The 229,410-nt window shown below is 64.6% G+C and carries 213 protein-coding genes, 3 tRNA genes and 2 pseudogenes (2 of these 218 only partly in view); 79 read left to right on the forward strand and 139 right to left on the reverse strand.

Annotated elements, in window-relative coordinates; genetic code table 11:
* From CR105_RS00280 to CR105_RS00305, 6 genes are all read left to right on the forward strand, one after another.
* Positions 1-710, forward strand: partial view of a hypothetical protein gene (locus CR105_RS00280; RefSeq protein WP_131021621.1) — the end only. Its footprint begins 1,096 nt before the window's first position; the window shows 710 of its 1,806 coding nt (coding positions 1,097-1,806); the start codon falls outside the window, past its left edge; its stop codon occupies positions 708-710.
* A complete protein-coding gene (locus tag CR105_RS00285; RefSeq protein ID WP_099786437.1) occupies positions 710-1,666 on the forward strand; it encodes a hypothetical protein in 957 nt (318 codons plus the stop codon). The genes CR105_RS00280 and CR105_RS00285 overlap by 1 nt, the downstream gene beginning before the upstream one ends.
* Before the next feature lies 1 nt (position 1,667).
* Positions 1,668-2,426 carry a DUF6339 family protein gene (locus CR105_RS00290; protein ID WP_099786438.1) on the forward strand — a complete coding sequence of 253 codons (759 nt, stop codon included), beginning with the start codon at positions 1,668-1,670 and terminating at the stop codon, positions 2,424-2,426.
* Between the two features lies 1 nt (position 2,427).
* The gene (locus CR105_RS00295; protein ID WP_099786439.1) at positions 2,428-3,696 is read left to right on the forward strand and encodes a DNA cytosine methyltransferase; all 1,269 of its coding nucleotides are present in this window, start codon (positions 2,428-2,430) and stop codon (positions 3,694-3,696) included.
* A complete protein-coding gene (locus CR105_RS00300; protein ID WP_099786440.1) occupies positions 3,696-4,124 on the forward strand; it encodes a very short patch repair endonuclease in 429 nt (142 codons plus the stop codon). The genes CR105_RS00295 and CR105_RS00300 overlap by 1 nt, the downstream gene beginning before the upstream one ends.
* 221 nt (positions 4,125-4,345) lie before the next feature.
* Positions 4,346-5,128: an HNH endonuclease gene (locus CR105_RS00305; protein ID WP_099786441.1), complete on the forward strand. Its 783-nt coding sequence runs from the start codon at positions 4,346-4,348 to the stop codon at positions 5,126-5,128.
* Between the two features lie 301 nt (positions 5,129-5,429).
* Here CR105_RS00305 and CR105_RS00310 read toward each other — a convergent pair whose 3' ends face one another.
* The gene (locus CR105_RS00310) at positions 5,430-6,068 is read right to left on the reverse strand and encodes a tetratricopeptide repeat protein (RefSeq protein ID WP_180288046.1); all 639 of its coding nucleotides are present in this window, start codon (positions 6,066-6,068) and stop codon (positions 5,430-5,432) included.
* 284 nt (positions 6,069-6,352) lie between these two features.
* Positions 6,353-7,996: an ATP-binding domain-containing protein gene (locus tag CR105_RS00315; RefSeq protein ID WP_099786443.1), complete on the reverse strand. Its 1,644-nt coding sequence runs from the start codon at positions 7,994-7,996 to the stop codon at positions 6,353-6,355.
* A gap of 177 nt (positions 7,997-8,173) precedes the next feature.
* Between CR105_RS00315 and CR105_RS00320 the strand changes: the two genes are divergently transcribed.
* Positions 8,174-9,163, forward strand: a complete 990-nt coding sequence (locus CR105_RS00320) for a fatty acid desaturase family protein (RefSeq protein ID WP_099786444.1) — start codon at positions 8,174-8,176, stop codon at positions 9,161-9,163.
* 38 nt (positions 9,164-9,201) lie between these two features.
* Here CR105_RS00320 and CR105_RS00325 read toward each other — a convergent pair whose 3' ends face one another.
* Positions 9,202-9,621 carry a hypothetical protein gene (locus CR105_RS00325; protein WP_099786445.1) on the reverse strand — a complete coding sequence of 140 codons (420 nt, stop codon included), beginning with the start codon at positions 9,619-9,621 and terminating at the stop codon, positions 9,202-9,204.
* A 240-nt stretch (positions 9,622-9,861) separates the two neighbouring features.
* Here CR105_RS00325 and CR105_RS00330 point away from each other — a divergent pair, with 240 nt between their 5' ends.
* Positions 9,862-11,166 (forward strand): cation:proton antiporter, encoded by a 1,305-nt coding sequence (locus CR105_RS00330; RefSeq protein WP_099786446.1) that lies wholly within the window; start codon positions 9,862-9,864, stop codon positions 11,164-11,166.
* A gap of 75 nt (positions 11,167-11,241) precedes the next feature.
* Positions 11,242-11,679: a hypothetical protein gene (locus CR105_RS00335; RefSeq protein WP_099786447.1), complete on the forward strand. Its 438-nt coding sequence runs from the start codon at positions 11,242-11,244 to the stop codon at positions 11,677-11,679.
* A 109-nt stretch (positions 11,680-11,788) separates the two neighbouring features.
* Here CR105_RS00335 and CR105_RS00340 read toward each other — a convergent pair.
* The 4 genes and pseudogenes from CR105_RS00340 to nudC form a co-directional block, all read right to left on the reverse strand.
* A pseudogene (locus CR105_RS00340) lies at positions 11,789-12,064 on the reverse strand (transposase); the annotation flags it as partial.
* Positions 12,065-12,114: 50 nt separating this feature from the next.
* Positions 12,115-13,491, reverse strand: a complete 1,377-nt coding sequence (locus CR105_RS00345) for a thioredoxin family protein (RefSeq protein WP_099786449.1) — start codon at positions 13,489-13,491, stop codon at positions 12,115-12,117.
* A 1-nt stretch (position 13,492) separates the two neighbouring features.
* A complete protein-coding gene (folE, locus tag CR105_RS00350) occupies positions 13,493-14,059 on the reverse strand; it encodes a GTP cyclohydrolase I FolE (protein WP_099786450.1) in 567 nt (188 codons plus the stop codon).
* A 126-nt stretch (positions 14,060-14,185) separates the two neighbouring features.
* Positions 14,186-15,004, reverse strand: coding sequence for an NAD(+) diphosphatase (nudC, locus tag CR105_RS00355; protein WP_099786883.1), 819 nt, complete (start codon positions 15,002-15,004; stop codon positions 14,186-14,188).
* A 146-nt stretch (positions 15,005-15,150) separates the two neighbouring features.
* On the opposite strand from nudC, the gene CR105_RS00360 reads away from it, so the two are divergent.
* A complete protein-coding gene (locus tag CR105_RS00360; RefSeq protein WP_099786451.1) occupies positions 15,151-16,497 on the forward strand; it encodes a diguanylate cyclase domain-containing protein in 1,347 nt (448 codons plus the stop codon).
* Between the two features lie 53 nt (positions 16,498-16,550).
* Here the strand turns inward: CR105_RS00360 and CR105_RS00365 are convergent, their stop codons facing one another.
* Positions 16,551-16,823, reverse strand: coding sequence for a pentapeptide MXKDX repeat protein (locus CR105_RS00365; RefSeq protein WP_229413521.1), 273 nt, complete (start codon positions 16,821-16,823; stop codon positions 16,551-16,553).
* 243 nt (positions 16,824-17,066) lie between these two features.
* Between CR105_RS00365 and CR105_RS00370 the strand changes: the two genes are divergently transcribed.
* On the forward strand, positions 17,067-17,642 hold the full coding sequence (locus CR105_RS00370) for a sigma-70 family RNA polymerase sigma factor (RefSeq protein WP_099786453.1): 576 nt from the start codon (positions 17,067-17,069) through the stop codon (positions 17,640-17,642).
* Between the two features lie 17 nt (positions 17,643-17,659).
* The gene (locus tag CR105_RS00375) at positions 17,660-17,854 is read left to right on the forward strand and encodes a zf-HC2 domain-containing protein (RefSeq protein WP_099786454.1); all 195 of its coding nucleotides are present in this window, start codon (positions 17,660-17,662) and stop codon (positions 17,852-17,854) included.
* A gap of 114 nt (positions 17,855-17,968) precedes the next feature.
* On the opposite strand, the gene cynS is transcribed toward CR105_RS00375, so the two are convergent.
* From cynS to ssb, 4 genes are all read right to left on the reverse strand, one after another.
* Positions 17,969-18,412: a cyanase gene (cynS, locus tag CR105_RS00380; RefSeq protein ID WP_099786455.1), complete on the reverse strand. Its 444-nt coding sequence runs from the start codon at positions 18,410-18,412 to the stop codon at positions 17,969-17,971.
* Positions 18,413-18,801: 389 nt separating this feature from the next.
* Positions 18,802-19,716 carry a nucleotidyl transferase AbiEii/AbiGii toxin family protein gene (locus CR105_RS00385; RefSeq protein WP_099786456.1) on the reverse strand — a complete coding sequence of 305 codons (915 nt, stop codon included), beginning with the start codon at positions 19,714-19,716 and terminating at the stop codon, positions 18,802-18,804.
* Positions 19,709-20,248 (reverse strand): type IV toxin-antitoxin system AbiEi family antitoxin, encoded by a 540-nt coding sequence (gene abiEi, locus CR105_RS00390; protein ID WP_099786457.1) that lies wholly within the window; start codon positions 20,246-20,248, stop codon positions 19,709-19,711. Before abiEi ends, CR105_RS00385 begins: the two co-directional genes overlap by 8 nt.
* A gap of 309 nt (positions 20,249-20,557) precedes the next feature.
* Positions 20,558-21,061: a single-stranded DNA-binding protein gene (gene ssb / locus CR105_RS00395; RefSeq protein ID WP_099786458.1), complete on the reverse strand. Its 504-nt coding sequence runs from the start codon at positions 21,059-21,061 to the stop codon at positions 20,558-20,560.
* 419 nt (positions 21,062-21,480) lie between these two features.
* On the opposite strand from ssb, the gene uvrA reads away from it, so the two are divergent.
* Positions 21,481-24,327: an excinuclease ABC subunit UvrA gene (gene uvrA, locus CR105_RS00400; protein ID WP_099786459.1), complete on the forward strand. Its 2,847-nt coding sequence runs from the start codon at positions 21,481-21,483 to the stop codon at positions 24,325-24,327.
* 61 nt (positions 24,328-24,388) lie between these two features.
* Here uvrA and CR105_RS00405 read toward each other — a convergent pair whose 3' ends face one another.
* The gene (locus tag CR105_RS00405) at positions 24,389-26,245 is read right to left on the reverse strand and encodes a phosphoenolpyruvate carboxykinase (GTP) (RefSeq protein WP_099786460.1); all 1,857 of its coding nucleotides are present in this window, start codon (positions 26,243-26,245) and stop codon (positions 24,389-24,391) included.
* Positions 26,246-26,576: 331 nt separating this feature from the next.
* Between CR105_RS00405 and CR105_RS00410 the strand changes: the two genes are divergently transcribed.
* The gene (locus CR105_RS00410) at positions 26,577-27,578 is read left to right on the forward strand and encodes a D-2-hydroxyacid dehydrogenase family protein (RefSeq protein WP_099786461.1); all 1,002 of its coding nucleotides are present in this window, start codon (positions 26,577-26,579) and stop codon (positions 27,576-27,578) included.
* A 68-nt stretch (positions 27,579-27,646) separates the two neighbouring features.
* Here CR105_RS00410 and CR105_RS00415 read toward each other — a convergent pair whose 3' ends face one another.
* Positions 27,647-28,426 carry an L-asparaginase gene (locus tag CR105_RS00415; RefSeq protein ID WP_099786462.1) on the reverse strand — a complete coding sequence of 260 codons (780 nt, stop codon included), beginning with the start codon at positions 28,424-28,426 and terminating at the stop codon, positions 27,647-27,649.
* A 152-nt stretch (positions 28,427-28,578) separates the two neighbouring features.
* Here CR105_RS00415 and CR105_RS00420 point away from each other — a divergent pair, with 152 nt between their 5' ends.
* Positions 28,579-29,064 carry an asparaginase domain-containing protein gene (locus CR105_RS00420; RefSeq protein ID WP_099786463.1) on the forward strand — a complete coding sequence of 162 codons (486 nt, stop codon included), beginning with the start codon at positions 28,579-28,581 and terminating at the stop codon, positions 29,062-29,064.
* 225 nt (positions 29,065-29,289) lie between these two features.
* Here CR105_RS00420 and CR105_RS00425 read toward each other — a convergent pair whose 3' ends face one another.
* The 5 genes from CR105_RS00425 to CR105_RS00445 form a co-directional block, all read right to left on the reverse strand.
* Entirely contained in the window at positions 29,290-30,186 is an 897-nt protein-coding gene (locus tag CR105_RS00425) for a recombination-associated protein RdgC (RefSeq protein WP_099786464.1), read from the reverse strand.
* An 88-nt stretch (positions 30,187-30,274) separates the two neighbouring features.
* Positions 30,275-31,351: a DNA polymerase IV gene (gene dinB, locus CR105_RS00430; protein WP_099786465.1), complete on the reverse strand. Its 1,077-nt coding sequence runs from the start codon at positions 31,349-31,351 to the stop codon at positions 30,275-30,277.
* A 145-nt stretch (positions 31,352-31,496) separates the two neighbouring features.
* Complete coding sequence (locus CR105_RS00435; protein WP_229413523.1) at positions 31,497-33,287, reverse strand: S8 family peptidase; 1,791 nt, start codon at positions 33,285-33,287, stop codon at positions 31,497-31,499.
* 322 nt (positions 33,288-33,609) lie between these two features.
* Positions 33,610-34,530, reverse strand: coding sequence for a transposase (locus tag CR105_RS00440; RefSeq protein WP_099786884.1), 921 nt, complete (start codon positions 34,528-34,530; stop codon positions 33,610-33,612).
* A gap of 171 nt (positions 34,531-34,701) precedes the next feature.
* Positions 34,702-36,921 (reverse strand): TonB-dependent receptor, encoded by a 2,220-nt coding sequence (locus tag CR105_RS00445; protein ID WP_099786467.1) that lies wholly within the window; start codon positions 36,919-36,921, stop codon positions 34,702-34,704.
* A gap of 242 nt (positions 36,922-37,163) precedes the next feature.
* Here CR105_RS00445 and CR105_RS00450 point away from each other — a divergent pair, with 242 nt between their 5' ends.
* From CR105_RS00450 to CR105_RS00470, 5 genes are all read left to right on the forward strand, one after another.
* Complete coding sequence (locus CR105_RS00450) at positions 37,164-39,293, forward strand: S9 family peptidase (protein ID WP_099786468.1); 2,130 nt, start codon at positions 37,164-37,166, stop codon at positions 39,291-39,293.
* Between the two features lie 112 nt (positions 39,294-39,405).
* Positions 39,406-39,481, forward strand: a tRNA-Val gene (locus CR105_RS00455).
* A gap of 45 nt (positions 39,482-39,526) precedes the next feature.
* Positions 39,527-39,603, forward strand: a tRNA-Asp gene (locus tag CR105_RS00460).
* A 107-nt stretch (positions 39,604-39,710) separates the two neighbouring features.
* Positions 39,711-40,769 (forward strand): hypothetical protein, encoded by a 1,059-nt coding sequence (locus CR105_RS00465; RefSeq protein WP_131501999.1) that lies wholly within the window; start codon positions 39,711-39,713, stop codon positions 40,767-40,769.
* Positions 40,760-41,395: an ABC transporter ATP-binding protein gene (locus tag CR105_RS00470; protein ID WP_099786470.1), complete on the forward strand. Its 636-nt coding sequence runs from the start codon at positions 40,760-40,762 to the stop codon at positions 41,393-41,395. The genes CR105_RS00465 and CR105_RS00470 overlap by 10 nt, the downstream gene beginning before the upstream one ends.
* A gap of 21 nt (positions 41,396-41,416) precedes the next feature.
* On the opposite strand, the gene CR105_RS00475 is transcribed toward CR105_RS00470, so the two are convergent.
* The 13 genes from CR105_RS00475 to CR105_RS00535 form a co-directional block, all read right to left on the reverse strand.
* Positions 41,417-42,322, reverse strand: a complete 906-nt coding sequence (locus CR105_RS00475; RefSeq protein ID WP_099786471.1) for a DUF2145 domain-containing protein — start codon at positions 42,320-42,322, stop codon at positions 41,417-41,419.
* Positions 42,319-42,771 (reverse strand): hypothetical protein, encoded by a 453-nt coding sequence (locus CR105_RS00480; RefSeq protein ID WP_099786472.1) that lies wholly within the window; start codon positions 42,769-42,771, stop codon positions 42,319-42,321. The genes CR105_RS00475 and CR105_RS00480 overlap by 4 nt, the downstream gene beginning before the upstream one ends.
* Positions 42,772-42,905: 134 nt before the next feature.
* On the reverse strand, positions 42,906-44,069 hold the full coding sequence (locus CR105_RS00485; RefSeq protein ID WP_099786885.1) for a GGDEF domain-containing protein: 1,164 nt from the start codon (positions 44,067-44,069) through the stop codon (positions 42,906-42,908).
* A 255-nt stretch (positions 44,070-44,324) separates the two neighbouring features.
* Positions 44,325-46,613 carry a YgiQ family radical SAM protein gene (locus tag CR105_RS00490; RefSeq protein ID WP_099786473.1) on the reverse strand — a complete coding sequence of 763 codons (2,289 nt, stop codon included), beginning with the start codon at positions 46,611-46,613 and terminating at the stop codon, positions 44,325-44,327.
* Between the two features lie 151 nt (positions 46,614-46,764).
* Positions 46,765-47,067 (reverse strand): DUF4404 family protein, encoded by a 303-nt coding sequence (locus CR105_RS00495; protein WP_099786474.1) that lies wholly within the window; start codon positions 47,065-47,067, stop codon positions 46,765-46,767.
* 12 nt (positions 47,068-47,079) lie between these two features.
* Positions 47,080-47,292, reverse strand: a complete 213-nt coding sequence (locus CR105_RS00500) for a VF530 family protein (protein ID WP_099786475.1) — start codon at positions 47,290-47,292, stop codon at positions 47,080-47,082.
* A 116-nt stretch (positions 47,293-47,408) separates the two neighbouring features.
* Positions 47,409-49,544 carry a M3 family metallopeptidase gene (locus CR105_RS00505; RefSeq protein ID WP_099786476.1) on the reverse strand — a complete coding sequence of 712 codons (2,136 nt, stop codon included), beginning with the start codon at positions 49,542-49,544 and terminating at the stop codon, positions 47,409-47,411.
* Between the two features lie 93 nt (positions 49,545-49,637).
* Entirely contained in the window at positions 49,638-51,773 is a 2,136-nt protein-coding gene (locus CR105_RS00510; protein WP_099786477.1) for a M3 family metallopeptidase, read from the reverse strand.
* Between the two features lie 103 nt (positions 51,774-51,876).
* Positions 51,877-52,452 carry a TMEM175 family protein gene (locus tag CR105_RS00515; RefSeq protein WP_099786478.1) on the reverse strand — a complete coding sequence of 192 codons (576 nt, stop codon included), beginning with the start codon at positions 52,450-52,452 and terminating at the stop codon, positions 51,877-51,879.
* Positions 52,453-52,588: 136 nt separating this feature from the next.
* Positions 52,589-52,987 (reverse strand): hypothetical protein, encoded by a 399-nt coding sequence (locus CR105_RS00520; protein WP_099786479.1) that lies wholly within the window; start codon positions 52,985-52,987, stop codon positions 52,589-52,591.
* A 342-nt stretch (positions 52,988-53,329) separates the two neighbouring features.
* On the reverse strand, positions 53,330-53,536 hold the full coding sequence (locus CR105_RS00525; protein WP_099786480.1) for a DUF7661 family protein: 207 nt from the start codon (positions 53,534-53,536) through the stop codon (positions 53,330-53,332).
* 337 nt (positions 53,537-53,873) lie between these two features.
* A complete protein-coding gene (locus CR105_RS00530; protein WP_229413527.1) occupies positions 53,874-54,263 on the reverse strand; it encodes a nuclear transport factor 2 family protein in 390 nt (129 codons plus the stop codon).
* Positions 54,264-54,338: 75 nt separating this feature from the next.
* Positions 54,339-54,692, reverse strand: a complete 354-nt coding sequence (locus tag CR105_RS00535) for a translation initiation factor Sui1 (protein ID WP_099786481.1) — start codon at positions 54,690-54,692, stop codon at positions 54,339-54,341.
* A gap of 154 nt (positions 54,693-54,846) precedes the next feature.
* Here CR105_RS00535 and CR105_RS00540 point away from each other — a divergent pair, with 154 nt between their 5' ends.
* Positions 54,847-55,380: a hypothetical protein gene (locus CR105_RS00540; RefSeq protein WP_099786482.1), complete on the forward strand. Its 534-nt coding sequence runs from the start codon at positions 54,847-54,849 to the stop codon at positions 55,378-55,380.
* Here CR105_RS00540 and CR105_RS00545 read toward each other — a convergent pair whose 3' ends face one another.
* A complete protein-coding gene (locus tag CR105_RS00545; RefSeq protein ID WP_099786483.1) occupies positions 55,381-56,355 on the reverse strand; it encodes an NAD-dependent epimerase/dehydratase family protein in 975 nt (324 codons plus the stop codon). It abuts the gene before it with no gap.
* 106 nt (positions 56,356-56,461) lie between these two features.
* Between CR105_RS00545 and CR105_RS00550 the strand changes: the two genes are divergently transcribed.
* Positions 56,462-57,379 (forward strand): LysR family transcriptional regulator, encoded by a 918-nt coding sequence (locus tag CR105_RS00550; RefSeq protein WP_099786484.1) that lies wholly within the window; start codon positions 56,462-56,464, stop codon positions 57,377-57,379.
* Here the strand turns inward: CR105_RS00550 and CR105_RS00555 are convergent.
* Positions 57,354-58,262: a polysaccharide deacetylase family protein gene (locus CR105_RS00555; RefSeq protein ID WP_099786485.1), complete on the reverse strand. Its 909-nt coding sequence runs from the start codon at positions 58,260-58,262 to the stop codon at positions 57,354-57,356. The two genes, CR105_RS00550 and CR105_RS00555, sit on opposite strands and share 26 nt — an antisense overlap.
* A 50-nt stretch (positions 58,263-58,312) precedes the next feature.
* A complete protein-coding gene (locus CR105_RS00560) occupies positions 58,313-58,516 on the reverse strand; it encodes a SlyX family protein (protein ID WP_099786486.1) in 204 nt (67 codons plus the stop codon).
* Between the two features lie 125 nt (positions 58,517-58,641).
* Here CR105_RS00560 and CR105_RS00565 point away from each other — a divergent pair, with 125 nt between their 5' ends.
* Positions 58,642-58,893 carry a hypothetical protein gene (locus CR105_RS00565; protein ID WP_099786487.1) on the forward strand — a complete coding sequence of 84 codons (252 nt, stop codon included), beginning with the start codon at positions 58,642-58,644 and terminating at the stop codon, positions 58,891-58,893.
* 77 nt (positions 58,894-58,970) lie between these two features.
* On the opposite strand, the gene CR105_RS00570 is transcribed toward CR105_RS00565, so the two are convergent.
* Positions 58,971-61,040, reverse strand: coding sequence for a UvrD-helicase domain-containing protein (locus tag CR105_RS00570; protein WP_099786488.1), 2,070 nt, complete (start codon positions 61,038-61,040; stop codon positions 58,971-58,973).
* Positions 61,041-61,128: 88 nt separating this feature from the next.
* On the opposite strand from CR105_RS00570, the gene modA reads away from it, so the two are divergent.
* Positions 61,129-61,902, forward strand: a complete 774-nt coding sequence (modA, locus tag CR105_RS00575) for a molybdate ABC transporter substrate-binding protein (protein ID WP_099786489.1) — start codon at positions 61,129-61,131, stop codon at positions 61,900-61,902.
* On the forward strand, positions 61,895-62,593 hold the full coding sequence (modB, locus tag CR105_RS00580; RefSeq protein ID WP_218968641.1) for a molybdate ABC transporter permease subunit: 699 nt from the start codon (positions 61,895-61,897) through the stop codon (positions 62,591-62,593). Before modA ends, modB begins: the two co-directional genes overlap by 8 nt.
* 3 nt (positions 62,594-62,596) lie before the next feature.
* On the opposite strand, the gene CR105_RS00585 is transcribed toward modB, so the two are convergent.
* Entirely contained in the window at positions 62,597-63,145 is a 549-nt protein-coding gene (locus CR105_RS00585; RefSeq protein WP_099786490.1) for a DUF1003 domain-containing protein, read from the reverse strand.
* A 129-nt stretch (positions 63,146-63,274) separates the two neighbouring features.
* On the opposite strand from CR105_RS00585, the gene CR105_RS00590 reads away from it, so the two are divergent.
* Positions 63,275-63,760: an SRPBCC family protein gene (locus CR105_RS00590; RefSeq protein WP_099786491.1), complete on the forward strand. Its 486-nt coding sequence runs from the start codon at positions 63,275-63,277 to the stop codon at positions 63,758-63,760.
* Between the two features lie 25 nt (positions 63,761-63,785).
* Here the strand turns inward: CR105_RS00590 and CR105_RS00595 are convergent, their stop codons facing one another.
* The 8 genes from CR105_RS00595 to hemE all read right to left on the reverse strand — a co-directional run bounded on the left by CR105_RS00595 (position 63,786) and on the right by hemE (position 74,273).
* Positions 63,786-65,225: a dihydrolipoyl dehydrogenase gene (locus CR105_RS00595; protein ID WP_099786492.1), complete on the reverse strand. Its 1,440-nt coding sequence runs from the start codon at positions 65,223-65,225 to the stop codon at positions 63,786-63,788.
* A gap of 88 nt (positions 65,226-65,313) precedes the next feature.
* Positions 65,314-65,853 (reverse strand): cytochrome b/b6 domain-containing protein, encoded by a 540-nt coding sequence (locus CR105_RS00600; RefSeq protein WP_099786493.1) that lies wholly within the window; start codon positions 65,851-65,853, stop codon positions 65,314-65,316.
* The gene (locus tag CR105_RS00605; RefSeq protein WP_099786494.1) at positions 65,854-66,114 is read right to left on the reverse strand and encodes a PepSY domain-containing protein; all 261 of its coding nucleotides are present in this window, start codon (positions 66,112-66,114) and stop codon (positions 65,854-65,856) included.
* 38 nt (positions 66,115-66,152) lie between these two features.
* Positions 66,153-66,836: a Fe2+-dependent dioxygenase gene (locus CR105_RS00610; RefSeq protein WP_099786495.1), complete on the reverse strand. Its 684-nt coding sequence runs from the start codon at positions 66,834-66,836 to the stop codon at positions 66,153-66,155.
* Positions 66,830-67,960: an alpha-hydroxy acid oxidase gene (locus tag CR105_RS00615; RefSeq protein ID WP_099786496.1), complete on the reverse strand. Its 1,131-nt coding sequence runs from the start codon at positions 67,958-67,960 to the stop codon at positions 66,830-66,832. Before CR105_RS00615 ends, CR105_RS00610 begins: the two co-directional genes overlap by 7 nt.
* Positions 67,961-68,001: 41 nt before the next feature.
* Positions 68,002-70,374 (reverse strand): TonB-dependent receptor, encoded by a 2,373-nt coding sequence (locus CR105_RS00620; protein ID WP_099786497.1) that lies wholly within the window; start codon positions 70,372-70,374, stop codon positions 68,002-68,004.
* Between the two features lie 111 nt (positions 70,375-70,485).
* Positions 70,486-72,513 carry a primosomal protein N' gene (locus tag CR105_RS00625; protein ID WP_099786498.1) on the reverse strand — a complete coding sequence of 676 codons (2,028 nt, stop codon included), beginning with the start codon at positions 72,511-72,513 and terminating at the stop codon, positions 70,486-70,488.
* Between the two features lie 677 nt (positions 72,514-73,190).
* Complete coding sequence (hemE, locus tag CR105_RS00630) at positions 73,191-74,273, reverse strand: uroporphyrinogen decarboxylase (protein ID WP_099786499.1); 1,083 nt, start codon at positions 74,271-74,273, stop codon at positions 73,191-73,193.
* 140 nt (positions 74,274-74,413) lie between these two features.
* On the opposite strand from hemE, the gene CR105_RS00635 reads away from it, so the two are divergent.
* From CR105_RS00635 to CR105_RS00660, 6 genes are all read left to right on the forward strand, one after another.
* Positions 74,414-76,354, forward strand: a complete 1,941-nt coding sequence (locus tag CR105_RS00635; protein ID WP_099786500.1) for a dipeptidyl-peptidase 5 — start codon at positions 74,414-74,416, stop codon at positions 76,352-76,354.
* Positions 76,351-80,484: a DEAD/DEAH box helicase gene (locus tag CR105_RS00640; protein WP_099786501.1), complete on the forward strand. Its 4,134-nt coding sequence runs from the start codon at positions 76,351-76,353 to the stop codon at positions 80,482-80,484. The genes CR105_RS00635 and CR105_RS00640 overlap by 4 nt, the downstream gene beginning before the upstream one ends.
* Before the next feature lie 153 nt (positions 80,485-80,637).
* Positions 80,638-81,123, forward strand: a complete 486-nt coding sequence (locus tag CR105_RS00645) for a hypothetical protein (protein ID WP_099786502.1) — start codon at positions 80,638-80,640, stop codon at positions 81,121-81,123.
* Positions 81,123-81,611, forward strand: coding sequence for a hypothetical protein (locus tag CR105_RS00650; RefSeq protein WP_131021622.1), 489 nt, complete (start codon positions 81,123-81,125; stop codon positions 81,609-81,611). Before CR105_RS00645 ends, CR105_RS00650 begins: the two co-directional genes overlap by 1 nt.
* A gap of 46 nt (positions 81,612-81,657) precedes the next feature.
* The gene (locus CR105_RS00655; RefSeq protein ID WP_099786888.1) at positions 81,658-83,556 is read left to right on the forward strand and encodes a DUF885 domain-containing protein; all 1,899 of its coding nucleotides are present in this window, start codon (positions 81,658-81,660) and stop codon (positions 83,554-83,556) included.
* A gap of 128 nt (positions 83,557-83,684) precedes the next feature.
* Positions 83,685-83,882: a hypothetical protein gene (locus CR105_RS00660; RefSeq protein ID WP_099786504.1), complete on the forward strand. Its 198-nt coding sequence runs from the start codon at positions 83,685-83,687 to the stop codon at positions 83,880-83,882.
* A 300-nt stretch (positions 83,883-84,182) separates the two neighbouring features.
* Here CR105_RS00660 and tatC read toward each other — a convergent pair whose 3' ends face one another.
* From tatC to CR105_RS00790, 26 genes are all read right to left on the reverse strand, one after another.
* Positions 84,183-84,938: a twin-arginine translocase subunit TatC gene (gene tatC / locus CR105_RS00665; protein ID WP_099786505.1), complete on the reverse strand. Its 756-nt coding sequence runs from the start codon at positions 84,936-84,938 to the stop codon at positions 84,183-84,185.
* The gene (gene tatB, locus CR105_RS00670; RefSeq protein WP_099786506.1) at positions 84,938-85,423 is read right to left on the reverse strand and encodes a Sec-independent protein translocase protein TatB; all 486 of its coding nucleotides are present in this window, start codon (positions 85,421-85,423) and stop codon (positions 84,938-84,940) included. Before tatB ends, tatC begins: the two co-directional genes overlap by 1 nt.
* Positions 85,424-85,469: 46 nt before the next feature.
* A complete protein-coding gene (gene tatA, locus CR105_RS00675) occupies positions 85,470-85,691 on the reverse strand; it encodes a Sec-independent protein translocase subunit TatA (protein ID WP_099786507.1) in 222 nt (73 codons plus the stop codon).
* Positions 85,692-85,779: 88 nt separating this feature from the next.
* Complete coding sequence (locus CR105_RS00680; protein ID WP_099786508.1) at positions 85,780-86,151, reverse strand: histidine triad nucleotide-binding protein; 372 nt, start codon at positions 86,149-86,151, stop codon at positions 85,780-85,782.
* A gap of 13 nt (positions 86,152-86,164) precedes the next feature.
* Positions 86,165-86,536, reverse strand: coding sequence for a phosphoribosyl-ATP diphosphatase (locus tag CR105_RS00685; protein WP_099786509.1), 372 nt, complete (start codon positions 86,534-86,536; stop codon positions 86,165-86,167).
* Positions 86,533-86,958 carry a phosphoribosyl-AMP cyclohydrolase gene (gene hisI, locus CR105_RS00690; protein ID WP_099786510.1) on the reverse strand — a complete coding sequence of 142 codons (426 nt, stop codon included), beginning with the start codon at positions 86,956-86,958 and terminating at the stop codon, positions 86,533-86,535. Before hisI ends, CR105_RS00685 begins: the two co-directional genes overlap by 4 nt.
* Positions 86,959-86,967: 9 nt before the next feature.
* Positions 86,968-87,729 carry an imidazole glycerol phosphate synthase subunit HisF gene (hisF, locus tag CR105_RS00695; protein ID WP_099786511.1) on the reverse strand — a complete coding sequence of 254 codons (762 nt, stop codon included), beginning with the start codon at positions 87,727-87,729 and terminating at the stop codon, positions 86,968-86,970.
* Positions 87,730-87,732: 3 nt separating this feature from the next.
* Positions 87,733-88,509 (reverse strand): 1-(5-phosphoribosyl)-5-[(5-phosphoribosylamino)methylideneamino]imidazole-4-carboxamide isomerase, encoded by a 777-nt coding sequence (gene hisA, locus CR105_RS00700; RefSeq protein WP_099786512.1) that lies wholly within the window; start codon positions 88,507-88,509, stop codon positions 87,733-87,735.
* Positions 88,510-88,547: 38 nt separating this feature from the next.
* Complete coding sequence (gene hisH, locus CR105_RS00705) at positions 88,548-89,186, reverse strand: imidazole glycerol phosphate synthase subunit HisH (protein WP_099786513.1); 639 nt, start codon at positions 89,184-89,186, stop codon at positions 88,548-88,550.
* A 10-nt stretch (positions 89,187-89,196) separates the two neighbouring features.
* A complete protein-coding gene (hisB, locus tag CR105_RS00710; protein ID WP_099786514.1) occupies positions 89,197-89,787 on the reverse strand; it encodes an imidazoleglycerol-phosphate dehydratase HisB in 591 nt (196 codons plus the stop codon).
* Positions 89,788-89,798: 11 nt separating this feature from the next.
* Positions 89,799-90,893 carry a histidinol-phosphate transaminase gene (gene hisC / locus CR105_RS00715; RefSeq protein WP_099786515.1) on the reverse strand — a complete coding sequence of 365 codons (1,095 nt, stop codon included), beginning with the start codon at positions 90,891-90,893 and terminating at the stop codon, positions 89,799-89,801.
* Complete coding sequence (locus CR105_RS00720; protein ID WP_099786516.1) at positions 90,872-91,726, reverse strand: DNA-methyltransferase; 855 nt, start codon at positions 91,724-91,726, stop codon at positions 90,872-90,874. The genes hisC and CR105_RS00720 overlap by 22 nt, the downstream gene beginning before the upstream one ends.
* Positions 91,723-93,039 carry a histidinol dehydrogenase gene (gene hisD / locus CR105_RS00725; RefSeq protein ID WP_099786517.1) on the reverse strand — a complete coding sequence of 439 codons (1,317 nt, stop codon included), beginning with the start codon at positions 93,037-93,039 and terminating at the stop codon, positions 91,723-91,725. Before hisD ends, CR105_RS00720 begins: the two co-directional genes overlap by 4 nt.
* Positions 93,040-93,045: 6 nt before the next feature.
* Complete coding sequence (gene hisG, locus CR105_RS00730) at positions 93,046-93,720, reverse strand: ATP phosphoribosyltransferase (RefSeq protein ID WP_099786889.1); 675 nt, start codon at positions 93,718-93,720, stop codon at positions 93,046-93,048.
* Between the two features lie 9 nt (positions 93,721-93,729).
* Positions 93,730-94,980 carry a UDP-N-acetylglucosamine 1-carboxyvinyltransferase gene (gene murA, locus CR105_RS00735; protein WP_099786518.1) on the reverse strand — a complete coding sequence of 417 codons (1,251 nt, stop codon included), beginning with the start codon at positions 94,978-94,980 and terminating at the stop codon, positions 93,730-93,732.
* 2 nt (positions 94,981-94,982) lie between these two features.
* Complete coding sequence (locus tag CR105_RS00740; RefSeq protein WP_099786519.1) at positions 94,983-95,219, reverse strand: BolA family protein; 237 nt, start codon at positions 95,217-95,219, stop codon at positions 94,983-94,985.
* A gap of 14 nt (positions 95,220-95,233) precedes the next feature.
* Complete coding sequence (locus CR105_RS00745; RefSeq protein ID WP_099786520.1) at positions 95,234-96,001, reverse strand: ABC transporter permease; 768 nt, start codon at positions 95,999-96,001, stop codon at positions 95,234-95,236.
* Entirely contained in the window at positions 95,998-96,909 is a 912-nt protein-coding gene (locus CR105_RS00750) for an ABC transporter ATP-binding protein (protein ID WP_099786521.1), read from the reverse strand. The genes CR105_RS00745 and CR105_RS00750 overlap by 4 nt, the downstream gene beginning before the upstream one ends.
* Positions 96,910-97,079: 170 nt before the next feature.
* Complete coding sequence (locus CR105_RS00755; protein ID WP_099786522.1) at positions 97,080-97,376, reverse strand: STAS domain-containing protein; 297 nt, start codon at positions 97,374-97,376, stop codon at positions 97,080-97,082.
* A gap of 8 nt (positions 97,377-97,384) precedes the next feature.
* Positions 97,385-98,020 carry an MlaC/ttg2D family ABC transporter substrate-binding protein gene (locus tag CR105_RS00760; protein WP_099786523.1) on the reverse strand — a complete coding sequence of 212 codons (636 nt, stop codon included), beginning with the start codon at positions 98,018-98,020 and terminating at the stop codon, positions 97,385-97,387.
* Between the two features lie 76 nt (positions 98,021-98,096).
* Positions 98,097-99,188, reverse strand: a complete 1,092-nt coding sequence (locus CR105_RS29325; protein ID WP_099786524.1) for an MlaA family lipoprotein — start codon at positions 99,186-99,188, stop codon at positions 98,097-98,099.
* Complete coding sequence (mlaD, locus tag CR105_RS00770; protein ID WP_099786525.1) at positions 99,185-99,655, reverse strand: outer membrane lipid asymmetry maintenance protein MlaD; 471 nt, start codon at positions 99,653-99,655, stop codon at positions 99,185-99,187. Before mlaD ends, CR105_RS29325 begins: the two co-directional genes overlap by 4 nt.
* Before the next feature lie 73 nt (positions 99,656-99,728).
* A complete protein-coding gene (mlaE, locus tag CR105_RS00775) occupies positions 99,729-100,511 on the reverse strand; it encodes a lipid asymmetry maintenance ABC transporter permease subunit MlaE (RefSeq protein ID WP_099786526.1) in 783 nt (260 codons plus the stop codon).
* Positions 100,508-101,311: an ABC transporter ATP-binding protein gene (locus CR105_RS00780; protein ID WP_099786527.1), complete on the reverse strand. Its 804-nt coding sequence runs from the start codon at positions 101,309-101,311 to the stop codon at positions 100,508-100,510. The genes mlaE and CR105_RS00780 overlap by 4 nt, the downstream gene beginning before the upstream one ends.
* A gap of 469 nt (positions 101,312-101,780) precedes the next feature.
* On the reverse strand, positions 101,781-101,999 hold the full coding sequence (locus CR105_RS29690; RefSeq protein WP_099786528.1) for a hypothetical protein: 219 nt from the start codon (positions 101,997-101,999) through the stop codon (positions 101,781-101,783).
* A 103-nt stretch (positions 102,000-102,102) separates the two neighbouring features.
* The gene (locus CR105_RS00790; protein ID WP_099786529.1) at positions 102,103-103,299 is read right to left on the reverse strand and encodes a hypothetical protein; all 1,197 of its coding nucleotides are present in this window, start codon (positions 103,297-103,299) and stop codon (positions 102,103-102,105) included.
* Between the two features lie 186 nt (positions 103,300-103,485).
* On the opposite strand from CR105_RS00790, the gene CR105_RS00795 reads away from it, so the two are divergent.
* Positions 103,486-104,367 (forward strand): PEP-CTERM sorting domain-containing protein, encoded by an 882-nt coding sequence (locus CR105_RS00795; protein WP_131021623.1) that lies wholly within the window; start codon positions 103,486-103,488, stop codon positions 104,365-104,367.
* 70 nt (positions 104,368-104,437) lie between these two features.
* On the opposite strand, the gene CR105_RS00800 is transcribed toward CR105_RS00795, so the two are convergent.
* From CR105_RS00800 to CR105_RS00835, 9 genes are all read right to left on the reverse strand, one after another.
* Complete coding sequence (locus tag CR105_RS00800) at positions 104,438-106,615, reverse strand: ATP-binding protein (protein ID WP_099786531.1); 2,178 nt, start codon at positions 106,613-106,615, stop codon at positions 104,438-104,440.
* Positions 106,605-107,198: a biliverdin-producing heme oxygenase gene (locus CR105_RS00805; protein ID WP_180288047.1), complete on the reverse strand. Its 594-nt coding sequence runs from the start codon at positions 107,196-107,198 to the stop codon at positions 106,605-106,607. The genes CR105_RS00800 and CR105_RS00805 overlap by 11 nt, the downstream gene beginning before the upstream one ends.
* A 175-nt stretch (positions 107,199-107,373) precedes the next feature.
* Complete coding sequence (locus CR105_RS28145) at positions 107,374-107,526, reverse strand: hypothetical protein (RefSeq protein WP_180288048.1); 153 nt, start codon at positions 107,524-107,526, stop codon at positions 107,374-107,376.
* A 294-nt stretch (positions 107,527-107,820) separates the two neighbouring features.
* Entirely contained in the window at positions 107,821-109,284 is a 1,464-nt protein-coding gene (locus CR105_RS00810) for a glutamate synthase subunit beta (RefSeq protein ID WP_099786532.1), read from the reverse strand.
* A gap of 24 nt (positions 109,285-109,308) precedes the next feature.
* On the reverse strand, positions 109,309-114,024 hold the full coding sequence (locus CR105_RS00815) for a glutamate synthase-related protein (protein ID WP_099786533.1): 4,716 nt from the start codon (positions 114,022-114,024) through the stop codon (positions 109,309-109,311).
* A gap of 192 nt (positions 114,025-114,216) precedes the next feature.
* Entirely contained in the window at positions 114,217-114,897 is a 681-nt protein-coding gene (locus CR105_RS00820) for a transposase (protein ID WP_099786891.1), read from the reverse strand.
* 116 nt (positions 114,898-115,013) lie between these two features.
* The gene (locus CR105_RS00825) at positions 115,014-115,694 is read right to left on the reverse strand and encodes a response regulator transcription factor (RefSeq protein ID WP_099786534.1); all 681 of its coding nucleotides are present in this window, start codon (positions 115,692-115,694) and stop codon (positions 115,014-115,016) included.
* Between the two features lie 96 nt (positions 115,695-115,790).
* Positions 115,791-116,876 carry a PAS domain-containing sensor histidine kinase gene (locus CR105_RS00830; RefSeq protein ID WP_099786535.1) on the reverse strand — a complete coding sequence of 362 codons (1,086 nt, stop codon included), beginning with the start codon at positions 116,874-116,876 and terminating at the stop codon, positions 115,791-115,793.
* Between the two features lie 11 nt (positions 116,877-116,887).
* On the reverse strand, positions 116,888-119,995 hold the full coding sequence (locus CR105_RS00835) for a DEAD/DEAH box helicase (protein ID WP_099786536.1): 3,108 nt from the start codon (positions 119,993-119,995) through the stop codon (positions 116,888-116,890).
* A gap of 756 nt (positions 119,996-120,751) precedes the next feature.
* Here CR105_RS00835 and CR105_RS27660 point away from each other — a divergent pair.
* Together CR105_RS27660 and CR105_RS00840 are read left to right on the forward strand one after the other, a co-directional pair.
* Positions 120,752-120,958 carry a hypothetical protein gene (locus CR105_RS27660; RefSeq protein ID WP_131021624.1) on the forward strand — a complete coding sequence of 69 codons (207 nt, stop codon included), beginning with the start codon at positions 120,752-120,754 and terminating at the stop codon, positions 120,956-120,958.
* Positions 120,959-121,010: 52 nt separating this feature from the next.
* A complete protein-coding gene (locus CR105_RS00840; RefSeq protein WP_099786537.1) occupies positions 121,011-121,583 on the forward strand; it encodes a DUF5610 domain-containing protein in 573 nt (190 codons plus the stop codon).
* 62 nt (positions 121,584-121,645) lie between these two features.
* On the opposite strand, the gene CR105_RS00845 is transcribed toward CR105_RS00840, so the two are convergent.
* Positions 121,646-122,044, reverse strand: a complete 399-nt coding sequence (locus tag CR105_RS00845) for a GFA family protein (protein ID WP_229413529.1) — start codon at positions 122,042-122,044, stop codon at positions 121,646-121,648.
* A gap of 162 nt (positions 122,045-122,206) precedes the next feature.
* Between CR105_RS00845 and CR105_RS00850 the strand changes: the two genes are divergently transcribed.
* Positions 122,207-124,555: a Tex family protein gene (locus tag CR105_RS00850; protein ID WP_099786539.1), complete on the forward strand. Its 2,349-nt coding sequence runs from the start codon at positions 122,207-122,209 to the stop codon at positions 124,553-124,555.
* Positions 124,556-124,724: 169 nt separating this feature from the next.
* The gene (gene grxD, locus CR105_RS00855; protein WP_099786540.1) at positions 124,725-125,036 is read left to right on the forward strand and encodes a Grx4 family monothiol glutaredoxin; all 312 of its coding nucleotides are present in this window, start codon (positions 124,725-124,727) and stop codon (positions 125,034-125,036) included.
* A 124-nt stretch (positions 125,037-125,160) separates the two neighbouring features.
* On the opposite strand, the gene CR105_RS28150 is transcribed toward grxD, so the two are convergent.
* The 3 genes from CR105_RS28150 to CR105_RS00865 form a co-directional block, all read right to left on the reverse strand.
* Entirely contained in the window at positions 125,161-125,331 is a 171-nt protein-coding gene (locus tag CR105_RS28150) for a hypothetical protein (RefSeq protein WP_180288049.1), read from the reverse strand.
* A gap of 305 nt (positions 125,332-125,636) precedes the next feature.
* Positions 125,637-126,044 (reverse strand): hypothetical protein, encoded by a 408-nt coding sequence (locus CR105_RS00860; RefSeq protein WP_099786892.1) that lies wholly within the window; start codon positions 126,042-126,044, stop codon positions 125,637-125,639.
* A gap of 252 nt (positions 126,045-126,296) precedes the next feature.
* Complete coding sequence (locus CR105_RS00865; RefSeq protein ID WP_099786541.1) at positions 126,297-127,370, reverse strand: MBL fold metallo-hydrolase; 1,074 nt, start codon at positions 127,368-127,370, stop codon at positions 126,297-126,299.
* A 126-nt stretch (positions 127,371-127,496) separates the two neighbouring features.
* On the opposite strand from CR105_RS00865, the gene CR105_RS00870 reads away from it, so the two are divergent.
* The 7 genes from CR105_RS00870 (at position 127,497) to CR105_RS00900 (ending at position 135,419) form a co-directional block, all read left to right on the forward strand.
* Complete coding sequence (locus CR105_RS00870; protein ID WP_099786542.1) at positions 127,497-127,910, forward strand: MerR family transcriptional regulator; 414 nt, start codon at positions 127,497-127,499, stop codon at positions 127,908-127,910.
* Positions 127,911-127,984: 74 nt separating this feature from the next.
* Complete coding sequence (locus CR105_RS00875) at positions 127,985-129,169, forward strand: isovaleryl-CoA dehydrogenase (protein WP_099786543.1); 1,185 nt, start codon at positions 127,985-127,987, stop codon at positions 129,167-129,169.
* 135 nt (positions 129,170-129,304) lie between these two features.
* Positions 129,305-131,152, forward strand: a complete 1,848-nt coding sequence (gene aceK, locus CR105_RS00880) for a bifunctional isocitrate dehydrogenase kinase/phosphatase (protein WP_099786544.1) — start codon at positions 129,305-129,307, stop codon at positions 131,150-131,152.
* Positions 131,145-132,344 carry an acetyl-CoA C-acyltransferase gene (locus CR105_RS00885; RefSeq protein ID WP_099786545.1) on the forward strand — a complete coding sequence of 400 codons (1,200 nt, stop codon included), beginning with the start codon at positions 131,145-131,147 and terminating at the stop codon, positions 132,342-132,344. Before aceK ends, CR105_RS00885 begins: the two co-directional genes overlap by 8 nt.
* Positions 132,344-133,012: an SDR family oxidoreductase gene (locus CR105_RS00890; protein WP_099786546.1), complete on the forward strand. Its 669-nt coding sequence runs from the start codon at positions 132,344-132,346 to the stop codon at positions 133,010-133,012. Before CR105_RS00885 ends, CR105_RS00890 begins: the two co-directional genes overlap by 1 nt.
* Before the next feature lie 19 nt (positions 133,013-133,031).
* On the forward strand, positions 133,032-134,159 hold the full coding sequence (locus CR105_RS00895; protein WP_099786547.1) for an acyl-CoA dehydrogenase family protein: 1,128 nt from the start codon (positions 133,032-133,034) through the stop codon (positions 134,157-134,159).
* Between the two features lie 336 nt (positions 134,160-134,495).
* On the forward strand, positions 134,496-135,419 hold the full coding sequence (locus CR105_RS00900; RefSeq protein ID WP_180288050.1) for a hypothetical protein: 924 nt from the start codon (positions 134,496-134,498) through the stop codon (positions 135,417-135,419).
* Here CR105_RS00900 and CR105_RS00905 read toward each other — a convergent pair.
* A complete protein-coding gene (locus tag CR105_RS00905) occupies positions 135,409-135,663 on the reverse strand; it encodes a hypothetical protein (RefSeq protein WP_099786549.1) in 255 nt (84 codons plus the stop codon). The two genes, CR105_RS00900 and CR105_RS00905, sit on opposite strands and share 11 nt — an antisense overlap.
* 98 nt (positions 135,664-135,761) lie before the next feature.
* Here CR105_RS00905 and CR105_RS00910 point away from each other — a divergent pair, with 98 nt between their 5' ends.
* Positions 135,762-135,953: a hypothetical protein gene (locus CR105_RS00910; RefSeq protein WP_099786550.1), complete on the forward strand. Its 192-nt coding sequence runs from the start codon at positions 135,762-135,764 to the stop codon at positions 135,951-135,953.
* Between the two features lie 18 nt (positions 135,954-135,971).
* On the opposite strand, the gene CR105_RS00915 is transcribed toward CR105_RS00910, so the two are convergent.
* Positions 135,972-138,497, reverse strand: coding sequence for a M4 family metallopeptidase (locus tag CR105_RS00915; RefSeq protein ID WP_099786551.1), 2,526 nt, complete (start codon positions 138,495-138,497; stop codon positions 135,972-135,974).
* A 653-nt stretch (positions 138,498-139,150) separates the two neighbouring features.
* On the opposite strand from CR105_RS00915, the gene CR105_RS00920 reads away from it, so the two are divergent.
* Positions 139,151-139,810 (forward strand): hypothetical protein, encoded by a 660-nt coding sequence (locus CR105_RS00920; protein WP_099786552.1) that lies wholly within the window; start codon positions 139,151-139,153, stop codon positions 139,808-139,810.
* A 16-nt stretch (positions 139,811-139,826) separates the two neighbouring features.
* Here CR105_RS00920 and CR105_RS00925 read toward each other — a convergent pair whose 3' ends face one another.
* The 3 genes from CR105_RS00925 to CR105_RS00935 form a co-directional block, all read right to left on the reverse strand.
* A complete protein-coding gene (locus tag CR105_RS00925; protein WP_099786553.1) occupies positions 139,827-140,897 on the reverse strand; it encodes a S66 peptidase family protein in 1,071 nt (356 codons plus the stop codon).
* Between the two features lie 124 nt (positions 140,898-141,021).
* On the reverse strand, positions 141,022-143,781 hold the full coding sequence (locus CR105_RS00930; protein WP_099786554.1) for a TonB-dependent receptor: 2,760 nt from the start codon (positions 143,779-143,781) through the stop codon (positions 141,022-141,024).
* A gap of 187 nt (positions 143,782-143,968) precedes the next feature.
* A complete protein-coding gene (locus CR105_RS00935) occupies positions 143,969-145,759 on the reverse strand; it encodes an ABC transporter substrate-binding protein (protein ID WP_099786555.1) in 1,791 nt (596 codons plus the stop codon).
* 412 nt (positions 145,760-146,171) lie between these two features.
* Here CR105_RS00935 and CR105_RS00940 point away from each other — a divergent pair, with 412 nt between their 5' ends.
* Positions 146,172-147,410, forward strand: coding sequence for a spore maturation protein (locus CR105_RS00940; protein ID WP_099786556.1), 1,239 nt, complete (start codon positions 146,172-146,174; stop codon positions 147,408-147,410).
* Between the two features lie 15 nt (positions 147,411-147,425).
* On the forward strand, positions 147,426-148,907 hold the full coding sequence (gene dacB, locus CR105_RS00945; protein WP_099786557.1) for a D-alanyl-D-alanine carboxypeptidase/D-alanyl-D-alanine endopeptidase: 1,482 nt from the start codon (positions 147,426-147,428) through the stop codon (positions 148,905-148,907).
* Positions 148,908-149,003: 96 nt separating this feature from the next.
* Here the strand turns inward: dacB and CR105_RS00950 are convergent, their stop codons facing one another.
* The 9 genes from CR105_RS00950 to CR105_RS00990 all read right to left on the reverse strand — a co-directional run bounded on the left by CR105_RS00950 (position 149,004) and on the right by CR105_RS00990 (position 158,161).
* Positions 149,004-149,615 (reverse strand): M15 family metallopeptidase, encoded by a 612-nt coding sequence (locus tag CR105_RS00950; RefSeq protein WP_099786893.1) that lies wholly within the window; start codon positions 149,613-149,615, stop codon positions 149,004-149,006.
* An 11-nt stretch (positions 149,616-149,626) separates the two neighbouring features.
* A complete protein-coding gene (locus CR105_RS00955; RefSeq protein WP_099786558.1) occupies positions 149,627-150,520 on the reverse strand; it encodes a LysR family transcriptional regulator in 894 nt (297 codons plus the stop codon).
* 76 nt (positions 150,521-150,596) lie between these two features.
* Positions 150,597-151,397 carry an N-acetylmuramoyl-L-alanine amidase gene (locus tag CR105_RS00960; protein ID WP_099786559.1) on the reverse strand — a complete coding sequence of 267 codons (801 nt, stop codon included), beginning with the start codon at positions 151,395-151,397 and terminating at the stop codon, positions 150,597-150,599.
* A 19-nt stretch (positions 151,398-151,416) separates the two neighbouring features.
* Complete coding sequence (locus tag CR105_RS00965) at positions 151,417-152,322, reverse strand: N-acetylglucosamine kinase (protein ID WP_099786560.1); 906 nt, start codon at positions 152,320-152,322, stop codon at positions 151,417-151,419.
* 13 nt (positions 152,323-152,335) lie between these two features.
* Complete coding sequence (locus CR105_RS00970; RefSeq protein WP_229413533.1) at positions 152,336-153,952, reverse strand: glycoside hydrolase family 10-like protein; 1,617 nt, start codon at positions 153,950-153,952, stop codon at positions 152,336-152,338.
* 14 nt (positions 153,953-153,966) lie between these two features.
* Positions 153,967-155,109: an acyltransferase family protein gene (locus CR105_RS00975; RefSeq protein ID WP_099786562.1), complete on the reverse strand. Its 1,143-nt coding sequence runs from the start codon at positions 155,107-155,109 to the stop codon at positions 153,967-153,969.
* Between the two features lie 5 nt (positions 155,110-155,114).
* Positions 155,115-156,383 carry an MFS transporter gene (locus tag CR105_RS00980; protein WP_099786563.1) on the reverse strand — a complete coding sequence of 423 codons (1,269 nt, stop codon included), beginning with the start codon at positions 156,381-156,383 and terminating at the stop codon, positions 155,115-155,117.
* 42 nt (positions 156,384-156,425) lie between these two features.
* Positions 156,426-157,307 (reverse strand): N-acetylmuramic acid 6-phosphate etherase, encoded by an 882-nt coding sequence (locus CR105_RS00985; RefSeq protein WP_099786564.1) that lies wholly within the window; start codon positions 157,305-157,307, stop codon positions 156,426-156,428.
* A 113-nt stretch (positions 157,308-157,420) separates the two neighbouring features.
* Positions 157,421-158,161, reverse strand: a complete 741-nt coding sequence (locus tag CR105_RS00990; protein ID WP_099786565.1) for a GntR family transcriptional regulator — start codon at positions 158,159-158,161, stop codon at positions 157,421-157,423.
* Between the two features lie 182 nt (positions 158,162-158,343).
* Here CR105_RS00990 and CR105_RS00995 point away from each other — a divergent pair, with 182 nt between their 5' ends.
* Positions 158,344-159,666 (forward strand): serine hydrolase domain-containing protein, encoded by a 1,323-nt coding sequence (locus CR105_RS00995; RefSeq protein ID WP_099786566.1) that lies wholly within the window; start codon positions 158,344-158,346, stop codon positions 159,664-159,666.
* 97 nt (positions 159,667-159,763) lie between these two features.
* Positions 159,764-161,005 (forward strand): D-amino acid dehydrogenase, encoded by a 1,242-nt coding sequence (locus CR105_RS01000; RefSeq protein ID WP_099786567.1) that lies wholly within the window; start codon positions 159,764-159,766, stop codon positions 161,003-161,005.
* A 104-nt stretch (positions 161,006-161,109) separates the two neighbouring features.
* On the opposite strand, the gene CR105_RS01005 is transcribed toward CR105_RS01000, so the two are convergent.
* The 3 genes from CR105_RS01005 to CR105_RS01015 all read right to left on the reverse strand — a co-directional run bounded on the left by CR105_RS01005 (position 161,110) and on the right by CR105_RS01015 (position 163,428).
* A complete protein-coding gene (locus tag CR105_RS01005; RefSeq protein WP_099786894.1) occupies positions 161,110-161,367 on the reverse strand; it encodes a PAAR domain-containing protein in 258 nt (85 codons plus the stop codon).
* Between the two features lie 18 nt (positions 161,368-161,385).
* The gene (locus CR105_RS28155) at positions 161,386-162,411 is read right to left on the reverse strand and encodes a T6SS immunity protein Tli4 family protein (RefSeq protein ID WP_229413536.1); all 1,026 of its coding nucleotides are present in this window, start codon (positions 162,409-162,411) and stop codon (positions 161,386-161,388) included.
* A gap of 111 nt (positions 162,412-162,522) precedes the next feature.
* Positions 162,523-163,428 (reverse strand): type VI secretion system Vgr family protein, encoded by a 906-nt coding sequence (locus tag CR105_RS01015; RefSeq protein WP_099786568.1) that lies wholly within the window; start codon positions 163,426-163,428, stop codon positions 162,523-162,525.
* 240 nt (positions 163,429-163,668) lie between these two features.
* Between CR105_RS01015 and CR105_RS01020 the strand changes: the two genes are divergently transcribed.
* From CR105_RS01020 to CR105_RS01065, 10 genes are read left to right on the forward strand one after another with little or no spacing between them, the layout of a single operon-like run.
* A complete protein-coding gene (locus tag CR105_RS01020; RefSeq protein WP_099786569.1) occupies positions 163,669-164,106 on the forward strand; it encodes a YchJ family protein in 438 nt (145 codons plus the stop codon).
* A 20-nt stretch (positions 164,107-164,126) separates the two neighbouring features.
* On the forward strand, positions 164,127-165,749 hold the full coding sequence (locus CR105_RS01025) for a carboxyl transferase domain-containing protein (protein ID WP_099786570.1): 1,623 nt from the start codon (positions 164,127-164,129) through the stop codon (positions 165,747-165,749).
* A gap of 11 nt (positions 165,750-165,760) precedes the next feature.
* The gene (locus CR105_RS01030) at positions 165,761-166,546 is read left to right on the forward strand and encodes an enoyl-CoA hydratase/isomerase family protein (protein ID WP_099786571.1); all 786 of its coding nucleotides are present in this window, start codon (positions 165,761-165,763) and stop codon (positions 166,544-166,546) included.
* A gap of 5 nt (positions 166,547-166,551) precedes the next feature.
* The gene (bioA, locus tag CR105_RS01035) at positions 166,552-167,895 is read left to right on the forward strand and encodes an adenosylmethionine--8-amino-7-oxononanoate transaminase (RefSeq protein ID WP_099786572.1); all 1,344 of its coding nucleotides are present in this window, start codon (positions 166,552-166,554) and stop codon (positions 167,893-167,895) included.
* Positions 167,895-169,076, forward strand: a complete 1,182-nt coding sequence (gene bioF, locus CR105_RS01040; RefSeq protein WP_099786573.1) for an 8-amino-7-oxononanoate synthase — start codon at positions 167,895-167,897, stop codon at positions 169,074-169,076. The genes bioA and bioF overlap by 1 nt, the downstream gene beginning before the upstream one ends.
* A gap of 1 nt (position 169,077) precedes the next feature.
* Entirely contained in the window at positions 169,078-169,878 is an 801-nt protein-coding gene (gene bioD / locus CR105_RS01045; protein ID WP_099786574.1) for a dethiobiotin synthase, read from the forward strand.
* A 25-nt stretch (positions 169,879-169,903) separates the two neighbouring features.
* Positions 169,904-170,932 carry a biotin synthase BioB gene (gene bioB, locus CR105_RS01050; protein WP_099786575.1) on the forward strand — a complete coding sequence of 343 codons (1,029 nt, stop codon included), beginning with the start codon at positions 169,904-169,906 and terminating at the stop codon, positions 170,930-170,932.
* Between the two features lie 42 nt (positions 170,933-170,974).
* The gene (locus CR105_RS01055) at positions 170,975-173,017 is read left to right on the forward strand and encodes an acetyl/propionyl/methylcrotonyl-CoA carboxylase subunit alpha (RefSeq protein ID WP_099786576.1); all 2,043 of its coding nucleotides are present in this window, start codon (positions 170,975-170,977) and stop codon (positions 173,015-173,017) included.
* 22 nt (positions 173,018-173,039) lie between these two features.
* Positions 173,040-173,969: a 2-hydroxyacid dehydrogenase gene (locus CR105_RS01060; RefSeq protein WP_099786896.1), complete on the forward strand. Its 930-nt coding sequence runs from the start codon at positions 173,040-173,042 to the stop codon at positions 173,967-173,969.
* Position 173,970: 1 nt separating this feature from the next.
* Positions 173,971-174,891: a hydroxymethylglutaryl-CoA lyase gene (locus tag CR105_RS01065; RefSeq protein WP_099786577.1), complete on the forward strand. Its 921-nt coding sequence runs from the start codon at positions 173,971-173,973 to the stop codon at positions 174,889-174,891.
* Here the strand turns inward: CR105_RS01065 and CR105_RS01070 are convergent.
* Positions 174,868-175,284 (reverse strand): hypothetical protein, encoded by a 417-nt coding sequence (locus CR105_RS01070; RefSeq protein WP_099786578.1) that lies wholly within the window; start codon positions 175,282-175,284, stop codon positions 174,868-174,870. The genes CR105_RS01065 and CR105_RS01070 overlap by 24 nt on opposite strands.
* A gap of 180 nt (positions 175,285-175,464) precedes the next feature.
* Positions 175,465-175,541, reverse strand: a tRNA-Pro gene (locus tag CR105_RS01075).
* Positions 175,542-175,672: 131 nt separating this feature from the next.
* Here CR105_RS01075 and CR105_RS28160 point away from each other — a divergent pair.
* Positions 175,673-176,284 (forward strand): hypothetical protein, encoded by a 612-nt coding sequence (locus CR105_RS28160; protein WP_180288051.1) that lies wholly within the window; start codon positions 175,673-175,675, stop codon positions 176,282-176,284.
* Between the two features lie 75 nt (positions 176,285-176,359).
* On the opposite strand, the gene rsmI is transcribed toward CR105_RS28160, so the two are convergent.
* Positions 176,360-177,271 carry a 16S rRNA (cytidine(1402)-2'-O)-methyltransferase gene (gene rsmI, locus CR105_RS01090; RefSeq protein WP_099786580.1) on the reverse strand — a complete coding sequence of 304 codons (912 nt, stop codon included), beginning with the start codon at positions 177,269-177,271 and terminating at the stop codon, positions 176,360-176,362.
* Positions 177,272-177,281: 10 nt separating this feature from the next.
* Between rsmI and CR105_RS01095 the strand changes: the two genes are divergently transcribed.
* From CR105_RS01095 to CR105_RS01115, 5 genes are all read left to right on the forward strand, one after another.
* On the forward strand, positions 177,282-178,547 hold the full coding sequence (locus tag CR105_RS01095; RefSeq protein WP_099786581.1) for a penicillin-binding protein activator: 1,266 nt from the start codon (positions 177,282-177,284) through the stop codon (positions 178,545-178,547).
* Between the two features lie 2 nt (positions 178,548-178,549).
* Positions 178,550-178,909, forward strand: a complete 360-nt coding sequence (locus tag CR105_RS01100; protein WP_099786582.1) for a YraN family protein — start codon at positions 178,550-178,552, stop codon at positions 178,907-178,909.
* A gap of 68 nt (positions 178,910-178,977) precedes the next feature.
* Positions 178,978-179,574 (forward strand): phosphoheptose isomerase, encoded by a 597-nt coding sequence (locus CR105_RS01105; protein WP_099786583.1) that lies wholly within the window; start codon positions 178,978-178,980, stop codon positions 179,572-179,574.
* Complete coding sequence (locus CR105_RS01110; RefSeq protein ID WP_099786584.1) at positions 179,567-180,208, forward strand: BON domain-containing protein; 642 nt, start codon at positions 179,567-179,569, stop codon at positions 180,206-180,208. The genes CR105_RS01105 and CR105_RS01110 overlap by 8 nt, the downstream gene beginning before the upstream one ends.
* A gap of 141 nt (positions 180,209-180,349) precedes the next feature.
* On the forward strand, positions 180,350-180,871 hold the full coding sequence (locus CR105_RS01115; RefSeq protein WP_099786585.1) for a peroxiredoxin family protein: 522 nt from the start codon (positions 180,350-180,352) through the stop codon (positions 180,869-180,871).
* A 9-nt stretch (positions 180,872-180,880) separates the two neighbouring features.
* Here the strand turns inward: CR105_RS01115 and CR105_RS01120 are convergent, their stop codons facing one another.
* A complete protein-coding gene (locus CR105_RS01120) occupies positions 180,881-181,525 on the reverse strand; it encodes a LysE/ArgO family amino acid transporter (protein WP_099786586.1) in 645 nt (214 codons plus the stop codon).
* A 68-nt stretch (positions 181,526-181,593) separates the two neighbouring features.
* Between CR105_RS01120 and CR105_RS01125 the strand changes: the two genes are divergently transcribed.
* Positions 181,594-182,490, forward strand: coding sequence for a LysR family transcriptional regulator ArgP (locus CR105_RS01125; RefSeq protein ID WP_099786587.1), 897 nt, complete (start codon positions 181,594-181,596; stop codon positions 182,488-182,490).
* Between the two features lie 3 nt (positions 182,491-182,493).
* Here CR105_RS01125 and CR105_RS01130 read toward each other — a convergent pair whose 3' ends face one another.
* The 3 genes from CR105_RS01130 to CR105_RS01140 all read right to left on the reverse strand — a co-directional run bounded on the left by CR105_RS01130 (position 182,494) and on the right by CR105_RS01140 (position 184,344).
* Entirely contained in the window at positions 182,494-183,399 is a 906-nt protein-coding gene (locus CR105_RS01130; RefSeq protein WP_099786588.1) for a DUF3034 family protein, read from the reverse strand.
* A 75-nt stretch (positions 183,400-183,474) separates the two neighbouring features.
* Positions 183,475-183,915: a group I truncated hemoglobin gene (locus CR105_RS01135; RefSeq protein ID WP_099786589.1), complete on the reverse strand. Its 441-nt coding sequence runs from the start codon at positions 183,913-183,915 to the stop codon at positions 183,475-183,477.
* Between the two features lie 6 nt (positions 183,916-183,921).
* A complete protein-coding gene (locus CR105_RS01140) occupies positions 183,922-184,344 on the reverse strand; it encodes a PaaI family thioesterase (RefSeq protein ID WP_099786590.1) in 423 nt (140 codons plus the stop codon).
* Between the two features lie 162 nt (positions 184,345-184,506).
* Between CR105_RS01140 and CR105_RS01145 the strand changes: the two genes are divergently transcribed.
* Both CR105_RS01145 and CR105_RS01150 read left to right on the forward strand, forming a co-directional pair.
* Entirely contained in the window at positions 184,507-185,607 is a 1,101-nt protein-coding gene (locus CR105_RS01145; protein WP_099786591.1) for a DUF3667 domain-containing protein, read from the forward strand.
* An 8-nt stretch (positions 185,608-185,615) separates the two neighbouring features.
* On the forward strand, positions 185,616-186,179 hold the full coding sequence (locus CR105_RS01150) for a GNAT family N-acetyltransferase (protein WP_099786592.1): 564 nt from the start codon (positions 185,616-185,618) through the stop codon (positions 186,177-186,179).
* Positions 186,180-186,414: 235 nt separating this feature from the next.
* On the opposite strand, the gene CR105_RS01155 is transcribed toward CR105_RS01150, so the two are convergent.
* The 11 genes from CR105_RS01155 to CR105_RS01205 all read right to left on the reverse strand — a co-directional run bounded on the left by CR105_RS01155 (position 186,415) and on the right by CR105_RS01205 (position 198,783).
* Entirely contained in the window at positions 186,415-188,424 is a 2,010-nt protein-coding gene (locus CR105_RS01155; protein WP_099786593.1) for a helicase-related protein, read from the reverse strand.
* A gap of 219 nt (positions 188,425-188,643) precedes the next feature.
* The gene (gene fba, locus CR105_RS01160) at positions 188,644-189,708 is read right to left on the reverse strand and encodes a class II fructose-bisphosphate aldolase (RefSeq protein WP_099786594.1); all 1,065 of its coding nucleotides are present in this window, start codon (positions 189,706-189,708) and stop codon (positions 188,644-188,646) included.
* A gap of 32 nt (positions 189,709-189,740) precedes the next feature.
* On the reverse strand, positions 189,741-190,451 hold the full coding sequence (gene gph / locus CR105_RS01165) for a phosphoglycolate phosphatase (RefSeq protein ID WP_099786595.1): 711 nt from the start codon (positions 190,449-190,451) through the stop codon (positions 189,741-189,743).
* Entirely contained in the window at positions 190,451-192,466 is a 2,016-nt protein-coding gene (tkt, locus tag CR105_RS01170) for a transketolase (RefSeq protein WP_099786596.1), read from the reverse strand. The genes gph and tkt overlap by 1 nt, the downstream gene beginning before the upstream one ends.
* A gap of 12 nt (positions 192,467-192,478) precedes the next feature.
* Positions 192,479-193,360, reverse strand: a complete 882-nt coding sequence (locus tag CR105_RS01175) for a phosphoribulokinase (protein ID WP_099786597.1) — start codon at positions 193,358-193,360, stop codon at positions 192,479-192,481.
* A 23-nt stretch (positions 193,361-193,383) separates the two neighbouring features.
* Positions 193,384-194,463, reverse strand: a complete 1,080-nt coding sequence (locus CR105_RS01180) for a class 1 fructose-bisphosphatase (protein WP_099786598.1) — start codon at positions 194,461-194,463, stop codon at positions 193,384-193,386.
* Between the two features lie 19 nt (positions 194,464-194,482).
* Positions 194,483-195,178 (reverse strand): ribulose-phosphate 3-epimerase, encoded by a 696-nt coding sequence (gene rpe / locus CR105_RS01185; protein ID WP_099786599.1) that lies wholly within the window; start codon positions 195,176-195,178, stop codon positions 194,483-194,485.
* Complete coding sequence (locus tag CR105_RS01190) at positions 195,175-195,936, reverse strand: HAD family hydrolase (protein WP_099786897.1); 762 nt, start codon at positions 195,934-195,936, stop codon at positions 195,175-195,177. The genes rpe and CR105_RS01190 overlap by 4 nt, the downstream gene beginning before the upstream one ends.
* Entirely contained in the window at positions 195,933-196,850 is a 918-nt protein-coding gene (cbbX, locus tag CR105_RS01195) for a CbbX protein (protein WP_099786600.1), read from the reverse strand. Before cbbX ends, CR105_RS01190 begins: the two co-directional genes overlap by 4 nt.
* A gap of 17 nt (positions 196,851-196,867) precedes the next feature.
* Positions 196,868-197,287 carry a ribulose bisphosphate carboxylase small subunit gene (locus tag CR105_RS01200; protein ID WP_099786601.1) on the reverse strand — a complete coding sequence of 140 codons (420 nt, stop codon included), beginning with the start codon at positions 197,285-197,287 and terminating at the stop codon, positions 196,868-196,870.
* Positions 197,288-197,325: 38 nt separating this feature from the next.
* On the reverse strand, positions 197,326-198,783 hold the full coding sequence (locus CR105_RS01205; protein ID WP_099786602.1) for a form I ribulose bisphosphate carboxylase large subunit: 1,458 nt from the start codon (positions 198,781-198,783) through the stop codon (positions 197,326-197,328).
* Between the two features lie 126 nt (positions 198,784-198,909).
* On the opposite strand from CR105_RS01205, the gene CR105_RS01210 reads away from it, so the two are divergent.
* Positions 198,910-199,821, forward strand: a complete 912-nt coding sequence (locus CR105_RS01210; protein WP_099786898.1) for a LysR family transcriptional regulator — start codon at positions 198,910-198,912, stop codon at positions 199,819-199,821.
* Here CR105_RS01210 and CR105_RS01215 read toward each other — a convergent pair whose 3' ends face one another.
* On the reverse strand, positions 199,822-202,302 hold the full coding sequence (locus CR105_RS01215) for a TonB-dependent receptor (RefSeq protein ID WP_229413538.1): 2,481 nt from the start codon (positions 202,300-202,302) through the stop codon (positions 199,822-199,824).
* Between the two features lie 325 nt (positions 202,303-202,627).
* On the opposite strand from CR105_RS01215, the pseudogene CR105_RS01220 reads away from it, so the two are divergent.
* From CR105_RS01220 to CR105_RS29425, 5 genes and pseudogenes are all read left to right on the forward strand, one after another.
* A pseudogene (locus CR105_RS01220) lies at positions 202,628-203,363 on the forward strand (ZIP family metal transporter).
* A 158-nt stretch (positions 203,364-203,521) separates the two neighbouring features.
* Positions 203,522-205,486, forward strand: a complete 1,965-nt coding sequence (locus tag CR105_RS01225) for a sigma-54-dependent Fis family transcriptional regulator (protein ID WP_099786603.1) — start codon at positions 203,522-203,524, stop codon at positions 205,484-205,486.
* 15 nt (positions 205,487-205,501) lie between these two features.
* Positions 205,502-206,056, forward strand: a complete 555-nt coding sequence (locus CR105_RS01230; RefSeq protein ID WP_099786604.1) for a cytochrome b — start codon at positions 205,502-205,504, stop codon at positions 206,054-206,056.
* Entirely contained in the window at positions 206,034-206,474 is a 441-nt protein-coding gene (locus CR105_RS01235; protein ID WP_180288052.1) for a YncE family protein, read from the forward strand. Before CR105_RS01230 ends, CR105_RS01235 begins: the two co-directional genes overlap by 23 nt.
* Positions 206,408-206,548: a hypothetical protein gene (locus CR105_RS29425; RefSeq protein ID WP_099786606.1), complete on the forward strand. Its 141-nt coding sequence runs from the start codon at positions 206,408-206,410 to the stop codon at positions 206,546-206,548. The genes CR105_RS01235 and CR105_RS29425 overlap by 67 nt, the downstream gene beginning before the upstream one ends.
* A 1-nt stretch (position 206,549) precedes the next feature.
* On the opposite strand, the gene CR105_RS01245 is transcribed toward CR105_RS29425, so the two are convergent.
* From CR105_RS01245 to CR105_RS01285, 9 genes are all read right to left on the reverse strand, one after another.
* Positions 206,550-207,506 carry an ATP-grasp domain-containing protein gene (locus CR105_RS01245; RefSeq protein WP_099786607.1) on the reverse strand — a complete coding sequence of 319 codons (957 nt, stop codon included), beginning with the start codon at positions 207,504-207,506 and terminating at the stop codon, positions 206,550-206,552.
* A 20-nt stretch (positions 207,507-207,526) separates the two neighbouring features.
* Positions 207,527-208,189 (reverse strand): hypothetical protein, encoded by a 663-nt coding sequence (locus tag CR105_RS01250; RefSeq protein ID WP_099786608.1) that lies wholly within the window; start codon positions 208,187-208,189, stop codon positions 207,527-207,529.
* A 12-nt stretch (positions 208,190-208,201) separates the two neighbouring features.
* The gene (locus CR105_RS01255) at positions 208,202-209,092 is read right to left on the reverse strand and encodes a quinoprotein dehydrogenase-associated putative ABC transporter substrate-binding protein (RefSeq protein WP_218968642.1); all 891 of its coding nucleotides are present in this window, start codon (positions 209,090-209,092) and stop codon (positions 208,202-208,204) included.
* Positions 209,089-209,487: a c-type cytochrome gene (locus CR105_RS01260; RefSeq protein ID WP_229413540.1), complete on the reverse strand. Its 399-nt coding sequence runs from the start codon at positions 209,485-209,487 to the stop codon at positions 209,089-209,091. Before CR105_RS01260 ends, CR105_RS01255 begins: the two co-directional genes overlap by 4 nt.
* A gap of 83 nt (positions 209,488-209,570) precedes the next feature.
* Positions 209,571-209,909 (reverse strand): hypothetical protein, encoded by a 339-nt coding sequence (locus CR105_RS01265; protein WP_229413542.1) that lies wholly within the window; start codon positions 209,907-209,909, stop codon positions 209,571-209,573.
* Positions 209,910-210,045: 136 nt separating this feature from the next.
* Positions 210,046-211,803: a methanol/ethanol family PQQ-dependent dehydrogenase gene (locus CR105_RS01270; protein ID WP_099786610.1), complete on the reverse strand. Its 1,758-nt coding sequence runs from the start codon at positions 211,801-211,803 to the stop codon at positions 210,046-210,048.
* 162 nt (positions 211,804-211,965) lie between these two features.
* Entirely contained in the window at positions 211,966-212,541 is a 576-nt protein-coding gene (gene gfa / locus CR105_RS01275; RefSeq protein WP_099786611.1) for an S-(hydroxymethyl)glutathione synthase, read from the reverse strand.
* A 16-nt stretch (positions 212,542-212,557) separates the two neighbouring features.
* Positions 212,558-213,418, reverse strand: a complete 861-nt coding sequence (gene fghA, locus CR105_RS01280; protein WP_099786902.1) for an S-formylglutathione hydrolase — start codon at positions 213,416-213,418, stop codon at positions 212,558-212,560.
* A gap of 5 nt (positions 213,419-213,423) precedes the next feature.
* Positions 213,424-214,530, reverse strand: coding sequence for an S-(hydroxymethyl)glutathione dehydrogenase/class III alcohol dehydrogenase (locus CR105_RS01285; protein WP_099786612.1), 1,107 nt, complete (start codon positions 214,528-214,530; stop codon positions 213,424-213,426).
* A 355-nt stretch (positions 214,531-214,885) separates the two neighbouring features.
* Here CR105_RS01285 and CR105_RS01290 point away from each other — a divergent pair, with 355 nt between their 5' ends.
* Positions 214,886-216,562: a methyl-accepting chemotaxis protein gene (locus CR105_RS01290; protein ID WP_099786613.1), complete on the forward strand. Its 1,677-nt coding sequence runs from the start codon at positions 214,886-214,888 to the stop codon at positions 216,560-216,562.
* A 244-nt stretch (positions 216,563-216,806) separates the two neighbouring features.
* Here the strand turns inward: CR105_RS01290 and lipA are convergent, their stop codons facing one another.
* The 7 genes from lipA to CR105_RS01325 all read right to left on the reverse strand — a co-directional run bounded on the left by lipA (position 216,807) and on the right by CR105_RS01325 (position 222,732).
* On the reverse strand, positions 216,807-217,802 hold the full coding sequence (gene lipA / locus CR105_RS01295; RefSeq protein ID WP_099786614.1) for a lipoyl synthase: 996 nt from the start codon (positions 217,800-217,802) through the stop codon (positions 216,807-216,809).
* 21 nt (positions 217,803-217,823) lie between these two features.
* Positions 217,824-218,510 carry a lipoyl(octanoyl) transferase LipB gene (gene lipB, locus CR105_RS01300; RefSeq protein ID WP_099786615.1) on the reverse strand — a complete coding sequence of 229 codons (687 nt, stop codon included), beginning with the start codon at positions 218,508-218,510 and terminating at the stop codon, positions 217,824-217,826.
* A gap of 78 nt (positions 218,511-218,588) precedes the next feature.
* The gene (locus CR105_RS01305; protein WP_099786616.1) at positions 218,589-218,858 is read right to left on the reverse strand and encodes a DUF493 family protein; all 270 of its coding nucleotides are present in this window, start codon (positions 218,856-218,858) and stop codon (positions 218,589-218,591) included.
* A gap of 352 nt (positions 218,859-219,210) precedes the next feature.
* Positions 219,211-221,184: a DUF6600 domain-containing protein gene (locus tag CR105_RS01310; RefSeq protein ID WP_099786617.1), complete on the reverse strand. Its 1,974-nt coding sequence runs from the start codon at positions 221,182-221,184 to the stop codon at positions 219,211-219,213.
* 112 nt (positions 221,185-221,296) lie between these two features.
* Complete coding sequence (locus CR105_RS01315; RefSeq protein ID WP_099786618.1) at positions 221,297-221,929, reverse strand: LysE family transporter; 633 nt, start codon at positions 221,927-221,929, stop codon at positions 221,297-221,299.
* A 126-nt stretch (positions 221,930-222,055) separates the two neighbouring features.
* Positions 222,056-222,340 carry an HU family DNA-binding protein gene (locus CR105_RS01320; RefSeq protein ID WP_099786619.1) on the reverse strand — a complete coding sequence of 95 codons (285 nt, stop codon included), beginning with the start codon at positions 222,338-222,340 and terminating at the stop codon, positions 222,056-222,058.
* Between the two features lie 179 nt (positions 222,341-222,519).
* Positions 222,520-222,732, reverse strand: coding sequence for a BrnA antitoxin family protein (locus tag CR105_RS01325; RefSeq protein WP_099786620.1), 213 nt, complete (start codon positions 222,730-222,732; stop codon positions 222,520-222,522).
* 336 nt (positions 222,733-223,068) lie between these two features.
* Between CR105_RS01325 and CR105_RS01330 the strand changes: the two genes are divergently transcribed.
* A complete protein-coding gene (locus CR105_RS01330) occupies positions 223,069-224,010 on the forward strand; it encodes a DUF808 domain-containing protein (protein ID WP_099786621.1) in 942 nt (313 codons plus the stop codon).
* A 310-nt stretch (positions 224,011-224,320) separates the two neighbouring features.
* The gene (locus CR105_RS01335; protein WP_099786622.1) at positions 224,321-226,822 is read left to right on the forward strand and encodes a TonB-dependent receptor plug domain-containing protein; all 2,502 of its coding nucleotides are present in this window, start codon (positions 224,321-224,323) and stop codon (positions 226,820-226,822) included.
* Between the two features lie 79 nt (positions 226,823-226,901).
* On the opposite strand, the gene CR105_RS01340 is transcribed toward CR105_RS01335, so the two are convergent.
* Complete coding sequence (locus CR105_RS01340; protein WP_099786623.1) at positions 226,902-227,288, reverse strand: VOC family protein; 387 nt, start codon at positions 227,286-227,288, stop codon at positions 226,902-226,904.
* 159 nt (positions 227,289-227,447) lie between these two features.
* On the opposite strand from CR105_RS01340, the gene CR105_RS01345 reads away from it, so the two are divergent.
* Positions 227,448-228,263, forward strand: a complete 816-nt coding sequence (locus CR105_RS01345) for an alpha/beta fold hydrolase (protein WP_099786624.1) — start codon at positions 227,448-227,450, stop codon at positions 228,261-228,263.
* A 10-nt stretch (positions 228,264-228,273) separates the two neighbouring features.
* Here CR105_RS01345 and CR105_RS01350 read toward each other — a convergent pair whose 3' ends face one another.
* Complete coding sequence (locus CR105_RS01350) at positions 228,274-228,804, reverse strand: GNAT family N-acetyltransferase (RefSeq protein ID WP_099786625.1); 531 nt, start codon at positions 228,802-228,804, stop codon at positions 228,274-228,276.
* 54 nt (positions 228,805-228,858) lie between these two features.
* Positions 228,859-229,410: the 3' portion of a hypothetical protein gene (locus tag CR105_RS01355; RefSeq protein WP_099786626.1), read on the reverse strand. The gene runs 960 nt beyond the window's last position; only the last 552 of its 1,512 coding nucleotides appear in the window; its start codon lies off the right edge, out of view; it ends in the stop codon at positions 228,859-228,861.

Genomic DNA, 229,410 nt, shown 5'->3' on the forward strand with positions numbered 1-229,410 from the left:
TGGTTCGCGCTCCCAGGATGGTCATTGAATACATGAATGTGGGAGGGACTTTACCGCTACCATGCGTCGGGACGTTTGTGGCTGCACCCGAAATAGACAATTACCTAAAACGCTCCGAGCCGGCCTGCCATGACAAATGGGATGCAAAGTCGGGACGCTTGTCCGAACTGGCACCAGAAGCGCGAGAGACGGTCATAACCATCCTTCAGCGACTAAAAATCGGGATGAAGACTTTCGCCAGGGACGCCGCTCCTGAAGCGCCTAAGCAAGAGTTACGGCTAAAGACCTTGGAGAAATTGCTCGGTGGACTGTTTCGTCCGCCGACTTCGGGTCCGGGAGGCGAGGGAGGCAGCCCGAGCGACCCGATCAGCATACGTTTTGTCGATGATCCGCACGTCATTGCTGACCAGCAGGCTATTGCAACTCAAGGCACCTTCCGGGTTGCGCTGGCGGAAAATTCTGATAGGGATAAGGTCAAAGTGTCGGTCAGAGTTAATTGCCTAGTGCAGGAAGATGAAGGATTGTCCAAGGAGGATCCCATACCAGTCGAGCTACAAAGCGACGAGTTAAATGGCACCGGCATAAAGGGCGCCGATGGAGGCATAGTCTTTGAACTTCAACGAAGTTTAAACCCACTATTTTCGTTTAAATCTCAACCTTACGCGCCCGACTGGACTACGCACGTGCAAGTTCTCGTGGAGGAAATCTGATGGGTATGAAATCAAAAACGAAATGGCAGCGGCAAGAATCGAGGCCCGTAAGGCCGTTCCGGTCCGCCGTTGAATACCTGGCCGAAGTCGGGTTGCGCCTTTATGCGGATGAAGAGTTCAAGGCTGCAGAAACGATCCAGATATCCTCCATTGAACAGGACCGCCTCGCAATTGCCGTGAAAGTTCCAGTCGCGCCTTTGAACTTCGAAGAGCTCGTGGGGGTTCCAATGGCCGCTCTAAGCCTGGTGGTAACCCTTGAGGATCGTGCGTTCAAAGATAGCTGCGTAGCTGCCAACGTACCGTTTTCTGAGTTGGACTCTGGCGCGAAGATCCTTGAACTAAACAACGAATTGGTCTCAACGATGTCGTGGGCAGGAGAGACTCGAGTCCACATCGCAGTTGTCCTTTGCGAACCGCGCAATGGTGAAGTTGGTACGGCACATCGGGTAGGCTCGTGGGTTGCCAGGAAATCTTTTAGCGTCGGAAATCCGCGCGATACAGCGTCTTTTGCCATTGACGCTGTCGAGCCCGAGTATTTTGAGAAAAGACAGCTGCCCCACAATACAACATACCTAGTCGAAATTAGTGATCCGGACCTGAACCAAAGCTGCGAGAACCTGCCGGATCTGGTCAAAGTTAGTCTTGCGAAAGACGTTCACGCTGCGCTAGCCAAAGACGAGGAATCACCAATGGCCAAAGCTCTCATCAGGGCAATATACGTAGACGTGGTCACAACTGTAATGGCAACTGGTTACTCCAACCTCGGGACAGGCACGCCTGTGACTTCCAATAGTATCCTTGACGTAGTTACTGCAAAGCTCACTAAATCGACAGGCATCTCACCTGAAAGGTTACGGATATTAGCCGGTGAGACTGCCGGATCTATGCTGAGGGCTGTCGTTCAAGCCGATATTGAGCTATCACGCGCGCTCATCAGCGCTGCGCAAAGGAGATAACGTGAGTCAATTTCCAATAATTCACGCAGACGACGCACTCAGGTACTTAAAGGCCCGTCAACTTGAGAACGATAGTGTCACTCTTGACGACATCAGGCGAACCGCCGGCACGGGGGATGCGATGTCAAACGCGCCGCTCCAAGATCTCCGGACGAAGCTGCTGCTTCTAAAGAAAAAATTTCCTGAGAAGCTGACGAAGCGAGATCCACAGGGCGGAAGGTTTGAAAGCGAGGCCTGTGGTATTGTCCACGCAGGTCTCGCCAACGTGGACCGACGTGTCCGGGCGGACCATGATTTCTGGACTTGGCTCGCGGTAGATTTGCTCGCAGACATAGTAGAATGGCGGTTTGGCACCGCCGGCAGACCCGCGCAAAATGCGAACTACGGTATAGGTACTCGCGCGGAAAACATGTTTTTTAGGCTCTGGCTGCGTGCGGACCTCGGGAAGACACCCGGCACTGAACCATATGCGTTAGCAAAGATGGGTGATCAAGATCTTTGGCGCTCTCATTTACTGCGTCAAGGCTACGCAAATGCTAGAAGCATAGTACGCGCCTTGCTTAAACTGCAAGCGGGCAAATTGACAACACAAAACAAGACGGCAAAGAAACTTGCTGGTGGCGAGGATCCGAATGGCGTGCGCATGCTTGCAAAGAGGTTGAGGCGAATGCGTGCTAACGTCGTGTTTGAGTACCTATCCACGGAACAGGCTGATGCCCTTGTGTACGAATTGAGTCTAGACCTAAAGAAGGGCAAGTAATTTGGAATTGTTTTCTGAAACGTTTCAACGCACCCCCGGCGGTATCACACGAACAGTCTCCGCGGGTTCGCTGCGAGGTGTTTCAAGTGTCGCCTGCGGTGATATTGATGCAAATAGCCCACTTTCCCATCAGTGGTGGGCCCAGCAACTCCGCGGGACACCAACCGAAATCGAACGTGTCGGCGCTATCCACACCGTGGACTTTTTTTGCGGTTCAGGTGGGCTTAGCGTCGGCGCGGCGCGCGCTATTGAAGCTTGTGGGATGAATCACGTCCCGCTGGCAGCAGTAGATGTGGACGCGGAGGCGTTAGGAGTTTATTCACGAAACTTCAAGCCCCAAGCAGCCCTCGCGACAAACGCGGCGTCCGTTGTGGACTATCACATATATGGTCGTGGAGAGGACGCTGAGCTAGCCTATGAACCGGAACTGGTGGACGGCCGCCTCGAAGCGCTTGTCGGGAAAGTTGACCTAGTTCTCGCCGGCCCGCCATGTCAGGGGCATTCCAACCTTAACAACCATACGCGACGCAGTGACCCGCGCAATATGCTCTACGTTAGCGTTGCGGCAGCCGCTATCGCCCTTCGCACGCGAGCCCTGGTTATTGAAAACGTGCCCGACGTTTTGGCCGATAAGACTAATGTTGTAGGTGCTGCTTCCAAAATTCTAAGGCAGGCCGGATACTGCGTGAGCACGGCGGTCCTTAGCGCGACGGAATTGGGTGCAGCGCAGACACGAAAGCGCCACTTCCTCATCGCTACAAAAGGGCGTACCGCTCATGTCCCAGTAGGAGAGGTTGCAGGCTTACTTCGCCAGCCGCCGATGACACTGCGCGAAATTATCCAAGACTTAGCGATTGCACCTCATCGTTCATTCATGGACGACGCACCTGTTCTGTCACCGGAAAACCGTTCTCGTATCGACTATCTATTCGAACACGATCTATATGAGCTCCCAGATCTCCAACGGCCTGATTGCCACAAAAATGGCCACACATATCCCTCAGTGTATGGACGTCTTTCATGGGACAAACCGTCTCAAACAATAACCACTGGTTTCATGACACCGGGGCGCGGCAGGTACATTCACCCGTCCCAACGCCGGGTCCTGACCGCGCGAGAAGCGGCGCGTATTCAGGGTTTTCCAGACACCTACGACTTCACCGTGGATGGGACTGCACCTTCTAAGAAGGCGTTGACGAAGTGGATTGGTGATGCTGTGCCTTGCTGGCTGGGATACGCGGCTGTGTTGGCTGCCCTGACAGGCTATTGATGGACTCAGTTGATGCGATTACTCGGAGTCGCATTATGCGTGCCGTTCGCCAACGAGACACGGGGCCCGAGCTCGCGATTAGGCGGGAATTACACCGGCAAGGACTGCGCTATCGCCTTCACTCGCCATCGCTGCCAGGCAGGCCGGACATAGTATTTGTTAACGCGCGAGTAGCCGTCTTCGTGCACGGTTGCTTTTGGCATCGCCATTTAAATTGTCGGCTTGCCAGCACGCCCAAAACTCGGCAAGAGTTTTGGCTTTCAAAATTTGCAGCAAATATTGAACGAGATGAGCGAAATAAAGATTTGTTAATCGGGTCAGAATGGGAGCCGGTCTTTGTGTGGCAGTGCGAAATACAAGACGATCTACCAGGCGCAGTGCGCCGAATTGTCGAGGTGGTACGACGTAGAACCGCCGCAGTTGGCTGACATTAGGCGGGCGCGTAGCGGCCCCCCTTGCTTAGCGCTGCGCACGAGACTTTGTTACCGTTCCCGACAACTATTAGCCAGGCAGAATGGCTGCCGAACTAGCACCAACGGCGCTCGCTGAGCAGGGCCGGATGGCCCATTGGGCGCGTACCCGACGGATGATTTATAGATATTGAACACGTGTTAGACTTGGGCTTGAATTTAATCAATTCACGCCCTTTATGCAAAAAATATCTGTCGAGCAGACAAAAAAGAAAGTGTTTGACTGGACTGACCAGGAGCTTAGCTGCGCAGTTGAAGCTTACCTCCACGCACTTCGAGATGAACTCACCGCAACTCCTTACCGGTTGAAAGATGTCATTACGACGCTCCAAGAAACTTCTCTCCCAAATCGCTCTTGGCGGTCAGTGGAGTTGCGGTTGCAAAATATCTCTTCTGTTTTATATGATTTAAAATACCCGCTCATTCCTAATTGCGTTCCTGCGCGAAACGTTGGATCCGGTGTAAAACCCCGAATCATCGCGTTGCTGTATGGTAGAGGTCTGCTAAGTTTTGAAGTCTATGTTAAGACTGCAGATCGAGACGTGCTTGAGATGAGAGTTTCAAGCCTTCGAAAGCGAAACGATCTCAACTTCCCAATGGGCTCGCCCGCTCCGGAGTCAGCGAACAAGAACGTCAAGACCTACGTAAGGGACCCGGCCGTTAAAGCGTGGGTTCTAATGATATCGAAAGGAATTTGCGAGGGTTGCGAAGCTCAAGCGCATTTCGCTGGGCGCGATGGACTGCCCTATCTCGAAGTTCACCATGTATTGCCACTGTCCAAACGGGGGTCTGATAAAGTTACAAATGCGGTGGCTTTATGTCCAAATTGTCATATGCGTTGCCACCATTCAATCGATCGGGATGAGTTTAAAATTCATCTTTATCAAAGCATTAGGCGGCTAATTCTTGAGGTCCCTGAGCCGGTCGTCGAAAAAACGGACGAGTTTGTCGATTTCGACTAGATCCTTGGACCGCGCACATCAAGCGCATAGGTTCGATAGTAACCTCAGACACCTACAGGCCGGAATGTCATCACGGGCAGCATCTCATCTTGGCGAAGAAGCGACGCGGGCACACCGTCTAGACAACGGCACAATTGTTGCGGCGGGGCCTAGTTCCGGGTTTAATGCGTCCAGCCCGCAGGCGACAGCCGAGATCTTCATTTGAAATATAGCGTGATGCTTTTCTTACTGAATCTAACACAGAAGCAATCACAGCTTTGCGGGCGATAAGTTCTGGGCAAACACAACGCCGTGTATAAAATCAGGTGGCGGCACCATCTGCACCATCACGCGCCGCCGCTTCTAGCACCTCAAAAATCTCATCCACCTTCGCCTGCGCGGTCGCGTTCCCCTGATCCGCCGACATCGCATATAAAGTCAGCGCCTGCTCGAAGTTCTGCTCCACGCCAATGCCGTGGAAGTACATCGACGCCAGGTTGCACTGCGCGACCGCGTTGCCTTGGGCGGCGGCGCGCTGGAACATCTCGGCGGCCTTTTCCACGTCCTGCGGCACGCCCTGGCCGCTGTCGTACATTACGCCCAGGTTGGTTTGTGCGGCGGCATGACCAAGGCCAGCGGCGCGGCTGAACAGTTCCAGCGCCTGCTTGTTGTCCTGCTCCACACCGCGGCCCTGGTCGTACATGAGGCCAAGGTTGTATTGCGCCATGGCGCTGCCGTTGTCGGCGGCCAGGCGGTACCAGCGCACAGCGTCGGCCAGGTCCGGCTCGAGACCTTCGCACATTACGCCGATGTTGAATTGGGCAGTGGCGTTGTTTAGCTCGGCCAGGTCATGGTAGATCTGCAGGGCTGTGGCGGAATCGCCAGCCTCGACGGCGGCGGCGGCGGCGTTCAGTTGGACGTCGACCGCGCTCGGTGCGGATTCGGGATTCGTTGTTGCCATCTTTACAGCTCCTGGTGGGAATCGGCGCGGGTTGCCGCAGCTCGTTGCAGATATTCTAGTCGGTATGCAAGCTTCCACGAAAACTTGCGTTGTTGCAATGAATGAATTGCAAGGTGATGGAATGGAGGGTGGATTGGCCATTGGATGCTTGCAGCTTGAGGGCGTGACGAGGCTTTCGACGTCGAACGTCCAGAGCACGGCAATGTCTGCCGGCAGCCTGGCGAATTCAATAGCGCTGATTAAGTGCTCAGCAGGTGTGCGGCAGGTGAACCGAGGTCGGCCCCCTAAGCCGGAGGGCCCATGCGCTCGAGCAGCTGGGCGGCGGCGCGTTCGCTCAGGACCAGCACCAGCTTCAGGCGCGCGCGCGTCATGCCGACGAATAGCTTGCGGAACGTTAGCTCTTCGATCTCTTCGAAGTCGATCTCGGTAAAAATCACCGCCGGCGCGGACTGGCCCTTGAAGCGGTACACCGACTCGGCCAGCAAGCCGCCTTCGCGAAATACCGGATTGCCGAACAGGTCGTACTCGCCGGTGAAAGACTTCAGCGTGTGCGCGTCGCCTAGCGTGTCCAACCCGAGCAGCGTCGATTTTTCGCGGCCGCGAAACGACGCGATCGCAATGTCGTGGCGCGCGAAGCCGGCCGCAAGGCACAGCGTGATGGCGTGCTTGGTCTGCGCGATCATGGCGTCGATGTCGCCCTCGGCGTAGGCCAGCACTTCGATGTCGGCGCCTTCGAACGGGCTGGCCGCTTCCACCGGCTGGCGCGCCGAGCCGATCGCGGCGAGCATGTCGACGATCTGGCGCGGACTGCGGTAGTTGGTGTGCGAATGCAGCGTCACCCAGCCAGGCAGCGGCACCATGTCGCGCCCGTACAGGTTCTGGGTCGGGTCCTCCAGCCAGATGGCGCGCCCGCCGTCCTTCAGCATGCGCAGCAAGATGTCGCGCCACCCAATCGAAAAATCCTGGCCTTCGTCGACGATCAGGACGTCGTACTTCCACGTCTCGGGCAGGTCGGCCGTGGCCAGCACGGTCTCCATCTCGCTCCAGATGGCGCCGGAGCGGTAGTCGGGCGATTCGCCGCGCGCGCGCATGAAGGCGTCGCCCAGCATGTGGAAGGTGGCCACGCGGCCGCCGGCCGGCACCAGGCGCTCGATGTGGTCGGCCAGCGGCCGGTTGTAGCAGACGTACAGCGGGCGCAGGCCGGCATCGATGGCGGCGCTGTATTCGGCCAGCGCCAACTGGGTCTTGCCGCTGCCGGCGGTGCCGACCACACGCAGACGGTACGGCGCAAACTCGAGCCGGCGCGCCCACGTCGCCAGGCCGCCGGACAGGCGCGTCACCATCTGCTGGGCGCTGCCGATCATGGCGCTGGGGTCGGGCCGCAGACTGAGCGTGTCGCCGAGGAAGCGCGCGACTTTTTCGAACTGGTCGTCGGGCGCGGTGATCGGCAGCGTTTCGCGGATGACGTCGGCCAGGCGATGCTTGTCGTCGGCGTCGATGATGTGGCGCGGGTCGATGCCGGCCAGGTGCGGGTCGCGCACGTGGTAGTCGGGGCAATACAGCAGGTAGTCGATGGACAGCGGGGCATCGCCGAAGCGCCGCGTCAGGCCGTCGATGGCGCGCAGGATCTGGTTGCGCACGTTGCGCGCCTTGCCGTGATAGCTCTTGACCAGGCCTTCCGGCGTCTCGGTCAGAAAGCCGGACTTCTGCTCGATCAGCAGGATGCGCCCGTTCGGCGCGACGACGATGAAGTCGATTTCGCCATACGCGGAGAAGCCCTTTTCCACATTGGTCCAGTGTACGCCGTGGTAGATGCTGTACGGCGTGTCAGCCAGGCTGGCCTCGAGGTAGACGAGAGTCTCGATTTCTCGGGCGGCGGCGCCGGTAACGGACATTTCGCGCCAGCCTGCGGGGTGAAGGTGGGCCATGGATTCTTAAGCGTCGAAGCTGAAAACACCATTGTATGCCGCCTGCCGGATTGATAACAATTCATTAAGCAGCCGCGGAAAAGCGCCTCTTCTTGTCATTTTGATCGGCGTCGCGGCGCAATATCATTTGCATAATCCATCCTTGTCTGTCAGTGCGCTTTATCCAGGAATGAAACGATGAAAACGAATGCCCTGTATTACCCTGCCGGCGCGGCGGAATCCGCGAGCGGGCCGCTGCGCCCGGCGGTGCTGGCCGATGCCAGCGCGCTGTCTTCGGCCGCCAAGCGCGAGATCATGGCGATGTCCGGTGCGCGCCCTGCCCGCTTTGCCGCGGAACTGGCGCTGACCTGGCTGTCGATCGCCGCGCTGATCGGGATCGGCGTGTATTTCGATCACCTGGCGGTGACGCTGGTGTGCGCATTCTTGATCAGCACGCGGCAGATGGTGCTGGCGCTGCTGCTGCACGAACAGGTGCACCGCCTGGGCCTGCGCAGTAAATACGCCGACTGGATCATCAACGTGTTCGCGGTGTATCCGCTGTTCGTCACCACGGTGGAGGATTATGCGAAGGTGCACCTGTCGCACCACAAGTACTGCTTCACGAAGGACGATCCTGACTTTATCCGCAAGGCCGGCGCCGAGTGGACGTTCCCGATGAAGCCGCGCCAGCTGCTGGGCATCGTGCTGCGCGACGTGACGGGGTTTAATGTGATCCGCCTGATCCGCGGCAAGAAGGCGCACGGCACGGCCGAATTCACGCGCCGCAATCCGACGCCGAAGTGGGTGCGCATCGCGTTCTTCGCCACGCTCGCCGCGGTGCTGACGATCGTTGGCGGCTGGACGGCTTTCCTGATTTACTGGGTGCTGCCGATCGTGACGGTGACGCAGGTGCTGGTGCGCTGGATCGCCGTCGCCGAGCACGAGTACAACATCGAAGATGGTTCGATCCACGAAACAACGCCACTGCTGCAGCCGAACTGGTGGCAGCGGATCGTGTTCCCGGATCTTAATTTCGGCCTGCACGTGTATCACCACATGCATCCTGGCGTATCGTTCGGCAATCTGCCGAAGGTGCACGCAATTTACAAGCGCGAGGGGCTGGTCGACGACAGCGCGATCTTCTATGGCCAGGGAGCGTATTTGAAGTATCTGGTGTCGGCGAAGTAAGCCGCTGTTTATCGCAATGGGGTCCCCGCGAAATTTGATCAGGCGAAGACCCTGGCGCGCAGGTTGTTGCGGCTGGCCTTGAGCTTCTGGTCGTACACGCCCGGCCAGCGCTGCAGCGTGGCCGGCAGCCACTTGCGGTCGAGCTTGTTTTTCTTGGCGGTGAACAGCACATCGGCCAGCGCCGTGCCGGACGACGTGCCGCTGGCCACGGCCAGGCTGCCGATCACGGCGCCGGCATAGTACACGGCACTGCATGCGGCAATCCCCGACAGCCCCTCCAGCCTGGTGCCCTCGCCGATGATGTCGCCGATCGTGGCAGCTTTGCCCAACTTGTCGATCTGGCCGAGCAGCGTGGCGATGTTGCCAACCGCCGCCTGGAAAGTGCCGAACAGCACCTGCGGGGCGGGCAAGCCGACACCGTCCATGTTTTGCCGGAAGCTCTGGTAGAAGTCGGACATAGCGTATTCCTCTGGGAAAAGTTTATTGCAAGCACAAAACTCAACACTCGGGCAATGAATGAAAGTTGTTTTGCGGTGCGTCTGAGAATCGGCTTGAATTAGCGGCTGAGGCTTCGCGGCTTGAACAATATCAATCCCTGGGTGCATTTGTGCAGTGACGCCGTGGCCACGGTCAACCGCGCGGTTAGCAAAACGCATTAATTGTAGAATCGACATTCGCACCGAATCCCCAAGGCCGCAATGACGACTACCCACTGGTTCATCCTGATCGGCATGCTGATGCTCGCGCGCGGCATGGCGGCGACCACCATCTCGCGCTTGCCCGTCACCTCGGCCATCGTCTACCTGATGGCCGGCATCATTCTCGGTCCAATGGTGCTTGGCATTTTCACGTTCGATGCGATCAAGCAGTCGCACGTGCTGGAAGTGGCCACCGAAATCGCGGTGCTGATCTCGCTGTTCTCGGCCGGCGTCAAGATGCCGGTGCCGATGACCTTCAAGCGCTGGGGGCCGTCGATCCGCCTGGCATGGCTGTCGATGTCGATCACGGTCGGCCTGGTGGCGGCGTTCTGCTACTACGTGCTGAACATGCCGCTCGGCGCCGGCGTTTTGCTCGGCGCGATCCTGGCGCCGACCGATCCGGTGCTGGCCACCGACGTCCAGGTCCGTCACGCCGGCGACTACGACAAGCTGCGCTTCACGCTGACGTCCGAAGCGGGCATGAACGACGGCTCGGCGTTTCCGTTCGTGATGCTCGGCCTCGCCCTGCTGGGCGCCGGCGAGCTCGGCAGCGACTTCGTGTGGAAATGGGCGATCATCGACGTCGTCTGGGCCACCCTCGGCGCGGTGGCGATCGGCTGGGCCGGCGGCGCCATGCTCGGCAACCTGAGCTGGGCGCTGCGCAACAAGGATCCGAAGCACGACGTGCTCGACGACCTGGTCGGCCTGGGCCTGATCGCGGTCGTCTACGGCGTCTGCGTGCTGTGCAAGGCGTGGGGCTTCCTGGCGGTGTTTTTCGCCGGCGTGGCGCTGCGCCAGACCGAACTGCTGCTGGTGGGCGCGCACAAGAACCGCCAAGGCCTGCTGGTGCCGGACGATCCGAAGGCCGATCCGGCCAACGACGAGGTGCCGGACACGCCGCAGCCGCTGACGGTCAGCGCCGAATCGCTGGTGTTCAAGGAACACCTTGAGCGCTTGTCGGAGCTGACCCTGGTGCTGCTGATCGGCGGCATGCTGACCTTGCAGGACTGGAACTGGCGCACCTGCGGCACCGCGCTGTTCCTGTTCGTCGTGGCGCGCCCGCTGAGCGTGATGCTGGGCCTGATGGGCAGCGACACGACGATGCGCGTGCGCCTGATCATCGGCTGGTTCGGCGTGCGCGGCATCGGCTCGATCTACTACCTGATGTACGCGATCAACCACGGCTTGCCGGCGACGCTGACGCGCGACCTGATCCAGATCACCGCGATCGTGATCGCGCTGTCGATCATCGTGCATGGCACCAGCGTCAAGCCGCTGATGGACAAGTTCTGGCGCAAGAAGTAGGCGGTTGCGCTATTCGCAACAGGCAATCTATACTGCGTGGGGAAATTTCCCCGATAACGCACCGACGGACACGCCATGAAACGCATCCTTTTACTCGTACTGACGCCGCTGCTGCTGGCAGGTTGCGTCCGGTCGTCGGCCAGCTACTACATCGACGGCCCGGCCCATTCGCTGTCGGTGCGCGCCGAGCAGGAATACTTCTGGAACAGCGACGTCGTGGTCAAGCTGGTGGCGGCGCACCTGCCCGAGTGCCAGCGCCAGTTCCCGATGATGACGCTGCCGCTGGCCGAGGTCGAGGTCGAGCTGTACGGGGCCGGCGAAAACGTCTACTCGGTACGGGTCGGCAAGCAGGTGATGCGCATCGAGACGGGCGGCTGCACGCGGCTGACCGAGCCGACCACCGAGGAGCTGGGCCAGCGGCTCGGCGCGTTCAGGCTCGACGCGGAGAAGAAGCTGGTGTTCGAACAGGACGCGAATGCGCGCGTGACGCCGGCGGCGCCGGCGGCGCAGTAATCCGTTCAGGCCGCAGTTCGGCCACCTGACCTGCTTGCTACAACGCTACAGCGACTCACCCGTCAGGACTACCCATCCGCTTGCGCAGCTGCTCGATCGCGGCGCCGCGCCCGGCCAGCTCCAGCGCGCGCTCGAGCAGGTTCGGCTCGTCGCCACGCGTCAGCGTCCATTGGGTGAAGTACTCGTGCACCGTGCGCCACGGCGGGAACACCGGCGGCAGGCTGCGCCACGCGGCGCCACTGTCGAGGAAGTACAGCACCGCGCAGAACACGTCGTACAGGTCGTGCTTGCGGGGACGCGTCTTGCGCCGCGCCGCTTCCAGCATCGGGCGCACCTTCTCGAAATCTTCTCGCGAAATATCGCTGGGGAATTCAGGCCTGGACATCTTCGCCCCTCAAATCTCTTTGGAGGGTGTAGATGTGGAACAGGTTCCCTCTATGCGTTCAAAAGCAGTTGCCGCAGCGCCGCCAGCAGGGCCGACGCCTGCGCGCCGGCGTCCTCGACAGCCGACAGCGCCTTCACCACGCGCGCCGCCTGGGTGCGGTTGCGCTGGAACGCCGCGTCCGGCACGGCCGCAAATTCGGCCGCCAGCTCGGCCGCGCAGTGCTCGATGCGCGCACCGTCGCGCGGCGCCAGGTCGAGCAGCGCCAGCAGATACGTCGCGCCCCACTGCAGCCGCGTCGCGCCGCCAACGGCATCGGCCCACGCCTGCTCGTAGCAATGCAGCGCGGCGGCCGGCTCGCCGCGCCGCTTGGCCAGCGCGGCCAGGCTATGCAGCAGAAAATACGGCGCGTGCGACTGCGCCAGCTCGGCGCGCAGCAGCTGCTGCGCTTCGTCGATCAGGCCGGCGTCCGACAGCACGCCGGCGCCGGTGACGACGACGGTGTGGCGCAGCGCCGGCCCCTGCGCCTGCGCGGTCGCCTCGGCCACGCGCGCGCTGGCCAGCGCCAGCAGCTGCGGCTCGGCCGCGCCAAGGCGGCTCAAGCGCACGCGCGTGCGCAGCGCGTTGAGACGGTCGCCGATGTCGAGGGTGTCGTCGTCTTCCAGGCTCACCAGCGCGTCCGACCACGAGGCGATCAGCCGCGCGCGCGCGGTGCTGCCGGGCGCGGTCAGGAAGCGCACCAGGTCGAGCGCGTAGCCGATCACGATGTCGAACTGCAGGCACACGGCCTGGTTGTCGCACAGCGTCGCTTCGAGGCGCCGGATGGCGGCGGCCTGGTCGAGGCCGGTTTCGCCCGCCACCGCCGCCGCGTGCAGGCCGAGCCACTCGAGCCGCACCACCGCGTCGGCCAGGGTGCAGGCGCGTGTGAGGCTGGCGACGATGGCGGCGAAGTCGAGGTTCTTGAGCAGCTGGCGCTCGTCGGTGTCCCACGAATAGAAACTGAGCAGGCGCCACTCGTCGTCCGACAGCGCGCGCTCGCGCGACAGCGCCACGCTGAGCGACTCGGCGGCGGTGAAGCGCGCGTTCAGCGCGAGGTCGAGAATGTGGACGAAGCGCTTGCCGTCGAGTTCGCACGGCAGGCGCGTCACTTCAGCGCCGTCGGGTCGGAACACCACCAGCGTCGGATAGCTGCGCAGCTTGAACTGGGCGGCCAGGCGCTGGGCGCCGACGCTGTCGCCGTCGATCTCGAGGGCGATGAACGAGTCGGCCAGTTCGATGAAGTCGGTCCGGTTGAATACCACCGACTTGATGCGGTTGCACGGCGGGCACCAGGCGGCGCCCCAGTACAGCAGCAGCGGCTTGCCGGCCGCGCGCGCCTGCGCGAACGCGGCCTGCGGATCGCGTTGCCAGTCGATCGCGCCGGCGGCCATGCTAGTCGCGCGCCAGGGCCAGGAATTCGGTGCGCAGGCCCAGGTTCGGCTGCAGCTCGCCCAGCATCGCCGAGGTGATCGTTTCTTCGCCCGGGGTGCGGATGCCGCGGCTTTCCATGCACAGGTGGCGGCACTTGATGACCACGCCTACGGCCTTCGGCTCGAGCACTTCCATCAGCGCGTTGGCGATCTGGATCGTCATGCGCTCCTGCACCTGCAGGCGCTTGGCGAAGCAGTCGACCAGCCGGGTCAGCTTGGACAGGCCGACGATCTTGCCGTTCGGCAGATAGCCGATGGTGGCCTTGCCGAAGAACGGCGCCAGGTGGTGCTCGCAGTGGCTGTAGACGGGAATGCCGCGCACCACGATCAGCTCGTTGTACTGCTCGGCGCCGTCCTCGAACGCCTTGAGCAGCGACACCGGATCCTGCGCGTAGCCGGAGGTCCAGTGCTTCCACGCCTTCGACACGCGCGCCGGTGTTTCGGCCAGGCCCGGGCGGTCCGGGTCTTCGCCGAAGCTGCTCAGCAGCCGGCGCCAGTCATTTTCCGAGAAGGCATCATGGTGGGACATTGGTCGTACCCTAATTTTAACGATTGCCGACAGTATATAGAAAATGCGGAGGGCCGGCCTGCGGAGGGCGGGTCATTTCCCGTCAGAAATTGAACGCCGCGGCAAGACCTGCATCCGGCCCCGCTGCTACTGCGGCGGGCGGTGCGCGTCGATCAGCATGCTCGACACCGACACGTGGGCGATCCGCTCGGGCCAGGCGTCGCCGGGGCCGAACCAGCGCGCTTCGGCAATTTCGATGCCGTCGACGCGGATCTCGCCGTCGAGATAGTCGGCGGTAAACGCCAGCATCAGCGAATGGGGAAACGGCCACGACTGGCTGGAAAAATACTGCAGGTTGTGCACGCGCAGGCCGACTTCCTCGAACACTTCGCGGTGCACCGCCTCCTCCACCGATTCGCCCGCTTCGAGAAAGCCCGCCAGCGGACTGAAGCGCTTGGTCGGCGACGCGCTGTGCAGCGCCAGCAGCACCGCGTCGCCCTTGCGGATCAGCACCATCATGGCCGGCGAGATGCGCGGATAGGCCAGGTGGCCGCAGCGGTTGCACTTGAAGCAGCGCTCGCCGGCGGCGAGCTGCATCGCGCTGGCGCAGGCGCCGCAGAAACGGTGCGTGCGCGCCCACTCGGCCAGCTGGGAGGCGCGCCCGGCCAGCCCCAGCAGGTCTTCGTCCATCGCGCCGAACAGCGAGCGCAGGCCGCGCCAGGCGTAGCCGGCGGCCGGCGCCTCGTCGCGCTCGACCCAGCCGGCCTGGCAGTAGCGGCCATCGAGCAGGCCGAGCGGATGGAGCTGGTGCGCGCCCAGCTCGAGCCGCGCCAGCGCGGCCGGGTCCGGCAGCGACAGGTCCTCCTCGCGCACCAGCAGCCGGCCCTGGAAGAACAGGAACGTGAGCGGCTCGGCGTGGTCTTGCTGCGCCATCAGCGGGACGAAGGAAGCAGGTGTTCTGAGCATGGCGGCAGTCGGCGGGAAGGAGGAGGCGATGGCGGCAATGATACCGGTTTTCGTGCGCGCCGGCGCAGCGGCGCCAATGCACACCGGAACCACGGGCGGGCTGCGCGGTCTAAGGGGTCTGATTGCCATCCGGACGTAAATCGCCCATGAGACTACCGCACTTCATCCGTGCCAATGTCGACTCCATCCTCGACGAATGGGAGAAGTTCGCCCAAGCTTTCAAGCATGCCGAAGGCCTCGACCAGACCGCGCTGCGCGACCATGCGCGCGGCATTTTGCTGGTCATCTGCGACGACCTCGAGTGCGAGCAAAGTTCCAGCGAGCGCGACGAAAAGTCGAAGGGCCGGGCGCCGCCGATGCCGGCCGAGACCGAAGCGGCGATGCACGGCCTGTCGCGCTATGTGGAAGGCTTCGACGTCAACGAATCGATTGCCGAATTTCGCGCCCTGCGCGCCAGCGTGCTGCGCTTGTCGGTCGACTCGCTGGCGCTGCCGTCGGTGGCGGCCGACGACATCACCCGGTTCAACGAAGCGATCGACCAGGCGGTGGCCGAATCGCTGGCCCGCTTTACCGACATGAAGGAGCGGCGCAACCGGCTGTTCGAGGCCCTGCTGTCGAGTTCGCCCGACCTGAACTACATCCTCGAAACGACCGGCGCCATCATCTACGCCAACAGGGCGTTCAGCGACGTCTTCCAGAAGATTCCCGCCGAGCTGATCGGCAACGACTTCCGGTCGCTGTGCAAGCCGTTCGTGCGCGACATCGAGCGCCAGCTGAAAAGCGTCGTCGCCACCCGCAAGACCCACCGCGGCGAAATGTTCACCCAGCTCGACGGCGGCGAAGAGCGCGCCTACGAATACCTGCTGGTGCCGGTGTTCAACCCGGCCGGCGTCTGCGAGGCGGTGGCCGGCAGCGCGCGCGACATCACCGAGCGCAAGGCGTCCGAAGAGCGCGTCCGCCGCAGCGCCAACCACGATTTCCTCACCGAGCTGCCGAACCGCAGCCTGTTTCGCGAGCGGCTCGAGCATGAAATCAAGCACTCGACCCGCACCGGCCTGCCGCTGGGGCTGATGTTCATTGACCTCGACCTGTTCAAGGAGGTCAACGACCGGCTCGGCCACGCCGCCGGCGACCAGATGCTGCAGGAAGTGGCGCGCCGCATCAGCAAGTGCGTGCGCGACACAGATACCGTGGCGCGCCTGGGCGGCGACGAATTCACCGTCATCCTGACCGACGTGACCTTGCCGGACCACATCGAAAGCATCGCCGCCGAGATCCTCGACGAGCTGCGCCGCCCGTTCGAGCTGGCCGCCGGCGAGGCGTCGATCTCGTGCAGCATCGGCATCACCGTCTGTCCGGGCGACGGCATCACCCCGGACGAGCTGGTGCGCAACGCCGACGAGGCGATGTACGCGTCCAAGAATGCCGGGCGCAACGGTTACCAGTTCTTTACGGTGGCGATGCGCGGCGTCGGCAGTGGCGGGCCTGTCTGAACACCAGGCCCGCACTTTACCCGCTCGCAAGCAACGCTGTGCGCTGGCGACACTCACTTTTTCATGGCGTCCTTTTTCATCATGTCCTTGGACATGGCGTCATGCGTCATGCTGTCCTTTGCCATGCCATCCTTGGCCATATCGCCCTGTTTCATGGTCGCATGCTTCTTGGCGGATTTTTTTGCATCCTTGCCCATCGCGCCCTTCGCCATCCCGTCACTGGCCATCGCATCGGCATGCATGCCGTCTTTCTTCATGCCATCGGCGCTGTTCATCTTGTCCTGCGCCAAGGCGCCGCCGCATGCACATGCGATCGCCATCGCCATCGTTGCTGTCACTATGGTGTTCATGGTATTTCCCTTGAATGGTCCGCACGCATGCCGGGTTCGGATGTTCCCGTACAGGTGAGGTCATCGATTGGTCTGGCGCACCATGCGATCCTTACACAGGGCGCTGAAAGAAAATTGTCGTAAGGATCCGTGCCGCCAAACGACTGACTGTGCGCTGCGCTAGAATTGCCAACCGCGCAGCGCGACGTTCGCTGGACGCACTCTCAACCTGGGCAGCACATGGATTCGACGCTTCACATCACCGCTCAGCTTGAAGCGATGCGGCCGCAGCTGCTGAGGTTTGCCCTGGTTCAGCTGCGCAACAAGCCGCTGGCGGAAGACGCCGTGCAGGACGCCCTCGTCGCGGTGCTCGAAAAGCCGGCTAGCTTCCAGGGCAAGTCTTCGTTGCGCACCTACGTCACCGGCATCCTCAAATACAAGATCATCGACGCCTTGCGGGCATCGCAGCGCGAGCAGACGTTGCAATCCGACGATCAGCAATCCGACGCCGACATGATCGATGCGCTGTTTCTCGCCGGCGGCCACACCGCCGAGATGCCGCGCAAGTGGGGCGATCCCGATGACACTCTGGCGCAGAAGGATTTCTTTCGCGTGCTCGAAACATGCATGGAGAATCTGCCGCCGCAGACGGCGCGGATATTCATGATGCGCGAATGGCTAGAACTGGAAACGGACGAAATTTGTCAGGCATTGGCGGTCACCCCATCCAACGTCTGGGTGGTACTGTATCGCGCCCGCTTGCGCCTGCGGGAGTGCCTGGACCTGAACTGGTTTGGCGACCGCGCGGCGCGATGAACCGCCCTGGAGATCGTATGGAAAAAGAGAATCAACTAAAACCGACGTGCCGCGAAGTGCATCGCCTGGTGTCGGAAGGGATGGACCGGAAGCTGTCGATGGTGGAACGCGGAAGGATGCGGGTCCATCTTGTGATGTGCACCGCATGTACCCGTTTTAATCACCAGATGGATGTGCTGCGCAAGGCCGTGCGCAGCACGCCTCCGGACTAACGGCACGAGCTTTTCGGATGGCGCTGGTGAGACCGCCGATACCGCCGGCCGCCGCGTGCCCGGTAAGGCGGGCCCTTGCCGTCGGCGTCAAACGGCGGCAAGGGCGCGTCATCATCAGTAGGTCTTGTAAGCCAGGAACTTGCCGCTCATCTGGATATTCACGCGGTCGCCGGCGTCGTGCGGCTCGCGCACCAGGTCCATCTTGAAGTCGATCGCGCTCATGATGCCGTCGCCGAACTCCTCATGGATCAGTTCCTTGAAGGTGGTGCCGTACACGCTGATCAATTCGTAGAAGCGGTAGATCAGCGGATCGGTCGGCACCTGCGTCGGCAGCGAACCCTTGTAGGGCACCGCCATCAGCCAGCGCTGGTCTTCTTCGCTCAGGCCAAAGTAGTCCGCAACGATGCCGGCCTGCCTGGCGTCGAGCGTCATCTGGCCGAGGCAGGCGGCGGTGACCCACTCCTTGCTCAGGCCGACCTTGGCGGCCACGTCGGCCCACTTCAGGCCGCGCGTGACTTTGGCGGTGATGATTTTTTCGGTGACTTCGAGACGGCTCATGCGATTCCTCGGTTGCAAATGGATGGTTGTGTCCATGCGCGACAACTTCGCCTGGCGCCCCGAAATGGCGTCAGCCGCCCGCAGATGGTGCGGTGACCGAGACATCGCGGCGCCAGTGACCGGATCGCGCGCCCAACGGCTGCATGTGCACGCATGGATGCCGGTACCGATGCAAGTCGCGTGCCAACGATACGCCAAAGAAATGCGGCACGGAACCCAAACAGTTCCAGGCAGTTTCGTCGAATCAGTTGGCTGTATATCAGAACCGTTGTGTGTAGCTGCAGACGTAAACAGTCATGGTCAAACAGTGCATGGTGCCTACAGCTGCGGGAGGTATTGCTCGGCGTATGCCGCGATCAATAACCATTTTGTCAACAAGGCTCAAGCCCCTACATCCTGAAACCAGGGCCGTCATCGTCGCGCGCCCGGTTGAGGTGGGCAGCCATCGACTCCAGGACCTGGCCGACTGTGCTCTTGAGGTACTCCGCGAACTTGGGTTCACGCAGGGTTCGCGCGAGCGTGTCCGCATCGATGAACCTCGTCATCTGATCAACAAATGGCTTGCTGTCGACAAAGCCAGGAAGCCTGTCGATCGCATCCTTGATCAGCTCCGCATAATCTTCAATGTGGTAGTCCTCTATCTTCCGCTCGACCAGCTCCGGATTCAGTTTGGCACCTTGCTGCTGTAGCCATGCGATGTCCCAAATGTCCCGGTACCGGATATTTTTGACCGACGCGGGGAATGCGACAACCTTGTCCGCCAGGATCTCGTCAAGCGTCTCGGCATTGACAAGCACCAGACCATAACCCAGCAGAAAGTCATAGTTCTGGCGCAGGGGTACCAGCTCGCTGGTGTGCGCAGGGATATTGGCGATCTCCAGCTTGATCCGCTGGCGCGGCATGTCCCGCTGCGCGGGCGAGGTCTCGACGCTCACTTGCCACTTGTCGACGCGGACGTTGTCGTAATCGGGCGAGGTGGCCATCTCCCTCGGCTCCTTGACCTCGACCGCCAAGCCGTACCGCTGGCCGATGTGTTTTTCAATGCAGGCCTTGATGGCCTGCATCTTCTGCGAGCTGAAGTCGCGGCCACCGGCGAAGTCGAGATCTTCGCTGAAGCGATTCGAGCCGCGGCAAAGGCGCAGGGACGTGCCGCCCTGGAAGACCAGATCCTTCAGCAGACCCGCCGAATCGAGGGCATAGAAGATATCGTAATGGAGGATTTCTTTTTCTACGACGGGCCTCATGGCGGTGCGGCCCGGCTGCTGCATCGCGACGTCAACCAGTTCTTTGAAATTTTCAGGCATCGGCAAGTTCTTTCATATCGATCATGCTGGTGTTGCGGCCGGAGCGCATGAGATCGGCAATCGCAGCCTGCTTGGTGGCGATGCGCAGCGGCCGCCCCTTCACAGTGAGCGTTCGCTGAATGAGCTCTGCCAGCCGGCGTTTAGTGTGCGTGAACTCGACGGTTCCATACGGAGTCTGGTAGACGCCATTCGCGCCCGTGGTCATCAGGGTGATGCGGCTCATAGGTACCTGGGAAATGACCCCATATTCGGACAGCATTGACTCCCTGGTCACGTAGGAAAAATGGCCCCGGCGAAGCACCGCGGCGATGTCCTCGATGACCTGTCCTCTCTTGGACTTGGCCATGGTATTGACGTAGATGCCCTTGGCCACCCGCTGCAAGATCCCATCGGACACCAGGCGCTGCAGCGACTTTTCGAAGGCCTTCTCCTTCTCATACGGGAAGGCCTTGGCGAGGTCTCCTTTGGAGAGGACGTACACTCCCACGCGGTCCAACGCGGTAAGTTTGTTGATGGCCTCGATCTTATTCATTCTCAACTCCTCAACCGGTAGGCAACACGACCATTAAGTATAATCATACCCTAACAATATGTAGGGCACCAATGAACTTAACGTGCACTCGTCGCTGAGCCAGGCCTTGCCCCGGAAAGCCACGCTGGGCCTGTGCTTACCAACGGTCAGATGGGTCATCGATTCTCGGCGGTTTGGGTCAATCGGCTACAGCATCAAGAGGTCTACCCAAATTATCAATTCTTTGTACAAGAACTCCAGAAAAAGTAAAAAAGCCCCGTAACTTCAACAGTTACGGGGCTTTGTTTACAACTTGTTCCTTGGTGTGCCTTAGAAAGGGATGTCGTCGTCCATGTCCGAGAAGTTCGGCGCCGGCTTCGGCTGCGGACGCGCTGCTGGCGCCGGCGGCGCCTGGCGCTGCTGCTGCGGCTGTGGACGGCTCGGGGCGCTGTTCTCGTAGCCGCCGCCATCGTCCATGCCGCTGTCGCCGCCCATGCCCTGGCGACCGCCCAGCATCTGCATGTTCTCGGCGACGATGTCGGTTGCGTACTTCTCGACGCCGTCCTTGTCGGTGTACTTGCGGGTCTGCAGGCGGCCCTCGACGTACACGGAGGAACCTTTCTTCAGGTACTGGCCGACGATCTCAGCCAGGCGGCCGAAGAACGAAATGCGGTGCCACTCGGTGAGCTCTTTCTGCTCGCCGGTATTCTTGTCCTTCGACTTGTACGATGTGGCCACAGCGATGTTGGCGATCGCGTCGCCGCTCGGCATGTAGCGGATCTCCGGATCCCGCCCCAGGTTGCCGACGATGATGACCTTGTTTACAGATGCCATGTGTTGCTCCTCTGAATTTTTGTGGACCCTGGCTCTGCACTTGACTAAGCGCCAGGGATATCGGTGTCCTTGCGAACACCCGCTATTATCGCGGAAGTTAAACGGCTTGTTTAGCTATTTTCACACTATCTGACCGGCCCGGGCAGCCCGAAATATATTTTGAACTTCTGGCGGTTTTGCCATTGGAACGCCAGCATCACGTCCCAAATACGAGCGTCGCCAGCTTTATATACCGCCAGCAATAATACTGTTATTATATACAGTAGTTCTCCCAAAATCCATCACGCCGCCCGTCCGGCAATCGTGGCTGCCAGGAGCGCGAGCATTGAAACACGGCTATAGTTACAGGTTGCCCCTTTTTTGGCCCGCCGACATTGGTTCGTACGCGCCGGCCCGCACCACCATTGAAAGCACACTACATGGAACAGATCCGCATCCGCGGCGCCCGTACGCACAATCTCAAGAACATCAATCTCGACCTGCCTCGCAACAAGCTGACCGTCATTACCGGCCTGTCCGGCTCCGGTAAATCATCGCTCGCGTTCGATACCTTGTATGCCGAAGGCCAGCGCCGCTATGTCGAATCGCTGTCGGCCTACGCGCGCCAGTTTTTGCAGCTGATGGAAAAGCCCGACGTCGACCTGATCGAAGGCCTGTCGCCGGCGATCTCGATCGAGCAGAAGGCGACGTCGCACAACCCGCGTTCAACCGTCGGTACCGTCACGGAAATCCACGACTACCTGCGCCTGCTGTACGCGCGCGTCGGCACGCCCTACTGCCCCGATCACGCCGAGCATCCGCTGGCCGCGCAGACCGTGTCGCAGATGGTGGACGCCGTGCTGGCGATGGAAGAAGGCACCAAGCTGATGATCCTCGCGCCCGTGGTGGCCAACCGCAAGGGCGAGCACGCCGACCTGTTCGCGTCGATGCAGGCGCAGGGCTTCGTGCGCTTCCGCATCCAGAGCGGCACCCACGCGGCGAAGATCTACGAGATCGACGACATGCCGACCTTGAAGAAGACCGAGAAGCACACGATCGACGTGGTGATCGACCGCGTCAAGGTCAACGCCGAGATCAAGCAGCGCCTGGCCGAAAGCTTCGAGACGGCGCTGCGCCTGGCCGATGGCCGCGCCGTCGCGCTCGAAATGGACAGCACGCAGGAGCACGTCTTTTCGAACAAGTTTGCCTGCAACGTCTGCGGCTACTCGCTGCAGGAGCTCGAGCCGCGCCTGTTCTCGTTTAATAACCCGATGGGCGCATGCCCGGAGTGCGATGGCCTCGGCCACATCGAGTTCTTCGACCCGAAGCGCATCGTCGCCTTCCCCAACCTGTCGCTCGCTTCGGGCGCCATCAAGGGCTGGGACAGGCGCAACCAGTTCTACTTCCAGATGCTGTCGAACCTGGCCGCGTTCTACGAGTTCGACATCGACATGCCGTTCGAGCAGCTGCCGGAAGCGGCGCAGAAGGCGGTGCTGACCGGCTCCGGCAAGACCACCATCCCGTTCACCTACGTGAACGAGCGTGGCCGCACCGTGATCCGCGACCACACCTTCGAAGGCGTGGTGACCAACCTGCAGCGGCGCTACCGCGAGACCGATTCGATGGCGGTGAAAGAGGAGCTGGCGAAGTTCATCAACGAGAAGCAGTGCCCGTCGTGCGACGGCGCGCGCCTGCGCGTGGAAGCACGCTACGTCAAGCTCGGCGCCGGCAAGCAGCAGCGCGCGATCTACGAGGTGGCCAACAAGCCGCTGCGCGACTGCCTGGCCTACTTCGAAAAGCTCACCCTGAAGGGCGCGAAGAAGGACATCGCCGACCGCGTCATCAAGGAGATCATCTCGCGCCTGAAGTTCTTGAATAACGTCGGCCTCGATTATTTGTCGCTCGACCGCAGCGCTGACACCTTGTCGGGCGGCGAGGCGCAGCGCATCCGGCTGGCGTCGCAGATCGGCTCGGGCCTGACGGGGGTGATGTACGTGCTCGACGAGCCGTCGATCGGCCTGCACCAGCGCGACAACGACCGCCTGATCGAAACGCTCAAGCACCTGCGCGACATCGGCAACACGGTGCTGGTGGTCGAGCATGACGAGGACGCGATCCGCACCGCCGACTACATCGTCGACATGGGCCCGGGCGCCGGCGCGCATGGCGGCGAGGTGATCGCCGAAGGCACCTTGGCGCAGATCCTGAAGAACAAGAAGTCGCTGACGGCGAAGTACCTGAACGGCACCTTGAAGATCGCGGTGCCGAAGAAGCGCCACGTCGCCAATCCGGACAAGCAGCTGGTGATCACCGGCGCCACCGGCAACAACCTGAAGAAGGTGTCGCTGAACCTGCCGGTCGGCCTGATGACGTGCGTGACCGGCGTGTCCGGTTCGGGCAAGTCGTCGCTGGTGAACGACACGCTGTACCCGGCCCTGTCGCGCCACCTGTACGGATCGCAGACGGAGCCGGCGGCGCACGATTCGATCAGCGGGCTGGAACACTTCGACAAGGTGATCTCGGTCGACCAGGCGCCGATCGGGCGCACGCCGCGCTCGAACCCGGCGACGTACACCGGCTTGTTCACGCCGATCCGCGATCTGTTTTCCACCGTGCCGACGGCGAAGGAGCGCGGTTACAGCGCCGGGCGCTTCTCGTTCAACGTCAAGGGCGGGCGCTGCGAGGCGTGCCAGGGCGACGGCGTCATCAAGGTCGAGATGCACTTTCTGCCGGACGTGTACGTGCCGTGCGACGTCTGCCACGGCAAGCGCTACAACCGCGAGACGCTCGAGGTGCAGTACAAGGGCAAGAACATCACCGAGGTGCTGGGCCTGACGGTGGAGGACGCGCACGAGTTCTTCAAGCCGGTGCCGGTCATCGCGCGCAAACTGCAGACGCTGCTCGACGTCGGCCTTGGCTACATCAAGCTGGGCCAGAGCGCGACGACGCTGTCGGGCGGCGAGGCGCAGCGGGTCAAGCTGTCGCTCGAGCTGTCCAAGCGCGACACCGGGCGCACGCTGTACATCCTCGATGAGCCGACCACCGGCTTGCACTTCCAGGACATCGATTTGCTGCTGAAGGTGATACACCGGCTGCGCGACCAGGGCAACACGCTCGTCATCATCGAGCACAACCTGGACGTCATCAAGACGGCGGACTGGATTGTGGACCTGGGGCCGGAAGGCGGCGCCGGCGGCGGGCAGATCATCGCCAGCGGCACGCCGGAGGACGTGGCGGTCAATCCGAACAGCGTGACCGGCAAGTACCTGGGACCGTTGCTGAAATAAGTAAAAGGGGGCGAAAGCCCCCTTTTTTACGTCCGGGTCTGACCCCGGTTTGGTCGCACGCTTAGCTAGTCAGCTTCGCTTCCAGCGCCTTGCGAGTGTCGACCAGCTCCTGCGGCAGGTGATACGCCAGCTTCTCGAACAACTCGTCGTGCAGCTTGACTTCTTCCTTCCAGCCGGCGTGGTCCACCGACGTGATGCGGTCGAACTTCTGCTCGGTGAAATCGAGGCCTTCCCAGTTCAGGTCGGAGAACGCCGGCGTGGTGCCGAACAGGTTCTCGGCGCCGCCGGCTTTGCCTTCGATGCGGTCCAGCATCCACTTCAGCACGCGCATGTTGTCGCCGAAACCGGGCCAGACGAACTTGCCGTCGTCGTCGGTGCGGAACCAGTTGACGCAGTAGATCTTCGGCAGGTTGGCCACGTCGAGCTTCTTGCCCATGTCGAGCCAGTGCTGGAAGTAGTCGCTCATGTTGTAGCCGATGAAAGGCAGCATTGCGAACGGGTCGCGCCGCACCACGCCGACCTTGGCGGCGGCAGCGGCGGTGGTCTCGGAGCCCATCGTCGCGGCCATGTAGACGCCTTCGGTCCAGTTGCGCGCTTCGGTCACCAGCGGCACCGTGCTCGAACGGCGGCCGCCGAAGATGAAGGCCGAAATCGGTACGCCGGCCGGATCGTCCCAGGCCGGATCGAGCACCGGGTTCTGCGTCGCCGCGACGGTAAAGCGCGCGTTCGGATGCGCCGCCTTGGTGCCCGACGCCGGCGTCCAGTCCTTGCCCTGCCAGTCGATCAGGTGCGCAGGCGCCTGTTTGGTCAGGCCTTCCCACCAGACGTCGCCGTCGTCGGTCAGCGCGACGTTGGTGAAGATGGTGTTCTCGCGCATCGAGGCCATGCAGTTGTAGTTGGTCTGCTCGTTGGTGCCCGGCGCCACGCCGAAGTAGCCCGCTTCCGGATTGATCGCGTACAGGCGGCCGTCGGCGCCCGGCTTGATCCAGGCGATGTCGTCGCCGATGGTCGTCACTTTCCAGCCGGTGAAGCTGGCCGGCGGAATCATCATCGCGAAGTTGGTCTTGCCGCAGGCCGACGGGAAGGCCGCCGCGACGTAGTGCTTCTTGCCTTCGGGCGATTCGACGCCGAGGATCAGCATGTGCTCGGCGAACCAGCCGGTGCCGCCCTGCTGCGCTTCCTGGTGGCCCATGTTCGACGCGATGCGCAGCGCGAAGCACTTCTTGCCGAGCAGCGCGTTGCCGCCGTAGCCGGAGCCGTACGACCAGATCTCGCGCGTTTCCGGGAAGTGGACGATGTACTTGGTGTCGTTGCATGGCCAGGCGACGTCGGCCTGGCCGGCACGCAGCGGCGCGCCGACGGTGTGCACGGCCGGCACGAACTCGCCGCTGTCGCCGAGCACGTCGTACACGGCGCGGCCCATGCGCGTCATGATGCGCATGTTGACGGCGACGTAAGGCGAATCGGACAGTTCGACGCCGATGTGGGCGATCGGCGAACCGAGCGGACCCATCGAGAACGGCACGACGTACATCGTGCGCCCGGCCATGCAGCCGTCGAACAGGCCGTGCAGCGTGCTGCGCATCGCTTCCGGCGCCATCCAGTTGTTGGTCGGGCCGGCCTGCTCCTTGGTGGCCGAGCAGATGTAGGTGCGGTCTTCGACGCGGGCGACGTCGGTCGGATCCGAGCAGGCCAGGTAGGAATTCGGACGCTTTTCGGGATTGAGCTTCTTCATGGTGCCGGCGGCAACCATCTCGCCGCACAGGCGGTCGTACTCTTCCTGCGAGCCATCGCACCAGTAGACGCGGTCGGGCTTGGCGAGAGCCGCGATTTCAGCCACCCAATTGATGAGTTTCTGGTGTTTGATGTAAGCTGGGACGTTCAGTGCGGACACGCCTCCCATGACGGGCTGATTCATAAAAACCTCCAAATGCTAATTAAGATTCGGTTGTCGACCGTCGCTCGCATCAGGCTGCCCGGGGAGAAAACTCCGCGCAGGGCCGGCGTCACGGCGGTCTCGTCGGCAACGTTGAGTCGGTTGCGGGACGGTGTTGCAGAGGAACCTGGCGGGAACGTTTACCCGCCAAATCCCAAAATATCGGGCCGATTGTACACCCCCAAAACGCTGCTGCAGACGTCGGACGGCCAAAAATGTAGTAATAATAGCCGACTAACGTAGTAGGCTACTCCGAGCCTCCGGATTCACTGTTATTTACCTACGAACTTTTATTAGTGATCTGCCAATCAAAATGAAAATAGCTGTTCTCGACGATTATCAGGATGCGGTACGCACCCTCGACTGCTTCGAGCTGTTAGACGCGCATGAGGTCAAAGTATTCAGCAGTTCGACCAAAGGACTGGGCCAGCTGGCCATCCGGCTGGCACCGTACGACGCGCTGGTGCTGATCCGCGAGCGCACTGTATTGTCGCGTGCGCTGCTGGCGAAGCTGCCGAACCTGAAGCTGATCTCGCAGACCGGCAAGGTGGCCGGCCACATCGACGTCGATGCCGCCACCGAACGCGGCGTGGCGATTGCCGAGGGGGTCGGCTCGCCGGTTGCACCGGCCGAGTTGACGTGGGCGCTGATCATGGCGGCCAGCCGCAAGATCGTGCCGTACGCGAACAACCTGAAGGACGGGCTGTGGCAGACGGCGTCGATCAACCCGGCGCTCAACGGCCTGGGCACGGTGCTGCGCGGCCGCACCCTGGCTATCTGGGGCTACGGCAAGATCGGCCGGATGGTGGCGGGCTACGGCAAGGCATTCGGCATGAGCGTGCTGGTGTGGGGCGGCGAGGCGAGCCGGACAGCGGCGGTAGCGGACGGCTTCCAGGCGGCGGCGTCACAGGAGGAATTCTTCGAGCGTGCCGATGTGATGAGCGTGCATTTGCGGCTGGCCGACGCCACCCGCGGCATCGTCACGGCGCAGGACCTGGCGCGCATGAAGCGCAGCGCGTTGTTCGTCAACACGAGCCGGGCCGAGCTGGTGGCCGAGGGCGCGCTGGAGGCGGCGCTCAAGCAAGGCCGTCCCGGCACGGCGGCGCTGGATGTGTTTACCAGCGAGCCGCTGGCGGCCGATGCGCCGCTGCTGCGCATGCCGACGGTGCTGGCCACGCCGCACCTCGGGTATGTCGAGCGCGACAGCTATGAAATCTATTTTGAGGCGGCGTTTCGCAACATCGTCAATTTCGCCGAAGGCAAGCCGAGCGGGATTTTGAATCGCGAGGCACTGGGCAGATCAGCAGCGGTCTGACTCGTTTTTGGGTTAGCGGAACAGCAGGGGTCTGACCCGATTTTCCTTTTCGGGTCAGACCCCTGCGGTTACGGTTTCTCGGTGAGACGGCGGGTCAGCTGCAGCGGCTCGCCGGTGATGTTGATCGGCGGCGCCGGCAGCACGTGGGCGCGCGTCCACAGCCCGGCCCAGCCTGGCGGCCAGCTCAGCTGCGGGCCGGAATACGGCGGCAAGCTTGCGCGCACCGCGATCACCGGCACCGGCGGGGTTTCGCGCAGCCGGTCGGCGGTGGCACGTTCCATATCCAGGCTATACATGTAGCCAGGCAGCAGCGCTTTGCAGACACCTTGGAACCAGGCAGTGTGATCCTCGTCGCGGCCCAGCGCTTGCGCCAGTCCTTGTGGATCGAAGCGCGCCAGTGCAGTGATCAGCTCGTCGGTGGTGGCGCCGGGCGAATCGCCCCAGCCCATCACCGGATTGACGTTGTAGTCGGCGCCGGAGCCGTACCAGCCTTCGCGCCATGGCCGCTGCATCCAGTCGCGCTGGCCGGTGAACAGGTGCCAGCGCCAGTGCAGCCCGGACGGTTTCGGCCAGGAATACAGGTACAGCTTTTCGTAGCCGGCCTGGTGCAGGGCGCGCACCATCGCCATCAGGCGCGCGTGCGGCATGCGGTCGGGCGGCGCGCGGCGAAACAGGATTGCTTCGCCGTCGGCGTGCTGGACGTCGTCGGTCGACAGGTTCAGGTCGAGCGTGCGCGCTTCGCTGCCGAAGCGGGCGCTGATCCAGCCGGTCAACAAATTGACGTGCGTGATCACGCCGTAGCCGCGGTGGCGGTGAAAGATAACGGTTCCTGGGGCAAGCGTTTTCATCGAGTCGTCGTGCGAAAAAAGGCCAAGTGTACTGAAGCGCTGAGGAAGATTCTAGCGTAGTCACAAGCAGATACAACCCCTTTGCGTGTTTGCCCGGCGAGTGTGGTACGCGCTATCATGGCGCACTCTTCCTTAACGAACCCGCACACACCATGAGCTTGCGCATCATCGCCACCGGCGGCACCTTCGACAAACATTACGACGAACTGACGGGCACGCTTGGCTTTGCCGACAGCCACCTGCCGGCGGCGCTGGCGCGCACGCGCATGACGATTCCCGTGGCGCTCGAACAATTGCCGCTGCTCGATTCGCTCGACATGCACGACGCCGACCGCCAGCGCGTGCTGGCGTCGTGCCGCGCGGCGAGCGAGAGCGCGATCGTCATCATCCACGGCACCGACACGATGCGCGAGACGGCGGCCGTGCTGGGCGCCGCTGCGCTGGGCAAGACAATCGTGCTAACGGGCGCCATGATCCCCTACGAGATCGCCAATTCCGACGCATTGTTCAATATGGGTTTTGCGGCCGGCGTGGCGCAGACCTTGGCGGCCGGCGTGTACGTGGCGATGAACGGCCAGGTCTTCGCGTGGGACAACGTCACAAAAAACCGCGCCGCTGGCGTATTCCAGCCGCTATAAAAATCGGGGTCAGACCCGTTTTTTGTTCAGGCGATGGCTCGCTTTTCGCCATAAAAACCGGGTCTGACCCGGATTTTTTTCGCGTGCCAGAATGCGCACCGCGCTGGGCGCACGCGTGTTTTGGGAGGCCGAAAAAGAATCGGGGTCAGACCCGGTTTTTATTCGGCGCTGACCCCGGTTTTAGACTTAAAAAACGGGTCTGACCCCAATTTTTTTTGGTGCGTTTTAGGCTTTGGCTTCGCCGCCGAGGGCTTCGACGATGTCGGCCATCATCTTCGACAGCTCGCCCGTCATTAGCATCATGTCGTTGTCGAAACGCTCTTCGTCGTTGCGCGTCGAGGTGTCGCTTTCCTTGATGACGTCGAGCGGCTTGATGCCCTTGATGGCAAGCGACTCGGTCAGCACAAAGGAAATCTTGTCGTTCCACGTCATCGCCAGGCGCGTGCATTGCTTGCCGGCCGCGATGTGGCGGCGGATGTCGTCCACTTCCAGCGCGTGCTTGACGTAACGGACCGCCGCCTTGCTCTCGCCCGTGGCGCGCAGCTCGGTGTCCTGGTCGACCGTGAAGCCGACCGGCGCTTCGTCAGTCTCGAGCCAAGCTGTCATCACTGCCACCGGCGAACGCTGTACGCGCAGGCTTTCGAGCGGCAACTTGTCGACTGCCTTCAGCAGCAGCTTGATCACTTCGTCGGCCTTGGCCGGGCTCGCCGCGTCGACCACCAGCCAGCCGTTGACCGGATCGATCCAGGTGAACACGTTGCTGCGAATGCTGAACGCGCGCGGCAGCAATTCGTCGGCGACGCGCTCCTTCAGTTCTTTCATTGCCTTCTTGCCCGGCGCGAAGCCTTGCGCTTCTTCCAGCTCGGCCGCCTTGGCCTTGGCAACCTGGTTGATCACGGAACCTGGCAGCAGTTTCTTTTCGGTGCCGAGCAGAATGAGCATCTGCTTGTTGACGACATGGACCAGACCGCCATTCGGGCGCGGCGTATCCCAGCCCTGGCGCAGCAGTTCGTTGCTGGTGGCGGGAACAAAACTTTGTGGCGCGAGGGCCGTTTCCAGTTGCTCAGGGGTGTAGTTCCACGGTGCCGGCAGGCGATAAATCTGAAGATTCTTAAACCACATAGTTGATATCCGTTTGTTTCAGCATGACAGAAGGAACGACATTTTACACGCCGGGGCCAGCCGCCCCGGTCCAAATTTGTGCCTGTGGTTAATCAAGCGAGGGGTTGCCAAACAGGCTCAGTTGCTCGATCGATTCGGCTTCGCCCAGGCGCACGCCGACGCCAAGCAGGCGCACCGGCTGGTTGCCGCGCGCAAATCCGGTCTCCATCAACTTCTCGAACTGCGCCAGGTTCGGCTCGCGCCCAACACACTCGACAGTGGTCTGGGTGAAGTTGGCGAAGCGCAGTTTGACGAACAGTTTGTTGACGTTTTTTTCGGCGCCGGCGCGCTTGATGCGCCCTAACAGGTTGTCGTAAAGCTCGGGCAGCAGCGCCAGGCAGGCGGGCAAGCCAGGCACGTCCGGCGTATAAGTTTCTTCGCAACTGACCGACTTGCGCTCGCGCGCGTTCGAGACCGGCCGGTTGTCGATGCCGCGGCACAGATCGTGCAGACGCGCGCCGAAGCTGCCGAAGTGATGCTGCAAGTCGAGCAAGGTCCAGCCGCGCAGGTCGTCGCAAGTCTGCGCGCCCAGCTTGTTCAGCTTGGCCGCAGTCACCTTGCCGACACCGTGCAATTTCTTGACCGGCAGCGCGGCGACGAAGGCGTCGACCTCGCCGGGCGTCACCAGCCACAGCCCGTCCGGCTTGTTCCAGTCGCTGGCAATTTTGGCGACGAACTTGTTGGGCGCCACGCCGGCCGAGGCGGTGATGCCCACCGTGTCGAAGATGCGCTGGCGGATTTCCTGCGCGATCAGGGTGGCGCTGCCCTTGCAGTGCGGCGAGTCGGACACGTCGAGGTAGGCTTCGTCGAGCGACAGCGGCTCGACCAGGTCGGTGTAGTCGCCGTAGATGGCCAGGATCTGGCGCGATGCGATGCGGTACTTTTCCATCGCCGGCGGCAGCACCACCAGCTCGGGACACAGTTTGAGCGCCTGCGCCGTCGCCATCGCCGAGTGGACGCCGTAGCGGCGCGCCTCGTAGTTGGCGGTGGCGACCACGCCGCGCTGATCGGGCCGGCCGCCAACGGCCAGCGGCAGATCGCGCAAGGTCGGGTCGTCGCGCATCTCCACCGCAGCATAAAAGCAGTCGCAATCGCAGTGGATGATTTTTCGGGACGAGTCGTTCACGCTGGCTCAAAATACTGTAAATGCATACAGTATTCCCGGAAACGTGCATTGTTGCAAGCAGCGGGCAGGACGCACCTCTGTGCGAACGAAAACAGGGGCGACGCACGCGTCACCCCTTCAGGCTTACCCGGTCAGACGGGCTTGCTTACCACGCCATCTTTAGCGTGTACTTGCCGCTGGTGGCGCCGGTGCCGCCGCTGTAGTAGACCACGCGCACGTAACGGGCGCTGGTCGTGGTGCCGGTGTTGCTCACCGATGCCGCATCCACCACGCCGGCGCCGTTTTCGCTCCTGGCCAGCAGTGTGCCGCTACTGTTGTAGACGTACAAATCGTAGTCGGCGGTGGAAGTGCCCATCGTCAACGTCGACGTCAGCGTTTTGCCCGCTGGCAGCTGGACGGCGAAGAAGTCGGTGTCGGTGCTCGAGCCCATGTTGCCGCTGACAACGGTGGCGCTGGTGGCGACGCTGTTGCTGCTGGCGAGGGTGTTGTTCGACTCGACTTCGTTCATCGCCGGCGCCGGCGTCGTCACTGTCCCGCTGGCCGCATCGACCGCGGCATTGGCATCGACGATGCCGGTGCCGCAACTGGTGCAGGTTGCCGGGAAGGCGCGCGCGGTGGACTTGAGCTTGCTCTCGATTTCGTCAGGCGTCAGGTTGGCGTTCTTCGACAACATCAGTGCGGCCACGCCGGCCACGTGCGGCGTGGCCATCGACGTGCCCTGGTAGAACGCGTAGTTGTCGGCGCCCGGCGCCTTCGTGCCCGCGTTGAGCGTCGACAAGATGCCGTTGGCGGCCACGCTGGTGTCGCCACCTGGCGCGGCAACGTCGACCACCGTGCCGTAGTTCGAGTACCAGGCGCGCCCGCCGGAGCGGTTGGTCGCCGCGACGGTGACGACGCCGGCGCAGTTGGCCGGATTCGAATTGCTGGCGTTGGTGTTCTCGTTGCCGGCGGCGACGATGACGACGGTGCCGCGCGAGCGCGCGCTGTTGATGGCGTTCTGGGTGGTGGCGCCGCAAGCGCCGCCGCCGCCGAGCGACATGTTGATCACGCGCGCCGGGTTGGCATTGGCCGGCACGCCGGAGACGGCGCCGCCGGACGACCAGATGATCGCGTCGGCAATATCGGACGTGTAGCCGCCGCACTTGCCGAGTACGCGCACCGGCACAATCTTGGCGTTGAAGGCGACGCCGGCCACGCCGAGGCCGTTGCTGGTGCGCGCGGCAATGGTGCCGGCGACGTGGGTGCCGTGCCAGCTCGACGACTGGTCCTGGGCCGGCTGGCCGGTGCCGCACTCGCCGGCGACGATGGCGTCGCCGGTGTCGCTGGCATCGCTGTCGCGGCCGTTGCCGTCGTTGGCGATGGTGGCGCTGGAGATGAAGTCATAGCCCGGCAGGAACTGGCCGCTGAGATCGGCATGCGGACGGTAGCCGGTATCGATCACCGCCACCTTGACGTTGGTGCCGGTGGCCTTGTCCCAGGCAACAGGCAGGCGCAGGCCGCCGGTCGTCTCGAAGTAATGCCACTGCTCGTTGTAGCGCGGGTCGGTCGGCGTGAACATTTTCTGCATGATCAGGTCGGGCTCGGCGTACTCGACCGACGGGTCGCGCGCGACCAGTTCGGCGGCGAGCGCGGCAACTTCCTCGGCCGACATCTTCTTGCTCAGTTGAACGATATGGGCGCCGGTGGCGGAGGTGTGCAGCATCTTCATCGACAGGCCGAACTGCTGGCCGGCGCGGTCGACCAGCGCCTTGCGCGCCTGCGCCATGGCCGGCACCTTGGCCACGCCCTTGCCGGCCGGGGCGGCATCCTTGTACTTCACGATCAGGCGGTCGGTCTGCATGATCGGCTGCACGGCCTGGGCCGCCGCGTGGAACTCGGGCACGCCGGCCATCGCCGTCAGCGGCAAGGCGCCGGCGACCGCAAGAACTGCACACATTCTCACCAATTTCTGATTCTGGGACTGATTCCGCTTCATGTGATTTCCTTTTGTTTTCCGATTGTTTAATGGGCAATTCCGGGCGCATGGCCTGGCTGCCGTTTTTACCTGGTGGTCTCCACACACAGGGCCGCCTGTAACGACGGGCGAACCAAGATTACACAAGAAGAAGTTAGTTCATTTGGGAAATCTCTCCCGAACTTGAGATTTCGCAACACTCGGGTCAAAATTCGTAGCTTGTTCGGCGGAAACGAATTTCCACCGAATCTCACGCTGATCGGTTTGATATTGAACGATGCTTGATCGATATTTAACGCTGGGGTCAGGTCTGACATTCGGACATTTGGCTGGGGTCAGGTCTGACATTCGGACATTCCGGCGGACTTGGGCTTCGTAAGGCACATGAGTCCGCCTCGAATTTCTTCACAGCACGGCTGACGGTTCTGTAATGCACTGTGAAGTGCTCGGCAATTTCGGGCATCGTGTACGCCCCGCTGAGATATGCCCTCGCCATTGCTTCGCCAGCGGTAGCGCAATTGCCACGGTATTCATGCAGCGCCAGAGCAACTCCCCTCTTCTGAGTCCGCGACGTCTCAGTCCTGTGAGTCAGCATTTCGCCAGCGTAAAATCGTTTGACGAATGCGTCGTCACCGAGCACGAGCTGATGACGAGTGCCGAGAAGGGGGCTGGCTGCGCCACGACCGCTGGCAACGAAATCGCGATATGCATGCACGGCGGCGCCACGCTCTTCGCCAAACTGGCTCAGCAACCAATGGGTATCAAGCCATTCGGGTGCGGGCGCATCGCAACACGTCATTGAGTAACTGCTCCAGGGCCATAGGTCGGCGGAGGTGACCATCCCGGCGCGAACCGGATTGAGCACAACGTATCGGCTGAGCGCCAGCAAGTAAGTCTGGCGTTGCACCAGGATCGCCTTGTAGCGCCCTTGGAACAGGTGGCCAACGATGCGATGCCGGAAATTGAAACGCTGCGTGAACTCCCCGTTCAGCTGACGCATTCCGCGGGCTAAATTGCCATCAGGAGTCTCGACCAATAAATGGTAGTGATTGCCCATCAAACAAAACGCGTGTACGTTCCAGCGAAATCGTGCACAGACGGTGGCAAGTACTCCCAGCCAGGCGTGCCGATCGCCGTCGGTGCGAAAGATCGGCTCCTGCCGGTCTCCGCGGGATGTGACGTGATAGATGGCACCAGAAAATTCGAGTCGAAGCGGCCTGGTCATGACGGACTCCTTAGTTGAGGTATGCCTCATTGGAGCGCAGCGGTAGCCGATCAGTTCAAAATGTCCGAATGTCAGACCTGACCCCAGCAAAATGTCCGAATGTCAGACCTGACCCCAGCATAAAAAAAGGCCGCGATCGCTCGCGGCCTTTTTTTGCTGAAACGCGACTGCTTAGAAGTTGCCCTTGAACTGGACGCCCACCGTGCGCGGCTCATTGATGAAGCCGGTCAGGTTGTTGAAGTCGATCGCACCCGTGATGCGGCGCGTGTCGGTGATGTTGCGGCCGAACGCGGCCACTTCGTACTTGCCGCTGTTCCAGATGTAGCCGAGGCGCAGGCCGCCTTCGGTCAGCGGCTTGCCGCTGAACTCAACCGCTTCGTACAGGAAGAAGTTGATCTTGCTGCGGTACGACCAGTCGGTCAGCACGTAGAGCTGGCCATCGGCCAGCGGCCACTGGTAGCGCGCGGTCGCGTTGACGGTCCAGCGCGGCGCCTGCGGCAACGGGTTGCCGTCGATGACGACGCGGCCGGCCGCGTTCAGCGGATCGGTGACGGTGCAGCTGCCGCACTTGTTGACCGACAGGCTGGCGTCGTTGATCTCGGTGAAGTTGTAGCTGCCGCCGGCGGTGACCTTGAAGTCGCTGCTGACGTAGGCTTCAAAATCGAGCTCGGCGCCGCGGCCCTTGGTCTTGGCCGCATTGATCAGGCGATTGACGTTGGAGCTGCCGCCGACGACCGTCAGTTGCTGGTTCTTGACGCTGAAGTCGTAGACGCTGAAGGCGACGCGGCCGCGGCGCTCGAACAGGTCGGCCTTGACGCCGGCTTCGACCGACACGATCGTTTCTGCATCGGCCACCGTGATCGGCACCGACGCCGAAGCGGCGGCAATACTCGGCGCGCGGAAACCGGTGGCGGCGCGCGCGTAGACGTTGACGTCCTTGTTGAGCTTGTAGGTGGCGCTCAGGTCCCAGTTCGCCTTGCTCTTGCTGGTGCTGACCGAACCTGGCCCGATCTGCACCACGTTGACCGCCGACACGGTGTTGAAGTCCTTCTTGTCGTTGGTGTAGCGCACGCCGCCGCGCACCGTGAAGGCATCGCTGATGGCGTAGTTGAGGGAAGCGAACGCCGCCCACGCGGTGTTGTCCTGGTGGCTGGCCAGGTGCGACGTCTGCGCGCCGGTGGTGCTGTTGAAGTTGTCGGTGTAACCGTTGGCGTCTTCATTGAAGTAGTACAGGCCAGCCTGCCAGTTGAGCGGACCGGCAACTTTCGACTCGGCGCGGAACTCCTGCGTGTACTGCTTGACGCCGCTGATGCCGCCGGCGGTCTCGACCTGGAACGGGATGAAGCCAGGGCCGGCCGGCGTGCCGCCGTCGATGTCGCCGCGGCTCAGATACCGGTTGACCTGCTCGAAGCCGCTGATCGAGTACAGCTTGACGGCGCCGAGGTCCCACGACAGGCGCATGCCGGCGCCGCTGGTCTTCAGGTTCTGGTAATTCTGCGCATTGGTGACGACGCGGTCGGCGTCGAAGCCGTCGGCGAAGTCGTTCGTGCCCTTCTTGATCAGGTTGGCGCGGAACAGGCGCGAGCTGCCGGTCGTCGTGCGCTGGTGCACGTTGAACAGCGCCGACAAGGTCGTGCTTGGTGCGTACAGCAGCTGCAGGCGCTCGGCGTGTTCGTTGTAGCCGTCCAGTTCGCCGCGCTTGACGCTGAACGCCGGGTCCGCATAGTTGTCGACGTAGTTGTCGCGGTGCTGGCGCAAGGTCGAAAAACGCATCGCCCACTGGTCCGACAGCGGCACGTTGATGGCGCCGTCGACGTTGATGGCGTTGTGCGAGGCGACGGTGCCGTTGTAGTAGCCCTCGATCTTGCGCATGTTCGGCTTTTCGGATTCGAACTTGACCACGCCGGCCGGGGTGTTGCGGCCAAACAGCGTGCCCTGCGGGCCGCGCAGCACTTCAACGCCGGCCAGGTCGAAAATCGGGAAGCCTTTCAGGATCGGGTTTTCCTGCACGACGTCGTCGTAGATCAGCGAAACGGGCTGCGAGGCGAAGGTGTTGAAATCGGTATTGCCGTAGCCGCGGATGTAGAAGCGCGGGAAGGTGCGCCCATTCGACGATTCCACGTTCAGGCTCGGCACTTTGCCGGCCAGCACGCGGATGTCTTCGCCGCCGGACACCAGCACGTCGAGCTTCTCGCCCTTGATCTGGGTGACCGAGACCGGGACTTCCTTGATGTTTTCGGTGCGGCGCTGGGCAGTGACGGTAACGCTTTGCAGCTCTGGCGCGGCAACGGCCTGGGCCAGCGCGGAACCGACCGGCAGCATGGCCGTCAGGGCCAGCATGGCGCCGTGGGCGCGCAGTACGCGCTGGTGCATCTTGGAGATCTTGATCATGAGTTTTCCTGGAAAAATTGCGTGCGATGAAGTGACCGTGCCTTGTCTCCTGCCCGCTGACGCGCATCCTTGGGATGTCTTTACATTGCCAGACTCAGATGGCCGCTATTTTCGAACAGGCAACCCATGAGGTGCAAGGACTTTATCTAGACGAAAGATTCGCAAACAACACTATTTTTCCATCGCTGGCCTTGCGGCGCGCGATATGATAACGATCACAACAACTCTTTCCAGGAGCGTACGTGTCCCACCCGACCATCTCGACCATTTCAACCATCTTCGCCGCCCTCGCGCTCGCCGCCGGTGGCGCCGGCGCTGCCGACACCCCCGTCGCGCCGGTCGCCGCCAAGGCTGCCTGGCAGGAAACGCGCCACGGCGAGGTTGTCACCGACGACTACCGCTGGCTGCAAAAGAAGGAAAACGCGGACGTCATTGCCCACCTGAATGCCGAAAATGCCTACACCGACGCGATGACGGCCGCCATCGCGCCGCTGTCGAACAAGTTGTACGCCGAGATCAAGGGACGCATGCAGGAGATCGACCTGTCGGTGCCGACCCGCAGGGGCGACTACTACTATTACAACCGCCTCGAAGCGGGCAAGCAGTACCAGATCATCTGCCGCCGCCCGGCCGGCGCCAAGATGGCCTACGACCCGGCCGCGCCGGAGGAAATCCTGCTCGACCAGAACAAGATGGCCGAGGGACATCAGTACTTCGCCGTGGGCAGCGTGCTGGTCAGCCCGGACGGCCGGCTGCTCGCGTATGCCACCGACACCACCGGCTTTCGCCAGTACACGCTGTTCGTCAAGGATCTGAAGAGCGGCCAGCTGCTGCCCGACAGCGCGCCGCGCGTGCAAAGCGCGGCATGGGCGGCCGACAACCAGACCCTGTTCTTCGTGCAGGAAGACGCTACCACCAAGCGCGGCGACCGCCTGCTGCGCATGAAGCTGGGCAGCGCGCCGGTGCAGGTATACCACGAGCCGGTCGAGCAGTTCGCCCTGCAGGTGGCCGCCACACGCGACAAGCAATTCATCCGGCTCGACATCGGCGCCACCGACACCAGCGAAGTTCGACTGCTGCCAGCCGGCCAGCCGCAGGGCGAGTTCGTTTCGCTGGGCCGCGAAAAGGGTCACCGCTACCGCGTCGACCACCGCGACGGCGAGCTGTTCATCACGACCAACAAGGACGCCAAGAACTTCCGCGTGGTAACCGCGCCGGCCAGCGCGCCGCAGCAGCAGAACTGGAAGCCGCTGCTGCGCCATGATGGCAAGGTACTGGTGCAAAACGTCGAAGCGTTCCGCGACTACCTGGTGGTCAGCGAAAAGACGCATGCCCTGAACCGCATGCGCATCTACGACTTTGGCAAGAAGACCTGGAAGAGCGTGAAGTTCGACGACCCGGTGTACCTGGCGCGCGGCGCCGGCACACCTGAATTTTCCGCCGGCGCCTACCGCGTGTCGTACCAGTCGCCGGTGACGCCGCCGACGGTGCTCGACGTCGACATGGCCACTGGCGCGCGCACCGTGCTCAAGCGCGAAGAAGTGGTCGGCGGCCATGATCCGAAGCGCTACGTCACGCGCCGCATGTGGGTCACCGCGCGCGACGGCGTCAAGGTGCCGCTGTGGGCGGTGTACCGCAAGGGCACGCGCTTCGACGGCAAGGCGCCGCTGCTGCTGTATTCGTACGGCTCATACGGCTATTCGACCGAGGCGACGTTCGCCAGCAAGCGCATCAGCCTGCTCGAGCGCGGCGTCATCTACGTGCAGGCGCACATCCGCGGCGGCACCGACATGGGCGAGCACTGGCACGAGGACGGCATGCTGATGAAAAAGAAGAACACCTTCAACGACTTCATCGACAGCGCCGAATTTCTGGTGAAGAACAAATGGACGTCGCCGGACCGCCTGATCATCGAAGGCGGCAGCGCCGGCGGCCTGCTGATGGGCGCGGTTGTGAACATGCGTCCGGACCTGTTTCGCGCGGTGCACGCGGCGGTGCCGTTCGTCGACGTGATGAACACGATGATGGACGCGTCACTGCCGCTGACGACCGGCGAGTACCTCGAATGGGGCGACCCGAACCAGAAGGCGGCGTACGACTACATGCGCAGCTACTCGCCGTACGACAATATCGAGCGCAAGAAGTACCCGGCGATGCTCGTCACGACCGGCCTGAACGACAGCCAGGTGATGTACTGGGAGCCGGCCAAGTACGTGGCCAAGCTGCGCGCGCACAAGACCGACAGCAATCCGCTGCTGCTCAAAACCAACATGGGCGCTGGACACGGCGGCGCGTCGGGGCGTTATGACGCCATTCGCGAGGGGGCATTCCAGATGGCGTGGATGCTGTCGCAGTGGGGGATAGTCGAATAAAAAAGCGCGGGCCGAACAAAAAGGCCTTGCGCGCTGTGAAATTACTAGATATGATTCGGGCCTCTTAAGACGTGGTGACAAACGTCTGAAGCAGATCTGATTAGAAGTGTGCGGGCGCTTAGCTCAGTTGGTAGAGCGGAGCCCTTACAAGGCTTAGGTCGGGAGTTCGAGCCTCTCAGCGCCCACCAAATCAGAGACTGATTCATGATCAGCGGTACCGATCAGAGTAATACGGAGTGGTAGTTCAGTTGGTTAGAATACCGGCCTGTCACGTCGGGGGTCGCGGGTTCGAGTCCCGTCCGCTCCGCCAGCATTGAAGATAAGGGCCCGATTCGTCGGGCCCTTTTTCTATTGTGGATTTCACCGCATATGCACGTCGTCGTGCAATCAGATCGGCACACCTTGGCCCACGCATACGTGACGTTTCGGATTCGCCTGGCGCGCCACGCGCTGGCCGACTTCATCGCCAGCTTCAAAAGCTCCGGCGAGATCGTCGTACTGGTATTCGGCCAGGTACTGATCGGCCTGTTCGCGCTGATCGCGATGCCGCCGATGGCCGCCAGCGCCCTCCCCTTTTATCAATCGATTCCGCTGCTGTTCGCGCACGGCGTCGCCATGAGCGCGCCGCTGTTCCTGCTGCGCCGGCGCGTGCTGCCGCAGGACGTGGTGCACGCGATGCATCCATTGCCGATCCCGCGCCGCACAGCGCTGGCGGCCGATGCGCTGGTGGCCGCCATGTTGGCAGGACCGCTCGCGCTGGCATACGCGGTGTCCGCCGCGATCTGGATGCTCCAAGGCCCCGAATGGCTGCTTGCCGAACGCGCCTTGCCCGCGACCGCTTTCTCTTTCGCCGTCACCTGCGCCTTTTCGGGCGCGATGCTGAACCTGCGCGCGCGCGGCCCGCGTCCAAGCCCGCCGCCGCGCCGGCTCGCCGCTACCTCTTTCGGCGAACCGTGGCGTCCGCGCACCGTGTATCTCTGGCACCGCTTGTTCTGGCTGCCTTTCTGGCGCGGCGATAACGTCATCGGATGGCAGCAGTCGTTGCTGCTGCTTGGCGCAGTCGGCAGCGCGCTGGCATGGACGATGGCGCCGGCCGGCATCCCGCGCGCAGTACTCGACCTGGCCACCAGCGCCGCACTAATTCTGCTGGCCGACCGCGGCGACAAAGCAGTGCGCGAACAGCTTGGCGTGGTGCGCCCGATTATGGCGGCCTGGCCGTTGCGGCGGCGCGCGCTGGAACTGGGCGCGCGCGCGTTCACGCTGGCACCGGTGCTGCTGGCGCTCACGCTGTTGTTCGGCGCCGGACTGGCCGTCGGCATCTGGGACCGGACGGCGGGACGTGTGTATCTCACGCTGGCCGTGGTGGCGCCCTTGCTGCTGGTGGCGATCCCCCGCTTCAACCCGCGCGCGCGGGTCGGACTGGTGGTCGCGTCGATCGTCATACTCACTGCGGTAGGAAGCGAAATATGGAACTGAAGGTGGAGGGACTGCGTTTTCACTTCGACACGCGGCCGGTGTTTGCCGGCTTTTCGGTCGCGCTGGCGCCGGGCATCACCTGGCTGCGCGGAGCCAACGGCAAGGGCAAGACGACTTTGCTGAAGCTGCTGGCGGGCGCGCTGGCGCCGGCGGCCGGCAGTATCGCGATGAACGGCGTGGACAGCGCGCGGGCGCCGCTGGCATACCGGCTCTCCAGCTTCTACTGCGGCGGCGAGAGCCCCGACCTGCCGTGGCTGACGGTGACGGAGTGGATCGACCTGCACCTGGCGCTGTATCCGGCCACGCGCGGGCAGGCGCTCAAGGCGCAGCTGGCGGCGTTCGGGATCATGGACGTGCTGTCGCAGGCGCTCACCACGCTGTCGCTGGGCCAGCACAAGAAGCTGCAGCTGGCGCTCGCGCTGGCGTTGCCGGTGACGCTGCTGTTGATCGACGAACCGTTTAACGGGTTGGACGCGGCCGGCATGGCCTATCTGCGCGAGGAGTTGGAACAGCGCGCGGCGGCCAGAGAAACGTGCATCGTGCTGACCAGCCACCTGGATCCGCAGCTAAGTGTGGCGTGCGTGCTTGATCTGGATACGTACGTCTGGCCAGGGGTCAGGACTTGAGCTGGTCAGACCGCTAGAACCCTAATCCAGCGGCACCACGCGGTCGCCCTCGCCCGGCTTGCAGCCTTCGGCGATCGGCGTCCAGCCGCGGTGCACGACAACCTGGCGGCCATCGTGGCATAGCTCGATGCGCTCGCTGCCGGCCACCCGCTCGCGCACAAACGCTTCCACCGTGGTCGGCAAGCTCACGCGCAGCAGCATGGCGTCGCGATCTTCCGCCGGATGGTCGTCAAGGTGCAGAAACGGCACGAAAGCTGCAGCCATCATCAGCAAGCGCGAACCGACTGCGATCGGCTCCGGCTCGTACTGCACCAGCCGCAGCCAGTCCTGCGCACGCGAGCGCAAACCGTCGCCGGCGGCCAGGTCACCCCACGCCACGGCCAGCATCTCCATCACCCACTGGTTGCAGTTCTGGTAAAGCACGCTGAACGCATACGCATTCGCGCTGTAGTCGGCCGCCACCAGGTCGAGCACGCGCGGCGTATCGAGCGCGGCCTGACGCAACGTTGCGCCAGCAACGGCCGGCAGCCGCACGATCGACACGTAGCCAAGCGCGGGATTGTCGATGCCCATCGCGAAGCCGGCCACGCCCTGGTCGAAGATGCGCGGGCGCCGCTCGTCGCAAGCGTAGTACAGCTGGCGCGCCGACCAGACGCCGGCGCCATCGCGCGAGGCGACCGCGGTATGGGAGTAACGAATCTGAAAGCGCGACAGGTCAAGGCCGGAGCGGCTCACCAGTGCGGCGTCGCCGCCATCCTGGCCAAGCTCCTCGCGCACGACCGCGGCAAAGCGCAGCAGCTTGTCTTGCTGGCTGGCCGTCAGCGGCTGCGTACGGTCGCAAAACGCCGGCGACAATGTGCCGGAGGACGCCTGCGCGCCGCCGGCGGCAATCAAGCCTGCCAGCGCCAGCAGTGCGGCAAATTTCACAACGCGACTTTGCGCGGCGCCAGTTCGTTGTAGATCTTGTCTTCGAGCACGAGGAAGAATGCCTGGCGCGTGTCGGCGCGGGCGAACTCGATGCCGTACGAACGGTTCTGCGCGTGGATCATGTCGCCGCGCGTCAGCCCCTGGGCGGCGAACACGGCCTGCGGCAGGTCGAGCACGATGCGCTGCTGCGGATCGCCCGCCTGCATGGCAACGCGGGTACTGCCGGCGCGCCCCGGGGTCTGGTCGATGTCGATGATCTGGTAGTTGCCGTCGGCACGGCGGTTGTCGCCGGTCGAACTGTTGCTCGATCCCTGGAACGAGTCGGACACGCTGCCGCTGGAGGCCGAACCGGCGGACGACGCCGACGAGGTGAAGCTGCCGCCGTGCGCATGCACGGCGACGCCGAGGGCGGCGGCGAGGAGGGCGCCGCGCAGGGTGTGAGACGTCATGGAAAATCCTTGGTCGAAATGGTGGGCGGCGCTAACTGCGCGTGAATACTGAAGAATATAACAGGCTGCGCGGCAGAGCGCGACCCTCAGCGGCCAATCGGCGCGCCGCCGCTGTGGCATCGGCGCCGCATCGGTCAGCAGGCTACGTGCAGGCTTGGCGCGCCGATCTCCACGCGGTCGCGCCCGGCGCTTTTGGCCGCGTACAGCGCGTGATCGGCGCGCGCCAGCGCCGAGTTGATATGCTCGTTGGGGCCGATCACCACCACGCCGATGCTCACCGTCATCGTGTACTGGTTGCCGCTGGTGGGCAGCACGGCCGCCGACACCGCGCTGCGCAGCCGCTCTGCGGCCTGCTTGGCGCCTTCGAGGTCGGTGCCCGGCAGCACCAGCGCAAATTCCTCGCCACCGAGCCGGCCCATGATGTCGTGCTCGCGCAAGGCAGTGCGGGCGGTGTCGGCGAACACGCACAGCGCTTCGTCGCCGGTGGCATGGCCGAAGCGGTCGTTGAGCTTCTTGAAGTGGTCGATGTCGATCATCATCAGCGAGATCGGGCTGCGCAGGCGTGCCGCCAGCAGGCGCGCGCTGTCGGTACGCTCGAAGAAGGCGCGGCGGTTCACCAGGCCCGTCAGGCTGTCGGTGGTGGCCAGCAGCGCCATCGTGCGGTCGTCGTCCTCCTTGCACAGCAGCAGGAAGCCGAAGCTGTTGACGATCATCAGCAGGAAACCGGCGACGAACGTCATGCTGTTGACCAACCCCGGCGTGAACATCGTCATCTGGCCTTGCACCATGCCGGTGTAGCCGCGCAGGCTGATGGCGCAGAAGAAGATCAGGTCGTTGACACCGATCAAGCGTCGCAACAGCGAATAGCTCTTGTCGGGACGCAACAGAATCCACGCCATGGCGCCGGTGTAGAGCGCGATGATGATCGACATCAGCACCATCGCCTGGTTGCTCGACGCCCCACCGTAGCGGGCGCTATGAAAGATCAACATCGCCAGCAGCGTGCACGGCACCAGCACCGGCTTCCAGCCAGCGAAGCGGAAGAAAATGCAATACGCGGCCAGTTCGAGGGCGGTGCCGACTATCATGGCGGTATTGGCGAACAGCGGCACGACAAAGTAAGGCAGGTCGGGATACAGCCAGCCGAGCAAGTGGGCGCAACCGAGCACCACCTTGGCCCAGGCCCACACGCGCAGCGCCGGGGGCATGGGGGCCGAACGCGCATAGCCAGCCACCAGCATGGCGAAGCCAATATTGCCGATGGCGAGCACCAGCATAAAGGTCCTGATATCGATCACTGCCATTCCTCGTGGGTGGGGCGAGCCTGTTGCTAATTTTTTGGCAACAACGGGGCCGTTGGACTGCACGAATCGTGGGTGCGATCCGACGCTGAGACAGATGCATAAATCATACCATGTGTTTCCGTAAAGAACTATATCACACGGAATTTGGAAGGGGTGTTTTGATTTAGTGCGGGAATTCTAATTTTGACCCGGGTCACGGCGAAAACGGCATATCGCGCGCCGGGCGTTGCACCCGGCGCGAGTTGGCACTTACTTGCGGCCGGCGCGGCCTTTTTGCTGCGGCGCCGCGGCGGCCTTCGGCTTGGTCTTGATGGTCGCCAGGATCGACGGCCGCACCTTTGACTCGGGAGCGATGAACGGCGTCGGCGCAATCGTCCGCGCGCTGACGCGCTTGGGCGCCGCGGCGAACTTGTCGAGCGTGCCGGCGCCCGACGTCTGGCGCTTGCGCTCGCCGGCGGCCAGGCCGCCGTCTTCGGACGCCTGCCAGCTCGGCACCAGGTGCTTGTCGCCATTGCCGATCAGGTCGCCACGGCCCATCTTGACCAGCGTCTCGCGCAGGATCGGCCAGTTGGCCGGGTCCTGGTAGCGCAGGAACGCCTTGTGCGCGCGCCGCACCTTGCCGCTCTTGGCAGTCTCGACCACTTCGGAATCGGCCGTCACTTTCTTCAGCGGATTCTTGCGCGAGTGGTACATCGTCGTCGCCATCGCCATCGGCGTCGGCATGAAGGTCTGCACCTGGTCGAGCTTGAAGTTGTTCTTCTTCAGCCACAGCGCCAGGTTCAGCATGTCCTCGTCCGTCGTGCCAGGGTGGGCGGCGATGAAGTAAGGAATCAGGTACTGCTTCTTGCCCGCTTCGAGCGAAAACTTGTCGAACATCGCCTTGAACTCGTCGTAGGCGCCGATGCCCGGCTTCATCATCTTCGACAAGGTGCCTTCTTCGGTGTGCTCCGGCGCGATTTTCAGCAGGCCGCCGACGTGGTGGGTCACCAGCTCCTTGACGTACTCGGGCGAACGCACCGCCAGGTCGTAGCGCAGCCCCGAGCTGATCAGCACTTTCTTGATGCCCGGAATGGCGCGCGCCTTGCGATACAGCGAGATGAGCTTGCTGTGATCGGTGCCGAGGTTGACGCAGATGGTCGGGTACACGCACGACAGGCGGCGGCACGATTCCTCGATCGTCTTTTCCTTGCAGGCCAGGCGATACATATTGGCGGTCGGGCCGCCCATGTCGGAAATGGTGCCGGTGAAACCTTTTGTCTTGTCGCGGATGTGTTCGATCTCGCGCAGGATCGACGGCTCGCTGCGGCTCTGGATGATGCGCCCTTCGTGCTCGGTGATCGAGCAGAAGGTGCAGCCGCCGAAGCAGCCGCGCATGATGTTGACCGAGAAGCGGATCATGTCCCACGCGGGAATTTTCGCCTTGCCGTAGCTCGGGTGCGGCGCGCGCGCGTAGTTCATGTCATACACGCCGTCCATCTCGTCCATGGCCAGCGGCAACGGCGGCGGGTTGAGCCAGACGTCGCGTTCGCCGTGCGCCTGCACCATCGCGCGCGCGTTGCCGGGATTGCTTTCCAGGTGGAACACGCGTGAGGCGTGCGCGTACATCACCGGGTCGTCCTTGACGACGTCGTAGGCCGGCAGGCGCACCACGGTCTTGTCGTGCTTTTCCTTGGCCAGCGCCAGGCGCTCTTCGCGCGACATGATGCGGATCGGCTTGATCACGTCCGGCGCGGCGGCGGCGTTGTCGGTGGCGCAGGCTGTCTTGTCTTCCTGGGCCATCGCGTATGGATCGTGATGGGCGTCGACCTTGCCGGGCACGTCCACGCGCGTCGAGTTCGCCACGCTCCAGTCGTCGCCCGGCAGCCAGCCGGCGGGCGCCATGAAGGCGGTGCCGCGCAGGTCGCGGATGTCGCGGATGTTTTCGCCGGCCGCCAGGCGGTTGGTCAGGTCGACCAGCGCGCGCTCGGCGTTACCGAACAGCAGCAGATCGGCCTTCGAATCGGGCAGCACCGAGCGGCGCACCTTGTCGGACCAGTAATCATAATGGGCGATGCGGCGCAGGGACGCCTCGATCGAGCCGATGATGACCGGCACGTCGGGGTAGGCTTCGCGGGCGCGCTGGGCGTACACGGTGACGGTGCGGTCGGGCCGCTTGTTCGGCTCGCCGTTGGGCGTGTAGGCGTCGTCGGAGCGGATCTTGCGGTCGGCCGTGTAGCGGTTGACCATCGAGTCCATGTTGCCGGCGGTGACGCCGAAATACAGGTTCGGCTTGCCGAGCGCGCGAAACGGCTCGGCCGACAGCCAGTCCGGCTGGGCGATGATGCCGACCCGATAGCCCTGCGCCTCGAGCAGGCGGCCGACCAGCGCCATGCCGAAGCTCGGGTGGTCGATATAGGCGTCGCCGGTGACGAGGATGACATCGCACGAATCCCAGCCGAGCGCGTCCATTTCGGCGCGGGACATCGGCAGAAAAGGCGCAGAGGCAGCGCGGCTAGACCGCTTCGGGACGGTCGCAAACAGGTTGATTGGGGAGCTCATTGGGCAGCATTGTACCGGAAAACGCCGGTGAAAGCCGCGAGGCAGGCAGTTTCCCTTGCCAACCTGTGAACAAAAACGCTTATTTTTCAATAACTTGCGGGTCCGGGGTCTGACCCCGGAGGGTCAGCCCCCGGTTTTGACGGTGGCCCGACTAGATGCCCATGTTGGCCAGGATGGTGCCCAGCTCGCGCAGCGCCGGCTCCAGGCGCGGGTGCTTGGCGGCGAACTTGGCGGTGATTTCCTGCGAGCGCTCGGCCAGGCCGTAGGTCGTGGTTTCTTCCTCAGCTTCGACGCCGGCGTCTTCGGCCATGCGGCGATCGAGCAAGGTCTTGATGTCGCCGTCCAGCTGGCGCAGCAAGTCTTTCAGTTCCGCATCCACCTCGCCCGTGCTGGCCAGGTCGGCGTGCAGGGTCTTCAGATGCTGCTTCAGGTTCGATGCGTTTTCGTTCAACATGGTCGTCTCGCTTTATGGGGTGAACTGCGTCTGCAGGTATAACTCTTCGACCTTGGTGCGGGCCCACGGCGTCTTGCGCAGAAACTTCAGGCTCGACTTGATGCTCGGGTCGCTGACGAAGCAGTTGATGTCGATGCGCTTGCCGAGCTGGTCCCAGCCGTAGTGGTCGACCAGGCGCGTCAGGATTGCTTCTAAGGTGATGCCGTGTAATTCCTGAACACTCATTGCGGCGGAGTTTCCTTGGGTTGTTGTGAGAAAGTATATACCGAAGCAGCAGCCAACTGGTGTTCACAAAGATGGGGTCCCCGCCTGCGCCAGGCCCCCATTTCGCGCAAACCGAATCAGTTCGCCGTCAGCCCGCGCTTTTCGAGCAGCGGCTCGATCTTCGCTTCGCGGCCGCGGAAGCCGCGGTACATTTCCATCGCATCCATCGTGCCGCCGCGCGCGAGCAGCTTCTTGCGGAAGTGGTCGCCATTCTTGCGCGTCAGCCCGCCGTTTTCCTTGAACCATTCGACGGTGTCGGCGTCGAGCTTCTCGGCCCACAGGTAGCCGTAGTAGCCGGCCGAGTAGCCGCCGGAGAACACGTGCGAGAAATAGGTGCTGCGGTAGCGCGTCGGCACCGGCCCGAAATCGACGCCGGCTTCCTTCAGCGCGGCCGCTTCGAACGCGAGCACGTCCGTCGGCACCTGGTTCACGCCGACCTGGTGCCAGCGCTGGTCAAGGATCGACGCGGCCAGGTACTCGGTGGTGCGGAAGCCTTCGTTGAACTTCTTGGCTGCCAGCACCTTGTCGAGCAGTTCCTGCGGCATCGGCGCGCCGGTCTGGTAATGCTTGGCGTAGTTGCGCAGCACTTCCGGCCACACCGCCCACATTTCGTTGACCTGCGACGGGAACTCGACGAAGTCGCGCGGCACGCGGGTGCCGGAGAAGCGCGGATACTTCACGTCGGAAAACATGCCGTGCAGCGCGTGGCCGAATTCGTGGAACAAGGTGCGCAGCTCGTCATACGTCAGCAAGGTCGGCTCGCCGGCGCTCGGCTTCGGAATGTTGAGGTGGTTGCCGATCACCGGATGGGTGCCCAGCAGGCGCGACTGGCCGACGTAGGCATTCATCCACGCGCCGCCGCGCTTGTTGCCGCGCGCGTACATGTCGGCAATGAAAATGGCGAGCTGCTTGCCGTTGGCATCGAACACGTCGAACACGCGCACGTCCGGATCGTACACCGGCAGGTCCTTGCGCTCCTTGAACGACAGGCCGTACAGCTTGCCGGCGGCGAAGAACACGCCGTCGGTCAGCACGCTGTTGAGTTCGAAGTACGGGCGCAGCTGCGCCTCGTCGAAGTTGAAGCGCGCCGCGCGCACCTTGTCGCTGTAGAACGACCAGTCCTGGGCGGCGACCTGGAAGCCGCCCTTGTCGGCATCGATCACCTTCTGGATCTCGGCCGCTTCCTTGCGCGCGTTGGCCACCGCCGGCTTGGCGAATTCGCCGAGCAGCTTGTTGACGGCGCCGGTGTCGCGCGCGGTCTGGTCTTCCAGCACGTAGGCGGCGTGGCTCGGGTAGCCGAGCAGCGCAGCGCGTTGGGCGCGCAGCGTGGCCAGCTTGACGATGATGGCGCGGTTGTCGAAATCGCCGCCCTTGCTGCCGCGGCCGAGCGATGCTTCGAGCAGGCGCTGGCGCGTGGTGCGGTTGGTCAACACGGCCAACGATGCCTGGCCGCTGGTGTTGACGACTGGCACGACGAACTTGCCGGCGAGGCCGCGCTTGGCCGCTTCGGCGGCCGCGGCGTCGATCGCCTTTTCGGTCATGCCGGCCAGTTCGGCGCGGGTGTCGACCACCAGCGCGGACGCGTTCGCTTCCTTCAGCACGTTCTGGCTGAACGTTGTCTGCAGGCTAGCCAGTTCGGCGTTGAACGCCTTCAGCTTGTCCTTGTCGGCGGCCGACAGGCGCGCGCCGGCACGGACGAAGTCGGTGTTGTAGCGCTCCAGCAGGTGCAGCGACTCGGCGTCGAGGCCCAGCTTGGCGCGCTTGTCGTGCAGCGTCTTGATGCGCGCGAACAGCTTCGGGTTCAGGCGGATGGCGTCGCTGTGGGCGGCCTGTTTCGGCGCCAGGTCGCGGTCGAGCGCCTGCATCGTCTCGTTGGTGTTGGCGCCGGACAGGTTGCCGAACACGCTGCTCACGCGCGACAGCAACTGGCCGGAACGCTCCATCGCAACAATCGTGTTTTCAAACGTGGCCGGCTTTGGATTGTTGGCGATCGCGGCGATTTCCAGTGCATGGACGCGCATGCCTTCGGCGAAGGCCGGGGCGAAGTCTGCGTTCTTGATCTTGTCGAAGGCGGGATACTGGAATGGCAGCGGGCTTTGCTTGGCGAACGGGTTGCTGGCGTCAAAGGCGGCAACGGGGGCGGCTGCGGGGGCGGCGACGGCGAAAGGTGTTGCCAGTGCGGTAGCGATCAGCAGGAGTTGTGGTCGGGTCATGGTTTTTTCTTGGCTAATTTGGTGTGGTAGGCCCCCCCTGCGCGGGAACGACTCCTCGCGCGGGCGGGGGCCCCATTCTGTTGCTTAGTGTGTTTACTGGGCCGTCAGGCCGCGGCGCTCGAGCAGCGGCCCTATCTTCGCATCGCGACCGCGGAACGAGTGGAACATGTCCATCGCATCCATCGTGCCGCCGCGCGACAGCAGCGTCTTGCGGAAGTGGTCGCCGTTCTTGCGCGTCAGGCCGCCGTTTTCCTTGAACCACTCGACCGTGTCGGCGTCGAGCTTTTCGCTCCACAGGTAGGCGTAGTACCCGGCCGAATAGCCGCCGGAGAAACTGTGCGAGAAGTACGTCGTGCGGTAGCGCGGCGGCACCGGCGCGAAGTCGATGCCGGCTTCCTTCAGCGCGGCCGCTTCAAAGCTGAGCACGTCGGTCGGCACCTGCGCCGGCGTCAGCTGGTGCCAGCGCTGGTCGATCAGCGAAGCGGCCAGGTACTCGGTCGTCATGAAGCCCTGGTTGAATTTCTTCGCGGCGACGACCTTGTCGAGCAACTCCTTCGGCATCGGCGCGCCGGTCTTGTAGTGGCGGGCGTAGTTGGCCAGCACTTCCGGCCACAGCGCCCACATTTCGTTGACCTGCGACGGATACTCGACGAAGTCGCGCGGCACGTTGGTGCCGGAAAAGCGCGGGTACTTCACGTTCGAGAACATGCCGTGCAGCGCGTGGCCGAACTCGTGGAAGGTGGTCTTGACTTCATCGTAGGTCAGCAAAGTCGGTTCGCCCGCCGGCGGCTTCGGAATGTTGAGGTGATTGGCCACCACCGAGCGCGTGCCCATCAGGCCCGACTGCGACACGTATTCGTTCATCCACGCGCCGCCCTGCTTGTTGCTGCGCGCGTACATGTCGGCCAGGAAAATAGCCAGCTGCTTGCCGTTCGCATCGAACACATCGAACACGCGTACGTCCGGGTTGTACACCGGCAGGTCCTTGCGCTCCTTGAAGGTCAGGCCGTACAGCTTGCCTGCGGCGAAGAAGACGCCCTTCTCGAGCACATTGTTCAGCTCGAAATAAGGTTTCAGCTGGTTCTCGTCGAAGTTGAACTGCGCCGCGCGCACCTTGTCGGTGTACAGGTCCCAGTCCGCCGCCGAAATCTGGAAGGTGCCCTTGTCGGCAGCGATCATCTTCTGGATTTCGGACGCTTCCTTGCGGGCATTGGTGACGGCCGGCTTGGCCAGCTCGGCCAGCAGCTTGTTGACCGCGCCGGTGGTCTTGGCGGTCTGGTCTTCGAGCGAATAGGCGGCGTAGTTCGGATAGCCGAGCAGGGCCGCGCGTTCAGCGCGCAGCTTGGCCAGGCGGGTGACGACAGTGCGGTTGTCGAACTCGCCGCCGCGGCTGCCGCGCGCCATCGACGCCGCCATCAGGCGCTCGCGCACCGCGCGGTTGGTCAGCAGCGCGGTTGGCGGCTGGCCGGTGGTGTTGATCAGCGCGACGACAAACTTGCCGTCCATGCCGCGCTTTTTCGCTTCGGCCGCGGCGGCGTCGATGGCCGCCTCCGACATGCCGGCCAGCTCGGCGCGGGTGTCGACGACCAGCGCCGACGCATTGATTTCTTTCAGCACGTTTTGGGTGAACGTCGTCTGCAAGGTGGCGATTTCGCCGTTGAACGCTTTAAGCTTGATCTTGTCGGCAGCGGAGAGCTTGGCGCCGGCGCGGACGAAGTCCTTGTTGTAGCGTTCCAGCAGGTAGGCCGATTCGGCATCGAGGCCGAGCTTGGCGCGCTTGTCGTACAGCGACTTGACGCGCTGATACAGCTTGGGATTGAGGAAGATGGCGTCGTTGTGCGCGGCCAGCTTCGGCGACATTTCACGGTCGATCTCGTCGAGCTTGTCGTTGGTGTTGGCGCCCTGCAGGTTGGCGAACGTCGCCGCCACGCGCGTGAGCAACTGGCCCGAACGCTCCATCGCGACGATCGTGTTGTCGAACGTTGCCGGCTTCGGATTGTTGGCGATGCCGTCGATCTCGCGCAGTTGCTCGCGCATGCCCGCGGCGTAGGCCGGCAAGAAATGCTCGTCCTTGATCTTGTCGAAGGCCGGGTAATGGAACGGCAACGTGCTCAGTTTGGCAAACGGGTTCGACGCTTCCAGCGCGGCCACAGGGGCGGCCGGCGCGGCAAACACGGGTTGGATGAAGGCGAGACTGGCGGCAACGATCAGCAGGTGTGGACGGTTCATGGCATCTTTCACGGGCGCTTGGGGACGCTGCCGCTCGGTAAGCGGCAGCACATGTGTTCGTGATGATATCAGGATGACCTGGCGGCGTCACTGCGGCGAAGCGTCAGTGTTTCAGGCGGCTTTCGATGCGGCTGTCGGGGATCAGCCACATGATGGCCACACATATGTAGGTGGCAAAGCCGAGCATCGGATGCAGCAGCGACAGGCCGATGCCGAGTATGTACAGCACGATCGAGATCAAGCCTTTGCGGTCGCTGCCGATTGCCTCGGCCAACGCGGCGTTTTCCTTGTGATGCGCAATCAGGCTGCGCGCCAGGATGGCGTAGGCGATCGCGCACATCAGCAGCACGACGCCGTAGGCGGCGACGGGCATGGTTTCGAAATGGTTCTCGCCCATCCAGCCGCTGACGAAGGGCAGCAGCGACAGCCAGAACAGCAGGTGCAGGTTGGCCCACAGCACGCGCCCGCTCACTTGCTGCACCATGTGCAGCATGTGGTGGTGATTGTTCCAGTAGATGCCGACATAGATGAAGCTGAGGATGTAGCTGCCGAGGATCGGCAGCAGCGGCAGCAGCACGTCGAAGCCGGCGCCGTGCGGCACTTTTAGTTCGAGCACCATGATGGTGATGATGATGGCGATCACGCCGTCGCTGAACGCTTCAAGTCGATTTTTGCCCATTGATTATTTCCTCCGTTCGTACACCAAGCGCCAAAAGGGCATAGCCGGTTTCCGGCGGCGCAGTTTAGATAGACACGTCTTGTACGTGCATTTTGTTCTCATACTCGTCTAGTTGACCAATGCATGGCAACGCTTCTCATTGAAAGCGTTCGTTCCCAATTTCTGGAACCGCGGGCAGCCCTGCGCTCTTGATTGCCAACCTCAATTTTTCGCATCGGGCCAATGTCGCGTGCTTTCCATCGGCATCCGATGCGTTGACTCCCCACCTGATGGCCAAAATGCTCTTTTTTGGAAGCGCCTTAAGTGCTGCCAACAGTTCTTGTTCGGACTGATATTTCGCGCCGTTCAATTCATAGTCCATCGGCGAGACGGATATCCAGATAATCGAACGCGCAAGTTCGCTATACGATATTGGACGCCCGTCCTTGTCGACAATGACATTGGGCGCACGAAGGAACAGTGCCCACAACGCGATTCCCAGCATGGAAAACAGGAATACCACGATCAATGAACCGATGATCCATTGGCGCAGCATCTCAATTACCTAACTGAGGGATGCATTGGAAGGCCAGGTCCTGCAGGCCCAAATAAAATGGGTAACTTCGCCCCGCGCCAAATCGAGCAGGACAATTCCTGCGAATTGCCACATAAGATAATTTTTTCATTAGTTGATCTGTCGTCAGGCCGACCAGCTTAATCGCTCGTCTCGGTGCGCTAATTATAATGTTAAGCCGAGCAGAGATCCGATAGCATATCGCTTGCGTCCGGAGGCGGAAAATCTGAGACACGGAATCTTAGCTTTCATGCAGCTGTCCGTGTCGAAGGCATCGGAGGAAAGCCAGTCAGCAAAGTCATGGGTATGTGCGGACATGAAGACCTAGACGCGCTCAACGCGTTGGCCGGGGCCGGCCAACTCATGATAAATGTCGTCCAGATAGATCCCGATTTCCTCAGCTTCCATCGTCGAAGGAATAACGATCTCATTCACCCGCGCACGTTTCCCAGGTGCGGGGTGATAAACCACCCAACCATCGTTCTCGCGCCGCACATCAAGTTGAAAACGGCCGTAGATATTGAAAATCATAATGCGCTCCAGGCGATTGTCACTAGCGAATTCCCGCCAACATTTGGTCGACCTATGCAAGCTTAGCAGTGCCCGTTGACAATGGCGGCAGATTGCACCCGGCCGGTAGCCTGAGGTTACCAGGAATTGTCGTCTGATTTGCCCCGATCATCAGTTGAATAAGCGCCGCTTTAGATCCGAGACCTTCTACTTTCAACTTTACGTTACCAAACCGTGGTGGAATCGCTGGGATCGAACCGTCTGGCCCAACCTTCAAAATACGGTCCACATGGGAGACGCAGCACCAGTCGATAGCGCGAACAGAAAATTTATTGCGCCGCCGGGCTTGAGCGCCGTCTCATGTCGCGACGACGTGGCTGCTGTGGCCCGCAAGCACTTCCCACCCGGCGCTCGTTGAATGGCGCCAGACCCGCGTGTACCGAAGATCGGCGGCAAAGGGCCCCTCGTCGTACGTGCCCGTCATCTTCATGCGCACGGACACGACCGCCAATTGAGGCGTGGCGCTGATCTTCATTTCGGACGGTTGGAGGTGATCGAGTTTCAGCAGCCCGGAGCGGTGCGCGTCGAGGTCATCTGCTTTGCTGAGCACGCGGCCCATGTGATCGGTGAAGATAAGGTCGGCCGCTATCAGCTGGTCGAGCGCGTCGCAGTCGGCGGCCAGCATGGCGATGCGCAGGCGTTCTTCGAGTGCGACGATCTGATCGACAACGTGGGAAGGCATATGCATGCTGGACCTCTGCGAAGTGATCGATGGCCCTACGATAGCACAATCACCATGTTGCACGATTCATAACCACATAAACTATTTCGCATTGTGGCCTTGGGCTTTGAGTGCGGCGACGATCCGCTCGCAATGGTCGCCCTGCACCTCGATGACGCCGTCCTTGACGGTGCCGCCGGATCCGCAGGCGGTGCGCAGCTGCTTGCCCAGCACGGCGAGCGCGGCCGCGTCGATCGCCAGTCCCTTGACGACGGTGACGCTCTTGCCGCCGCGGCCCTTGGTCTGGCGCGATACGCGCACCACGCCATCGCCGGCCGGCGCCACGCCGGCCTTGCAGGCGCATGCCGTCAGCGCTTGCCGGCATTGCGGGCAGGTGCGGCCCAGCTCGGTGGAATAGACCAAACCGCTGCTGGCATTTTTTGGGTTATTTTTCATTTTTGGACTTGCTGAAGGAATGGCGCAGCTTAGCAGACGCTCGGGCGCACAAAAAAGCCCTTTGCCCCGCAGCGCCACAGCTCAGCCTGCCGTGCGCAGCTTTCCATGCGTAAAAGCTATGATTAAATCTTTCACAAGATATCGGAGCTATTCCATGCTGAAGTCCACCCTACGCCTTGCCACCACTGCCGTCCTGCTACTGGCGTCGATCGGCGCGTCCGCGCAACCTGCGACGACCAAGCCGCTTGAGATCGCGGGTGTGTATCAAGAGCAGGTCGGCCCTGCCGCTCGCTGCGCGTCCAAATTCGGCGGCACCATTGCCGGCCACGGCCAGAGCGCGCTGCTCGGCCGTGTCGCGTTTATCGCCACCGACTGCATCACGCCGCAGCCGCCGCTGTTCAATTTTAGCGAAGGCCGCTTCGTTGTCGTCACCGCGTCGGGCGACCAGATCTTCGCGACCTACAGCGGCCAGTTCGTACCGACCGGCGTTGGCGCCAACTACGTCTTCAGCGGCGCCACGTTCCAGATCACCGGCGGCAACGGGCAGTATGCCAAGGCCTCCGGCGGCGGTGCGTTGAACGGCACCCAGGACATGGCGACCGGCATGGGCACCCTCAAACTGACCGGACAGATCCGTCACGCCGAAGGCAAGGAATTCACCGAGCGGCAGCTGAATCGCTTTAACTGATCAACCTGGTCGTTGCGGCAGGCAGCCAAGGCCGGCCAGGGTGCGCTCGACAGCCACATCGAGCGGGGTGTGCGGCTCGGCCCCTAGCTCGGCAAGCAGCTTTGCGTTATCCAGTCGAAAGGGCTGCCTCCACAGGTAACGCATGTCGTACAACTCGCGCAGCGTTTCGTTGAACGGGCCGGCCAAACGGACCAGCCACCAGGGGAAGGTGTTCAAACTGGCGTGCAGGCCATGCCGTGCGGCCACGCGCTGCACGGCGCGTCCGATCGCGCTGCCGTCAGCGTCCCAATGACCGCCGAAGTGAAAGCGGGCAAACGGCTCGAGCGTGCCGTGCCGTTCCACCAGCGCGACCATGGCAGCGGCAACGTCGGGCAGGTAGGCCCACTGGTGGCCGACACCGGGAAGACCGGGATTCGCGATCCCCGTGACGGGGCGTCCAGGCTTGACCAGCCCTTGCGCAAACCAGCTGTTGCCCGATTGCGGCCCGAAATAGTCGCCGGCGCGCACCACCAGGGCGCGCCCTCCGCGCTGGCAATACGCTTCCAGTTCCGCCTCCATCTGGGCGCGCAATTTTCCTTTCTGCGTAGCGGGATTTTGCGGCGCATCTTCGCTTGCCGCGAGGGCGACATCGGGGCCGTAGTTGTACACCGTACCGGGCAGCAGCACGAGGGCGCCGGAAGCTTCGGCGGCCGCGATGGTATTTCTCAGCATCGGCAATACTTGCCCGCCCCAGTTTCGGTAGCCGGCCGGATTGACCGCATGGACGATCAATTCGCAGCCGCGTGCAGCGGCCAGGACGTCGCCGGCAATCATGGCGTCACCTTGCAGCCAGCTTATCGCGCCGGCAGCGTTGTCCGCGGCTGGCTTGCGCGAAAGTGCCTTTACCTGCCAGCCGGCGATCAGCAGTTGACGCGCCACTTCGCCTCCAATTCCACCATTTGCGCCCAGTACCAGCGCCGTCTTTTGCGTTTTCATATTTTCTCCTTGATTGACGATGTGGCCATACTGCGGCACGCTGCGGTTAAAATAAATTGCATGACATCGGTGTGCAGCTATTCATTTTTGTATAGCCGGAGGGTTGATGACGAACGAGTGGGAGCTCTACCGTAGCTTCTTGAGTGTGTTGCGCGAGGGCTCGCTGTCGGGCGCTGCGCGCGTGTTGGGCATGGCGCAACCGACCGTGGGACGCCATATTGCGGCGCTGGAACGGGCGCTCGGTCTCGCACTGTTCACACGGTCACAGACCGGCCTGCTCCCTACCGAGGCCGCGCAGGCGCTGCACCCGCATGCCGAGGCCATGGAGAGCACGGCGGCCGCGCTGGAGCGCACCGCCGCCAGCTACGGCGATGGCGTGCGCGGCGTCGTCCGGGTGACGGCGAGCGAAGTCATCGGCGTGGAAGTGATGCCGGCAGTAATCACAAGCTTGCGCCAGCAGTATCCTGAGCTGAAAGTTGAGCTGGTCCTGTCGAACCGCGTTCAGGACTTGCTGCATCGGGAAGCCGATATCGCCGTGCGCATGACGCAACCGAAGCAAGAACAGCTGGTGGCGCGCCGCGTTGGAACCGTCGAGCTAGGCCTGCACGCGAGCAGCGACTACCTGGCCCGCTGCGGCGAACCGGCCACTCTGGCCGACCTGTCGCGGCACACCTTGATCGGCTACGACCAGGTCAGCCCCTTCGTGCGGGCAGCGTTGCAGCGCTGGCCACAGTTCCAGCGCGAACGCGTTGCCCTGCGCACCGACAGCGACGTGGCCCAGCTGGCGCTGATTCGTGCCGGCGCCGGTATCGGCATCTGCCAGAACGCACTGGCACGCCGCAGCACCCCAGCGCTGGTCCGGCTGCTGCCGGCCGAATTTTCGATGCTGCTGGAAACCTGGGTGACGATGCACGAAGACTTGCGCGACAGCCCGCGTTGTCGCGTCACCTTCGATGCCCTGGTGCAGGCGCTGACCGCTCACACCGACAGCGAGGCGCCTACTTCGTCGACCGGGAATCGATAAGCTTCGGGTCCTTCAGCAAGTCCATTTCGTAGTCGCCATCATCGACCAGCCGCTCGCCGCCGGGGAACTTTCCCAGGCCCATCGTGCGGCCCATCGACAGCAGCAAACTCTGGCCGGGCGCCGCGCGCTCGGGCGCCAGCTGGTACACCGGGTCGGCGAATGCCGCCGCCGGCGTCGTGATGGTCCAGCCCATGTCGGTGAACTGGGCGATGATGTCGTCGAGCCACAGCGCGTTGACGAGGTTGTGATGCAGCAGCAAGACCTGGGCGATATCGCGGCCCTGCAACTGTTGCGACAAGGCGCGGTATGCCAGCGCGCGCTGTTTCACATGCGCCAGGTACAGCTGCCGCAGCGGCGCCAGCTCGGCTTGTGGGTTCTTGCTGAGCATGGCGCGCAGCTTGTCGTCGAAGCGCCAGTCGCTCGTGTCGAGGCTGACGTAGGCATTGCGATAGCCTTGCTGGCGCAGGAAGGCGCGCATGCCGTCGCGCTTTTCCGGCGTATTGCCTTCGCGCAGATAGGTGTAGCGGAACCACTTCTGATAGCCCGGCAAGGTGCGCACGATGGCGTCGCAATCGAGAATCTCCTGCTGGTACTGGGCCAGGCTGACCTTGGCGCCATGCAGGTCGGGATGGGTCATCGTGTGGTTGCCGAGCACATGGCCGGCTTGCCCCCAGGCTTTTGCCAACGCGTACCCTTCCGGGCGATTGGCGCCGTGGCCGGCGGTGACGAACAGTGCCGCTTGCACCTTGCGCCGCGCCAACGTGTCGAGAATGGCCTGGTTGCGCTGTTGCGCGGTCAGGCGCGGCGTCTCGCTCAACTGCGGACCGTCATCGAACGTGAATGCGACCGATTGCGCGAAGGCCGTGCCGGCCAGCGCCAGCATCGCCGCGGCGACTGCCAGACGTATCAGGGATCTACCCCTTGCCGCCCCGCTCAATAGTGGGGTGGTACGTCGTTGACCGGATTCGGACCCGACTGCGCATTGTTGCGGATGTGCTCGGCCAGCTGGCTGACCATCGCTTCGAGCTGGTCGATGCGGCGGCTCTGCTGGATGACCACATCGTTGAGCGACTCGACCATGTCTTCCTGGTGCGCCAGCTTGATTTCGATATCGACAAAACGGTCTTCGTTACTCACGGCCTACCCCTGGTGCAAAAGCTGCATTATGCCGGACGATTGGATTGACCGGCTGTGAGCGCTAACGCACGGACGCGCGTTTCATTCCAATGCAATATGTGCCGATGGAAACTTCTTCACTCCTTATGGACACCTCAGCCAACGATGCAGCCAGGCCAAACGCGCCCACGGTCGCGCCGTTGCGCGCGACCGGACGCCCGGATCACCTGACCGCGCAAAAAGTCGAGGTAGCAATCATTTTGCAGGCAATGCTGGGCACGCCCAGCGCCGCGGAATACCTGGCGACGAATGCCGTCGATCCGGCGGTGGTATCGCGCGTGCTGTATCAGCCGCAATTTCGCCGCGGCCGGCACGACGCACAAGGCGTGCGCTGCTAACCCACACGCCGCAGACATCGCCAACGCCGTACAGTCGCCGCAAATAACGTCATCCCCGCGTTCCGGTTTCCCCGTCGTCAGGTGGCCGGCGGTTTCGGCGTCGCCAGCAGCGCCTTCAAACTTGCCAGCCGGTCCTTCGGCGAAATCGTTTCCGCTTCGGTCGGCACGGCGTTGCCCACATCCAGCGCCATTTCCTTGATGAAGCGCGATGGGTCGCAATGCACCTGCTCGCCCGCGCGCTTGCGCTGCTTGCACCAGGTGATCTGCAAGGTGCGCTGGGCCCGCGTGATGCCGACGTACATCAGGCGCCGCTCTTCCTGCACCCGCGCGCCGATGGTTTCCACCGACGCATCCGGATCGCCCTTGTGCGGCAGAATTCCCTCTTCCACGCCGACCAGAAACACGTGCGGAAATTCCAGCCCTTTCGAGGCGTGCAAGGTCGACATGCGCACCGCGTCCGGCTCTTCGTCCTTGCCTTCCAACATCGTCATCAAGGCAACCATCTGGGTCAGCTCGAGCAGGTTCTTTTCCTCCCCCGACTTGTCCTTGCCACCGCAGCCGCGTTCCTTGAGCCAGTTGGTAAATTCGAGCACGTTGCTCCACTTGCCCTGCGCGGCACGGTCGTCGAAGCTGTCGTACAGATACGATTCGTAGTTGATTTCCTTCATCATGTCGTCGAGCACCGCGGCGGCATTCTCGCCGCTGCCGGACGGACCGGGCCGGCTGGCGCGTGACTCCAGATTATTGATGAAGTTGCAGAATTCGCGCAGCGGCAGCAGCTGGCGGTCGGCCAGCTTCGCTTCCAGGCCGCCCTTGAACACCGCCTCGAACAGCGAGCAGTTCCATTGCTTCGACAGCGCGCCCAGCACTTCCAGGGTAGCCATGCCGACGCCGCGCTTGGGCGTGGTCACCGCGCGGATGAAGGCCGGGTCGTCGTTCTCGTTGGCCACCAGGCGCAGGTAACTGATGATGTCCTTGATCTCGGCCTTGTCGAAAAAACTCTGGCCGCCGGAAATCGTGTACGGAATGCGTTCCTTGCGCAGCGACTGCTCGATGACCCGCGCCTGGTGGTTGCCGCGGTACAGAATCGCGTAGTCGGACCACTTGTTCTTGCGCTGGAAGCGGTCGGCCGAAATCATGATCGCCACCTGTTCGGCTTCCTGGTCGTCGTTCTGCATGCCGAGCACGCGGATCGGCTCGCCCAGGCCGTGCTCCGACCACAGCTTCTTGTCGAACAACTTCGGGTTGTTGCCGATCACCGCGTTGGCTGCCGTCAAAATCCGCGTCGTCGAGCGGTAGTTCTGCTCCAGCTTGATCACCCGCAGGTCGGGGAAATCGGTCTGCAAGGTCACCAGGTTTTCCACCGATGCGCCGCGCCAGGCATAGATCGCCTGGTCGTCGTCGCCCACCGCGGTAAACATCGGCTTCTTGTTGATGCCGGTGACGAGCAGCTTGACCAGCTCGTACTGGCAGGTGTTGGTGTCCTGGTACTCGTCCATCAGCAGATAGCGCAGGCGGCGCTGCCACTTGTCGCGGATCGCCTCGTTGTTGCGGAACAGCTCGACGGGCAGGCGGATCAGGTCGTCGAAGTCGACCGCCTGGTAAGCCGACAGCGTTGCCACGTAGCTGCGAAACACGCGCGCGGCCTGCGCCTCGTCCTCGTCGACGGCGTTGCGGATCGCGTCTTCCGGGTCGACCAGGCCGTTCTTCCACAGCGAAATGGCGTTCTGGATACGGCGGATCAGCTGCTTGTCGGTGGTGATCGCCAGGTCCTGCACCAGGCCGAAGCAGTCGTCGCTGTCCATGATCGAAAACTTGTCCTTGAGCCCGACGCCGTTCGCTTCCTGGCGCAAGATCTTGACGCCGAGCGAGTGGAAGGTCGACACCGTCAGCTGCTTGGCCTGCTTGGGCTGCTTGAGCAGCTTGGCGATGCGCTCCTGCATCTCCAGCGCGGCCTTGTTGGTGAAGGTCAGCGCGGCGATGGTGCGCGGATCGTAGCCGCGGTCCTCGATCAGGTGGGCGATTTTCTGCGTGATCACCCGTGTCTTGCCCGAGCCGGCGCCGGCCAGCACCAGGCAGGGGCCGTCCAGATAGATCACGGCTTCGCTCTGGGGAACGTTGAGGCCGAACTTGGGAGCAGTGGACATCGAGGGGAGCTTCTTTCGGGAAAACAGCCGGCCATTGTAACGCGTCGCCGCATCCGCTCGCCAGGCTGTTGCGCGGTAGAATAACAAGATGAAAAGACTGCTCCTGCTTCTGACACTGTTGCTCACGCTGCCGGCCCGCGCGGAAACGTTGCTGGTGGCAGCCGCGTCAGACCTGAGCTATTGCATCGACGAACTGGGCGCCGCCTTTTCAAAAGCGGTGCCGCAGGCGCAGCTGAAGGTGTCGACCGGCGCCTCGGGCAACTTCTTCGCGCAGATCCGCCATGGCGCGCCGTTCGAGGTGTTCCTGTCGGCCGACATGGACTATCCGGCCCAGCTGGCGCGCGACGGCGCCGCGGTCGCCGCCACCTTGACGCCGTACGCGGTCGGGCGCATCGTGCTGTGGACCCTGGACGCGCGCTTCGACGTGCAGCAGGGCATGCGCGTGTTCGACGACGCCCGCCTGACCCGCGTGGCGCTGGCCAATCCGGCCGTGGCGCCGTACGGCCGGGCCGCGAAGGCGGCGCTGGAAGCGGCCGGCAAATGGCCGGCGCTGCAGCCGAAACTGGTGATCGGCGAAAACATCGCGCAGGCGGTGCAGTTCGTCCAGACCGGCAACGCGCAGATCGGCATCGTCTCGCTCGCCAGCGTGGTGTCGCCGCGGCTGAAGGGCCTGGGCAGCTACTACCTGCTGCCGGAGGCGGGGATGGCGCCGATCGTGCAGGGCGCCGTCGTCACCGCGCAGGGCAGGAACAATCCGCTGGCGACGCGCTTCGTGCAGTTCCTGTCGACCCCTGGGGCGCGCGCGATCCTGCAGCGCCACGGCTTCGGCATGCCGCCCACTCCGGCAGCGCCGCGTGGCTGAGTGGTCGCTGCCGCCGGAACTGTGGAGCGCGATCTTCCTGACCGTGCGGCTGGCGCTCGTCACCTCGCTGGTGTTGCTGCTGGTGGGCATCCCGCTGGCCAACTGGCTCAACAACAGTCGCTGGCGCGGCATCATCTTTATCGAAACCCTGGTCAGCCTGCCGATCGTGCTGCCGCCGACGGTGATCGGCTTTTACTTGCTGATGGCGATGGCGCCGCAGCAGCCGGTGGGCGCGGCGTGGGTGTCGGTGTTCGGCCATCCGCTGCCGTTCTCGTTCGCCGGGCTGGTGGCCGGCTCGGTGGTGTACAGCCTGCCGTTCGCGGTGCAGCCGTTCCAGGCGGCGTTTCGCGGCGTCGGGCGCAACATGATCGACTCGGCGCTGGCGCTGGGGCTGACGAAGCGCCAGCTGTTCTGGTCGATCGTGATGCCGCTGTCGAAACACGGCATCCTGACCGGCGTGTCGCTCAGTTTCGCCCACACGATGGGCGAGTTCGGCGTCGTGCTGATGTTGGGCGGGAATATTCCGGGGCAGACGCGGGTAGCGTCGATCGCGCTGTACGACGAGGCGCAAAAGCTCAACTACGGCGCCGCCCACGCATACGCGCTGATCCTGCTGATCATCTCGTTCGCGATTCTGGTCGGCATCGCCTTCCTGCAGCGCAAGCAGCACGCCATCCTGCTGTCGAACTGACGTTCAGGCCGGCCGCGGCGTCACGCCGCACAAGCTGGTGAGCATGCGGATCTGCTCCTGCTGCAGCGCGATCAGCTGCTCCCACTGCGTGACCTTGAGCGCATCGATCTTTTCGTGCAGCGAAATGATTTCCAGCTCGGCCTTCAGGTTGATCTCGTAGTCGTGGCGCGCATCGCGCCGGTCTTTCTCGCCCTGGCGGTTCTGCGACATCAAGATCACCGGCGCCTGGATCGACGCCAGCATCGACAGGAACAGGTTCAGCAAGATGTACGGATACGGATCGAAGCCCTTGCCGCCATGGCGCGCCAGCAGCCACGAATTGACCAGCACCCAGCTGCACAGCACGACGGCGAACAGCATGATGAAGGTCCACGAGCCGCCGAAGTGCGCCACCGCGTCGGCGGCGCGCTGGCCGAACGAGGACGCTTCCGGCTCCTCCAGTAACGTTCGGCTGATCGGCCGGCGCGCGGCGATGTGCTCGGCGACCCGGTCATGGCTGCTCTTCTGCAGGGCCGAATCGGCAGCGTGGAATTGATTGCGCTTGTGCTTCATAAATGATTCTCCGAAAACGGCAGGGTGGGGTGACGGCGTTGCAATGCCAAAAGTTTAACGTACGCGCCGACCCGGGCGCGCGCCATGCGTTACCATCTTGCTTTGAGCGTCCTTGCGAGAATCTGCACCATGAAATTTGAACACCTGATTGAAATTAACGACCCGCTCAACCCGCTGATCGACCCGCTCACGCGTGAACAGCTGTGGCGTGGGCTGGTGCTGCATGCCGAGTCGCCGAAGCTGTTCGTGCCGCACCTGGACGAGTGCACCATCGGCGAGCGTACCGACAGCGGTTTTACGCGCAGCCGCCGTTTCGGCGAACTGCGCATCGACGACCGCGTCACGTTGACGCCGCTGCAGCAGATCCGCTACGACGTCCATGCGCAGGGCGACATCAGCGCGTCGAACCTGACGGTGACGATCGAGGCGCCGGAAGAGCACATCCTGTTCGTGCGCTTTCGCTACGACGACGGCCATGACGCGGCCACCGATGCGGCCAACGCCATGTACGACGAGTTCAAGAAATCGGCCTACCAGGAAGCCGACATCGACGTCATCCGCCTGCTGCGCGAGCTGGCAGCCGAAGGGCGGCTCGACGCCAGCTACCTGAACTAGCCGGCGGCTGCGCCCTCCCCGGCGGCTAGACGCCGGGAGCGTCGCTGACTGCCGCCTGATCGGGCGCGCCCTTGGCCAGCGCGGCATGCAGCGCGCGCAGCGCGGTGCGCACGCCCTCTTCCACCACCGGATGGTAGAACGGCATATCGAGCATCTGGTCGACCGTCATGCGCGCCTGGCAAGCCCATGCCAGCAGGTGGCCGATATGCTCGGCGCGCGGCCCGATCATCTCGGCGCCGAGAAACCGCCCGGTGCCGTATTCGCCATACACGCGCAGCATGCCATGATTTTGCAGCATCACGCGGCTGCGGCCCTGGTTCTCGAACGACACCATGCCGAGCGCGAATTTGGGCCGACCATCGGCGCACAGTTCGCGGTAGCCGGCGCCGACGGTGGCGATCTGCGGCTCGGTAAAGGCGATCGTCAGCGCGGTGCGGCGCAGGCCGGGACGCACGTCCGGATAGCGGCCGGCGTTGGCCCCGGCGATGCAGCCCTGGTCGGCCGCTTCGGGCAGCACCGGGCGATCGTTGTCGGCGTCGCCGGCGATGAAGATGTGGCTGGCGCCGCACTGCATGGTGCGGCGGTCGAACAGCGGAATGCCTTGCTTGTCCAGTTCCAGTCCGGTGTGCTCGATGCCGATCGCGCCGACGTTGGGCGCGCGGCCGGCGGCCATCAGCACGTAATCGAATCGTTCGCGGTGCTCGGCGCCGGCGGCGTCGTGCGATACGAGCAGCACGCCGTCGCCGTCGCGGCTGGCGCCGATGATGCGGTTCTGGAAGCGCACATCGAGTTCGGCGCCAAGCACCCTGGTGGCGTCGTGCAGCACATCCGGGTCGGTCAGCTGCGCCAGGCTGCCGCCGCGCGCGAAGAAGCTCACCCGCACGCCGAGCCGGCTCATCGCCTGGCCCAGTTCGAGTCCGATCACGCCGGTGCCGATGACGGCCATCGATTGCGGCAGGTCGGTCATCTCGAAGATGTCGTCGCTGACGATGACGCCGGGGCCGCCGTCGGCCAGCTGCGGCAGGCGGAATGGCGTCGAGCCGGTGGCGATCACCACGCGCGCCGCCTGCACGGTGGTGTGCTCGCCAACCTGCAGCGTGTGCGCCGCGGTGAAGCGCGCCTGGCCGACCAGCCGGTCGGCTTCGGGGATGCGTTCGACGCCGTCGACGACGAAACCGACGAAGCGGTCGCGCTCGCGCCGCACGCGCTCCATCACGGCGCGCCCGTCGATGCGCACTTCGCCCGGATGCACGCCGAAGCCGGGCGCCGCCTGCAGCATGTGGGCCGCGTCGGCGGCGGCGATCAGCAGCTTGCTCGGCATGCAGCCGACCCGCGCGCAGGTGGTGCCGTATGGCCCGCCTTCGATCAGCACGGTGCGCGCGCCCTGCGCGACGGCGGAGCGGTAGGCGGACAGGCCGGCAGTGCCGGCGCCGATGATGGCGACGTCGACGTCGATATTTTTCATGTGCGGTTCCTGGGGTGGCGGATGCTGCGGTTCTCGATAAGCGATGATACGCCACGTCGGGAATTGACGAGCGCGCCGCCGATTTTGCTTACACCGCGTCGTCCGCGCCAGCGGCATCCTTGTCGCCGGTGACCATCGCCTTGACCAGGTTTTCGCGGTGCTGCAGGCCCGTCAGCAGCACGCCGCCGACGTGCAGCGCGATCAGTCCGACCAGCAGCCAGGCCAGCGCCTCGTGCACGCGCACCGGCCAAGCATAGCCCCACAGCAGGTCGGTGCCCATCGCCCAGCCGCTCAGCGCCACCAGGCTCACGCAGGCAAGCAGCGCCACCACCATCGCGCCGCCCAGCGGATTGTGGCCGAGATGGCGCGCCGCGCGCCCGGCCAGCACCGCGCGCAGGTACCGCCAGGTGGCCGCCGGCCCGCGCACGAACTGGCCGAAGCGCGCATAGCGGTTGCCGAAGCGGCCCCACGCCAGCCGCGCCGCCACCGCCGCCGCCGAGCCGTAGCCGATGTATTCGTGCGCCGGCCCGGTGTCGCTGCCGGTGAACCAGGCCGCGCCGATGCTGGCCGCCAGCGTCCAGTGCAGCAGGCGCACCGGCGCATCCCAGACGCGCTGCTGGTTTTTCAATTACTCTTCGACGCGCTTGAAGGTGACCGGATCGAAGAACGCCTCGATGCGCTTGCCCTGCGGGTCCTTGGCGTACACCTCGTAGCACGAGTTGGTCGCTTCCATGCGGCGGATGACCCAGCCTTCGGCGGCAAGTTTGGCCGCCAGTTCGGTGTGCGGCTTCCATTCGGCCTTCGGCCGGGCCGTGCATTTGACGTCGCCGTGGGCGAACGCGCTGCTGGCCGTAAAGGCAAGGACGAGGGTGACGATGATCGATTTCATGCAAGCTCCATTGATGGAAAGGGTGTGCGCCGCGGCGGTCAGGTGACGGCCCAGCGGCGCAGCAGGTTATGGTAAATGCCGGTCAGGCGCAGCAGATCGCCCTGGTGCGCCTCCAGCGCCGGCGTCAGCTTCTGGATCGACTGGTCGAGATCGAACAGCAGCGTGCGGTCGCCTTCGTCGCCGACCAGGCTTTCGATCCACAGGAACGACGCGACGCGCGCGCCGGCGGTGACGGGCGCCACGCGATGCAGGCTCGAGGACGGATACAGTACCATGCCGCCGGCGCCCAGCTTGACTGCCTGGGCCCCGAACTGGCCTTCGATTTCGAGTTCGCCGCCTTCGTATTCATCCGGCTCGGCCAGGAACACGGTGGCCGACAGGTCGGCGCGCATCGACAGCGCGGTGCCGGGTATTTGCATCACGGCGCTGTCGACGTGGGTGCCGTAGGCGCCGCCGCCGGCGTAGCGGTTGAACCGCGGCGGGTAGATCTTGCGCGGCAGGGCGGCCGAAATGAACAGCGGATCAGCGCCGAGCTTGCGCAGCAGGTGGTTGCCCAGGCTGATCGCCGGTTCGGCACTTTCGTCGAGTTGCTGGTTGCTCTTGACGTGGCGCGCCAGGGTGCCGGCGCTGACGGCGCCGTCCTGCCACGCGGCCTGGTCGAGGTGGGCGCGAAACTGGCGCACTTCGTCCTTGCTCAACACGTTCTCGATGGTGATCAACATGGATTGCCTGTGCTTTCTATGAGTGCCGCGATGCCGATGTCGTCAATGGTAGCGCAGCCGGCCAGCGCCATGCACACTTCGAGCTCCTCGCGCAGCAGCCGGATCATGTGCGCCACGCCGAGGGCGCCGGCAACGCTGAGCGCATACATCTGCAAGCGGCCGACCAGCACCGCGTCGGCGCCCAGCGCCAGCGCCTTGAACACGTCGAGGCCGGAGCGGATGCCGCCGTCGAACAGCAGCGGGAAGCCGGCGCCGACCGCCGCGCGCACCGCCGGCAGCGCGTCCAGGCTGGCCGGCGCGCCGTCGAGGCCGCGCCCGCCGTGGTTCGACACCACCAGCCCAGCCACGCCGAGGCGCTGCAGCGCGCGCGCGTCGTCCGGGTGCAGCACGCCCTTGACCCATACCGGCAAGGTGGTGCGCGTAAGCAGCCACTCCAGGTCGGCCCAGGTGGGCGCGTCGCGCATCACACCCTGGAAGATGCGGCTCTCGCCGGCGGGGCCGGGTTCGGCCGCAGCCTGGCCGCGCAGGTTGGCCGCCACGCAGCCGGCCGGCATGCGAAACCCGGCCGACAATGCGCGCAGGCTGGCGGCCTGGATCGATGCGTCAAGCGTGACGACGATGGCGCCGTAGCCGGCCGCCTCGGCGCGCTGCAGCAGCAGGCGCGTATCGTCGCGGCGCGGCTGGAAATACAACTGGAACCAGCGCTGCGGACCGGCCGCGCGGGCGATGTCTTCGAGCGGGCAGGAAGACAGCGTGCTGGCAACCAGGCAGCTGTCGGTGGCGTGCGCGGCGCGCGCCGACTCGACCTCGCCGCCGACGTGCGCCAGCGACTGGAAGGCGACGGGGGCGAGCAGCAGCGGGTGGGCCATCGCGGCGCCGCCCAATGTCAGCCGGGTGTGGCCGGCGGTGACGTCGCGCAGCAATCGCGGATACACCGACCAGCGCGCGAAAGCGGCCAGGTTGGCCGCCACCGTCAGATCGCGCCCGCTGCCGCCGGCGACGTATTCGTAGGTGGGCGCGGCCATGAAGCGCCGCGCCACCATTTCATAATCCTGGGCGCAGCGAATCTGCGGCGGGATCTGGCCGACAGGAGGCTGCGCGGTGGCGGTATCGGTGCTGGTCATCGAATGTGAAAAAGCCGGGAGGTCCCGGCATTGTAACGAAGTTAGATTTCGTAGTTGAGCGTCATCCGGACCGCACGCGCATCACCTTTGTACATGAACGCGCCGGAGCGGTACACCGCGGTAAAGTAGTCCTTGTTGCCGACGTTGAGCACATTGACGCGCAGGTCGAGCTTCTTCGAGAAGCGGTAGGCGGCAAACACGTCGAGCACGCCGAACGAAGGTACTGGCTGGGAGCAGTCGCCGGTTGCGGTAAAACCGGCCGCGGTGTCCGGCTGGCCGCCGCAGCGGTCGCTTTCATAGCGTGCCACGCCGCCGAACGAGAACGCGTTGGTCGCCTGGTACTTCAGCTGCACCGACGCCGACTTCTCGGCGAAGTTGGCCACCGGCCGGCCGATATTGGTCTTGGTGACCGAGTCGAGCACCGCCGACTTCATGAAGGCAGCGCCGGCCTGCACCGACAGCTTTTCGGTCAGGTCGCCGCTGGCGCCGAATTCCACGCCGCGCACGCGGTTCTTGCCGGTGTTGAAGGTGCCGACGGTGTCATAATTGGCGCCTTCCATGACGTCCGATTTTCTGGTCTGGAAAACCGCGGCGGTGGCCAGCAGCTTGTCGTCGAACAGGTTCCACTTGGCGCCCAGTTCGAGGTTGATCGACGTTTCAGGCTTGGCGCCGGCGACCGAGTTCTGGTACAGCACGGTGCCGCCGTAGCCGCTGCTGGTGCCCGAATCGGGCTCGCCGCCGTTGATGTCCTGGGCGCTGGCCGCGCTGCCGTAGACGATCAGCTTCGGCAGCACCTTGTACGACAGGCCGAAGTGGCCGTTGACCAGCGTGTCGGTGTAGCCGTAGTCGCCGGCGATGACGCCGGTGAGGTTGCTGCGGCGGATCAGCGACAGGTCGAAATGGTCGGCGCGCAGGCCGGCGAACGCGGTGAAGCGGTCGGTCAGGTCGACCGTGTCCATCGCCGTCAGCGCGAACGTCTTGACCTGCCAGTCCTGGTTCCAGCCCTGCCGCGCGGCGCTGCGGCCGGCCAGCTTGCGCAGGTTCGTCGCCGGCGTGCCGCTGGCGTCGGTGAAGCAGTAGGCGTTGTTGGCGCCGGCGCCGGCGGTGCTCTTGCAGTTGAACGGCGCGCTGTTGGTAACGCCGTAGTTGCCGGAGACGACCTTGTGGTCGGCATACTCGGCGCCGAAGATGAATTCGTTCTTCACGCCCATCAGCTGCGTGTCCCAGCGCAGATTGCTCTGGTGGGCAAAATAGTCGACATCCTGCCAGCCGGTGTGGCCGCCGTCGAGGGCGACGTTGGCGTAGGCCAGGCCGGTGACGTTGTTGTAGCGCGTGGCGTTGTTGGCGCCGGTGGTGACGTAGGCGTTGGCCGACTTGCCGTAGCGGGTCAGGCTGGTGAGCGTCATGGCCGGCGCGATCTTCCAGTTCACGCGCGCGGTGAAGGTGTCGACGTCGGACGACAGGAAGTCGCCATCCTGTGCGTAGAACGGCACGTTCTTGGCCGGCACGCGGTTCGGCGCCGTGCCGACCAGGTAGTAGCCAAGGTCGGGCGAATTGTCCTTGGTGCGCAGGCCGTAGTAGTCGAGCGTGACGGACAGGTTGCGGTCCTTTTCCCACAGGCCGGACAGGGCGACGCCCTTGCGCGAACGGTCCGCCGGCGAGCGGTCAGGCACGCCTTCGTCGCCGTACAGCAGGTTGGCGCGCACCGCGAAATGGTCGCCGAAGCCCTTGTTGATGTCGGCCGACACGCGCTTGTGGCTGTCGGTACCGACGCCAACCGAGACGCGCGAGAAGTCCTTGTCCAGCGTGGCCTGCTTGGTGATGGCGTTGATCGCGCCGCCGGCGGTGCCGCGGCCGGCGAAGCTCGAATTCGGGCCTTTGGAAATTTCCAGCTGTTCGACGGCGAAGCTTTCGCGGGTCGTCATGCCCGGATCGCGCAGGCCGTCGACGAACACGTCGCTGCGCGCTTCCTGGCCGCGGATGATGTAGCGGTCGCCAAAGGCATTGCCGTTCTCGCCGGTGCCGAGCGTGATGCCAGGCTGGGCGCCGAGGATCTGTTTGAGGTCCGTCACGCCGGCGTCGTCAATGGCGGCCTTGGTGATGACGGAGATGGTCTGCGGCGTTTCAGCGAGCGGGCGGGTGTGGCGCGCGTCGCCGGAAGTGCGGGCCTTGTACGGCGCGCCGACCTCGGCGTTTGGATTCGGGTCGAGGTGCTTGCCGTAGATGACCACCTTCGAGGCGACCTGCACGGTGTCGTCGGGGCCGGGGGCGGGGGCGCTCTGGGCCATCGCGGTCAGCGGGAACAGCATCGCGCCGGAAATGCTCATGGCAATGGTGGTTTTCGTCATTGCGCTGAACGGTGCGGTTGGGTTGCTGCGCAGGCTGAGTGGCTGCCGCGATGGTTGATGCTTCATTGGTGCGCTCCTGAGTAAGTGTCTGCGGCAATTATAAACAGACAACCCTCTTATGTAAACGAGAATCACTCTCATTTGCATTTATACTGAGCCAGGCCAAGCAAGCGCGGCTCAGATATCCAGCGGGTCGACCTCCAGCGACCACTTGACGCGGCTCTTCATCTCGCGCAGCAGCGCCAGCCATTCCTTGAGGAAGGCCTGCAGGGCCGGCCGCGAGGGCGATTCGACCAGCAGCTGCGCGCGGTCGACGTTGTGCACGCGCGTCATCGTCATCGGAATCGGATCGTGGACGGTGATGCCGTCGGCGGCCAGGCAGTCGCGCGCCTGCGCGAGAAACTCGATGGCGCCGGCCAGTTCGCGCGCTTCGGCGCGCAGCAAGGCCTGGTAGACGAACGGCGGCAATGCGGCGCCCTTGCGTTCGTCGAGCAGGCCGCCGGCGAAGCGCTCGTAGTCGTGCTTGACCACCGCGGCATACAGCGGATGCGAGGCGTAGCGGGTCTGCACCAGCACTTCGCTGACGCTGCCGCCCTCGTTGCGCGCGGCGCGCCCCGCCCGGCCTGCCACCTGCATCAGCTGGGCGAACAGGCGCTCGCTGGCGCGGTAGTCGTGCGAGAACAGCGCGGTGTCCGGATTGAGGATGCCGACCAGCGTGAGCTTCTTGAAGTCGTGGCCCTTGGCGACCATCTGGGTGCCGATCAGGATGTCGACCTCGCCGCGGTGGACGCTGTCGAACGCCGCCTGGGCGCTGCCCTTCTTGCGCGTCGAGTCGGCGTCGATGCGCAGGATGCGCGCCTCGGGGAACAACTGCTGCAGGCCTTCCTCGACGCGCTGGGTGCCGCGCCCGAGCGGCTGCAGGTCGACGTTGCCGCAGGTCGGGCAGTTGCGCGGGATGCGCAGCTCCAGGCTGCAGTGGTGGCAGCGCAGCCGGTGCTCCGGCTTGTGCAGCACCATGTGCGCGGTGCAGCGGGTGCACTCGCTGATCCAGCCGCACGCCTCGCAGCAGATCACCGGCGCATAGCCGCGCCGGTTCAAGAACAGCAGCGACTGTTCGCCGCGCTCCATGCGCTGGCGCAGCGCCGCCACCAGGTGCGAGGTCAGGCCGTCCTTCGGCCGGTCCTTCTCCATGTCGAGCAGCTTCACGCGCGGCAGCACCGCGTCCTTGACGGCGCGCTCGCGCAGTTCGAGCTTGCGATAGCGCCCGGAGCCGGCGTGGTGCCAGCTTTCCAGCGATGGCGTGGCCGAACCGAGCACGATCGGAATGGCCAGCTGGCGCGCGCGCCACACCGCCAGGTCGCGCGCCGAATAGCGCAGCCCTTCCTGCTGCTTGTAGGAAGGGTCGTGCTCCTCGTCGATGACGATCAGGCGCAGGTGCGGCAGCGACGCCAGGATCGACAGGCGGGTGCCGAGGATGATGCGGGCCTGGCCCTGGTGGGCGGCGAGCCAGTGCAGCATGCGCTCGCCCTCCGACAGGCTGCTGTGCAAGGTGGCCAGCATCAGGCCGGGAAAGCGCGCGCGGATATTGCCTTCTAACTGGGGCGTCAGGTTGATCTCCGGGACCAGGATCAGGATCTGCGCGCGCGCGTCACGCGCCAGCACCTGGGCGCAGGCCTGCAGATACACTTCGGTCTTGCCGCTGCCGGTGACGCCGAACAGCAGGATCGGCGTGAAGCCGTCGGCACCGCCGATGGCGTCGGCCGCCAGCTGCTGGGCTTCGTTGAGCACCGGCGTGCCGACGGCGGTGTCGTCGCCGGCGGCGGCGGCAGTGCCCTTGGCCAGCTTCTTGAGCGCGCGGTCGAGCGCCACGGTGGTCAGCACGCGCAGGTTCTTCGGCAGGCCGGGCAGCGCCACTTCGCCGAGCGGGCGCTGATAATACTCGGCGGCGAAGGTGGCCAGCGCCAGCCAGGCCGGCGACAGCGGCGACAGCTGGCCGCGCACGGCCAGCGCATCCTTGAGCTTTTCGGCCGGTACGTCGGTCTGCGTGCCGACCGCGACGATCAGCCCGACCACCTCGCGCCGGCCGAAACTGACCAGCGCCAGCTGCCCGGCCAACGGCTCGGCGCCGGCGGCGCACTGCCAGCGGTAGTCGAAGCAGCTATTGAGCGGCGTATCGAGCGCGATCGTGAGGATGCAGTACGTCATTCAGACGCTTTGGACCGGCGCCGCGCAGGCGCCAAAGGGTGCCGTCAAGCATGTGGACAACTTTGTGGACAATAGCATTCGGCGGCAGTCGTAAAGTTTGTTGTTAATCAAGAGACTAACGGATCGACCAAAAATCAAGAATAAATTGTCTTTATTAATCAAGCACTTGAAAATATCGTCATAGAGACGTCACATCCGCGTTTGTAACCGTCCGGTTGTGCATAACTGATCGATCAGGTGCAATTTTCCACGCGCTGCGGTGTGCGAACAATCACAACAATCGGCCTTGCGGCGGCGCTTTCTGGCGCCGGAGATATGGCCCTCGCACATCGCGCCGGGCGCCCGGAATGCATATGAAAATATCATGCATTGCAGCACCAACCTCATGTGAAACCTGCGCAAACGCGCTAAGTCACGGAAAACAAAAGGACTTTCCCTTTTTATCCACACAGCCTGTTGATAACTTTGTGGACAAGGTTCGGAAAAGTGTGCGTTCCCTCTGAAACCGTGCCCCTCACGCGCTTTGGTGCCGCACCGCAAGAGTTTTATTCCCCATATAAATCAAGCACTTGGAAAAAAAATGGCAACCCAGCATCGCGATCTCTGTGTAACTATTGCCTTGGTGAAACATGTGAATAAGTGTGATTTTGTCCGGTTGCCAATTGACGCAAACCGCCTCAGCCGGCCCGTTGCGCGCGGCTGAAGCTGTGCACCGCTTCGACCATTGCGGTCACCGATTCGGGCGGCGTGAACTGCGAGATGCCGTGGCCGAGGTTGAACACGTGGCCGGACCCGGCCGACGGCTTGCCGTAGGCGGTGAGCGAACGCTCCACTTCGGCGCGGATCTGTTCCGGGCTGGCGAACAGGATGGCCGGATCGAGGTTGCCCTGCAAGGCGACCTTGTGGCCGACCAGCGCGCGCGCGCGGCCCAGGTTGACGGTCCAGTCGAGTCCCACCGCATCGGCGCCGATGTCGGCGATCTGGTCGAGCCACAGGCCGCCGCCCTTGGTAAATACCACCGCCGGGATGCGCACGCCGTCCTTGTCGCGCTTGAGCTGGCCGATCACCTGCTGCATGTACTCGAGCGAGAACTCCTGGTAGGCGCCGTCGGCCAGCGCGCCGCCCCACGAGTCGAAGATCATCACGGCCTGGGCGCCGGCGTCGATCTGCGCGTTGAGGTACTGCGCCACGGCGCTGGCGTTGGTGGCCAGGATGTGGTGCATCAGGTCGGGACGGTTGTAGGCCATCTTCTTGATCGTGTGGAACTCCTTCGAGCCGCCGCCTTCGACCATGTAGCAGGCCAGCGTCCACGGGCTGCCGGAAAAACCGATCAGCGGCACGCGGCCATTGAGTTCAGTGCGGATCTGGGTGACCGCCTTGAACACGTAGTCGAGCGACTCCATGCTAGGTGCGCGCAGCGCCATCACGTCCGTTTCGGTGCGCAGCGGACGTTCGAACTTCGGTCCTTCGCCTTCGACGAAGTACAGGCCCAGGCCCATCGCGTCGGGCACGGTGAGGATGTCGGAGAACAGGATCGACGCGTCCAGCGCATAGCGGTCGAGCGGCTGCAGCGTCACTTCGGTGGCGTAGTCGGGATTTTTCGCCAGGCCGAGAAACGAGCCGGCCCGCTCACGCGTGGCGCGGTATTCGGGCAGATAGCGGCCGGCCTGGCGCATCAGCCACACCGGCGTGTAATCGGTGGGCTGGCGCAGCAGCGCGCGCAGGAAGGTGTCGTTCTGGAGCGGGGCGAATTGGGGCATGGGAGCAGGCGGTAGCTTGGAGAAAGGCGCTATTATCGCACTGTCCGGTCGCGCTTCCCACACTTGCCGCTGTCGCAAGAGTGGATGTTTGGCGCGGGATTATCTATCATGCCATACCGCCTCCACCAGATCGCCCACCCATGACCATATCGAACAGCAAACAAGCCGCCATCTGCGGCGCCTGGCCTTCGCCCATCAGCGCGGCCCTCGTCGCCGCCGGCGCTTCGCCGTTGTCGCAGGTGGTGCAGGACGGCGCCGACACCTACTGGCTGGCCGGCCGCGCCAGCGAGGGCGGCCGCACCACGCTGCTGCGCCAGCGCGGCGCCGACGTCACCGAGCTCACGCCGGCGCCGTTCAATGTGCGCAGCCGCGTGCACGAATACGGCGGCGGCGCGCTGCTGGTGGCCGACGGCACCGTCTACATTTTGAACTTCGCCGACAACCGGCTGTACGTGCTGGCCGAAGGCTACGGCGCGGTCGCGCTGACGGCCGAAAGCGCGCATCGCTACGCCGACTTCGTGCTCGACCGCCAGCGCCAGCGCCTGGTCGCGGTGCGCGAAAGCCATGCGGCGGGCGGTGAACCGGTCAACACGGTATGCGCGATCGGCTTCGACGGCCGCGAGACGGTGCTGGCCGAGGGCAGCGATTTTTATGCCGCGCCGCGCCTGTCGCCCGACGGCAGCCAGCTGGCCTGGATCAGCTGGAACCACCCGCGCATGCCGTGGCAGGGCACCGAATTGTGGCTCGCCGATGTCGGCGCCGGCGGCGCTCTGGCCAATGCGCGCCTGGTGGCCGGCGGCGCCGACGAGGCGATCTGCCAGCCCGAATGGTCGCCCGGCGGCGTGCTGCACTTCGTGTCCGATCGCAGCGGCTGGTGGAACCTGTACCGCTTCGACGGCACGGCGGCGCGACCGCTGTGCGAGCGCGCCGCCGAATTCGGCGCGCCGCACTGGTCGTTCGGCGGCTCGATGTACGGCTTCCGCTCGGAGCACGAGATCGTCTGTACCTATATCGAGAACGGCGTCAGCCGGCTGGCACAGCTGTCCAGCGGCAGCGGCAAGCTCCAGTTGATCGCCAATCCGTACGAAGAGATCCGTGAGCTGCGCGTGGCCGGCAGCGTCGTCGCCATGCTGGGCGGCGCGCCAACCATCCCGCTGGAACTGGCGCGCATCGACCTCTACACCGGCGGGCACGAAGTGCTGGCCCGCTCGATCACCGAGCTGCCCGATGCAGGCGACCTGTCGGTCCCGGACAGCATCAGCTATCCGACCAGCGGCAACCGGCTGGCGCATGCTTTTTACTACCCGCCACGCAACGCCAGGTTCGAGGCATCGCCAGGCAGCAAGCCGCCGCTGATGGTGATCAGCCACGGCGGGCCGACCAGCATGGCCAGCAATACGCTGAAGCTGGCGACCCAGTTCTGGACCAGCCGCGGCTTCGCCGTGCTGGACGTAAACTACGGCGGCAGCAGCGGCTTCGGGCGCGACTACCGCGACGCGCTCAAGGGCCAGTGGGGCGTCATCGACGTCGACGACTGCGTCGCCGGCGCGCGCCACCTGGCCGCGCGCGGCCTGGTCGACGCCGAGCGGCTGGTGATCCGCGGCGGCAGCGCCGGCGGCCTGACCACGCTGTGCGCACTGACGTTCCACGATGTGTTCAAGGCCGGCGCCAGCTACTACGGCGTGTCGGACCTGAAGGGACTCGACCTGGACTCGCACAAGTTCGAATCGCACTACAACGAATACCTGATTGCGCCGCAGCCCGAAGCGGAGATGCTGTACATGCTGCGCTCGCCGATCAACCACGCCGCGCAGCTGAAGCGCCCGATGATCTTCTTTCAGGGGTTGGATGACAAGGTGGTGCCGCCGCAGCAGTCGGAAGTGATGGTCGACGCACTGCGCGCGGCCGGCGTGCCGGTCGCCTACATCACGCTCGAAGGCGAAGGCCATGGCTTTCGCAAGGCCGACAGCATCGTGCGCACGCTCGAAGCGGAGCTGTATTTCTACCTGCGCATCTTTGGCGTGACGTCGCCTGAGCCGCTGGCGGCGGTGGCGATCGACAATCTGCCGGAAGACGCATGACGACAAGCAGTTTGCAGCAGCAGTTCAAGGCGTTCACGTCCACCCAGCTCTTGACCACGGCGCTGCTGGCGCTTGCGGGCGAACCGATGGGCAAATCGCGCATCGTGCTGCACCTGGCCGAGCTGGGCGTCGTCATCCCGTCCACCACGCTCGACGACGACATCAAGCTGTTCAAGGCGCTCGGCATCGCCAGCGAATCGGCCGGCCGCGGCTTCACCCTGGCCCCGGACGCGGTATGGCCGGCGATCCGCATCGCGCTCGACAACGACATGCTCGAGCCGCTGCGGCGCGTCTACGAAAAGATCACGCCGCTGCGGCGCAACTGGGAAGGCGCGGTGGTGCTGCGCAGCTACCGCCAGGGCGTCGCGCTGCTGCGCATGGCGCTGGTCGGCGGCGAAGATGCGCGCACCGTCGGCGCGTTGCTCGAAGCATGCATGGCCTGCCACGAGGCGGGCTACCTGCACCCGCTGGTCGACATCTGCGCGCGGCCGTTCGAGCCGGCCATGTTCGAACGGATCCACCCCGCCATGCAGGACGAGGTGCTCGGCATCCTGATCGCCAACGCGCAGCGTGAGCCGGCCAGCGCGCCGCTGCTGCGCGACTACGCCGAGCGCCAGGCGGCGCGCCCGGGCGCCTCGATGTTCCTGCGCTCGGCGCTGGCAGAACACCTGATCCTGTGCGGCCGGTTTGAGGACGCCGCGCACCTGCTGGCCGACATGGACTTGTCGTATGCGCAGTTCTACAACGCCGTCATCCTGCTGCTGCGCGACCGGCAGGACGAAGCGCTGCCGCTGTTCGAGCAGGCGTTAAAGGCGCTGCGCAAGGAGACCGGCAAGCGCAAGGCGGTCTTCGGCGGCATCGGCGGCCACCTGTATGTGCTGGCCTTGATTCGCAGCGGCGAGCCGAAACACGACAAGCTGGCCGACGCCTATCTCGACATCGCCACCCGCGCGGTGCAGAACCATGACACCGCCGTCTACGTGCAGCTGGCGATGCTGCGCCATATCCGCGGCGGCACCGTCGACCCGGAAGTGCTGCCGTCGCGGAACTGGGAGACGGCGATGCAGCCGGCGATGTTCCGCGCGCTGATGCATTACTGGCTGGCGCTGCCGCAGCTGGCGAACAAGCGTGAACAGCTCGAGGAGCATTTCGACGAGGCGCAGCGCGCCGGCTTCGACCTGCTGGCGGCGCAATTCGGCTCGCTGCTCGGGCGCCTCGGCGCGGTCGGCCTGGACCAGCAGGCGATCACCTTGCGCCAGCGCCACCGGCTCACCGACCTGGCCACCTGGTTCGAGCGCGAGGAGCCGTGGCAGCGCCAGCTCAACGCGCTGATCAACCTGCAGCCGGCGGTGAATGTCGAGACGGTCAAGGAGTCGCGCCTGGTCTGGATGATCGGCTACGACCCGAACTGGGGCATCAACAGCATCGAGGCGCGCGAACAGAAGCGCGACGCCCAGGGCGGCTGGAGCAAGGGGCGCATGGTGGCGCTGCGGCGCCTGTCGGAGGAAGCGGCCGAACTCGAATTCCTCACCGCCCAGGACCTCAACGTGATCGCCACCATCCAGGCGTTCAAGTACTACAGCCACAGCGGTTCGCGCTACGAACTCGATAACGACAAGGCGGTCGCCGCGCTGATCGGCCACCCGCTGCTGTTCGGGTTCGACGCGCCCGGCACCCGCCTCGAACTGCTGCCGGGCGAGCCGGAACTGCTGGTCAAGGCGCGCGCCGGCGAAGTGACGATCACGATGCGCCCGCCGGTGTCCGCCGGCTCGGACGACATCGAAATCACCAGGGAAACGCCGACCCGGCTGCGGGTGGTGCGCGTGACGGCCGAACACCGGCGCGTCGGCGCCATCATTGGCGACGGCCTGGTGGTGCCGCTGCACGCCGAAAAACAGGTGCTCAAGGCGATCAGCGCGATCTCGTCGATCGTCACGGTGCAGTCGGACATCGGCGGCAGCGCCGCCGACATCGACCAGGTCAAAGCCGACCCGCGCTTGCACGTGCACCTGCTGCCGTACCAGCAGGGCCTGAAGATGCAGGTGCTGGTGCGCCCGCTGCCGGGCGCCGGCGCCTACTACCCGCCGGGCAGCGGCGCCGAGAGCGTCATCGCCGACGTCAATGGCGTGCGGGTCGAGGCGCGCCGCAGCCTCAATGCCGAGCGCGAAGCGGAGCGAGAGCTGATCGCGGCCTGCCACAGCCTCGAACACGCCGAGGCCGAGCACGGCGAATGGCTGCTTGGCCAGCCGGTGCCGTGCCTCGAGCTGCTGAGCGAACTGCAGGAGCTCGACCCGGCCAAGGTACTGGTGGCGTGGCCGGAGGGCGAGTCGTTCAGGGTCAGCAAGAAGGTCGACTCGAAATCGGTGCGCCTGACCATCAAGCGCGACAAGGACTGGTTCGCCGCCAACGGCGAAGTGCAGGTCGACGAGACGCGCATCATGGACCTGCGCGCGCTGCTCGACATGCTGCGCTCGAGCCAGGGGCGCTTCGTCGCGCTGGGCGACAACCAGTTCGTGGCGCTGTCGTCGGAACTGCACCGGCGCCTGATGGAGCTGGCGTCTTTCGGCGACAACCACGCCGACGGCGTGCGCGTGCATCCGCTGGCCAGCTTCGCGCTGGAAGAACTGGCGCTGGACGCCGGCGGCGTCAAGGCCGACAAGCTGTGGAAAGAACACCTCAAGCGGATGGCCGCCAACACCGCGTTCACGCCGCAGCTGCCAAGCACCCTGCAGGCTGAATTGCGCGATTATCAGCTGGAGGGCTTCGAGTGGCTGGCGCGGCTGGCCCACTGGGGTGTGGGCGCCTGCCTGGCCGACGACATGGGCCTCGGTAAAACGGTGCAGGCGCTGGCGCTGCTGCTGGCGCGCGCGCCGCAGGGGCCGGCGCTGGTGATTGCGCCGACGTCGGTGTGCATGAACTGGATCGCCGAGGCGGAGAAGTTCGCGCCGACCCTGAAGGTGAAGCTGTTCGGCGCGGGCGACCGCGCGGCGATGCTGGAAGGCGTCGAAGGCTTCGACCTGGTGATCGCCAGCTACGGCCTGCTGCAGCTGGAAGCGGCGTCTTTCGCCAAGGTGCAGTGGCATACCATCGTGCTCGACGAAGCGCAGGCGATCAAGAACAACGCGACCAAGCGCTCGCAGGCAGTGATGGCGCTGCAAGGCGACTTCCGCATGGTGGCCACCGGCACGCCGCTGGAAAACCACCTTGGCGAATTGTGGAATCTGTTCCGCTTCATCAATCCGGGCCTGCTCGGCACCAGCGACCAGTTCAATCTGCGCTTCGCCGGCCCGATCGAGCGGGCGCAGGACAAGCGCGCCGAAGCCGGCGCGCGGATCCGGCTGCGGCGCCTGATCCAGCCGTTCATCCTGCGCCGCACCAAGGCGCAGGTGCTGGCCGAACTGCCGCCGCGCACCGAGATCGTGCTGCCGGTCGACCTGACGGCGGAAGAAACGGCGCTGTACGAATCGCTGCGCCGCGACGCCATCGAGAAGCTCGCCTCGCTGCAGGCGCCCGAGAGCCAGAAGTCGATCCAGATCCTGGCCGAGATGATGAAGCTGCGGCGCGCCTGCTGCAACCCGATGCTGGTGGCGCCCGAACTGGGGTTGGCCAGCAGCAAGCTGGCGGTGTTTGCGCGCCTGCTTGACGACCTGCTGGAGAACCGCCACAAGGTGCTCGTGTTCAGCCAGTTCGTCGACCACCTGACCCTGATCCGCCAGCACCTCGATGGGCGCGGCATTCGCTACCAGTACCTCGACGGCTCGACGCCGATGTTGGAGCGCAAGAAGCGGGTCGACGCCTTCCAGGGCGGCGAAGGCGACGTATTCTTGATCAGCCTGAAGGCCGGCGGCGTCGGCATCAACCTGACCGCGGCCGATTACGTGATCCACATGGACCCCTGGTGGAATCCGGCGGTCGAGGACCAGGCGTCCGACCGCGCGCACCGCATGGGGCAGCAGCGGCCGGTGACGATCTATCGGCTGGTGGCGCGCCACACCATCGAGGAAGGCATCGTCGAGCTGCACAAGCACAAGCGCGACCTGGCCGACAGCCTGCTGGAGGGGTCCGACCTGTCGGCGCGGATGTCGCCGGGCGACATGCTGCGGATGCTGCAAGAAGGCCTGGCGCGCTAGATCAAGCGCTGGTGTCAGGTCTGACATTCGGACATTTCTAGACGTCAAAAGCTGGTGTCAGGTCTGACATTCGGACATTTCGCTTGAAAATGTCCGAATGTCAGACCTGACACCAGTGTTATGCAATCATGCATTTTTTGAAGGGCGGGCACCATGGAAGAAGACAATTCGGCGAACGCATCGGCCAACGCCCACGTGGTCGGCGTGAAGTCGTGGATCGCTTACTTCGGCACTCTGGTGCTGGCGGCGATCCTGTTTTTCGGCCTGCTGCCGCTGGCGTTCATGTGGAACGAGATCGCCGCCGGCGTGGTGTTCGTCGTCTCGGCAATCATGATCGGCTACCGGCTGCTGCTGCTGCGCAGCGTGCAGCTGTACTACGACGACGTCGGCGTGTGGACCTATTCGGGCATCCTGCCGTGGAAAAAGGGCTTGAGCGGCGTGAAGTGGCGCGACATGGACGAAGCGACCTTCGTACCCGGCTTCTGGAGCTGGCTCACCGGCTCGTACACGGTGCGCATCGGCCATCGCTTCACCAAGGCCAACGAGATCGTGCTGACCAATATCGCGCGCGGCAAAGCTGCCGTCAATACCCTGAACGCATATCAGCAGGACCTGATCCGCACGAACGTGATCGACTGATGATGGAACTCGACGCGGCGATCGCCTTCGTGCGCGAGCACGGGGTGGTACTGGTGTCGGCCACCGGCCCGGCGCCGACACTGACGGAGGCGATCGCCGGTGAAAAAATCAAGGGCAGCTGGTGGGGCCACCCGAAGGGCAAGCAGATCTTCCCGGTGCTCGAAGCGGTGTGCGAACACGCCGATGTGCTGGTGTGCCGCCTGGTCGATGGCAAGCTGACACTGGTGCACCGGCGCCTGTGGCCGGCGCTGGCCGCCGCCGCCGCGCAGTTTGCGCCGGAGCGCCTGTGCCAGGTCACGCAGCAGCACACCGCCGGCGGGCGCCATCGCAACGTCGAGACGGCGTTCGCCGACTGGCTGCCGGCCGGCGTGGCGGCAGAGGCTCGCGGCATCGGCGTTGACGCCGCGCTGGCTTCGCTGGGGCCGTGGACAGCGGCTTGCCGGCACCTGCATCCAATTGTATCAACGCCCCGCAAACGGCATGATTGATGCTAACCTGACGCGCGCGTTTGCACCTACTGACAAGGCTTTTACGATGATGAAAACGAAAATTGCGCTGGCGGTCCTGTTGGCGACCTTCGCGCTGGCGCCCGCAAGCGCCGCCAAGGAAAAGAAGTCCAACAAGCCGACAGCCGGCAAGGTAGCGAAGGCCGCACCAGGCAAGTCCGCCAACGCTGGCAAGGGCGGCAAGGCCGCCAAGGCCACTCCAAAAGCCGCGTCCAAGGCCGAACAGGCGCCGGCGCCAGCCTCCGGATCCGCCGAACCTGCGTCGGACCGCCGCATGGACAGCACCAGCATGCAGTTCCTGACGGCGCAGTGGCGGCTCGATCCGGAAGCGGCGATCCGCGCCGGTAAATACGACGGCGCCGCCAACCTGACGATCCCGAATTCGGCCACCCGCGCCGCCCGCATCACCTTCGCCGACGACTGGCTGAAGCGCTTCGCCCGCTTCGAGGGACGCTCGCTGTCGGACAAGCAGCGCACCGACCTGGCGCTGCTGGTCAACAAGCTGCAGGCCGACCGCTTTCAGCTCACGACGCTGCGTGAACATGAATGGAATCCTGCGATGTACAACATCGCCGAGCCGATCGACCTGATTCTCACCACCGAGTACGCGGCCAAGCCGCAGCGCCTGCGCACGCTGCTCAAGCGGCTGGCCAACGTGCCGGCCTACTACCAGGCGGCGCAGGCGAGCATCGTCAACCCGACCCACGAACACACGCAGCTGGCGATCGCCCAGGCGCCGGGCACGATCACGGTGCTGGCCGACCTTGGCAAGGCGGCGCAGGAATCGATATTGACGGCGCAGGAGAAAGCGATCTTCGCGCAGCGCATCGCCAACGCCGGCTCCGCGCTGATCGGCTACATCGACTTCCTCGCCGCCCTCGACAGGACGCAGCAGCAGAAGCAGTCGGCACGCCCGTTCAGGATCGGCAAGGCGCTGTACGAACAGAAGTTCGCGTTCGACATCCAGGCCGCCGGCAGCGCCGAGCAGACGTACCAGAAGGCGCTGGCCGCGCGCGAAGAGCTGCTGACGCGGATGGACGGCCTGGCCGACCAGCTGTGGGCCAAGACCATGGGCAGCGCCGCCAAGCCGCAGGACCGCACCCGCAAGATCGGCATGGTGATCGACAAGCTGTCGGCCAACCACGTCGCACGCGAGAACTTCTTCCCGGAGATTCGCCGCCAGATCGGCGTGCTGCAGGAGTGGGTGGTGAAGAACAACCTGCTCACGCTCGATCCGAAGCGGCCACTGGAAGTGCGCGAGACGCCGCTGTACCAGCGCGGCATCGCCGGCGCCAGCATCGACGCGCCGGGCCCGTACCGGCCGCAGGACCGCACCTTCTACAACGTCACGCCGCTCGACGCGCTGACGGCGCAGGATGCCGAAAGCACGCTGCGCGAGTACAACCACTGGATTCTGCAGATCCTGAATATCCACGAGGCGGTGCCGGGCCACTACGCGCAGCTGGTGTATGCGAACAAGTCGCCGTCGATGGTCAAATCGCTGTTCGGTAACGGCGCGATGGTCGAGGGCTGGGCAGTGTACGCCGAGCGCATGATGCTCGAGTCGGGCTACGGCGACAATGCGCCCGAGATGTGGCTGATGTACTCGAAGTGGAACCTGCGCGTGGTGACCAACACGATCCTCGACTACAGCGTGCACGTGAACGGCATGACGCAGGCGCAGGCGATGGACCTGCTGGTGCGCCAGGCGTTCCAGACCAACGCCGAGGCGAGCGAGAAGTGGCGCCGCGTGCAGTTGAGTTCAGTGCAGCTGACCAGCTACTTCAGCGGCTACAGCGAAATCATGGAACTGCGCGAACAGCGCAAGCAGGCGCTCGGGCCGAAGTTTGCGCTCAAGGAGTTCCACGAGCAGTTCCTCAGCTACGGCAACGCGCCGGTCAAAGTGATCCGGGAACTCATGCAGTAAGCGCCGTAGCCGGGCAAGCGAGCGCGGCGCGAACTGTTTGTGCAAACGCTGCGCACGTTGATGCTGCGCAGTCGCGCCGCCTGGCGGCATTCTAAGATTGGCTCGCCGACAGCCATCAGGAGAATGCCATGTCCAAGTCCACTATCGCGCTCGCGCTCGCCGCTGCCCTGGTGGGTTGCGGCGGCGGCGGCGGCGATGAGCCCATCCAGACCAGCGGACCGCAGACGCATCAGCCGCCGATCCCCAAGGGCGCGTCAACCGATACAGCGGTGCAACCGGAGACCGGCGGCGAGGCAATCGGCCGGCAGCGACAGGGATTGATGTAGATTGTCGACCGGGGCTGCAGGCCGCTCAGGCTATCTCGTCGGGGTCCCGGCATGCGTGACGACCGCGAGCGCGATGCCGACAGCGCTGCAAGGGCAGTTGGCAACCGCGCAGGCGGCGAACAGCATCGCGCCGATGGCGCATCGTCTTCCCATGGCAGCCCCTGGTTGTCGTCATGTTATTGCTGACAACCCATGGTACTGCGCCCAGTGCGTGTTTCTCACACTGGCAGTACTGCTAGTAGCATCGTGGAGCGACCGAACCAAAAGGATCGGTTCGGGGCGCAGCAGCGCTCGGCCGGCTCAGGCGGTTTCTTCGGGGGCCTGGGTGTGCTTGACGAATACCGGTGCGATCAGGATGCCCAGTTCGAACAGCAGGCACATCGGCAGGGCCAGCGCCAGCTGGCTGACCACATCGGGCGGCGTCACGATGGCGGCGATGACGAAGGCGCCGACGATGGCGTACGGCCGCACTTCCTTCAGCTTGGCCACGCTGACCACGCCCATGCGCACCAGGATCACCACCACCACCGGCACCTCGAAGGTGGCGCCGAACGCGAGGCACATCGACATGACGAAGTCGAGGTAGTTCTCGATGTCGGGCGTGACGGCGATCGAACTGGGCGCGAATTCGCCGATGAACTTGAAGACGCGGCCGAACACGAAGAAGTAGCAGAACGCGACGCCGCCCATGAACAGCAGGGACGACGACAGCACCAGCGGCAGCACCAGCTTTTTCTCGTGCGTGTACAGGCCCGGCGCGATGAACGCCCACAGCTGGTAGAACACCCACGGCAGCGCCAGGATGAAGGCAATCACCAGGGTGACCTTCATCGGCACCAGGAACGGCGCGATGACGCCGGTGGCGATCATCTTCGAGCCGACCGGCAGCGAGGCGATCATCGGCCGCGCGATATAGTCGTAGATGGCCGCCGGCCCCGGCCACAGCATCAGCACGGTGCAGATCAGGGCGATGCCGATCGAGGATTTGACCAGCCTGTCGCGCAACTCGATCAGGTGGGAGATGAAGGTCTCTTCGCCCGCTGCAGTATCTGTCATTAGAAGAAGGAAGAGGGGGTGGAGGCGCGCGGCCGGAATTTCTTGACGCGCGCGGCGCCCGAGATGAGGTGGGTGCGCCCGCCATGGCGCTGCTTGTACCAGCCAGGCACCGCGGCGTTACGCGAGAGCTTCTTGCGGCGGAAGTCGCGCGCCTTGCGTTCGAGGTCGGACATCGTCGCCGGCGACGATGTCGCCCCCGGATGGTCGCGCCACGCCGCCTCGACATCGTCGGCGGCGCCCTGGAAGCTGTTCTCGACGTCGGCCTTGATCGAGTGGGCCGTTTCCGTCACTTCCTTGTGCAGGTTGCGCAGTTCGTCGAGCTCGATTTCGCGGCTCACTTCGGACTTGACTTGGTGCAGGTAGCGCTGGGCACGGCCGTACAGGGACCCGGCCATCCGCGCCACCTTGGGCAGCTTCTCGGGGCCGATGACGATCAGCGCGACGACACCGATAATGGCGAGTTTGGAAAGTCCAAGATCGATCATGGATGGGCAAAGTCAGACAGGGACGCCTGCTGGGCAGGCGCCGGCGTCAGAACTTCGATTTCTCTTTCGTCTCGACGTCGATGGTGGACTTGTCGGCAACCTGCGACGGCGGCACCGCGGCTTTGTCTTCGTCGCCCTTGACGCCATCCTTGAAGCCCTTGACGGCCTTGCCGATGTCCGAACCCATGCCGCTGATCTTCTTGGTGCCGAATACCAGCATCACCACGACCAGCACGATCAACCAGTGCCAAATGCTCATTGAACCCATCATATTCTCCTTGCGCGGCGCCAGCCGCCTTCAATTCGTGGAAACGTACGAAACCAGTATACGCGATGCTGGGTTTTCGTGCCCTACATCAGCGCTGGCCCCGCCATGGGCGCGGCCCGCCGTACATGTGCAGGTGCAGATGGTACACCTCCTGGCCGCCGTCGGGGCCGCTATTGATGAGGGTCTTGTAACCGCCGCCGGGGGTGCCGTCGGCGTCGTAGGTCACCGCGCAGCCATGCTCGGCGGCAAGACGGGGCGCCAGCGCCAGCATCTTGCCGAGCAATTCGATGTGGCTGTCATTGCATTCCGACAAGGTTGCGACGTGAATCTTCGGGATCACCAGCAGGTGCACCGGCGCTGCCGGCTTGATGTCCTTGAAGGCGAACAGGTCGTCGTCCTCGTACACCACCGCGGATGGGATTTGCTTGGCGGCGATCTTGCAAAACAGGCAGTTGTCCACTTGTCGGCTCCGGTCAGTGTTTGTCGGTTTCGGCGGCGTCGCGCAGGACGTCCTTGCGGGCCGCTTTTTCTTCGATGCCGGAGATGCCCTCGCGCCGCGCCAGCTCGTCGAGCACCTGCTGCGGCGTCAGGTTGAACTGCGCCAGCATCACCAGCGTATGGAACCACAGGTCGGCGCACTCGTACAGCACCTTCGAGGCGTCGCCGTCGACGCGCGCGTCTTTGGCCGCCATCACCGTCTCGGTGGCCTCCTCGCCGATCTTTTTGAGGATGGCGTCGTCGCCCTTGGCGAACAGCCGCGAGACGTACGACTTTTCCGGGTCGCCGCCGTTTTCAAGCTTGCGCGATTCAATTACGGCTGCCAGGCGGGCCAGTGTCACGCTCATGTTGTTTTCTTCGGTTTGGTATAAATCGTTTTCGGATCCTGCAGCACCGGGTCGACGCTCTTCCAGTCGTCGCCCTCGAACTTCTGGAAGAAGCACGAGTGGCGCCCGGTATGGCAGGCGATCGAGCCGGCCTGCTCGATCTTGAGCAGCACGACGTCCTCGTCGCAGTCGAGGCGGATCTCGAGCACCTTCTGGATGTGGCCGGACTCCTCGCCCTTGTGCCACAGCTTCTTGCGCGAGCGGCTCCAGTACACCGCTTCGCCCAGTTCCACCGTGCGCGCCAGCGCATCGCGGTTCATCCAGGCGAACATCAATACGTCGCCGCTGGCCGCTTCCTGGGCGATCACCGGCACCAGGCCGTTCTCGTCCCAGCGGACTTTCTTGAGCCATGCATTGCCGGCAGTGGAGGTGGCGGTTGTCATGCTGCTCCTTTAATCGAGGCGCATCGGGATGCCCTGCGCCGCCATGAAGCGCTTGGCTTCTTCGACCGTGTGCTGGCCGTAGTGGAAAATGCTGGCGGCCAGCACGGCGTCGGCGCGGCCAAGCTTGATGCCGTCGGCCAGGTCCTGCAGCCCGCCGACGCCGCCCGAGGCGATGACCGGGATGTTCACCGCGTCGGACACGCCGCGGGTGAGACCGAGGTCGAAGCCGGACTTGGTGCCGTCGCGGTCCATGCTGGTGAGCAGGATCTCGCCGGCGCCGAGGCGCTCCATGTTCTGCGCCCATTCGACCGCGTCGAGCCCGGTGGCCTTGCGCCCGCCGTGGGTGAACACTTCCCATTTGCCTGGTGCGACCTGCTTGGCGTCGATCGCCACGACGATGCACTGCGAGCCGTGCTTTTGCGACGCCTCGAACACCAGCTCGGGATTGGTCACCGCCGACGTGTTCATGCTGACCTTGTCGGCGCCGGCGTTGAGCAGGCGCCGCACGTCTTCGACGCGGCGCACGCCGCCACCGACGGTGAGCGGGATGAACACGGTCGAGGCGACCGCCTCGATGATGTGCAAGATCAGGTCGCGATCGTCGGAAGACGCGGTGATGTCGAGGAAGGTGATCTCGTCGGCGCCCTGGCCGTCGTAGCGGCGAGCGATTTCAACCGGGTCGCCGGCGTCGCGCAGCTCGGTGAAGTTGACGCCCTTGACGACGCGGCCGTCGGTGACGTCCAGGCACGGGATGATGCGTTTGGCGAGCATTGGTTAGGCTTCCCCCTCGCCGGTCAGCTCGTCGGCGCGGACCTGCGCCGTGGCCAGGTCGAGCGTGCCTTCGTAGATCGAGCGCCCGCAGATGACGCCTTCGATGCCTTCGTCCTGCACCGCGCACAAGTCTTCAACGTCCTTCAGGTTGTGCACGCCGCCGGAGGCGATGATCGGTACGCGCACCGCCTGCGCCAGCTTGACGGTCGCTTCGATGTTCACGCCGCCCATCATGCCGTCGCGGCCGATGTCGGTGTAGACGATCGATTCGACGCCGTAGCCTTCGAACTTCTTGGCCAGGTCGATCACTTCGTGGCCGCTCATCTTGCTCCAGCCGTCGGTGGCGACCTTGCCGTCGCGGGCGTCGAGGCCGACGATGATGTGGCCAGGGAAGGCGCCGCAGGCGTCGTGCAGGAAGCCGGGATTTTTCACCGCGGCGGTGCCGACGATGATGTAGGTGATGCCGTCGTCGAGGTAGCGCTCGATGGTGTCGAGGTCGCGGATGCCGCCGCCCAGCTGGACCGGGATCTCGTCGATCTCGTTATCGAGGGCGAACTCCTGCACCACCTGCAGGATCGACTTGACGGCCGCCTCGTTCTTCGGCTTGCCGGCAAAGGCACCGTTCAGGTCGACCAGGTGCAGGCGGCGCGCGCCTTTCTTCAGCCAGTGCAGCGCCATTTCGGCGGGGTCTTCGGAAAAGACGGTGGCAAGTTCCATATCGCCTTGTTTGAGGCGTACGCAGTGACCGTCTTTGAGGTCGATGGCAGGAATGAGCAGCATGGTCGGCGGTGTCGGTTAGTTGAAGAAGATGGAGGAATCTACGGATTCCAGCGAACGAAATTTTTGTACAGCTGCAGCCCGGCGGTGGCGCTTTTTTCAGGGTGGAACTGGGTGGCGACGATGTTATCGCGCGCGACGGCGCAGCAGAACTGGCCGCCGTAATCGGCCTCGCCGATGACATCCTGCGGATCGACCGGCTGGGCGTAATAGCTGTGCACGAAATAGAAGTAGGCGTCATCCGCGATGCCTTCCCAGACCGGGTGCGCGCGCGACTGGCGCACGCGGTTCCAGCCCATCTGCGGCACCTTGAAGCGCGAGCCGTCCGGCTGCAGGCGGCCTTCTAGCTGGAAGCGCACGACGCGCCCATGCAGCAACCCAAGGCCGGCGGTGTCGGCTTCCTCGCTGCGGTCGAACAGCATCTGTTCGCCCACGCACACGCCCAACATCGGCCGCGTTTTCGAGGCGCGCAGCAGCGCATCCTCGACGCCCGATTCGCGCAGGCTGAGCATGCAGTCCCGCATCGCACCCTGGCCCGGCAGCACGATGCGGTCGGCGCTGTCGATATCACTCGCCTCGCCCGAAATGAGCACGTTCGCTTCCGGCGCGACCGCGCGCAGCGCCTGCGCTACCGAGCGCAGGTTGCCCATGCCATAGTCAACTACAACGATCTTGTTCATGGCCGGATTCTTACAAGCTGCCTTTGGTGGACGGGATCGTGCCGGCGGAGCGCGCATCGAGTTCGGCGGCCATGCGCAGCGCGCGGCCAAATGCCTTGAACACCGTTTCGCACTGGTGGTGCGCGTTCTCGCCGCGCAGGTTGTCGATGTGCAGCGACACCAGCGCGTGGTTGACGAAGCCCTGGAAAAATTCGTGCGCCAGGTCGACGTCGAAGCCGCCGATCATCGAGCGCTTCCACGGCACGTGCATTTCGAGGCCCGGACGGCCGGAGAAATCGATCACCACGCGCGACAGCGCTTCGTCGAGCGGCACGTAGGCGTGGCCGTAGCGGCGGATGCCCTTCTTGTCGCCGATCGCCTTGGCGACCGCCATGCCGAGCGTGATGCCGGTGTCTTCGACGGTGTGGTGGGCGTCGATGTGCAGGTCGCCGACGCACTCGATGTCGAGGTCGATCAGGCCGTGGCGGGCGATCTGGTCGAGCATGTGGTCGAGGAAAGGCACGCCGGTGTTGAGCTTCTGGACGCCGGTGCCGTCAAGGTTGATCGCGACGCGGATCTGCGTCTCGTTGGTGTTGCGGGTGATTTCTGCGGTGCGGGTCATGGACGGGTACTCTATTTGTTCAGTGCTGCTGCAAGGGCTGTCAGGAAGGCGGAATTTTCTTCCGGCGTGCTGACCGTCACGCGGATGCAATTGACCAGCAGTGCGTTCATTTTACCCATATTTTTGACTAGTACCTTGTCAGCGGCGAGTTTCGCGCAGGCAGCATCGGAGTCGGGCACGCGGAACAGCAGGAAATTGGCCGCCGATGGGAACACTTCGACGCCCGGCAGCGCGGCCATGGCGGCCGCCAGGGTGGCGCGCGCGGCGTTGATCTCGGCCGCCTGGGCGTCGAGCACGTCGAGGTGGTCGAGCGCGAATTCGGCCGCGACCTGGGTCAGCACGTTGACGTTGTAGGGCGGGCGCACCTTGTCGAACTGCGCCAGCAGGGCCGGGGCGGCCGACATGTAGCCGAGGCGGATGCCGGCCAGGCCGAGTTTGGATAGCGTGCGCATCACCACCAGGTTCTCGAACTCGGGCAGGTGGCCCATGAAGCTGGTGCGGGCGAACGGCTCGTAGGCCTCGTCGACGACGGCGATGCCGGTGTCGCCGAGCGCGTCGATCAGTTCGGCCATGTCGGCGGCGTCGTACAGGTTGCCGGTCGGGTTGTTCGGGTAGGACAGGAACAGCACCGCCGGCTTGTGCTCGCGGATGGCCGCCAAGAGCGCCGGCTGGTCGAGCGTGAAGTCCGGCAGCAGCGGCACGCCGACGAAGTCCATGCCGGCAAACTGCGCCGAGCGCTGGTACATGACGAAGGCCGGCACGGGCGCCACGATGACGGCGCGGCGGTCCTGGCGCGCCGTGGCCATCGCGACCATCGAGATCAGTTCGTCCGAGCCGTTGCCGAGGACGACGTCGTACCCCTCCGGCACGCCGAGCTTGGCGCGGATGCGCTCTTTGAGGGTGGCGTAGGAAGCGACCGGATAGCGGTTCAGCGCCGCCGCGGCGAGGCGCTCGCCCAGTTCGGCGCGCAGGCTTGCCGGCAGCCGGTACGGGTTCTCCATCGCGTCGAGCTTGATGAAGCCGGACGCTTCGGCCACGACGTAGCCGTTGATGGCGCGTACGTCGGCGCGGATGGTGTTGGCGATCAGGTTGTCGATGAAAGACATAATTTTCCTTGGCTTGAAGGTGGTTCGTCCGGTTCGCTTTTCTTGGCGCTCTTGCGCTTCGGCTTGGCGGGCGTCGCTTCCTCCGGCGCGGCAAGCCGGCTTTCGATGATCCGGCAGTAGTCGGCATTGAGTTCGAAGCCGACGAAATTGCGCCCGCAGCGCTTGGCCGCCAAAGCGGTGGTGCCGCTGCCCATGAACGGGTCGAGCACCACGCCGCCGGGCGGGCACGAGGCCTTGAGCATGCGTTCGATGATCTCGAGCGGCTTCTGGGTCGGGTGGTCGGCGCGCTCAGGATGTTCCTTGTGCAGGCGCGACACGCTCCACAGGTCTTTCGGGTTGTAACCAATTTCGAGCCACTTGGCGCCGACGAAGATCGAGCGCGACCTGGCTTTCTTGGTTTCGGCGTCGTAGGCGATGCGCACGGCGTCGAGGTCGAAGTAGTAGTCCTTGCGGTTGACGAAAAAGCCGATGGTGTCGTGCACCGACGTGAAGCTGCGCACGCTGCCGCCCATCGACGGCACCCGGCGGTCCCAGATGATCTCGTTCATCATCGTCATGCGCTGCTTGAGCATGACGAAGATCTCGGGCGAAAAGCGCCAGGTCAGGAAGATGTACAGGCTGCCGTTGGCTTTCAGCTTGGGCAGCGCGGCGCTGATCCACTGCTCGGTCCAGGCCAGGTAGTCGGCCGCGCTTTGCTGGTCGGAGGCGTTGCCGTAGTCCTTGCCGAGGTTGTACGGCGGGTCGGTCAGGATCAGGTCGACCGAACCGTCGGGGATGCGCGCCAGGCCGACCAGCGCATCCTCGCAGAACACCTGGTTGACCCAGGCGGTCATGACGGCGCTTTGATGCGCAGCTCTGCGCTGCGGGCGTGCGCCTGCAACCCCTCGCCGTAGGCCAGTTCGGCGGCCACCTTGCCGAGCGTCTGGGCGCCGGCTTCGGAGACGTACAGGATCGACGAGCGCTTCTGGAAGTCGTACACGCCCAGCGGCGACGAGAAGCGCGCGGTGCGCGAGGTCGGCAGCACGTGGTTCGGGCCGCAGCAGTAGTCGCCCAGCGACTCGGACGAGAAGCGGCCGAGGAACATGGCGCCGGCGTGGCGGATCAAGTCGGCCCACTGCTGCGGGTCTTCGGCGGAGATCTCGAGGTGCTCGGCGGCGATGGCGTTGGCGATCTCGCACGCTTCTTGCATGTCGCGCACCTTCACCAGCGCGCCGCGGTCCTGCAAAGAGGTGCGGATGACGTCCTGGCGCGGCATCGTCGGCAACAGCTTGTGGATGCTCGCCTCGACGCGCGCGATGTAGTCGGCGTCCGGGCACAGCATGATGGCCTGCGCCAGTTCGTCGTGCTCGGCCTGCGAGAACAGGTCCATCGCCACCCAGTCCGGATCGGTGCTGCCGTCGCACAGCACCAGGATCTCGGACGGGCCGGCGATCATGTCGATGCCGACGGTGCCGAACACGCGGCGCTTGGCCGCCGCCACATAGGCGTTGCCGGGGCCGACGATCTTGTCGACGGCGCCAATCGTGGCGGTGCCGTAGGCCAGGGCGCCGACTGCCTGGGCGCCACCGATGGTGATGACGCGGGTAACGCCGGCAATCGCCGCCGCCGCCAGCACCATCTGGTTCTTCACGCCGTCGGGCGTCGGGACGACCATGATGATCTCGGCCACGCCGGCCACCTTGGCCGGAATCGCGTTCATCAGCACCGACGACGGATACGCCGCCTTGCCGCCGGGGACGTAGATGCCGACCCGGTCGAGCGGCGTGATGCGCTGGCCGAGCACGGTGCCGTCAGGCTCGGTGTAGCTGAAACCCTTCAGCTCCTCTTTCTGGCGCTCGTGGAACACGCGGATCCGCTCGGCCGCGACCTGCAGCGCGGCGCGCTGGGCCTGCGGCAGCGCCGCGAGCGCCGCATCGAGTTCGGCCTGGCCAATATCGAATTGGGCCATGCTATCGGCACTGATGCGATCGAACTTGTTGGTGTACTCCAGCACCGCGGCGTCGCCGCGCGCCTTGACGTCGGCCAGGATCGAGGCGACCGCTGCTTCGATGGCGTCGTCGGTGGACGCTTCGAACGCGAGCAAGGTATCGAGCTTGGCGCGGAAGTCCGGTTGCGTGGAATCGAGTTTGCGGATCTGGATCGACATTGGAAATCAGCCTTGCGTTTTTGAAGCGCGTTCGAACGCCTCGAGGATGGGTTGGAGCCGCGCGCGCTTGAGCTTGAGCGCGGCCTGGTTGACCACCAGGCGCGACGAAATCTCCATGATGGTTTCGACTTCGACCAGGTTGTTGGCGCGCAGCGTGTTACCGGTCGAGACGACGTCGACGATGGCGTCGGACAGGCCGACCAGCGGCGCCAGTTCCATCGAGCCGTACAGCTTGATCAGGTCGACGTGCACGCCCTTGGCGGCGAAGTGCTCGCGCGCGGTCTGGACGAACTTGGTGGCCACGCGCAGCCGCGCGCCCTGGCGCACCGCGCTGGCGTAGTCGAAGCCGGCGTTGACGGCGACCGACATGCGGCAGGCGGCGATCTTCAGGTCGATCGGCTGGTACAGGCCTTCGCCGCCATGCTCGAGCAGCACGTCCTTGCCGGCCACGCCGAAGTCGGCGGCGCCGTACTGGACGTAGGTCGGCACGTCGGACGCGCGCACGATGATGACGCGCACGTTCGGGTCGTTGGTGGCGAGGATCAGCTTGCGCGACGTCTCGGGGTTCTCGGTGACGACGATGCCGGCCGCCGCCAGCAGCGGCAAGGTGTCGTCGAAAATGCGGCCCTTCGACAGCGCGAGTATCAGCTGGCCGCTCGCTTCGGTGGCAAATGGATTCATCGGCATCGCTTACTTGATGCGCACGATGTCGGCGCCCACCTGCGACAGCTTCACTTCCATGCGGTCGTAGCCGCGGTCGAGGTGGTAGATGCGGTCGATCAGGGTGGTGCCTTCGGCGGCCATGCCGGCAATCACCAGCGACGCCGAAGCGCGCAGGTCGGTCGCCATCACGGGCGCGCCGCGCAGGCGGAACACGCCGGCGATGTGGGCGGTGTTGCCGTCGGTGCGGATGTGGGCGCCCAGGCGGTTCATCTCCTGCACGTGCATGAAGCGGTTCTCGAAGATGGTTTCCTTCACTTCGCTGGTGCCGCCGGCAATCGTGTTGACGGCCATGAACTGGGCCTGCATGTCGGTCGGGAAGCCGGGATACTCGGTGGTCGAGAAGCTGACCGGGCGCGGACGCCCATCCATCGTGGCGCGGATCGAGTCGGCGCCGACGTCCATGATCAGGCCGATCTCGCGCAGCTTGTCAAGCGCGGCGTCGAGGATGTCGGTGCGCGTGTTGCGCAAGATGATGTCGCCGCCGGTGGCCGCCACCGCGCACAGGAAGGTGGCAGCTTCAATGCGGTCGGAGATCACTGCGTGTTTGGCGCCGTGCAGCGCCGGCACGCCCTGGATCACCAGCCGGCCGGTGCCGATGCCGTCGATCTTCGCGCCCATCGCCACCAGCAGGTTGGCCAGGTCGGTCACTTCCGGTTCCTGCGCGGCGTTTTCCAGAATCGTCTCGCCTTCGGCCAGGGTGGCGGCCATCAGCAGGTTCTCGGTGCCGGTCACGGTGATCATCTCGGTGCGGATACTGGCGCCCTTCAGTTTCGGGCACTTCGCGTAGATGTAGCCGCCTTCGATGGTGATCTCGGCGCCGAGCGCCTCCAGGCCCAGGATGTGCTGGTCGACCGGGCGCGAGCCGATCGCGCAGCCGCCCGGCAGCGACACCTTCGCTTCGCCGAAGCGCGCCAGCAGCGGGCCGAGCACCAGGATCGAGGCGCGCATCGTCTTGACCATCTCGTAGGGCGCTTCGAGCGTGTCGATGGCGCTGCCGTTGAGGATGACGGTCTCGCCTTCCTGCTGAACCTTCAGGCCGGTCTGCGCCAGCAGCTTGAGCATCGTCTTGACGTCGTGCAGGTGCGGCACGTTCGACAGTTCAAGGTCGCCGGCCGTCAGCAGGCCGGCGCACAGGATCGGCAGGGCGGCGTTCTTGGCGCCGGAGATGGTGATGTCACCGTTGAGGCGCTTGCCGCCGACGATCTGGAGCTTGTCCATGGTTATCCTTGATATTCTTCAGGGGTGAGGGTCTTCATCGACAGCGCGTGGATTTCCTCGCGCATGCGCTCGCCGAGGGCGGCGTAGACGATCTGGTGGCGCTGGATCGGGCGCTTGCCGGCAAACGCCGGCGAGACGATGACGGCGGTGAAGTGCTGGCCGTCGCCTTCGACCTCGAGGTGGGTGCATTCGAGGCCGGCGCTGATGTAGCCGTGAATGAGTTCAGGAGTAGTTGTCACGATAAAGTCCTTGATTAGTGACGCAGGTTGTAGCCGCGCTTGAGCAGGTTGACGGCGATCGTCGCCAGCACCACGAAAAACGCACTGACGATGGCAAGGCTGGTCCACGGCGAGATGTCCGACTGGCCGAAGAAGCCGTGGCGGAATCCGTCAATCATATAAAAGAACGGATTGAAATGCGAGATCGCCTGCCAGAAAGGCGGCAGCGACTTGATCGAGTAGAACACGCCCGACAGGAACGTCGCCGGCATGATCAGGAAGTTCTGGAACGCGGCCAACTGGTCGAATTTCTCTGCCCAGATGCCGGCGATGACGCCCATCGTGCCGAGGATGGCGGCGCCCAGCAGCGCGAACACGGCGATCCACCAGGGCGCCACGAACGACAAGTGGGCAAACCAGGCGGTGATGATGAACACGCCGGCGCCGACCGCCAGGCCGCGCACCACCGAGGCGAGCACGTAGGCCGAGATGATCTCCCAGTGCGACAGCGGCGGCAGCAAAATGAACACCAGGTTGCCGGTGATCTTGGACTGGATCAGCGAGGACGAGGAGTTGGCGAAGGCGTTCTGCAGCACGCTCATCATCACCAGGCCGGGAATCAGAAAGGCGGTGTACGACACGCCGGGATAGACTTCGACGCGGCCTTCGAGCACGTGGCCGAAGATCAGCAAGTACAGCATGGCGGTCAGGATCGGCGCGGCGACGGTTTGGGTCGCCACTTTCCAGAAACGCAAGGTCTCCTTGTAGAGCAGGGTCTGGAATCCCACGGAAACGAACTTCACAGCGAACCTCCATCCATGATCTGCAAGAAGATATCTTCCAGATCAGCTTGTTGCAATTGCATCTCGTCGATGACGGCGCCGGACTCGCGCAGGCGGGCCAGGATCTGTTCGACTTCGGCGTACTCGTTGACGCGCAGGCTGAACTTGCGGCCGTTCTGCTCGTGCTCGTGGGTGACCAGGTGGCGCAGCCCGGCCGGCAAGGTGCCGCTGGCCAGGTGCACGTTCAGCTGGGAGCCGGAGATGCGGCGGATCAGGGCCGACATCGTGTCGAGCGCGACGACCTTGCCGGCGCGCAGCATGGCGACGCGCTGGCACATTGCCTGCGCTTCTTCCAGGTAGTGGGTGGTCAAGACGACGGTGTGGCCTTCGCGGTTCAGGCGCGAAATGAATTTCCACAGGCCCTGGCGCAGTTCGACGTCGACGCCGGCGGTCGGCTCGTCGAGCACGATGACCGGCGGCTTGTGCACCAGCGCCTGGGCGACCAGCACGCGCCGCTTCATGCCGCCCGACAGCGCGCGCATGTTGACGTCGGCCTTGCCGGTCAGGTCGAGGTTTTCCATCACCTCGTCGATCCACTTGTCGTTGTTCTTCAGGCCAAAGTAGCCGGACTGCAGGCGCAAGGTTTCGCGCACGGTGAAGAACGGGTCGAACACCAGTTCCTGCGGCACCACGCCGAGCTTGCTGCGGGCGGCGCGGAAATCGGTGACGACGTCGTGGCCGTGGATGGCGACGCTGCCGGCATCGGGGCGGATCAGGCCGGCGATGGTGGAGATCAGGGTGGTCTTGCCGGCGCCGTTCGGGCCGAGCAGGCCAAAAAATTCGCCTTCCTCGATCGACAGCGACACGCCGCCCAGCGCCTTCAGGTGCTTGTAGCTTTTTTCGACGTTGGTGATCTGAATTGCAGTCATTCGTTTGGTGCTTACGTGGTTTGTCCAGCGGCAAGGATTTTCGCGGGGGGAACTGCCAATTATAGGGGAAATTGACCGATGAGCCGCGAGGGCGGGATTACGACAGAGAACAACCGGGCAAATCGCCCGACGGCCGCGCTAGCGGCGTCAGGCAACTGTATGAAGCAGGGTCAATGGTGATGCAGGTTGGCGGGTGATTCGACCAGCAGTGTGTCGACGCCGTACAGGTTGGCCAGGCTTTTCAGGCTGACCGGCAGGTTGACGAACGACACCGCGACGCCGGCCTTGCGGGCGGCGCGCTGCATCGCCAGCAGCACGGCCACGCCGGACGAGTCGGCCAGCTTGACCGCGCTGAGGTCGAACACGGTCTGGCCGCCGGCGAGCGCCGCCAGGCCGCGCTCGAGCGCGCCCCTGGCGGTCTGGAACGTCAGCATTTCCAGCGGCGGTTGGGCAGTCGTTGCCGTCATCGCCGTGCTTACTTGCCAGCTTTGGCCGGCTTGTTGGCCAGCTGCTTGTTGCGCTCGGCCAGCTTGGCGATCAGGCCGTCGATGCCGCCCTTGCCGATTTCGGTGGCGAAGGTGCCCTTGTAGGTTTCCACCAGCCACGCGCCAAGCACGTTGATGTCGAAAATCTTCCAGCCGGACGGCCCCTTGGCGAGGCGGTAGTTCAGCTGGATCGGCTCGCCGCGGGCGACGTTGACCTGCGAACGCACTTCGACGACGGTGTCGGCCGGATCGGCGCGCAACGGTTTGAATTCGACCGTTTCGTTCTTGATCTGCGACAGCGCGCCCGAGTAGGTGTGAATCAGCAAGGTGCGGAACTCGTTCGACAGCCGGGTTTTCTGGTCCGGCGTGGCGTCGCGCCAGAAACGGCCGGCCGCCAGCGCGGTCATGCGCTGAAAGTCGACGTACGGCAAGATTTTTGCGTCCACCAGCGCCATCACCTTCTGCTGGTTGCCGGACTGAATGTCCTTGTCGGCCTTGGCCGTTTCGATGACGTCGTTGCTGATGCGCTTGACGAGGACGTCAGGCGCTTCACTGCCCTGGGCGGCGGCGCCGAAGGCGGCAAATGCAAGCGTGCTCATTGCGATTAGTTGCTTGATCAGTTTCATGGGGTCCTCTTTTCTGGTTGCGGGTAGTACAAAGCTGCAACCGCTCTTCAATTTGGCGGTACAGGAATCTGGTTAACTACTTCGACGGCGTTTCGGATGACACGGCTGTGGCCGGCGCAGGCTTTTTCGCTGCCGGCGCGCGCTTGCGCGGCGCGCGCGCGGTGGCCGCCGGCGCCGCCGGCGCCGCTGCGCCGGCTGCCGGGGTCGGGCCCGGATCGTCGGTGTAGGCGTCGCGAATGCTCTTCGCTTCCGAACTGGACGCTGCCGCTGCCGGCACCACGCCGGCGGCCGGCGCGGCCGGTGCCGTGGCCGCCGCTGCGGCGCCAGGCGCTGCTGGCTTGCCTGGTGCCGGCGCGGTGGCGCCCGGATCGTCAGGATACGCAGCCTTGATCGACTTGGCGTCGGCCGGTGCGCCGTCCTTCTTGCTTTCCTGCTGGGCGCCCCTCTTGAACTTGATCTTCTGGTCGCCGTTGTCGGTGATGCGGCTCAGGCGGCGCTGCAGGAAGCCGTCGCGGATGAATTCGTAGCGGTCGAGCGCGGCTTCTTCCATCAGGTTCGACGCGTCGAGCACGGCGGCGCGCTGGTCGATTGCCCGCACGCCGGTGCCGACGTTACGCCAGTTGACCGGTTCCTTGTAGGCCCAAGGATCGGCAGCGATGTCGATCGGCATGACGACGGTGTCGCGCACCGTCGACGGCCCCAGCAGCGGCAGCATCAGGTAAGGACCGGACGGCATGCCCCAGGCGCCGAGCGTCTGGCCGAAGTCTTCGTTGTGCTTGTGCAAGCCGGCTTCGGAGCCGATGTCGAGCAGGCCGCCGAGGCCGAACGTCGAGTTCAGCGCGAAGCGGGTCAGGTCGGACATGCCGTCCTGGCCCTTGCCCTGCATCAGGTTGTTAGCGCCGGTCCACAGATCGGACAGGTTGCCGAAAAAGTTAGACACGCCGGTCTGCACGAACGTCGGCAGCACCTCTTTGTAGGCGGTGGCGGCCGGCTTGAGGGCGACGCGGTCGACCGTGTCGTTGAACTTGAACACTTGCCGGTTGAACTTCTCGTACGGGTCGCGCGGGTTGGGACCGGTGGCGCAGCCGGCCAGCGTGGCGCTGACCGCCAATGCCAGCGCGATGCCGCGCCAGCTCGAGCGCGCCGGGGAGGTGGTTGCCGTGATCATTTCGAATCCTTTCCTTCGGCAGCCTTGCTGTAGATGAACTGATTGATCAGGTCTTCCAGCACGGCTGCAGATTGGGTACTGTTAATGCGGTCGCCCGCTGCCAAATTGACGGTGTCGCCGCCCGGCACGATGCCGATGTACTGTTCGCCCAGCAAGCCGGCGGTGAGAATCTTCAGCGAGCTATCTTTGGGAAACTTGTGGCCCGCGTCGAGGTCGAGCGTGACATGGGCCTGGTAGGTCTTGTCGTCGAAGCGGATGTCGCCGACCCGGCCGACGACCACGCCGGCGCTCTTGACGGGCGCCTGCGGCTTGAGGCCGCCGATGTTGTCGAACCTGGCCGTGACCGGGTAGGTCTTGCTGAACGACAAGGTGCTCATGTTGCCGGCCTTGAGCGCCAGGAACACCAGTGCTGCCAGTCCCAACAGGACAAACAAGCCAACCCAGACGTCGATAGTTTTGCGGTGCATAAATATTTCCTAACTCTTGTTATTGGCCCGGGCAACGCTGCCCGCGCCAAACGGATTGCTTGCTTGTTGATGCTTACTTGTTGAACATCAGCGCCGTCATGACGAAGTCGAGTCCCCAGATCATCAGCGACGAGATCACCACGGTGCGGGTGGTGGCGCGCGAGACGTCTTCCGGCGTCGGATCGGCGTGGTATCCCTGGAACAAGGCGGTGAAGGTGACGGCGATGCCGAACACCACGCTCTTGACGACGCCGTTCAGGATGTCGGCGCGGACGTCGACGTTGGCCTGCATCTGCGACCAGAATGCGCCCTCGTCGACACCGATCAGCTGCACGCCGACCAGGTAGCCGCCGAGTACGCCGACGGCGCTGAAGATCGTCGCCAGCACCGGCATCGCGATCACGCCAGCCCAGAAGCGCGGCGCGAGCACGCGCTGGATCGGGTTAATTGCCATCATTTCCATGGCCGACAATTGCTCTCCGGCCTTCATCAAGCCGATCTGCGCGGTCAGCGAGGTCCCGGCGCGGCCGGCGAACAGCAGCGCGGTGACGACCGGTCCCAGCTCGCGCACCAAAGCTAGTGCGACAACCTGGCCAAGCTTTTGTTCGGCGCCGTAGGGTGTGAGCGTGATATAGCCTTGCAGGCCGAGCACCATACCGACGAACAGGCCGGAGACGACGATGATGACGAGCGAGTAATTGCCGATGAAATGGATCTGCTCGGAAATGAGACCGGGCCGGCGCATCGCGCCTGGCGACACGCGCAGCAGGCCGGCGAACGAGCGCACGGCGAAGCCGACGTTGCCCAGGCTTTCGCGCAAGGTGCGGCCGATCGTGCCGAGGATATTGGCGATCATGCGCGCTCTCCCAGGCCGAGGTCGTCGGCGAGCGACTTGCCGGGATAGTCGAACGGCACCGGGCCGTCCGGCTCGGCGTTGACGAACTGCTTGACGTACGGATCGGCCGACACGCGCAGGTCGGCCGGCGTGCCTTGCGCGACGATCTTGCCGGCCGACATAAAGTAGACGTAGTCGGCGATCGCGAAACACTCATGGACGTCGTGCGAGACGAGGATCGAGGTCGAGCCGAGCGCGTCGTTAAGCTTGCGGATCAGGTTGGCGGTGACGCCCATCGAGATCGGGTCGAGGCCGGCGAACGGTTCGTCGTACATGATCAGTTCCGGGTCGAGCGCGACGGCGCGGGCGACGGCGACGCGGCGCGCCATGCCGCCGGAAATCTCGGCCGGCTTGAGCTGGGCCGCGTTGCGCAGCCCGACGGTATTGAGCTTGAGCAGCACCAGGTCGCGGATCAGTTCTTCCGGCAGGTCAGTGTGTTCGCGCAGCGGGAAGGCGACGTTCTCGAACACGGTCAGGTCGGTAAACAGGGCGCCGAACTGGAACAGCATGCCCATCTTGCGGCGCAGCCGGTACAGGCCGTCCGTGTCGAGCTGGTGCACCACTTCGCCGCCGACCTTGACCTCACCTCTTTGCGGGCGGATCTGGCCGCCGATCAGGCGCAGCACCGTGGTCTTGCCGCAGCCGGACCCGCCCATGACGGCCACGACTTTCCCGCGCGGGAAGTCCATGCGCAGGTTCGACAGGATGACACGCTCTCCGTACGCAAACTGCAGATCGCGGATTTCGACAAGATTGGACACAGGGCTATTCGGTATTTGGGATTGCGTATTGTAGTGCAGAAAGGATAATCTCTGCTGGCGTGCGCCTGTTTTGAGACGGGTCGGGAAGACCAGAATACAACACTAATGAACGACGAGTCAGATATTTCCAGACGTAAGTATTTGTTTTTAATGAACTATGGAAATCTAAACAGTTGTTTTAATGTTGCAAAATATTAATTCACGTCTGCATGTAAAGGGATTTGGCGAGGGGCGGCGCTGGCGTCTGCGGGTGTAAACTGGGCCGCTGCGAGTGCGAGAAATGTATTGACGGCCGACTGCAGACGAATTACCGGATGTCCTTGCGCAAAAATGGTTTTCGCCGGGCACGCTGACCAGCGTCACAGCCAGCCGAAACCCTTCGCCATCATGCCTGACAGGCCGATCGTGACCGTGATCAGCGATCCGAACATGAGTCGGAAGTCGGCTATTTGCCGATCGCTCAGGCGCTTCAGATCCGAGCGGAAAGTCGCCTGGTTTTCCGTATAAGATTTCGAATATCCGAGCGAAGGAAATCGATGGCTGCTTCCAAGCGAGCCACGCGTTCGCCCAGTTCAGCCAGTTTCGATTCGACTGCGTCGAACCGTGATTCCATCGCGGTCACGCGCTGTTTCAACACGCCCATCTCAGCTGTCAGCATCGCAATTGGCGAGTGCCGAGTCTGTGCCATTACTTACCGTTGCCATCTCCACTTCTCTCCGGTGATCGAGCTCAGTTTACGACGATCGGCAGTGACGTCAAGCGCTGTTCGCCGCTGCCGCAGCCATCGCGCGCTATCTGCGCACGCGAAGCAACACCAGACCGAAGTTGGAATACGCGACGATGTCGCCGCTGTCGGACACGGCACCGGCGCCGCTGAGCACCAGGTCGCGCGGCGCGCCCGGTATGCGGGTGTTGAGGTCGACCATGCCGTCGACCGCGGTCCAGCTGAACGCGCGCGGCTCGCCGCCGCTGGTGCGGGCGAAGCCCACCACCTGGCCGGCGCCGTTGACCGAGTCGGCGCGCGACTCGGTGCCGCCGAAGGTGCCGAGCTCGCGCAGCGCCTTGCCGTCGTAGACGAAGGCGCGCGCCTCGCCCGAGGCGGTGTCGGCGTCGCCGACCACCAGGCCGGCCTCGTTGATGGCCGCGGCGAACGAGGCGGCGCCGCCGAAGGTGCCGAAGTCGACCATGGCGCCGTCGCGGTAAAGGAAGGCGTGGCGCCTGCCGTCGGCCGTGTCGGACACGCCGATGACGTGGCCGGCGTCGTTCAGGCCGTACACCAGCGATTCGGCGCCGCCAAGCGTGCCGAGCGGCTTGATGCAGCCGCAGGCTTCGTCGAAGAAACCGAGCTGGACGCGGGCGTCGCCGTGGAAGTCGCCCGCCACCTGGCCGGCGCCGTTGATGACCCAGCCGACCGACGCGCCGCCGTCAGGCGTGGCCAGCTGCTTGAGCTGGCCGTCGCGGTACAGGAAAGCGTGGCGGGCGCCGTCGGCGCCGGTGGCGTAGCCGGTGACCTGGCCGCTTTCGTTGATGTCGGCCGCGAGCGCCTCGGTGCCGCCGAAGTTGCCAAGGTCGCGCATGGTGCCGTCGTACAGGAAGGCGCGCGACCAGCCGGGGCCGAACGCGCGGCCGACCACCTGGCCGCGCTGGTTGATGGCGTGCGCCTCCGACGCGGTGCCGCCCATCGTGCCGAGGTCGATCATGGTCTTGCCGTCGTACAGGAAAGCGTGCAGGCTGCCGTCGCGCGCGTCGATGGTGCCGGCGACCTTGCCGTCGGCGGTGATGCCGTTGTGGTGGACCACCGCTTCGGTGCCCTTGCCGCCGAGCGACAGTGCGATGACATCGTAGGTGACGCCTCGGTACCTTGGCGCGCGCCGCTCGTCGTGCCGGTCATCGGCGCCGCCGCAGCCGGCCAGCGTACAGGCGATCAGCAATGCCGCCGCCCGCAACAGGCCGCGCGGCGTGAAGATTCCCGGGTTCATCATCAACATGGCCTGCTCCTCGATGGAAGGTGACTTCTGATCAGTAAGAGCGGCGGTGTGGATAAATGGTTGCGTTAGCAAAGGCAGCGGCCACGTGTCGTTGTTACGGATCAGGCGTGCGCGAAATACCTGGAAATTGCTGTCGGAAAACTTTACATACCAACGGAATAGTCAGATTGATCGATAGCCAAGTTCTTGAAACCTTTGATTATTGCTGTTATGGCACGAGAATTGCGTATGTCACATCACAACAATTATCCTGAAAGTAGAACCTCGATGAAAAATCTGACGCTCTTGACCTCCGCCGCCTTGCTGTTAATCGCCAATGCCGCTTCGGCGACCACCTTGGTCGCCAGCGATAACTTCCAGCAAGCAAACCTCGGCGCAGTGACGAATCAATCCAGCGGCACCGGCTGGGCCGGAAACTGGCAATCGGCCGCAACCGGGGCGGCGACCCCCACCGTCGTCAAGCAGGGCGCGCCGGCCGACGGCAACCAGGCGTTGCAGTTCTCGGCAAACAACGACAATGCAGCCTTCCGCGTGCTGAACCAATCGATCAGCGGCGACGTTTTCATCGATTTCATGTTCCAGTACAGCGGTAATGCGCTCGGCGACAACGATTTCCTCGGTTTGTGGATCGGCAATTGGAACGGCCCGAATATCGGCCTGAAGGGCAATTGCGGCGGCGGCACGGCAGGATGCATCAATGACGCGTTCGCACGCACCAACGGCGGCGGCGGTCCATATCTGCCAGTCAATATGCAGCAAAACGTCACGTATCATCTTTATGGCCACTTGTACAAGACCGCCAACAGCATGTTCTACAACAAGTTCGATGCCTGGATCAATCCGACCGCGCTCGAAATGAGCACCCTCGTCGACGCCGACGTCATGGCCACCGGCGCGTCGACGATTTCGTCGTTCAACACGATCGGCTTTCGCTCTGCAAACATCGATACGATCACCGTGCGCATCGATGACCTGAAAGTGTCGGTTGTGCCGGAACCAGCGTCGATCGCCCTGTTCGGTCTGGCGCTGGCCGGCATGGCAGGCGTTCGCCGCGCCAAGCGCAAGTAATTCGCCTTGCACAAAAAGCTTGCCCGTTTCGGCGGGCAAGCTTTTTTTTCGTCTGACCGATAGGTTGTTGTCACAAGCCCAAGGGTAATCGCAGGGTGAACACGATCTCCGGCGCCTCGTAGTGGTAGGCCAGATCGCCGCCGTGCCCGCGCGCGATCTGGTAGGCGATGTAGAGCCCCAGTCCGACGCCCTGGCGATTGCGCGGATTGTTCAGCGAGGTGTGCTTGAACGGGTCGAACAGTTTTTCGACCACCGCCGCCGCAATCGGCGCGCCCTGGTTGCGCACCGTGATGAGGGCGTCGGCGCCGTCGCCGTCGCGGTGCAGGCCAATCGTGACAGGCTTGCCGGCTTCGCCGTGATGGCGCGCGTTGCTCATCAGGTTGGCCAGCACCTGCACCAGGCGGTCGGCATCGACCATCGCGCAGACCGGCGCCGGCATGTCGAGCTGGAAGCGGGCGCCCGGGTGGGCGGCGCCGAGCTCCTCGACCAGGTCGGACAGCATTGCGTTCAGATCGGTCATCGCCAGCTGCATGCCCAGGCCGATGCCGGCGTTGATGCGGCTCATGTCGAGCACATGTCCGATCAGGCGCTGCATGCGGTTGCTGGACGACTTGATGCGCCGCCCGATCAGCTCGGACTGCGAACCGAGTTCGAGCATCGCGCCGGCCATGTTGATGGCCTGCAACGGGTCGCGCAGGTCGTGGCCGAGCATGGCCATCAGCTCGGTGCGCGCGCGGTCGACTTCGGCGTTGCGCGCGGCCACCGCGCGGCTGATCTTCGACAGCAGCGCGCTGGCGATGGTCAGGCTGGTGGCATCCCACGGCTCGGCGCGGCCGCGCACCGTCTGGCGCCACTCGTCGAACGAACCACGCGGAGTCAGGCGCGGGCCGAGCGGCCCGTGCACGATATTCTTTTCCGGCTTGCCGGCCCAGCGCACCGCCTCGACCTGCTCGGTGCGCAGCGCCAGCAGCACGCCCTGCGACGACGGGTCGAACGACAGCACCAGCATGCCGGCCCATTTGCCCAGCTGCGCGCGCAGCGCCTGCGGCCAGTCGGCCACGTCGTTGCGCTGGTAGAGCACCTCGCCGCTGTCCTCGATCGAGGCGAGCATCGCGCGCGCCAGGGCCGGGCCGATGTCGCCATGGCTGATCAGTTCGCCGTGCAGCGCGAGCACCAGCGCATCGGCCCGCAGCGCCGCGCACAGTTCCGGCACCAGCGGCGCGAGCGCGCGCAGCACCTGGTCTTCGTCGCTCATCGCTTCGAGCACGCGCGAGCCGAGTTCGGCGGCGCGCTCGATGCCGGCCGCCTGGCCGCGCGCCTCGAGCGTCTGCACGCTCGAGGCGAGCACCTGGGCCAGCACGTCGGTGGCCATGCGGATCGAGTAAGGCACCTGGCGCGGCGCCATGTGGTGGCAGGCGAGCATGCCCCACAGGCGCCCGCCGACGACGATCGAAATGCTCATCGACGCATGCACGCCCATGTTCTGCAGGTATTCGACGTGGATCGGCGAGACGCTGCGCAGCACGCCGTGGCTCATGTCGAGCGGGGCGTCGCCGTCGCGGCCCAGCAGCGGCACCGGCAGATAGCCGACATCGCTGATCAGGCGCAGCGAGTTGATCAGGTACAGGCGGCGCGCCTGCGCCGGGATGTCGCTGGCCGGGTAGCGCCGCCCCAGGTAGGGCTCGATCGTGTCGTCGCACGCTTCGGCGACGACGTCGCCGCTGTCGTCGTGGCGGAAGCGGTAGGCCATGACGCGGTCGAAGCCGGTCAGCTGGCGCACCTGCTGCACCACCATGTTCAGCAGCGCATCGACCGACTGCTGGCGCTTGAGGCGGTCGATGGCGGCATGCGCCTTCAGCGCGAACGAGGCGACGACGTCGGAACTCAAGGCGCGGCGCTCGAATTCGGCGATGATGCGGCCCTGGTAGGCGTGCACGATGCAGTCGAACTCCTGAGCACCGATGGTCACTTCGCAGGCCAGCGGCATGGTTTCGCCGGCGTCGAGATCGGCGCCGGCCTCGTGGATCAGTTCGACGGCGGCAAGCGGCAGGTTCAGCGCGGCCAGCTCGGCGCCAAGCGTCGGCCGCGCGCCGATCAGGTCGGCGCAGTTGGCCCTCCACGCCATCAGCAGGCGCTCGGCGCTGAAGGCCAACAGCGCGCCGTTCGGCTGGATCGAGCCGGGGATGTGGATCGGTTCGGCGGCGCAGTTGGCCAGCGTCAGGTCGGGCGCCAGGCCGTTACTGTTCATGGGCGGCGTCCATCAGCGCCAGCAGGCTGTCGAACGCATCGCGGGCGCCGGCGCAGGCATCGGCGACGGCGCATGGGGTCTTGACATCGGCGCGCAGTTCGGCCAGGAACTGCTGCCAGCGCGCGCCGACCGCGGCGCCGTCGGCGCCGAGATAGGTTAATGGATGGGGGGCAAGCACGCCGCGCAGGCGCTTGAACAGCACCGCGCCGCCCAGTTGCGAGCCTTCGACGACGTAGCACACGCCCCAGCGGTAGGCGGGACTGGCGCCATCGGCCCAGCTTGGCGGGTCGAACAGCGGCAACGACGCCTGGGCCGGCATGGCCCGATCGGCCAGGTCGGCGGCGATGATGGCCGCGCGCGATCGCGGCGGCAGGCGTGCCGGATCCTGCGGACCGTCGTGGTAGGCGGCCAGCCATGCTTCGATCGGCGCCAGCCATGCGTGCAGCAGCGCCAGGTGCGCGCCGTAATCGGCCAGTGACGGCGCCGCGGCCGCCAGCGGCATGGCGCGGTCGAGAATATCGTGGCGGTCGGCCGTGGCGCGGCGAAGCGCGCCCAGTACATCGAGTTCGACTACGTCTGACACCTTTTCCAACCCCACCTCGCACTTCGACAACGGTTGGGATGGAAGGTTTTCCACCAGCCGACCGCATGTCAGGGCGAAATCGTATCACGCGAACCGATCACGCGGGCGCGGCGAGGGTGGAATGGTCAAATGAGCAGCGGGCGGGCGCACAGATGGCCCGCCCGGGGACGTGCGGCTAGCCCGTGGTGCAGCCGCAAGGCGGCTTCGGCACCGGCGGCGGCTGGGACGAGTCATTGTCGCCACCGCAACCGGTGAGCGCGCCGGCCAGTGCTGCCGCCGCGACCAGCATCGATACACGGGCCGAGATTTTTGCAAGTGAACTGAACATGATCTACTCCTTGTTTTGAGCGGGAACTTAAGATCAGTATGGTCACCAGACTGGCGTTTTGATTGCGACAGGGACGGTCGAGTTCGCCAGACATTTGTGGCGACTCAGGCAGATGCCAAATCGGCATGCCACCCGGAATTGGTTGAATACGGGAAGAAGGAACGCGGCTTTAAAAAAGCTGGGGTCAGGTTGACATTCGGCTTAAAAAAGCTGGGGTCAGGTCTGACATTCGGACATTCATGCGTGAATGTCCGAATGTCAGACCTGACCCCAGCGTTGCAGCGGTAGTGGAGACTAGCGCGGCAGGACCGACGAACCCATCAGGAATTCGTCGACCGCGCGGGCGCACTGGCGACCTTCGCGGATCGCCCACACCACCAGCGACTGGCCACGGCGCATGTCGCCGGCGGCAAATACCTTCGGCACCGAGGTGGCGTAGCTGTTGTCGCCGTCGGTGCTGGCGCGCGCATTGCCGCGGGCGTCTTTCTCGACGCCGAAAGCATCGAGCACCTGTTGCACGGGCGACACGAAGCCCATCGCCAGCAACACCAGGTCGGCCTTCATCTCGAATTCGGAGTCGGGCACTTCGACCATCTTGCCGTCCTTCCATTCGACGCGGCAGGCGATCAGCTTCTCGACCTTGCCGCCCTTGCCTTCGAAGCGCTTGGTGGCCACGGCCCAGTCGCGCTCGCAGCCTTCTTCGTGCGACGACGAGGTGCGCAGCTTGGTCGGCCAGTACGGCCACACCAGCGGCTTGTTCTCCGTTTCGGGCGGCTGCGGCATCAGTTCGAACTGGGCCACCGAGGCGGCGCCATGGCGATTCGACGTGCCGACGCAGTCGGAACCGGTGTCGCCGCCGCCAATGACGACGACGTTCTTGCCGCCCGCCTTGATCTGGTCCTTGAGCTTGTCGCCGGCGTTGACCTTGTTTTGCAGCGGCAGGAAGTCCATGGCGAAATGCACGCCCTTGAGCTCGCGGCCAGGCACCGGCAGGTCGCGCGGCTGCTCGGCGCCGCCGGCGATGATGACGGCGTCGAACTCTTTTTCGAGGTCTTCAGGGAAGATCGTTTCCTTGGCCCAGTTGTTGACCGACGCCGGAAAGTCCTTGCCGACCAGCACGCTGGTGCGGAAGATCACGCCTTCGGCCTGCATCTGCTCGATGCGGCGGTCGATGTGCGACTTCTCCATCTTGAAGTCGGGGATGCCGTAGCGCAGCAGGCCGCCAAGGCGGTCGCTCTTTTCGAACACTGTCACGGCGTGGCCGGCGCGCGCCAGCTGCTGCGCCGCGGCAAGGCCGGCGGGGCCGGAACCGACCACGGCGACCTTCTTGCCCGTCAACGCTTCAGGCGGCTGCGGCACCACCCAGCCGTGCTCCCAGCCGGTGTCGATGATCTTGTGCTCGATCGACTTGATGCCGACCGGATCGTCGTTGATGCCGAGCGTACAGGCCGATTCGCACGGCGCCGGGCAGACGCGGCCGGTGAACTCGGGGAAGTTGTTGGTCGAGTGCAAGTTGTCGAGCGCGGCGCGGTACTGGTTGTGATACACCAGGTCGTTCCAGTCGGGAATGACGTTGTTGACCGGGCAGCCGGTGTGGCAGAACGGAATGCCGCAATCCATGCAGCGCGCCGCCTGGTGCTTGGCCTGGCCGTCGGTCAGGTGCAGCACGAACTCCTGGTAATTCTTCAGGCGCGCAACAGGGGCGAGGTACTCCTCTTCCTCGCGCTGGAATTCCATGAAACCGGTGATTTTACCCACGATAAATCCTTTTGTTTGTGTGCATCAGGCGGCGATTTTCTCGGCCGCTTCTTCCATGCTGCTGTTGTGCATTTCTTCCAGCGCGCGCTTGTAGTCGGTCGGGAATACCTTGACGAACTTGGCGCGGCCTTCGGCCCAGTTGTCGAGCAGGTAGCGCGCCCGCGTGCTGCCGGTGTGCTTGAAGTGGCGCTCGATCAGGCGCTTCAGGATCGCTTCGTCGGACTCACGCTCGCTGTCGCGGCTCTGGCTGTGCCAGCCGGAAACGTCGCCCTGGTCCTTGGCGCTGTGCACCCGCTCGAGGTTGACCATCGTCGTGTTGCAACGCTTCTCGAAGTCGCCGGCCGGATCGTAGACATACGCCACGCCGCCCGACATGCCGGCGGCGAAGTTGCGCCCGGTGGCGCCGAGCACGACGACGGTGCCACCGGTCATGTACTCGCAGCCGTGGTCGCCGCAGCCTTCGACCACCGTCGTCGCGCCCGAGTTGCGCACTGCGAAGCGTTCACCGGCCACGCCGTTGAAGAACGCTTCGCCGGAAATCGCGCCGTACAGCACGGTGTTGCCGACGATGATGTTGTCGACCGCCCAGCCGCGGAACTCGGTGTTCGGCCGCACGATGATGCGCCCGCCCGACAAGCCCTTGCCAACGTAGTCGTTGCCTTCGCCGACCAGGTCGAGCGTGATGCCGGCGGCCAGGAACGCCGCCGCCGACTGGCCCGCGGTGCCCTGCAGCTGGATGTGGATGGTGTCGTCCGGCAAGCCGGCATGGCCGTAGCGCTTGGCCACTTCGCCCGACAGCATCGTGCCGACCGTGCGATTGACGTTGCGCACTGGCGAGATGAACGAGACGCGCTCGCCTTTTTCCAGCGCGGCGCGGGCCTGCGCGATCAGCTTGTGGTCGAGCGCCTTTTCGAGGCCGTGTTCCTGCTGCTCGGTATGGTAGTTGGTCATGCCTGGCAGCGCTTTCGGCTGGTAGAAGATGGCGGCGAAGTCGAGCCCCTGCGCCTTCCAGTGCGTGATCGCCTTCGACTTGTCGAGCAGGTCGGCGCGGCCGATGAGCTCGTCGTAGGTGCGGATGCCGAGCTGCGCCATCAGCTGGCGCGCTTCTTCGGCGACGAAGAAGAAATAATTGACCACGTGCTCGGGCTTGCCGGAGAACTTGGCGCGCAGCACCGGGTCCTGGGTGGCAACGCCAACCGGGCAAGTGTTCAGGTGGCACTTGCGCATCATGATGCAACCTTCGACCACCAGCGGCGCGGTCGCGAAACCAATCTCGTCGGCGCCGAGCATGGCGGCAATGACCACGTCGCGGCCGGTCTTCATCTGGCCATCGGCCTGCACGCGGATGCGGCTGCGTAAACCATTGAGCACCAGGGTCTGCTGCGTTTCGGCCAGGCCCAGCTCCCATGGCGTGCCGGCGTGCTTGACCGACGACAATGGCGAGGCGCCGGTGCCGCCGTCATGGCCGGCGACGACGACGTGGTCGGCCTTGGCCTTGGTGACGCCGGCGGCGACCGTGCCGATGCCCACTTCCGACACCAGCTTGACCGAGATCGAGGCGCGCGGGTTGGCGTTTTTCAGGTCATGGATCAGCTGCGCCAGGTCTTCGATCGAATAGATGTCGTGGTGCGGCGGCGGCGAAATCAGGCCCACGCCCGGCACCGAAAAGCGCAGGCTGGCGATGTAGTCGGACACCTTGTGGCCGGGCAGCTGGCCGCCCTCGCCGGGCTTGGCGCCCTGCGCCATCTTGATCTGGATCTGGTCGGCCGAGTTCAGGTATTCGGCGGTGACGCCGAAGCGGCCCGACGCCACCTGCTTGATACGCGAACGCAACGAGTCGCCGTCCTGCAACGGGATGTCGACGACCACATTGCCGGCGCCGATGACCGACGACATCGTCTGGCCCTGCTTGATCGGAATGCCTTTCAGTTCCTGCGTGTAGCGGGCCGGATCTTCGCCGCCTTCGCCGGTATTGCTCTTGCCGCCGATGCGGTTCATGGCGATGGCCAGGGTGGCGTGCGCCTCGGTCGAGATCGAGCCGAGCGACATGGCGCCGGTGGCGAAACGCTTGACGATTTCCTTGGCCGGCTCGACTTCGTCGATCGAAATTGCGCGGGTCGGATCGAGCTTGAACTCGAACAGGCCGCGCAAGGTCAGGTGGCGGCGGCTCTGGTCGTTGATCAGCTGCGCGTACTCTTTATAGGTCGAGAAGTTGTTGGCGCGCGTGGCGTGCTGCAGCTTGGCAATCGCGTCCGGCGTCCACATGTGTTCTTCGCCGCGCACGCGGTAGGCGTATTCGCCGCCGGCATCGAGCTTGTCGGCCAGCACCGGATCTTCGCCGAACGCCAGCGAGTGCAGGCGCAGCGCTTCCTCGGCCACTTCGAACACGCCGATGCCTTCGACGCTGGACGAGGTGCCTTTGAAATACTTGTCGACCAGCGACTTGTTCAGGCCGATGACTTCGAAGATCTGCGCGCCGCAATACGACATGTAGGTCGAGATGCCCATCTTCGACATCACCTTCATCAGGCCCTTGCCGATGGCCTTGGTGTAGTTGTACACCGCCGTCTCGGCCGTGTTGTCGCCGGCCAGGTCGTGCGCCAGTTCGGCCAGCGTTTCCATCGCCAGGTACGGGTGCACCGCTTCGGCGCCGTAGCCGGCAAGCAGCGCGAAGTGGTGGGTTTCGCGCGCCGAACCGGTTTCCACCACCAGGCCGGTGGAGGCGCGCAGGCCGCGGCCGACCAGGTGCTGGTGGATGGTCGATGTAGCCAGCAGCGCGGGAATGGCGACCTGCTCGGCCGACACGTTTCGGTCGGAAACGATCAGGATGTTGTGGCCCGACTTGACGGCGTCGACCGCTTCGGCGCACAGCGACGCGAGCGACGCTTCGATGCCTTCCTTGCCCCACGATACCGGGTAGCAAATGTTCAGCTCGTACGACTTGAACTTGCCGCCGGTGTGCAGGCTGATGCTGCGCAGGCGCGCCATGTCGTTAAAGCCCAGCACCGGCTGCGACACTTCGAGGCGCATCGGCGGGTTGACGTTGTTGGTGTCGAGCAGGTTCGGCTTGGGGCCGATGAACGACACCAGCGACATCACCATCGCTTCGCGGATCGGGTCGATCGGCGGGTTGGTGACCTGGGCGAACAGCTGCTTGAAGTAGTTGTACAACGGCTTCAATTTGTTCGACATCACCGCCAGCGGCGAGTCGTTGCCCATCGAGCCGGTCGCTTCTTCGCCCAGCAGCGCCATCGGCGTCATCAGGAATTTCAGGTCTTCCTGGGTGTAGCCGAATGCCTGCTGGCGGTCGAGCAGGCTGGCGGCAGTCTTCTCGCCCTGCGCCGGCGTATCCCTGGCGCGGTTGTGCGCCAGCTGGCTTTCCGACAGCTTGATTTCGTTGAGCTTGATGCGCACCGAGTTGATCCACGCCTTGTACGGCTTGGCGTTGGCGTAGGTGTCTTTCAGTTCCTTGTCGTCGATGATGCGGCCCGCTTCCAGGTCGATCAGGAACATCTTGCCCGGCTGCAGGCGCCACTTCTGGATGATCTTCGACTCCGGAATCGGCAGCACGCCGGACTCGGAGGCCATCACCACCAGGTCGTCGTCGGTGACGATGTAGCGGGCAGGGCGCAAGCCGTTGCGGTCGAGCGTGCCGCCGATGTGGCGCCCGTCGGTGAACGCCATCGCGGCCGGGCCGTCCCACGGCTCCATCATCGCGGCGTGGTACTCGTAGAAAGCGCGGCGGTTGTCGTCCATCATGGTGTGGTTTTCCCACGCTTCCGGGATCATCATCATCATCGCCTGGGCGATCGGGTAGCCGGCCATGATCAGCAGCTCGAGCGCATTGTCGAAGCAGGCGGTGTCGGACTGGCCTTCGTAGATCAGCGGGAACAACTTGTGCAGGTCGTCGCCCAGCACGGCCGACTTCATCACGCCTTCGCGCGCGCGCATCCAGTTGAAGTTGCCCTTGACGGTGTTGATCTCGCCGTTGTGGGCGATCAGGCGGTACGGGTGGGCCAGCGGCCACTCCGGGAACGTGTTGGTCGAGAAACGCTGGTGCACCAGCGCCAGCGCCGAGATGCAGCGCGGATCTTGCAGGTCCTTGTAATAGACGCCGACCTGGTCGGCCAGCAGCAGACCCTTGTAGACGATCGTGCGGGCCGACATCGACGGCACGAAGAACTCTTTGCCGTGCAGCAGCTTGAGCGCCTGGATGGCGTGGCCGGACGACTTGCGGATCACATACAGTTTGCGTTCGAGCGCGTCGGTGACCATGATGTCCGGGCCGCGGCCGATGAAGATCTGGCGGATCACCGGTTCCTTGGCGCGCACGGTCGGCGACATTGGCATGGCCTCGTCGATCGGCACATTGCGCCAGCCGAGCACGACCTGGCCTTCGATGCGGGCGGCGCGTTCAATTTCCTGTTCGCAGGCGATGCGCGACGCGTTTTCCTTTGGCAGGAAGACCATGCCGACGCCGTATTCGCCAGGCGGCGGCAGTTCGACGCCTTGCTTGGCCATCTCGTCGCGGTAGTACTGGTCGGGAATCTGGATCAGGATGCCGGCGCCGTCACCCATCAGCTTGTCGGCGCCGACGGCGCCCCGGTGATCGAGGTTTTTCAGGATCAGCAGGCCCTGCTCGATGATGGAGTGGCTTTTGTTGCCCTTGATATGGGCGATGAAACCGACACCACAGGCATCGTGTTCATTCGAAGGATCGTACAAACCTTGGGCAATCATGCGCGTTCTCCACAGCTATTTCGGGTGAAGGACGAGAATAGTGCAATGCAGCAGAAACCGTCAACCGAAACAATTAGGGTCGGAGTCGAATTAAACCGGCCAGCGTCACCGCTATAATTAAATGGGGACATGGTGAGCTGCCGCTTCGAAAGCTCAGCAGGATTGCCGCCTCCGTGTTGCAATGACGCCGGATCAGGATTGCGCGGCGTTGACCTTGAACGGCCGACCCCGTTTGGCCGGCAACACCTGCCGCTTCGCCTTGTGCTGCAACTCGGCCTTGAACGCGTCCGACCCCAGCGGCCAGCCCTTGAGCACCGCCGCCTCGATCACCTGCAACTGCGCCGCCGTCAGCGCCCGCTCCGCCAGTTCCTTGTACGCCGCCTCGCGCTGGAACGGCGTATTGCCGAGCGCCCAATACAGCGCGTGGTCGGTGATGAGCGGATCCGGCCGCACGCCCGAGTGATGCTCGTAGCTCGAGCAGGCATGGCCGGCGCCCTGCGCGCGCAACTCCATATACAGGCTGCACTGCATGAGAAAGTGTTCGGCATCGATTACCGACGTCTTGAAGCGTCCCTGGAACAGGCTGCCGGAGCGGCCATACTTGGCATTAAACCAGGGCACATAATAGCGGCCGACCCGCTGCATCGCCTGGGCCAGGCCGTCGGCGTCGGCCGGCGTGGCGAGCAACTGCCACTGGTCCGGCGTCAACACGTAGGCATGGATGGCAACCTTGTATTCCTTCGCGCTTTCCTTCAGCCAACCGAGGAAGCGCTGATAATCCTCCGGCTCGCGGAAGATCAGCTGGCGGTCGTTGCCATGCTGGATGAGGTGGTGGGGCTGGTGCGGAACGACGAGTCGGGGAAGGCGGGCCATGGCGGTCAAAATCGGGGAGATCCACCGATTCTAACCGAACAAGATAACCCTGTCCCTATTAATACAATGCCGGTGGCATCGACGCGTCGACTCTGTCCCCGTTAATTGCGCCAGCCCTAGGACAGCGTGAAGCCGGCTGACAGGCTATAGCCCTCGCCGTAGGCGCTGCGCAGCGGCAGGTCCTGGCCGAGGCCGCTGCGCGCTTTCTTGCGCAGGCGGTACACCAGCATGTCGACGCGGCGGCTGGCGTCAGGATCGTCGCCCCCCATGCCGGCAACGATAACCTGACGCGGCACCGGCCGGGTGTTAATCGTCAGCAGGTGGAGGAAGTTGCATTCTTTCTCGGTAAGGTCGATCACCGTCCCCATCAATTCAAGTTGGCGAGCACTCACTCGCAGCGTCCACTTGCTCGGCATGGCGATCGGCTCGTGCGGGCGCACGCGGCGGTCGAGCGCCTCGATGTGGGCGGCCAGCTCGGGGAACTTGATCGGCTTGGTCAGATAGTGGTCGGCGCCGAGGCGCAGGCCGAGGATGCGGTTGTCGAAGGCAACACGGCCGGTCAGCACCAGCAACCCGATTTCGGGATACAACTGGCGCATGCGGGGAATCACGTTGAAGCCGTCCTCGTCGGGCAGGCCGAGGTCAAGCACGACTACCGCCGCCGGCGTCTTCGTCAGCGCGGCCCACATTTCGCCCGCGGTGGTAGCGATCGTTACTTCATGGTTCAGCTCAACCAGGAACTCGGCCATGTCACCGGCGTATTCGCCGTTGTCTTCCACGATCAGTATCTGCGTCATGCGTTGGCCATTCTATTATCTTATAAACCATGGACGTTTTTAGAGTCCAAATGCCAACCGGTAATTGTTACTGGAATTATCACTGCTGTACACGCTTCATGCAACATCTTTCCCTGGAACATCACGAACAGGCAGCCAAATGCGGAAAATCGCGCCCTCCCTACCCGCATTGCATACCGATAAGGTGCCGCCGTGCACCTCGACGACCGATCTCGCCATGTACAGGCCGAGCCCGGAGCCTGGCCGCGCGCCGGCATTGGCGCCGCGGTAAGCCTTGGCGAAGATGTGCTCGGCTTCTTCAGGCGGCACGCCGGCGCCGTGGTCGCGCACCAGCAATTCGACGCCGCCATCGAGGCGGCGGCCGGACAGTTCGATCGGGCGCGTTGCCGGACCGTATTGCAGCGCATTGTCCATCAGCACTTTGAGCGCCAGCCGCAGGCCCTGCGGCTCGCAACGCAGCAGCGCCGGCAGGTCGCCCGGCGCGACTGTCACCGCGCGCCCGGCCGCGCGCGCCAGTTGCGCGCCTTCATCGAGCAGCTGGCGCGGGTCGATGCGGTCGGCCGGGCGGCGCACGTCGCAGGCTTCAATGCGGTCGGGCGACAGGTATTCGTCGAGCATGCCGATCAGCCGCTCGACCGCTTTGGAAATGCGGCGGTAGCGCTCGCGGGTGGGCTGGTCGGCATTGACACCGGTAACTTCGAGGCGCTGGATGGCGCCATCGATGCTCGACAGCGGCGTGCGAAATTCATGGTTGAGCATGCTGGCGAAGCGGCGCTGGCCGGCTTCGTGCTCGCGCCGCGCGCCGAGGTCGCGCACGATGCCGACCAGCGACGCCGGCTGGCCCGCCGCGTCGGTCAGCACGCTGGAGATGATTTCGACCGGCACGCTGTGCCCATCCCGGTGCGGCTGGTCGAACTGGCGCGCCACGCGCAGCCGCGACAGGTCGCCGCCGGCCAGCCGCGCCAGGCGCCGCGGCAGGCCGGCGCACAGCGCGGCGAGCGGGCCGTTGGCGCCGCCGTCGGCCAAGCAGCGGTGAAAGTCGTCGTAGCCGTAGCCGAGCAATTGCTCGATGGACGCGCTGATGTAAGTGGGCAACCCGGTCGCGCAATCGACAACCCATGCAACGTCGCCGCCGATTTCAGCGATGACACGGAACTGTTCGGCGGCGGTGCTCGGGGTCATCGGCAGTCTCTCTATTCTTCGAGTGGAGCGAAAATTTGCTGCAGGTCTTCCTGCGTGAGCACCAGTTTTTGCGATTCGCCATCGGCCAGGATCGATTGCGCCAGGTCCGATTTCTTTTGCTGCAGCAGCTGGATCTTTTCCTCCAGCGTGCCCTTGGCGATCAGCTTGTAGACGAACACCGGCTTGTCCTGGCCGATGCGCCAGGCGCGGTCGGTGGCCTGGTTCTCGGCGGCCGGATTCCACCACGGATCGTAGTGGATCACGGTGTCGGCCGCGGTCAGGTTCAGGCCGACTCCGCCGGCCTTCAGGCTGATCAGGAAAATCGGCACCGCGCCCTGCTGGAACGCGGCCACCTGGGCGGCGCGGTCCTTGGTGTCGCCGGTCAGCAGCGCGTACGGGATGCGGCGCGCGTCGAGCTCTTCCTGGATGAGCGCGAGCATGCTGGTGAACTGCGAGAACACGAGGATCTTGCGGCCCTCGTCGAGCAGGTCGTCGACCATCTGCATCAGGTCGATCAGCTTGGCCGAGCCCGATTCCTTCTTGCGCGACGGCAGCGCCTTGACCAGCCGCGGATCGCAGCAGACCTGGCGCAGCTTCAGCAGCGCCTCGAGGATCACGATCTGGCTGCGCGCCACACCCTTCTTGTCGATCTCGTCGCGCACCTTCTTGTCCATGGCCAGGCGCACCGTTTCGTACAGGTCGCGCTGGGCGCCGGACAGCTCGACCTTGCGCACCATCTCCGTCTTCGGCGGCAGTTCCTTGGCGACATTGTCTTTTGTCCTGCGCAGCAGGAACGGCTTGATGCGCCGGTTCAGCAGCGCGCGCCGCAGCGGATCGTCCTGGCGCTCGATCGGGTGACGGAACTGAGCGTTGAAAGTCTTCTCGTCGCCCAGCAGGCCAGGCAGCAGGAAGTGGAACTGCGACCACAGTTCGCCGAGATGGTTCTCGAGCGGCGTGCCGGTCAGGCACAGCCGGTGGCGCGAGGTCAGCAGGCCGGCGCTTTGCGCCGCCTTCGAGCGGTTGTTCTTGATGTAGTGCGATTCGTCGAGGATCACCAGGTGGTAGCTGTGCTCGCGCAGCTTTTCCTCGTCGCGCGGCAGCAGCGCGTAGGTCGTCAGCACCAGGTCGCACTGGTCGATCTGGTCGAACAGCTCGAGCCGCTCCTTGCCTTGCAGCAGCAGCACGCGCAGGCCGGGGGCGAAGCGCGCCGCCTCGTCCTGCCAGTTGGTCATCAGGCTGGTCGGGGCGATCACCAGCGCCGGGCTGGTCAGGCGGCCGGCTTCCTTCTCGACCAGGATGTGGGCCAGGGTCTGCACCGTCTTGCCCAGGCCCATGTCGTCGGCGAGGATGCCGGCCAGGTCGTATTCGCGCAGGAACTGCATCCACGCCAGGCCGTCGGCCTGGTAGTCGCGCAAGGTCGCCTGCAGGCCGGCCGGCGCCGCCACCTTCTGCACCGAGCCGAACAGGCTGAGCTTGCGGCCGGTCTCGCGCAGCTGCTCGCCGCCGAACCAGCGCAGGGAGGTGCCGCGCGCCAGTTCTTCGAGCCGGCCGGCGTCGAGCGTTGACAGGCGCACGCGGTTCTTGATCTTGTCGCTGAAATACAACTCGCCGAGGGTGGCGAGGATCGGTTTCAGCCGCCCCCACGGCAGCGCCACGCGCAGGCCGTCGGGCAAGGTCGCCAGCATCTGGTCCGCTTCGCCGTGCGCGGCCAGCACGTCGGGGTCGAAGTCGCTCGGCGCGCTGCGGATCAGCTGCACCAGCACCGGCAGCAGCGGCACCCGTTTCTGGTTGACCACGATGCCCAGTTCCAGCTCGAACCAGGCGTTGCCCGCTTCGGCCGGCTGATCGATTTCGGCGTACCAGTCTTGCACCTCCACGACGTCGTAGCGGTAATGCCTGGAGCGCTGCAGCTGCCAGCCGGCCTCAAGCAGCGTGTCGATCTCGCCGGCGGCAAAGCGCAGCCAGTGGGCCTGGCTTTCCAGTTGCAGCGCGCCGGTCAGCCCGTTGAGCGGCGGCGTCGATGGCTTGCGGAACCCGAGCTCGGTCAGCATCGCCAGCGCCGCGGCCTCGGCATCGGCGTCGCGCGCCATCACTTCGGTGACGTCGCCGATCTGGCGCACCACGCGCTGGGCCGGGTCGAACGAGACACGCTCGCCGTCGTAATCGTAGGACAGCACCGCGACGTCGTGCCAGCGCTGCAGCATGCCGTCGGCCAGCTGGACCGAATCGAGCAGCAGGTGCGGGCGCGGCTTGACGTCGTCGCGCAGGCGCTGGGTCAGCGGCTGCGGCAGCGGCATCAGTTGCTGCAGGCCGTGCGCGAGCAGCAACTGCGACACGCGCCGCTTGTCGCTGCCGGTCAGCGCCGGCGCCTGCGCCACTAGCGCCTGCAGTTCGGCCAGCGAAATGTCGACGCCGCCGCGGTTCAGTTCCAGCGCACCGCACGACAGGTTGTCGATGTACCACGGCGGATCGGTCGGCAGCATGTAGTCGATCTGGTCGGCGGCGCTGTGGGTGGCGCCGGGCGCCGGCTCGACCTGCCAGCCGAGGCGCGCGGTGCGCCCTTCGTCGCGCCACACCAGGTTGGCCTTGCGCACCGGACCGGCCTGCAGCGGGTACACCAGGCCGCTGGACATGTCGGGCCACGAATTGGCCCACAGCAGTTTGTCTTGTTCCAGCAACATCTGCAGCAGGATCGCGCCGATCTTGCCCTTCGGCTCGGTGGCGGTGCTGCTTTGCGAGGCGCCGCTGCGCATGGCGATGAAAAAGCGCACCAGGTCTTCGTCGTCGCCTTCGAGGTAGCCCGGCGGCGCCGACAGCAGCGAGAACACCTCCGACACCGGGCTGGCGGCGGCCACTTCGCCGTTCGGCCGCAGGCGCGCCTTGCACAGGCACAGGGCGACGTGGCGGCCGCCGCTGGTGGGCGCGAGCACATAGACGAACTTGTACTGGGCGGTCTTCGGATCCTTGACTTCGACGGTCAGCTTCGGCTGCGGATGGGCCGCGGCATCGACCCGCTGCAGCCAGCTGGCCACCGGGGCGGCCAGCGGTGGCGGCGCTGCCGCCGGCTGGGCCGGCGCGGCCGCGGGAGCATCAGGAGGGGCGTCGCGCATCAAATCCATTGTTCGCATCGTTCTTTGCACTCTGTATCAAAAAAGACAAGACCCGATATTATGCGTCATCCCGAGGCACTTGTTTTGTTCCATTTGTCCGCACTGCAAAAGATTACAAAATGCAACAGTCGCAAGTGCCCGGTCGGCCATGTTGCACAGGCAGCCGGAAGCGTTGGTCTGACATCATCGCCTCAAACCGTCGCCAAAACAAGCCGGTCAGGTCAAGAGGGGACAGCCGGCTCGGGAGTAGGCGGGCCGCACGGTGTAGCGTTTATGCCACCCGGCCCTCGGAACGGCTGCGCCGTTAGCGCGGCAAGCAATTCGCGCGGCGCGGCCAGCAAGAACTTCTTCAGCGTCCTGATGCATTTCTTAACCACCAGACCCATCACCGCGGGCAGGTCAGTACGTGTTGTCGCGCTGATCCCGGACGAGCCGCGCTGAGGCCACGCCGGCGCCAGGCGTGCATTTCTACTATGCCCGCGTGACCCAGGAAGACGGCAACATGCTGTGGCCGGCGGCGATGTGGGTCACGCAAAAAGCGGCTTTGCAGTAAGCAGCGATAAGGTCCGGGCACAGGATGACGGCGGCCATGCCGCCGCTGAACCGAGGCTGGGGTGGGGATGCTGTCGCAGCAAATGCCTCGTTTTTACTCGCTTTGCCTCGTTTTGCCTCGCGCGTTGGCCGCTTTTTGCGAACGCCCCTATGAGAATTGCGGTCTAACTCATCAGCAAACGAGGCAAAACGAGGCAAAAGGAGGCAATCTCCGTGCAGGTCCCCCACCAAGTCTACCTGGACCTCGCCTTTAAGCTGCGCAACATGGGCGACACGCGCGATCCGGATGAAGCAGTGGTCGCCGCGCTCAAGGCATGGCTTGCAGGCAGGCAGGCAGGCAGCGTCACGGGGCGGCAACCAATGGAATGGCTGATTCGACGATCCGGCTGCAGTTATGCCGATACCTGCCGTTACCAGTAGCAGAGGACTGGCATTTTCTGGTCGTCGCCCACTTCCGTAGATGGAGAACGCAATGTCACTTCCCAATATCGGCAGCAGCACCGCAGCCAAACCCGCCGAAGGCGCCGGGGCCGCGTCAGTCAAGCCGGACAACAAGGTCTCGGCTTCGGTTGAAGCAAAAAACCTCCTGAACATTTCTATCGTCCAGGCTTCGCTTGAGGTATCGCTCAGCACGCAAAACGAGCCGCTGGCCTTGTTGTACAAGACTGCAATTACGAACCTGAACGAAGCCTTGCAGCCGCAGTTCGGCGAGAACGCGATCCAGAATGCAGCCGGCCAGGACAATACGCCGGATGGCACGGCGGGCCGGATCGTGACCCTGTCGACCGCATTCTTCGAGTCCTACAAGGGCCAGCACTCTGACGAAGATCCGGACACAGCGTTGAAAAATTTCATGGACATCGTCCGCGGCGGCATGGAAAAAGGCTTCGAGGAAGCGCGCGAAATCCTCGATGGCCTGAAAGTGCTGCAAGGCGATATCGCAGGCAATATCGACAAGACCTACGAGCTGGTGATGAAGGGGTATGCGGACTTCGAGGCTTCGCAGAAAAGCCCGCAACCGGAAGAGTCAGCAGAATCAGAGTAACCGCGGCACCTGCCCAGGCCATGACGCGCCCTTTCGGCACCTTTAATCCCCAGCACCAGTACTCAGCCTTCCGAGCGCGCGCGCCGGAAGCGCGGCAGGCCGTCGCCCAGCACCAGCCAGGCTACCTTATCGTCGAGAAAGGTGTGGTCGTCCGGCGGCACCGCATCGGGACTGTCCAGGCTGCACGTGGTGATGCCGGTTTCACCCGGCGAAGCGTCGTCGACGAAGGTGAGCTGGGTGCCGCACGTCGCGCAGAAGGTTCGGGTCGCATGAGAACTGGCGCGGAACCGTGCTGGCGTTCCCTGTAGCAACTCCAGATGTTCCGACGCCACGCTGAGCCAGGCGACACATGGCGCGCCGGACGTGCCGCGGCACATGTCGCAATAACAAATTGTCGCGTCGAAAGTCTGATCCGGGAGGCGGTACCGGATCGCTTTGCAATAATAGCCGCCTGTCAGCATGAGTGGCCTCCTAAACAATTGGATTTGGAGGTTTGACTGCGCAAATGGCGATAAAGATCATCCCGCACAACACGGTAGCGGCTGTCAAGACTGGCGCGCCGGCGGCGATTGCGTATGATTCGTCGCTTGACTCACCAGCGGTCCGCCAACGCGGATGCCCCCATGCTCCCAACTATCGAACAACGCCTCGCCCTTGAACTTGCCGCCAAACCGGTGCAGGTTGCCGCCGCCATCGCCCTGCTCGACGAAGGCGCCACCGTGCCGTTCATCGCGCGCTACCGCAAGGAAGCGACCGGCGGCCTCGACGACATCCAGCTGCGCCTGTTGGAAGAACGCCTGCGCTACCTGCGCGAACTGGAAGACAGGCGCGCCGCGATCGTCGCCTCGATCACCGAACAGAACAAGATGACGCCGGCGCTGTTAGACGCCGTCACCCATGCCGAAGACAAGACCCGGCTCGAAGACCTGTACCTGCCGTACAAGCAGAAGCGCCGCACCAAGGCGCAGATCGCCATCGAGGCGGGACTGGCGCCGCTGGCCGAGGGCCTGCTGGCCGATCCGACCGTCAATCCGGAAGAGGAAGCGGCCAAGTACCTGCGCGAGGCCTTCACCAGCGACGACGGCAACAACCCTGGCGTGGCCGACACCAAGGCGGCGCTCGACGGCGCGCGCCAGATCCTGATGGAGCGCTTCGCCGAAGACGCGACCTTGCTCGCGTCGCTGCGCGAATACGTGCGCGAGCACGGCATCGTCGAGTCGAAGGTCGTCGCCGGCAAGCAGGACGAAGGTGAAAAATTCGCCGACTATTTCGATTATTCGGAGGCGATCGGCACGGTGCCGTCGCACCGCGCTCTGGCGCTGCTGCGCGGCCGCCGCGAAGGCATGCTCGACGCCATCCTGCGGCTCGACACCGAGGCCGAAAAGCCGAAGTGGGATGCGCCGCACAACCCGTGCGAAGGGCGCATCGCCGCGCGCTTCGGCATCAAGAACCTGGGCCGGCCGGCCGACAAGTGGCTGGCAGACACCGCGCGCTGGACCTGGCGCGTGAAAAGCTTCATGCACCTCGAGACCGAGTTGATGGGCGCGCTGCGCGAAAAAGCCGAACTCGATGCAATCAACGTGTTCGCGCTGAACCTCAAAGCCCTGCTGCTGGCCGCGCCGGCCGGCCCGCGCGCCACCATGGGCCTCGACCCGGGCCTTCGCACCGGCGTCAAGGTGGCGGTGGTCGACGCCACCGGCAAGGTGGTCGACACCGCGGTGATCTATCCGCACCAGCCGAGGAACGACTGGGACGGCTCGCTGCACCTGCTCGGACAATTGGCGGCCAAGCACAACGTCTCGCTGATCTCGATCGGCAACGGCACCGCCTCGCGCGAGACCGACAAGCTGTCGCTGGACCTGATCAAGCAGCGCCCGGAACTCAAGCTCACCAAGATCGTCGTTTCGGAAGCCGGCGCGTCGGTCTATTCGGCGTCCGAATTTGCGTCGCGCGAGCTGCCCGACATGGACGTGTCGCTGCGCGGCGCGGTGTCGATTGCGCGCCGCCTGCAAGATCCCCTGGCCGAACTGGTGAAGATCGATCCGAAGTCGATCGGCGTCGGCCAGTACCAGCACGACGTCTCGCAGTCGCAGCTGGCGCGCTCGCTCGACGCGGTGGTCGAGGATTGCGTCAACGCGGTCGGCGTGGATGTGAACACGGCGTCGGCGCCATTGCTGGCGCGCGTGTCGGGGCTGTCGTCGTCGGTCGCCCAGAGTATCGTCACCTACCGCGACATGAAGGGAGCGTTCGCCTCGCGTGCGGCGCTCAAGGCGGTGCCGCGGCTGGGCGAGAAGACGTTCGAGCAGGCGGCCGGTTTCCTGCGCGTGATGGGCAGCGACAATCCGCTCGACGCGTCGGCGGTGCACCCGGAATCGTATCCGCTGGTCGAGAAGATCCTGGCCGACATCAAGAAGGACATGAAGTCGGTGATCGGCGACGCCGCGCTGCTCAAGACGCTGAACCCGGCGCGCTACGCCGACGACAAGTTCGGCGTGCCGACCATCACCGACATCCTGAAGGAGCTGGAAAAGCCGGGGCGCGATCCGCGGCCCGAGTTCACCACAGCCACGTTCAAGGAAGGCGTCGAGGAGCTGCGCGACCTGCGACCGGACATGATCCTCGAGGGCGTGGTGACCAACGTCGCCGCGTTCGGCGCCTTTGTCGACATCGGCGTGCACCAGGACGGCCTGGTGCACATCTCGGCGCTGTCGAACACCTTCGTCAAGGATCCGCACTCGGTGGTCAAGGCCGGCCAGGTGGTGCGGGTGAAGGTGCTGGAGGTGGACGAAAAGAGGAAGCGCATCGCGCTGACGATGCGCCTGACCGACAGCGCGCCGCAGCCGGGCTCCAAGCCCGAACAGCGCGGCGACCGCACCGACGGCAAGCGCCTGGCGCAGCACCAGAAGTCGGACAAGGCGCCGGCGCCGGCCGGCGGCAGCATGGCGGCCGCTTTCGCCAAGCTGCGCGGCTAAGCGACGATGTCAACGACGGTGTCAGGTCTGACATTCGGACATCTCGCCCTTTGAAATGTTCGAATGTCCCCCCAAGGGGAGGGACTGACACCAGCTTTTCGTCGCGCCCCACTGCAACCGGCGTTTTCTTATAAAATGCCGGAATCATTCATTTTTCACCGAGGCAGCCATGAGCGACGTACAAACCTGGATCAAAGAGACCGTGAGCACCGCGCCGGTTGTGCTGTTCATGAAGGGCACCGCGCAATTCCCGCAATGCGGCTTTTCGGGCCGGGCGATCCAGATCCTGAAAGCCTGCGGCGTCGAAAACATCGCCACCGTCAACGTGCTGGACGACCCGGAAGTGCGCCAGGGGATCAAGGATTTTTCGAACTGGCCAACGATTCCGCAGCTGTATGTCCACGGCGAATTCATCGGTGGCTCGGACATCATGAACGAGATGTTCGAATCGGGTGAGCTCAAAACGTTGTTGAATGGCTAAATCAGATCGCCGCGCGTGAACGACCCGTTCGGTGTCGTGCACGTGCCGGCGCCGCGCTGGACCGGCATGAAACCGGCCCCGGACGCTTCAGTATTACTTCCAGCCGCAGCTGGCCTTCCCACGCTCAGCGCTTGTCAAAGCTCCAGCGGTCGTCCTTCTTCATTTCCTTCGCTTCCTCGACCATCCTGCGGTGCTGGATGCGCTTGCGCATCACTTCCGCATGCTGGGCTGCTGTCATCGGTGGAACGGTCATCAAGTCTTTGAGCTGCGCGGTGTTGCTGTAGTTGCTTTTCATAGGGCGGCTAAATCCTCGGCTACGTGACGGAACAAGGGGCTATCTGCTGCACTGATTATGGTCCACTATCGAGACTTTGTCCTGCTGTGTGCTACAAGTTTGCGCACAGTATTTTTCGGGCACTGAATCTTTACATTGTGCATCAAAAACGTGCCACTGCAATGATTATTCGTAAGGTGTAAGTTTTGTTCTATCCGCTCAACTGCTGTTGGGGGCAGACCGGCGGCGCGCTTTGCCGCGGGGGAAATGTGACGATTCAACCTTGCTGAAAGGTGCGTCTTTCAGGGTTAAACGACGCCAAAAAACTACTTTTGGTAGTTAATTCGCACAAGCATGCGAATAAATTCGCGGGCAATCTGGCGATGATGCTCGTCTAAACGCTGTAAATCAGCAATTAATTTCACATCTGCCGACTCGAAACGGGATAAACCGTTCAGCGGCTCACCATTTGGCGCGTCGCTCTCGGCACCGCCGAAGCGCAGCCACTCGGCCGGTACACCCAGCCATTGCGCGATCATGCGCAACTTCTCCTGGGTAGGGATCGCCTCTCCTACCAGCCATTTCCGGGCTGCATGCACAGTAATCGGTCGCCCGTCGAAGCGAATGTTAAATTCGCGGGCCAAACGGGTGGGACTGTCTGGCGAGTAATGGGCGTTTTTCAGTGCCTGTTGTAGGCGCACACTGAAACTTTCCCGTTCGTTTGATGAATTCATGGTTGGCACTATTTCATGCATGAGGATGAAAGTCAGTCGCTCCAGGTAACAGACCAATCGTGACAATCTGGCAAGCGCGATGTAACATTTTTGTGAGTATATACTTTGTCGGAAAGCGTCGCGATTTTTATCCTAGCGCGGCTAAGAACATGTAGATATTGTGCCTCAATTCTCCTCGCCTCGAACGAAGGGAAAAACAAGACCAATTAAATGCCAATTGCAGTCCACTTTCCGATTTCGTTGTTGATGGCTCTATGCAAACTGCATACCAGTGGCCTTGTCATGAAACCTGATGATGCCATCGACGCCGACAACCCGCCGCACGACACCGTCTGCCCACAATTTGTGCAGGTGCGCCAGCGCCTCGCCGAGGGCAAACGTGAGCTGGTGGGCGTCGAGCGGACGGCGGAACATCACCGGCACGATGTCCATCGCCGAACACGGTACGACGCAGGCCGCCACGACCTCGGCCAGCCGCTCCTCGTGGTGGGCGCGCAGCTGGGCGATGCGGGTGTGCAAGCCGCGGAACGGCCGGCCGTGCGATGGCAGCACCAGCGTATCGGCGGGCAGTTCGTCGAACTTGGCCAGCGAATCGAGGTACAACTGCAGCGGATTGCCCTCCGGCTCGACGGCGAACACCGACACGTTGGTCGAAATGCGCGGCAGCACCATGTCGCCGGAGATCAGCGCCCCGAGCGCCTCGCAATACAGCGCGGCGTGCTCCGGCGAATGGCCGAAGCCGGTGATGACGCGCCATCGATGGGCGCCGATGGCGATCTGCTGGCGGTCCTGCATGCGGGTGTACGACTCGGGCACGGCCGGCACCAGCGACGGGAAATAGTTGCGCCGCGTCTGCATCTGCTCGATCAGTTCGTCCCCCGCCAGGCCGTGGCGGCGAAAGTGCGGGATCGCGGCGGTGCCGTCGACGCCCGGCAGCGCTGCCGACATCATGCGTCCGAAGCCGTATTCGCCGGTGGTGATCCAGAACGGCGCGTCGAAGCGGCGGCACAGCCAGTCTGACAGGCCGATGTGATCGGGATGGCAATGGGTGGCGAACACCCTCAGCAGGCCCTGGCCCTGCAAGGGGCCGGCGAACACCTGCTCCCAGGCGTCGCGCGTGGCGTCGGTGGCGACGCCGCAATCGACCGCGCTCCAGCCGGCGCGCCCTTCGACCTCGTCGCCGAGCAGCCACAGGTTGATGTGGTCGAGCGCGAAAGGCAGCGGCATGCGCAGCCAGCCGAGGCCGGGCGCGAGCGGGACGACGGCGCCGAGCGCGGGCAGGGTGTCGCCGAGGGGATAGGACAGCTGGGACTCGAGAGCGTTCATGGGCAGATCTTTCGTGTTCAAAACAGCAAAGGGCGCGCTACAATGGGCTTTACGTTGACGTTAACGGAAGCCGCCGATCCATTCTAAGCGATTCCGCAAAGTGCAACTTTCACCGCCTCCACCGACATGCCTACTTACACCATCGCTGAACTGGCGCGCGAATTCGACATCACGGCGCGCGCCATCCGGTTTTACGAAGACCACGGCCTGCTCAGCCCGAGCCGGGAAGGCGCCGGCGGGCGCAGCCGCGTGTACACGGCGCGCGACCGCACGCGCCTGAAGCTGACCTTGCGCGGCAAGCGCCTGGGCCTGACCCTGTCCGAAATCAAGAGCTTGGTCGACATGTACGAGTCGCCGAAGGACACCGTGGCGCAAATGAACCGTTTCCTTGGCGTACTGGCGCACCAGCGCGAGACGCTCGAACAGCAGCAGGCCGACATCGAGATGGCGCTGGCCGAAATCAGCGCCCACGAAGATGAGTGCCGGCGCATGCTGGCCGACGTCGAAAGCCGCGACGCCGAAACGCCCGACACCGCCTAAACTCCGGCTTTTTGCTTTACGTTTACGTAAACGTCACATATCATCTACTTTTGCCCAACCTCTGCGAGGACCACATGCTGCACCTGCCCGGCTTGACCTTTGACCATGGCGAAGACATCGCCGCCCTGCGCGAAACGGTGCAGCAGTTCGCCGCCGCCGAAATCGCGCCGCGCGCCGCTGACATCGACCGCACCGACCAGTTCCCGATGGACCTGTGGCGCAAGATGGGCGACCTCGGCATTCTCGGCGTCACCGTCGACGAGCAATACGGCGGCGCCCAGATGGGCTACCTGGCCCACATCGTCGCGATGGAAGAAATCTCGCGCGCATCGGCCTCGGTCGGCCTGTCGTACGGCGCCCACTCGAACCTGTGCGTCAACCAGATCAAGCGCAACGGTACCGAAGAGCAGAAGATGAAGTACCTGCCGAAGCTGCTCTCCGGCGAATACGTCGGCGCGCTCGCCATGTCCGAGCCGAACGCCGGCTCCGACGTCGTCAGCATGAAGCTGCGCGCCGAATTCAAGGGCGATCGCTGGGTGCTCAACGGCACCAAGATGTGGATCACCAACGGCCCCGACGCCGACGTGCTGGTGGTGTACGCCAAGAACGACCTCGAAGCGGGCGCGCGCGGCATGACCGCCTTCCTCGTCGAAAAAGGCTACAAGGGTTTCTCGGTGGCGCAAAAGCTCGACAAGCTCGGCATGCGCGGCTCGCACACCGGCGAACTGGTGTTCGTCGACTGCGAAGTGCCGGCCGAAAACGTGCTGGGCGGCCTCGGCAAGGGCGTCAACGTGCTGATGTCGGGCCTCGACTTCGAGCGCACCGTGCTGTCGGGCGGCCCGCTCGGCATCATGCAGGCCTGCATGGACGCGGTGGTGCCTTACGTGCACGACCGCAATCAGTTCGGCCAGCCGATCGGCGAGTTCCAGCTCATGCAGGGCAAGCTGGCCGACATGTATTCGACCATGATGGCGTGCAAGGCCTACGTGTATGCGGTCGGCCAGGCGTGCGATCGCGCCAGCACGCCGGAAGCGGTGCGCAACCTGCGCAAGGACGCCGCCGGCGCCATCCTGTACAGCGCCGAAAAGGCGACCTGGATGGCCGGCGAAGCGATCCAGGCGCTCGGCGGCAACGGTTACATCAACGAATACCCGGTCGGCCGGCTGTGGCGCGACGCCAAGCTGTACGAGATCGGCGCCGGCACCAGCGAAATCCGCCGCATGCTGATCGGCCGCGAACTGTACGCCGAGACCCGCTAACCACTGCGCCGTGATCGCACAATCAATCGACCGTCGCACTGGCGCAGCGGGGAGTCATCTCTGCCAGTGGCGGGAATGAACGGCTCTTGCGCAAGAGCGTAAAATGGTTTGGTTGAACTGGACACGAGAAGCACGATGACCCAAGCCGCGTTCCCGAAACTGCTGTCGTCCCAGATCGCATTCGATATCGCGCGCACGATTCTCGACGGCTTCGACAAGCACTACCGGCTGTTTCGCCAGACCAGCCAGGCCGCCAAGCGCCATTTCGAAACCGGCGCCTGGCCGGTGGCGCAGCAGGCCGCGCGCGCGCGCATCGATTTTTACGACAGGCGCGTGCAGGAATGCGTGCAGGCGCTGGAAGACGAATACTCGCACGCCGACCTGAGCGACGAAGTGTGGCGCGAAACCAAGCTGCACTACATTGGCATGCTGTCGGACCACAAGCAGCCGGAACTGGCCGAAACCTTCTTCAACTCGGTCTGCTGCAACATCCTGCACCGCACCTATTTTCACAACGACTTCATCTTCGTGCGCCCCGTGGTGTCGACCGAATACATCGAGACCGAGGAACTGCTGCCGACCTACCGCGTGTATTACCCGCACGTCGACGGCCTGCGTTTCACCCTCAAGCGGGTGGTGACCAATTTCCAGCTCGACTGCCAGTTCGCCGACCTCGACCGCGATGTCGCGCTGGTCGAAGCGCGCCTGAAGCTGACCTTCGGTCCCGGCACGATGGAACCGAACCACCAGATCCAGGTGCTGGCGAACCTGTTCTTCCGCAACAAGGGCGCCTACATCGTCGGCAAGGGGATCAACGGCAGCCGCGAATATCCGTTCGTGCTGCCGATCCTGCACGACGGCGACGGCAAGCTGGTGCTCGACACGGTGCTGTCCGAGCAGGAACAGATCGCCGTGCTGTTTTCGTTTACCCGCGCCTACTTTCTGGTCGACATGGAAGTGCCGTCGGCCTACGTGCAATTCCTGCGCAACCTGCTGCCGCGCAAGCCGCGCAGCGAGATCTACACTATCCTCGGCCTGCAAAAGCAGGGCAAGACGCTGTTCTATCGCGACTACCTGCAGCACCTGAAGCACACCTCCGACAGCTTCGCGATCGCGCCCGGCATCCGCGGCCTGGTGATGCTGGTGTTCGCGCTGCCGTCGTTCCCGTACGTGTTCAAGGTGATCAAGGATTTTTTCCCGGCGCCGAAGGAAACGACGCGCGCGCTGATCAAGGAAAAATACCTGCTGGTCAAGCACCACGACCGCGTCGGCCGCATGGCCGATACGCTCGAGTATTCGAACGTGGCGTTTCCGCTGGCGCGCTTCTCCGAGGAGCTGCTCGCCGAGCTGAAGCACCACGCGCCGTCGCTGGTGGAAATCGAAGGCGGCCAGCTGATCCTCCGCCACCTGTACATCGAGCGCCGCATGGTGCCGCTGAACATGTTCCTCAGCCAGGCCGAGCAGGCCGGCGACGACGAGCTGATCGAACACGGCATCGTTGAATACGGCAACGCCATCAAGGAACTGGTGGCGGCCAACATCTTTCCCGGCGACATGCTGTACAAGAATTTCGGCGTTACCCGCCATGGCCGCGTTGTGTTCTATGATTACGACGAGATCGAGTACATTACTGATTGCAATTTTCGCGACATTCCGCTGCCGCGCAACGAGGAAGACGAGATGTCGGCCGAGCCGTGGTACGCGATCGGCAAGCACGACGTTTTCCCGGAGCAGTTCGGCCGCTTCTTGCTGGGCAACGCCAAGATCCGCAAATATTTCATGCAGCACCACGCCGACTTGCTGACCAGGGATTTCTGGCAGCGGCGCAAGCAGCGCATCATCGACGGGCATCTCGAAGACGTCTATCCGTACCCGCAGGCCATTCGTTTTTGCAACCTCGCCTCACCTGTTTCAATCACGCCGGCGGCGCTGTCGCGGCCGGTATTCACGCCACCTTATTTGGAGAACCTACACAATGAATGATCCAGTCGTTATCGTCGGCGCAGCCCGCACACCCATGGGCGCGTTCCAGGGCGATTTTTCCTCGAAGAGCGCGAATGACCTCGGCGCCGTGGCCATTGCCGCCGCCATCGAACGCTCCGGCGTCGACAAGAGCCTGGTCGAGCACGTCTACTTCGGCAACTGCCTGATGGCCGGCCAGGGCCAGGCGCCGGCGCGCCAGGCCGCCATCAAGGCCGGCCTGCCATTGTCGGCCGGCGCGGTGACCTTGTCGAAAATGTGCGGCTCGGCGATGCAGACGACGATCTTCGCGCACGACACGCTGCTCGCCGGCAGCGCCGACGTCATCGTCGCCGGCGGCATGGAGTCGATGACCAACGCGCCGTACCTGATTCCGAAGGCGCGCGGCGGCTACCGCATCGGCCACGGCATGATGTTCGACCACATGATGCTCGACGGCCTGGAAGACGCCTACAGCAAGGATGAAAAAACCGGCGGCGGCCGTTCGATGGGCACCTTTGCCGAAGAATGCGCCACCACCTATTCGTTCACCCGCGAAGCGCAAGACGCGTTCGCGATCGAATCGGTCAAGCGCGCGCAGGCCGCCACCAGCGAAGGTCACTTCAAGTGGGAGATCGCGCCGGTCACCGTCAGCGGCCGTTCCGGCGACACCGTGATCGACAAGGACGAAGGCCCGCAGAAGGCGAAGCTCGACAAGATCCCGACCCTGCGTCCGGCCTTCAAGAAGGACGGCACCATCACCGCCGCCTCGTCGTCGTCGATCAACGACGGCGCCGCCGCGCTGGTGCTGATGCGCGAGTCGAAAGCGAAGGAACTGGGCCTGGCGCCGATCGCCCGTATCGTCGCCCACGCCACCCACGCGCAGGAGCCGAACCTGTTTACCACCGCGCCGATCGGCGCGCTGCAAAAGCTGCTGAAGAAGACCGGCTGGAGCGCGTCCGACGTCGACCTGTTCGAGATCAACGAGGCGTTCGCCGCGGTGCCGATGGCGGCGATGCACGAACTCGATATCCCGCACAACAAGATCAACATCCACGGCGGCGCCTGCGCGCTGGGCCACCCGATCGGCGCCTCCGGCGCGCGCATCATCGTCACCCTGCTCGGCGCGTTGAAAAAGACCGGCGGCAAGCGCGGCGTGGCGGCATTGTGCATCGGCGGCGGCGAAGCCACCGCCATGGCCTTCGAGATGATCTGATGCCGACCGCACTGATCATCGGCGCCTCGCGCGGCATCGGCCGCGAGATGGTGCGCCAGTACCTCGCCGACGGCTGGCGTGTCATCGCCACCGCGCGCGACAGCGAGCACGTTGCGGCGCTGGCGGCGATGGGCGCCACCGCGTATCCGCTCGACGTGCTGTCGGCCGAATCGGTGGCCGGCATCGGCTGGAACCTCGACGACGAAAAGATCGACGTCGCAGTGCTGGTGGCCGGCGTCTACGGTCCGCGCGACGACGGTTTTCCGTCCGAGGCGGACTTCGACGCCGTCATGCACACCAACGTGCTGGCGGCGATGCGGCTGCTGCCGCTGCTCGGGCCAATGGTGGCCGCCTCGCGCGGCAAGCTGGCGGTGCTGTCGTCGAAGATGGGCTCGATCGAGGCGCGCAACGCCACCGGCGGCTCGCTGTACCGCGCCAGCAAGGCGGCGCTCAATTCGGTGCTCAAGGACGCCAGCCTTACCTACGGCCCGCATGGCGCGACCTGCGTCGCCTTCCATCCGGGCTGGGTGCAGACCGACATGGGCGGCGCCGGCGCCGAACTGAGTGTCGAAGACAGCGTCAACGACCTGCGCGTGACCCTCTTGCGCATGACCGCTGCCGATAACGGCACTTTCCTGAACCACGACGGCACGCCGATTCCCTGGTAAGCCAAGACGAGACGACTGAATGATACTGACTGAAGAACACCAGATGATCCGCGAGGCCCTGCGCAGCTTTTCGCAGGAGCGCCTGGCGCCCAACGCGGCGCGCTGGGACAAGGAACACCATTTCCCGAAGGAGGAACTGAAGGAGCTGGCAGCGCTTGGCGCGTTCGGCGTCGCCGTGCCGGAACACCTGGGCGGCGCCGGCCTCGGTTACGTGTCGCTGGCGCTGGTGTTAGAGGAGATCGCGGCCGGCGACGGCGGCACCTCGACCATCATCTCGGTCAACAACTGCCCGGTGTGCAGCATCGCCATGATGTACGCGAACGACGCGCAGAAGGAGCAGTGGCTGCGGCCATTGGCGCAGGGCGAGATGCTGGGCGCCTTCGCGCTGACCGAGCCGCACACCGGCAGCGATGCGTCGGCGCTGCGCACCACCGCCGTGCGCGATGGCGACGAATATGTCATCAACGGCACCAAGCAGTTCATCACCAGCGGCAAATACGGCGACGTGGCGATCGTCATGGCGGTGACCGACAAGGCGGCCGGCAAGCGCGGCATCAGCGCTTTCTGGGTGCCGACGTCGACGCCTGGCTACATCGTCGCTGGCCTCGAGCAGAAGATGGGCCAGCACTCGTCGGATACGGCGCAGATCCTGTTCGAGAACTGCCGCATCCCGGCCGAGAACCTGATCGGCGAAGAAGGCCAGGGCTACAAGATCGCGCTGTCGGGCCTCGAGGGCGGGCGCATCGGCATCGCTTCGCAATCGGTCGGCATGGCGCGCGCCGCGTTCGACGCCGCGCTGGTGTACGCGCGCGAGCGCGAGACGTTCGGCAAACCGATCTTCGAGCACCAGTCGGTGCAGTTCAAGCTGGCCGACATGGCGACCAGAATCGAAGCGGCGCGCCAGCTGATCCGGCATGCCGCGTCGATGAAGGACGCCGGCTTGCCGTGCCTGAAGGAGGCGGCGATGGCCAAGCTGTTCGCCTCCGAGATGGCCGAGCGGGTGGTGTCGGACGCGATGCAGGTGTTCGGCGGCTACGGCTACGTCAGCGACTTCCCGATCGAGCGCATTTACCGCGACGTGCGCGTCTGCCAGATCTACGAGGGCACCAGCGACATCCAGAAGATCCTCATCGCGCGCGCGCTGTAGCAGGCGTCACCGGTGTCAGGTCTGACATTCGGACATTTCGGACACCGGTGTCAGGTCTGACATTCGGACATTTCGGACACCGGTGTCAGGTCTGACATTCGGACATTTCGGCTTGATGAAATGTTCGAAGGTCAGACCTGACACCAGCTTTTGCTCTATGCGTCTCGAAATGTTCGACTGTCAGACCTGACACCAGCTTCTATTTTTTTCTCAGCGATCTCCCATGAAAACTGCCGCCTGCCTGTTCGCTCTGTTCACGGTATCGGCCGCGGCATGCGCCGCCGAGCCAGCCTGCCAGGTGGCCGGTCCCGCCATCAAAGCGAACGAGACGGTCGTGTGGAAAGGTGCCTGCAAGGATGGCTCGCCGACGGCGCCGGCGTGCTGGAACGTTCGCGCCGCGGCGTGTTCTCCGACACCCTCGTCGCCAGCTACGAGGTGACGATGGTGCAGGGTCGGATGGAGGGTGCGGGCAAGATCAAGTTCGCCAACGGCACCGCCTTCACCGGCGCTTTCAAGGATGGCCGGCGCGACGGCCCGGGCTATATGGCGTATGCCAACGGCGACCAGTTGGAAGTTGACTTCCGCGACAATCTGCCGAACGGCGCCGGCGTACTGCTGCTCAGCTCCGGAGCGGGGTACGAGGGCGGCTGGAAGGATGGCAAGTTCGACGGCGTCGGCACCCGCACATACCAGTTGGGCGGCAGCTACGCGGGCGCCTGGAAGGCCGGCAAGTGGCATGGCAACGGGGTGCTCACCTATGCCGGCAGCGGCCGACAGCTGGCGGCCGTATTCGACAACGGCAGGGTCGCCGGCACGCCCGCAGACAAGCTGGTCGACGAGCAACTCGTCATCCATCGCGACGGCATGAAATCGGCAAAGCAGACGCCGATGTCGATCTCGCAAACGTCCGACCAGCCGTACGAGAAGCTGACCGCGGCGGAGCAGGCGGCATTCCACGAGACCTATCCGACCTTGGCGCCAGGCGACGAGCCGCCGTATCCGTTAAATGGGCCGAGGGCGGTGTACGAATGGATGCGCAAGGCGCAGCACAAGATGATGGTCGAAGGGGACTTGCGCATCAACGTCGTCGTCGGCAAGGATGGCAACGTGGTGTCGGTGACGACCCTGGGCAAGCCAAGCCCGGAGATGGCGAAGTTTGCCGCTATTGTCGTGGGCAAGGAAAAATACAAGGCGGCCGTCTGCGACGGCGCGCCGTGCGAGATGATCTACTCGTACAACATGCGATTCCTCACGCGCTAATTGGCGGCGCCGCACGCCGGCAGGCTTCGTCGCGCGCAACCAGCCCGGCGACGATGACCGCGGCGGCCGCCGTGGCCAGCAGGTGCTTGATCGTGTGGCCGCTGATCCCGCCGAGCGCGTCCAGCAGCGCGTGGTCGTTCAGCTCGGCCCACTTGGCCAGCACGTACAGCATCAGCGCGACGCCGAACGCGAGCCTGTCGCGGCGCGGCGCGCCATGTATCCACAGCCACAGCGGGATCAGCACCAGCGGCAGCCCCTCAGTATTTCCGCGAGCAGGGCCTGGTCGACTTCCTCGACAGCAGCTTCGCGCGCGCCGATGAATCGCTCACGTTCTCGCACGGCATGTTGACGGACGCGGCGGTCGACAAGATGCAGGCGGCGCTGCGCCAGCTGCGCCAGACCTTCGCCGAACTGCACGAAGAGAGCCTGGCGTCGCCGCTGCCCAAGCGCACCGGCAGCGGCTTGCTGCTGGCGACGCGCGAGTGGGAGCCGGCCAGCTTTACCCGCTTGCGGCGGGCAACATCGGCGGCCTGACCGGGCAGTCGTTCGCCATCACTGCGTGCGCACGCTGACTTTATCGATGACGAACGACGTCTGCAGCGATACATCTTCGCGCATGTCGAAGGTCAGGGTGACGGTCTGTCCCTTGTAGGCCAGCAGACTGTACGCATGCACCTGGTAGCCGCTGGCCCGGCTCAGGTTGCTGAAGCTCGCCAGCGTGCCGAGCAACTGGCCGGCTGCGTCCTTCACCGTCACGGTCAGCTTGTCATACGGGTAGTTCGGCGAGTCAAATTCGGCCGTGTCGACGTGCAGCGCGAAACTGAGGTCGGCCGCGGTGGCCGACGCGGGAATCGACACCGCCTGCGACAGGCTCTCGCGCGATCCGTAGCCGTTGCCGCCGAGCCAGGCGAAGCGCACGCCGTCATACGCGGCCTGGCCGGCGGCGCTGCCGATGGCGCTGGTTGTCCCGCTCCAGCCGTAGCTGCCCGCCTCGAAGCTGCCGTTGACCACCCGCTCGGTGACGTTGCTCCCGGTCACCGTCAGCCTGGCCGTGGCACTCGTCACGCTGGACGGCGTGGCGGCTGAATCGCTGACGCGCACGCTGTAGCCGGCGCCGTTGTGGCGGCTGCGCGCGACGACGCTGTAGGTCGGGCCGGTCGCGCCGGCGATGTCGGCGCCGTTGCGCATCCACTGGTAGCGGTAAGGTGCAACGCCGCCGCCGACGGTGACGGAAAAGTCGGCGATCACACCGGGCGCCGCGGTGACGCTGGCCGGCTGCGAGCTGATCGACAGCCCGCCGCCGCCGCCGGCTTCGTCGACATCGGTACCGACGTTGATCGCCGCGTAGGCGCGCTGCACGGCAGTCGCTTCGCGGCTTGCCACGCCGTACAGTTCCTGTGCTGCCAGCAGCATCTTGGCGCGCGCGTCGACGTAGTTGGTCGACGCGGTGAACTTGGTGGTGTTGGCGCGGAACCAGATGCGAAATGCCTTGTCGGTGCCGATTCCGGTCATCGCCCGCGGCATCCTCGTCAGGTACGGGCTATAGCGCTCGCTCGACGTGCTGGACTCCGATCCCCGCGCCAGGAAGTAGAACATCCGGTTGTTCGGGCCGCTGCTGTAGTGGACGTCGAGGTTGCCCAGGCCGGAGCGCCACGCATCCGGGCTCAGCCCGTCCTTGCTGGGCTTGTACATCCAGCGCAGCGGCGTGCCGGTGCGGCTGATTTCGGCGCCGATCAGCCAGTCGTTGCCGCTGCTGGGAATCGTGGTGCCGGTGCCGCCGGCGCGCGCGTAGGCCTCGGTCACTTCGCCGCCGATGTCCGAACTCGATTCGTTCAGCCCGCCCGACTCGCCGAAGTAGGTCAGGTTGGAGGTAGCGGCGGTGACGCCGTGCGACATCTCGTGGCCGATGACGTCGATCGAACCGAGGTTGGTGAAAAACGAGCCGTCGCCGATGAACATGCAGCGGCAGGTGTCGTCGTAGTAGGCGTTGTCGTAGGCCGTGTTGACGTGGGCGGCGATGTAGGTGGCGGTGTTGTTGCCGTCGAGCGACTGCCAGCCGAGCGTGTTTTTCAGCATGTCGTAGGTGTTCATCAGGCCCCACATGGCATTGACGGCGGCGGTCTGGCCGTTGGCGTTGGTGGTGCTGCCGCCCTCGATGTACTGCTGGCCGTCGCCCCACGTATTGGTGGCATTGGTGTAGACGGCGCCGGCGGTGCGGCCGTGGTCGGCGTTGGTGATCGCCATCGCGCCGAAGGTGCCGCCGGTGCCGCGCAGCGGGTCGCGCATCGAGTAGACGCCATTCGACAAGGTGGTGCTGAGCGGCACGGTGCCGTTGTACTGGCTGTTGCCGCTGCCGATCACCGTCTGCAAGGCGTTCCACTGCTTCAGCAGCCGGCCGTCGGTGGCGCTGACGATGCTGTCGTAGTACACCGGCCGGCTGCCGGCGGCGACCATGCGGGTGCGCACCAGGTAGGCCAGTTCATACCCGGTCACCCGCTCTTCCAGGTCGATGGCATTGAGTTCGCCGTCGGTCTTGTTGACCGCGGCGGCGGTGCGCACCGACGCGACGTGTGGGTAGACGATCAGTTCGGCGCTCGGCTTGATCACGTCCATTGCGCGCGGGGCCAGCGCGGTGGCGGCCGCGTTCAAGGCAGCCTGCGGCGGGATGGCCGGCTGCACGCTGAAGCTGGAGAAGCGGCCGCCCATTTTGGCGCTGGCCGCGCCGTAGCCGAGGCCGGCGCGGCGGTCGCTGGCCGACTCGCTGACGATCTTGCCGATGTCGTTGGTGACCAGCACCGATTCGGACTGGAACACGCGCACGCCCTTGTAAGTGTGCGCCATGCGCGTGATGCGGGTGCCGTCGACGCCGGGATGGTGGCGCTCGACGAGGTAGCCGTGGTCGGGGTCGAAGCCGCGCTTGAGGTCGGCGCCGCGCAATCGCGCCGCCAGCGCCGCGGTGTCGGTGGCGCCGGCGACCAGCGGCCCGGCCATCAGCGGGCCGGCCGCGTGCGCGTCGCCCCACAGCATCAGGGGCAGCACGGCGAGCGAAGCGGCGATCAGGGATCTGCAAATTCTCATTCTTATTCTCCGTTAGATAGGTCGTTGGACAAGGACATTTCGGCGCCAGGACCAGCTGTGACTTTTTCAGGACAACACTGCCGGACTGACCCCGCGCACTTTTGGCACGCTCCAATTCGACCCATCGGCGCCGCGCTTTGTTCAATTTCTAAAAATGCGGTCGATGCGGATCGCATTATTTTCGTTTAGCTAACAAAAGTAATAGCTGTTGAAACATCGGCACTTTTCGTTGTTGGCCGAATTAAATATTGATCAGCGTCGTCACTATGCTTTCCGGGTGGCATACAGACGTGATGCTGCGAAATTGATACATTCGGTGAGTTTTGATGTCGCGATTCGATTGCTATTTTTTGAATGTGAGCGCTACACTCGTTTCCAAAGTAGCCGGCAATCAACGTCAGGCGACATCGATACAAAGCGCGCGAGCACGACTCGCACACAAAGCGCGGTTTTTCAAGGGAAAATCATGAGCTCATCTACGTACCTGGCATTCGTCTGCTCCTCGTCGCCGGCCGCGCATCCCGGCGTGCCCTGACCGGGCCCCGCCCCGCTGCCGCATCCGCCGCGCAGCCCGCCAGCGAATCCGTCGCGCCGCAAGGCCGCGCCGGCGCTGCCAGCCACCGTTACAGCGTCCCTTCCGGGACTGGATGGATATGCTCTCGATCACAAACAAAGTTGAGCAACTGGTGTCCGAATCGCCGTTCCTGACCGAAGGGATGGCGCTGGGCCTGATCAACCTGTCCGAACTGGCGCGCCAATTGCGCCCGCGCCTGGAATCGGATCTGTGGAAGCCGGTCGGCCAGGCCGCCGTCGTGATGGCGCTGCGCCGCATCTCCGAGCGCCTGCCGCAGCAGGTCGTGTCGGCGCCGATCGTGCTGGCGCCGCGGATGGGCGAACTGACCACCCGCAGCGACCTGTCGGTCACCACCTTCCGGCTATCGGACAACAGCAACGAATGCCAGCGCCAGCTGCTGGCGCTGGCCGAGCCGTATCCGGCCAACTTCATCACCGTCACGCGCGGCGTGCACGAAGTGCTGGTCGTGTGCAGCCGGCCGCTGGCGCACCTGGTCGATGAAGCGTTCGGCGGCGAGCGGCTGCTGGCGCGGGTCGAGGACCTGACGGCGCTGACCTTGCGGCTCAGTCCCGAGTCGCGCAAGACGCCCGGCGTGTATCACGCGGTGCTCAAGAAGCTGGCGTGGGACAAGATCAGCGTGGTCAACATGATGTGCACGTTCTCCGAGCTGACCATCTTGCTGGAGCAATCGCAGACGGCGGCGGCGTTCTCGGCGCTGTCGCACGTGGTCGAACACTGACGCCGGCGCTTGCTTGCTAGGTCACTGCCGCTTCGAGCAGGGTCAGCGTCTGGCGCTCGGTGTCGAGCGTGGCCCGAATTCCCATCGGCATGGTGAACTGGTGGCGGATGTGGCCGAACGAATAGCCCGTCACCGCCGGTATCGTCAGCGGCTTCAGATGGATGTCGAGCGTCTCGTCGAGCGTCAGCGAATTGGGCTCGTCGCCCGGCCCGCACTTGTCGCAGATGCCGATCATCACGCCGGCCGCGTTGGCCAGGCCGACCGACAGGTCGAGCTGCGTCATCCAGCGGTCGATCCGGTACGGCGCCTCGTTGACGTCTTCGAGGAACAGGATGCTGTGGCGGAAATCGGCCGCGTACGGCGTGCCGGCCAGCGCGCTGACCATGCTCAGGTTGCCGCCCATCAGCGCTCCGGTGGCCTTGCCGCCCTGTACCGTGCGGATCGCGTAGTGCGGCTCGGCCCGCGCGCGCCGCTGGTTTTCCATCGCCATCGGAATGGTGTAGGTCGGCAGCGGATCCATCAGCACGGCCAGCATGTGGGCGGTCGAATAATCGGACTGGCTAGAGGACGCCACCGGCCCGTGGAAGGTGACCAGGCCGGCGCGGCGGAAAATGGCCAGGTGCAGCGCGGTGATGTCCGAATAGCCGAGCAGGATCTTCGGATTGGCGCGCACCAGCGCGTAGTCGAGCCCGGCCAGCAGCGAGATGCAGCCGGAGCCGCCGCGAATGCACCAGATCGCCTTCACTTCCGGATCGGCGAACATGGCGTGCAGGTCGGTCAGGCGCTGGATCACCGAGCCGGCATAGTTGCCGTGCACTTCGCGCAGGTTGGCGCCGAGCCGCACCCGAAAGCCCAGCGATTCGATCTTGCTTACCGATTTTTCGATCGAGGTGTCGCTGGTGTAGCCGCCCGGCGCGATCACGCCGATGAGGTCGCCCTCGCGCAGGCGCGGCGGTTTGATGAGTGTGCGTTTCATGGGACGGGCCGCCGGCTTGTGCGCCGCCGCGGCAGTGGGCAAGGTGGCGGCCAGCGTCGCCGCGGCCAGCGCACCGCCGAAGCGGCGCCGGCTGGTTGAATTGTCGGGCATCGTCCTGCCATAGAAAATAAGGAATAAAAAAAATCGGCGGCGTCCCCAACGAGAGCGCCGCCGATCATGCGAGCGTGCCGCCCGGGCCGGTGTTCTGGCCTGGGCAGCTGGGCCGCTCGGTATATTAGAACTTGTAGCGTGCGCTGACCGAATACGAACGGCCACGCGGGCTCGCCGCGCGCGGATCCCAGCCGGCACCGACGACTTCGTCGACGTTGTGCGCGGTGAACGGTGGATCGGCGTCAAACAGGTTCTGGATGCCCAGCGTGACCGACATGCCCTTGATGCCCTTGTAGGTGCCCGACAGGCCGTACGTGGTGTGCGCGTCGATTTCCGGATTGAAGCCCGACGGCGCAATACCGCGGCCGGCGTTTGGCACCTGGTCCTTGTAGCCGCTGCCGTAGCTCTGGCTGAACAGCGCGCTCCAGTCACCCTTGGTCAGGCTGATCGACGCGTTGTGCTTCCAGCGCAGGTACAGGTCGCGGGTGTAGAAATTGCCGACCAGTTCCTTGTACGGCTGGCCCGCGATTTCGGCGAACTTGAAGCTGTGCATGTAGGTGCCGCTCAGCGAGGCCGCCCACTTGTAGCCGCCTTCCATCGCACCGCTGCCACGCAGGCTGACGTCGGCGCCGCGCACCTTGTTGCCGGCCGCATTGATCCAGCCTGCCTGCACGTAGTCGATGGTGCCGTCCGCATTGCGGATGATGTTGCCCGCCAGCGCAGCCGCGTTGGCCAGCACCACTTGCGGGGTGCGGTTCAGGATGCGGTCTTCCGAATTGATGGCGAAGTAGTCGAACGACGCCGAGTAACCCTTGAACGGCTCGATGACGAAGCCGAGCGTGCCCTGCTTCGACGTTTCCGGACGCAGGTTCGAATTGCCGCCGGTCTTGTACTCGAGGCGCGAGATGGCGCAGTAAGCCGGGTTGCCAGGATTGGCCGGGCAGCCGATCGGATCGATGATGCCGTTTGGCAGTTCCTGGTCGAGCGAACCGGAATACAGCTGGACGAAACTTGGCGCCAGGAAGCCCTTGTTGGCCGAACCGCGGAACAGCAGCCAGCTGGTCGGCTCGTAACGGAACGCCACTTTCGGGTTGGTGGTGGCGCCGACGGTGGTGTAGTCGTCGCGGCGCACGGCCAGCTGCACTTCCAGCTGCTTCGTCACCGGCACGATCAACTCGGCGTAGACGGCCTTGATGTCGCGGCTCGCTTCCGGCAGGCGGGCATTGCCCGGCGCCAGGTAAATGACGGTGGCATCCTGATCTTGCGTGTACGAATAGTTTTCGCGGCGCAGGTCGAAGCCGGCCGCCATCGCGACGGCGCCGGCCGGCAGCTTGAACAGCTCGCCCGACACCGAACCGTCGACCTGGGTCAGCTTGGTATTGCCGTGCTGCAGGTTGCCGCGGAACTTGGTCGATTCGATCAAGGCATTGGCGGCCGCGGTCTGGCCGCCGGTTGCCCATGGATTGATGATGCCGCTGCCCAGCGCGGTGAACATCTTCGCCTGGTAGGCATAGCCGTCGAGCAGCTCGGTCTGGGTCTTGCTGCGGGCGTGCGAGACGCCGAACTTGTAATCCCAGTTGCCGAAGGCGCCGTCGAAGCCGACCAGCACGCGCGCGCTGTCGGTGGTGTTGAGCTGGGTGCGGTTGCCGAATGCGCTGGCGCGCCACTTGTAGATGATCGGCTTGGTCTTGTCGAAGGTCGAGATGTACGGCGACAGGTCCTGGTAGTACGGGCCGCCGACTGGATAGGCGTTGCCGTTGCCGAGCGTGGTCGAAATCTGGGCCGGCGTGAAGATCGACGTCGCTTCGGTGCGCGAGCCCATCGCTTCGATGAACATCTTGTGGCCAGGCGCGATCTGGATGGTGCCGCGCGCCAGCGCATTGGCGCGCTGGACCGGGACCTGGATCACGTAGTCGGCGCCATAGTCGTACGAGCACGAATACTTGCTGCGCAGTGGCGACGTGACGTCTTTCCACAGCTCGGTCTGGTATTGCGACATGCCCGGGACGGTGTCGCACTTGCCCTGGAAGCTCAGCGGATTGGCCTGCAGGTAGCGGTTCGGGTCGCCCGGCAGCACGAAGTTGGCGCCGAGCGCGGTGCCGGTGCCTGCCAGCTGGTTGGCGTACGGCGTGCCGGTGGTGTCCGGCGACAGGCCGCGCGCCGGCTGGAAGCCGTTGGCGAAATCACGGTCGCGCGAATCGAGGCGGTCGTTCTTGTCGATCGTCAGGGTACCCATGACGTTGAAGCCGTCGGTGTCGACCGAGCCTTTGCCGGCGATCACCGAAGCGCGGCGGGTGGTGCCGCCGCCCGCTTCGGTCACGTTGGTCGAGCCGGATACTTCGACGCCGGTGAAGTTTGTTTTCAGGATGAAGTTCATTACGCCGCCGACCGCGTCGGTGCCGTAGATGGCCGAGGCGCCGTCTTTCAGGATCTCGACGCGGGCGATGGCGCCCATCGGGATCGAGTTCAGGTCGACTGCCTTGCCGCTGCCGCCGTGGGTGGCGATGCGGCGGCCGTTGAGCAGCACCAGCGTGCTGCCGGCACCGAGGCCGCGCAGCGAGGCGAACGATGCGCCGCCGCTGACGCGGTCGGCGTCGGCGCCAAATACGTTGTTACCCGACGTCATGTTGTCGGCGCCGGTACCGTTGGCCGCGATGTTGCGCATCAGGTCTTCGGCGCTGACGATGCCGAGCTTTTCAATTTCTTCGAACGTGATCACTTCGACCGGCAGCGCGCCTTCCTTGGCCAGACGCTTGATGCTACTACCCGTGATTTCGACACGCTGTAACGTCTGCTGCGTCTGCTGCGGTTGCGCTTGCTGCGCCATGGCAGGGCTGACTACACCGATCAGTGCGATCAGGTGAGCGAGTTTCTTTAACTTCACGGGTATTTCTCCTTGGGTTTCTCTTGAGCGGTGTGACCAACTTGTGATCAGGCGACGAATCTTTTTTACTCGCAATGTCTTTGCATTACGTTAATTTCAATTTCAGAGTAAGCGCAGCGACGCGCAGCGATCCAATGAAATAACCTGCTGCAACTATAACTTTTAGGAATGTATAGCCGCAGCCGAGCTAGCGAGCCATTCTACTGACTCGTTGACGCTCCGCAAGGTCCACATCCAGATAACGCCAATTGGTCAATTCAACCGGGTGGCGCTTGTAGTTTTTAAGCCACGGTTGACGCAGATCGGCCGACATCACATGGCTTAATGGCACCCATGGGTTGTACGCGTGGATCAGCTGGTTCATCTCCAGGTACAGCTTCTGGCGCGCCGGCGAATCGGCCAGCGCGCGCGCCTGCTCGTAGCGCTGGTTATAGTCAGGCAAGTTGAAGCGCGCGTAGTTGGCGCGCCCGGCGTTCGGGCCGTACAGCAGCTGATAAAAGTTGTCGCCATCCGGGAAGTCGGCGATCCAGTTACTTTCGAACATCATTACCTTGCCGAGGCGCGATGCCTTGATGATCTCGGTCTTCTTGTCGGTGATGAAGGTCACGCGCAGGCCGATCGCGTTCAGGTTCTTGCGCCACAGTTCGTCGCGCAGGCGCCCGCCCGCGGTCGCTTCGCTGTGCATCGTCAACGTCAGCGGCGCGTTGCCCGGCGCGCGCCGAAAGCCGTCCGGGTCGCGCTTGTCGTAGCCGAAGCGGTCCAGCAGCGCGTTGGCCAGCGCCGGGTCGTACGGCACCGGGCTGCGGTAGGCCGGATCGTAGCCGAGCACGTTCGGCGGCAGCGGCGACTGCGCCTTGATGGCGAAGCCTTTTTTCAGCAGGCTGATGTCCTCGGCGCTGTTGTAGCCGAGCGAGATAGCGCGCCGCAGCGCCACCTTGTCCTTGCCGTAGCCGCCCAGCACCGGGTCGTCCATGTTCATCCACATGTAATACGTCTGCATCACCGGGAAGCGGAACAGCTGCACGCCTTGCGCCGCCAGCGCCGGTTTCAGCTTGCCGTCGGCGATCACCATGTCGGTCATCGATTCGGGCACCTGCTCGAGGTAGTCGTAGTCGCCGCCGAGAAACCCGAGCATGCGGCCCTGGAACTCCTCGGCAATCTTGACCTCGACGCGGTCGACCACCGGCAATCGCTTGCCGTTGAGCGCCGCGGCGATGGCCTGGTCGGCGGCATCCGCGCCAGGCGTGGCGCTAAACACCGCCTGCGAATCGCGATTGGCCAGCAACACGATCTTGTCGCTGCGCTTCCACTCGCCGATCTTGAACGGGCCGGTGCCGACCGGGTGGTTGCCGACTTGGCCCGGGTAGGCCTCGATGACTTCGCGGGCGACGACGGCGCTGGCCGGCGTGGCCATATAAAACAGGAAATTGTTGTCCGGCGCCGACAAGCGGATGCGCAAGGTGTAGCGGTCGACCGCCTTGATGCCTTCGAACGGAGCGTCGTAGCTGAACTCGTCCTTGAGGGCGGCGTCGCCAGCGATCTTCCCCTCGAACAGGCTCAGCCATGGCGACTTGAGCATCGGGTCGTACAGCCGCTTCAGGCTGTAGACATAGTCGGCCGCGGTCAGTTCGCGCTTGGCGCCCTTGAAGGCGGGGTCCGGCGTGAAATGGATGCCGGGCCGAATCTTGAATGTATAGGTCAGGCCGCCATCGTCGACAGTGGGCATGGCGGCGGCGGTGTTTTCGCGCAGCTTGAGCGGGCGCGCCAGGTAATCGTAGCGCAGCAGCGGGTCGAACAGGTTCTCGAGCAGGCTGAGCGAGGCGATATCGGAAGCGACTGCCGGGTCGAGCCCTGTTTCGCTGGTCGACAGGAACAGGTGCAGCGTCTTGCCGGCGGCTGGCGCTGGTGCGGCTTGGGCCGCGGCGACGCTGCAGAAGGACGCGAACAATAGGGCGGCGGCGGTTTGGCTGAGTTTCATGATCGAAGTCCGAATTGGGCGATGGCTATGATATGCGAGCCCGCGCCTGCCGCGCAGAAATTCCCAACGCTGGGGTCAGGTCTGACATTCGGACGTTTTCGCGGGGTCAGGTCTGACATTCGGACATTTCCGGGCAACTCTACCCTGCTGGGGCTGCCGGTACTTTTCCGAGAAGCCAGCATTCCGCGGTCGAGCTCGCGCAAACAGGGCAGCAAATGTCCGAATGTCAGACCTGACCCCAGCAATTTGTCCGAATGTCAGACCTGACCCCAGCGTTGGGAGGGGCGCCGGGCCTTGGGCTGCATAACTTTTTTGCATATGGCCAATGCATTCTTTCATCCTTCTCGGCTAACCTGCGCCTATACTCTCGCTGCACAATCGTGCTCACCCAACACGAACATAGTCGACGAATATGGCATTAAATTACATCTGGTCCGGTTTCTTCCTGGTTGGTTTCGTGGCGGCGCTGGGCCAGTGGCTGTTTCTTGGCGATTCCGAAATCTTCAAGCGCATCATCGACGGCACCTTCAGCTCGGCCAAAGTGGCGGTGATGGACATCGCCCTGCCGCTGGCCGGCGTCATGACCTTGTGGCTGGGCATCATGAATATCGGCGAACGGGCCGGCTTCGTCGACCTTATCGCCAAGGTGATCGCGCCTTTCTTCGCGCGCATTTTCCCGGGCGTGCCGCGCAACCATCCGGCCAATGGCCACATGGTGATGAATTTTTCGGCAAACATGCTCGGCCTCGACAATGCGGCCACCCCCTTCGGCCTGAAGGCGATGGAGAGCCTGCAGTCGATCAATCCGAACAAGGACGAGGCCAGCGACGCCCAGATCATGTTCCTGGTGCTGCAGACGAGCGGCCTGACCATCATCCCGCTGTCGATCATGGCCCAGCGCGCCATTCTCGGCGCCAAGGATCCGTCCGACATCTTCATTCCGTGCCTGATCGCCACCTTCTTCTCCACCCTCACCGCCATCATCACCGTGGCCCTGCGCCAGCGCATCAACCTGTTCGACCGGGTGGTCGTCGCCTGGCTTGGCGGCACCACCGCCGTCATCGGCGGCGGTGTCTGGTACATGGCCAACTTCCTGACCAAGCCGGAAATCGAACTGTTCTCGAAGATCACCAGTAACCTGGTGCTGTTCTCGATCATCGCCATCTTCATCGCCGGCGCGCTGCGCAAGCGGGTCAACGTCTACGAAGCCTTCATCGAAGGCGCCAAGGGCGGCATCCAGACGTCGCTGACCATCATCCCCTACCTGGTCGGCATGCTGGTGGCGATCAGCGTGATCCGCAATTCCGGCGTGCTCGGCATGATCGTCGGCGCCGTCGACTGGGTGCTGATCAACCTGGGCTTCAACAACGACTGGACCGGCGCGCTGCCGACCGCGCTGATGAAACCGCTGTCGGGCAGCGGCTCGAAAGCGATGATGATCGACACCATGACGACCTACGGCGTCGATTCCTTCGTCGGCCGCCTGTCGGCCATCATGCAAGGCGCCGCCGACACGACGTTCTACATCATCGCCCTGTACTTCGGCTCGGTTGGAATCCGCAAGACCCGTTACGCCATTTCGGCCGGCCTGATCGCCGACGTGGCCGGCGTCATTGCCGCCATCTGGGTCGCTTACCTGTTCTTCGGCTAATACAAGGACGCCACCATGTTTCGACGCATCGCCATCGCCGCCGCCCTGTTCGCCTGGCTGCCGTTTGCCCAGGCGCAGTTGCCTGAACCGGTCGCCGCCCGCATGGCCGCCGGCGGCATCGCGCTTGACGCGATCAGCGTGCTGGTGCTGCGCGGCGACACCACGCTCGTGTCGCACCTGGCCGACCGCCCGATGCAGCCGGCCTCGACGATGAAGCTGGTGACCACGCTGGCCGGCCTCGAGCTGCTGGGGCCCGTATTCAAGGGCCGCACCGAACTGCGCGCCAGCGCCGATGTCGTGCGCGGCGTGCTCAAGGGCGACCTGGTGCTGCGCGGCGGCGCCGACGCCGACTTCAGCGGCGAGGTGCTCGAAAAGATGCTGCAGACCTTGCGCAACCAGGGCATCCGCCGCATCGACGGCAACCTGGTGCTGGACCGCTCGCTGTTTTCGCCCAGCCGCACCGACGTCGGCCTGCCGCCGTTCGACGAGTCGCCCGACGCGTATTACAACGTCATCCCCGACGCGCTGCTGGTCAACAAGAACATGCTGCAGATCGACATGCGCTCGACCGACCGCAAGCTGGCGCTGGTGATGCAGCCGCCGCTCGACCGCGTCACGGTCGATTCGGCCATGACCCTGATCGACGCCGACTGCGCCAAGTGGGAAGACGGCTGGAAGCAGCCGCAGGTGCAGCAACGCGATGGCAAGCTGAAGGTGGTACTGCAAGGCACCTTCCCGAAAAATTGCGCCAAGGGCTACAGCATCAACGTCGTCGACCGCCAGGATTACGTCGGCCGGCTGTTCCGCGGCACCTGGAAAAAGCTGGGTGGCTCGTTCGGCGGCGACGTCACCGAAGGCGTTGCCGCGTCCGACTCGCGCATCCTCGCCGAGCACGCCTCACGCCCGCTGCCTGAAGTGGTGCGCGATATCAACAAGCCGTCCGACAACGCGCTGGCGCGCACCGTGTTCCTGAGCCTTGGCAGCCTCGAGGCCGATCCGGTGCTGGGCAGCCGCCCGATCCCGGCCAGCGCCGAAACGACCTTCTCGCGCGCCGACCGCGCGGTGCGCCAGTGGATGCGCCAGCACAACATCAACGACGAAGGCCTGGTGATGGAAAACGGCTCGGGCCTGTCGCGCACCGAACGGATCACGGCGGTGCAGATGGGCGGGCTGCTGCAGGCCGGCCTGCGCAGCGACTGGGCGCCGGAGTTCCAGGCCAGCATGCCGATTGTCGCGGTCGACGGCACCATGCGCCGGCGCCTGAAGGACAGCCCGGCCGCCGGCCGCGCGCGCCTGAAGACCGGCACGCTGAGCAACGTGACGGCGGTCGCCGGCTACGTGCGCGATGCTAGCGGCCAGCAGTGCGTGGTGGTGGCGATGCTCAACGGCGACAACATCGGCAACGGCAAGGGCCGCGCCGTGCTCGACACGCTGGTCGACTGGGTCGCCCGCAGCGGCGTCGAGCCGGCGGCAACGGTGGCCGCACGACCGCAGTAATCGACCGCAGTGTCACCGCAGGGGTCTGACCCGTTTTTTCTTTCAGGGTCAGACCCCGGAGTAGCCGGCGTCAACCATTCTGCCTCGCCGTTCTGCTTACAACACCCGTCGAAACGTCTGCCGCACCACATTGCGGTCGCCGCAATCGTAATGCCACCACTCCGTCGTAATCCCCTGAAAGCCTGCCTGAACCATCGCGTCGCGCAGCAACTGGCGGTTGGCCACCTGCGCCGCCGTGATCTCGCCGCGCGCCAGGAACTGCATCTCCAGCGCCGGATGCGACCGGTCCGTCATGTCATCGAACCCGGTGCCCATGTCGAGCTCGTGCCCCTCCTCGTCGAGGATCGTGATGTCGAGCGCCATGCCGAACGAGTGGATCGAGCCGCGCTCCGGATTGGCCAGGTACATCTGCAACTCGGTGCCGGCGAGCGCCTCCCACAACTGCTGCTGCACCCGCTGCGGCCGCAGCGCATCGAGCACCAGCGCCGTGTAGCCGGGCCGCTGCGGTGCCAGCCACGCCACCACTTGTTCCAGCGCCGCCGCCGCGTCGCGGTGCAGCCAGGCGCAATCGAACGGAGAGTACAAATCGCGCCCGACAAAGTTGTTGGCGCCGGCGTATCGCAGGTCGACCGCGATGCCGGCAATCGTCGACAGGTGACGGAACTCTTCGCTGCCGGCGATGTCTTCGCTGGCCACTGTGTGCTTCATTTGAACCATTCCTATTCGATACAGGCGCGCGCGGTGGCGCCGATGCTGTTGGCCAGTTCGCGCGCGCCGTGCGACAGCGGCGAGTGGCTCGCCGTCAGCAAGAACAGCTGCACCGGAATTGCCGGCGCCCACGCGCGCCGCTGCACCTTGCTGTCAATTGCCGAGGCGGCCGTGAACGGGTCGACCACCGCCATGCCGGCGCCGGCCTCGACCAGCGAGCGGGCAATCTGGTACGTTTGCACGACCGTATGAAACACCGGATGCACGCCCTGCTCCTCGCAGGCGGCCACGACCATGTCGCCGAGCGGGTCGTTGTCGGCGTGGCCGATCAGTTCGCCGCTGAGGCCGTCCGCCGACACCGGCAGCAGGCTGTCGGCCGCGCTCCAGCTGCCGGCCGGCGCAATCACCGTCATCACGCCTTGCGCGATCGGCTCGGCCACGATGCCCGGATGGCGCGGATCCTGCAGCGACAACGCCAGGTCCGCTTCGCCGAGGCGCAGCGCATTGACGATCTCGCTGGTGTGAAACGTCGCCAGCTCGCAGCGGGTGGCCGGAAAATCGCGCCGCCACGCCGACATCGCCGCCGGCAGCACGCTGATGGCAATCGTCGGCGTCGACACCAGCCGGATGGTTTCCACCGCGCGGCCCTTCAGGCTGGCGGCGAGGCGGCGGATGCCTTGCAGGTCGCGGTTCAGCTTTTCGGTTTCGACGAACAGGCGGTGCGCTTCCGGCTTCGGATACAGCTTGCCGCGCACGCGTTCGAACAGCGGCATGCCCAGCTGCAGCTCGGCGTGCTGCAGCACCTTCGTCACCGCCGGCTGCGAAATATGCAGCACCTGGGCGGCGCCGCTGATCGTGCCAACTTGCATGATCGCGTGAAACACTTCGATATGACGCAGGCGCATGGCCTCAACCTTCCATTAACGGCTACCCGCGGGCGCCAATCCATTCAGCATATAACAAATAGCGGGCGGCGGCGCCTCAAGGCGCCTTCGGTGCCGGCGTCGTCAGCACTTCCAGCAGCGACGCCGTCTCGGCATCCGGGGTGCCGTCGATGATGGCGGGACGGTATTTCATCTGGAACGAGGTGATCACCGATTGGGTGGCCGGGTCGAGCACGCCGGTCCTCGGCACCGCGTAACCATGCGTGGCCAGCTTCTGCTGGAACCAGGCCACGTCCGGCAGCTGCAGGTCGAACTGCGGACGCACCGCCACCACGCGCGCCGCGTCCGGCCATACGATCAGGCCGGCCTGCGCCAGCTGGAACCACGGAAACATCGGACCCGGATCCTGCTTGCGGCCCGGCGCGATGTCGCTGTGCCCGAGGATGTTCTCCGGCGGCACTTGGTGCTTGGCGACGATTTTCTTCAGCAGCAAGATCAGCTGGTCGATCTGCGATTGCGGGAACGGATACCAGATGCGTCCGTTCGGCCCTTCGGTAAAGCCCGGATTGACGATCTCGATGCCGACCGAACTGCCGTTGATCATCGTGTAGCCTTTCCAGTTCGACACGCCGGCGTGGTTGGCCTGGCGCGTCTCGTCGACCAGCTTGTAGATGATCGGCTCGGCCTGGTCGGTCAGCAGGTAGTGGCTGCTGACAACCTGCGTGGTCAGGATCTTGATCGAGCTGGGCAGGTTGCTGACCGTGTAGTGGATCACGATGAACTTCACGCGGCTGCTCTGGCCGACGGCGTTGAGCGACGTGTCGATGCGCGGCCCCTGGGTGGCGCAGCCGGAGAGCAGGGCGATCATCAGGGCGGCAAGCAGTGTTTTCGTTTTCATGGTCGGAATCGGTAGTGGTTTATTTGGCGGCAATCCGCGCCGCGGCGTGGTGCGCGTGGCTGACGGTCTGGGTCAGTGCTGTGTCGGACGGCAAGGCGGCGCGCATGGCGCCGAAGATACTCGGGTGCAGCGCGGCGGCGCGGCCGGCCAGCACCACCGGGCGCACGCCGAAGCGATCGGTCAGCGCGCGCGCCAGCCGCGCCAGTTCGAGGCCGGCGTTGTGCAAAATGGCGGCGGCGGCCGGGTCGTCGGCGCTGGCGGCGACAGCCAGCGCCAGCTTGCCCACTGCGCCGCGTTCCTGGCCGTAGATGAACTGGCGCGAGAACGACCAGTCGTCGCCGCCGACGTGCTCAAACACCGCGCGCGCCATCGCCGACTGCCGCCAGCGGCCCGGGCACTCGTCTTCGTTGCGCCAGATCTGGCGCAGCGCTTCGCGGGCGATCCAGAAGCCGCCGCCGCCGTCATCGAGCATGACGCCACGGCCGCCGGCGCGGTGAAACTGTTGTTCGGCGTCGATGAAGGCGCCGATCGAGCCGGTGCCGGCGTACACCAGGTAGCCTTCGCCTGGCGCGAAACTGTCGAGGTAGGCGATTTCGATATCGTTGCACAGCGTTACCGCCTGGGCATTCAGCCCGAGCAGTTCGGCCAGCCAGCGCTGCAGCTGTTCGCCGTCGCCGCCGAACCCGGTCATGCCGGCGCGCACGCCTACCGGCCGGCCATGCAACAGCACCGCGCGTGCCAGCTCGGCAAAATTGGCATGCACCGTCTGGCGGCCGGCGGCGCTGCCCATCTGCAATGCCGACAGGCCGGCCACCTGGCCTTCGGCGACGATGGCGCCCGCCGCGTCGGCCAGCGCCCAGCGCGTCTGCGTGCCGCCGGCGTCGATGCCGAGGCCGAAAGCGCCTGGAACAACGGCTTGGTTCATGATGACCGGCCCTCTATTTCACCGCTACCGGCACGCGCGCGCTTTCGTTGCCGATGCGGTCGACCGCGTTGACAAACACCGCGCTGGCCGCGCCCAGTTTCGGGTCGTCGGCAATGCTGACGTCGGCGCGCGAGGCCGGCGCCACGGCGAAACGCCATTCGTTACCGTAGCGCGACCAGATCGCATACTGCGTGTTGTCCTTGCCTGGCGACAGCTTCAGGCTGACACCCTTGCCGTCGCGCTTGGCGGTCACGCTCGGCACGCCAGGCGCGACGGTACCGAGCCACGGTGTTGCCGGTACCAGCGCCGGTCCCGCGTAGTGACTCGCCTTGAGCCGGTCGGTGATGCCCTTGCGGTTGCCCATCAGCGCGGCCATGCTGAAGTGCACGTGGCCGGTGGCGCCCGGGCGCGTGCGCGTCACGCCAACCTGCTGGACGATTTCTTCCGGCTGAAAATCCTTGGTCGGCGCGCCGATGCGGCTGGTAAACAGCCCCGGCCAGATATGGCGGCCCTTGCGATTCTGCGCGACCCAGTAGTCGAGCAGCACCGGATACGACTGCGGCGGCGCGGCGATCGACCAGTACAGCTGCGGCGACAGGTAATCGAGCCAGCCTTTTTCGAGCCACAGCTCGGCGTCGGCGTACAGCTTGTCGTACTGGCTGAAGCCGACGATGCCGGCCGGGCGCAGCGCCGGTTTGCCCAGGCCAAACGGGCTGATGCCGAACAGCACCCAGTTCTTTTCGCGGTGAATGCCGGTATACAGCGCCTCGATCAGGCGGTTGACGTTGTCGCGCCGCCAGGCCGAGCGGTCGAGCTTGCCGCCGGACTGCAGGTAGCGCTGCCAGGCCGGCTGGTCGGGGAAGTCGAGCTCGGTCTTCGGCGCATTGCCGTCCAGCGCGGCCGCTTCACCGGCGGCGCCGGGCGCCTCGATCGGGTACGGATAGAAGTAGTCGTCGATGTGCACGCCGTCGATGTCGTAGCGGCGCACCACGTCGAGCACGACGTCGAGCGTCTGCTTCGAGGCCGATTCCTCGGCCGGATCCATCCACAGGAACTTGCCGTAGGTCTTCACCGCGGCGGGATTGAGCTTGGCGATGTGGTTGGCCGACACCGGCGACTTGGCGCCCGAGTGGCGCGCCCGGTACGGGTTGAACCACGCGTGCAGCTGCAGTCCGCGCGCATGCGCCTCGGTCACCCAGAACTTCAGCGGATCGTACATCGGCTGCGGCGCGGCGCCTTGCGCGCCGGTCAGGTATTCGGTCCACGGTTCAAGCTTGGACGGATAGATCGCGTCGGCGCTCGGGCGCACCTGCAGCACCACCGCGTTCAGGTTCATCGCGCGCGCCCGGTCGAGGATGGCGATCGCCTCGGCCTGCTGCTGCGCGGAATTCAAATTCGGCTTGGTCGGCCAGTCGATGTTGGCCACCGTCGAGACCCAGGCGGCGCGAAATTCGCGCGGCGCCGCCGGTGGCAACGACGTCGGACCGGCCGGCAGTGCGCCAGGTGTGACGGCGCCGGGCGCGGCGACGACCGCGGGATCTTTTGGCTTGACCGTGGTGCAGCTTGCCAACAGGGCGGCGACCGACAGCGCGCCGGCGAGCCAGCCGAATTTCTTGGTATTAGGTTGCACGAGAACTCCGTTTTTTAAACTTTGACGAACCATTTATTGCGCCACATGATCCAGGCGATGCCGAACATGAAGGCGTTAAACAGCAGAGCATAAAGCAAGGACGTATTCACCGGCGCAATCGGCAGCGCGCGGATCGGCGCGTACAGCATCCTGCCGAGCGGTAGCAGGCTGCCGTCGGGCTGGGTGAATTTGATAAAGCCGAGCATCTTGGCGATCAGCCCGGACATCGCGAAGATGAACAGCGCGTTCATGCCGTAGATGACGAACGGGCGGCTCCAGCGGCCGGCCGCTTCGCGCAGCGCCGCGCTGGGCGTCACGTCCAGCAGCCAGTAAAAGGCGGCGAACGCCAGCAGCGCCCAGCCGCTCATCAACAGGCAATACGACGACGTCCACAGGCTCTTGTTGATCGGCATGAGAATGGCGTCGAGGATCGAGCCGAGCGCCAGCAGCACCAGGCCTGCCAGCAGCAGCCACACCGTCTGTTCACTGCGCGGCGTGTTCGACAACAGCCAGCGCCCGGCCAGCACGCCCACCAGCTGGCTGCACAGCGCGGGAATGGTGCTGACCAGTCCTTCCGGATCCCACGTCTTGGCCTGCACCCACAGGTGCTTGCCCAGCACGAGCCGGTCGAGCCACGCGCCGATATCCTTGCCCGGCTCGAGTACGCCGGCGCCGATCCCCGGCACCGGCACCCACAGCATCAGCACCGAATAGGTGACCAGCAGCGCGGCGATCCAGCCGAGCTGCTGGCGCCAGCTGCAATAGACGACGATCGGCGCGGCCAGCAGGGTGCACACGGCAATGCGCTGTAGCACGCCGGGAATGCGGACGGTTTCGAAATTAAAATTCGGAATCAGGTTCAGCGCAAAGCCGATCAGGAAGATCAGCAGCGCGCGCACGGCGAGCTTCCTCAGCAACGTCGGCTTGTCGAAGCCGGCCGCGGCCAGGCGCCCCAACGACAGCGCCATCGACACGCCGCCGATAAACAGAAAGAACGGAAAGATGGTGTCGGTAAACGTCCAGCCATTCCACTTGGCATGAGCCAGTTGCGGATACAGCTTGCCCCAGTCGCCGGGATTATTTACCAGCACCATGGCGGCGATGGTGAAGCCGCGAAATGCATCCAGCGATGTCAGCCGTGTCCCGGTATCCTTCATCGGCGCTACTTCTTGCCGAACTCTGGGTCGATCTTCACCAGCGCCGCCATGATGAACGCCGGAATCGTCATCACGCAGACGTAGATGAAGAAGTTCTGGTAGCCGAGGTATTCCTGGATGCGGCCGCTGACCATGCCGGGCAACATCATGCCCAGCGCCATCAGGCCGGTGCAGATGGCGTAGTGGGCGGTCTTGTGCTCGCCGTCGGCCACCATGATCATGTACATCATCATGGCGGTAAAGCCGAAGCCATAGCCGAACTGTTCAAGCGCCAGGAAGGCCGACACCACCACCAGGTCCTGCGGCTGCGCGCTGGCCAGGTAGACGAACACCAGGTCGGGAATGTGCACCGAGAACACCATCAGCCACAGGACGCGCTTCAGGCCCAGCCGCGAAATCACGTAGCCGCCGAGCAGTCCGCCCAGCACCAGCGCGCTCACGCCGACGGTGCTGTAGGCAATGCCGACCTCCTTGGTGGTCAGGCCGAGTCCGCCCTTGACGACCGGATCCATCAGGAACGGCGCGACCAGCTTCAGCAGTTGCGACTCGCCCAGCCGGTAAGTCAGGATGAAGCCGAGGATCAGCCAGATGTCGCGCCGCTTGAAGAACGCGCCGAAGGTGGCGAAGAATTCCTTCAGGTAGTTATCGCTTTGCACCACCGCGTGGTCCTCGAGCGGGCGCGGCAGCACGAAGCGGTGATACACGCACAACAGCAGGAACATGGCCGCCAGCACGAAGAAGACGACCGACCAGGCGAAGCGGACGTCGCCGGTACGTTCGGTCAGCTGGCCGGCCAGGTACACCAGGCCGCCCTGGCCGGCCAGCATGCCGACCCGGTAGAAGGTACTGCGCACGCCGACGAACGCGGCCTGCTGCTGCTGGCGCAGGCCCAGCATGTAGAAGCCGTCGGCGGCGATGTCATGGGTGGCCGAACTGAACGCCATCAGCCACATCACCGCCAGGCTGGCCTGGAAAAAGCCCGGCAGCCGCATGGTCAGCGCCACCATCGCCAGCGACGCGCCGATCACCAGCTGCAGCCCGACGATCCACCAGCGCTTGGTGCGGAACATGTCGACCACGGGCGACCACAGCGGCTTGATCACCCACGGCAGGTACAGCCAGCTGGTGTAGAGCGCGATGTCGGTATTCGAAATGCCGAGATCCTTGTACATCACCACCGACAACATCATCACGATGACGTACGGAATCGACTGGCTGAAATACAGGGATGGGATCCATGCCCACGGGCGGCTCTTCACTGGTGCTTTTTGCATAAGTCTTTCGTGATCGTGCCGGGCCTCGAGCCGATGCCGCGCTTAGGCGGCGAGTGCCTGGCGCACGCTGCCGCGCGCCGCCTCGAGCAAGGCCCGGGCCTGATCGATACTGGTTTTTTTGGACAGGGCCACGATGGCGACCTTGACGTGGAAATCACATTGTTCCAACGCCGCGCGGGCCGCGCTTTCGTCGGCGCCGGTGGCAAACATCGTCAGCCGTACCGCGCGCAGCACCAGCTTGGCGTTGGTCGGCTTCAAGTCTACCATCAGGTTGCCATAGACCTTGTTCAAACGCACCATCAGCGCCGACGAAAAAGTGTTCAGCGCGATCTTTTGCGAGGTTCCCGCTTTGAGCCGCGTGCTGCCGGAGATGATTTCGGCGCCGGTGTCGAGCGTGACGCCGATCTCGGCTTCGCCGGCCACCGGCGAATCGGTATTGTTGGCAAAGCCGACAGTCAGCGCACCGGCCGCGCGCGCGGCGCGCAGCGCGCCCAGCACGTACGGCGTGGCGCCGGATGCGGCCAGCAGCAGCACCACGTCGTTGGCCGTCGGGTTGGTGGCGATCAGGTCGGCGGCGCCTTGCTCGAGGTCGTCCTCGGCGCCTTCGACGGCGACAAACATCGCCTGCTGGCCGCCGGCCAGCAACGCCAGCGCGCGCTCATGCGGCCAGGAAAAGGTCGGGTACAGTTCCACGCTGTCGAGCAGGCCCAGGCGGCCCGATGTGCCGGCGCCGACGTAGATCAGGCGCCCGCCCGCTTCCATGCGCGGCAGCGCGGCGGTCACTGCGGCGGCCAGGCGCGGCGCGGCCGCGCGCACCGCCTTGACGGCGTTGGTCTGGTCGTCGACCAGCGTATTGATCAGTTCGGTCGTCGGATACTGGTCGAGCTGAGCGTGTTCCGCGGAGGGAGTTTCTGTTTTGAGCATGCCGTCTGACGTGGATGGGTGGTTGCTACCAGTGTAATACCAACCACCGGGCGCCTCCCATGAAAGGAGATGCCGCGGCCATTCCGAAAAGTTATGAAGATTTCACGATCGCCTTAAGAAACGCGTCGCATTTCAGCCACAAAGTCATAGTGGTCGCTGCGGCAATACGAGTGCGTCAGCTCGACCGCCTGGCCCGACTCGAGATAGCCGATGCGGGTAATGAACAGCACCGCCTGGCCTTCCGGGATGCCGAGCTGGCCGGCCAGGATCGCCGGCGCATTCATCGCCCGGATGTGCTGCAGCGCGCGCACCGGCATGTGGCCGGTCAGCGCCAGGTGTTCGTACAGCGAGCCGCCGACGCTTTCCGGGCGCGGCAGCACGCTGGCCGGAATCACGCTGACCTCGTAGGCCATGACGACGTCGTCGGCCAGGCGCAGCCGTTCGAGGCGGGCCACCCGCGTGTGCGGCGACAACCCCAGGCTCAGCTGCTCGTCGGCGGCGGCGACCACGATGGCGCGCTTGAGCCATTGGGAGCGCGGGCGGTAGCCGCGCTGCAGCAGCTGCTCGGAAAAACTCGACAGGTTCGACAGCGGCTGCTCGATGCGCGGCGCGATGTAGTTGCCCGAGCCGCGCCGGCGCACCACCAGCCCCTGGCCCACCAGCTGGTCGATCGCCTTGCGCGCCGTCACGCGCGACACGTCGAGCTGCTCGGACAGCAGGCGTTCGGACGGCAGCGCCTGGTCGACCTGGTAGCGGCCTTCCCGCACATCCTGGATCAGCTTGCGCGCCACCTGCATATACAGAGGGGAATTGTCGTTCAGGTTGGCCCTGAAGTCGGTACTCGTATTGCTCATTGTTGTCTTTCGATCGGTCCGGCACCGGCCTGACCCCGCGTTGCCAGCATTTTATCCCGACTTATCGGCCCAGTCATCAGGCGTGATGCCGTATCAAAAGTTATAGCACATTAACTTCAATTCATTGGCCCCCGCCCGAAGCTGTCCCTTATGCTGTGATGAAAACAACGAAGGAGAGCGCGATGAAGCAGGGCAGGCGTACATTGCTGGGACTGGCCCTGCTGGGAGGCATGAGCCGGCTGGTCAATGGGGCGCCGGCCGGCGACGGCGCGCTCGACCGCGAGCTGGCCGCCATTGCCGCCGATCCCGACTGCACCCTGGCCAGCCTGTCGGTGCTGGCCATCCGCGCCGGCAAGGTCGTGTACGAGCGCCAGTTCGGCCAGCGCTTCCTCGGCGCCGCGTCGTCGTTGGCGCCGGCGCGCCCGGCCGACCAGCACACCTTGTACCGCATCGCCTCGATCTCGAAGATGATGACCACGCTGGGCGTGATGATGCTCGTCGAGCAGGGCAAGCTCTCGCTCGACGCCGACGCCGGCGCCTACCTCGGCTTCCCGCTGCGCAATCCCAACTTCCCGCAGCGCGTCGTCACCTTGCGCACCCTGCTGAACCACACCTCGTCGCTGCGCGACGACGCCGGCTATTCGTGGCCGGCCGACACCGCCCTGTCGACCATCCTGGTGCCTGGCGCCAGCCGCCACGGCAAGGGCGAGATGTGGGCCAGCAACGCCGGCCCCGGCGCCTATTTCACCTACTGCAACCTGAACTGGGGCGTCATCGGCACCGTGATGGAGCGCGTCACCGGCGAGCGCTTCGATCGCCTGATGAAGCGCCTGCTGCTCGATCCGATGGGCCTGCACGGCGGCTTCAACGTGTCCGAACTGTCGCCGCAGGACCTGGCCAACCTGGCCACGCTGTACCGCAAGCGCACCGTCGACACCGAAGTGTGGGACGCCGCCGGCCCGTGGATCGCCCAGGTCGACGACTACAGCGCGCGCCCGCCGCCGGCGCCGGCCGGCATCGGCAGCTATGTCGTCGGCACCAACGCCACGCCGTTCAGCCCCACCGGCGGGCTGCGCATCTCGGCCCACGACATGGGCCAGGTGATGCTGATGCTGATGAACGGCGGGCGCCACCAGGGCCGCCAGATGCTCGCGCCGGCCAGCATCGAACGCATGTTCGCGCGCGAGTGGACCTACGACGGCAGCAACGGCGACACCTCCGGCGGCCTGTTTCAGTGCTGGGGACTGGGCAACCAGCAGTTCCCCGATCCGCAGCTGGTCGAAGGCGCCGCCTTCAAGGGCGTCGGCCACCTCGGCGAGGCGTACGGCCTGATGTCGGTGTTCGTGTTCGACCCGGTGATGAAGAACGGCATGGTGGCCCTGGTCGGCGGCAGCTCGTCCGATCCGGCCGCGCGCAAGGGCCGCTATTCGTCGATGGCGCGCTTCGAGGAGCGCATCCTGACGGCGCTGTACCGCCGCGCGCTTGGCCGCAACACCGCCGGCTAGCATGAATGTTGGTTATGACCGCACCATCTTCATTCATTAGCCCGAACCACGGCCAGCCCCTAAGCTGGATGTATGTATACAAGAATAATGGGCCGGCATGCAGGACGTAATTGTAATTGGCGGGGGTGTGATCGGTCTGACCTCGGCCTGGTGGCTGCTGGAAGCGGGCTACGGCGTCACGCTGCTTGAACGCGAAGCGGTGCTCGGCAGCGCCGCCAGCTTCCGCAATGGCGGCCAGCTAAGCTACCGTTACGTCTCGCCGCTGGCCGACCAGGGCGTGCCGCTCAAGGCCGTCCAGTGGATGTTCCAGGCCGACGGCCCGCTGCACTTCCGCCCCGAAGCCGACCTGCGCCAGTGGCGCTGGCTGGCCGGCTTCCTGGCCAACTGCACCGCCGCGTCGAACCGCAAGACCACCGCCAAGCTGCTCGAACTGGGCGAACTGTCGCGCCGCGCGATGGGCGAACTCGAGATGCTCATTCCGCTCGAGTCGTTTTCGTGGCGCGACGCCGGCAAGATGGTGGTCTACCGCTCCAAGAAAGTATTCGACAAGGCTGTCGCCCGGCCCGATTCGGAAGACGCGCGCCAGGTGCTCTCTCCGGCAGAATGCGTCGCGCGCGAGCCGGCGCTGGCCGCCGCCTTGCCGCAACTGGCCGGCGGCATTTTCAACCAGGGCGAAGCGGTGGCCGACTGCCACGCCTTCTGCCAGGCGCTGGCCGACCGTCTGCGCGAGCACCCGCGTTTTCGCGGCGTCGTCAACGGCGAGGCGCGTCGCTTCGTCGTCGACAGTGGCAAGGTAATCGGCCTCGACACCAGCGCCGGCATGCTGACGGCCGATTCGTACGTGCTGGCCGCCGGCATCCAGAGTCGCGACCTGGCCGCCAGCGCCGACATCTACCTGCCGCTGTATCCGCTCAAGGGCTACAGCCTGACCGCGCCGATCCGCGCCAGCGACTGCGCGCTCGAGATCTCCGTCACCGACTTCGAACGCAAGGTGCTGTATGCGCGCATCGGCGACTCGCTGCGCGTGGCGGCGATGGTCGACATGGTCGGCGAAGACCTCTCGCTCGACGCCAAGCGCATCGCCGGCCTGACGCGCCAGGTGCGCGCGACGATGCCCAACGCGGCCGACTACGACCGCATCTCGCCGTGGGCCGGGCTGCGGCCGGCCACGCCCGACAGCGCGCCGATCATCGGCGCCACGCGCTATTCGAACCTGTGGCTCAACGTCGGCCAGGGCCCGCTCGGCTTCACCTTCGCCTGCGGCTCGGCCAAGCTGCTGGCCGACTGCGTCAGCGGCAAGGCGCCGCCGTTCTCGATGGACGGCCTGACGCTGCGCTAACGGAACCCGAAAGTAGAAAGCACGCTAAAGCAAGATCGTCATCCTCGCGAACGCGGGAACCCAATTTCGTCGCCTGTCCTGAGCGCGAACCGACAGCCCCTTAATCACTTCAGCGATGTGATTAATCGAGCGCCGCACGCGGTCAGATCATCGTGGTAGGCGTACGGCGTGCCTTTGTGTTTGGCGCCGGCCCCATCCGGCTTGATCGGAAACTCGCCCTTGCACTGTGGGCAGAAAGTCATATCGCCTGCAAGCGCTGCGCTAAGGCCCATCACGGTAGTACCGGATGACGCAGCAGTCACTCGACCGCCGTGGTCAGTCTTGTCGTTTAATCGAATCACGCCGCGTCCTTTGTGTTTCATATCCTGCTCGCTCAAGAGTCAGTGCTTCGGCTGAAGATGGTACGAACCTTCGGGGGCTCCGGGGACCTTCACACGGAATTTCAAGCCGGAAAGGAGCTTGTCCCAAAGAGCTACCGCCTCATCGTCGGTAACAGACGCGACCTTCGCTGCCCCGACGGTGTTGTGCTGAACCTTGGTAAACATAACGACGCGGAACTCGGAGGGATTGGCAACGTCCCGCGGCGTTCCCACAAATGCCCATTCAAAATCGTGGACGCCGTCAGCGCGCTTGATGAGCGACTCCTCGCCATGCCAGTGCTGCACATCGCGTTTTCCTTCCCGCAGAACAGTACGGCTAGGGTAGTGCATGCCCTGTTCTTTCTTTGCTTGTTCGATGCGATAGAGTAGCGACAATTCGGGTTTATACGTCTCGAACTCGGCTGGCGGATAGTCACCGTACGCGTCCTTGTTGGAGCTGATTGAAAAAGTCACATCGGGAAGGCTAGGAAAGAAAAAGCCTGCATCGGCGGTCTCCTGGCGTGCATACGATCTTTCAGGAACAAATGCGTGCTGAATGCAAAAGCCGGGCTCCATTGGGGCCTCATCCAAGGCGCGTAACCGAAGCGAATTTGCCAATATGGCCTGCCTTTTCGCGGTTGCCGCTTCGCTGTCAATTGTCCCGCTAATTTTGCTTGCGACCGCGTCACCGTAGATAAATATGAAATCGCCCTTTTGATGATACGTCTGGAAATAAAGCGCCCCATACTCTTTCAATAACGAGCCTTCATAATAGCGTATCTGCCGGCTCGATTCGACGGGACCGTCACCGTTAAAAGTTATCTCGGCCGTATCAATGTCACGAATCTTGGCTACCTTGTTTGCAAGCCGTAGTTCGATAGCAGCGACTCCGCCACTGATGACTTCGACCTCGGAAGGAACGCCGATCCCACCCATGGTTAAGCTGGCCTCCTCCGGCACTTCGATTGCATAGCGACCGAAACAAACCAATTTCGTTTTCGAGAATATCAGCTGAAGGCGAGGGCTAAGGTGGACTGATTCGGTCACTACGTTCTCCTTTGATAAGGACCTAGGTGTACATGCTGACAAAAAGACCAACGTCATACCCAAGGCGCCGATGCAATGTGCTGTCCTGTTTGCAATTGTGGTATTCATAATTCAAGACCACCGTGCCAATTTTGCGATCTGCACAATTGAGTACAACATAGACGCTAGCACCTCTGGCTCGGCGTAGCTATTCTGATGTTCATAGCCAACGCCCTGTTGCCCGTGTGTAAAAAGCGTGCCTTTGATGTGCTTCGCAGAGCGACCTGACGGCACCGTTTCATCGCCCGCTGCGCTTGCAGGCTGCAATTGCACGAAGCGTACCGCCGACCACTCGCTTATTGCATCTTCCTCTTGTGCTCCCCCGACATGCGCATGAAATCGAACTTCAGGATCGCCCTCGATCGCAGGTGCGCGTGTCGAATCATCCGCGAGAACGAGTTTATGACCTTTGTCGTCGTGTTCGTAATGGTAGTAGATCCCTGCAGATTCCCAGCGACGGTGAAGATAATTGCCATCAGTTTCATTAAACTGGCATGCTTCGGTCATCTCCTTATCATCACCGTAGATTTTGCAGTCCCACACGGGGTAGACGCCATAATCGCCGAAGATGCTTTCGGTCTGCCGGCGCAAGTTCGTGTTATGAAAAAGGTAGCAATCCTTTCGCAACGACAGGAACTTAAGCCAGGGCCCGAGCTTCGCTTCGTAAAACGCGATATTCTCAGCCTTCTTCAATCGAAAGCTGAAGCAATAGCCGGAAAAATATCGCAGCGTCCCGCCCTGCTGAACTAGTTCAATGCTGAGCAATTTTCCCTGAATATCCTTGAGTTGGATGTTGGGGTTACTCGACAAGATCTCGACAGGGAATTCGAAATCACGCGACAAACCTTCGGAGGCCTCAAGCGCCTCGACGACAAACTCGCATTGCGGCCCGTCACCATGCGGAAAAGATAGGCGAAGAATTCGATTATTCTGGCGGGCCCTGATAAAGTCGCGCAGGCGTTCGACAATGTGGCCCATTTCTCTTTCCCCGTAAAGGCAATGACCAATAATATTATCGGATGACAGATCGGTGCGTTTCAGAAACACCAGCGACCTTGCGAAACATCAATCTCTTACTGAGACATTTTTTCGGGGATTGGCCGCAAACTTCTGGAAGCAGTTGGCCGACGATTTTGCCCAGGAACGGCAGCGCCAAGACCACGCCGCCTGCTGGCGAAATGGCGGATAATGACAGCTTCCCCACGCCGCGCTTCGACCATGCCGACACCCTCCAAGCCAGCTGCCTGTCCCTGCGGCGGCGGCGCCTTTGCCGCCTGCTGCGGCCCGTACCTGGCCGGCGACGCCATCGCCCCGACCGCGGAAAAGCTGATGCGCTCGCGCTACTCGGCCTACACCCTGCGCGACGAAGCCTACCTGCGCGCGACCTGGCATCCGAGCACGCTGCCGGCCGGCCCCATCGTCGACCCCGATGAGAGGTTACAGTGGCTCGGACTTGAGGTAGAATCTGCTTTACGTTTACGTCAACGTAAAGCAAACTTGCCTGATTCGCCAGACCGCGATACCGTAGAATTCGTCGCCCGATACAAGATCGGCGGACGCGCGCATCGCCTGCACGAAGTAAGCCGTTTCGTGCGCGAGCACGGCCCCGGCGCGGCACGCTGGTTTTACCTCGACGGCAGCTTCCCGAACAAGTAGCGCATAGAAGAAGGATAGGAATGCCTCATATCGACAGCAAGCTCAATCCACGCAGCGATGATTTCAAGGCCAACGCGGCCGCCATGCAAATCATCGTCGACGACCTGCACGCAAAGGTCACCGCCGTAGCGGCCGGCGGCGGCGCTGCCGCCAGCGCCAAGCATGTCGCGCGCGGCAAGCTGCTGCCGCGCGACCGCGTGCAGATGCTGCTCGATCCGGGCACGCCCTTCCTCGAATTCTCCCAGCTGGCCGCCTACGGCATGTACCAGGACGCCAAGGGCGCCGACTCGGCGCCGAGCGCCGGCATCATCACCGGTATCGGCCGCGTTTCAAGCCAGGAATGCGTCATCGTCTGTAACGACGCCACCGTCAAGGGCGGCACCTACTACCCGATCACCGTCAAGAAGCACCTGCGCGCGCAGGAGATCGCCGACCAGAACAACCTGCCGTGCATCTACCTGGTCGACTCGGGCGGCGCCAACCTGCCCAACCAGGACGACGTGTTCCCCGACCGCGACCACTTCGGCCGCATCTTCTTCAACCAGGCCAACCTGTCGGCCAAGGGCATCCCGCAGATCGCCGTCGTCATGGGCTCCTGCACCGCCGGCGGCGCCTACGTGCCGGCCATGAGCGACGAGTCGATCATCGTCAAGGAGCAGGGCACCATTTTCCTCGGCGGCCCGCCGCTGGTAAAAGCGGCCACCGGTGAAGTCGTCAGCGCCGAGGACCTCGGCGGCGGCGACGTCCACACCCGCCTGTCCGGCGTCGTCGACCACCTGGCGCAAAGCGACCTGCACGCGCTGTCGCTGGCGCGCACGATCGTGTCGAACCTGAACCGCACCAAGCCGCAGCAGATGGCGCTGAAAGAGTCGGTCGAGCCGAAGTATCCGGCCAAGGAGCTGTATGGCGTGATCCCGGTCGACACCCGCAAGCCGTTCGACGTGCGCGAAGTCATCGCCCGCATCGTCGACGGCAGCGAGTTCGACGAATTCAAGGCGCGCTACGGCACCACGCTGATCTGCGGCTTCGCCCATATCTACGGCGTCAAGGTCGGCATCATCGCCAACAACGGCATCCTGTTTTCGGAGTCGGCGCTCAAGGCCACCCACTTCATCGAACTGTGCTGCCAGCGCAAGATCCCGCTGGTCTTTTTACAGAACATCACCGGCTTCATGGTCGGGCGCAAATACGAAAACGAAGGCATCGCCCGTAACGGCGCCAAGATGGTCACCGCGGTGGCCACCGCGTCGGTGCCGAAGTTCACGGTCATCATCGGCGGCAGCTTCGGCGCCGGCAACTACGGCATGTGCGGCCGTGCCTTCTCGCCGCGCTTTTTGTGGATGTGGCCTAACGCGCGCATCTCGGTGATGGGCGGCGACCAGGCAGCGAGCGTGCTCGCCACCGTCAAGCGCGACGGCATCGAAGGCAAGGGCGGCGCCTGGACGCCTGAGGAGGAAGCGGCGTTCAAGCAGCCGATCAAGGAACAGTACGAGCACCAGGGCCACCCGTACTACGCCACCGCGCGACTGTGGGACGACGGCGTGATCGATCCGGCCGACACCCGCATGGTGCTCGGCCTTGGCTTATCGGCCGCGCTCAACGCCGAAATCGGCGACACGAAGTTCGGCGTCTTCCGGATGTAAGGGGAACACAGATGAACTGGCAGGCTATCGACATCACGATGCACGAGCGCGTCGCCACCGTCACGCTCGACCGCCCCGACGTGCGCAACGCCTTCAACGAAGCGACCATCGCCGAACTGGCGCTCGCCTTCGATGAACTGGGCCGCGACGAGGACGTGCGCGCCATCGTGCTGGCCGCGAACGGCAGCGCCTTCTGCGCCGGCGGCGACTTGAACTGGATGAAGCAGATGGCGGGTTATTCGGACGCCGAAAACCGCGCCGACGCCGCCAAGCTGGCCGACATGCTGCGCACGATCTACCTGTGCCCGAAACCGGTCGTCGCCCGTATCCAGGGCGACTGCTACGCGGGCGGCATGGGCCTGGTCGCCGCCTGCGACATCGCCGTGGCGGTCGACGAAGCGAACTTCTGCCTCAGCGAAGTCAAGCTCGGGCTGATCCCGGCAACCATTTCGCCATACGTCATCAAGGCGATGGGCGAGAACGCCGCACGCCGCTACTTCCTTACTGCCGAACGCTTTTCCGCGCGTGAAGCGCACCGCATCGGCTTCGTGCACGAAGTGGTGCCCGCGGCCGACCTCGACGCCACCGTCGCCGCCATCATCAAGGCGCTCGTTGGCAACAGCCCCAACGCGGTGAAGGAAGCCAAGGTGCTGGTGCGCGACATGGTCGGCCGCCCGGTCGATCATGCGCTGCTGGCCGACAGCGCCGAGCGCATCGCCGCCATCCGCGCGTCCAGCGAAGGGCGCGAAGGCGTCGCTTCCTTCCTCGAAAAACGCAAGCCATCGTGGCTGGACTGAGTCCCGTGGAAGCCGATAACTCCGCCACCGACTGGGTCGCCCGCAGCCTGAAAAGCGTCTGGCATCCCTGCACGCAGATGCAGCATCACGAAACGGTGCCGCTGGTCGCGGTCAGCCATGGCCGCGGCGCCTGGCTGTACGACCATGACGGCAAGCGCTATCTGGACGCCATCAGCTCCTGGTGGGTCAACCTGTTCGGCCACGCCAACGCGCGCATCAACGCCGAACTGAAGGACCAGCTCGACCGCCTCGAACACGCCATGCTGGCCGGCTTCACGCACGAGCCGGTGGTGCGCCTGTCGGAGCAGTTATCAAGCATGACCGGCAATGTCCTGGGCCATGCGTTCTACGCGTCCGACGGCGCCTCGGCGGTGGAAATCGCGCTGAAGATGAGCTTCCACGCGTGGCGTAACGCCGGCCGCGCCACCAAGCAGGAATTCGTCTGCCTGAAGGGCAGCTATCACGGCGAGACCATCGGCGCTCTGGCCGTCACCGACGTCGCGCTGTTCAAGGACGCCTACGGGCCGCTGCTGCGCGCCGCCCGCGTGGTGGCCTCGCCCGACGCGCGCGGCGCGCTGGAAGGCGAATCGGCGCAGGACGTCGCCCGCCGCGCCGCGAACGATGTTGAAGCGCTGTTCGCCGAGCGCGCCGACCACATTGCCGCCATCATCATCGAGCCGCTGGTGCAGTGCGCCACCGGCATGGCGATGCACGACCCGCTGTACCTGCAGCTGGTGCGCGCGCTGTGCGACCGCTACCAGGTGCACATGATCGTCGACGAGATCGCCGTCGGCTGCGGGCGCACCGGCACCTTCTTCGCCTGCGAGCAGGCCGCCATCTGGCCCGACTTCCTGTGCCTGTCGAAAGGCATCAGCGGCGGCTACCTGCCGCTGTCGCTGGTACTGACGCGCGACGAAATCTACCAGGCCTTCTACAGCACCGACGTCACGCGCGGCTTCCTGCATTCGCACTCGTACACCGGCAATCCGCTGGCCTGCCGCGCGGCGCTGGCGACGCTGGCGATCTTCCGCGACGACGATGTCTTGAACCGCAACAAGCTGCGCGCGGCAAACCTGACCGCGGCGCTGGCGCCGCTGGCCGACGATCCGCGCGTGCGCCACTTCCGCCAGCGCGGCATGATCTGGGCGTTCGACGCGATCGAACCGGATCCGGCGCGCGCCGCCACTTTCTCGCGCCGCTTCTTTGCCGCCGCGCTCGAGAACGAACTGCTGCTGCGCCCGATCGGCACCACCGTCTACCTGATGCCGCCGTACGTGCTGGGCGACGACGAGAGCGCGCTGCTGGCCGAGCGCACCCGCAAGGTATTCGACCAGGTGATGCAAGCCTGATGGACATGATCGCCAACATCGACCGCCTGCTGCTCGAGCTCGACGAGCGCAGCCTGACGCGCCGTCGCCGCGCGGTCGACACGCCGTGCGCGCCGCGCCTCGAAGTGGAGGGCAGGCCGCTGCTGGCGTTCTGCAGCAACGACTACCTTGGCCTGGCATCCCATCCCGCGGTGGTGGCCGCGCTGCGCGAAGGCGCCGCGTTGTACGGCGCCGGCAGCGGCGCCTCGCACCTGATCAGTGGCCATGGCCGCGCCCACACGCAGCTCGAAGACCGCCTGGCCGAATTCGAAAGTCCCCACCTCGACAACGCCCGCGCCATCACCTTCTCGACCGGCTACATGGCCAACCTGGCGATCCTGACCGCGCTTGGCGCCGACGCCGGCGCCGAGATCTTTTCCGAGCAGCTCAATCACGCCTCGCTGATCGATGGCGCCCGCCTGGCGCGCGCGCAGGTGAAAGTGTATCCGCACGCCGGCGTCGCCGAACTGGCGGCGCTGCTGGCAGCCAGCACGGCGCCGACCAAGATCGTCGTCACCGACAGCGTCTTCAGCATGGACGGCGACCTGGCGCCGCTGCCGGCCCTGCTGGCGCTGTGCGAACGCCACAATGCCTGGCTGGTGGTGGACGACGCACACGGCTTCGGCACGCTAGGCGCCAACGGCCGCGGCGCGCTCGAGCACTTCGACCTGCGCTCGCCCAACCTGGTCTACATGGGCACCCTCGGCAAAGCGGCCGGCGTCGCCGGCGCCTTTGTCGCCGCGCATGCCAGCGTGATCGAACTGATGATCCAGCGCGCCCGTCCCTACATCTACACCACGGCGGCGCCGCCGGCGCTGGCGCATGCCCTCTTGACCAGCCTCGATATCATCAGCGGCGCCGAGGGCGCGGCCCGCCGCGCGCACCTGGCGTCGCTGGTCGGGCGTTTCCGCGCCGGCCTGCGGCTGGAGCGCTGGCAGCACCCGCCCTCAAGTACGGCGATCCAGCCGATCATCATCGGCGCCAACGACGAAGCGCTGCGCGCCGGCGCCGGCCTGTACGGCCAGGGCCTGTGGGTGCCGGCGATCCGCCCGCCGACCGTCCCTGCCGACACCGCGCGCCTGCGCGTGACGCTGTCGGCCGCCCACACTCACGAAGACGTCGCGCAGCTTGCCGCGGCGCTCAACCAGCTGGAAAGGACTTGAGATGAGCCTCAACGATCCCGTCGACCCCGCGGTCGCCACCGTCACCGCCGGCGCCCCGGTGCTTGAAACCGAACCGAAGGCGCAGGCGGCGGGCGGCCTGCCGTCGCGCTTTTCCTGTTTCGTCACCGGCACCGATACCGAGATCGGCAAGACGCTGGTGTCGTCCGCGATCCTGCACAAGCTGGTGTCGGGCGGTGTACGCGCCTGCGGCATGAAGCCGGTCGCCGCTGGCGCCGTGATGGTCGACGGCGAACTGCATAACGAGGACGCCGACATGCTGATCGCGTCGTCAAATGTGCACATGCCGGCCAACCTGACCACGCCATACATGCTGCGCGCGGCGGCGGCGCCGCACATCGCCGCCGCGCTCGACGGCGTGACGATCGAGCCGGTGCCGATCATCGCCGCCTACGCCGAAATCGCCGCCGCCTCCGACGCCGTGGTGGTCGAAGGCGTGGGCGGCTTCCGGGTGCCGCTGGCCGACGACTTCGACAGCGCCGACCTGGCCGCCCAACTGAACCTGCCGATGGTGCTGGTGGTCGGCCTGCGCCTCGGCTGCATCAGCCACAGCCTGCTGACGATCGAGGCGATCGTCGCGCGCAACCTGGTGGTGGCCGGCTGGGTCGTCAACGAGATCGACCCCGACATGGAATTCGCCGACGAAAACGTCGCCGCCCTGCAGCAGCGCATTCCGGCGCCGCTGCTCGGCCGCATTCCCTACCTTGACAATCCGACGGCCGCCCGCGCGGCCGAATACATCGAACTCGCGGGGCTGCCTGGCTGGCCGCCCGTGCAAGACTAAACAGCATCAACGCAAAGGATCTACCATGTCCCAATCACTGTCGTTTGTCCGTCCGGGCGCGCCCATCACCTTGCCGGAAGCGGCCACCTGGCCGCTGGCCGACGTGCTGGCGCTGTTCGAACTGCCATTCAACGACCTGATGTTCCAGGCGCAGACGGCGCACCGCGCCAACTTCCCTGATGGCGACGTCGAACTGGCGACCCTGCTGTCGATCAAGACCGGCGGCTGCGAGGAAGATTGCGGCTACTGCCCGCAGGCCGCGCGCTACGACACCGGCGTCGAGGCCAAGAAGCTGCTCGGCATCGACACCGTGCTCGACGCCGCGCGCCAGGCCAAGGCCAACGGCGCCACGCGCTTTTGCATGGGCGCCGCCTGGCGCGGCCCGAAGGACCGCGACATGGACAAGGTCGAAGAGATGGTGCGCGAAGTAAAAGCACTCGGCCTCGAGACCTGCGCCACGCTCGGCATGCTCGAAGAAGGCCAGGCCGACCGCCTGAAGAACGCCGGCCTCGATTACTACAACCACAATCTCGATACCGCGCCCGAGTTCTACAACAACGTCATCTCGACGCGCGAATACCAGGACCGTCTCGACACGCTCGGCAAGGTGCGCAACGCCGGCCTGAAGGTGTGCTGCGGCGGCATCGTCGGCATGGGCGAGACGCGTGCCCAGCGCGCCGGCCTGATCGCCCAGCTGGCGAACCTGAATCCTTACCCGGAATCGGTGCCGGTCAATCACCTGGTGCAGGTCGAAGGCACGCCGCTGCACGGCCTCGATCCGCTCGATCCGTTCGAATTCGTCCGTACCATCGCGGTGGCGCGCATCACCATGCCGAAAGCGCGCGTGCGCCTGTCGGCGGGGCGGCGCCAGATGGGCGAAGCGGTGCAGGCGATGTGCTTCCTGGCCGGCGCCAATTCGATTTTTTACGGCGACAAGCTGCTCACGACCGACAACCCGGAAGCGTCGGACGACCGCGCGCTGCTCGAAAAGCTCGGCCTCGTCACGCGCGCCTCCACGCTCGACTCGGCGCCAAAAGCGGCCTGCGGCGGCTAAGCTCATTCATTCACTGATCAACCAAGCTTCGGGAATCAACGCATGTTCAATAAAATCCTCATCGCCAACCGCGGCGAAATCGCCTGCCGGGTAGCCGCCACTGCGCGCCGCCTGGGCATCAAGACCGTGGCGGTGTATTCCGAAGCCGACGCCGGCGCGAAGCACGTGGCGGTGTGCGACGAGGCGGTGCTGATCGGTCCGGCCGCGGCCAAGGAAAGCTACCTGTGCGGCGACAAGATCATCGCCGTCGCGCTGGCCACCGGCGCCGAAGCGATCCATCCCGGCTATGGCTTCCTCTCCGAGAACGCCGACTTCGCCGACGCCTGCAAAGCGGCTGGCCTGGTCTTCATCGGGCCGCCGGCGTCGTCAATGCGCGCGATGGGCTCGAAGTCGGCCGCCAAGTCGCTGATGGAGCACGCCGACGTGCCGCTGGTGCCGGGCTACCACGGCGACGAGCAGGATCCGGAATTTTTGCAGGCGCAGGGCGACCGCATCGGCTACCCGGTGCTGCTCAAAGCCTCGGCCGGCGGCGGCGGCAAGGGCATGCGCGTGATCGAGAAATCGGAAGACTTCAAGGCGGCGCTGGCCTCGTGCAAGCGCGAGGCGATCAGCTCCTTTGGCGACGACAAGGTGCTGGCCGAAAAATACCTGACGCGCCCGCGCCACATCGAGATCCAGGTGTTCGCCGACAGCCAAGGCAACTGCGTCTACCTGCACGAGCGCGACTGCTCGGTGCAGCGGCGCCACCAGAAGGTGCTGGAAGAGGCGCCGGCGCCGAACATGCCGCCGGAGCGGCGCGCCGCCATGGGCCAGGCCGCGGTGGCTGCGGCCAAGGCGGTCGGCTACGTCGGCGCCGGCACGGTCGAATTCATCGCCAACCAGGACGGCTCGTTCTACTTCATGGAGATGAACACGCGCCTGCAGGTCGAGCATCCGGTCACCGAGATGATCACCGGGACCGACCTGGTGGAGTGGCAGCTGCGCGTCGCCTTTGGCGAACCGCTGCCGATGGCGCAGCATGATATGGCAATCCACGGCCACTCGATCGAGGCGCGCATCTACGCCGAAAATCCGGAGAAGGGCTTCCTGCCGTCGATCGGCACCTTGCGCCACATGGATACGCCTGACGCGGTCAGCTTCGAGCTGGGCGCCGGCGCCAACGGCGACCCGGCGCCGGTGCGCATCGATTCGGGCGTGCGCGAAGGCGACGCCATTTCGCCGTTCTACGACCCGATGATCGCCAAGCTGATCGTGTGGGGCGCCGACCGCACCCAGGCGCTGGCGCGCATGTCGACCGCGCTGGCCGAATTCCGCATCGTCGGCCTGGCCACCAACATCGCCTTCCTCAAGCGCCTGGTCGAAGGCAGCGCGTTTGCGCAGGCCGACCTCGACACGGGCCTGATCGAGCGCAATGGCGACACCCTGTTCCCGGCGCCGGCAGCGGCGCCCCTTGGCGCGCTGGCGTTTGGGGCGGTGGCCCTGATCGCAGCCGAGAAGCAGGCCGCGGTCGCCGTTTCGGCCAACCGCGACGACCCGTTCGGCAATGCGCTCGGCTGGCGCCTGAACGGCAACTACCGGCGCCAGCTCTCGTTCGCCGACGACTACACCGCCGGCACCGAGCAGAAGGATTACAAGCTGGGCGTGACGTACCACACGGGCGGCTGGCATCTCGACCTCGATGGCGTCGAAGCCGACATGGAACTGCTGGCGCGTGATGGCGCCGAGCTGTCGATCAAGCTGGGCGCGGCGTCGATGCACGGCGCGGTACGCCGCGACGGCGAGAACTTCCACGTGTTCACCGGCGGGCGCCATTTCGTCCTGGCCTACAATGACCCGATGGCGCATGCCGGCGAGCTTGAGACGGCCGGCGGTCGCCTGACCGCGCCGATGCCGGGCAAGGTAGTGGCGGTGCTGGCGTCGAAAGGCCAGCAGGTCAAGAAGGGCGATCCGCTGGTGATCATGGAAGCGATGAAGATGGAGCACACCATCGCCGCGCCGGCCGACGGCCTGGTCGAGGAAATCCTGTACCAGGTGGGCGACCAGGTGGCCGATGGCGCGCCGCTGCTCGCTTTCGCAGTCGAGTAATCACTCAATCGTGGAAACCAGCATGCGAATTCTTCTCTACCGACCCGACGGCCAGCTCGAGCCCTGGGTGCGCGACTTTGCCGAGGTGATGCCGGGCGTCGACGTCGTGGTGTGGCGGGAGGAGATGCGCGAAGCGGTGTGCGACTATGCCGTGTTGTGGGCGCCGCCGGCGGCGTTGCTGGCTCAGCTGACGCATGTGAAGGCGATCTTTTTGGCCGGCGCCGGCGTCGACGCGCTGCTCAAGTTCGGCGACGCGCTGCCGGCCGCGCCGATCATCCGCCTGGGCGACGCCGGCATGGCGGTGCAGATGGCCGAATACGTCGCGCACGCGGTGCTGCGCTACTTCCGCCGGTTCGACGACTACGAAAAGCAGGCGCGCCGCGGCATCTGGGCGCCGCTGCCGCCGTTCGAGAAGCAGGACTTCAGCATCGGCGTGCTGGGCATGGGCAAGCTCGGCAGCCGCGTGCTCGAGGCGATGGGCCACTTCGGCTTTCCGCTGCGCGGCTGGAGCCGCACGCCAAAGCAGGTCGACGGCGTTGCCTGCTTTGCCGGCATGGACAGTCTCGACGCGTTTTTGGCCGGTACGCGCGTGCTGGTGTGCATGCTGCCGCTGACGCCCGACACCACCAATTTGCTCGACCGAGCGCGGATGGCGCAGCTGCCGCAGGGCGCTTACCTGATCAACGTCGCCCGCGGCGCTCTGGTGGCCGAACCGGACCTGCTGACCCTGATCCGCTCGGGCCACCTGGCCGGCGCCACGCTCGACGTGTTCCGCAACGAGCCGCTGCCGGCGCCGCATCCGTTCTGGGACGAGCCGCGCATCAGCATGACCCCGCATATTTCGGCGCTCACGGTGCTGCACGACAGCGTGCTGCAGATCGCCGGCAAGATCAACGCACTGGAAGACGGCGAGCCGGTGGCGGACGTCGTCGACCGCAGCAAAGGATACTGACATGAACACACAAGCTAATTTGCCGGCCAAGGTCAAGATCGTCGAAGTCGGCCCGCGCGACGGTCTGCAAAACGAGAAGGAGTCGGTGTCGGCGGCGGTCAAGGTCGAGCTGGTCGACCGCCTGTCGCGCGCCGGCTTCCTCAACATCGAGGCGGCGTCGTTCGTGTCGCCGAAGTGGGTGCCGCAGATGGCCACCAGTACCGAGGTGATGGCGCAGATCACGCGCCGGCCCGGCACCATCTATTCCGCGCTGACGCCCAACATGCAGGGATTCGAGGCGGCGCTGGCCGCCGGCGCCGGCGAGGTGGTGATCTTCGGTTCGGCCTCGGAGGCCTTCTCGCAAAAGAACATCAACTGTTCGATCGCCGAATCGATCGCCCGTTTCGAGCCGGTGGCAAAGGCGGCCAAGGCGAACGGACTGCGCCTGCGCGCGTCGGTCAGCTGCGCGTTCGGCTGCCCGTACCAGGGCGCGGTGCCGGAGGATGCGGTGGCCGACGTGGTGGCGAGCATGCGCGATTTGGGCTGCGACGAGATCGACATCGCCGACACGATCGGCGTGGCGACGGCGCGCAAGACGCAGTCGGTGATGCTGCGCGCGGCCGGCGCGTTCCGCATCGACGGCATCTCCGGCCACTTCCACGATACCTACGGCCAGGCGCTGGCGAACATCTACGCCAGCCTGGAAGTGGGCGTGTCGATTTTCCACTCGTCGGTGTCGGGGCTGGGCGGCTGCCCGTACGCCAAGGGGGCGACCGGCAACGTCGCCACCGAGGACGTGCTGTACCTGATGCAGGGGTTGGGAATCGAGACCGGGATCAATCTCGAGTTGGTGGTGGACGCCGGTCAGTTCATCTCGCAGCACCTGGGCCGCAAGGGCGCCAGCCGCGCCGGCAATGCTTTAGCCGCACGCCGCCTCGCTTGAGATGCGGGTGCGCCGCAGCGTGTAGCTGCCCAGCGCCAGCCCGGCCGCCAGCAGCATGAAGGAGAACGGCGACGGGCCCGGCGCGAACAGCGCCTGCATGCCGGGCTGGCCGCCGGCCAGTTCGACCGCCGGCGTGCCGAGCGGCGCGTAGCTGACGCTGGCGACGGGACCTGTGAACACGGTGCGCTCGACCAGGTCGGGCAGCTGGCGCGCCGCCGCGACGCTGCGGTTCCACACGTCCATGTCGAGTTGATCGGCGGCCGACAAGGCCAGCATCTGCAGGCCCGCTTCGGCCGGCTCGCCGAGTGATGCACGTTGCGTGATGGTGCCGGCGTTGGCGGCGAGTGCGCAAAGGCACAGTGCGGCGATGGAAAAACAGCTTGCCTTCTTCATGATGACCTCGGTGGTGAACGGAAGGGATTAACCGTGCGACGAAGTCATATTATTTCCGTACGGAAATTATGTCTTTGCACTAGCGCAGAACTTTGGCAATCAATGAAGGTCAGGAAGAAGAACAGGCAGAAACGACAAAGCCGACGAAAAATCGTCGGCTTTGTCGTTGATGCTAAATACTGGTCGGAGTACAAGGATTCGAACCTTGGACCCCCTGGTCCCAAACCAGGTGCGCTACCGGACTGCGCCACACTCCGAGGACCCGAATCATAACGGCTCGACCCGGCCCGGTCAAGGGCTGGCCGACTTTTTTATCAGATTTCCGGCATACCGGTTGCCATCTGTGCAAGTTATGCGACCATATGCCACCAAAAATTTGTCGAGCAGCGTGAACCAAACCCTGACATTCCAAAGCGAAACTAGCGGCCTGCGTGTTTCCCCCCTGCTGGTGGGGCTGGCGCTGTCGTTCCTGCTGCACGCCGCGTGGCTGTTCGCCTGGCGCCAGGAGCCGGCGCCGCGCCAGCAGGCCGAGCCAGCGCGGGCGCCGCTGGTGCTGCGGCTGCGCCCACCACCGCCGCCGGAACCGGAGCCCCCCAAGGCCGAGCCGGCGCCTTCAGCGCCATCGGCCGCCAGGGCGCCGCGCGCACAGGCCGCCCAGCCGAAGCGGCGCGCGGCGCCCGACGTCATTGCGCTGCCGCAGCAGCCGGATGCGGCGCCGGCGCCGGACGCCTTCACGGTGGAGCCGCCGGCGCCGTCCGCCCCCAGGTTCGATCCCGAAGCGGCGCGCCAGATGGCGCGCCAGCTGGCGAACGCGCCCGATCCCGCGCGCGAAGGCATGGCCGTGGCCCAGCTGCCGAAAAAGGAACTCGAGACCGAAACCAGGGCTGCGCGCGCGATCTCGAAGGCGAAGCGGCGCGACTGCAAGGATGGCATCCCGGGCGGCCTGCTTGCGCCGTTCATCCTGCTGCTCGACAAGAAAGACAGCGGCTGCAAGTGGTGACCAAAGCATCCCGGCAGAAACCCCGACGTATCGAAGAGCCCGTGTACGATTGCCGGCACTGACCCCGGGGGTTCGTCAGGCCTGGTGGCCCTTGATGGCGAGGGCGCGGTCGTACAGCGCGTTTTTCTTGCGGCCGGTGATCTGCGCGGCCAGGCTGGCAGCCTGCTTGACCGAGCATTCGGCCAGCAGGATGTTGAGGATGCGCTCGGCCTCGATCTCCTCGGCGTCGCTGCCGGCCAGCGCGCCTTCGACCAGCACCACGTACTCGCCCTTTTCGCGGTGCGCATCGGCCTTCACCCAGGCCAGCGCCTCGCCAAGCGGACAGCGGTGAATCTCCTCGAACAGCTTGGTCAGTTCGCGCGCGAACACGACCTGGCGCGCCGGCTCGAACACGCCGGCCAGCGCCTCGACGCAATCGAGGATGCGGTGCGGCGCCTCGTACAACACCAGCGTCGCCTGCACCGCCACCAGTTCCTGCAGGGCCGTTTCGCGCTGCTTCGCCTTGGCCGGCAGGAAGCCGACGAAGTAGAAACGGTCGTTGACCAGGCCGCTGGCCGACAGCGCCGTGATGGCCGCCGAGGCGCCCGGCAGCGGCAGCACCCGCAGCCCAGCCGCGCGCACGGCGTCGACGATGCGCGCGCCAGGGTCGGACACGCCCGGCGTGCCGGCGTCGGACACCAGCGCGATGCGCTCGCCGGCCAGCAGGCGCGCAATCAGCTTGTCGGCCACTTCGCGCTCGTTGTGCTGGTGCGCCGCAATCATCGGCTTGGACAGGCCGAAGCGCGTCAGCAAATTGCCGGTGTTGCGCGTGTCCTCGCAGGCGACCGCGTCGACCAGCGCCAGCACTTGCAGCGCGCGCAGGCTGATGTCGGTCACGTTGCCGATCGGAGTGGCGACAATGTACAGTGTTGCGGTAGGATAGGATTGATTGGCAGCTTCGCCGATGACGGGAAGCTGCGCGATCGGACTGGACTGGATTTCTGTCATAAGGATTGTGATGCCGATTAAATGTCTCAAGGGCCTGTTCGCCGCGCTTGCAGGAATAACGATACTGTCGCTGGGTGGCTGCAGCACGCCATGCGAGTTGCCGGGCCGATCGTGCGCGCCTGTCGAATCATACAGTGCGGTGCCGCCGCCGGTGCGCGCAGTCGAAAGGCCGCGGGCAGACGCCGTGCCGCCGCCGCCGGTCGCGCTGCCCCAACCGGCCGCGCCGATGCAGACCATGCCGGTCGAGGCGCCCGACGCGGCGCCGGCGGCCAAGGGTCCCGTGCGCATCGGCCTGATGCTGCCGCTGCGCTCGGAGGCGCTCGGCGCGCCGGCCGACGCGCTGCGCGCCGGCTTCATGGCTGCCTGGGAGCGCGACCGCGCCGGCTTCACCGTCAACCTGATCGAAACCGGCGACAGCCCGCAAGAAACGCTCGACGCCTACGCCGGCGCGCTGCGCCAGAACGACATCGTGGTCGGCCCGCTGGCCCGTTCGGCCGTCACCGCGCTGGCCTCCAGCGCACTGGTGACCAAGCCGACCATCGCCCTGAACCACCCGGAAGCGGCTGCCCGCGCGGTGACCTTGCCGCCGCAGATGCTGGTGATCGGCCTGTCGATCGAAGACGAGGCGCGCCAGGTGGCCAAATGGGCCGCGTCCGAGCATCCCGGCGGCGCGGCGCTGATCGTGTCCGGCGCGTCGGCCTGGCAGCGCCGCATCGCCAGCAGTTTCGCGGCGCAATGGAAGCAGCTGGGCTACAAGTCGCAGACCATCGTGCTGGCCGACTCGAACGGCTACCTGAGCGAAGCGGCGCTGGGGCAGCTGAGCAGCCAGGTGGCGACCGCCTTGCCGACCTTCGTGTTCACCGCGCTCGACCCGAGCCAGGCCGGCCAGGTGCGCGGCGCGGTCGGCGCCGACCTGCCGGCCTACGGCACCTCGTCGGTCAATCCGGGACCGGAAGCGTCGATCGCCGAACTCGATGGCATGCGATTGCTCGACATGCCGTGGCAGGTGCAGCCGTCGCACCAGGCGGTGATGGTCTATCCGCGCTGGCTCGGCACCACCCGCACGCTCGACATGGACCGCCTGTACGCGCTCGGCATCGACGCCTTCCGCGTGGCGCGCGAAATCGCGCTGCGTCCGGGCGCCGACTTCGCGCTCGATGGCGTCACCGGCCGCCTGTCGGTCAGCTTCGGTCGGGGCGCGCCGCGCTTCGAGCGGGTGCAGCCGGCCGCAGTGTACCAGGGCGGCGGCTATACCCTGGTGCCTGACGGGCGCTGACCATGTGGGGCAGCCGCCTCAGTCCCAAGCAGGAAAAAGGCCGGCACTGGGAGCAGGTGGCGCTGGCGCACCTGCAGCGCCACGGCCTGGTGCTGGTGGAAGCGAATTTCCAGTGCAAGGGCGGCGAGATCGACCTGGTCATGCGCGAGGCCGACACGCTGGTGTTCGTCGAGGTGCGCCAGCGCGCCGACGGCAGCGCCGGCGGGGCGGCCGCCAGCATCACGCCGGCCAAGATCCGGCGCCTGGTGCACGCCGCCCAGTTCTACCTGATGCGATTGCCGAAAACGCCGCCGTGCCGCTTCGACGTGGTGGCGATCGACGCGGGCGAGCTGACCTGGCTGCGCAACGCCATCGAAGCGTGAGTGAGGTGTAAGCAATTTTTACCGCGCTTGCCCGCCTCAGCTGGCCACTGCACTATAATCGCCACACTATGAATACTCAACGCATCCTCGCCCATTTCCAGGAAAGTGCCGACCTGAAGCTCAAGGCGGCCCCCGTTCTCGCCCAGCCCATCTCCGAAGCGATCGACCTGATGTTCGCCGCTTTGTCCAATGGCAACAAGATTCTGGCCTGCGGCAACGGCGGTTCCGCCGCCGACTGCCAGCACTTCGCCGCCGAGCTGGTCGGCCGCTTCGAGCGCGAGCGCTTTCCGCTGCCGGCGCTGGCCTTGACGACCGACACCTCCATCATGACCGCTATCGGCAACGATTACAGCTACCGCGAGATCTTCTCGAAGCAGGTGCAGGCGTTCGGCCAGGCCGGCGACGTGCTGCTGGCGCTGTCGACGTCGGGCAATTCGGCCAACGTGCTGGCCGCCGTCGAAGCGGCGCTCGAGCGCGAGATGCGCGTCGTCGCGCTGACCGGCAAGGACGGCGGCGAGCTCGGCAAGATGCTCACCGACGCCGACGTCCACATCTGCGTACCGCATACCCGTACCGCCCGTATCCAGGAAGTTCACCTGGTGACGATCCACTGTATTTGCGACGGCATCGATGTCGCCCTGTTTGGAGGAGATGAGAATGAGTAAATTTGGCCAGCCACTTCAGCGCCCGCTCGCGAAAGCGATCCTGTGCGCAGCCCTGCTGACCAGCCTGACCGGTTGCGTCGAGATGATGGTCGGCACCGCCGTGATGGGTGCCGTCGCCACCGCCGACCGCCGCACCCTCGGCGCGCAGACCGAGGACAAGACCATCACGGTCAAGGCCGAACTGCGGGTGCCGAAGATCGCCGGCCCCGAGTCGCACGTCAACATCGCCAGCTTCAACCGCAAGGTGCTGCTGACCGGCGAAGTGGCCGACGCGGCCCTCAAGTCAAAGGTCGAAGCCGAAGTGCAGGCTATCGACGGTGTGCAGTCGATCGCCAACGAACTGGTGGTGGCCGCCCCGGCCAGCTACACGTCGCGCTCGTCGGATGCGCTGATCACCACCAAGATCAAGGCCAGCCTGGTCGACATGAAGACCATCTCGGCCACCTCGTTCAAGGTCGTCACCGAGCGCGGCACGGTCTACCTGATGGGCCGCGTGACGCAGCGCGAAGGCCAGATCGCCTCCGACATCGCGCGCGGCATCTCCGGCGTCGACAAAGTGGTCAAGATCTTCGAATACATCACCGAAGACGAACTGCGCGCCATGCAGCCGACCTCGTCGCGCGTACCTCTGTAAAAAAGCTGGGGTCAGGTCTGACATTCGGACATTCACGCGTGAATGTCCGAATGTCAGACCTGACCCCACGGTGTAAAGGCCTCGGGCACGACCGGCACGACGGGTCTATAATGATTCGGTTGCCATTCTCTTCAAGACATCATGACTTCCCCTGCCGCTCCCCGTTCCTGGATCAAGCCGGCCGCCATCGGCGCGCTGGTGCTTGCGCTCGCCGGCATCGGCTACGCGACACTCGGCACCAGCGTGGCGGCGCCCGACGTCACCTTCATCAGCCTGGCCGGCGACAAGGTCAGCACGCAGAACATGCGCGGCAAGGTGGTGATGGTCAACTTCTGGGCGACGTCGTGCACCACCTGCGTCAAGGAAATGCCGCAGATGGTCGAGACGTACAACAAGTTCAAGGGGCAGGGCATGGAATTTATCGCCGTCGCGATGGCGTACGATCCGCCCAACTACGTCGTCAACTTCACCGAGACGCGCAAGCTGCCGTTCACCGTGGCGCTCGACTCGGGCGGCGATATTGCCAAGGCGTTCGGCGACGTCACCTTGACACCGACCACTTTCGTCATCGGCAAGGACGGCAAGATCCTCAAACGCTACGTCGGCGAGCCCGAATTCGGCGAGCTTCACGCGCTGCTGCAAAAGGCGCTGGCCGCCGGTTAGCGATCCGCATCAAAACACGTGCCGCAGCAGCAGTAGCGCGGCCATGACGAACATCGTCACGCTGATCACGCCATCGAGGATGCGCCAGGCCGCCGGCCGCGCAAACCATGGCGCCAGCCAGCGCGACCCGAACCCCAGCAGCATGAACCAGCACAGGCTCGCGAAACTCGCGCCGGCGATGAACCAGCCGCGCATCACCGCCGGCTGCTGAGCGCCGATGCCGCCGACCAGCAGAACCGTGTCCAGATAAACGTGGGGATTGAGCAGCGTGAAGGCCGCGGCCTGCGCCAGCACGGCGCCGCGGCCCATGCCGGCGCCACTGTCCGACGCATTCAACTGGCCCGGCTGTTGCGCGCGGCGCAGCGCCTGCCATCCGTACACCGCCAGGAAAACAGCGCCGGCCAGCGCCAGCAGGCGCGCAAGGCGCGGACTGTCGCCGAGCGCCTGCGCCATGCCCATTACGCCGGCGGTCAACAGCGCCGCATCGGCCAGCGCGCAAAACAGCACGACGAGGCCGACGTGTTCGCGCCGCAGTCCCTGGCGCAGCACGAAGGCGTTCTGCGATCCGATCGCAACGATGAGGCCCAGGCCCAGGGCGTAACCCTGCGCAAAGACGGCGGAGACAAACGGAGCGATGGCGGTTGAAGTAGTCATGCCTCGATCTTGCCGCTCAGGGCCGATTAAGGCAAACTACCTTTACTTCATCCACATTAGACAACCTTATGCTGAACTACGCCGCCCTGTCCGCATTGTGTTCGGTGATCCGGGAGGGCAGCTTCGAGGGCGCCGCCCGCGCGCTCAGCGTGACGCCATCGGCGGTGTCGCAGCGTATCCGGCTGCTGGAAGAGCAGATGGGCTGTCCGCTCGTGGTGCGCGACCAGCCTTGCCGCGCCACCGAAACCGGGCGCCGCCTGTGCCAGCACGTCGACCGCGTGCAACTGCTGGAGCAGGATTTGCAGGAAGCGCTGCCGGCGCTGGCGCCGCAAGGCCTTGCGCGCGTGGCGCTGCCCATCGCGGTCAATGCCGACAGCCTGGCCACCTGGCTGGCGCCGGCCATGATGGCCTTCGCCGCGGAGAACCCTGTCTTGATGGAGGTGGCGGTCGACGACGAGACCCATACCGCCGAGTGGCTGCGCAGCGGCGCCGTGCTGGCCGCGGTGACCACCGTCGCGCGCCCTGCGCCCGGCTGCGACAGCCATCCGCTCGGATCGATGCGCTACCTGGCGGCCGCCAGCCCGGCGTTCGTACAGCGCTATTTTGCCGAGGGCGTCGGCGCCGCCACGCTGGCGAGGGCGCCGAGCCTCGTGTTCAGCCCGAAGGACGCGCTGCAGGCACGCTGGGTACAGCGCCTGTGCCATCGGCATGTGGAGATTCCGCGCCATACCTTGCCTTCACCGCAGGCGTTTGTCGGCGCGGCAGTGGCGGGAATGGGATGGGGGCTGCATGCGCGCCCGCTGGTGGCGCAGCATCTGGAGGATGGCTCGCTGGTCGAGCTGGTGCCGGGCACCCCGCTCGACATTGCGCTGCACTGGCAGCACGCCCGCGCCGCGGCAGGGCTGCTCGACCGTCTCAGCCGCGCGGTGCTGGCCGGCGCGCGCGCCGCGCTGATCCAGCCTTGATTATCAGAAGCCGGCCTGCACCGACAGGTACATGCCGCGCTGGCGCACTGGATTGAACACCGTGATATCGCCCAGCACCGCGTACGCCGCCGTCACCGACACGTGCTTGCTCGGGAACCAGGCGACGAAGGCGTCGTAATACGCCTTCTCGTTGTCGGCCCCCAGGTTGCGCGGCTTCATGCGGTATTCGACGCCGGCCACCAGTTTGCGGCTGATCATGTACGCCGCCGACACCTCGAGCCTGGCCTCGTAGCTGTCGCCCTTGTCGCCGCCGAAACCGAGCAGTCCCATCTGGTTGGCCTTGGTCGCCCGCAGCGTGCCGTTCAGCAGCAGGCTGTGGTCGAGCAGAATCTTGGTGGCCGCGACGTAGTAGTCGACGCCGTTGTCGTCCTTGGCGCCGAGCTGGGTGACCTTGGTGACGCCGAGCGCGCCGAGGCCGCCGATGCCCTTGTTGCGCTTGGCCATGACGCCGAGGGCAACCTGCGGCAGCGCGCTGTCCTGGTCGTACACCGCGTCGCCGATCAGCTTGACCTTGACGCCAAAGATATCCTGCTTGATGCGCAGGTCGTTCAGCGGCGCCAGGGAGCCGCGGAAATCCTGCGTCGCCAGCGACAGCTCGACGCGGTCGAACAGGCCGACCGCAACGCCGTAGGTGTCGAGCGAATAGTCCTGGGTCGTCACGCGCGTGTAGTAGGCGTTGGCGCCCCAGCTGTCGCGCGAGCCGTAGCCGCCGATCAGCGCCCACGGCGTCAAGCCGCCACCGCCCGCGCCTTCAAGCTGGCTGACGCCGCCGGTGGCGGTCAGCTTGCCCATGTCCGGCGTAACTTGCGCCAGCGCGGCGCCGGTGCTCAAACTTGCCGCCAGCAGCAGCGCGAAACGCTGTACGGCATGGCCAAAAATCGGGGGCATCGGATCTCCTGAAGGTGACCTCGTCTAGTTTATACAATTGCCCTTAGCCAACAAAGATTTATTTGGACGATGCGCTTATTTGGTCACAATCGCGCGTTGCATCGGCGCTAATTTTGCCACCAGCTTGTTCTGTACGTGCGACGGCACGCCGTTGCGTTCCATCGCGATCTGCAGGTCTTCGGCCAGCGCGTTGAACTGGGCGTTGGTCACTTTCAGGCCGCGGTGGACGTCGTTCATATCCTCGCCCTCGTAGACGCACGGCCCGCCGGTCAGCGCGCAGAACTGCTCTTCGAGGCGCATCGCCAGATTCTTCATGTCGGTGTCGACGAACGACTCCTTGATGCGCGGGTCGGCCTTGATCAGCGGGATCAAGGTGGCGACGATGTTCTTGATGCCCTGCTGGCCGCCGAGGCCGCGGTAAGTGACGTCGTCGGCCGCATGGACCGGTGCGAGCGATGCGAGCGCCAGCAAGGCGCCGGCGGCGATGGCGGAAAACCATGTGCGGGTGATGTTCATGGCGTTCTATTTTGGATATAGAACCATCTGCGTGCATCGGAAGATGGCGATGGTCTTGCCGTTGGCGGCGTTGGTCACGACCGCATCCCACACCTGCGTGGTGCGGCCCAGGTGCGCAGCTTTGGCCACTACCTCGATGGCGCCGTCGCGCGCGGTGCCGAGGTGGTTCGACTTCAGTTCGATGGTGGTGAAGTTGTCGGCCCCTTCCGGCAGGTTGACGCGGCAGGCGTAGCCGCAGGCGGTATCGGCCAGCGTGACGACGCTGCCGGCGTGCAGGAAGCCGTTCGGCGCCAGGTGATGCGGCTTGACGTCCATGCGCGCGGCTATTTCGCCTTCGCCGACGCGGGTGATCTCGATGCCGAGGTAGCCCGGAAAACGGCCTTCGCCGATCTTGTTCAACTGCTCGATCGTTACTTCCTTGGTTTTCATGACGGTCCTTTGTTCGATGCTTTCAGTGCGTCCGTCATCTTATGGGAATTTCACGCTGCACGGAAAAGACGACCGCTGAAAAACCACAACAATATTTTTCAATGAGGAAATGATACTATTTACCATTGGAAACATTTAATCGGCTAACGTTCGGGGAAATCCATGCAACTTGAATTCGAGCCTGCGGGCGCACTGGTCACCGCTACCCTGGCCGCCGGAGAAATCGAACGCGAAGGCGCCGCCATCGCCGGCAAGCCGGCGCACGGCAACTGCGCCAACTGCCAGACGGCGCTGACCGGCAGCTTTTGCCACGCCTGCGGCCAGCGCGACCATGTGCACCGCTCGCTGCTGCATCTCGGCGAAGAATTCCTGCATGGCCTGCTGCATTTCGACACCAAGGCCTGGCACACCTTGCCGCTGCTGGTGGCCAAGCCGGGCAAGCTGACGCGCGACTACGTTCAGGGCAAGCGCACGCGCTACGTCTCGCCGCTGGCGCTGTTTTTGTTCATGGTGTTTTTCATGTTCTTCGTCGTCTCGAGCCTTAGTAACAGCACCATGAACGGCGTGCCGGCGGAGGTGTCCGGCGCCACGGCAGGCCTGGAAAAGGATATCTTCAAGGCCAAGGCGAAGCTGGCGAAAGCCGAGGCCAAGCTCGCTGCCGCGCGCGAGCAGGGGGACAACGCCGGCGCCGCGCAGGCCGACGCCGACAAGGCGCGTTCCGAGCTTGGCGAGGAAGAGACAGCGCTACACGCAATCAATGCTGCCATTGCCGGCACCGAGGATGTGCGAGCGGGCGCAACCCATGTGCACAAGAGCGAGACCAAAGTCGACACCGGCCATCCGAAACTCGATGCGACGATCCGGCAGGCGATCAAGAATCCTGAATTCACGATCTACAAAATCAGGAACGCGGCTTCGAAGTTTTCGTTTTTGCTGGTGCCGATCTCGCTGCCGTTCTTGTGGCTGATGTTCTTCTGGAAGCGTGGCGTGACGATGTACGACCATGCAGTCTTCGCGCTGTACTCGCTGTCGTTCATGGCGCTGCTGGTGGTGACGCTGACGCTGCTGCAAAAGACCGGCATGAATTCACTAGTGGCGACGCTGGCTTTCGCGGTGCCCCCGCTGCACATGTTTCTGCAGCTGCGCGGCGCCTATTCGCTTGGCTTTGGCAGCACGCTGTGGCGCACGGTGGCGCTGCTGTGCGTGTCGGCGACGGTGTTGGTGATGTACCTGCTGCTGATCCTGTACCTGAGCGTGGCCTGATCGCCGCGATGCCGAGCATCCGCGCGGAAGACCCGGGCACGCCCGATGCGATCGAGCTGACGGACGAATTGTCGGCGGCGCTTGCTGCCATTACCGGCGACAGTGGCCGCGCCTCGCTCGCCCCAGATGACGTCCGTGTGGCGCGCTCACGCTTTGTGGTGGCGCGCGACGCTGATGGCCACCCCATCGGCTGCGCGGCGATACGCCCGCTGGGCGATGGCGTCGCCGAGATCAAGCGCATGTACGCCCGCCCCGGCAATCCGAGCACCGGCAGCGCGCTGCTGGCGTTCCTCGAAAGCGAAGCGACGGCACTGGGCTACCGCGCGCCGTGGCTCGAGACGCGCATCGTCAATCACCGGGCGGTCGGTTTCTACAGCGCGCGCGGCTATCGCGTGATCCCGAACTATGGCCGGTATGCCGGCAGGGCCGATGCAGTCCGCCTGGCCAAGCAGCTAGCTCCCCCGCCGGGGTCTCCCCCGCCGGGGTCAGTGCCGGCAATCGCACACGGCCCCATCCGTAACGCTAGGCGGGCGTGCGCCAAAGTCGAGCTCGTGTCCGATTGTCGGCACTGACCCCGGTGTAATTTACATCCGTAACGCTAGGCGGGCATGCGAGCCAAAGTAGAGCTCGTGTCCGATTGTCGGCACTGACCCCGGTGTAATTTAACGGCGTTTTTGGCCTGGCGTTGCCGGTCATCCCCGCCGGGGTCAGTGCCGGCAATCGCACACGGCCCCATCCGTAGCGCGAGGCGGGCGGTGCGCCAAAGTCGAGCTCGTGTGCGATTGCCGGCACTGACCCCGGTGTTACTTAACGGCGTTTTTTCACGCTGCCGCTGCCGGCGCCGGCGCCGGCGCCGCGCTGCTGCTTGCGCGCCGCCGCGTTTTGCGCCTGCAGGATCGCATCGACACGCTCGGAGGCGGCGCGCGACAGTTCCTGCGCCACTTCGACGCTCGGAAAATAGTCGGCCTGGCGGTAAGCCAGCCACGCGTAGGCCGAATAGCGCCGGCACGCGTCTTCCACCTCCTGCAGGTTCAGATAGCGCAATGAGCCGCCTTCCGGCTCGAGCTTGCAGATGCGCTTTTTCGCCAGCGACATCGCCCAGTGCTCCCACGCGCCCTGCAGCGACGGCACCTTGGTCGAAATCGGCACCAGCGAGAGCATGAATTTTTCGGCCACCGTCAGCGTCAAGGTGTCGAGCCAGATCGCCCGTTCGTTCTGTTCTTCGGTGATGCGCGGGTAGAAAAAGCCGTCCGGCACGTCGATGTTGTGGACGAAGCGCTTGAGCAGCTTGACCAGCGACGTTTCGTTGGTGACGGCGGCGATGCGGTGCAGGTTCTCGATCGACGGCGCCACGGCGAAACCGCTGGTCGACAGCGGCGCCAGCTTTTCCTTCAGCAGCGCGCGCATGACCTCGTGCGTCTCGTCGTCGTAGCCGGCGACGAAACCTTCCTCGTGCACGCCGAAGCGGCCGGCACGGCCGGCGATCTGGCGCGCCAGCGCGGCCGAAATCTCTTCTTCCTCGTAGCCGTTGTACTTGATCGCGGTGGTCATCACGATGCGCGCGATCGGCATGTTCAGGCCCATCGCCAGGGCGTCGGTGCCGACCACGATGTCGGCCGAGCCGTCGCGGAAGCGCTCGGCCTGGGCGCGCCGCACTTCCGGCGACAGGTTGCCGTACACGGTTGCCACCGACAGGCCCATCTCGGTGATCATGTCGCGCCACATCAGCACCTCGCGGCGCGAAAAGCAGATGACGGCGTCGCCGCGGCGCAGGTTGCGCAGCTTGCGCACCGCGGTCGGCTCCATCGCCAGCGGCGCCATGCGCTTGAGGACGTGCACCTCGAGCGGCACTTCGAGCCGTTCGGCCAGCGCCTCGACCGCGCGGCGCGCTTCCGGCGCGCCGACCAGGTACACCACCGACGCCGGCGCGCCGCACACGGCGGCGGTCCAGGCGGCGCCGCGGTCGCGGTCCGACAGCATCTGGATCTCGTCGATCACGGCGACATCGACGCGCCGGCGCGAATCGAGCATCTCGACGGTGCTGGCGACGTGGGTGGCGCCTTCGGCCAGGCGGCGCTCTTCGCCGGTGACCAGGCTGACCTTGAGTTCCTTGCCGTGCGGGCGCGCCGCCTGCATGCGCTCGAAGTTTTCCAGCGCCAGCAACCGCAACGGAGCAAGGTAGACGCCGCTCGGCGCCTTCATCAGCGCTTCCATCGCGCGGTGCGTCTTGCCCGAATTGGTGGGCCCCAGCAGCGCGATGAATTTGCGCGGCATGCGGCTGGCCACCTCGAACGAATCGGGATACTCGGCCAGGTTGATGCTTTGCTTGGTGCGCGCGGCGTGGCGCTCTTCCTGCTCGCGCTCGACGGCGTGGATGATGCGCTGGCGGATGCGGTCGTACACATGCTCGGCCGGGTCGGACGTCTGCAGCTCGGCCAGCGTCTGCAGGAACGTCATCGCATCGAAGTCGCAGTCGTCGGCCAGGTCGGAGATCTCGCGCACGAAGGCGGCGGCGCTATCGTGAAGGGCGTCGATGGCGGCCGCGCCGGCGCGTTCGAGCACCAGCGCACGCTGAGCCTCCGGATCCATCTTGCGCCATTTGCTTGGCTTGGCGAGCACGCCCTGGGCCGGCACCAGCTGGTAGGGCACGCGCAGGTCCTTGTGCCTGACCACGCCGGTGAAGCGGACGAAGACGCGCCCTTCCATTTTGACCAGCTGGACGCCCTTGGCCTGCAGCGCCGCATCGACCAGCAGGTTCTCGGTTTCGGCTTCGTCGCCTTCCGGCAAAGGAATGACGGGACGGGATGGGGATGACATGGATGGAAACACCGCTGATTTCGACAGACGAACTATATCTCGTCTGCGGCAGATGAGTCTCACCGATGGCGTCAGCGCCGGCGCCCCATCGGAGCTGACAGGAAAAGCGCGGCGCCCGGCCGCAGTATATTGAACGTCACCGAATGGCGCGGATGGACAGGAAACTGCTGGCTGAATGGATCCCGCAACGCCCTGGCTGCGGGAGCCGATCCGCGCGGCTCAGCGTGCCACGGCGCCCAGTTCGCCCTGGCGATAACGCCCGGCCATCCGTTCCAGCGGCACCACCTTGATGCTGGCTGCCTGGCCGGCCGAGCCGAACGCCTCGAAGCGCAGCAGGCAGATGTCCCTGGCCGCAGCCGTGGCGTCCCTGAAGAATTTGCGCGGGTCGAATTCGGACGGATTGATCGCCATGCTGCGGCGCATCGCCCCGCTCATCGCCAGCCGGATATCGGTGTCGATGTTCACCTTGCGCACCCCGTGCCGGATCCCTTCGAGGATTTCGTCCAGCGGCACGCCGTAGGTTTCCTTCATGTCGCCGCCGTACTGCCGGATGATGTCCAGCCACTCCTGCGGCACCGACGAAGAACCGTGCATCACCAGGTGGGTATTCGGGATGCGCGCATGGATTTGCTTGATCCGGCCGATGGCGAGAATGTCACCGGTCGGCTTGCGGCTGAACTTGTAGGCGCCGTGGCTGGTGCCGATGGCAATCGCCAGCGCGTCGACGCCGGTGCGCTGCACGAAGTCGGCCGCCTGGGCAGGATCGGTCAGCATCTGTTCGTGCGAAAGGATGCCCTCGGCGCCCGAACCATCCTCCTCGCCGGCCCGGCCCGATTCGAGCGAGCCGAGACAGCCGAGTTCACCCTCGACCGAGACGCCGGCGGAATGGGCGAACGACGCCACCTGGCGGGTAACCTCGACGTTGTACTCGTAGCTCGATGGTGTCTTCATGTCTTCCATCAGCGAGCCGTCCATCATCACGCTGGAAAAGCCCGAGCGGATCGACGCCTGGCATACCGCGGGACTGCCGCCATGGTCCTGGTGCATGCAGATCGGGATGTGCGGATAGGTTTCCACCGCCGCTTCCACCATCTTGCGCAAGAAGGCTTCGCCGGCATATTTACGCGCCCCGGCCGATGCCTGCAGGATCACCGGGCTGTCGCAGGCATCGGCTGCCTGCATGATGGCGAGGATCTGTTCGAGGTTATTGACGTTAAATGCAGGCACACCGTATTGGTGGTCCGCTGCATGATCGAGCAATTGGCGTAACGATACGAGCGACATGGCGATCTCCTTGGAAGTGGTTGGAATCTCTATCAGTGGTCCGTGGCGGGGCGACGCCAGGTTTGCTGGCAGCGGGCAGGCGCGGCGAGCAGCGCCGGCATCTCGGCCAGCGAGTCGATGAAGACCGCGCCGCGCATACCGGCGTGGCCGTCAGGCCCGGGGTAGCCGTAACGCACGACGAAGACCGGCATGAGCGCGGCCAGCGCGGCAGCGACATCGACGCTGGAGTCGCCAACCAGCACGCACAGCGCGGGGTCGGCGCCCATTTCGCGGCAGGCGTGCAGCAGCGGCTCGGGGTGCGGTTTCATCTGCGCGATCGAGTCGCCTGCCACCACCACCTCGAAGTACGGCGCCAGGCCGGTCATCGCCAGCAGCACGCCAGTGGGGGAGCGCGGCTTGTTGGTCACGCAGCCGAGGCGGTAGCCGGCCTCCAGTAAAGCGTCCAGGCCATCGAACACGCCCGGGAACACCTTGCCGAAGCGGCCGTTGGTATCCTCGTAATGGCGATGGAACAAGCGCTGCGCATGCTGCTCGTCCACTGCCGGCGCGATCGCGCTGGCCGCCAGCACACGCCGCACCAGGGTCGGCACGCCGTTGCCAATGAAGCCGCGGACCGTCTTGAACGGCAGCGGCGCCGCGCCGAGCGCCTGCACCATGCGGCCGGCCGCTTCGACGATGTCGGGCGCGGTATCGACCAGGGTGCCATCGAGGTCGATCAGGACCGACCGTGCGCCGGTGCCCATCACCGGCCCCTGATGACAGCGAGCGCGCATTCGGCCACGCGCGCGGGGGTGATGTCGAAGTGCGCATACAGCTGTTCGGCCGGGGCCGACTCGCCGAAGCTGTCGATACCGACCGTCATGCCGCGTTCGCCCACCACCGCACGCCAGAACCAGGTAACGCCGGCTTCGACGCTCACGCGCGGCACGCCGGGCGGCAGCACCGATTCGCGATATACCTTGTCCTGCGCATAAAAGGTCTCGACGCAGGGCATCGACACGACCCGCACTGCGACCTCTTCGAGCGCCAGCTGCCGCGCCGCGGCCACCGCGATTTCGACCTCCGATCCGGTCGCGATCAGCACCACATGCGGTTGCGCGCAATCGACCAGCACATAGCCGCCCAGCGCGATGGCGCCGAGCTGCGCGGCGGTGCGGCCGAACGGCGCCAGCGCCTGGCGCGACAGCACCAGGCAGGTCGGGCCATCGGCGCGCTGCAGCGCCGCCTGCCAGGCGACGGCCGTCTCGGCGCCGTCGCAGGGGCGCCACAGCCAGTTGTTCGGAATCAGGCGCAGGCTGGCCATGTGTTCCACCGGCTGGTGGGTCGGCCCGTCTTCGCCCAGGCCGATCGAGTCGTGCGTGAGCACATGGATCACGCGCTGCTTCATCAGCGCCGCCATCCGGATGGCGTTGCGGGAATAATCCGAGAACGTCAGGAAGGTGCCGCCGTACGGGATATAGCCACCGTGCAGGGCGATGCCGTTCATGATGGCGGCCATGCCGAATTCGCGCACCCCGTAGCTGAGGTAATTGCCGCTGCCATCGCGCTGCACCGGCCTTGACGCCTTGACATTGGTCAGGTTCGATCCGGTCAGGTCGGCCGAGCCGCCGAAAAATTCCGGCAGCTGCCGGCTGATGTGCTCCAGCACGACCTGCGAGGCTTTGCGGGTCGCCACCTTGTTGTGCAGGTCGCCCGGTTCGCGCACCAGTTGCGCCAGCTGTCCGGCCAGGCCGGCGGGCAGCGCGCCGGCGCTGCGGCGTTCAAGTTCGGCTGCCAGTTCGGGGAATGCGGCGCGGTAGGCGGCGAAGCGTGCACCCCACGCGGCCTGGCTGGCGCGGCCGGCGGCGCGCGCATCCCACGCGGCGGCGATTGGCGCCGGTATCTCGAATGGCGCCGCGCTCCATTTCCGCTCGATGCGCATGGCGGCGATTTCATCGACGCCGAGCGGGGCGCCGTGCACATCGTGGCCGCCCGCCTTGGTCGGCGCGCCATTGCCGATGACGGTCTTGCAGCAGATCAGGGTCGGGCGCGCGTGCTGCGACCTGGCGTCGATGATGGCGCGGTCGAGCGCCGCGGCGTCGTGGCCGTCGACCGCGGCGATCACATTCCAGCCGTAGGCTGCGAAGCGCCGCGGCGTGTCGTCGGTGAACCAGCCCTTGACGTCGCCGTCGATCGAGATGCCGTTGTCGTCATAGAAAACGATCAGCTTGCCCAGCCCAAGGGTTCCGGCCAGCGAACAGACTTCGTGGCTGATGCCCTCCATCAGGCAGCCGTCGCCGACGAACACGTAGGTGTGATGGTCGATGACGTCGTGGCCGGGCCGGTTAAAGCTCGCCGCCAGCATTTTTTCTGCCAGCGCCATGCCGACCGCATGGGCCAGGCCCTGGCCGAGCGGGCCGGTGGTGGTTTCGACACCGGGCGTCAGGCCCACTTCCGGATGCCCCGGGGTGCGCGCATGCAGCCGGCGGAACTGCTTGAGCTGCCCGATCGGCAGGTCGTAGCCGGTCAGGTGCAGCAGGGAGTACAGCAGCATCGACGCGTGGCCGTTCGACAGCACGAAACGGTCGCGGTCAAGCCAGTGCGGGTCGGCCGGATTGTGACGCAAGTGGCGCCGCCACAGCACGTCGGCCATTTCGGCCATGCCCATCGGTGCGCCCGGATGGCCGGACTTCGCCTGCTGGACGGCGTCGGCGGCGAGGAAGCGCAGGGCGTCGGCGGTGGCGGCGCCGGCCACCACGGTTTTATCGGCAGCGTTCATGATGTACTTTCCTTAGTTGTCGAGGGCGCGCTTTTTGCGCTCCATCATGCGCAGGATGAAGGGCGTGAAGATCAGCTGCATGGCCAGTTCCATCTTCCCGCCCGGGACCACGATGGTGTTCGCGCGCGACATGAACGAGGCCGGCACCATGTTCAGCAGGTACTGGAAATCGATGCCTTTCGGGTCGGCGAAGCGGATCACCACGAAGCTTTCGTCGGGCGCCGGAATTTCGCGTGCGATGAAGGGGTTCGAGGTATCGACGCACGGCACGCGCTGGAAGTTGACATGGGTGCGCGAGAACTGCGGGCAGATATGGTTCACGTAATCGGGCATGCGGCGCAGGATGGTGTCGGTCACCGCCTCGGTCGAATAGCCGCGCTTCGATTTGTCGCGCCACAGCTTCTGGATCCACTCCAGGTTAATCACCGGTACCACGCCGATCAGCAGGTCCGGATGCTGCGCGATGTTGATCGTGTCGCTGACGACGCCGCCATGCAGGCCTTCGTAAAACAGCAGGTCGGTGTCGCCCGGCAGGTCCTCCCAGGGCGTGAAGGTGCCTGGATCCTGCGCGTATGGCGCCGCTTCCTCGTCATCGTGCAGGTACTTGCGGTGCCTGGCGGTGCCGCTGCGCGCGTAGTTGTGGAACAGCGCTTCGAGCTCGGCGAACAGGTTGGTGTCCGGTCCAAAATGGCTGAAGCGCATGTCGCCGATCTGTTCGGCGGCGGCCAGCTTTTCCTTCATTTCGTTGCGATTGTAGCGATGAAAACTGTCTCCTTCGATGATCACGGACTGGATTTTTTCACGGCGAAAAATGGCTTCAAACGTGCGCGTGACGGAGGTGGTTCCAGCGCCCGAGGAGCCGGTGATGGCGATGATCGGATGACGTTCGGACATGATGAACTTTCAGAAGTGGTTGATCAGGCAGGCATCCGGAACAGGCTGCGTTCATTAAACAGCGGATTGGGCATCTCGACCGGCTGCAGGTCGTTGTGATAGCGCTCGATGCGCTCCACCTCATGGCGCGAGCCGAACACCAGGCCGATGCGCTGGTGCAGCGAGGACGGCTGCACTGCGAGCACCGGCTGGCGCCCGGTGCTGGCGCGCCCGCCGGCCTGCTCGATGACGAAGCCGATCGGATTAGCTTCATACAGCAGGCGCAGGCGCCCCGGCTTGCTGGCGTCCTTGCTGTCGCGCGGGTACAGGAAGACGCCGCCGCGCATCAGGATGCGGTGCGCCTCGGCCACCATCGAGGCAATCCAGCGCATGTTGAAATCCTTGCCGCGCACTCCGGTCCGGCCGGCCAGGCATTCGTCGACATAGCGCTTTACGGGCGGTTCCCAGAAGCGGCTGTTGGACGCATTGATGGCGAATTCGCTGGTGTCCGCCGGTACCTGCATGGCCGGATGCGTGAGCATGAATTCGCCCAGGTTGACGTCGAGCGTGAAGCCGTTGACGCCATTGCCGACGGTGAGCACCAGCATGGTGGCCGGACCATAGACGGCATAGCCGGCGGCCACTTGCCCGGCGCCGGCCTGGAGGAAATCCTGCTCGGTGACCGCCGCTTCGCCCATCGGCGCGCGCAGCACCGAGAAGATGCTGCCGACCGAGACGTTGACGTCGATGTTGGACGAGCCGTCCAGCGGATCGAACACCAGCAGGTATTTCCCCTTCGGGTAGCAGTCGGCAATCTGGTAGGGCGATTCCATCTCTTCGGAGGCCATCCCGGCCAGGCAGCCGCACCATTCGTTCACCTGCAGGAAGACCTCGTTGCTGACGACGTCCATCTCTTTCTGGGTTTCGCCCTGGACGTTGACGGCGCCGCCGACGTCGCCGTGGCCGCCTTCGAGCAGCGCGCCGCAGGCGACCTTGCGCGCGATCGACTTGCAGGCCAGCGCGACGTTCAGGATAAGGCTGTTGAAATCGCCGCTGGCGTCCGGGAAGCGGCGCCGTTCTTCGATCAGGAACTGGGTCAGGGTGAGGCGATGGGGCGTTGTCATGGCAAACTCCAGGCAAGGGTTATCGGGTGTCGGCGTGCGCGCGCAGGCGCTGCAGGATGGCGCGGTAGCCGCCGTCGTTGTCGGGCGCGCCGAACACCGCGCTGCCGGCCACGAAGGTGTCCGCGCCGGCGGTGCGTATGGCGCCAATGTTGTCCGCGTTGACGCCGCCGTCGACCTGCAGCCAGATGTCCTGGCCGCCGCCGGCGACGTGGGCATCGATGCGCGCGCGTGCCGCCGCCAGCTTCGGCAAGGTCGCCGGAATGAATTGCTGGCCGCCGAAGCCGGGGTTGACGCTCATCAGCAGGACCATGTCGAGCTTGTCCATCACGTGATCGAGCACGGACAGCGGGGTCGCCGGGTTGAGCGCCAGCCCGGCCTTGCAACCGAGCTGGCGGATCATGGCCAGCGTGCGGTCGACGTGGCGGCTGGCCTCCGGGTGGAAGGTGATGATGCGTGCGCCGGCCTGCACGAACAGCGGGATCAGCGCGTCGACCGGTTCGACCATCAGGTGGACGTCGAGCGGGATCGTGACGTGCGGGCGGATCGCCGCGCACACCAGCGGGCCGATGGTGAGGTTGGGGACGTAATGGTTGTCCATCACGTCGACGTGCACCAGGTCGGCGCCGGCCGCCTCGATGGCGCGCACTTCGTCGCCGAGCCGCGCGAAGTCGGCCGACAGGATCGACGGCGCAATGCGAACAGGCTGGGTGTTCATGTCACCGCCTCGGGAAGGGTGCAGGAGTGCCAGCGGCGCAGCGCCGCCAGGTCGACCCAGCGCTGGTCAAGGCCGGGAACCGTGATCGGCTGGTCCGGATCGCCCAGGTGCGGCAACTGCATCAGCGCGGCGCCGAACTGGTGACCGCGCGTGTAGGCGGACGGCGTGACAACGGTTGCGATGCCGGCCGCGCAGGCTGCGCGCAGGCCGTTTTCCGAATCCTCGATCGCGATGCAGCCGGCAGCCGGCAGTCCAAGCGCCGCCAGCGTGGCCAGGTAGACATCCGGCGCCGGTTTCTTGCGGCCGGCCGTGGCGCCGTCGCACACGGCGGCGAACAGCGCGCGCCAGTTGCTGCCCAGCGGGGTGCGCAGCAGCGCGTCGATGTTGGCCGGCGTGGTGGTGGTGGCGATCGCGATCGGCAAGCGCGCCGCTTCGGCCTCGCGGATCAGGCGCAGGATGCCGGGTCGCAGCGGCAGCTGGCCGGCGCCGGCCAGCGCGTCGTAATGGCGCGTCTTGATGGCGTGCACCGCCGCGATGGTCTCCTTGACCTTGCGGCCGTCCGCCTCGTCCGGATCGACCAGGCGCCAGTAGTAGTGCAGCCGCTCCTTGCCGCCGGTGACGTCGAGCAGGCTGGCGTACAGCGACTCGTGCCAATGCCAGTCGAGGCCGACCTCGCGGAAGGCGGCGTTGAACGCCTGCCGGTGCGCGCTCTCGGTATCGGCCAGAGTGCCGTCCACATCGAAAATGAGTGCTTTCAGCATGGCGCCTGCTCCCTGACGGGAAGCGAAAATACCCGGCTGGCCAGCAGGTCTGGCGCGGTGATGGTCGTCAGCGCGGCGTCGTCGGCCAGCGCGTCGGGCTGGCCCATCAGGCGCGAGGCGTGCCGCAGCCTGGCGCGGTCGAGCGCGTTGCGCACGCTACGCGCGTTGGCGAAATGCGGCTGCGCCATGCGCCGTTCCAGGTAGTCGGTAAACACCCGCGCGGCCTCGTCGTCGAAGCGGTAGTGCATGGTGCTTAACATCAGGCCGGCGATCTGGCCCAGTTCAGCGACGCCGTAATCGGGAAAATCGATGTGATGCGCGATGCGCGACGACATGCCCGGATTGGAGGCGAAGAAGGTGTCCATCCGGTCCTTGTAGCCGGCGAGGATGACGACCAGGTCGTCGCGCTGGTTTTCCATCACCTGCAGCAGGATTTCGATCGCCTCCTGGCCGTAATCGCGTTCGTTCTCGGGACGGTACAGGTAGTAGGCCTCGTCGATGAACAGCACCCCGCCCATCGCCTTCTTCAGCACTTCGCGCGTTTTCGGCGCCGTGTGGCCGATGTACTGGCCGACCAGGTCGTCGCGGGTGACGGCCACCAGGTGGCCTTTGCGGACGTAGCCGAGCTTGTGCAGGATGGCCGCCATGCGCAGCGCGACGGTGGTCTTGCCGGTGCCCGGGTTGCCGGAAAAGCTCATGTGCAGGCTGGGCGCGCCGGCCGCGAAGCCGCGTTCGGCGCGCAGCTTGTCGACCAGCAGCAGGGCGGCGATGTCGCCGATGCGCTGCTTGACCGGCGCCAGGCCGATCAGCTCGCGGTCGAGCTGCGCCAGCAGCCCGGTGATGCCGGAGGCGGCCAATGCCGCGGCGAACGGGTTGCCAGGCGCTGGCGCGGGGAGCTCGCTGATGTCCATGATGTTCGCCCCGCGCCTTAGTAGCGCGCGCCTTCCGGCTGCGCCTGCACCGCGTAGCTCTCGACGCTGTAGCGCACCGTGCGGCCGGCCACTTCATGGCGCACCAGCCGAAAGCCCGGCTCGACCTTGGGGCGGTTGACGATGAACGCCATCACGATCGATTCGGTGCCGGCGCTGGAATCGAAAGCCGTCATGCGGATGTAGTAGTTGGCGAAGGTGTCGCGGCAGCTGGCCAGTTCGGCCATGATGCCGGCCGGGTCGCGCAGGTCGAACATGGGCGGGCCGAACATTTCCCAATAGGTGTTGCGCGGATGCGGGTCGTCGGTATATTCGATCGCCAGCGCCCAGCCCTTGGCCAGGCAATAGTCGACCTGGCGGGTGATCTGGGCGTCGGTCAGATCGGGCAGGAATGAAAACGTGCCTTGAGTAATACGCATGATGTGTCCTCTTGAATAGGGTTGGCGCCGCCCGGCGGTCAGGAAACCGACGCCGTCGGGGTGAAATCGGAGGTGTCGGTCGAGGCATAGTTAAACGAGATCTCGCCCCAGGTATCGAGCGCCGCCTTCAGCGGCGTGCACCATTTGGCGGCCTCGCGCAGGATTTCCGGCCCCTCGTTCTTGATGTCGCGCCCTTCGTTGCGAGCCAGCACCATCGTTTCGAGCGCCACCCGGTTGGCCACCGCGCCCGCCTGGATGCCCTGCGGATGGCCGATGGTGCCGCCGCCGAACTGCAGCACGACGTCGTCGCCGAACAGGTCGAGCAGCTGGTGCATCTGGCCGGCGTGGATGCCGCCGGAGGCGACCGGCATCACCTTGCGCAGCGAACCCCAGTCCTGGTCGAAGAAGATCCCGCGCGGCAGGTCCATTTTGGTCTGCGTGTCGCGGCAGATGTTGTAGTAGCCCTGCACCGTCATCGGGTCGCCTTCGAGCTTGCCGACCGCGGTGCCGGTGTGCAGGTGGTCGACGCCGCACATGCGCAGCCACTTGGCGATTACGCGGAACGACACGCCATGGTTCTTCTGGCGGGTGTAGGTGCCGTGGCCGGCGCGGTGCATGTGCAGCATCATGTCGTTCTGGCGGCACCAGTAGGACATCGACTGGATTGCAGTCCAGCCGACCACCAGGTCGATCATCACGACGACCGAGCCTAGCTCCCTGGCGAATTCGGCGCGGCGGTACATTTCCTCCATGGTGCCGGCGGTGACGTTCAGGTAGTGGCCCTTGACTTCGCCGGTGGCGGCCGTGGCGCGCTGCACCGCTTCCATGACGAACAGGAAGCGGTCGCGCCAGTGCATGAAAGGCTGCGAGTTGATGTTCTCGTCGTCCTTCATGAAGTCGAGCCCGCCCTTGAGGCCCTCGTACACCACGCGGCCGTAATTGCGCCCCGACAGGCCCAGCTTCGGCTTGGTGGTCGCGCCCAGCAGCGGGCGGCCGAACTTGTCGAGCCGTTCGCGTTCGACGATGATGCCGGTCGGCGGGCCGGGGAATGTCTTGATGAAGGCGACCGGGAACTTCATGTCTTCCAGCCGCGCCGCCTTCAGCGGCTTGAAGCTGAACACGTTGCCGATGATCGACGCGGCGACGTTGGCGATCGAGCCTTCTTCGAACAGCGACAGGTCGTAGGCGACCCAGCAGAAATACTGGCCGGGATTGTTGGGCACCGGGTCGACCCGGTACGCCTTGGCGCGGTACTGGTCGCAGGCGGTCAGGCGGTCGGTCCAGACCACGGTCCAGGTGGCGGTCGACGATTCGCCCGCCACCGCGGCGGCCGCTTCGATGGCGTCGACGCCGTCTTGCGGGGTGATGCGGAACACCGCCAGCACGTCGGTTTCCTTCGGCACGTAGTCGGCGTCCCAGTAGCCCATCTGGGCGTATTTCAGCACGCCGGCGGTGTAGCGCTTCTTCGAGTCCATGATCTGTCCAGTGCCGTCCATCGGTTTCTCCTTGGTGGGGCCGCGGCCCGTTGAGCTATCCATGGACTTCACTATATAAATTGTCTACTATCAGGTCTAATCAATAAGATAATCGATTGCATAAGCTGGAACTGATAGGTGGTCGCCATGCGCCGTTACACGCTTCGTCAACTCGACACCTTCCTCGAGGTCGCCCGCCAACTGTCGGTCTCGCGCGCGGCGGAGGTGCTGCACGTCACCCAGCCGGCGGTGTCGATGCAGATCCGCCAGCTCGAAGAAATCGTCGGCATCGCGTTGTACGAGCAGGTCGGACGAAAAATCGCCCTGACCGATGCCGGCCTGGACTTCGAGGCGTATGCGATCGGCGCGGTGGCGCAACTGAAGCAGCTGGACGACGCGATGGCGCAGCGGCGCGGCCTCAAGAAGGGCCGGGTGACGCTGGCAATGGTCAGCACGGCGAAGTACTTCGTGCCGATGCTGCTGGTGAAGTTTCGCAAGCGCTTCCCGGACATCGAGGTGTCGCTGCAAATTCATAACCGCGAAAGCATCATGCAGCTGCTGACGCGCAACGAGATCGACCTGGTCATCATGGGGCGCGCGCCGGACACCATCGATTGCGTCGCCACCGCGTTTGCCACCAATCCACTGGGGGTCATCAGTTCACCCGAGCATCCTTTGTCGCGCCGGCGCGCCGCGCCGCTGTCGATCCTCGATGAACAGCAATTCGTGGTGCGCGAGAGCGGCTCCGGCACCCGCCAGGCGATGGAGCGCCTGTTCGCCGAGAACAACATTCAGCCGCGCATCGTGATGGAAATGCCGAGCAACGAAACCATCAAGCAAGCCGTCATGGCGGGCATGGGGCTGAGCTTCCTGTCGCTGCGCACGATCCGCCACGAACTCGCTTCGGGCCACCTGGTGCTGCTCGACGTCGCCGGCCTGCCGCTGGTGCGGCATTGGCACATCACGCACCTGGCGGCGAAACGGCTGTCGCCGGCGGCCAGGCAATTCAAGTCCTTCCTGATCGAAGAAGCAGGGCCGCTGATCAAGCTGTGGGCCTGACTAGAACACATGGCGCAGCCGCAGCGACACGGCGCGCGGCGCACCCGGCGTGAAGAAGCTGGTGCCGTCGCTGTCGGTATTGCGCAGCGCGCCGTCGGCAGCGAAGGCGAACGGGCCCAGCTGGCCGACCGAGGCGTAGCGGCGATCGGCCAGGTTGCTGACGTTGGCCGACAGCGTCCATGCGACGTCCGGCTGGTAGCTGACATTGAGGTTGACGACGGCGTAACCGGGCACATGGCCGGCGCCAAACGAACTGATGCCGTCCGGGCTGAGCACGCCGGCCACATGCAGGTTGTTCTCGTTGCCGCGCACGAAACTGCGGCCGATGGCAATCACCTGCAGGCCAGCCGACCAGAACGGCCGCCACTGGTAGCCGGCGGCCGCTTTCAAGATGTGGCGCGGAATCGACGGGATCCGGTCGCCGCGCCGGACATTGACGGCGCCGCCCTCGGCACCGCTGTTGGCCTGGCTGCCGAGCCGTTCGGGTGACTGGTAGGTCGCCCTCAGCCAGGTGTAGTCCGCGCTCAGGCTGAGGCGGTCGCCAACGCTGGATATGCCGGCTTCGACACCTGCGCGGCGGGTCTTGCCGACGTTCTTGAAGTAACCGGTCGAGGCAGTGTTGGCGACGAAGATGATGTCGCGATGATTATCCCCGCGAAACAGGCCCAGGTTCCAATGGCTGCGCCCGGCCAGCTTGCCGCGCAGGCCAGCTTCCCAGGTGGTCGAGACGACCTGGTCGAGCGGCGGGTCGCCCGCCATCGAGTTGGGCAGGCGGCAGCCGAAATTCGGATCTGCGCAGCCGAGTTCGATGGAAGTCGGAGTGCGGCTGCTTTCGCTGTAGCCGGCGTAGGCGTTGAGCGCGCGGCTGGGCGTGAAGCTGACGCCGACGGCCGGATTGAAGCGGCGGAACAGGTGGTCGCCGTCGAGCGAGCCGCGCTGTTCGCCCTGCGTGGTGGCGTTATTGTAGGGGAACAGGTGGTCGCTGTTGGCCAGCCGGGTGCGGTTGTAGCGGGCCGACAAGGTCAGGTGCCAGGCGGTGCCGAGCGACAGCGTGTCGCTGCCGAACACGCTCCAGGTGTGCGCCCTGCCGTCCAGGTCGACGCGCTGGTCGAAGGCCTCTTCCGAATCCTGGCTGCCGTCGGCGAACGCCGCCACGGCGGTGATCGAGCGATCCGGATTGAGGTAGCCGAACTGGGACGACTGCAGAAAGCGGACGCGGCTGGCGTCGTAGCCGACGCCGGCCACGCCCTGGTTGCGGTAGCCCTGCCCCTGCGTGACGAAAGTCACTTGCGCGGACAGCCCGGCGTTTTGCTGGCCGCTGGCGGTGGTCGTGACCAGGCCGGTGCATTTCTCGTTTGGCTCGGCATTGCGCCCGGCATGGGCGATGCAGCGCCAGCTCGGGAAGCCGGCGCTGTTTTCCGCCGCCGGGTTGCCGAAGCCGTTGGCGCCGAGCCAGACACGGTCGGCCGGCTGGCCCGTGTAGTAGACCGATCCGCCCAGCGCTTCGTCGTTCAGGTCGCCGTTATGCGTGGCCGTGCGGGTGTTGCGGTAATACGCATTGGCGGCCAGCTGCAGCCAGTCGGACAGCCGCGATTGCGCTTCCAGGTTGACGAAACTGGCGTGGTTGGCGGTCGTGTCCGGCTTGGTGAACACGCTCGCACGGCGCTCCTCGAGCATCTGCGCTTCCTGCAAGCCGTTGCCGTTGAGCCTGCTTCGGGCATAGGCGTAGGTCAGCTTCAGCGACGAGCGCGCATCGTGCCAGCCCAGCTTGCCGAACACCTGGCCCAGGCGCGAGGGGGAATCGTCGCGCCATCCGGCTTCGCGCCAGCCGTTGGCGACCAGCAGCCAGTCGAGTCCGTTGGCGCTGCTGCCGCCGTGGCGCAGGCCGACGTTGCGGCGGCCGAAACTGGCGACCGACGCTTCCAGCGCCGTGCCGGGATCGGTCTGGCCATCTTTGGTACGGATCGCCAGCGCGCCGCCCAGGGTGTTCAGGCCGAACAGGGGATTGGCGCCGGCCATCAGGCTGACCGAGGCGATGGCCTCCTTCGGGATCAGGTCCCACAGCACCACATCGCCGAAAGGCTGGTTCAGCCGCACGCCATCCATGTACACCGACAGTCCCTGCGGGGTGCCCAGCAGCGGAGAAGCGGTGTAGCCGCGGTAGCTGACATCCATCATCAAGGGGTTGCCCTGGTTGTCGTTGAGGTGCACGCTGCCCAGGCTGCGGTTGAGGAAGTCGGACAGGTCGAGGGCGCCGCTGCGTTCGATGTCGCCGGCGCTGGCGGTCTGCAGCGCGCTGGCGACCTGTTCTTTTTGCAGGCCGACGCCGGCCAGCGGGGTGCTCGCCACGATGAAGACCTGCGCCATCGGCGCCGGCTCGCTCGCCCGCGCCGCCGCTGCCAGGACCAGCAGCGGTACCAGGACCAGTAAAAGGGCAGGTGTGGTGGCAGGCAGGAAGCGGCCTAACTTAATTTTCGACATCATTTCTTCGACAGTTCTCCATGCAGTTTCGTCGGCGGCCCGCAAAGTAGGGGGGGGCAGAATGCATAAGGCAGTAATCGCGCCAGCGGGCAACAACGGGGCGCGGCAAGGCAAACACGTGGCGCCGGTTCATTGTTACAAAGCAGCATGTTCTATTTGCTGAACAAGGCTGGCGGGGGCCTGTACCGGAAACGGACCAGCGCGCCCGATGGCGCCGCCGGCGAGGCTAAAGCCGGGCTCGGCATGGAAGTTGCGTATGTCCAAGCGTGCCACATCGCGCACGCAGTCCCCGTCACAAGGAACGACCATCGACGCCACGCTGCAAATGATCCTCCTGACCACCGCGCTAGCCGGCGCCATCACCATTTCGGCGGCCGCGGCGCTGTCGTATTCGTTGCGGACGAGAATGGTCGAACGCGTGCTCAGCCTGTCGACCGGGCTGCTGCTGGGCGCCGCCCTGTTGTATGCCTTGCCGCTGGCGTTCGAAGCGACCGCCGACAAGCGCAGCCTGTGCGCCACCTTGCTGGCCGGCCTGCTGTCGTTCTTCGTGCTCGAAAAATACGCGACCCTGCAGCGCGCCCGGCGGCGTCCGGGCCAGGCGCCGCAGCGGACAGGCAAGGCGGGCTGGATGATCCTGGTCGGCGATGGCCTGCATAATTTTACCGACGGCATCCTGATCGCCGCCGCCTTCCTCGCCAGGCCGGAACTGGGCGTGCTCACCGCGCTGGCGATCGGCGCCCACACACTGGCGCGCGAGGTTGGCGACTTCATCATCTTGCTCGATGCCGGCTATTCGCGCCGCCGTGCGCTGGTGTGCAACCTGCTGTGCAGCAGCCTGGCGGCGGCCGGTGGCCTGGTCGGCTACCTGGCGCTGGCGCGCGGCATGGATGCCGCATGTGCTGGTGCTGGCGGCGTCCGGCTTCCTGTACATCGCGCTGAGCGACCTGATGCCGAAAATCCAGCAAGCGGCGTCGGCGCGCGACACCGTCGTGCAAATGCTGCTGCTTGGGGCCGGCGTCACGCTGGTGCTGTACCTGCCCGACCGCGTATCCGTGTACTGAAATGCACATTCGCTTTTTTGTAACCTCCGGTATGCATAACGGAGTATTCTTGAACAGCAGCTGCCGTTTTTTCATCGATCAAAGCAATAATAGTCCATAAAGTGGCACTGGCTGGGCAGTAGGCCCCGGCCATCAGCGACCGGACCTTAGGAGACAGCATGTCTAATTTTGCCGTGGAGCACGTCAAAAGAGTGCGTTCGGTTGTGCAGAACAGAATGGCGCGGGAGCCGGCCGACAGCGGCGGCGGCATCACCCAGTCGTGGATCCGCTGCCTGAACGACTATCAGCTCGATCCGGACAGCCACGACGATCCCGAGGTCGTCGGGCGCGCCGAATTGCAGCAGCGCCAGGACAGCCTGGCCGACCTGCGCAGCGTGGCCGAAGTCGAAATGGCCAACCTGTACCAGCAGCTGGCCGGTTCCGGCTACGCCATCATGCTGACCGACCGCGACGGCGTGCTGCTCAACTTCTTTGGCGATCCCAGCTTCACCCACGCGGCCTCGAAAACCGGCCTGATGCAAGGCGCCATCTGGAGCGAGCGGGTGCAAGGCACCAACGGCATGGGCACCTGCCTGGTCGAGCGGCGGCCGATCTCGGTGCACCAGGAAGAGCACTACCTGTCGCGCAACATCGGGCTCAGCTGTGCGGCGGCGCCTATCTTCAACCACAGCGGCGAGCTGGTGGCCGTGCTCGACGCTTCCGGCGAGTCCAGGCTGGCCCAGCAGCACACGCTGGCGCTCGTCAGCGCATCGGTCCAAATGATCGAAAACCGCGTGTTCCTGCACCAGTTCCGCAACGAGTACATCGTGCGCTTTCATAGCCGGCCCGAATTTGTCGGCACGCTCAGTGAAGGTGCGATTGCGGTAACGGTTACCGGCCGGGTCGTGGCGGCGACCCGCCGCGCGCTGCTGCTGCTCGGTTTCCACAGTCCTGCCGAGATCGAAGGGCGCGACATTACCGACTTGTTCAACATTTCCTTTTCGGGCCTGGTCGACTGCAGCGTCAAGAAAGCATTCCATCCAGTACCGATCTTCGAGATTCGCAACGGCGCGCGCTTTTTCGCCGTCAGCTACGCGCCGGCGCCGGTGCTGCGCGAGGCTCGCCAGCCGGCCCAGGCAGCGGCGCCGGCCGCCGGCGCCGCCACCGCGCTCGACCTGCTGCAGTTCGGCGACCCGCCGATGCTGCATAACGTGCAGATCGCCAAGCGCGTGGTGGAACGCAATGTCGCCGTCATGCTGCTCGGCGAGACCGGCACCGGCAAGGAAATGTTCGCCCAGGCGCTGCACCGCTCGGGCAGCCGCGCCGACAAGCCGTTTGTGGCGATCAATTGCGCCTCGATTCCCGAAGCGCTGATCGAAAGCGAACTGTTCGGCTACACGTCGGGGGCGTTTACCGGCGCCCGCAAGGACGGGCAGTGCGGCAAGATCTTGCAGGCCAACGGCGGCACGCTGTTCCTCGACGAAATCGGCGACATGCCGGTCGCGCTGCAGACGCGGCTGCTGCGCGTGCTCGAGGAGCGCGAAGTGCTGCCGCTCGGCGGCGACGCCCCGGTCAAGCTCGACATACGCCTGATCAGCGCCACCCATTGCGACCTGCAAGCCAGGATCGCCCTGAAACAATTTCGCGAAGACCTGTTCTACCGCTTGCACGGCGTCACCATCACGTTGCCGCCGCTGCGCGCGCGCACCGACCGCCAGCAGCTGATACGTCACCTGGCGATGCAGGAAAGCGATGGCGACGGCAACGTCGTCATCGACGGCCCGTTGCTCGCCGCGCTGGACCAGCACCAGTGGCCGGGCAATATCCGCCAGTTGCGCCACTTGCTGCGCACCATGATCGCGCTGCGCGAAACGGACCTGCTGACGATCGCCGACCTGCCGCCCGAGTTTGGCGCCGCGGCGGCAGCGGCGACGGTCGCGACGGTCGCGACGGCAGCGACGGCACCGGAGGTCGACCTCAATCCGCTCGAGAACGCGGAACGCCATGCGCTGATCCAGGAACTGACGCGGCACAGCTGGAACATTTCGACCCTGGCCCGGCAGCTCAAGATCAGCCGCAACACCCTGTACCGCAAGGTGCAGCGGCTGAACATCATCAATCCCGATAAAGCCATGCTGCACTGACCTGGAAGCGCGCCGTTGAAGTTCTTCGCCACCCAACAATTCACCCGCACCGCGATCGTGCTGCACTGGCTGCTCGCGGTGCTGCTGGTGGGCCAGTTCGCCTTTGGCTGGCTGCTCGACGCCATTCCACGCAACACGCCGGCGCGCGGCTGGTGGATCAACCAGCACAAGAGCATCGGCCTGGTGATCGGCCTGCTGATCGTGCTGCGCATCTTCTGGCGCCTGCGCCATGCGCCGCCGCCGGCGCTGCCGATGCCGGCCTGGCAGCGGCGCGCCGCCAGCGCCAGCCACCTGGCGATGTACGCCTGCATGGTGCTGATGCCGCTGTCGGGCTACCTGGCGTCCAATTTCAGCAAGCATGGCATCAAGCTGTTCAACACCGTCAGACTGGCGCCGTGGGGGAGTGACGACAAGCTGGTCTATGCGGTGTTGAACCAGACCCACAAGGTGACCGCCGTGCTGCTCGCGGTGCTGATCGGCGTGCACCTGCTCGCCGTCGCCAAGCATGTACTGGTCGACCGCGACCGCCTGTTGGCGCGCATGTGGCGTGGCGCCGGCGCCGGCGGCTGAGCCGTCGCCTTTTCCATTCATCCCCCCTTGCGCCGCGAGAATCCATGATCGAACACTTGCGCCAACTGGCCCGACGGCGCTGCTGGCGTCACTGCCGCTGCACGCCGCGCCCTTCGCCTACGTCCCGAACGAGGGCTCCGGCACGGTGTCGGTGATCGACATCGCCGGCGACCTGGTGGTGGCCGAGATCGCCGCCGGCAGCAAGCCGCGCGGCCTGGCCGCCGGCATCGACCATCGCTGGCTATACGTCAGCGACCAGCCGAACAACCGCCTGCCGCTGATCGACCTGGTCGGTCGCAAGCCGGCCGGCACAGTGGCGCTCGGCGAGTCGCCGGCCTTCGCCCGTGGAACATGGCGCTCACCGCGCACGGCAGCAAGCTGTACGTCGCCAACGGCCGTTCCAACAACGTCTCGGTGATCGATTCTGCGCGCAACGTCAAACTGCGCGATATCGCGGTCGGAAAGTTGCCCTGGGGCGTAGTGATCCGCTAGCTCAGGCGCCGCCGAACGCGGCCACGTCGACGCTGATGGCGACCGGCCTGGCGCGCACGCGCGGCGTGCCGGCCGGCTGCGCGAGCAAGTCAAGTACCAGCGCGGCGGGATTGCAGCCGATCGACGCATGCAGGCCGGCATACGACGTGGTCATGCGGGCATTCACTTCCAGCACCACCACGCCGTGCTCGGCAATCACGAAGTCGACCCCGACATGCCCCCACAGGCCGGGAATGGCGGCGGCGACCGCCTGCGCCAGCCGTTCGAAGCCGCCGTCGGCGTCAGGCATGCTGTTGACGGTGGTGCCGAGGAAATGGAATTGATTGTCGCGCACGGCGATGCGCGGTTCGTTGCAGCCCAACAGCTGGGCGGCGCCGTCGCAGCACAGCAGCGACAGGCTGCCCAGTTTGCCGGGGAAGAACGGTTGCAGTACCCAGCCGGCCTCGCCGCTGGCCGCGATCCATGCCAGCGCCGCTTCGGCGCCGGGAAAGATACGGCTGTTCAGGCAGCCGGCGCCGTCGTCAGGCTTGACCACCCAGGCGCCGGTCGACGGCGGTAACGGCTGGCCAGGCGAGTAGGTGGGGACGACTGCGACGCCGGCCCTGGCAAGGGCGCGCGACGTGCGCAGCTTGCTGCCGGCCACGCGCAGCGCGTTCGGCTTGCTGCCGAGCAGGATGCGCTCGCTGCGCAGCACCTGCCGCGACAGCCGCTCGAGCATACCGCCCGCCTCCGGCGCCAACGGCCACACCGCGTCGGCCGCCTGCACGCAGGCGTCGAAGCGGCGCCGGAACGGTCCCGGCGCGCCGATGGTGATGAGCTCGATTCCGGGCAACTCGACCAGGTCGGACAGCAGCGCGCGCAGCATCATCTGCCCCTGGTGCCGGACCGACGCGGGCAGTGCGCCGTCCGGCGAGCTGGCCGACGCATAGTCGAATGCAAACAGTTTTAACGCTGACACCTGGCCCCCATTCTCTGCACTCAGCGCTTGCCGCTCTCGGCGCTCACCAGCGTCAGCGTTTCCTCGAGCAGCGGCGCGGCGCCCAACGCGCCCGCCACCGTCGCGCGTAGTTCGTACACGCCGCCGGGCACCTGGGCGCTGACGACAAACGTATAGCGCTTGCCGACGTATTGTCCATAGCGGTGATGCATGGGGTCGTTCAGGTAGGGCGCGATGCTGATGGCGTTTCCGTCCACCGCTTTGCCGGCGTAGCTAAATCGCTGCGGCCGCACTTGCGCCGACTCGGCCAGCGCCAGCCGGATCCGCTTGCGAAAGTAGTTGCCCGAGCCGCCGGTCCGGCGCGCCATCTCGGCGATGTCGCGCTCGAGGAAGCCGAGCAATACCGGGTTGCCTTCCGGATTGTCCGCAATGGGCACCGGGCGCTGCCTGTCGCCCGACAGGAAATGCATCGTCACCGCCGGTTTGTCCAGGCTGAGCATCAGCCGGACCTGGTCGTCGAAGCCCTGCTCGAGGCTGCCCGCCTTGTGGAATGCATAGATCAGCGTCAGCGGCGCGCGCACATTCTGCAGGTGATTGGCCTGGAACAGCAGCGTTTCGGCCGCCGATATGGCTCGCGCCGCTGCCGGCTGCGCCGCCAGCACACAGGCCGCGGCGAGGATGCAGCGCCAGGAAAAAAAAGTCATCGGCGATCCTTGTCAGCGGGCCGCGGCGCGCTCGGGCTGGCCGAGCAGCGGCACGCCGTACTGCGCCAGGATGGCGTTGATCTGCGGCCGGTTGCGCTCGATGGCGTCGTCGATGCGCTTTTTGTATTCCGCTTCGCCGAAGCGCACCGCCATCGCGATCTCGAAATCGAGCTGCAGGCCGGGTTGCGACTTCAAGGGGACGGCGACGATCGGCACCGCCGTCGACTGGCGCGCGAAATAGCCGGCGATCGGCCCCCAGATGAAGGCGATATCGATGGCGCCGTGGGCCAGGTCCTTTTCGACCATTTCGCCGGGATAGCGGTCGGCGTCGCCGGACTGGGCCTGGTAGGACACCATCTTGTCGATCAGGCCATGCTGGAGCAGCCAGTCGGTCACCGGAGAGCCGCCGAACACGCCCAGGCGCAGCGTCGCGCGCTTTTCCGGGCTCAGCGTCAGCAAGTCTTCCAGCGTGTGCATGCCGTCTAACCCCTTGCCCTTGACGTACGCCATCGCATAGGTGGACCGATAGTAGGGCCGGGTGTTGGCACCCATGTCGAAACCGGCGGCGACGCCGGTGACCAGGTCGCACTTGTAGGTGTCCGAACCGGGATTTTTCGCGCGCAGCGTGTTGCGGATGAAACCCATGCGCTGGGGGTACCATGTGTATTCGATCTTCCACCCCAGGTCCGCCGCCAGCAAGGCGGCGATCTTGTTCTCGAAGCCCTGCAGGCCGCGGTTGGAAAACGGCAGGTTGTTGGGATCCTGGCAGACCCGCAGCACGGCTAGCATTGCGGCTGGCGGCCCGGCTGGCGGCCCGGCTTGCGGCTCGGCTGCCTGCGCCGCCGTTGCCGCCAGCACCAGGGCGGCGATGGCGCCGCGCGCCAGCTCGCCAATCGCGCTCACTTGCCGATCTCCTCGAGCCGGCCCGGCTTGATGGCGCCGTCGGAGCGGCCCTTCAAGTAGGCGTACAGGTTGTCGACGTTGTCGACCACCTGCTTGCTGCCGTCGAAGTTGGGCATGCCCTTGGCGGCGCGGCCGTGCAGCACGGTGTTCTTGAATTCGTCGCGCGACATCACCTTCAGGCTGGCCAGCAGCGACGGCCCGAGCCCGCCTTCCTGCGCGGCGCCGTGGCAGCGTTCGCACGCCATCGAACGCCAGGTACGCCAACCGTTCAGCGTCTGGCCGTCGACCTTGGTGCCGGCGACAACCTTGTACGGTGGCGGCGCCGCGTTGGTGATGGCGAGCGCGCCGGAAATCCAGAATGCGGCCGTCAGCGCGCACAGTGTTCGAATGTTCATGTCATTTCTCATCAGGTAGCAAGTGTTCCGTTTCCGGAACAGTGAGTGGCATCAGCTGTGCCGCCCGGTTGGCACCAGCCCCGTCACTTCGCATCGCAGGCCTTGCTGGCCTTGGCCTGCAGCGCCTTGTATTTGTTGGCCATCGCCCTGATCGACTCGGGGTCGCGGAATCCCGCGCCGCGCGGTCCGGCCAGCGTCTGGTGGCGCAGCGCCGTGGCGATCTCGACGTACTCGTCGTAGCCGACCTCCCTGGCGATCTGGTCGATCGTGCAGGCGCACTTGTAGAGATACTCTTGTTTCCCGGGGTGCTTGACCATGCATTCAAGCACATATTCAACCCGGTCCACGGTGGGGAAATCGTTGGCATGCGCCACCATCGGCACACCGGCGGCCAGCCACATCAACAGGCCAATTTTGTTCATCGTCGTCTCCTTTTATACTTGTCCACAGGCGATAAGCAGCATGTTTCATGCCATGCGGGTAGCCGCCGTCGTACCGATATCCTGGGCAGCTGCCCGGATATCGGTATCGACGCGTGGAGATGGGAAGTAAGACCGCTTATTTCGGCGGCAGTGCAAACACGGTCAGGGAGCCGCCCAGGTTGGTGTATTTGGCCAGGTCCTTGTAGCCGCCGACGGCGCCGAGGCCTTCGTTCGGTTTTTCAAGCCCGGCCGCCAGGCCGATGCCGGCCCATCCGCCAATTCCCGACAACACGCCGATGTACTGCCGGCCTTTGTATTCCCAGGTGTTGACGTTGCCGATGATGCCGGACGGGGTCTTGAACTTCCACAGCTCCTTGCCGGTGTTGTCGACCGCCTTGATATAGCCTTCCAGGGTGCCGTAGAACACCACATCGCCGGCGGTCGACAGCGCGCCGCTCCACACCGAGAATTTCTCCGGCTTCGACCAGACGATCTTGCCGGTGCCTGCATCCCAGGCGATGAAGTTACCCAAGCCGCCGTGGCTGCCCGGCGCCGGATACATCGACAAGGTCGAGCCGACGTACGGCTGGCCGGCGGTGTATTCCACCTGGAACGGCTCGTAGTCCATGCAGACGTGGTTGGTCGGCACATAGAACAGGCCCGTCTTCGGCGAGTAGGAGGCCGGCTGCTGGTCCTTGGTGCCCAGCGCCGACGGGCAAATGCCCTTGCTGTTGACATCGGGGCCGTTCTTGTCGGTGCTGTACTTGGCGACCATCGCCGGGCGTCCCGTCTTCATGTCGATGTGGGTGGCCCAGTTCACCGCCGGATCGAACTTCTGCGCCACCAGCAAGGCACCGCTGACACGGTCGAGCGTGTAGCCGAAACCGTTGCGGTCGAAGTGCACCAGCGCCTTGCGCATCTCGCCCTTGACCTTGACGTCGGCCAGGATCATTTCGTTGACGCCGTCGTAGTCCCATTCGTCGTGCGGGGTCATCTGGTAGACCCACTTGGCTTCGCCGGTGTCGAGGTCGCGCGCGAAAATGGTCATCGACCACTTATTGTCGCCCGGCCGCTGGCGCGGGTTCCAGGTGCTCGGGTTGCCGGTGCCGTAGTACATCAGGTTGGTCGCCGCGTCGTAGCTGTACCAGCCCCAGGTGGTGCCGCCGCCGATCTTCCACTGATCGCCTTTCCAGCTCTTCAGCGACGAGTCCTTGCCGACCGGCGCCATCTTGCCGTCGGTCCAGGCCATGGTTTTGGTCGGGCTGACCTTCATTTCGTCGTCCGGTCCGGTGCTGTGCGCCTTCCACAGCTCCTTGCCGGTGTTCATGTCGTACGCCATGATGCGGCCGCGCACGCCGAACTCGCCGCCGCTGATGCCGGTGATGACTTTGTCCTTGAACACGTGCGGCGCGTTGGTCGCGGTTTCGCCGGCCTTCGGATTGCCGGTCTTGACCTTCCATAGTTCCTTGCCGGTCTTCGCATCGAGCGCCACCAGGGTGGTGTCGGCCTGCTGCAGGAAGATCTTGCCGTTCGAGTAAGCCACCCCGCGGCTGACGGTGTCGCAGCACATCACGGCGATCACGGTCGGGTCCTGTTTCGGCTCGTACTTCCACTTGATGCTCTGGTCGTCGAGGTTGAGCGCGTAGACGTGGTTCGGGAACGGACTGTGCACGTACATGGTGTCGCCGATCACCAGCGGACCGCCTTCGTGGCCGCGCAGCACGCCGGTGGAGAATGTCCACGCTACCTGCAGCGTCTTGGCATTGTCCTTGTTGATCTGCTTCAGTTCGCTGTAGCGCTGGTTGGCCATGCCGCCGGCCTGCATCGCCCAGTTGTGCGGATTCTTGGTCAGCGATTCGATATCGGAAGCGAAGGCAAGGGCCGGTGCGGACATCAATAGCACGCACCGCTGCCAGTGTTTAAAGTTTTTACCGGATAACATAATTAATCTCCTATATATTTTTTTGAGTACAAACTGACTGGGCTACGTGGCATCCGCACCGTTCCCAAGGCGAGTGCAAAAACAGCTGGGTTGAACCTGAGGCGTGGGAATTGCTTAATTCGGCGCCGCGGCCATTTTCGCCGCGTGCGTCGCCAGCGCGTCCATCAGCGGCGGCGACAGCGCGTCGTACGGCGGCAGCCCAAGCTCGACCAGCCTGGCGCGGACGGCGCCCATGTTTTCCGGCCTGGCGCCGGACTCGATAATCGACGACACGAAAGCGGCAAACGTCGGCGCCGACCAGCCCGTCTCTGTCGAGCGCTCGGTGTGGACGAAGTCGAGGCCGAAGAATGCGTGCGCCGTGTTGTCGATGCGGCCATACATGTGCACGCCGCAGTCCTTGCAGGCGTGGCGCTTGATGGTGGCGTTGGGATTGACCACCTGCAGCTTGTCGGCATTCGCGGTGACGTTGACGTTCTCGCGCGAGATCACGGCAACCTGCGAAAACAGCGCGCCGTCCGGTTTCCAGCATTGGGTGCAGCCGCAGACGTGGTTATGCGCGGTCTGGCCATTGAGGGCCACTGTGACCGCGTCGGCCGTGCAGGCGCACGCCAGGGTGCCGCCGGCGAAGCCTTCTTTCGTCGGTGCGATGCCATTGTCGACGGCCGGATGAATTTTCACTGCATTTTCCATGATAAGTCCCTGTGATTTAATTGATTGAATTACCGACTGCCTGCGCTGCATGAAACCGGATGTGATCCTCGATGAAGGTCGAGATGAAAAAGTAGCCATGGTCGTAGCCGGGATGCCGGCGCAGGCGCAGCGGCTGGTGCGCCGCGCCGCACGCCTGTTCGAACGCCTCCGGCAACAGCTGGTCGTCGAGGAATTTGTCGGCCAGGCCCTGATCGATCAAAATGCCGCCGGGGAAGGGAATATGCCGGCTTGCCATCAGCGCACTGGCGTCGTATTGCTGCCAGTTCCGTTCGTCGCTGCCGAGGTATCCGGCGAAGGCTTTCCGGCCCCACGGACAGCGGCTCGGTGCGCAGATCGGCGCGAACGCGGACACCGAGCGAAACAGGTCCGGATTGCGCAGCGCCAGCACCAGGGCGCCGTGCCCGCCCATCGAATGGCCGAAAATGCCGATGTGCGCCGGATTGACGGGCAACTGCGCCGATACAAGCTGGTAGAGCTCGAGCACGTAGCTGTACATGTTGTAGCTGGCGCTCCATGGTGGATTGGTCGCATCGACATAAAAACCGGCGCCGACGCCGAAGTCCCAGTCGTTCGATTCACCGTCGCCACCGGCGCCGCGCGGGCTGGTATCCGGCGCCACCAGGATCATTCCCAGCTCGGCCGCCACGCGCTGCGCACCGGCCTTCACCATGAAGGTCTCCTCGGTACAAGTGAGGCCCGCCAGGTAAAACAGGGCCGGCAGCCTGGTCGCGCTCGCCTGCGCCGGCAAGAAGACCGAGAAGCGCATCGGCAAGCCGGTCGTGCTTGAGTGGTGCGAATAGCAGCGCTGCACGCCGCCGAAACAGGCGTGCTCGCTGAGCAGCTGGAACGATTCCATGGCCACTAATAGAGCACGACGGAACGGATCGACTCGCCGCTTTTCATCAGCTCGAACCCTTCGTTGATGCGTTCGAGCGGCAGCGTGTGGGTGATCAGGTCGTCGATGTTGAGCTTGCCATCCATGTACCAGTCGACGATCTTCGGCACGTCGGTCCGGCCGCGCGCGCCGCCGAAAGCGGAACCCTTCCATTCGCGCCCGGTCACCAGCTGGAACGGCCGCGTGCTGATTTCCTGGCCGGCAGCGGCCACGCCGATGATGAACGACTGGCCCCAGCCCTTGTGGGTGCATTCGAGCGCCTGGCGCATCACAGTCGTGTTGCCGATACACTCGAACGAATAGTCGGCGCCGCCATCGGTCAACTGGACGATATGGTCGACGACGTTCGCGACATCCTTCGGATTGATGAAATGGGTCATGCCGAACTTGCGCGCCATCTCGATGCGGCCGGGATTGATGTCGACGCCAATGATCTTGTCGGCGCCGACCATTTTCGCGCCCTGGATCACGTTCAGCCCGATGCCGCCAAGGCCGAACACGACCACGTTGGCGCCGGCTTCGACCTTGGCCGAGAACACGACCGCGCCGACCCCCGTGGTGACGCCGCAGCCGATGTAGCAGGCCTTGTCGAAAGGCGCGTCGTCGCGGATTTTGGCGAGCGCGATTTCAGGCACGACGATGTAATTGGAAAAGGTCGAGGTGCCCATGTAGTGGAAGATGGGTTTGCCGTCGATCGAGAAGCGTGAGGTGCCATCGGGCATCAGGCCGCGGCCCTGGGTTGAGCGGATCTGCTGGCACAGGTTGGTCTTGCGCGAGAGGCAGAATTTGCATTGCCGGCATTCCGGCGTGTACAGGGGGATGACGTGGTCATCCTTTTTGAGCGTGCTGACGCCCGGACCGACGTCGAGCACGATGCCGGCGCCTTCATGACCGAGGATGGAAGGGAAGATGCCTTCGGGATCGGCGCCCGAAAGGGTGTAATAGTCGGTATGACAAATGCCGGTGGCCTTGATTTCCACCAGCACCTCGCCTGCCTTCGGACCCTCCAGCTCGACTTCCTCGATCGTCAATGGCGACCCGGCTTTCCAGGCAATAGCGGCTTTGGTTTTCATGACTATGTTTTCCGAATAAGAAGTGATGAAGCTGGCGTCGGCATTGCACGACTTATTCTCTTAAAAGCAAAACACATGCCACTCGTTTGTCGCGCGCGCGCCATGGACGCGCGGCATCGCTCAAGGCGTATGACGGCTGCGGCTGTTAGACAATCGGAACACAACCGGGCCAGCCCTGCTCGATTTATGGAACAGGTCTTTGGGGACAGTTAAGTGTTGTAAAAATATTCCGCAATGCAACCTTTACATCGCATTGCGACGGTCCGGCGTCTATACTGGCGCCGTTAATGTTTCCTCACAGATACATCTGTTCCGTCCCTCCGCGCCAGTCGCAGCCATTTACGAAATACACACAATGAATTTGCTAAAAAATATGAAAGTCGGCACCCGGCTCGCGCTCGGCTTCGCCGTTGTCCTGGCGTTTTCGGTCCTCATCGCGGTGGTCGGCGTCATGCAGCTCAACGCGATTGCCCACGAAGCCGAGCGCATGCTGGCGCAGCCGATCCAGAAGGAACGCGACGCGGCGGACTGGGATCGTTACATCTCGATTGCGGTCATCCGCACCTCGGCGATCGCCAAAAGCAGCGACGTCTCGCTGGTGCCGTTTTTCGCCGCGAATGCTGCCCTGACCACCAAGGGCACGGCGGAAACGGTCAAGAAGCTCGAGCCGCTGTTGGTGACCGACGCCGAGAAAAAGGCGTACGGCGACGCCATGGCGGTGCGCAAAACGTATCTGGCCAGCCGCGACCAGGTCACCCGGCTGAAGGCCGAAGGCAAGCCCGAGGAGGCTGAAGACGTCCTGACCAAGGTCTACCTGCCGGCGGCCGAGTCGTATCAGGCGCTGGTCGCGCGCTTCCTCGCGGTGCAGCGCCAGAACCTCGACAGCATGAAGGGCCAGATCGAGGAAAGCCGCGACGCGGCGCAAACCCGCGTCGTCGTGCTGGCCGCATTGAGCCTGTTGTGCGGCATCGCGTTCGCCTGGTGGCTCACGGTCGGCATCACCGCGCCGGTGCGCCGCGCCGTGGCCAGCGCGCGCCGCGTCGCCGATGGCGACCTGACCGAAGACATCCAGGTCACGTCGACCGACGAACTGGGCCAGCTGCAGCAGGCGCTGAAGGACATGAACGCCAACCTGCTGAAGATCGTGCGCGACATCCGCACCGGCACCGACGAGATGGCGACCGCTTCTTCCGAGATCGCTGCCGGCAACCTGGACCTGTCGTCGCGTACCGAGCAGCAGGCGGCCAGCATCGAAGAAACCGCGTCGTCGATGGAAGAACTGACGTCGACGGTCAAGCAAAACGCCGACAACGCCATGCAGGCCAATGTGCTGACCAACGAAGCGTCCAGTGTCGCCACCGAGGGCGGCGCGGTGGTCGCGCAAGTGGTCAGGACGATGGCCGACATCACGACATCGTCGAAGAAGATCGTCGATATCATCGGCGTCATCGACGGCATCGCCTTCCAGACCAACATCCTGGCGCTGAACGCGGCGGTTGAAGCGGCGCGCGCGGGCGAGCAGGGGCGCGGCTTTGCCGTCGTCGCCGCCGAAGTGCGCACGCTGGCGCAGCGCTCGGCCAGCGCCGCCAAGGAGATCAAGGGACTGATCGACGATTCGGTCGACAAGGTCGATACCGGTAGCACGCTGGTGCAGAAGGCCGGCGCGACGATGGGACAGATCGTGTCGAGCGTGCAGCGCGTGACCGACATCATGGCCGAGATTACGGCGGCCAGCCGCGAGCAAAGTGCCGGCATCGAGGAAGTGAATCGCGCGATCGCGCAGATGGACCAGGTCACGCAGCAGAACGCGGCGCTGGTCGAGGAATCGGCCGCGGCGGCAGGTTCGATGCACGACCAGGCGACGGGCCTCGCGCGTGCGGTCAGCGCGTTCAAGCTGGGGATGGAGCCGGTGGCGGCGCAGACGGCGCCACGTGCGCCTGTGGCCGCGCGCGCGGCAGCAAAGCCTGCGCTGGCGGCGCCGATGCGCCGGCCCCGCCTGCCTGCCGCCGGCGACGAGTGGGAACAGTTCTAAACCCGCGGCGGTGATATCGGTCATCCTCCCGTCGCGGGGATGACGTTGGTTTGGTTATCGTCGCTTTCAGGTTCTGCGATTTCTGCGTGAGACACCGCGACACCGCACACGTCATCCAAGCTTTCGCAGAGGATGACGATGGTTTTTTGATGGGTGGTTCGCGGCGCGCGATTTCTGCACGGTTCAGGCGCAAAAAGGGCGGGGCATCGATAACGATGGCCCGCCCTTTTTTATTGCGGAATGGTTACTGGGCGTCGATCGCCAGGCCCGCGCTGTGCGCCTGTTCGTCGGCGTGGTACGAGCTGCGCACCATCGCGCCGACCGCCGCGTGCACGAAGCCCATCTTGTACGCCTCTGCCTCGAACATCTTGAAGACGTCCGGGTGCACGTAGCGGCGCACCGGCAAGTGCGAGTTCGACGGCGCCAGGTACTGGCCGATGGTCAGCATCTCGACGTTGTGCTCGCGCAGGTCGCGCATCACCTGCAGGATCTCTTCGTCGGTCTCGCCCAAACCCACCATGATGCCGGACTTGGTCACCGCGTTCGGATACAGCGCCTTGAAGTCGCGCAGCAGTTCGAGCGAGTGATTGTAGTCGGCGCCGGGACGCGCTTCCTTGTACAGGCGCGGCACCGTTTCGAGGTTGTGGTTCATGACGTCGGGCAGGCCGTCCTTGAAGATCGCCAGCGCCTTGGCCAGGCGGCCGCGGAAGTCGGGCACCAGCACTTCGATGCGTGTACGGGGCGACAGCGCGCGCGTCTGCTGGATGCATTCGACGAAGTGGCCGGCGCCGCCGTCGCGCAGGTCGTCACGGTCGACCGAGGTGATGACGACGTACGACAGGCGCAGCTCGGCGATGGTCTTGGACAGGTTGCGCGGCTCGTTGACGTCGAGCGGATCCGGGCGGCCGTGGCCGACGTCGCAGAACGGGCAGCGGCGCGTGCACTTGTCGCCCATGATCATGAAGGTCGCGGTGCCCTTGCCGAAGCATTCGCCGATGTTCGGGCAGCTCGCCTCTTCGCACACCGTCACCAGGTTGTTGGCGCGCAGGATGTCCTTGATCTCGTAGAAGCGGGTCGAGGCCGACGCCGCCTTGACGCGGATCCAGTCGGGCTTCTTGAGGCGCAGGGCGTCGCCGATCGGGATGATCTTGATCGGGATGCGCGATGTCTTGCTGGCGCCTTTTTGCTTGTCGCTGGCGTTGTAGGCGGGGGCGATGCTGGTATCGGTGTCAGGAGTCATTTGGCTGCATGCCCAGTCGGGCTAAGGTTGTTGTTCGGTTGGTTCGAGGGCGATGGTGGCCAGCTGGCTGGCCAGTTCGCGCGCCAGCGCCTGCTGCACCTCGGCCAGCGCCACGTCGACGCCCATGCTGCGCATGTCCACCGTCGCCAGGCCGGAGTAGCCACACGGGTTAATCCAGGAAAATGGCGCCAGGTCCATCGCGACGTTGAGCGACACGCCGTGATAGGTGCAGCCGTTGCCGCGCACTTTCAAGCCCAGCGCGGCGATCTTGGCGCCCTTGCGCTCGCCCGCGGCGATGTAAATGCCCGGCGCGCCGGCGATGCGCTCACCGTTCAGATTATACGCCGCCAGCACCTCGATGATGGCCTGCTCGATTTTGTTGACAAACTGTCTTGCATACAGCTTGCCGCCCGGCTTGTTGCGGCGCAGGTCCATCAGCAGGTAGATCACCACCTGCCCGGGGCCGTGGAAGGTGACTTCGCCGCCGCGGTCGGTCTGGACGACCGGCACGTCGTGGGCGGCCAGCACGTGCGCGCGGTCGGCGCCGAGGCCCAGCGTAAACACCGGCGGATGCTCGACGATCCACAGTTCGTCGGGCGTGGCGGTGTCGCGCGCATCGGTGAAGGCGCGCATCGCGGCGAACACGGGCTCGTACTCGGCGCGGCCGAGATCACGGATGATGGCCGCTTCAAGGCGGGTGGGGGACATGTGGGTGGTCGCTGACAGGGTTGCGGAGCACTGCCATTATAAATCAGCCAAGGCATGGCCGCCGTGGCGCTACTTCATCTACATCACGATCTTGACCATCCGGTGGCCGGACAGTGCCCGGTACAGGTCGTCGAGCTGGGCGCGGCTGGTGGCGCGCACCATTACCGTCAGGCCGGTGTAATTGCCCTTGGCGGAAGGGCGCACTTCCATGCGGCCGATGTGGAAGGTCGGATCGTATTCGAGCACGACGTCGACGATGGTGACGGCAAAGTCATCATGGGTGGCACCCATCACCTTGATCGGGAAGTCGCTGGGGTATTCGATAAGGGAATCAACGGTCGGGTGCATGGCAAATCCAGTCTTGAATTGAAAACGATCAGCAGCCGCTGAAACGGGCTCGCTATGCACATTGTAGTCAATGTTAGCGCATTAAACAGCGCCGCAAAAAAAAGAAGGCCAGCTATGGGCTGGCCTTGAACTATTTTCCGGCTGGGGAAAGTAGCGGGACAAAATCGGTGGATCGCCAAGCCGGCGGCGCCATGTCATGCTGGCCGCTGCCGTTGCCGGCTCCGGCGCACGCTGGTGCGCTGGAGTGATGCCACTGTAGCGAAATGCCCCGCCGCCAGCGCGCCAAATGCGATGAACTGCATCTATCGCTGGCTGAACGACTCAAAAGGCGCACTGAGGCGTGCGCCGCAGGTCAGCGTTCCTTTTCTTCCGCGCCATCCTTGCGGCTGCCGCCCGGACGCTGGCGCGGCGGAGTCGGTGGCGCAACCGCTGCCGGCGCCGGTTGCGGCGCCGGCTGAACCATCTGCACCGGCGCCTGGCGCACCATTGGAGGAGGCGCAGCAGGAGGCGGCGGCGCGACCGCAGCTGGCGGCAGCGACGGCGCGAACTGGCGCGGCTGCTGACCGGCATCGGGATCGCGCAGGCGGCGCTCGCCTTCGTTGCGGAACGAACGGCCGCGCTGCTGTTCGGCGCCGGGTTGCTGCGCCGGCTGCGGCATCGCCGCCGGCGGTGGCATCATCGGCTGCGGCATCGGCATCGGTGCTGCCGGCGGCGGCATCATCGGCTGCGGCATCGGCATCGGTGCGCCCGGCGGCGGCATCATGCCAGCCGGACGACCTGGCTGTGGCGGCACCGGCGCCTGCTGCTGGCGCTGGCGGCGCTCGCGCTCTTCGAACTCCTGGCGGCGGCCGAACTGGGCCGGCGCCGGTGCGGTCACCACGCCTGGCGCGGCAATCGGCGCCGGCGGCACCGGGATGTCGCGCTGCTGGCGGGCGTCGCGATCGTCGCCGCCCTGGCGGCCGGCGCGGCCGGCGGATGGCGCCGGATCCACTGCTGGCGGACGGCCGCGCTGGGCATCGCGGTCGAAGCGCTGGAAGCGCTCGGCGCGGGCATCGCGCGCGCCCTGCGGCGCCGACGGCGCCACTGCCGGCGCGTTCGGCAGCGCCTGTGGCGGCACCACGGCGCGCGGCGCATTGCGCACGGCGATGGTGCCGCGGCGGCCGAACTGCTCCTGCGGCACCACGGTCAGGCCGTTGCGGCGATGGTCGTCGCGCCAGTCGCGGCGGCGGTCGTCACGGCGGTCGTCGCGTGCATGGCGGTTGATGTGCTGCAGGTGCTGGTTCGACAGGCGGTAGCCGGGCACGAACGCATCGCGCGGCGACAGCGGATACCAGCCTTGCGCCGGCCGCTGGCCGCCTTGCGAGAAGCTCAGGCTCCAGCCGTTGCCGCCGACCCAGCCGACCAGCGCCGGCGCCCACACCGGACGGCTGATGTTGCGTCCCGGCGCCCATGCCCAGCGCTGGTTGACCTGCACCCAGTGGCCGTAGTGGAACGGCGCGTAGCCCCAGGGCGCGTTGTCGACCCAGGTCCAGCCCCATGGCGACACCCAGGTCCAGTTGCCGTCGCGGTAAGGCGCCCAGTCGCGCGCCACCACCGTCGGCATCCACAGCGGCCCGTACTCGGCATCGTCGCGCCAGACGCCGTTCTGGTCGAGTTCTTCGTAGCCGGTCATTTCGCTGGTGACGTAACGGGCCGACGTGGAACGGTCGTCGCGCGCGTCGCGCTGCTGCGCCCAGTCGTCGAAACCGTCGCGCACGACCTGGCCGGTGCGCACGTCGTCGTCGCGGATTTCAGCGCGCTTGCCGGCGCGCACGATCAGCTGCGAGCCGCGGTCCTCGACCAGCGCGACGCCGGCGAACACGTTGACCACGCTGGTGCCGGCGACGCGTTCGGCGTCGACGCGCAGGCTGCCCGGCTCCTGCAGGCGGATGCGCGCGCCCGCCGTTTCGAGCTCGAAGCCGGCCAGCACGTCGCCGTTGCGCACCCGTATGCTGGCGCTGCCGTAGTTCAGGCGCAGGCGCAGGTTGTCGTCATCGAGTTCGGACACTTCCAGCGACGAGTCGGCGTCGAGCCGGATCGACGTCGAGCCGACGCGGATCTCGGTGCGCGCGCCGCGGCCGGTGGTGATCTGGTTGTGCGACGTGACCGGCCAGTTGACCAGCGCCGCGCTGGCCTGGTCGCCGACCGCGCTGCTGATGCTGACCGGGCCTTGCGCCAGCGCCACGCGTCCGACCCGCGCCGGCGGATCCGCCGCCAGCGCCAGCGCCAGCGTCGAAAATACCGCGCACGCCAGCAGCGCGACGGCCTTGATGAAACGAGTTGTCATGGTTGAACTCCAAAAGAGGTCGGACGAGGTTCGTCGCAAGGTCACAACGCCTGAGCAGGATAATGGATAACAGCGGTTACAAAACGTTGCAAATCTAGCAGCTTAGATTACATCAGGCAGGCGAGCGCTTGACGAAAAACAGGGCGCCGCCGACAAAGACCAGCACGGCGCCGAAGAATCGGTTCTGTTTCTTGATCGCGCGTTCGTCGCGGAAATAGCGCTGCATCGACGCGGCCAGCCAGGCGTAGCCGTGCATGACGACGGTATCGATGGTGACCATGGTGGCGCCGAGAATGAGTAATTGCGGCAGCAGCGGCGCCTTCTGGGTAATAAATTGCGGCAGCACGGCGACCATGAAAATGATGCCCTTCGGATTGGTCGCGTTGGTCAGAAAGCCGGTCAACACGCGCCGGCCGAACGAGGGCTGGGCCGCCTGCGCCACGCCGAGCGAGTTTGGCAGCGGCTTGGCCCGCCACTGGCTTACGCCGCACCAGATCAGGTACAGCGCGCCGACGGTCTTGACGACGCTGAAGGCCAGTTCCGACGCCAGCAGCAGCGAGCCGACGCCGGCGCCGGCGATGACGAACACCAGCAGCAGCCCGGCCTGCAGGCCGAGCACGGTGGCACTGGCCTTGCGCATGCCGTAGGCGAGGCCGTGCGACATGGCCATCACCGCGCCCGAGCCGGGCGAAATGGCAATGATCGAGCCGGCGATGACGAACGTGATCCAGGTGGCAAAAGTCATGCGGCAAGTGGGGGAATGGGGGACAACGGTGAACGGGAAAACACGGCGGGGACAAGCGGGGCGGGCGGAGGCGGGGCCGCAGACGCAGGCTGGCGCGAGCCGTTCCCGCATCTGCCTGGATGCTGCTTACTTCTTCTTTGGATTGACCGCTGCCTTCAGGGTCGCGCCAGCCGAAAATTTTGGCGACTTCGACGCTGCGATCTTGATCGCTTCGCCGGTCGATGGATTGCGGCCCTTGCGTGCGGCGCGCTTGGCGACGGAGAAAGTGCCGAAGCCGGTGATCCCGACCGTGTCACCTTTTTTCAGGCGCTCGGTGATGATCTCGATGACCGTGTTGACCGCGCTGTTGGCAGCGGCGCCGGACATCTCGGTACGCTTCGCAAATTCTGCAATCAGTTCGCCTTTTTTCATAACTATCCTCCGGGGTTAAAAGAGCGGGAAGATTAGCATAATTATTGCTCAGTGTAACAATTTCTCGAGCGGCCGCGCAAAAGTAACCCCGGCTGTGACTGGATCGCGACGGTTTTGGCCATTTTTCCAGCCACCGCTGCGGCGCGCGAAAGCGTGTCAGCGCGCGCCGCGCGCGTGGCTCACAGTGCCGGCGACGGCTCGGTGCGCGCGCCGGTCAGGCGGGTGCGCAGGGCCGCGTTGATCAGCGTCTGGTAGCCCTTGCCGCTCTGCTCGGACAGCGAACGGAACTGCTTCAGCACCTCGTCGTCGAGGTAGATGGTGATGCGCGTTTTGCGTTTGACCGCGCGGGCGGCGCTTGCCGCAGGTTTGGACAGATCGGATTCGGTGTGCATCGTGGTTCCCCTTGGGATGTATCAATTGCGCGAAAAATAGACCAGGCCGCCGGCTGCCGTGACGCAACCAGTCAGTAATGTCACTATACGTATGCCATTCTGCAAATCTTCCGAAAAGCGACGAGATGCGGTTTTCGGCGACTGAACTGCAGAAAACACGGCTGACCGGTAGAAAAAAAGCTGAGCCAATGCACACGCCAAGTACTGGTGTCAGGTCTGACATTAAGACATACGCGCATGAATGTCTTAATGTCAGACCTGACACCAGCGTGGACGGTGTGGGCAGTGGACTCGGGTAAGATGGTATTTTTTTAATTGACCGATGGGAGTAGTACGATGGCCTCAAGCTTGCTGGCACTAATCGACGACATCGCGACGATCCTCGACGACGTCGCCTTGATGAGCAAGGTCGCAGCGAAGAAAACTGCCGGCGTGCTCGGCGACGACCTGGCGCTCAATGCCCAGCAGGTGTCGGGCGTCAAGGCCGACCGCGAATTGCCGGTGGTGTGGGCGGTGGCGCTCGGCTCGTTGAAGAACAAGGCGATCCTGGTGCCGGCCGCGCTGGCAATCAGCGCTTTCGCGCCGTGGGCGATCGTCCCGCTGCTGATGATCGGCGGCGCGTTCCTGTGTTACGAAGGATTTGAAAAGCTGGCGCACAAGTTCCTGCACAGCCCGGAGGAGGAAAAGCAGCACCACGAGCAGCTGGTCAAGGCGCTGGTCGACGAGTCGGTCGACCTGGTGGCGCTGGAGAAAGACAAGATCAAGGGCGCGATCCGCACCGACTTCATCTTGTCGGCCGAGATCATCGTCATCTCGCTGGGCACGGTTGCCGAGGCGCCGTTCGGCACCCAGTTCGCGGTACTGGCCACCATCGCGCTGCTGATGACGCTCGGCGTGTACGGCCTGGTGGCCGGTATCGTCAAGCTCGACGATGCCGGGCTGTACCTGAGCCGGCTTGCCAACGGCGGCTTGCAGATGCTGGGCCGCGCGCTGCTGGCTGGCGCGCCGATCCTGATGAAGACACTGTCGGTGGTCGGCACGGCAGCCATGTTCATGGTTGGCGGCGGCATCCTGATGCACGGCGTGCCGGCGCTGCAGCATATCGTCGAGGGCGCGGCGGCGGCGGCCGGCGGCGTGGCCGGCATCGGTCCGGTGTTGAAGGTGATCACGCCGACGCTGATCGACGCGCTCGCCGGCGTGATCGCCGGCGCGCTGGTGCTGATGGTGGTGACGGTGGCGACCAAGATGTTCAAGCGCAAGGGACCCGCCGCCGCTTGATCCTGACCGCAGAAATATTTATCCGTCGTCCCCGCTCTGCGCGGGGACGACGTTAATTGTTGTGCGGTTGTGCGGCGCCGCCCGCTTCTCGATTTCTACTGCCAGCCCCCCCGTCCTTTCCCCTTCCCCATCGGTGCAAACTTACGCCGAACTGACAGCAAAATGGCAACTGTTGTTATTGAACCCGCGAAATGTTGTCCAGAATTGACATTCGACAGTGAGCAATCCAGTATGGATTGGATTTTTTTTTACTATAGAAAGTCCTGGTTTCACAGGATTCGCAGCGTTATCACCAACGAGGGAATCAAAAATGCAGAAGCAGTTCGCCCCTAGCAAGCACATGCTCGCCTTATCCATCGCTTCGCTGTTCGCCAGCGGCGGCGTGTTCGCCCAGGCCGCGCCGCCGGCCGAAGACACCGGCGCGACCGTCGTCGTCACCGGTACCCGCGTTGCCAACCGTACCGCGCTCGATACCACCGCCCCGGTCGACATCATTTCGGCCGAACAGCTGAAAAACGCCGGCAACACCGAAATTACCCAGGCGCTGTCGATCGCGCTGCCGTCGTTGAACTTCCCGCGCCCAGGCCTGACCGACGGCACCGATACCGTCCGTCCAGCCACCCTGCGCGGCCTCGCGCCCGACCAGTCGCTGGTGCTGGTGAACTCGAAGCGCCGCCACTCGTCGGCGCTGGTCAACGTCAACGGCACCGTCGGCCGCGGTTCGGCATCGGTCGACATGAACACCATCCCGACGGCGATCGTGCGCACCATCGAAGTGCTGCGCGACGGCGCCTCGGCCCAATACGGTTCGGATGCCATTTCGGGCGTGGTCAACATCCGCCTGCGCACCGACCGCAGCGGCGGCGAAGCGAATGTGACCTACGGCGCCCGCATCACCGAATACGATGTCGTCGCCGACGCGCCGCCGGCCGGCGCCACCTGGGGCGCCGCGCCGAAGTCGCGCAGCCTGACCGATGGCCAGGCCGCCACCGTCAGCATGTGGAAAGGCTTGCCGTGGGGCGAGAGCGGCTTCGTCACCATCGCCGCCGAATACAAGGACCAGAAGCACACCGAGCGCAGCGGCTACGACATGCGTCCGGCATACCTGCGCATCAACGGCGCCTTCGATTCGCGCGAGGCGACGTTCAACCGCTTCGACACTTGGTATGGCGAGCCGGAAATGAAACAGACGACCTTGTTCGTCAACGCCGCCAATCCGCTCGGCAACGGCGTCAAACTATATGGCTGGGCCAGCTATCAGAACCGCGACGCCAAATCGGCCGCCAACGTGCGCCGCGCGGTGCAGGACCAGAATCTCGCGTCGATCTATCCGGACGGCTTCATTCCGTTTATCACGCCCAACGTCGAAGACTTCTCCGCCACCGGCGGCGTCAGCTGGGTGATGGGCGAGTGGGACATGGACGCTTCGCTGAGCTACGGCCAGAACAAGATGCGCTACCACCTCGAGAACACGCTGAACCGCTCGCTCGGCGCGGCCAGCCCGACCGAGTTCTTTGCCGGCGGCTTTACCTACGACCAGCTGGTGATGAACCTGTCGGGCGTGCGCACGATTGCGATGGACTCGCTCGCTTCGCCGTTGAACGTGGCAATTGGCGCCGAGGCGCGCCGTGAAGGCTATATTCTGAAGGAAGGCGAAGTCGGTTCGTACGTGGCCGGCCCGGCCCTGCTGGCGAATGGCACACGGGCTCCTGCCGGCGCCCAGGGATTTCCTGGCTTTACGCCAGCTGACGCCTCCGACTCCTCGCGTAACGCGGTGGGCGCGTATATCGACCTGGAAGCGAACCTGACGAGCAAACTGCTGACGTCGGTGGCGATCCGTGCCGAACACTACTCCGACTTCGGCAACAACGTCGCCGGCAAACTGGCCGCGCGCTACGACTTCACCCCGGCGTTTGCGCTGCGTGGCTCGGTGCAGAACGGTTTCCGTGCGCCGTCGCCGCAACAGCAGGGCTTTGCCGCCACCTCGACCATCTTCATCAACGGCGTGGCGACCGATCTGACCACGTTCAAACCGACCGACGCCATCGCCAAAGCGCTCGGCGCCAAGCCGCTCGACGCCGAAAAGTCGGTCAACCTGTCGCTCGGCGGCGTGATGCGCTTTGGCAAGGCCAGCCTGACGGTCGACGCTTATCGCATCAAGATCAAGGACCGTATCGTGCTGTCCGAGAATCTGATCGAAGGCACACTGCCGGGCATCGTCAACTTCCTCGCCGCGCGCGGCTTCCGCTCGGCCGGCGGCCGCTTCTTCATCAACGGTGTCGACACCACCACCGATGGCGTCGATGTGGTGCTGAACATGCCGTTCAATATGGACGGTGGCGGCCGCTTCGACCTGACGCTGGCAGCGAACGCGAACAGCACCGAAGTGACCAAGCTGCCGACGGCTGACACACTCTCGGCTTTCAATCCGGCGCCGGTGCTGTTTGGCCGCGTCAACAGGTTGACGTTTGAAAAAGGCACGCCGCGCAACAAGCTCAGCGCCAACCTCAACTGGAAGCTCGGCCAGTGGGGCGCCACCGCGCGCGCCACCCGCTATGGCGACACGCTCAGCCCGGGCACCAGCGCCGCGTTCGACTTCACGCTGTCGGCCAAGACCCTGGTCGACCTCGAGGCGCGCTACGCGCTGACGTCGAAGATGAACCTGGCAGTAGGCGCCGACAATGTGTTCGACGTCTATCCGGACGCGTTCCCGCCGGCCCTCAACAGCACCGGCGCGGCGATGTTCTCGAACTACTCGCCGTTCGGCCGCTCGGGCCGCTTTGTCTACGCCCGCGCCAGCTACAGCTTCTAACTACTGCGCCGGTTCGCCGGCAAGTCGGTAAGCAAAAGGCCACCTTCGGGTGGCCTTTTTTGGTTCGCGCTACAGCGGCTTACTGCCCGGCGGGCGGCTGCCACAACTCGATGCGCGTGCCTTCAGGATCGGTCACCCAGCCGAACTTGCCGTATTCGGAGTCTTCCATCTTGTCTTCCACCTGGCAGCCTTCGGCGCGCAACGCGGCCAGCAGCGCCGCCAGGTCGTCGACGCGGAAATTAATCATGAACGGCGACGGGCCCGGGCCGAAGTACTCGGTGTCGGGCTTGAAGATGCTCCATACGGTGGTGCCGACGCCGTCCGGATTGTCGGGCGACTTCCAGCTAAACGCGCTGCCGCCCCATTCCTCGACCGGCACGCCGAGATGGACGCGATACCATTCGCACAGCTGATCGGGATTGTTTGCCTTGAAAAACACGCCGCCGATGCCAGTGACTCGCTTCATGGTGTCCGCCTCCGTGGTTGATGTTTGCGAAGCTTACAATAAAAAAGTTTCTCCTTCCCAAATCGATTCGCTTGATGCAGATCACTGAGCGGGCCGCCGAATATCTCACAATGCAACTGTCGTTTCCGCACGGAAACTCTACCAACGGGGCAGATGCACATGGACTCGAACAAACTCAGCCGTCGTAATTTCAACGCCGCCGCGCTCGGCCTCATGCTCGGCGGCGCCGCATCGACGGCGAAGTCGTCCGTCATCCTCGGCGCCAACCGGCCCAAGACGTTCGTGCTGGTGCATGGCGCCTGGTACGGCGGCTGGTGCTGGGACAAGGTGGCGCGCTCGATGCGCTCGCAGGGTCACGTGGTGACGGCGCCCACCTGTCCCGGGGTCGGCGAGCAGGCACACCTGCTGTCGAAGGATATCTCGCTGTCGACCTTCATCACCAGCATCACCAATCACATCGTGTACCAGAGCATCAGCGACGTGATCCTGGTCGGCAGCGGCTTTGGCGGCGTGGTCATCAGCGGTGTGGCCGACCGCATTCCGCACCTGCTCAACAGCCTGGTCTACCTCGACGCCATGGTGCTCGAAAGCGGCAAATCGGTGTTCGAAGCGCAGCCGGCGGCGGTGACAAAGAAGCGGCTCGAGCAGGTCGCAACGACCGGCAAGGGCGTTGCCATTCCGCCACCGCCCGCCGCGCAAGCCGGCATGGACAAGGAGACGCTGTCTTGGCTGACCGCACGCATGACGCCGCACCCGGTCGGTACCTACCAGGAAAAGCTCATGCTCAACAATCCGCTCGGCAATGGCCGGCCGCGCATCTACATCGACTGCATCGCTTCGCCGTTCGAGCCGCTGGTCGAGGTGAAAAAGAATTTGCGCCAGCAGGCCGGCTGGAAGTGGGTCGAGCTCAACGCCCACCACGATCCGATGATCACCGAGCCGCAGATGCTGTCGGACTACCTGGTGACGGTCTGAACCGCCGCTATCAGCTGCGGTCGACGATGCTGGCGATCGCCTGGACACTGCGCGCCATCTGCACATCATCGTAGAGCACGCCATCGACGAGCAAGGCATTCGGCGCTCGGCCATAGACGGCAAATCCCATCGACTCGTACAGCGCAAGGGCGGACGCATTGCCGGCGGTGACGGCCAGCGTCACCTGCAACAATCCGGGCATCGCATCAACAAAGAGCAGCGCCTGCTCGAGCAGTTGCCGGCCCAAGCCCTTGCCGCGCCATGCAGGCGCCACATACATGCCGCCGATGAACGCCTTGTGGCGCACTTTGAGTGCACTTTCGCGTCCCACGCCGACCACGGCAACGAGGTCCGCGCCGTCAAAGGCGCCGAAGCGGTAGCGGCCGGAATCGGGCGCCATGTGCGCCTCGATGGTCGACAACGGCGTGTCGCGCTCTGCCTCGTAGCTCGAGCTGAAGGCGGTGGGACTTTCGTGCAGCGCCGCCAGCCGCAGCGACTGGTAGGCAACTGCATCGGCGGGGACAAGACGGCGGATCTGCATGATGTGTACACGAATTCAAAGTGAACAATTTATCACGCCGTCCCGCCGCGCAGGCTACTCCCTTTGCGCCGCCGCAACGCGGTCCGCTTCGCGCGGCGACTGGCCAGGCTCCAGTGGCGTGGAAACTTCCTTTGGCGCTTTCGGTTTCTCTTCCGGCGCCCTGCCGGTGGAGCGGATCGAAATCACACGGTTGAGCATGTCGAACCAGAACGGCGCGCCCAGCGTAGCGGCGAGCGCGGTAATGAACCAGCCGAGAAAGTGCTGCAGTACGCGGTCGACGCCGTCGTTCACGTTACGCGGAATCGCCTGACCGTTCTTGACCTGGGTCGGCGTGGCGTCCCACACCCAGCCGATCGGCAAGCCGAGGTCGGCCAGCTTATCCTGCACGGCGGAAAATTGCGCGGGCAGGCCCTGGCGTACGTCGAGTTGCACCGAGCCTTCGGCCGCGCCGGCGGCGTTGATGGTGGCGGTCGCCGTGGTATCGGAGAACACGGTGCTGACGTTGAATTCGACCTGCCGGTCGCCCCGTTTGACCAGCATCGTGGCCGGCCGCAAGGTGACGCCGGCCGTGTCGCTCGTCAGGTTGACGGCGCCGGCGCTGGCGGC

This window comes from Massilia eurypsychrophila (assembly GCF_002760655.1).
Lineage (GTDB): Bacteria > Pseudomonadota > Gammaproteobacteria > Burkholderiales > Burkholderiaceae_D > JAFCUW01.

Coding starts and splice junctions, on each gene's coding strand:
- CR105_RS00535 (WP_099786481.1), bottom strand. CDS start 54,692: ATGAAAAATAACCCAAAAAATGCCAGCAGCGGTTTGGTCTATTCCACC.
- CR105_RS00425 (WP_099786464.1), bottom strand. CDS start 30,186: ATGTGGTTTAAGAATCTTCAGATTTATCGCCTGCCGGCACCGTGGAAC.
- CR105_RS00410 (WP_099786461.1), top strand. CDS start 26,577: ATGAAAATAGCTGTTCTCGACGATTATCAGGATGCGGTACGCACCCTC.
- uvrA (WP_099786459.1), top strand. CDS start 21,481: ATGGAACAGATCCGCATCCGCGGCGCCCGTACGCACAATCTCAAGAAC.
- CR105_RS00850 (WP_099786539.1), top strand. CDS start 122,207: ATGCTCCCAACTATCGAACAACGCCTCGCCCTTGAACTTGCCGCCAAA.
- CR105_RS00385 (WP_099786456.1), bottom strand. CDS start 19,716: ATGCCTGAAAATTTCAAAGAACTGGTTGACGTCGCGATGCAGCAGCCG.
- CR105_RS29425 (WP_099786606.1), top strand. CDS start 206,408: ATGGCGCTCACCGCGCACGGCAGCAAGCTGTACGTCGCCAACGGCCGT.
- CR105_RS00595 (WP_099786492.1), bottom strand. CDS start 65,225: ATGAAAAATATCGACGTCGACGTCGCCATCATCGGCGCCGGCACTGCC.
- CR105_RS00325 (WP_099786445.1), bottom strand. CDS start 9,621: ATGTCCGACTTCTACCAGAGCTTCCGGCAAAACATGGACGGTGTCGGC.
- CR105_RS00310 (WP_180288046.1), bottom strand. CDS start 6,068: ATGGCAACAACGAATCCCGAATCCGCACCGAGCGCGGTCGACGTCCAA.
- tatA (WP_099786507.1), bottom strand. CDS start 85,691: ATGGGTTCAATGAGCATTTGGCACTGGTTGATCGTGCTGGTCGTGGTG.
- CR105_RS01025 (WP_099786570.1), top strand. CDS start 164,127: ATGCCTCATATCGACAGCAAGCTCAATCCACGCAGCGATGATTTCAAG.
- CR105_RS29690 (WP_099786528.1), bottom strand. CDS start 101,999: ATGGCACAGACTCGGCACTCGCCAATTGCGATGCTGACAGCTGAGATG.
- CR105_RS01005 (WP_099786894.1), bottom strand. CDS start 161,367: ATGAAACACAAAGGACGCGGCGTGATTCGATTAAACGACAAGACTGAC.
- hisI (WP_099786510.1), bottom strand. CDS start 86,958: ATGACAACCGCCACCTCCACTGCCGGCAATGCATGGCTCAAGAAAGTC.
- bioD (WP_099786574.1), top strand. CDS start 169,078: ATGAGCCTCAACGATCCCGTCGACCCCGCGGTCGCCACCGTCACCGCC.
- CR105_RS00570 (WP_099786488.1), bottom strand. CDS start 61,040: ATGTCCACTGCTCCCAAGTTCGGCCTCAACGTTCCCCAGAGCGAAGCC.
- CR105_RS00955 (WP_099786558.1), bottom strand. CDS start 150,520: ATGCGCCTGCGTCATATCGAAGTGTTTCACGCGATCATGCAAGTTGGC.
- CR105_RS00550 (WP_099786484.1), top strand. CDS start 56,462: ATGACGAACGAGTGGGAGCTCTACCGTAGCTTCTTGAGTGTGTTGCGC.
- CR105_RS01305 (WP_099786616.1), bottom strand. CDS start 218,858: ATGCACCCGACCGTTGATTCCCTTATCGAATACCCCAGCGACTTCCCG.
- CR105_RS00760 (WP_099786523.1), bottom strand. CDS start 98,020: ATGAAACTGATCAAGCAACTAATCGCAATGAGCACGCTTGCATTTGCC.
- CR105_RS01145 (WP_099786591.1), top strand. CDS start 184,507: ATGCAACTTGAATTCGAGCCTGCGGGCGCACTGGTCACCGCTACCCTG.
- CR105_RS01105 (WP_099786583.1), top strand. CDS start 178,978: ATGAATACTCAACGCATCCTCGCCCATTTCCAGGAAAGTGCCGACCTG.
- CR105_RS01215 (WP_229413538.1), bottom strand. CDS start 202,302: ATGTCGAAAATTAAGTTAGGCCGCTTCCTGCCTGCCACCACACCTGCC.
- CR105_RS01310 (WP_099786617.1), bottom strand. CDS start 221,184: ATGACAACTCGTTTCATCAAGGCCGTCGCGCTGCTGGCGTGCGCGGTA.
- bioB (WP_099786575.1), top strand. CDS start 169,904: ATGTCCCAATCACTGTCGTTTGTCCGTCCGGGCGCGCCCATCACCTTG.
- CR105_RS01340 (WP_099786623.1), bottom strand. CDS start 227,288: ATGAAGCGAGTCACTGGCATCGGCGGCGTGTTTTTCAAGGCAAACAAT.
- CR105_RS00815 (WP_099786533.1), bottom strand. CDS start 114,024: ATGATTGCCCAAGGTTTGTACGATCCTTCGAATGAACACGATGCCTGT.
- CR105_RS01060 (WP_099786896.1), top strand. CDS start 173,040: ATGCGAATTCTTCTCTACCGACCCGACGGCCAGCTCGAGCCCTGGGTG.
- CR105_RS00620 (WP_099786497.1), bottom strand. CDS start 70,374: ATGAAGCATCAACCATCGCGGCAGCCACTCAGCCTGCGCAGCAACCCA.
- CR105_RS01180 (WP_099786598.1), bottom strand. CDS start 194,463: ATGACAACGCCCCATCGCCTCACCCTGACCCAGTTCCTGATCGAAGAA.
- hisH (WP_099786513.1), bottom strand. CDS start 89,186: ATGAACAAGATCGTTGTAGTTGACTATGGCATGGGCAACCTGCGCTCG.
- CR105_RS00505 (WP_099786476.1), bottom strand. CDS start 49,544: ATGACCCGACCACAACTCCTGCTGATCGCTACCGCACTGGCAACACCT.
- rsmI (WP_099786580.1), bottom strand. CDS start 177,271: ATGACAGAAATCCAGTCCAGTCCGATCGCGCAGCTTCCCGTCATCGGC.
- CR105_RS01070 (WP_099786578.1), bottom strand. CDS start 175,284: ATGAAGAAGGCAAGCTGTTTTTCCATCGCCGCACTGTGCCTTTGCGCA.
- CR105_RS00300 (WP_099786440.1), top strand. CDS start 3,696: ATGGACTCAGTTGATGCGATTACTCGGAGTCGCATTATGCGTGCCGTT.
- tkt (WP_099786596.1), bottom strand. CDS start 192,466: ATGAACGCTGCCGATAAAACCGTGGTGGCCGGCGCCGCCACCGCCGAC.
- CR105_RS00875 (WP_099786543.1), top strand. CDS start 127,985: ATGCTGCACCTGCCCGGCTTGACCTTTGACCATGGCGAAGACATCGCC.
- lipA (WP_099786614.1), bottom strand. CDS start 217,802: ATGACTCCTGACACCGATACCAGCATCGCCCCCGCCTACAACGCCAGC.
- CR105_RS01265 (WP_229413542.1), bottom strand. CDS start 209,909: ATGAACAAAATTGGCCTGTTGATGTGGCTGGCCGCCGGTGTGCCGATG.
- hemE (WP_099786499.1), bottom strand. CDS start 74,273: ATGCCCCAATTCGCCCCGCTCCAGAACGACACCTTCCTGCGCGCGCTG.
- CR105_RS00830 (WP_099786535.1), bottom strand. CDS start 116,876: ATGACCCCGAGCACCGCCGCCGAACAGTTCCGTGTCATCGCTGAAATC.
- CR105_RS01225 (WP_099786603.1), top strand. CDS start 203,522: ATGTCTAATTTTGCCGTGGAGCACGTCAAAAGAGTGCGTTCGGTTGTG.
- CR105_RS01270 (WP_099786610.1), bottom strand. CDS start 211,803: ATGTCCGCACCGGCCCTTGCCTTCGCTTCCGATATCGAATCGCTGACC.
- CR105_RS00685 (WP_099786509.1), bottom strand. CDS start 86,536: ATGAGCGTGACACTGGCCCGCCTGGCAGCCGTAATTGAATCGCGCAAG.
- CR105_RS01290 (WP_099786613.1), top strand. CDS start 214,886: ATGAATTTGCTAAAAAATATGAAAGTCGGCACCCGGCTCGCGCTCGGC.
- CR105_RS00375 (WP_099786454.1), top strand. CDS start 17,660: ATGGAAAAAGAGAATCAACTAAAACCGACGTGCCGCGAAGTGCATCGC.
- CR105_RS00790 (WP_099786529.1), bottom strand. CDS start 103,299: ATGTTGATGATGAACCCGGGAATCTTCACGCCGCGCGGCCTGTTGCGG.
- CR105_RS00365 (WP_229413521.1), bottom strand. CDS start 16,823: ATGGCGATGGCGATCGCATGTGCATGCGGCGGCGCCTTGGCGCAGGAC.
- CR105_RS00285 (WP_099786437.1), top strand. CDS start 710: ATGGGTATGAAATCAAAAACGAAATGGCAGCGGCAAGAATCGAGGCCC.
- CR105_RS01115 (WP_099786585.1), top strand. CDS start 180,350: ATGACTTCCCCTGCCGCTCCCCGTTCCTGGATCAAGCCGGCCGCCATC.
- CR105_RS00335 (WP_099786447.1), top strand. CDS start 11,242: ATGAAACGCATCCTTTTACTCGTACTGACGCCGCTGCTGCTGGCAGGT.
- CR105_RS00585 (WP_099786490.1), bottom strand. CDS start 63,145: ATGAAGCACAAGCGCAATCAATTCCACGCTGCCGATTCGGCCCTGCAG.
- CR105_RS00910 (WP_099786550.1), top strand. CDS start 135,762: ATGTTGACGGACGCGGCGGTCGACAAGATGCAGGCGGCGCTGCGCCAG.
- CR105_RS00605 (WP_099786494.1), bottom strand. CDS start 66,114: ATGAAATCGATCATCGTCACCCTCGTCCTTGCCTTTACGGCCAGCAGC.
- CR105_RS00555 (WP_099786485.1), bottom strand. CDS start 58,262: ATGCTGGCGCTGGCCGGCACGGCCTTCGCGCAATCGGTCGCATTCACG.
- hisF (WP_099786511.1), bottom strand. CDS start 87,729: ATGCTCGCCAAACGCATCATCCCGTGCCTGGACGTCACCGACGGCCGC.
- CR105_RS01135 (WP_099786589.1), bottom strand. CDS start 183,915: ATGAACATCACCCGCACATGGTTTTCCGCCATCGCCGCCGGCGCCTTG.
- CR105_RS01330 (WP_099786621.1), top strand. CDS start 223,069: ATGGCCTCAAGCTTGCTGGCACTAATCGACGACATCGCGACGATCCTC.
- CR105_RS00435 (WP_229413523.1), bottom strand. CDS start 33,287: ATGTGTGCAGTTCTTGCGGTCGCCGGCGCCTTGCCGCTGACGGCGATG.
- CR105_RS01345 (WP_099786624.1), top strand. CDS start 227,448: ATGGACTCGAACAAACTCAGCCGTCGTAATTTCAACGCCGCCGCGCTC.
- CR105_RS01130 (WP_099786588.1), bottom strand. CDS start 183,399: ATGCCCCCGATTTTTGGCCATGCCGTACAGCGTTTCGCGCTGCTGCTG.
- CR105_RS00445 (WP_099786467.1), bottom strand. CDS start 36,921: ATGATCAAGATCTCCAAGATGCACCAGCGCGTACTGCGCGCCCACGGC.
- folE (WP_099786450.1), bottom strand. CDS start 14,059: ATGTCCCACCATGATGCCTTCTCGGAAAATGACTGGCGCCGGCTGCTG.
- CR105_RS00405 (WP_099786460.1), bottom strand. CDS start 26,245: ATGAATCAGCCCGTCATGGGAGGCGTGTCCGCACTGAACGTCCCAGCT.
- CR105_RS01200 (WP_099786601.1), bottom strand. CDS start 197,287: ATGCGTATTACTCAAGGCACGTTTTCATTCCTGCCCGATCTGACCGAC.
- hisD (WP_099786517.1), bottom strand. CDS start 93,039: ATGTCGATCCAGATCCGCAAACTCGATTCCACGCAACCGGACTTCCGC.
- mlaD (WP_099786525.1), bottom strand. CDS start 99,655: ATGCACCGCAAAACTATCGACGTCTGGGTTGGCTTGTTTGTCCTGTTG.
- tatB (WP_099786506.1), bottom strand. CDS start 85,423: ATGATCGATCTTGGACTTTCCAAACTCGCCATTATCGGTGTCGTCGCG.
- CR105_RS00935 (WP_099786555.1), bottom strand. CDS start 145,759: ATGAAACTCAGCCAAACCGCCGCCGCCCTATTGTTCGCGTCCTTCTGC.
- CR105_RS00980 (WP_099786563.1), bottom strand. CDS start 156,383: ATGCAAAAAGCACCAGTGAAGAGCCGCCCGTGGGCATGGATCCCATCC.
- CR105_RS00965 (WP_099786560.1), bottom strand. CDS start 152,322: ATGAACCAAGCCGTTGTTCCAGGCGCTTTCGGCCTCGGCATCGACGCC.
- CR105_RS00540 (WP_099786482.1), top strand. CDS start 54,847: ATGCTGAAGTCCACCCTACGCCTTGCCACCACTGCCGTCCTGCTACTG.
- CR105_RS00440 (WP_099786884.1), bottom strand. CDS start 34,530: ATGACCAGGCCGCTTCGACTCGAATTTTCTGGTGCCATCTATCACGTC.
- bioF (WP_099786573.1), top strand. CDS start 167,895: ATGGACATGATCGCCAACATCGACCGCCTGCTGCTCGAGCTCGACGAG.
- CR105_RS00520 (WP_099786479.1), bottom strand. CDS start 52,987: ATGCTGCGCCAATGGATCATCGGTTCATTGATCGTGGTATTCCTGTTT.
- CR105_RS28150 (WP_180288049.1), bottom strand. CDS start 125,331: ATGAAAAGCAACTACAGCAACACCGCGCAGCTCAAAGACTTGATGACC.
- CR105_RS01000 (WP_099786567.1), top strand. CDS start 159,764: ATGCAGGACGTAATTGTAATTGGCGGGGGTGTGATCGGTCTGACCTCG.
- CR105_RS01030 (WP_099786571.1), top strand. CDS start 165,761: ATGAACTGGCAGGCTATCGACATCACGATGCACGAGCGCGTCGCCACC.
- CR105_RS00610 (WP_099786495.1), bottom strand. CDS start 66,836: ATGTTGATCACCATCGAGAACGTGTTGAGCAAGGACGAAGTGCGCCAG.
- CR105_RS01125 (WP_099786587.1), top strand. CDS start 181,594: ATGCTGAACTACGCCGCCCTGTCCGCATTGTGTTCGGTGATCCGGGAG.
- CR105_RS00320 (WP_099786444.1), top strand. CDS start 8,174: ATGAAAACGAATGCCCTGTATTACCCTGCCGGCGCGGCGGAATCCGCG.
- CR105_RS00885 (WP_099786545.1), top strand. CDS start 131,145: ATGAATGATCCAGTCGTTATCGTCGGCGCAGCCCGCACACCCATGGGC.
- CR105_RS00950 (WP_099786893.1), bottom strand. CDS start 149,615: ATGAAGCACACAGTGGCCAGCGAAGACATCGCCGGCAGCGAAGAGTTC.
- CR105_RS00315 (WP_099786443.1), bottom strand. CDS start 7,996: ATGGCCCACCTTCACCCCGCAGGCTGGCGCGAAATGTCCGTTACCGGC.
- CR105_RS01315 (WP_099786618.1), bottom strand. CDS start 221,929: ATGACTTTTGCCACCTGGATCACGTTCGTCATCGCCGGCTCGATCATT.
- gfa (WP_099786611.1), bottom strand. CDS start 212,541: ATGGAAAATGCAGTGAAAATTCATCCGGCCGTCGACAATGGCATCGCA.
- CR105_RS01110 (WP_099786584.1), top strand. CDS start 179,567: ATGAGTAAATTTGGCCAGCCACTTCAGCGCCCGCTCGCGAAAGCGATC.
- CR105_RS00415 (WP_099786462.1), bottom strand. CDS start 28,426: ATGAAAACGCTTGCCCCAGGAACCGTTATCTTTCACCGCCACCGCGGC.
- fba (WP_099786594.1), bottom strand. CDS start 189,708: ATGTCGCTCGTATCGTTACGCCAATTGCTCGATCATGCAGCGGACCAC.
- CR105_RS00360 (WP_099786451.1), top strand. CDS start 15,151: ATGAGACTACCGCACTTCATCCGTGCCAATGTCGACTCCATCCTCGAC.
- dacB (WP_099786557.1), top strand. CDS start 147,426: ATGTTTCGACGCATCGCCATCGCCGCCGCCCTGTTCGCCTGGCTGCCG.
- CR105_RS00960 (WP_099786559.1), bottom strand. CDS start 151,397: ATGAAAACGAAAACACTGCTTGCCGCCCTGATGATCGCCCTGCTCTCC.
- CR105_RS00345 (WP_099786449.1), bottom strand. CDS start 13,491: ATGGCCGCCGGCGCGATCGACTGGCAACGCGATCCGCAGGCCGCGTTC.
- CR105_RS00755 (WP_099786522.1), bottom strand. CDS start 97,376: ATGACGGCAACGACTGCCCAACCGCCGCTGGAAATGCTGACGTTCCAG.
- CR105_RS00510 (WP_099786477.1), bottom strand. CDS start 51,773: ATGAACCGTCCACACCTGCTGATCGTTGCCGCCAGTCTCGCCTTCATC.
- CR105_RS00370 (WP_099786453.1), top strand. CDS start 17,067: ATGGATTCGACGCTTCACATCACCGCTCAGCTTGAAGCGATGCGGCCG.
- CR105_RS01065 (WP_099786577.1), top strand. CDS start 173,971: ATGAACACACAAGCTAATTTGCCGGCCAAGGTCAAGATCGTCGAAGTC.
- CR105_RS00825 (WP_099786534.1), bottom strand. CDS start 115,694: ATGACGCAGATACTGATCGTGGAAGACAACGGCGAATACGCCGGTGAC.
- CR105_RS00650 (WP_131021622.1), top strand. CDS start 81,123: ATGATGGAACTCGACGCGGCGATCGCCTTCGTGCGCGAGCACGGGGTG.
- CR105_RS00820 (WP_099786891.1), bottom strand. CDS start 114,897: ATGGCCCGCCTTCCCCGACTCGTCGTTCCGCACCAGCCCCACCACCTC.
- nudC (WP_099786883.1), bottom strand. CDS start 15,004: ATGCTCAGAACACCTGCTTCCTTCGTCCCGCTGATGGCGCAGCAAGAC.
- CR105_RS00470 (WP_099786470.1), top strand. CDS start 40,760: ATGGAACTGAAGGTGGAGGGACTGCGTTTTCACTTCGACACGCGGCCG.
- mlaE (WP_099786526.1), bottom strand. CDS start 100,511: ATGATCGCCAATATCCTCGGCACGATCGGCCGCACCTTGCGCGAAAGC.
- CR105_RS01285 (WP_099786612.1), bottom strand. CDS start 214,530: ATGAAAACCAAAGCCGCTATTGCCTGGAAAGCCGGGTCGCCATTGACG.
- CR105_RS00635 (WP_099786500.1), top strand. CDS start 74,414: ATGACCATATCGAACAGCAAACAAGCCGCCATCTGCGGCGCCTGGCCT.
- CR105_RS28145 (WP_180288048.1), bottom strand. CDS start 107,526: ATGTTCAGTTCACTTGCAAAAATCTCGGCCCGTGTATCGATGCTGGTC.
- hisG (WP_099786889.1), bottom strand. CDS start 93,720: ATGAATCCATTTGCCACCGAAGCGAGCGGCCAGCTGATACTCGCGCTG.
- CR105_RS00750 (WP_099786521.1), bottom strand. CDS start 96,909: ATGACTGCAATTCAGATCACCAACGTCGAAAAAAGCTACAAGCACCTG.
- CR105_RS00920 (WP_099786552.1), top strand. CDS start 139,151: ATGCTCTCGATCACAAACAAAGTTGAGCAACTGGTGTCCGAATCGCCG.
- CR105_RS01335 (WP_099786622.1), top strand. CDS start 224,321: ATGCAGAAGCAGTTCGCCCCTAGCAAGCACATGCTCGCCTTATCCATC.
- CR105_RS00640 (WP_099786501.1), top strand. CDS start 76,351: ATGACGACAAGCAGTTTGCAGCAGCAGTTCAAGGCGTTCACGTCCACC.
- CR105_RS00565 (WP_099786487.1), top strand. CDS start 58,642: ATGGACACCTCAGCCAACGATGCAGCCAGGCCAAACGCGCCCACGGTC.
- fghA (WP_099786902.1), bottom strand. CDS start 213,418: ATGGAATCGTTCCAGCTGCTCAGCGAGCACGCCTGTTTCGGCGGCGTG.
- CR105_RS00925 (WP_099786553.1), bottom strand. CDS start 140,897: ATGCCCGACAATTCAACCAGCCGGCGCCGCTTCGGCGGTGCGCTGGCC.
- lipB (WP_099786615.1), bottom strand. CDS start 218,510: ATGTCCCCCACCCGCCTTGAAGCGGCCATCATCCGTGATCTCGGCCGC.
- CR105_RS01205 (WP_099786602.1), bottom strand. CDS start 198,783: ATGGACGGCACTGGACAGATCATGGACTCGAAGAAGCGCTACACCGCC.
- CR105_RS00645 (WP_099786502.1), top strand. CDS start 80,638: ATGGAAGAAGACAATTCGGCGAACGCATCGGCCAACGCCCACGTGGTC.
- hisC (WP_099786515.1), bottom strand. CDS start 90,893: ATGTCTTTCATCGACAACCTGATCGCCAACACCATCCGCGCCGACGTA.
- CR105_RS00840 (WP_099786537.1), top strand. CDS start 121,011: ATGTCACTTCCCAATATCGGCAGCAGCACCGCAGCCAAACCCGCCGAA.
- modA (WP_099786489.1), top strand. CDS start 61,129: ATGAAAAGACTGCTCCTGCTTCTGACACTGTTGCTCACGCTGCCGGCC.
- CR105_RS00330 (WP_099786446.1), top strand. CDS start 9,862: ATGACGACTACCCACTGGTTCATCCTGATCGGCATGCTGATGCTCGCG.
- CR105_RS00835 (WP_099786536.1), bottom strand. CDS start 119,995: ATGGATTTGATGCGCGACGCCCCTCCTGATGCTCCCGCGGCCGCGCCG.
- CR105_RS00480 (WP_099786472.1), bottom strand. CDS start 42,771: ATGACGTCTCACACCCTGCGCGGCGCCCTCCTCGCCGCCGCCCTCGGC.
- CR105_RS01260 (WP_229413540.1), bottom strand. CDS start 209,487: ATGAACATTCGAACACTGTGCGCGCTGACGGCCGCATTCTGGATTTCC.
- aceK (WP_099786544.1), top strand. CDS start 129,305: ATGACCCAAGCCGCGTTCCCGAAACTGCTGTCGTCCCAGATCGCATTC.
- CR105_RS00990 (WP_099786565.1), bottom strand. CDS start 158,161: ATGAGCAATACGAGTACCGACTTCAGGGCCAACCTGAACGACAATTCC.
- grxD (WP_099786540.1), top strand. CDS start 124,725: ATGAGCGACGTACAAACCTGGATCAAAGAGACCGTGAGCACCGCGCCG.
- ssb (WP_099786458.1), bottom strand. CDS start 21,061: ATGGCATCTGTAAACAAGGTCATCATCGTCGGCAACCTGGGGCGGGAT.
- CR105_RS01095 (WP_099786581.1), top strand. CDS start 177,282: ATGCCGATTAAATGTCTCAAGGGCCTGTTCGCCGCGCTTGCAGGAATA.
- CR105_RS01350 (WP_099786625.1), bottom strand. CDS start 228,804: ATGCAGATCCGCCGTCTTGTCCCCGCCGATGCAGTTGCCTACCAGTCG.
- CR105_RS00500 (WP_099786475.1), bottom strand. CDS start 47,292: ATGAGTGTTCAGGAATTACACGGCATCACCTTAGAAGCAATCCTGACG.
- CR105_RS00895 (WP_099786547.1), top strand. CDS start 133,032: ATGATACTGACTGAAGAACACCAGATGATCCGCGAGGCCCTGCGCAGC.
- CR105_RS01250 (WP_099786608.1), bottom strand. CDS start 208,189: ATGACTTTTTTTTCCTGGCGCTGCATCCTCGCCGCGGCCTGTGTGCTG.
- CR105_RS00940 (WP_099786556.1), top strand. CDS start 146,172: ATGGCATTAAATTACATCTGGTCCGGTTTCTTCCTGGTTGGTTTCGTG.
- CR105_RS00660 (WP_099786504.1), top strand. CDS start 83,685: ATGTCCAAGTCCACTATCGCGCTCGCGCTCGCCGCTGCCCTGGTGGGT.
- CR105_RS00845 (WP_229413529.1), bottom strand. CDS start 122,044: ATGCTGACAGGCGGCTATTATTGCAAAGCGATCCGGTACCGCCTCCCG.
- hisB (WP_099786514.1), bottom strand. CDS start 89,787: ATGACCCGCACCGCAGAAATCACCCGCAACACCAACGAGACGCAGATC.
- CR105_RS00985 (WP_099786564.1), bottom strand. CDS start 157,307: ATGCTCAAAACAGAAACTCCCTCCGCGGAACACGCTCAGCTCGACCAG.
- CR105_RS01055 (WP_099786576.1), top strand. CDS start 170,975: ATGTTCAATAAAATCCTCATCGCCAACCGCGGCGAAATCGCCTGCCGG.
- cynS (WP_099786455.1), bottom strand. CDS start 18,412: ATGAGCCGTCTCGAAGTCACCGAAAAAATCATCACCGCCAAAGTCACG.
- CR105_RS00490 (WP_099786473.1), bottom strand. CDS start 46,613: ATGAGCTCCCCAATCAACCTGTTTGCGACCGTCCCGAAGCGGTCTAGC.
- CR105_RS01150 (WP_099786592.1), top strand. CDS start 185,616: ATGCCGAGCATCCGCGCGGAAGACCCGGGCACGCCCGATGCGATCGAG.
- abiEi (WP_099786457.1), bottom strand. CDS start 20,248: ATGAATAAGATCGAGGCCATCAACAAACTTACCGCGTTGGACCGCGTG.
- CR105_RS00525 (WP_099786480.1), bottom strand. CDS start 53,536: ATGATTTTCAATATCTACGGCCGTTTTCAACTTGATGTGCGGCGCGAG.
- CR105_RS01140 (WP_099786590.1), bottom strand. CDS start 184,344: ATGAAAACCAAGGAAGTAACGATCGAGCAGTTGAACAAGATCGGCGAA.
- gph (WP_099786595.1), bottom strand. CDS start 190,451: ATGGGCACCGGCGCACGGTCGGTCCTGATCGACCTCGATGGCACCCTG.
- CR105_RS01155 (WP_099786593.1), bottom strand. CDS start 188,424: ATGTCATCCCCATCCCGTCCCGTCATTCCTTTGCCGGAAGGCGACGAA.
- murA (WP_099786518.1), bottom strand. CDS start 94,980: ATGGACAAGCTCCAGATCGTCGGCGGCAAGCGCCTCAACGGTGACATC.
- CR105_RS00625 (WP_099786498.1), bottom strand. CDS start 72,513: ATGACGTACTGCATCCTCACGATCGCGCTCGATACGCCGCTCAATAGC.
- CR105_RS01320 (WP_099786619.1), bottom strand. CDS start 222,340: ATGAAAAAAGGCGAACTGATTGCAGAATTTGCGAAGCGTACCGAGATG.
- CR105_RS00870 (WP_099786542.1), top strand. CDS start 127,497: ATGCCTACTTACACCATCGCTGAACTGGCGCGCGAATTCGACATCACG.
- CR105_RS01325 (WP_099786620.1), bottom strand. CDS start 222,732: ATGCACACCGAATCCGATCTGTCCAAACCTGCGGCAAGCGCCGCCCGC.
- CR105_RS00890 (WP_099786546.1), top strand. CDS start 132,344: ATGCCGACCGCACTGATCATCGGCGCCTCGCGCGGCATCGGCCGCGAG.
- CR105_RS00545 (WP_099786483.1), bottom strand. CDS start 56,355: ATGAAAACGCAAAAGACGGCGCTGGTACTGGGCGCAAATGGTGGAATT.
- CR105_RS00495 (WP_099786474.1), bottom strand. CDS start 47,067: ATGTTGAACGAAAACGCATCGAACCTGAAGCAGCATCTGAAGACCCTG.
- CR105_RS00530 (WP_229413527.1), bottom strand. CDS start 54,263: ATGCATATGCCTTCCCACGTTGTCGATCAGATCGTCGCACTCGAAGAA.
- CR105_RS01020 (WP_099786569.1), top strand. CDS start 163,669: ATGCCGACACCCTCCAAGCCAGCTGCCTGTCCCTGCGGCGGCGGCGCC.
- cbbX (WP_099786600.1), bottom strand. CDS start 196,850: ATGGACATCAGCGAGCTCCCCGCGCCAGCGCCTGGCAACCCGTTCGCC.
- tatC (WP_099786505.1), bottom strand. CDS start 84,938: ATGACAGATACTGCAGCGGGCGAAGAGACCTTCATCTCCCACCTGATC.
- CR105_RS00655 (WP_099786888.1), top strand. CDS start 81,658: ATGATGAAAACGAAAATTGCGCTGGCGGTCCTGTTGGCGACCTTCGCG.
- CR105_RS01100 (WP_099786582.1), top strand. CDS start 178,550: ATGTGGGGCAGCCGCCTCAGTCCCAAGCAGGAAAAAGGCCGGCACTGG.
- rpe (WP_099786599.1), bottom strand. CDS start 195,178: ATGAACACCCAGCCTGTTCGCATTGCGCCGTCGATCCTGTCGGCCGAC.
- CR105_RS00800 (WP_099786531.1), bottom strand. CDS start 106,615: ATGAACAGTAACGGCCTGGCGCCCGACCTGACGCTGGCCAACTGCGCC.
- hisA (WP_099786512.1), bottom strand. CDS start 88,509: ATGCTGCTCATTCCTGCCATCGACCTCAAAGACGGTCACTGCGTACGC.
- CR105_RS00720 (WP_099786516.1), bottom strand. CDS start 91,726: ATGACCGCCTGGGTCAACCAGGTGTTCTGCGAGGATGCGCTGGTCGGC.
- CR105_RS00590 (WP_099786491.1), top strand. CDS start 63,275: ATGAAATTTGAACACCTGATTGAAATTAACGACCCGCTCAACCCGCTG.
- CR105_RS00420 (WP_099786463.1), top strand. CDS start 28,579: ATGAGCTTGCGCATCATCGCCACCGGCGGCACCTTCGACAAACATTAC.
- CR105_RS00860 (WP_099786892.1), bottom strand. CDS start 126,044: ATGAATTCATCAAACGAACGGGAAAGTTTCAGTGTGCGCCTACAACAG.
- CR105_RS01015 (WP_099786568.1), bottom strand. CDS start 163,428: ATGGGCCACATTGTCGAACGCCTGCGCGACTTTATCAGGGCCCGCCAG.
- CR105_RS00865 (WP_099786541.1), bottom strand. CDS start 127,370: ATGAACGCTCTCGAGTCCCAGCTGTCCTATCCCCTCGGCGACACCCTG.
- CR105_RS01210 (WP_099786898.1), top strand. CDS start 198,910: ATGCGCCGTTACACGCTTCGTCAACTCGACACCTTCCTCGAGGTCGCC.
- CR105_RS01120 (WP_099786586.1), bottom strand. CDS start 181,525: ATGACTACTTCAACCGCCATCGCTCCGTTTGTCTCCGCCGTCTTTGCG.
- CR105_RS29325 (WP_099786524.1), bottom strand. CDS start 99,188: ATGATCACGGCAACCACCTCCCCGGCGCGCTCGAGCTGGCGCGGCATC.
- CR105_RS01175 (WP_099786597.1), bottom strand. CDS start 193,360: ATGTCCGAACGTCATCCGATCATCGCCATCACCGGCTCCTCGGGCGCT.
- CR105_RS00615 (WP_099786496.1), bottom strand. CDS start 67,960: ATGACCAGCACCGATACCGCCACCGCGCAGCCTCCTGTCGGCCAGATC.
- CR105_RS00305 (WP_099786441.1), top strand. CDS start 4,346: ATGCAAAAAATATCTGTCGAGCAGACAAAAAAGAAAGTGTTTGACTGG.
- CR105_RS00975 (WP_099786562.1), bottom strand. CDS start 155,109: ATGAAGGATACCGGGACACGGCTGACATCGCTGGATGCATTTCGCGGC.
- CR105_RS00515 (WP_099786478.1), bottom strand. CDS start 52,452: ATGGGCAAAAATCGACTTGAAGCGTTCAGCGACGGCGTGATCGCCATC.
- CR105_RS00995 (WP_099786566.1), top strand. CDS start 158,344: ATGAAGCAGGGCAGGCGTACATTGCTGGGACTGGCCCTGCTGGGAGGC.
- CR105_RS00915 (WP_099786551.1), bottom strand. CDS start 138,497: ATGAGAATTTGCAGATCCCTGATCGCCGCTTCGCTCGCCGTGCTGCCC.